Here is a 230686-nt window from a genome sequence, read left to right as displayed (position 1 = left end):
CTGGAGCACTTGGGTTTTGGTGCCGAGCATCGCCGGCAACTGGCACCCGGACTGATCGACGTCTGCCTCAATGCCTACGGCTGGAGCGGCCCGTGGCAGAACCGCCGAGGCTTCGACAGCCTGGTGCAGATGAGCAGCGGCATTGCCGAGGCCGGACAGCGCTGGAAGCAGGCTGACAAACCGACCCCGCTGCCGGTGCAGGCGCTGGATCATGCGACGGGATATTTGATGGCGGCGAGTGCGATCCGGTTGCTGGCTGAAAGGCTGCACAGTGGTCGAGGTGGATCAGCGCGATTGTCGCTGGCGCGGACAGCGAAATTGTTGATCGAGCAGGAGCCGGGCACGAACGAAGTGCTGCGTCCGGAAGAGGCAAAGGATCAGAGTTTGCAGATGGAGCAGACGCCTTGGGGGCTGGCGCATCGGCTGCAAGCGCCATTGAAGATCTGCGGGACGCCATTGCAGTGGGCATTGCCGGCCACTGAGTTGGGTTCACATCAACCGCGATGGATTTGAATGTGTGCGGGTATCAATCCGCACGACTCGACGATGTCCACAACACCTGCGCCGCATACCCGCGATACGGCCGCCAAATCTCGGCGCGGGCAGACAATTCCCGCGCCGTCATCCGCGTTCCCTCCAGCACCTCGAGCGCCCGCAGCAACCCCACATCCCCGGTCGGAAACCCGTCCATATCCCGCAACTGCCGCAGGGCAATGTATTGCGCCGTCCAGTCGCCGATCCCGTGCAGCGCCAGCAACCGCGCGGTCCCGGATTCAAACAGCAGCGGATCATCCAGCAACGCCTGCGACACCCCGGACAAGGTCCGTCCTCGACTTTTCGGCATGCCCAGCGCCGCCAGATCGGCCTTCGCCAGAACCGCCGCGTCGGGAAATGCATGAGTCAATCCCGGCACTGTTGAGCGCAATGGCTCGCCATACTGCGCCACCAGTTTCCCCGCCAGCCGGATCGCCCCGACCACCGTAATCTGCTGCCCCAGCACTGCCCGAAACGCCAGCTCCAGTCCGTCCCACGCGCCCGGCACCCGCAACCCCGGGCGTTCGGCAATCAATGGCGCAAGCAGCGGATCCATCGCCAGATGGCGCTGCATCGTCGGCAGATCCGCGTCCAGATCGAACAGCCGACGCAAGCGCACAACTATCTCGGGCACCGCCGTCGCATCCGGAAAATCCAGCTCAACCTCCAGCGCATCATTGTCACCGGACCAGACCGAAACTGTGCCATGCATACCGTTCAAACCGATGCTGCGCGAATACACACTATCGACAACGGTCTCCATCCCTGCCACCGCCCGCGCCGCGAGAAATCCGAGCATAGCCGGCCAGTCGTAGGGCGCCCGGTATTCGAGTCGCAGCCTCACAACGACAGCACACCGCTGTACAACCCGTAGGCCGCGAGCCCCGCCCCGGCGATGACACAGGTGAAGATCCCCTTCTCGATCGTAGTGAACAGCGGCTCATTCTGCTCATGCTTGGCCTTGGCGAACAGAATCACCCCCGGCGCATACAGCAGCGCCGACAACAGCAGGTATTTCACCCCGCCGGCGTACAGCAACCACACCGCGTAGCACAGGGCAATGCCGCCGATCAGCAGGTCCTTGGTGCGTTCGGCCGAGGCATGTTCATAGGTTTCTCCGCGTCCGCTCAACAGCACCGCGTAGGCTGCCGACCACAGGTACGGCACCAGGATCATCGACGACGCGAGGTAGATGAGGCTGGTGTAGGTGCCGGCGGAAAACAGCGTGATCAGCAGGAAAATCTGGATCATCACGTTGGTCAGCCACAGCGCGTTGACCGGAACATGGTTGGCGTTTTCCTTGCGCAGGAACGCCGGCATGGTCTTGTCCTTGGCGGTGGCGAAGAGGATTTCGGCGCACAGCAGCGCCCACGACAACAGCGCACCGAGCAACGAAATGGCCAGACCGACACTGATCAGCAACGCGCCCCATGGTCCGACGATGTGTTCCAGCACGGCGGCCAGCGACGGGTTCTGCAAGATCGCCAGTTCCGGCTGACTCATGATCCCCAGCGACAACACATTGACCAGCACCAGCAGCGCCAGCACACCGAGGAAACCGATCACCGTGGCGCGACCCACGTCCGTGCGTTTCTCCGCCCGCGCCGAGTAAACGCTCGCGCCTTCGATACCGATAAATACAAACACGGTAACCAGCATCATGTTGCGCACCTGGTCCATCACACCGCCGAAGTTCGGATTGCTGCGGCCCCAGATGTCACGGGTAAACACGTCAGCCTTGAACGCCACGGCGGCGATGATCACAAACATGATCAACGGAATGATCTTGGCCACGGTGGTCAACTGGTTGATCAGCGCCGCCTCCTTGATCCCGCGCATCACCAGAAAATGCACGGCCCACAGCAGCACCGAGGCGCAACCGATGGCGATCGGCGTGTTGCCCTGGCCGAACACCGGAAAGAAGTAGCCGAGGGTGCTGAACAGCAACACGAAATACCCGACGTTGCCCAGCCAGGCACTGATCCAGTAACCCCAGGCCGAAGAAAAGCCCATGTAATCGCCGAACCCGGCCTTGGCGTAGGCGTAGACGCCAGAATCGAGTTCCGGCTTGCGATTGGCCAGGGTCTGGAACACGAACGCCAGGGTCAGCATCCCGATGGCGGTGATTCCCCAGCCGATCAGGATAGCGCCGGCGTCGGCGCGAGCCGCCATGTTCTGCGGCAAAGAGAAAATCCCCCCACCGATCATCGAACCCACCACCAGGGCGATCAGTGCGCCAAGGCGCAGTTTTTGCGTCGGTTGCGACATTCAAATCTCCTTGAAAGATGGGCTGAGGTTTTTATTTGTAACAACTATTAACTAAACGGATAAAACTAGCTGACGTTTATCAGGTAACACCAAAAGCGCCTATTTATATATAGCGGATAACGCTAACGCCTAGCACGTTAAGTCAGTTTTGTGCGCCGATCCTAATAAATCAATTCTGTACTGAAAACAGATGTGAAAAATTTGCCAAAACCCGAAAAGCAACTAGCGTCATAACTCGAAAGTAATAGGATCCATTCCCAACCACATCGACCAAAGGCCTCTGGGACGGGCCTTTCAGCCAATAGCTTTATGCCTGCATCCGCTTCATAAGTCATTCATTAACAATGGAATGTGACTATGCACTGATCTAAGTCAGCTGTTTGAAAAGCCAACAGAACTACGCTGTGAACTCTTCTCTCCTGCAATGGAGTCATGCAATGTCTGAAGCTCCCGGAAAACTACGACTAGGTGCACTGGTCGCATTGGTAGTCGGCTCAATGATCGGTGGCGGGATATTTTCTTTGCCACAAAACATGGCCGCCAGCGCCGACGTGGGTGCGGTGCTGATCGGGTGGGCTATCACCGCCGTCGGCATGCTCACCCTCGCTTTCGTCTTTCAAACCCTCGCCAATCGCAAACCTGACCTGGACGGCGGCGTGTACGCCTACGCCAAGGCCGGTTTCGGCGACTACATGGGTTTCTCGTCCGCCTGGGGCTACTGGATCAGCGCCTGGCTGGGCAACGTCGGTTACTTCGTTCTGCTGTTCAGCACTCTTGGCTATTTCTTTCCGATTTTCGGTGAAGGCAACACCGTTGCCGCCGTGATCGGCGCCTCGGTGCTGCTGTGGGCCGTGCACTTTCTGGTGCTGCGCGGGATCAAGGAAGCGGCATTCATCAACCTCGTGACCACCGTCGCCAAGGTCGTGCCGTTGCTGCTGTTCGTCCTGATCGCGATTTTCGCCTTCAAACTGGACATCTTCACCGCCGACATCTGGGGTGTGAAAAACCCGGACCTGGGCAGCGTGATGAACCAGGTGCGCAACATGATGCTGGTCACCGTGTGGGTGTTCATCGGCATCGAAGGCGCGAGCATCTTCTCGGCCCGGGCGGAAAAACGTTCAGACGTCGGCAAGGCCACCGTGATCGGTTTCATCACCGTGCTGCTTTTCCTGGTGCTGGTGAATGTGCTGTCGCTGGGGATCATGACCCAACCGGAACTGGCCAAACTGCAGAACCCGTCGATGGCCGCCGTGCTGGAGCACGTGGTCGGTCACTGGGGCGCGGTGCTGATCAGCGTGGGCCTGATCATCTCGCTGCTGGGAGCGCTGCTGTCGTGGGTGCTGCTGTGTGCGGAGATCATGTTCGCCGCCGCCAAGGACCACACCATGCCGGAGTTCCTGCGCCGCGAAAACGCCAACCAGGTTCCCGCCAATGCCCTGTGGCTGACCAACGCGATGGTGCAGCTGTTTCTGGTCATCACCCTGTTCTCGGCCAGCACCTACCTGTCACTGATCTACCTCGCCACCTCGATGATTCTGGTGCCCTACCTGTGGTCGGCAGCCTACGCCCTGCTGCTGGCGATCCGTGGCGAGACCTATGAAGGTTTTGCCGCCGAACGGCGCAAGGACCTGATCATCGGCGCCATCGCCCTCGTCTACGCGATCTGGCTGTTGTATGCCGGCGGCGTCAAGTACCTGCTGCTGTCGGCCCTGCTCTATGCACCCGGCGCGATCCTGTTCGCCAAGGCCAAGCTCGAACTCAAACAACCGGTTTTCACCAACGTCGAGAAGCTGATTTTCGCCGCGGTGGTCGTAGGTGCCCTGGTGGCAGCCTACGGTCTCTACGACGGCTTCCTGACTCTGTAATTGCCAAACGTTTTATCTCTGGAGGATCACTGAAATGACCACGGAAAAAGTTAAGTACGGCGTCCATTCCGAAGCCGGCAAACTGCGCAAAGTCATGGTTTGTTCCCCAGGTCTGGCCCACCAGCGGCTGACCCCGAGCAACTGCGACGAACTGCTGTTCGACGATGTGATCTGGGTCAATCAGGCCAAGCGCGACCACTTCGACTTCGTCACCAAGATGCGCGAGCGCGGGATCGAAGTGCTGGAAATGCACAACCTGCTGACCGACATCGTCGGCAACCCCGAAGCGCTGAAATGGATTCTGGATCGCAAGATCACCCCCGACACCGTCGGCGTCGGCCTGACCAACGAAGTGCGCAGCTGGCTCGAAGGCCTGGAGCCGCGCAAGCTCGCCGAGTTCCTGATTGGTGGCGTGGCCGGCGAAGATCTGCCGGACAGCGAAGGCGCCAGCGTGATCAAGATGTATCGCGACTACCTGGGCCATTCCAGCTTCCTGCTCGACCCGCTGCCCAACACCCAGTTCACCCGCGACACCACTTGCTGGATCTACGGCGGCGTGACGCTCAACCCTATGTACTGGCCGGCCCGTCGCCAGGAAACCCTGTTGACCACCGCCATCTACAAGTTCCACCCCGACTTCACCGGTGCCGACTTCGAAGTCTGGTACGGCGATCCGGACAAGGACCACGGCAAAGCCACTCTCGAGGGCGGCGACGTGATGCCGATCGGCAACGGCGTGGTGTTGATCGGCATGGGCGAGCGTTCCTCGCGCCAGGCCATCGGTCAACTGGCCCAATCGCTGTTCGCCAAAGGCGCGGCGGACAAAGTCGTGGTCGCCGGCCTGCCGAAATCTCGCGCGGCAATGCACCTGGATACCGTGTTCAGCTTCTGCGACCGCGACCTGGTCACGGTCTTCCCGGAAGTGGTCAAGGAAATCGTGCCGTTCATCATCCGTCCTGACGAAAGCAAACCTTACGGTCTGGACGTACGACGGGAGAACAAAACGTTCCTCGAAGTCGTGGCCAACTCGCTGAACCTGCCGAACCTGCGCGTCGTGGAAACCGGTGGCAACAGCTTCGCCGCCGAGCGCGAGCAATGGGACGACGGCAACAACGTGGTGGCTCTGGAACCTGGGGTCGTTATCGGTTACGACCGCAACACCTACACCAACACCCTGCTGCGCAAGGCCGGTGTGGAGGTCATCACCATCAGCGCCGGCGAACTGGGCCGTGGCCGTGGCGGCGGCCACTGCATGACCTGCCCGATCGTGCGCGACCCAATCGACTACTAAACCTCTGAGCCCTGGCCGCAACTCACCTTCTTTCAACAGAAAGTCGCGGCCAGGGGGACAACCGAGTACGCAAGGAGATCCATCATGGCTTTCAACATTCACAACCGTAACCTGCTCAGCCTGGAACACCACACCCCACGTGAGCTGCGCTACCTGCTCGACCTGTCCCGCGACCTCAAGCGCGCCAAGTACACCGGCACCGAGCAGCAACACCTGAAGGGCAACAACATCGCCCTGATCTTCGAAAAAACCTCGACCCGCACCCGCTGCGCGTTCGAAGTCGCCGCGTATGACCAGGGCGCCAACGTCACCTACATCGACCCGAATTCCTCGCAGATCGGCCACAAGGAAAGCATGAAGGACACCGCCCGCGTGCTGGGTCGCATGTACGACGCCATCGAGTACCGTGGCTTCAAGCAGGAAATCGTCGAAGAGCTGGCCAAGTTCGCCGGCGTACCGGTGTTCAACGGCCTGACCGATGAATATCACCCGACCCAGATGATCGCCGACGTGCTGACCATGCGTGAGCACGCCGACAAGCCGATCCATGAAATCAGCTACGCCTACCTGGGTGACGCCCGTAACAACATGGGTAATTCGCTGCTGCTGGTCGGCTCCAAACTGGGCATGGACGTGCGCATCTGTGCACCGAAGGCGCTGTGGCCCCACGACGACCTTGTGCAGCGTTGCAAGAAATACGCTGAAGAAAGCGGGGCCCGCATCACCCTGACCGAAGACCCGAAAGCGGCGGTCAAGGGCGTGGACTTCATCCACACCGACGTCTGGGTATCGATGGGCGAACCGGTTGAAGCCTGGGCCGAGCGCATCGAGCAACTGCTGCCGTATCAGGTCAACGCACAATTGATGAAAGCCACCGGCAACCCACGTACCAAGTTCATGCACTGCCTGCCGGCGTTCCACAACAGCGATACCAAGGTCGGCAAACAGATCGCCGAACAGTATCCGCACCTGGCCAACGGCATCGAAGTGACCGACGACGTGTTCGAGTCGCCTGCCTGCATCGCCTTCGAGCAAGCGGAAAACCGCATGCACACCATCAAGGCGATTCTGGTGTCGACTCTGGCTGATCTGTAACCCGGCTTTGGCACTGATCGTTCCCACGCAGGAGCGTGGGCACGATCAGTGATCAACACGAAAAAAGGACATGCACCATGCGTATCGTCGTAGCTCTGGGCGGTAACGCCCTGCTCCGCCGTGGTGAGCCGATGACCGCTGAGAACCAGCGCGCCAACATCCGCATCGCGACCGAGCAAATCGCCAAGATCCATCCCGGCAACCAACTGGTCATCGCCCACGGCAATGGCCCGCAAGTCGGGCTGCTGTCGTTGCAGGGCCTCTCCTATAAACCCGATGAAGCCTACCCTCTGGACGTGCTCGGTGCCGAAACCGAAGGCATGATCGGTTACATCATCGAACAGGAACTGGGCAACCTGCTGGACTTCGAAGTCCCGTTCGCCACCCTGCTCACCCAGGTCGAAGTCGATCCCAAAGATCCGGCTTTCAAAGACCCGACCAAATTCATCGGCCCGGTCTATGCCAAAGAAGAAGCCGAGCGCCTGGCCAAAGAGAAAGGCTGGGTGGTCAAGGCCGACGGTGACAAATACCGTCGCGTGGTTGCCAGCCCGAAACCCAAGCGCATCTTCGAAATCCGCCCGATCAAGTGGCTGCTGGACAAGGGCAGCATCGTGATCTGCGCCGGCGGTGGCGGCATCCCGACCATGTATGACGAGAAGCGCAACCTCAAAGGTATTGAGGCGGTGATCGACAAAGACCTGTGCTCGTCGCTGCTCGCCGAACAGCTGGAAGCGGACTTGCTGGTGATCGCCACCGACGTCAACGCGGCGTACATCGACTTCAAAAAACCAACCGAGAAAGCCATCGCCCAGGCTCATCCGGACGAACTCGAACGCCTGGGCTTCGCCGCCGGCTCCATGGGGCCGAAGGTGCAGGCAGCCTGTGAATTTGCGCGCCATACTGGCAAAGTCGCGGTGATCGGTTCTCTGGCGGACATCGAAGCCATCGTCCAGGGCACCGCCGGTACGCGGGTCAGCACCGCCGCACCAGGCATCACCTACCGATAACCAGAAATGCCGGGGGCAGACCCAGGGTCTGCCCTTCTCCCATGCCTTGAAAGGAGAGAACACCATGGCCCAGTTCGAACCCGGTCACTTGCACATCGAACGGCACGCGTTGACCCAGGATGACGTCAACTACAATATCCGCCTCGAGTACGAAGTCTCGCAGGATCCGCAAAAAGGCAAAGGGATACAGTTCCGGCTGCATGGAACCATCCAGGGCAAAGAGGTCAACGAGCCCTTCTTCCTGCCAAAAGAAGAGGCTTACAACTTCGCTCGCAACGTGACGCAGATTGCCGAAAAGTACGGCATCCCCAAGAGCCACAGCCAGATCGGCTCGGTGCACAAGCATTACGATTTGATGTTTGAAGACATCCGTGTGCAGTTGAATATGAAATCCGGGGATCCGGTTAATCCCGAGCATTTCGAGTAACCCCACATACCTCAGATCCATTGTGGGAGCGAACTCGCTCCCACAGGAGATGCATACCCGCCGCAAGTTCACGTCGGATTTCACCTGAAGCCCCGCCCCAAGGCATACTTGCCCCCCTCCGTACTCCAGAACCCAGAACCACCCCCATGCGTATCCACGTCAGTTTCATCGACCGCGTCGGCATCACCCAGGAAGTCCTGGCGATTCTCGGTGGACGCAACCTCAATCTGGATGCGGTGGAAATGGTCCCGCCGAACGTCTACATCGACGCCCCGACCCTCAGCCCGCAAGTGCTCGAAGAACTGAAAGATGCGCTGTTCCGGGTGCGCGGCGTGGAGGCCGTGGTGGTGGTCGACATCCTCCCCGGCCAGCGGCGGCACTTGCAGCTTGACGCGTTGCTCGCAGCAATGACCGACCCGGTGCTGGCGCTGGACAGCGCCGGCAAGGTGCTGCTGGCCAACCCGGCGCTGATCGCCCTGTACGGTCGCGAACCGGCGGGGGAAAGCGTCTCGGAGCTGTTCAACGACCCGGGGCTGCTCGAAACATTGCTTGAACAAGGCTTCCGCCTGCCGCTGCGGGAAATCACCGTCAACGGCCAGACCCTGTTGCTGGATGCCACGCCGATCACTGACGCTGGTGCCCTGCTGACCCTGTATCAACCTAATCGCATCGGCGAACAACTCTCGGCGCTGCACCACGACCATGCCGAAGGTTTCGATGCCCTGCTCGGCGAATCCCCGGCGATCCGCACGCTCAAGGCCCGTGCGCAACGGGTGGCCGCGCTCGATGCGCCGCTGCTGATCCAGGGCGAAACCGGCACCGGCAAGGAATTGGTGGCCCGCGCCTGCCACGCCATCAGCACCCGCCACAGCGCACCATTCCTGGCGCTGAACTGCGCGGCCCTGCCGGAGAACCTCGCCGAGAGCGAACTGTTCGGCTACGCCCCCGGCGCCTTCACCGGCGCACAACGGGGCGGTAAACCGGGGCTGATGGAACTGGCCAACCAGGGCACGGTGTTCCTCGACGAGATCGGCGAAATGTCGCCGTATTTGCAGGCCAAGCTGCTGCGCTTTCTCAACGATGGCAGCTTCCGTCGGGTGGGCGGTGATCGCGAAGTGAAGGTCAACGTGCGCATCCTCAGCGCGACCCACCGCGATCTGGAAAAAATGGTCAGCGAAGGCCTGTTCCGCGAAGACCTGTTCTACCGCCTCAACGTGCTCAACGTCGAGGTGCCACCGCTGCGCGAACGCGGTCAGGACATTCTGCTGCTGGCCCGCTACTTCATGCAGCAGGCATGTGCGCAGATCCAGCGCCCGGTCTGCCGCCTCGCCCCGGGCACTTACCCGGCGCTGCTCGGCAACCGCTGGCCGGGCAACGTGCGGCAATTGCAGAACGTGATCTTCCGCGCCGCAGCAATCTGCGAAAGCAGTCTTGTGGATATCGGCGATCTCGACATCGCCGGCACTTCAGTGGCGCGCCAGACCGACACCGATGTCGACAGCCTCGAAGAAGCGGTTGAGGCCTTCGAGAAATCGCTGCTGGAAAAGCTCTACGTCAGCTACCCCTCGACCCGCCAACTGGCCAGTCGCCTGCAGACCTCGCACACGGCGATTGCCCATCGGCTGCGCAAGTACGGGATTCCGGGGAAAGCCTGACAGCGCCCCAAAAGCGACCTCCATCTGTACTGAAAGCGCTACAGCGGAACGATATCGCTACACCCTCCTCCGATCACCGCTGTGCAAGGCTTTGATCCGCTTCAGCTTTTTTCTTCGCCCCGCACTGTAGCGATTTCGCTACAGCTAGCGTGATCGCGCCTGCCTACAAATCAATCAAGCCATTGATTTATAACGATATTTTTGCATTGGCCGCGTTCTTGCTAAGTAACCGCTCATAAAATCAGGGCATTGCCGCCCGAGTATTCCACCGCGTCCACCAGACGAGTCTGGCCCCTAGGAGATTCCATGAGCGAGTTGCGTTTTACTGAAGATCACGAATGGCTGCGCGCCGAAGCCGATGGCTCTGTCACCGTTGGCATCACCGCTTTCGCGCAGAACGCCCTGGGCGACGTGGTGTTCGTGCAACTGCCTGAATTGCAGGCGTACGAGAAAGGCGCCGAAGCCGCCACCGTGGAATCAGTAAAAGCCGCGAGCGGCGTTTACATGCCGCTGGATGGTGAAGTCCTGGCCACCAACCCGGCCCTGGAAGACAGCCCTGAGCTGGTCAACGAAGATCCGCTGGGCGAAGGCTGGTTCTTCCGCTTCAAACCAGCCGACGCTTCCGCCGTCGCCAAGCTGCTGGATCAGGACGCCTACGACCGTCTGATCAAAGCCCAAGCCGAAGCCTGAGGAACCTGACATGACCCAAGTAAATCTCGGCACCGCCAACGAATTCATTGTCCGTCACATCGGCCCGCGCGCCGGTGACGAGCAAGCCATGCTCAACAGCCTCGGCTTCGACTCGCTCGAAGCCCTGAGCGCCAGCGTCATCCCGGAAAGCATCAAGGGCACCAGCGTGCTCGGCCTCGACGACGGCCTGAGCGAAGCCGATGCCTTGGCAATGATCAAAGGCATCGCCGGCAAGAACCAACTGTTCAAGACCTACATCGGCCAGGGCTACTACAACTGCCATACGCCGTCGCCGATCCTGCGCAACCTGCTGGAAAACCCGGCCTGGTACACCGCTTACACCCCATACCAGCCGGAAATTTCCCAGGGCCGTCTCGAAGCGCTGCTGAACTTCCAGACCCTGATCAGCGACCTCACCGGCCTGCCGATCGCCAATGCCTCCTTGCTCGATGAAGCCACCGCCGCTGCCGAAGCCATGACCTTCTGCAAACGCCTGAGCAAGAACAAGGGCAGTCACCAGTTCTTCGCCTCGATCCACAGCCACCCGCAAACCCTCGACGTGCTGCGCACCCGTGCCGAGCCGCTGGGCATTGAAGTAGTGGTGGGCGACGAGCGTGAACTGACCGACGTGACGCCGTTCTTCGGCGCGCTGCTGCAATACCCGGCGAGCAACGGTGATGTGTTCGACTACCGCGAACTGACCGAGCGCTTCCACGCTGCCAACGCCTTGGTAGCCGTCGCCGCTGACCTGCTGGCCCTGACCTTGCTGACCCCGCCGGGCGAATTCGGCGCGGACGTGGCCATCGGCAGCGCGCAACGCTTCGGCGTGCCGCTGGGCTTCGGTGGCCCGCACGCGGCTTACTTCTCCACCAAAGATGCGTTCAAGCGCGACATGCCGGGCCGTCTGGTCGGTGTCTCGGTTGACCGCTTCGGCAAGCCGGCCCTGCGCCTGGCGATGCAGACCCGCGAGCAACACATCCGCCGTGAGAAAGCCACATCGAACATCTGCACCGCACAAGTGCTGCTGGCCAACATCGCCAGCATGTACGCCGTTTACCATGGCCCGAAAGGCCTGACCCAGATCGCCAACCGTGTGCATCACCTGACCGCGATCCTGGCCAAGGGACTGAGCGCCCTGGGCGTGACCGTCGAGCAAGCCAGCTTCTTCGACACCCTGACCCTGGCCACCGGCGCGCAAACGGCTGCGCTGCACGACAAGGCTCGCGCCCAACAGATCAACCTGCGGGTGATCAATGCCCAGCGTCTGGGCCTGTCGGTCGACGAAACCACCACCCAGGCCGACATCGAAACCCTGTGGGGCCTGTTCACCGACGGCAAGACTCTGCCGGACTTCGCTGCTCTCGCCGCTGCCGCGCAAAGCACCATTCCAGCCGCACTGGTTCGTCAGTCGCCGATCCTCAGCCACCCGGTATTCAACCGTTATCACTCGGAAACCGAGCTGATGCGCTACCTGCGCAAACTGGCGGACAAGGACCTGGCACTGGATCGCACCATGATCCCGCTGGGCTCGTGCACCATGAAACTCAACGCCGCCAGCGAAATGATCCCGGTGACCTGGGCCGAATTCGGTGCCCTGCACCCATTCGCCCCTGCCGAGCAAAGCGCCGGCTATCAGCAACTGACCGATGAACTGGAAGCGATGCTCTGCGCCGCCACCGGTTACGACGCGATCTCGCTGCAGCCGAACGCCGGTTCCCAGGGTGAATATGCAGGTCTTCTGGCGATCCGTGCCTATCACCAGAGCCGTGGCGAAGACCGTCGCGACATCTGCCTGATCCCGTCGTCCGCCCACGGCACCAACCCGGCTACCGCCAACATGGCTGGCATGCGTGTGGTCGTGACTGCCTGCGACGCCCGTGGCAACGTGGACATCGAAGACCTGCGCGCCAAGGCCATCGAGCACCGCGAACACCTCGCCGCGCTGATGATCACCTACCCGTCGACCCACGGCGTGTTCGAAGAAGGCATCCGCGAAATCTGCGGCATCATTCACGACAACGGCGGCCAGGTGTACATCGACGGCGCCAACATGAACGCGATGGTCGGCCTCTGCGCACCGGGCAAGTTCGGCGGCGACGTCTCGCACCTGAACCTGCACAAGACCTTCTGCATTCCGCACGGCGGTGGCGGCCCGGGTGTCGGCCCGATCGGCGTGAAATCGCACCTGACCCCGTTCCTGCCGGGCCACGGCCATATGGAACGCAAGGCAGGCGCAGTCTGCGCGGCGCCGTTCGGCAGCGCGAGCATTCTGCCGATCACCTGGATGTACATTCGCATGATGGGTGGCGCAGGTCTCAAGCGCGCTTCGCAACTGGCGATCCTCAATGCCAACTACATTTCCCGTCGCCTGGAAGAGCACTATCCAGTGCTGTACACCGGCAGCAACGGCCTGGTGGCGCACGAGTGCATCCTGGATCTGCGTCCATTGAAAGACAGCAGCGGCATCAGCGTCGATGACGTGGCCAAACGTCTGATCGACTTCGGCTTCCACGCCCCGACCATGTCGTTCCCGGTGGCCGGCACGCTGATGATCGAGCCGACCGAAAGTGAATCCAAGGAAGAACTGGACCGCTTCTGCGACGCCATGATCCGCATCCGCGAAGAAATCCGCGCAGTGGAAAACGGCACCCTGGACAAGGACGACAACCCGCTGAAGAACGCTCCGCACACTGCCGCAGAGCTGGTTGGCGAGTGGACTCACCCATACAGCCGCGAACAAGCGGTGTACCCGGTGGCATCGTTGGTCGAAGGCAAGTACTGGCCGCCGGTCGGTCGCGTCGACAACGTGTTCGGCGACCGCAATCTGGTCTGCGCCTGCCCGTCGATCGAAAGCTACGCTTGACCTGTGAGGGGGCGGGTTCGCCCGCCCCTTTCATGCGTGCCTGAAGTGCCTATAACAAGAAACCGGAGAACAACCATGTCGTTAAGCGTGTTCGACCTGTTCAAGATTGGCATCGGCCCCTCCAGCTCCCACACCGTCGGCCCGATGCGCGCAGCTGCGCGTTTCGTCGAAGGTTTGCGTCGGGAAAACCTGTTGTCGGCCACCACCAGCGTCAGGGTCGAGTTGTATGGATCCCTCGGCGCCACCGGCAAGGGTCACGGCAGCGACAAGGCCGTACTGCTGGGCCTGGAAGGTGAACACCCGGATACCGTGGATACCGAAACCGTCGCTGCACGTCTCACGCAGATTCGCGGCAGCGGGCGTTTGAACCTGCTCGGTGAACACAGCATCGCGTTCAACGAGAAAGAACACCTGGCAATGATCCGCAAGCCATTGGCCTATCACCCCAACGGCATGATCTTCCGTGCCTTCGATGCAGCGGGATTGCAGATCCGCAGCCGCGAGTACTACTCCGTCGGCGGTGGTTTTGTGGTCGACGAAGACGCGGCCGGCGCCGACCGTATCGTCGAAGACGCCACACCACTGACCTTCCCGTTCAAAAGTGCCAAGGACTTGCTCGGTCACTGCGCCACCTACGGCCTGTCGATCAGCCAGGTGATGCTGACCAACGAAAGCGCCTGGCGCCCGGAAGCGGAAACCCGCGCCGGCCTGTTGAAGATCTGGCAAGTGATGCAGGACTGCGTAGCTGCCGGCTGTCGCAACGAAGGCATTCTGCCGGGCGGCCTGAAGGTCAAGCGACGGGCGGCGGCGCTGCACCGGCAACTGTGCAAGAACCCGGAATCGTCGCTGCGCGATCCGCTGTCGGTGCTGGACTGGGTCAACCTCTACGCCCTGGCCGTCAACGAAGAAAACGCCAACGGCGGGCGCGTGGTCACGGCACCGACCAACGGCGCGGCGGGGATCATCCCAGCGGTGCTGCATTACTACATGCGCTTCATTCCCGGCGCGAACGATGACGGCGTGGTGCGCTTCCTGCTGACCGCGGCGGCCATCGGCATTCTATACAAGGAAAACGCCTCGATCTCCGGTGCCGAAGTCGGCTGCCAGGGCGAGGTCGGCGTGGCCTGCTCGATGGCGGCCGGCGCGTTGTGCGAAGTCCTCGGCGGCAGCGTGCAACAAGTGGAAAACGCCGCCGAAATCGGCATGGAACACAACCTCGGCCTGACCTGCGATCCGATTGGCGGGCTGGTGCAGGTGCCGTGCATCGAACGCAACGCCATGGGCTCGGTCAAGGCGATCAATGCCGTGCGCATGGCCATGCGCGGAGACGGGCAGCACTTCGTCTCCCTCGACAAGGTCATCCGCACCATGCGCCAGACCGGCGCCGACATGAAAAGCAAATACAAGGAGACCGCCCGCGGCGGTCTGGCGGTCAACATTATCGAGTGTTAATTAGCCCCCTCTCCCGCCGGGAGAGGGTTGGTGTGAATCAAGGAGTCACGCATGTCCACCGAACAACTGTCGAAAACCCCGCTGCACGCTCTGCACATCGAACTCGGCGCCCGCATGGTGCCGTTCGCCGGCTACGACATGCCGGTGCAATACCCGCTGGGCGTGATGAAAGAACACCAGCACACCCGTGAGCAGGCCGGGCTGTTCGACGTCTCGCACATGGGCCAGATCCGCCTGACCGGCGCCAATGCCGCCAAAGCCCTGGAAACCCTGGTGCCGGTGGACATCATCGACCTGCCGGTGGGCATGCAGCGCTACGCGATGTTCACCAACGAAACCGGCGGCATCCTCGACGACCTGATGGTCGCCAATCTGGGCAACGACGAACTGTTCCTGGTGGTCAATGCCGCGTGCAAGGACCAGGACCTGGCCCATCTGCAGAAACACATCGGCGATCAATGCACCATTACCGAGCTGTTCGAAGCCCGCGCCCTGCTCGCGCTGCAAGGCCCGGCGGCCGTAACCGTACTGGCACGCCTGGCGCCGGAAGTGGCGAAGATGACTTTCATGCAGTTCACCCGCGTGACACTGCTGGGTGTGGATTGCTTCGTCAGCCGTTCGGGCTACACCGGTGAAGACGGTTTCGAAATCTCGGTACCAGCAGCCGATGCGGAAAAACTCGCCCGCGCCTTGCTGGCCGAGCCGGAAGTCGCCGCCATCGGCCTCGGTGCCCGGGATTCGCTGCGTCTGGAAGCCGGCCTGTGCCTGTACGGCCATGACATGAACACCGACACCACGCCAATCGAAGCCAGCCTGCTGTGGGCAATCTCCAAGCCACGCCGTGCCGATGGTGCACGGGCCGGCGGCTTCCCGGGTGCAGAACAGGTTTTCGGCCAGCAGCAGAACGGTGTCGCACGCAAACGCGTCGGCCTGCTGCCGCAGGAGCGCACGCCGGTCCGTGAAGGTGCAGAGATCGTCAACGAAGCCGGCGAAATCATCGGCAGCGTGTGCAGCGGCGGTTTCGGCCCGACCCTGGGCGGTCCATTGGCGATGGGTTACCTTGACAGCGCCTATGTCGCACTGGACACACCAGTCTGGGCTATCGTTCGTGGGAAAAAGGTGCAAATGCTTGTAAGCAAAATGCCATTCGTTCCACAACGCTACTATCGTGGTTGATGGACTGTTTCTATAAGTAACGCGATTGCGTTATGCGTGCACTAATGTGTAACGCAATCGCCATAAAACAGTGCACTTCCCTTACATTCGATTCGAATATGAACTTGGCTTATAACGTTCGAAAACAATTGAACAAGCTAATCGTATAAGCCCGACTAGTGGACTGACTAACAGCCGGCAAGCACAGGAAAACCGGGGCCTTCACGGGGCTTGTTTTTCCTCCTGTAGTTGGCGTAGAGTTTGTCCACTGTGTTTGCATGGGTCAGCTTGGAATCGTGACCTGGGCAGTAGCCTACAAGTTAGCTACATCCCGTTCGACGTCTTCTTACTCTCCTGCAACCAGCCCCAGTACTCTTTCATGAGGAAGAGACTGTCATCAATTTTTGCGTCAAAGGAAATAAGAAATGTCCACACGTCAGAGCGGTACCGTCAAGTGGTTTAACGACGAGAAAGGTTTTGGTTTTATCACTCCAGAAAGCGGTCCGGATCTGTTCGTGCATTTCCGCGCTATTCAGGGCAACGGCTTCAAGAGCCTGAAAGAAGGCCAGAAAGTGACTTTCGTTGCCGTACAAGGCCAGAAAGGCATGCAGGCTGATGAAGTCATCGCTGAAGCCTGATTTTCTGTAACGAAAAAGCCCCTGATATTGATATCAGGGGCTTTTTTGTGCGCGCGAATCCGTAAAATGGCGCTTCACTTTCCGTCCAGAGGCTGCCATGTCGAAACACCTGCTCCTTCCCCAGGGCGACTTTCCCGCCGTCGGTCTCGGCCGTCGTCTGGCAGCGATGTTCTATGACTTTCTGCTGTGTACCGCCCTGCTGATCGTCACGGGCTTCATCTATAAGCTGATCCAGGCCGCAATCATCGGCGAAGAGCGTCTGCGCGCAATGACCGACGCCGGCAAACTGGACGGCGACCCGCTGTACTCCACCGTACTGCTGCTGGTGCTGTTTGGCTTCTTCGCCAAATTCTGGACCCACGCCGGCCAGACACTGGGCATGCAGGTGTGGGGCATTCGCGTACAGAACGCCGATGGCACCGCGATCAGCCTGTGGCAGGCGCTGCTGCGGTTCATGGTGTCGATCGCGTCGTGGCTGTGCCTCGGCGTGGGGTTCTTCTGGTCGCTGTTCGACAAGCGCAAGCGCGCCTGGCATGACATCTACTCGGACACGCAACTGGTGCGGATCCCGAAGAAAGCCAAATAACCCGGCAGATGCAAAAACGCCCCGATCAAATCGGGGCGCTTTTTGTTTGTGGCTGAAGGTCAGGCGTTGCCTGCCAGCTTCATCCGCGCAGCCTGAGTGAAGTCGAGCATGCGCTTGAGGGGGCGGATAGCCTGGGGAATCAGCGCCGGGTCGACGAAGATCTCGTTCGAGCCCTCCTTCAGGCACTTCAGCGTGCGCTCAAGGGTGTTCATGGCCATCCACGGGCAATGTGCGCAACTGCGACACGCCGCGCCGTTACCGGCCGTTGGCGCCTCGATGAAGACCTTGTCCGGGCACAGCTGCTGCATCTTGTAGAAGATGCCGCGGTCGGTAGCGACGATCAGGGTCTTGTTCGGCAGCGATTGTGCGGCAGCGATCAACTGGCTGGTGGAACCGACGGCGTCTGCCAGTTCGATCACTGAAGTCGGCGACTCCGGGTGCACCAGAATGGCCGCGTCCGGGTACAACGCTTTCATGTCTTCCAACTGCTTGGACTTGAACTCTTCGTGAACGATGCAGGCACCGTCCCAGAGCAGCATGTCGGCGCCGGTCTGACGCTGAATGTAGGTGCCCAGGTGCTTGTCTGGGCCCCAGATGATGGTCTCGCCGTTGTCCATCAGGCTTTCGACGATCTCCAGTGCGCAGCTGGAGGTCACCACCCAGTCGGCCCGGGCTTTGACCGCGGCCGAGGTGTTGGCGTACACCACCACCGTGCGCTCGGGATGCTGATCACAGAACGCCGAGAACTCATCAACCGGGCAACCCAGGTCCAGCGAGCAGGTCGCCTCCAGGGTCGGCATCAGTACGCGCTTTTCCGGGTTGAGAATCTTCGCGGTTTCACCCATGAATTTCACCCCGGCGACCACCACGGTCTTGGCCGGGTGGGCGTTACCGAAGCGCGCCATTTCCAGTGAGTCGGAAACGCAACCGCCGGTTTCTTCGGCGAGGGCCTGGATGATCGGATCGCAATAAAAGTGGGCAACCAGCACCGCGTCCTGAGCCTTGAGCTCGGCGGCGATGGCGGAACGGTAATAAGCCTCTTCCTCGGCCGTCAGCGGTTTGGGCTGCTTGGCGTCGAGGTGGGCTTGTACCAGAAGGCGTTCGGAAATCTGCGTCATGTTCGCAAGACCTGCAGGCGCATTCGCGCGAAAGTCGAGTATACACCCGGCTCCGGACCGCTTGAGGGTACCGCCGGGAGAGTGAGTTTTATCAGGCACGGACAGCGTTGAAGCTGCGCAAGGCTACAGAATATCCCGGTGATGCAAAAGATGATTCTGACCTGTGTCAGCGCAACAGGTGCCAAAAGGAGTGACGCCGAATCGCAGGCAAAAAAAAACCCGGAAATCCTCACTTTCGTGGGCCTTCCGGATTTTCTAAACCGCCAAATATGGTGGGTCGTGTGGGATTCGAACCTACGACCAATTGGTTAAAAGCCAACTGCTCTACCAACTGAGCTAACGACCCGCTGTGTGGTGGCGCGTATAATACTGATTTTTAAGGACTATTCAACACCTAATTTAAAAAAAATCAAAAATAAGGTGTCGGGTCACTGATTCCGGCCGCTGCAAAGCCTTCCGCACGCAGTCGGCAGCTGTCGCATTTGCCGCAGGCACGGCCATTATCGTCCGCCTGATAGCAGGAAACCGTCAGCCCGTAATCAACACCCAGCTTCACGCCAGCCTGGACGATCTGCGCTTTGCTCAGGTTCTGCAGCGGCGCCTGGATGCGGAAACCGTTGCCCTCCACGCCGGCCTTGGTCGCCAGGTTGGCCATGCGTTCGAACGACTCGATGAACTCGGGACGGCAGTCCGGGTAACCGGAGTAATCCACCGCGTTGACGCCGATGAAGATGTCACGGGCGCCGAGTACTTCGGCCCAGCCCAATGCCAGCGACAGGAACACCGTATTGCGCGCCGGCACATAAGTCACCGGAATGCCTTCACCCAGTTCCTCCGGGATATCGATGCTGCTGTCGGTCAGGGCCGAACCGCCCATGCCGTTCAGGTTCAGACCGATCACCTTGTGCTCGACCACGCCCAGATCGCGAGCGACGCGCGCGGCCGCGTGCAACTCGGCGTGAGAGCGTTGGCCGTAATCAAAGCTCATGGTGTAGCAGCGATAACCTTCGGCGCGGGCCATGGCCACGACCGTGGCCGAGTCCAGGCCGCCGGAGAGCAAAATGACCGCACGCTTTTCAGTGGTGTTCAGTTGTTCAGTCATCTCAGCGCCCCGGCTCGTCATTCCACAGATACTTGTGCAGTTGCAATTGCAGGCGCACGGGCAAATTGTCCGCCACCACCCAATCCGCCAGATCCCGAGCATTGAGGTCATGGTGGCTCGGGGAAAACAGCACTTCGCCGGCACGCCGGTCAAGCCCGTACTGGATCAGCTTGGATACCGCCCAGTCATAATCGTCCCGCGAGCAGATGACAAACTTCACCTGATCGTTGGACGTCAGCAATTCGATGTTTTCGTATCGGTTGCGATGGGCTTCTTTCGAATCGGGCGTCTTCAGGTCGACAACGCGACTGACCCGCGGATCGACCGCGGAAATATCGAGGGCGCCACTTGTTTCCAGCGAGACTTCGTAGCCGGCATCGCACAACCGTTTAAGCAAAGGAATGGCATTGGGCTGCGCCAGCGGCTCACCGCCGGTGACACAGACGTAACGCGGGCGAAACCCGGCTACTTGCTCGAGGATGTCGTCGAGTGTACGAATGGTGCCGCCGCTGAACGCGTAGGCACTGTCGCAGTATTGGCAACGCAATGGGCAACCGGTCAGGCGCACAAAAACCGTGGGCAGCCCGGCAGTCCGCGTTTCCCCCTGCAACGAGTAGAAAACTTCGGTGATTCTCAATGTGTCTTGCATAGTCGCCACGGGCGTAACAGCTAAACAGGCTGTCCGCCTCCGTCAGGCACTTCAGGCAACCCCGCCAACGCGTAGATCACCAGAAGCGTGTTTCATAAAAGGGCGTGAATTCTAACGAAAAAACCCGCGACAAGCGCGGGTTTCTTCCAGACGGATCAAACAGTCTTACATGCGTTGCAGATCGCGTTGGGCCAACTGGGCAGCGGAGGTACCCGGATACTGGGACACCACTTGTTGCAGAATGCCTTTGACCTTGTCGGTGTGACCGAGGCGGCGCTCTACGTCAGCCAGCTTGTACAGCGAATCCGGCACTTTGGCATGCTTGGGATACAGCTGCGAAACCTTGGCGAAAGCCTGACCTGCACCTTGCAGATCGCCTTTGGCCAGGTTCACCTCACCCAACCAGTACTGGGCATTGCCCGCGTATTGGCTGTTCGGGTATTTACGCAGGAAAGCGGCGAAAGCCTGGCTGGCCTTGTCGAAATCCTTGGCCTTGATCAGGTCGAAGGCTGCATCGTAATACAGCTTTTCCTTGGCCGGATCAGCCGGTTCGCCACTCGCGGCAGGTGCCTGGGCGGCCGCAGCGGCCCCGGCTCCAGCGGCGGCACCGGCAGCAGCACTTGCATCGCCACCGGCAGAAGAATTCTCGGGAGTCGCGGCAGGTGCAGCACCGGATCCTATGCGCCGATCAAGATCCTGGTATCGCTCCAGGGATTCCTGCTTCATGCGCGCAACCTGATTCTGCAGTTCTTCGATCACGCCTTGCTGGCGCGATATCTGATCCTGCATTTGTTGCAGTTGGTTGAACAGCATGCCTTGTGCCGAGGCAGGGGCCGAAGCCGCTCCCCCGGCATAGGCGCCGTTCGTACCGTAACCTGCAGGCGGATAACTGCTCCCGCTATTGTTATAACCGGAGTTGTCATCGACCACAGGAACCGCAGCCCATGCCGCAAGCGGCGCGAGGCTGAGAGCCAGAACAGTTACAGCACGACGGCACGTTCGCATATCGAATTACTTACGCAGTTCGACGCGACGGTTTTGAGCCCAGGACTGCTCGTCGTTGCCGGTAGCAACTGGACGCTCTTCGCCGTAGGAAACCAGTTCCAGCTGAGCTGGGGAAACGCCTTGCAGTACCAGGTAGCGCTGAACGGCTTTCGCACGACGCTCGCCCAGTGCCATGTTGTACTCACGAGTACCACGTTCGTCGGTGTTGCCTTCCAGAACAACGCGAGCGCCGTTTGCTTTCAGGTCTTTGGCGTGAACGTCCAGAGCGCGCATGGCTTCTGGCTTCAGGTCCGAGCTGTCGTATTCGAAGTAGAAGGTGGTGATTGCGCGCAGAGCAGCTTCTTCGCTCAGGGAACCGTCAACGGCACCAGTGTTTGCGCCGTAACCAGCGTTTGGATCAACAGCGCCTTCACCGGCGTTGTCGCCGCCTTTGGACGAGCAACCTACAGCTACAGCCATGGCCAGAGCCAGCGCAGCAAATTTACCAAACTTCAGCATTTCCATCGTGAAACTCCTAATGAACCCCAGTGTGTTAAGTAAAACGTGTAGCGCCCGCTCACTTCAGGTAAGGGGACCAGGACGGTTCTCTGACTTCGCCTTGAGCGGTAGGAAGCGGGAGCCTAACGCGTCCATTAATGGACACGAGCATCAAGACTCCCCGGCCCTGTTGGCGGGTGGCGTAGATTACCATGGTGCCGTTGGGCGCAACAGTAGGCGACTCGTCCAGAGTGCTATCAGTGAGGATTTTTACACTTCCGCGCTGCAAATCCTGAGCCGCCACTTTGAAATTGGTGAAACCGTCCTGACGATGAATCATCACCAAGGTCTTTTCATCAGCCGACAGCTTCGGGTTGGCGTTGTAGTTACCTACGAACGTAACACGCTCGGCACCACCGCCATTGGCGCTGGTCTTGTAGATCTGCGGCTTGCCTCCACGGTCGGAAGTGAAGTAGATGGTCGAGCCATCCTTGCCCCAGTACGGTTCGGTGTTGATGCCAGGACCTGCGGTCACACGAGTGATCTGGCGCGAACCGAGGTTCATCACGTAGATGTCCGGGTTGCCATCTTTCGACAGTACGAACGCCAGGCGATTGCCATCCGGCGACCAGGCAGGTGCACCGTTCAGGCCTTCGAAGTTGGTGATCTGCTCACGGCGACCGGTGTCGATGTTCTGCATGAAGATACGCGGACGCTTCTGCTCGAACGAGACATAGGCAATACGCTTGCCGTCCGGTGCGAAACGCGGCGACAGGATCGGCTCGCGCGATTGCAGCAGAGTCACGGCACGGGCGCCGTCATAGTCTGAACGCTGCAGGGTGTAGCGGGTGTTCTTCTCGGAGAAGCGTTCAGCCGTCACGTACAGCAGGCGGGTCGAGAACGCACCGTCGATACCGGTCAGTTTCTGGAACGACTGGTCAGAGATGAAGTGCGCCATGTCCCGTATTTGCTCGGTCGTACCGGAAACACTGCCGTCCGCCACTTTCTGTTCGGTGGCAACGTTGAACAACGCCCACTGAACCTGCAGGCGACCACCGGCCGGCGTGATATTGCCGACCATCATGTACTGGGCACCTACTGCCTTCCAGTCACGGAAGATGATTTCGCTCGGCTGGCTTGGCTGGCTGATCATGTTCTGTTTTGGAATCGGCGAGTAATAACCCGAGTTCCGCAGATCGTTGCCAATGATTTCAGCCATGTCATCCGGCAGGACGGCACCGCCCTGGAAACCGAACGGTACTACGGCGATCGGGGTAGCCCGATCGCTGCCGCTGGTGACCAGAATGTTCTTTTCATCCGCCATCGCGATCCCTGCCATGCAGCAGATCACGACCAGCATTCCTCGAAGAAGGTTTCTCACAAGGCTAGATCCTCAGGTGTGAATGTCATCTTGAATGAACGATACGGAGCGAAATCGCTCGGCTTCATTCCCTGCATTTCCGTCAAACGTCCAATATTCTTGACCGCTGCCACTGCCGACGCATCGAACGGACCGTCGCCACTGGACTTGGCCACGCTGACCGTGGTCACCGTGCCGTCCGGCAACATGCCGATCTGCAGAACAACCGTCATGCCTTTGCGTGCCGAAGGAGGACGAGCCCAGCCTTCCGCTGCCCGCGCACGAATCAAGTCATCGAAGCTGCCCGCGGTTTCGTCACCACGTTCGTCCGCCAAAGCCTGCTGGCGCTCGGTCTTGTCGGACAGCAGGTCGGCCAGAGCCTGGGCCTTCTTGTCCTCGACCGATTTGCGTGCCGCGTCCTGCGCTTTCTTCTTCGCAGCATCGGCAGCAGCTTTCTTCTTGGCTTCATCGGCGACTTTCTTCTTCGCCTCTTCAGCCTCGGCTTTCTTCTTGGCGTCTTCGGCGGCTTTCTTCTTCGCGTCTTCGACGATTTTCTTCTTGGCTTCTTCAGCGGCCTCTTTCTTGGCCTCTTCTTCAGCAGCCTTCTTGGCTTCTTCTTCAGCTTTCTTCTTGGCTATATCAGCCAATTGTTTCTCTTCTGCCTTCTTGGCTTCGGCGGCTTTCTTCGCGTCTTCGGCTTTCTTGGCTTCGTCAGCCTTCTTCGCCTGTTCCGCTTTCTTCGCCTCATCGGCCTTCTTGGCTTCCTCGGCCTTTTGAGCCGCTTCTTCTTTCTTTTGTTCCGCAGCCTTCACCGCTTCCTGCTCGACCTTTTTCTGCTCCATCTGCTCGACTTCGGTCTGGCGCGCGGCGGATTTCTTCGCCTCACCCGCAATCTTCTGATTGGTCTGGGTGGTTGCCTGACTTTTCGATTTCAGCTGGTAAAGGGTTGCCTGGACAATCGGCTTGGCCGGCGGCAGCTCCGGTGTCATGGCGAAACTGACGAACAGCATGCCGAACACCAGCACGTGCAAGCCAATCGCCCAGACACTGGGCCAGAAGTAGCTTTCCGAGGCGGACGGCTCTCGCTGTTGCTGCATCAGGGGGCCTCGGTGATCAAGCCAACATTACCGACCCCGGCTTTCTGCAACCCGCCCATGGCGCCCATGACGGAGCCATAATCGACGGACTTGTCGCCACGGATGAAGACCTGGGTGCGCTTGCCGCCTTCAGTGCCGGCGCGGATGATCTTGGTCACCGCGTCGGTCATCTGTGGCAGGGTCATGGCCCGGTCCTGTTGCTTCTCGGTGTCGACTTCGCTGCCAAGGTTCCAGTAGTAGGTCTTGTCAGCCTTGATCGAAATGGTCAGCACCTGGGTGTTGTTGTCCTGCGGCAAGGCTTCGCTGGAAACCTTGGGCAGATCCACTTTCACGCCCTGATTGAGCATCGGCGCAGTCACCATGAAGATGACCAGCAGCACCAGCATCACGTCGATGTAAGGCACTACGTTCATCTCGGCGACCGGCTTGCGCTTGTGTCGGGCTCGAGTGATTAAAGCCATCGGTAAATACCTGCTTATTCTTCGCTGGTGTGCACTTTGCGGTGCAGGATCGCCTGGAATTCATCGGCGAAGGTGTAGTAGCGGCTCAGCAAGGTTTCACTGCGGGCAGAGAAACGGTTGTAAGCGATAACGGCCGGGATCGCGGCGAACAGGCCGATCGCAGTGGCGATCAGGGCTTCGGCGATACCTGGGGCCACAGTGGCCAGGGTGGCCTGTTGTGCGCTGGCCAGACCACGGAAGGAGTTCATGATCCCCCACACGGTACCGAACAGACCGATGTACGGGCTGACCGAACCGACGGTGGCGAGGAACGGCAGGCTTTGCTCGAGTTTCTCTTCCTCGCGGGAGATCGCTACGCGCATGGCACGGGCCACGCCTTCCATGACCGCTTCAGGATCAACGCCCGGCTGCTGGCGCAGACGCGAGAATTCCTTGAAACCGGCACGGAAGATCTGCTCGACGCCCGAATCCGGATCCGGGTTGCTGCCGGCCTGGCGGTACAGTTTGGACAGGTCGATACCCGACCAGAAGCGCTCCTCGAAGCTCTCCAGGGCACGTCGACCGGCGCGCAGCAGATTGCTGCGCTGAAAGATCATGATCCATGAGGTCACCGATGCGGCTACCAGGGTCAACATTACCAACTGCACCACGATGCTGGCATTGCTGACCAGGCTCCACATGGAGGAATGGTCGACGACGTTAGCTTCCACGCTTTATCTCCTGCTTCAAGTGTGTACCCGTGCCGACCGCGTCGGCGAAAGCCGCACGCAAGTCTTCGGGAAGGGCCCGGGGTTTCAAACTGTTAGTGCGCACACAGGCCACCAGAAACTGCCCCTCACAGAGCAGCACATTATCCGTTGCCCGCCTGACCTGCTGTCGAAAGCGCAGGCTGGCACGGTTCAATTCGATTACATCAGCGCTTACCAGCAGCTCGTCGTCCAGTCGCGCCGGCGCGTGATATCGCGCTTCGCTGGAGTGCACGACGAACAACAGGTCCTCCCCTGCCAGCGCCGACTGGGCAAAGCCCAGCTCCCGGAGCCGCTCGGTTCGAGCCCGTTCCATAAACTTGAGGTAATTAACGTAATACACGATGCCGCCCGCATCGGTGTCCTCGTAATAAACGCGACAACGATGTGCGAACGGCTCAAGCCCGTTTTGCGCGCGCATACTCTAGTGCTTACTCCTCGGGTTGCCAATCCGGCCAGGCAACTGTTTTTCATAGTTCGAAGGCTTTACCGCAAAAGTACCGTCCTGAGACAGTACAAACGCTGAATAAATCGCCAATAAATGTGTATCAATCGTCCACGGCATCGAGAAAATCGTCTGCCACGGGCATTTCGCCCATTCGTGACGGAATGTTTAAACCAAAATGCAGATATGCGTGCCGGGTCACCACCCTGCCCCGCGGCGTACGCATGATGTAGCCCTGCTGAATCAGATACGGCTCCAGCACATCTTCGATGGTGTGGCGCTCTTCACTGATCGCAGCCGCCAGACTGTCGATGCCGACCGGGCCGCCATCGAACTTCTCGATCATGGTCAGCAACAATCGCCGGTCCTGATGATCGAAGCCGTGCTCATCGACATCCAGCAGATTCAGTGCCAGGTCGGCAACGGATTTGGTGATATGCCCCTTGGCCCGGACTTCGGCGAAATCCCGCACCCGGCGCAACAGCCGGTTGGCAATTCGCGGCGTACCACGGGCACGACGGGCAATCTCGAAAGAGCCTTCCGGGTCCAGCGGCAGACCGAGGATGTTCGCCGAACGGCTGACAATCGTCGCCAGGTCGGCGGTGCTGTAGAACTCAAGACGCTGAACGATACCGAAACGGTCACGCAACGGATTGGTCAGCATCCCCGCCCGCGTCGTTGCGCCAACGAGGGTGAACGGCGGCAAGTCGAGCTTGATCGAACGCGCCGCCGGCCCTTCACCGATCATGATGTCGAGCTGGAAGTCTTCCATCGCCGGGTACAGCACTTCTTCGACGATCGGCGACAGACGATGGATTTCATCGATGAACAACACATCGTGGGGTTCAAGGTTGGTCAACAGCGCTGCCAGATCCCCCGGCCGCTCGAGCACCGGGCCCGAAGTGCTCTTGATCGACACCCCCATTTCCTGGGCAATGATGTTGGCCAGGGTGGTCTTGCCCAGCCCCGGCGGGCCGAAGATCAAGGTGTGGTCGAGGGATTCGCCACGGCCACGGGCGGCCTGGATAAACAATTCCATCTGCTCGCGAACGGTCGGCTGGCCAATGTATTCGGCCAGACTGACGGGACGTATCGCCCGATCCTGGACTTCTTCGCGCTCACGCGGACTGTGCGTGGCGGAGATCAGACGATCAGCTTCAATCACTTAAATCATTCCCTTCAGGGCGCGTCGGATCATGTCTTCACTGCTCAAGCCTTTCTCCTTGATCGCGGAAATCGCCTTGCTCGCTTCCTGCGGCTTGTAGCCCAGGGAAATCAGCGCGCTGACCGCATCATTCTCGGCGGTATTGACCGGTGCCGGGCCGTCCGGCTGGTTCGGTACCAGCGCAAACATGGCCGGCGAGGTCTCCCAGGCCTTGAAGCGGTCCTTGAGTTCGACCAGTAGACGCTCGGCGGTTTTCTTGCCCACCCCCGGCACCTTGGTCAGCGCCGAAGTGTCCTGGGACTGCACGCAACGGATCAGCTCATCGACTTCCAGACTCGACATCAACGCCAGGGCCAGTTTCGGGCCCACACCATTGAGACGGATCAACTCGCGAAAAAAGTCTCGCTCACGTTTGCCAGCGAAACCATAGAGTAACTGCGCGTCTTCGCGTACGACCAAATGGGTGTGCAAGGTCAGCGGTTCACCGACCGACGGCAGGCGATACAGAGTGGTCATGGGCACTTCCAGCTCATACCCGAGGCCGTTTACATCCAGAATCAGGTGCGGCGGCTGTTTTTCAGCGAGGGTGCCGCGCAAGCGTCCAATCACGTTTCAGATCCTTGAGCGTTGGCCAGCCGTGGGCTGGCGACAATCAGAACGAAGGACTCCGGCCGACAACACAGGCGCGCAAGTCCACATTCCGTAAATTTGATGCTGATGCTATCAGAGACGCAGGCGCCCGCCACGACTGCGTGCGGTTCCCAGACCGTGCGGTAGCAGACTGGAGCGAGTGTGCGCGTGGCAAATGGCAATGGCCAGGGCGTCCGAGGCGTCGATCTGCGGCTTGCTGGTCAGTTTGAGCATGTGCATGACCATCATCTGCACTTGTTCTTTATTTGCAGCGCCAGTACCGACCACTGCCTGCTTGACCTGGGTGGCCGTGTACTCGGCGATTTCCAGGCTCTCTTCGGCGCCGGCAACGATAGCGGCCCCACGGGCCTGTCCGAGCTTCAGCGCCGAGTCGGCGTTTTTCGCCATGAACACTTTTTCGATGCCCATGGTCACCGGGCCATAGGTCTGGATAATCTCGCGTACGCCGCGATAGACGATTTGCAGGCGCTCGTGCAGCTCGCCGGCGCCGGTGCGGATACAGCCCGAGGCGACATAGATGCAACCGCCGCGTCCGGTATCACGAACTATGCCGTAACCGGTAATGCGCGAACCGGGGTCGATACCAAGAATTAAAGTCATAAGCCTGCAGGTTCGAAAAAACACAAAAACAAATGTGGGAGATTCCATGCCTGAGAGGAACCCTCAAACATGGAATCTCCCACATTGAAGCCTAGCCGTTATCAGCCGAGCTGAGCCGCCACGTCTTCCGGAATGTCCGCGTTGGAGTAGACGTTCTGCACGTCATCCAGGTCTTCCAGCATGTCGATCAGCTTGAGCACCTTCTCCGCCCCTTCCAGATCCAGTTCGGCGCTGGTGGTCGGCTGCATGACGATTTCCGCGTCATCACCCTTGAAACCGGCCGCTTCCAGCGCGTTCCGCACGGCGTAGAAGCTGGTGAAGGAGGTGAACACGTCAATGGAGCCGTCTTCATGAGTGATCACGTCATCGGCGTCGGCTTCCAGTGCCGCTTCCGTCAGCGCATCTTCGTCAACACCTGGCGCAAAGCTGATCTGGCCCTTGCGCTCGAATAGATACGCCACCGAGCCGTCAGTTCCGAGGTTGCCGCCACACTTGCTGAACGCATGACGCACAGCCGCAGCGGTACGGTTGCGGTTGTCGGTCATGCACTCGACCATCACGGCCACGCCGCCCGGGCCGTAGCCTTCGTAGGTCAGTTCTTCAACGTTGTCCGCTTCGGTCGCACCGGCGCCACGGGCCACTGCACGATCGATGATGTCGCGGCTCATGTTGGCGCCCAGTGCCTTGTCCAGGGCCAGACGCAGACGCGGGTTGGAACCCGGATCGCCGCCGCCCTGACGCGCCGCAACGGTCAGTTCACGGATCCACTTGGTGAAGATCTTGCCTCGTTTGGCATCCTGACGTTCTTTGCGGTGCTTGATGTTCGCCCACTTGGAATGACCTGCCATATCTCGCTCCGAATTCTCTTTGAAACGTTGCCCGCCGCGCACATCGCACAGCCAGCAAACAAAAAAATCTCGACCTGCTCTCTACAGAAAGAAAAAAGGCGCATCCGAAGATGCGCCTTCAGGCCCGTCTTACTCAGCCTTTGGCGTTTCGCGCAAACGAATGTGCAATTCGCGCAATGCCTTCGCATCCACAACACCCGGCGCCTGCGTCATCACGTCGGCAGCACTCTGGGTTTTCGGGAAGGCGATCACTTCACGGATCGACTGGGCGCCGGTCATCAGCATTACCAGACGGTCCAGACCGAAGGCCAGACCACCGTGCGGCGGTGCACCGTATTTCAAGGCGTCGAGCAGGAAGCCGAACTTCTCTTCCTGTTCCGCTTCGTTGATACCCAGCAGACGGAATACCGCTTGTTGCATCTCTTTACGGTGGATACGGATCGAACCGCCACCCAGCTCGGTGCCGTTCAGAACCATGTCATAGGCACGGGACAGAGCGCCCGCCGGGTTGGCTTCGAGCTCTTCCGGGGTGCACTTCGGCGCGGTGAACGGGTGGTGCAGCGCAGAGAAGCTGCCATCATCGTTCTCTTCGAACATCGGGAAGTCGACGACCCACATCGGAGCCCATTCACAGGTCAGCAGCTTCAGGTCATGACCGAGCTTGATCCGTAGCGCGCCCAGGGCTTCGCTGACGATCTTGGCCTTGTCGGCGCCGAAGAACACGATGTCGCCATCAACTGCACCGACGCGATCGAGGATCACGTTCAGGTTGGCTTCCGGGATGTTTTTCACGATCGGCGATTGCAGACCTTCAACACCGGCAGCACGCTCGTTGACCTTGATGTACGCCAGGCCCTTGGCACCGTAGATGCCGACGAACTTGGTGTAGTCGTCGATCTGCTTGCGCGGCATGCTCGCCCCGCCTGGAACGCGCAGTGCGGCGATACGGCATTTCGGGTCGTTGGCCGGGCCGCTGAACACCTTGAAATCAACTTCTTTCAGTTGATCGGCAACGTCCACCAGCTCCAGCGGGTTACGCAGGTCCGGCTTGTCGGAACCGTAACGGCGCATGGCTTCTTCGAAAGTCATGTGCGGGAATTCGCCGAATTCCAGATCCAGCACTTCCTTGAACAGGTTGCGGATCATGCCTTCGGTCAGGCCCATGATGTCTTTTTCGTCGAGGAAGCTGGTCTCGATGTCGATCTGAGTGAACTCAGGCTGACGGTCGGCACGCAGGTCTTCGTCGCGGAAGCACTTGGCGATCTGGTAGTAACGGTCGAAGCCGGCGACCATCAGCAGTTGCTTGAACAGCTGTGGCGATTGCGGCAGGGCGAAGAACGAACCGGCGTGAGTACGGCTCGGTACGAGGTAGTCGCGCGCGCCTTCCGGAGTGGCACGAGTCAGGATCGGCGTTTCAACGTCGAGGAAGCCATTTTCGTCGAGGTAGCGACGGATGCTGGTGGTCATGCGCGAACGCAGACGCAGCTTCTCGGCCATTTCCGGACGACGCAGGTCGAGGAAGCGATAGCGCAGGCGGGTTTCTTCGCCAACGTCCGAGAACTCGTTCAGCGGGAACGGAGGAGTTTCCGACTCGTTCAGCACTTCCAGTTCGTAGCCCAGGACTTCGATCATGCCCGACGCCATGTTGGCGTTGGTAGCACCGGCCGGACGCAGACGCACCTTGCCGGTGATCTTCACGACGTACTCGCTGCGCACGCGATCGGCGGCGGCGAAGCTCTCGGCACGATCCGGGTCGAATACCACCTGGGCCAGACCATCACGATCACGGATATCGAGGAAAATCACCCCGCCGTGGTCGCGGCGACGGTGAACCCATCCGCAAAGGGTAATTTCCTGGCCTTCCAGGCTTTCGTTCAGTTGGCCGCAATAATGGCTGCGCATCATGGTAGTGGTTTCGCTTCTCGTAATTCGAAATTCGGTAGAGATCCATCGCACTCAAGCTATGTGCGACCAGTGGATACTCGCGCGTGTCGTTCGACCTGGGTCTGAACCCTAGTCAGATTTGTCGCCACCGGCCAGATTCTTCTTCGCGCCGGTCTTGAAATCGGTTTCGTACCAACCGCCGCCGCTCAAGCGAAAGCCTGGCATGGACAGCTGTTTCTTGAGCTCCGGTGCCTGACAGGCAGGGCAGTCGACCAGCGGTGCGTCGCTGATCTTTTGAATGGCTTCCAACTGATGGCCACAGGAAGCACATTGGTAATCGTACATCGGCATGGGGTTGTCTCAGCGATCAGATTGCCAGCTACCGCAGGGCGGTGTGGCGAAAGAGCGGGATTATATCCATTAAATGCGGCCTGTGCAGCCGGAAGACTGCACAGGCCGCCCAGTCATTGACACCCCCCGGTGGTCACCGGGGCATCGCGCAAGCCATGCACGACACACACCACCCGCACCAGGCCGCTGAAGTTCTTCACGCCGCCATGACGCAAGTGCACTTCGCGATCGACACGGGACAACAATGTGCCGACCGAACAGCAATTATCCTCGGCCATGCGACCCAGAATATTCCAGTAGACCTGCTCCAGCCGCATGCAGGTTGCAAACCCGTTCAAGCGCACCGATCGGGCCAATGGCCGGATCAATGCCATGTCGAACTCTTCAAGAAACGGTGCCACGGCCCGGTCTTGCCGCGAGCCGATGACGATTCCACTTCGCCTGTCTCCAACTTCCATATCGTTGACACTCCTTTGCCATCTCTGCTTGTTGCCAAGGCAACATCCTGTGACCTCATTAAAAGCGCGGAGCAAAGGTATATCCAGACGACTTTTTGACCGTCCACGTAGGATAAGCCAACACAACAGGGAGGATCATGGAGCAGCGAAATGCTTTCTTCGCTTCCTACAATAGCGAAAGCTTTTTCCCGACCCAAATGGGCGCACGACTCACAAACTGTGTCCGTGCGCCTCGGGCGATCAGGCTTCGAGCAGCGCCCTGAGCATCCACGCGGTTTTCTCGTGGACTTGCATGCGCTGAGTCAGAAGATCAGCCGTCGGTTCGTCACTGACCTTATCCAACAGCGGGAAAATCCCCCGCGCCGTACGAGTAACCGCTTCCTGGCCTTCGACCAGTTGTTTGATCATGTCTTCGGCACTCGGCACGCCCACTTCTTCCTTAATAGAGGAAAGGCGCGCGTAAGTCGCATAGGCACCCGGTGCAGGGAAACCCAGGGCCCGGATGCGCTCGGCGATCGAGTCCACGGCCAGGGCGAGTTCGTTGTATTGCTCTTCGAACATCAGGTGCAGTGTCCGGAACATCGGCCCGGTGACATTCCAGTGGAAGTTGTGGGTTTTCAGATACAGCACGTAGGTGTCCGACAGCAGACGCGACAGCCCTTCGACGATGGATTTGCGGTCTTCTTCACTGATACCGATATCGATTGCCATGCTTACCCCCTAACGGCGATTGAATTCATCCAGCAGGTGTCGGTTCACTGTAGCAAGGCCTCCCTCCCATGACAGCCCCCGTATTGACCCGATAGAGGCGACAAATCGCCCCACGTCCTGCCGCTGGCCGGCGTGATTTGAGTCGCTGCAGGCTTTACTGTTAAATAGGCAGTGTGTCGCTACGCCCTGTTTTCCGGGGGTTGCGCATAGGCTGATGCCGGGCACGTGTCCAACGCCTCTTATTGTTCCGAAGCGAACCGTGCGCCTTCAGCTCTTCCTTGTGAGCCGTCATAACGTGAGTCATTAAAAATGTTGAAAATCGTCCACCTGCTAATGGGCGCAGCAGCCCTGCTGCTGTCCTTCATACCTAGCTTGAGACCCGAAGCCGTACCTTACCTGCAACAACCCGATGCACTTTACCTGGCCTTTTTCGGCCTGCTGAACCTGGTCATTGCCCCGGTGATCCCTTACTGGAACAAAGGCCCGCGCCAGCATCTGCAAAATCTGGTCAGCGCATTGCTGGTGCTGACCGTCGTCCTGCAAACCCTGACCCTGATCGCGCCAATGCCTGTCATCGCCGGCCAGCCAGCTGTGCTATTCAGCCTGGTCATTGCTCTGGTTGCCGTGGCCGTGCACCTGGCCGTCAGCTTCTATAAATCCTCACCGGCCGCCGCTACGCAAAGCTACGACATGAGCAACCGCGATACCGGCACCGTCAAGTGGTTCAACACTTCCAAGGGCTTCGGCTTTATCTCCCGGGATTCCGGCGATGATATTTTCGTGCACTTTCGTGCCATTCGTGGCGAAGGCCATCGCGTTCTGGTCGAAGGCCAGCGTGTGGAATTCTCGGTGATGAACCGTGACAAAGGCCTGCAAGCTGAAGACGTGATCGCCGCCCTGCCGCGTCGCTGATCCAGAACGAAAAAACCGCGAACAGCCTGGCTGTTCGCGGTTTTTTATTGCCCTTACGAAATACGTGAACTCAGTAATGCGGCGGCGGTGCGTCTTCTTCGAAAGATCCAAACTGGCCGACCATTTCCTCCTGACGCTTGAGCAGCGCGGCCATCTGCAACTGCAGATGTTCCATGACTCTCTGTTGTGCCACCAGCACGTCGTTCAACGCCTGAATGGTGTCGTCCTGAAACGCCAGACGGCTTTCCAGATCGTTTACGCGCTCTTCCAGGTTCATGGTCAAACCTCCAGAAACTTGAAATCGTCGTCCAGCACCAGGCGCAGGCGCTCGCGGATCGCGGCGACCTGCTCGGCGCTATAAGGTTTGGCGGGATGCTTGCCCCAGACCGGCGCTGGCCAGGCGGCATCGTCACGTTTACGCACAATCACATGCATATGCATCTGGCTGACGACGTTACCCAGCGTGGCGACGTTCATTTTGTCGGCATCGAACGAATCCTTGAGCACTTCCGCCAACGCAGTGGTTTCCTGCCACAGACGCTGCTGGTCGGCGACATCCAATTGAAACAACTCGCTGATATCGTCGCGACGAGGCACCAGAATGAACCAGGGGTAGTTGGCGTCGTTGGACAGCAGCAACCGGCAGAGCGGGAAGTCGCCGATGGTCAGCGTGTCCTGTTGAAGGCGTGAATCTAAAGCAAACACTGGGTGTACTCCCGGCTGATCGACAATATTCAGCTTAGTGGACCTGCCCGGTAGAGGGCGCACTAAACGACAGGACGGCAGCATACCTCCGAATGCCCTGCCCTTCACGATGAAGCGGTGCCCCGTCATGGAACATTTCTGGCGATTGCGCACCAGCCCGAGACTCGCCGTGCCAGGCAACACGCAAAAATGACCATGACTCAATACCGCGCTCAGGGTCATGACAGGGCTCAAGTGTTTGAATTCAGTACAGCCGGAAAAAATATTTGCACCAAAACCGTACAGCGGGTCTACGCTCAATGGCTCGGGCATCCGCCAAATACTCACTGAAAGGGTGAACCGGTAACGTTTTTGGTTGTCATGCGCAAAAACGCGGGAGACAACACCAAGCGAGCAAGCGCGTCAACCCTCATCAAAAAGGGGCGCGCGAGCCCGTATTTACAAGGTTTTTACAGCGACGAGCGGGGCAAGGGAAAAATAACCGCATCAATTTTGCGGTTTGTGCACGCTTGTTGCATTCGTACTCATATGAGCTATGAGCACGCCACGGGAAGTGGTGGCTCAAAGCCCGAAAAAAACAGTGGCAGGGTTGCCCGATGGAGATTCAAGTGTTTTGCCAGGGACTCTTTTTTACCGATGCAAAAAGGCCCAGAAACAGCGATAAAGTTGTCAGTCCGGCTGCATTGGTACTGTGAATTTGCGACATCAACCAAGCCATTTGCGACAGCGTCGTAAAGAACATGAAAGGTTGTATGCGCAAGTATCGCCAACATTGTCGGCGTGATATAAGTTTGCGCCGACACAAAAAGAAAGAGCCGCCCAGATAATAAAACAGGTGGGACGGCAGTACTCTTCTAAAACCAAAGGAGCAAATCACGATGCGCGTGATGAAGTGGAGCATGATCGCACTGGCCGTTACAGCAGCCAGTACTCAGTTGGCTACGGCCGCACCGTTTGTTAGTGACCAGTCTGAAGCCAAAGGCTTTGTTGAAGACGCCAAACTGACCGAAACGTTGAAGAACTACTACTTCAACCGTGACAACAAGAACGGCGGCCACGACCAGAAAGACTGGACCCAGGGTTTCCTCGGCAACTTCACTTCCGGTTACACCCAAGGCACCGTAGGCGTCGGTATCGATGCATTCGGTTACCTGGCGGTCAAACTGGACGGCGGTGACGGTACTTCCGGTACCGGTAACATGAGCCGCAGCAATACTGTCAAAGCCAACGGTTATGCCCATGACGTTGATGAGAGCCAAGGCAAAGCCGGCGCAGCCATCAAGTTCCGCATCTCCAAGACCGAGCTGAAAATCGGCGACCAGCAGCCAAGCACTGCCCCAGTGTTCGCTGTCGGCGGTTCCCGTATCCTTCCGCAAACTGCCAGCGGCTTCCAGTTGCAGAGCAGCGAAGTCAAAGATCTTGACCTCGAAGCCGGTCACTTCTACTCGGCTACCAGCCAGGACAAAAACGCTCGTGAAGGCGGCCTCTACGCCACCTACGCAGGCGTTGAAGCCAAAAACATCGACTACTTCGGTGGTAAATACGGCATCACCGACAACCTGACCGCATCGCTGTACGGCGCCAAGCTGGAAGACATCTGGAACCAGTACTACGCGAACGTGAACCTCACCACGCCATTCGGTGGTGACACTTCGCTGAACACTGACTTCAACATCTACCGCACCACCGATACCGGTAGCGCCAAAGCCGGTGACATCAGCAACACCGCGTTCTCCCTGGCGACTGCCCTGTCGTTCCTGAAGGCACACACCTTCACCCTGGCCTTCCAGAAGGTCAACGGCGACACCCCGTTCGACTACATCGGCGTGGGCAAGAACAACCGTGGCGGCGACTCGATCTTCCTCGCCAACTCGATCCAGTACTCCGACTTTAACGGTGCAGGCGAGAAATCCCTGCAAGCCCGTTACGACCTGAAAATGGCCGAGTACGGCGTTCCTGGTCTGAGCTTCATGGTTCGCTACGTCAAAGGCTGGGATATCGACGGTACCCACACTCCAGCGGGTAGCGCTTACGCCGGTCTCTACGGTGAAGATGGCAAACACCACGAAACCAACTTTGAAGCCAAATATGTGGTTCAAAGCGGTCCGGCAAAAGATCTGTCCTTCCGTATTCGTCAAGCGTGGCACGTTGCTAACGCTGATGAAGGCGAAGGCGACGTTAAAGAGTTCCGTCTGATCACCGAGTACCCACTGAACATCTTGTAATCGTCAGTGGTTAGTTTGGTTGAATGAAAAAGGCCCATCTTCGGATGGGCCTTTTTTATTGCCTGTTGCTTGTAATACATGCCTGACCGATAAGTCAGGCAATTGATTAGCAACCTATCATTAAACTGCCGACTCCTGAACCACACGAATCACTCGTTGTGGAAACGGAATATCGATGTCGGCAGCCTTCAAACGATCGCGGGATTGTTCGTTGAACATGAACATCACATCCCAATAATCTGCAGTTTTAACCCAGACCCGCAGAGAAACAGTGATCGAACTATCACCCAGCGTCGAAATGACAGCCTGAGGCGCCGGATCCTGCAGCACGCGATCATCTTTAGCCAGATCCAGCAGCACCTGACGGGCCTTTTGCAGATCGGCTTCGTAATCGACACCCACATCGAACACAACCTTGCGGGTTGGCTGACGGTTGGTGTTGGTAATAATGCCGTTCGACAGATTGCCGTTCGGTACGATGATGGTCTTGTTGTCGCCGGTGCGCAGTACGGTGTGGAAAATCTGGATGCTGTCGACAGTACCCGCCACGCCTTGCGCTTCGATCCAGTCACCGATGCGGAACGGGCGGAACAGCAGAATCAGCACGCCACCGGCGAAGTTCGCCAGGCTGCCCTGCAATGCCAGGCCGATGGCAAGGCCGGCCGCACCGATTGCCGCCACGAACGAAGTGGTCTCGACACCGATCATCGACGCCACGCTGACGATCAACAGCACCTTGAGAATGATGTTGGCCAGGCTGCTGATGAAACCTTGCAAAGCCAGGTCGGCATTGCGCAGAGCCAACAGGCCACCCAGTTTTTGCGTAACCTTGTTGATCAGCCACCAGCCGATCGCCAGGGTAATCACCGCCAGCAGCACACGACTGCCGTATTCCATGATCATCGGAATCCACGCCTGGGACGCCTTGACAAGGTTGTCTACCTCAGCATTCAAATCCATCTTTTATCTCCTGATTGCCGGCTTCCCGGGCTGAAAAAATCAGCGGCAGAACGACCGGACCTGTTGGGGCTCAATCGTTTCTGCCGCTGCTTGGGCCTCGGACGCTGAAAACGCCGAGAGGTTCCCGACTCGGATGGCTCAGTCGCGGAAGTTGTTGAATTGCAGAGGCATGCCGAATTCCTTGGCACGCAGAGCAGCGATGGCTTCCTGCAGATCGTCACGCTTCTTGCCGGTGACACGTACCTGCTCGCCCTGAATGGCGGCCTGCACCTTGAGTTTGGCTTCCTTGATGTGGCCGACGATCTTCTTCGCCAGCTCCTTGTCGATGCCTTCCTTCAGAACGGCGTCCTGCTTCATCAGCTTGCCCGAGGCGAAGGAGTCTTTGACTTCAAGGCACTGCACGTCGATCTTGCGCTTGACCAGGGCCAGTTTGAGGATCTCGATCATCGCTTCCAGCTGGAAATCGGCTTCAGCGGTCAGGTGGACGGTCAGGTCCTTTTCCTTGTATTCGAAGCTGCCCTTGCCTTTCAGGTCATAACGACGATCGAGTTCCTTCACGGCGTTCTCGACCGCGTTGGTGAGTTCGTGTTTGTCCAGTTCGGATACCACGTCGAACGACGGCATGTAATCTCTCCAATAAAAAGGCGCGCTCGTTCAGGACGCGGCGCGCTTGGCTTGCGGTTAAAATCGGGCTCATTATAACGGGTCTTTTCCCACCGACACGGCGAGCCTTGCATGCCTGTACCTTACCGAGTGAAAAACTGATGTCCACCCCCTGGCACATCCTCGGCGCCGGAAGTCTCGGCACCCTCTGGGCCACACGCCTGGCCCGGGCCGGATTGCCGGTCCGGCTGATCCTGCGCGATATCGACCGCTTGCATGACTATGCGACGGCGGGCGGCCTGACCCTGGTGGAACAAGGCGTGGCCAGCAGTTATGCCATCCCCGGCGAAACGCCGGACAGCCCCGGACCGATCCGTCGCCTGCTGGTGGCGTGCAAGGCCTACGATGCCGAAAGCGCCGTGGCCGGTGTCGCTCATCGTCTGGCACCGGACGCAGAACTGATTCTTCTGCAAAACGGCCTCGGCAGCCAGGAAGCGGTGGCCGCGCAAGTCCCGCAGGCCCGCTGCATCAGCGCCTCCAGCACCGAAGGCGCGTTTCGCGACGGAGATTGGCGCGTGGTGTTCGCCGGCCACGGTTACACCTGGCTCGGCGATGCTGGCCATCCCGTGGCACCGTTCTGGCTCGACGATCTGGAGATGGCCAGGATCCCCCATGAATGGAGCGCCGATATCCTCACGCGTCTTTGGCGAAAACTGGCGCTCAACTGTGCGATCAATCCGCTGACGGTGTTGCACGACTGCCGCAACGGCGGATTGCAGGAACACCACTGCGAAGTTGCCACCTTGTGCGCCGAGCTGACCGAGTTGCTCGAACGTTGCGGCCAGCCTGCGGCGGCGGACAACCTGCAACAGGAAGTCGAACGGGTGATCCAGGCCACGGCGGCGAATTTCTCCTCCATGTATCAGGACGTGGCCAATAAACGCCGCACAGAAATCAGCTATCTGCTCGGACATGCCTGCAAGGTTGCAGAGCGCCATCAGTTGAACCTGCCGCATCTCAAACAATTGCAGCAACGGCTGACAGCCCATCTGCACAGTCTCGGATTGCCCGTCGCCTGAGCAGCGGCTACGCTGCCCACTTGTTCCTTTGTTGCGATAAGCCCGATGCCATTGCGCCAGCGCCTCGAAAACCTGCCGGTCGGCCAGAAACTGCTGGCCGCCCTGCTGGTGCTGTTGACCACCGTGTTACTGGTCGCCAACCTGACCTTCATCAGCGCCGCCTATTACATTTCCCAGGAAAGCATGGCGCCCCAGGCGCTGCAGACCATTGGCCGTCTGGTGGCGAACCCGAGCCTGATCGCCGAAGCGCTGCAATCACCGCAGAGCGCCGAACGCCTGCTCAAGGAGCTCGACAGCTACTCGCCGCTGCGGGCGGCCGCCCTGTATGACGGCAAGGGCGACCGCATCGCGCAGGTGCAACGCGGCGACAAGCTCAATCTGCCGGAGCGCTACCGGCACATCGAAGCCTGGCAACTCACCGAGTTTCGCAGCAATCAATTGATCACCCTGCCCCGTCCCGGCGCTGCGCCGGGTCATCTGCTGTTGGTGGCCAGCAGCGAACTGCCGATGGCGTTCTACACCGGTACCCTGACGGCGAGCCTGGGGATCCTGATCTTCAGCGTGCTGTTGTGGCTGGTGATTGCCCGGCAGATCAAACGCCTGATCACCCGGCCAATCCACGAACTCGAAGAGCTGTCCCGCCAGGTGACTCGCGAGGAGAACTACGCCCTGCGCGCTTCCCGTGGCAACCACGACGAAATCGGCAGTCTGGCCGAGGCCTTCAACACCATGCTTTCACGCATCGAGGCGCGGGAGCAGCAGCTCAAGCGCGCCCGCGATGACTCGCAAGCCGCTTACGATCAGGCTCAGGGGCTGGCCGAAGAAACCCGCCACACCAACCGCAAACTGGAGCTGGAAGTCCAGGTGCGCAGCAAGATCGAGAAGAAACTCACCGGTTTCCAGAACTACCTCAACAGCATCATCGACTCCATGCCTTCGGCGCTGATCGCCCTCGACGAGCAGCTCTACGTCACGCAATGGAACCAGGAAGCCAGCGCCCTCTCCGGTACCCGGCTGGACGAAGCACTGAATCAGCCGATCTTCCTCGCGTTTGAACCGCTCAAGCCATTCCTGCCGCAGCTCAAGCAGACCGTCGAACAACACACCGTGGCGAAAATCGAGCGGGTGACCTGGTTCAAGGACGACGAGCCCAAACATTACGCCCTGACCTTCTACCCGCTGATGGGCGGTGCCGGGCGCGGTGTGGTGATCCGGATCGACGACATCACCCAGCGCCTGTCACTGGAGGACATGATGGTGCAGTCGGAAAAAATGCTCTCGGTCGGCGGCCTCGCCGCCGGCATGGCCCACGAAATCAACAACCCGCTGGGGGCGATCCTGCACAACGTGCAGAACATTCGCCGGCGTCTATCGCCCGACCTGCCGAAAAACCTCGAGCAAGCCGAACAACTGGGCATCGAGCTGGAGACCGTGAACCGTTACCTGCAAGGCCGGGAGGTCCCGCAACTGCTCGACGGCATCCAGCAGGCCGGTGCCCGGGCGGCAAAGATCGTCACCCACATGCTCAGTTTCAGCCGCCGCAGCACCCGGCAGATGGCACCGTGCGACCTGCCGGCGCTGATCGATCAAGCCGTGGAAATCGCCGGTAACGACTTCGACCTGGCCATCGGCTTCGACTTCAAGGGCCAGGCAATCATCCGTCAGTTCGACCCGGCGCTGGGACCGGTTCCGGGCACCGCCAACGAGCTGGAACAAGTGCTGCTCAACCTGCTGAAAAACGCCGCGCAGGCGATTCACCTGCGCGAAGACGACAGCGAGCCGGGGCGAATCATCCTGCGCACCAGACTCAATCCGCCATGGGCCGAAATCCAGGTCGAAGACAACGGCATCGGCATGAGCGAGAACGTGCGCAAACGCACCTTCGAGCCGTTCTTCACCACCAAGGAAATCGGCCAGGGCACGGGGCTCGGACTGTCGGTGTCGTACTTCATCATCACCAACAATCACAAAGGGCAGATGGAAGTGCAGTCGGCACCGGGGCAAGGCACTTGCTTCACCCTGCGCCTGCCGCTCGCGCAACCGACACCCATCGCCGCCGAAACCAATCAAATACCGAGGTAAACCATGGGCTTTCGCTTGTCGAAGATCTACACCCGCACCGGCGACAAAGGCGAAACCGGCCTCGGCGATGGTCGCCGCGTCCCCAAGGATCATCCGCGCATCGAGGCCATTGGCGAGGTTGACACCCTGAACAGTCAGGTCGGCGTACTGCTGGCCGGGTTGCTCGCCGAATGCGAAAACTGCCCCGGACTCAGTGAATTGATCGACGTGTTGGCGCCCTGCCAACATCGACTGTTCGACCTGGGTGGCGAGCTGGCGATGCCGGAATATCAGGCGCTGAACACCGCAGAAATCGAACGGCTGGAAGCCGCCATCGATGCGTGGAACGAGGAATTGGGGCCGCTGGAGAACTTCATTCTGCCCGGCGGTTCGATGCTGATTGCCCAGGCTCATGTCTGCCGCAGCCTGGCGCGCAGTGCCGAGCGACGTTGTCAGCATTTGAATGCGATCGAACCGTTGGCCGGGGTTGGCCTGGCGTATATCAATCGCTTGTCGGATCTGTTGTTTGTAGCGGCGAGGCTGATTGCGCGCCGCCAGGGCATTGCTGAAATTCTGTGGCAACCGGCGGCAAAACCCGAAAACTGATCACTCCCACGCCTGGCGCGGGAGTGATCGGATGCCCATTCAGGCCTCAGGCCAGAACGCCCGAATCCCCGCCACGCCCTGAGCCCCGGCATTCCACGCTTTCTCGCGCTCCGCAGGGCCAACGCCACCCAACAGAAATACCGGTTTGCTGAAGCCTTCGATCAGTGTCGAAGCCTGTTCCCAGCCCAGCGGCTGCGCATCCGGATGAGTCAGGGTCGGCTGCACCGGCGACAGGGTGACGAAATCCACGCCCATCTGCTCGGCCAGCGCCAGTTCTTCAGCATCGTGGCAGGACGCTGCCAGCCAGCGCTCCGCCGGTAGCGGACGCCCCGCTGCCGCGTACTTGCGCAGTTGCGCCGAGGTGATGTGCCAACCGGCGGACGGGAAATCGCCCAGCCATTCAAACGGGCCCTTGATCATCAACTGTGCCTTGCCGGCACACAGGCCCACAGCGTCCACCGCCAGATCGCGATACTTCGGGTCATAACCATTGGGCGCACGCAGCTGGATCAGCTTGATGCCACCGGCAATCGCTTTCTGGATACCGCGCAGCAAGGCCGGGGCTTCCAGGTCTTCCGGGGTAATCAGGTATTCAGCTGGCAGACGTGCCGCCGCCACGATCGGCTGGTTGGCCGCCGGGAACTCGTAGTTCGTCAGTTCCCTGGCCGACACCCAGGCCAATGGCTGGCCTTCGGCGCCGTGGGGTTCGCCGGTGAAGCTTGAGACTTCCCAAACATCCAGCAACACCTGCTTGTCCGGGTAATCATGACGAACCTTGATCATCGGGCGAGCGGCGCCGACGACAATGCCCAGTTCTTCGTGCAGCTCACGGGCCAGCGCGGTCTGCACCGACTCTTCGGCTTCGACCTTGCCACCGGGAAACTCCCAGAGACCACCCTGATGCTGAGTGTCAGCCCGGCGGGCGATCAGAATCTTGCCGCTGCCGTCACGAATGACGGCGGCGGCGACGTGTACACGTTTCACGACTGCAATTCCTCCAGTCCAGCCTTTTGCCAGGCCTTGAAGGCCGGCCATTGGTAGACGGTTTCAACATAGGCTTCATCTTCGGCCGGCAACTTCACCTGATAGGTGCGCAGACGTACGGCAATCGGTGCGAAGAACGCATCGGCCAGCGACACCCGACCAAACAGAAACGGCCCGGCCTCGGTCGCCGCCGCACGGCATTCGGCCCACAGCGCAAGCATGCGCTCGACATCGACCTTCACTTCCGGCGGTACCGGATTGAGCGGTGCGTCGTGGCTCAGGTTGAACGGCATGTGATTGCGCATGGCAAAGAAGCCGCTGTGCATCTGCGCGCAGGCAGAACGTGCCTGGGCACGAGCAGCGATATCAGTCGGCCAGAGTTGCTCGGAAGGAAACTGCTCGGCCAGGTATTCGGCAATCGCCAGGGAGTCGGCGATGGTGCCTCGTGCGGTGGTCAGCAGCGGCACCTTGCCGGTGGGCGAATGCTTGAGCAGGCGCTCGCGGGTATCGGGCTTGCCGAGCTTGATCAGCTCTTCGGTGTAGGGCGCGCCGGTCAGTTCAAGCGCCAGCGCCGCGCGCAGGGACCAGGAGGAAAGCAGTTTGTCGCCGATGATCAGGTGAAGGCTCATGTTCGGGTCCTTTCATGGGACAGAAGAAAAGGAGGTCCGCAGACCTCCCTCTTCGGCAGGGATCAGGTGCGGTATTCGGCGTTGATCTTCACGTACTCGTGGGACAGGTCGGTGGTCCAGATGGTTTCGCTGCAATCGCCGCGACCCAGTTCGATACGGATGGTGATTTCTTCCTGCTGCATCACTGCCGAACCCTGGGCTTCGGTGTAAGTCGCGGCGCGGGCGCCACGGCTGGCGATACACACGTCGCCGAGGAACACGTCGATCTTGCTTACGTCCAGATCCGGCACGCCGGCACGACCGACAGCGGCGAGGATACGGCCCCAGTTCGGGTCGGAGGCGAACAGTGCAGTCTTGATCAGCGGCGAGTGGGCCACGGTGTAACCGACGTCCAGGCATTCCTGGTGATTGCTGCCGCCGTTGACTTCAACGGTCACGAACTTGGTCGCGCCTTCGCCGTCTCGCACGATGGCCTGGGCCACGTCCATGCACACTTCGAACACGGCCTGTTTCAGCTTGGCGAAAAGCTCGCCTTCGGCACGGGTGATTTCCGGCAGCGCAGCCTTGCCGGTGGCAATCAGCATGCAGCAGTCGTTGGTCGAGGTGTCGCCGTCGATAGTGATGCGGTTGAACGATTTGTTGGCGCCGTCCAGCATCAGGTTGTGCAGCACGTCGCGGGAGACTTTGGCGTCGGTGGCGATGTAGCCAAGCATGGTGGCCATGTTCGGACGAATCATGCCCGCGCCCTTGCTGATGCCGGTGACGGTGATGGTCACGCCGTCATGCTGGAACTGGCGGCTGGCACCCTTTGGCAAGGTGTCGGTGGTCATGATGCCGGTGGCGGCGGCTTCCCAGTTGTTTTCCGACAGATCGTCCAGCGCGGCCTGCAAGGCGCCTTCAATTTTCTCGACCGGCAGCGGCTCACCAATCACGCCGGTGGAGTACGGCAGGATCTGGCTGGCATCGACGCCGGTCAGTTCCGCCAGTTTGGCGGTGGTGCGCTCGGCGGCAGCCAGGCCCGGCTCGCCGGTGCCGGCGTTGGCATTGCCGGTGTTGGTCAACAGGTAGCGCACAGCGTTCTGCACGCGTTTCTTGGCCAGGATCACCGGTGCTGCACAGAAAGCGTTCAACGTGAACACGCCCGCCACGGTCGAACCTTCGGCGCAACGCATCACGACGACATCCTTGCGCCCAGGGCGCTTGATGCCGGCCGAAGCGATACCGAGTTCAAAACCGGCAACCGGGTGCAACGTTGGCAAAGGACCAAGACCAACAGCCATGAATGCGCTCCTTACTCAATGATGTCAGCACCGCCAAGCGTAGTGGCGGTGGTGTAAATGGCAAAACGCCGCGACGGCTGGTGCCGGTCGCGGCGCGGGTATTTCAGCGATTGAAACGGGTTTTACTGGATCTGCCCGTGGCAATGCTTGAATTTCTTGCCCGAACCGCAGTAGCACAGTTCGTTGCGGCCCAGCTTCTGCTCGTTGCGAACCGGTGCGGTGGCCAGGGCCACATCGACCTCTTCACCGACCAGTGCTTCCGGCTGCTCCAGCCCCGGGGCTTCGGCGTGTTCGAACTGCATGCGAGCGGCCAGTGCCTCGGCTTCCTGACGCAGACGCGCCTCTTCCTCGGCCGGATCTTCGCGGCGAACCTGAACGTGCGACAGCACACGGATCGAGTCGCGCTTGATCGAATCCAGCAGCTCGGAGAACAGCGTGAAGGACTCGCGCTTGTATTCCTGCTTCGGGTTCTTCTGCGCATAACCACGCAGATGGATGCCGTGACGCAGGTGATCCATGGTCGACAGGTGGTCTTTCCACAGGTCGTCCAGCACGCGCAGCACGATTTGCTTCTCGAAGGAGCGCAGTGCGTCGGCACCGGCCTGGTCTTCTTTTTCGTTGTACGCGGCGATCAGCTCGTTCATCAGCTTCTCGCGCAGGGTTTCTTCGTACAGGTGATCGTCTTCGTCGAGCCATTGCTGGATCGGCAGCTTCACGCCGAAGTCGCTGGCAATCGCGGCTTCCAGACCGGCCACGTCCCACTGCTCAGGCAGCGATTGTGGCGGAATATGCGCACTGACGGTGGCGTTCAGGACGTCCTGACGGAAATCAGCGATGGTTTCGCCGATGTTGTCTGCGGCCAGCAACGTGTTGCGCATGTGATAGATCACTTTACGCTGCTCGTTGTTGACGTCATCGAATTCCAGCAGTTGTTTACGAATGTCGAAGTTGCGACCTTCAACCTTGCGCTGGGCCTTTTCGATGGCGTTGGTCACCATGCGGTGCTCGATCGCTTCGCCAGGCTGCATGCCCAGGGCCTTCATGAAGTTCTTCACCCGGTCGGAGGCGAAGATGCGCATCAGGCTGTCTTCCAGCGACAGATAGAAGCGGCTGGAACCGGCATCACCCTGACGGCCGGCACGGCCACGCAACTGGTTATCGATACGACGGGACTCGTGACGCTCGGACGCGATCACCTGCAGACCGCCGGACTCCAGCACTTGCTGGTGACGCTTCTGCCAGTCAGCCTTGATCTGGGCGATCTGCTCAGGGGTCGGGTTTTCCAGCGACGCCACTTCCACTTCCCAGTTGCCGCCCAACAGGATGTCGGTACCACGACCAGCCATGTTGGTAGCGATGGTCAGTGCACCCGGACGCCCCGCCTGCGCAATGATTTCAGCTTCTTTTTCGTGGAACTTGGCGTTCAGAACCTTGTGTTCGATGCCTTCCTTCACGAGCAATGCGGACATGTGCTCGGAGGTTTCGATGGTCGCAGTACCCACCAGCACCGGACGGCCGGCGGCCATGCTTTCCTTGATGTCGTTGACGATTGCCGCGTACTTCTCTTCGGCGGTCAGGAACACCAGGTCGTTGTAATCCTTACGGGCCAACGGTTTGTTGGTCGGGATGACGACGACCTGCAGACCATAGATCTGATGGAATTCGAACGCTTCGGTGTCCGCAGTACCGGTCATGCCGGACAGTTTTTCGTACAGACGGAAGTAGTTCTGGAACGTGGTCGATGCCAGGGTCTGGCTTTCGGCCTGGATGTTCAGGTTTTCCTTGGCTTCAATGGCCTGGTGCAGGCCTTCGGACAGTCGACGACCCGGCATGGTACGACCGGTGTGTTCGTCGACGAGTACGACCTGACCGTCCTGCACGATGTATTCGACGTTGCGGTTGAACAGTTTGTGTGCACGCAGGCCGGCGTAGACGTGAGTCAGCAGGCTCAGGTTGTGCGCCGAGTACAGGCTCTCGCCCTCGGCCAGCAGACCGATGCTGGTCAACTGGTCTTCGATGAACTGGTGACCGGCTTCGTTGAGTTCGACCTGACGGGTCTTCTCGTCGACGGTGAAGTGACCTTCCTGGGTGACTTCGCCTTCGACTTCTTCGACGTGCAGCTTGAGTTTCGGGATCAGTTTGTTGATCTCGATGTACAGCTTGGAGCTGTCCTCGGCCTGACCGGAAATGATCAACGGAGTACGTGCTTCGTCGATGAGGATGGAGTCGACTTCGTCGATCACGGCAAAGTTGAGTTCGCGCTGGAATTTCTCTTCCATGCTGAACGCCATGTTGTCGCGCAGGTAGTCGAACCCGAATTCGTTGTTGGTGCCGTAAGTGATGTCGGCAGCGTAGGCGGCGCGTTTCTCTTCCGGCGGCTGGAACGGCGTCACGATGCCGACGCTCAGGCCGAGGAATTCATACAGCGGGCGCATCCAGTTGGCGTCACGGCGGGCCAGGTAGTCGTTCACGGTCACAACGTGCACGCCCTTGCCGGACAGCGCGTTGAGGTAAACGCCCAGTGTACCCACCAGGGTCTTGCCTTCACCGGTACGCATTTCGGCGATCTTGCCTTCGTGCAAGGTCATGCCGCCGATCAACTGAACGTCAAAGTGACGCATGCCCATGACGCGCTTGCCGGCTTCGCGGGCGACCGCAAACGCTTCGGGCAACAGCTTGTCGAGGGTTTCCCCTTTGGCGATACGGTCCTTGAACTCGGCAGTCTTGGCGCGCAGTTGATCGTCCGAAAGAGCGACCATCTTCTCTTCGAAGGCATTGACGAGCTGCACCGTCTTGAGCATGCGTTTGACTTCACGCTCGTTCTTGCTTCCAAAAAGTTTCTTTAACAAAGGCGCAAACATATCGGCAGGATCTTCCACACTAAAGGGATGGAGGGCGGCCCCGTGAGTCGCCCGTGCAGCCCTCATGGCCGCATGCGAACGAGCATTCTACCCGGAAACGGTGGTGAGGAAAGTGGCGATATTCCACGATGCTGGCACTGCGCTTTGACGGGGCTCACTTAAAATAGGGGCGTTTTGCTCAACTTCAAGCCGTTGGAGGCAGAAGTTAGTCGTTGATTTAATGGGCAAAGCAGGGACAAAAGCAATGGGCGAGTGAAATGGGTGCTATCTGCTACCATGGCGCCTCTGTAACTTCAGGTGTTGGATCATGGCATTTCGCCCTCTTACAGCCAGAGCGCCCGCCGTTCTGCTACGCGAAGCCAGGCCGTTGAAAGCCATCCTCGGCCATGCTCAACGCCTGGCCCATCTGCAGCGTCTGCTCGACAGCCAGCTGCAACCCGCCGCCCGCGAGCACTGCCATGTGGCCAAGTGGCGCGAAGGCGAACTGTCGCTGGTGGTCACCGATGGTCATTGGGCCACACGTCTGCGCTACCAGCAAAAACGCCTGCTGCGGCAATTGCAGATGTTCGACGAGTTCGCCGGCCTGACGCGGATCAAGTTCTCGGTGCGACCGCCCGTCATCCAGCCCAGAGCAGCCGGACACACGATGGATCTGTCGACGGATGCCGCGGCGACCATTCAATCCACCGCCGACGGGATCAGCGATCCGAGCCTGCGGGCGGCGCTGGAGCGTCTGGCAGCGCACGCCAAGGCCAAATCCTGACCCTGGCCCGCCCGCAACAGTTCTTAGCGGCGCTTGCTGCCTCCGAGCAACGATCCCATTAATCCCCGCACCAACTGCCGGCCCAACTGGTTCGCCGCCTGACGCATCGCCGACTTCAATGCCTGCCCTGCGGCAGTACCGAGAAACTCCCCGGCCTTGTCCGCCAGACTTGGTTCCGCCGCTGCAGGTTTGCCAGGTATCGCCTCGGCTTCAGGCCCAAGGTTCTTGCGTCCGGTGAGAATTTCATAAGCCGACTCCCGGTCGATCGGCTTGTCATAACGCCCCTTGAACGGCGACCCGGCAATCAGCATCGTGCGTTCGGTCTCGGTCAACGGCCCGATCCGCGATTGCGGCGGCGCTACCAACACCCGCTGGACCATTTCCGGCGTGCCTTTTTCCTGCAGGGTGCCGACCAGCGCCTCGCCGATCCCAAGCTCAGTCAACACCGACAACGTATCGAACGCCGGATTCGGCCGAAAACCGTCCGCCACCGCCCGCAGGGATTTCTGTTCCTTTGCGGTGAATGCGCGCAGACCGTGCTGGACCCGCAGGCCCAGTTGCGCCAGCACATCGTCCGGCAGGTCGCCCGGCGACTGAGTGACGAAATACACCCCGACGCCCTTGGAACGGATCAGCCGCACCACTTGTTCCAGACGTTCCTGCAAGGCTTTTGGCGTATCACCGAACAACAAGTGCGCTTCGTCGAAGAACAGCGCCAGCAGCGGTTTATCGGCATCGCCACGTTCCGGCAGTTGCTCGAACAGCTCGGCCAGCAACCAGAGCAGGAACGTCGCGTAGACCTTCGGCGCTTCATGCACCAGACGACTGGCATCGAGCAAATGAATCCGTCCGCGACCGTCAGCGGCCGGTTGAAGAATGTCTTCCAGTTGCAGTGCCGGCTCACCGAACAAGGCTTCGGCGCCCTGCTGCTCCAGGATGGCCAGACGCCGTAACAGCGCCTGGCTGGAACCGGTGGTGAACAACGCGGCGTCTTCGCCGAGCAGCTGCGGGTTGTCCTTGAGGTGGTTGAGAAGCGCTTTCAGGTCTTTCAGATCCAGCAGCAACAGGCCTTCGCGGTCGGCGACCTTGAACGCCGCGTACAGCGCCGACTGCTGGCTGTCGGTCAATTCCAGCAAGGCGCCGATCAGCAGCGGCCCCATTTCGCTCAGCGTGGTGCGCAGCGGATGACCGGACTCGCCGTGAATGTCCCACAAGGTCACGGGATAAGCCTGAGGCTTGTAGTTGAGCCACTGCATGCCGGCGATGCGTTCGGCGACCTTGCCCTGAGGATTGCCGACAGCACCGAGGCCGCACAGGTCACCCTTGATGTCGGCCGCGAACACCGCGACCCCGGCGTCACTGAACGCTTCAGCCAGCCGTTGCAGGGTGACGGTCTTGCCGGTGCCAGTCGCGCCGGCCACCAGTCCGTGACGGTTGGCCAGGCGCATCGCCTGGGCGATCGGTTGCCCGGCGAGATCGGCCCCGATAATGAGTTGCGAAGAGTCAGGCATTTGGTCACCCAATAGTTAATCTTTGTCGAGCATGGCCGATAGAGAGAAGTGAGAGACCGGATCAAAAGTCCGGTCCGTGATTTCCCTAAGGAGAGACGGAAATATCACTCAGCCTTCACACCTGCCCATTTTGCGCGCCTTTATAAAAGCACGCCCTGGACATTAAGACCTTAGCGGAACCCCAAGCCATGAACAAAAATCTACGTTTCAGCCATAAAATTTTGCTTGCCGCCGCCCTCATCGTCATTGCCGCCTTCGCCTCGTTCACGCTGTACAACGATTGGCTGCAGCGCAACGCGATCCGCGATGACCTGAACAACTACCTCAATGAGATGGGCGAAGTCACTGCCGACAACATCCAGACCTGGCTCAGCGGGCGAATCCTGCTGATCGAAAACGCAGCCCAAAACATCGCCATCAACCCCGAGCCTGCCGCGGTCGCGAGCCTGCTGGAACAGAAAGCCCTGACATCGACGTTCATGGCTTCGTACCTCGGCGACGCCACCGGCCACTTCACCATTCGTCCGGATGCGAAGATGCCGGACGGTTTCGATCCACGGGTCCGCCCTTGGTATAAAGGCGCGGAAAGCAGCAGCACCTCGACCCTGACCGAACCGTACATCGACGCGGCGACCGGCCAGACCATCATTTCCATCGCCACTGCCGCGAAAAAGGCCGGTCAGAGCGTCGGCGTGGTGGGCGGCGACCTGAGCCTGCAAACCCTGATCGACACCCTCAGCGCCCGGGATTTCTCCGGCATGGGCTACGCGTTCCTGGTCAGCGCCGACGGCAAGATCCTGGTGCATCCGGACAAGGCGCTGGTAATGAAGTCGCTCAAGGAAGCCTATCCGCAGGACACCCCGCGCATCAGCAGCGATTTCAGTGAGGTCACTGTCGACGGCAAGACCCGCATCGTCACCTTCGCCCCGATCAAGGGCCTGCCATCGGTGAACTGGTACATCGGCCTGTCGGTAGACAAGGACAAGGCCTTTTCCATGCTCAGCGAGTTCCGCACCTCCGCCGTGGTGGCGACGGTCATTGCCGTGGCGATCATCATCGCCCTGCTCGGCATGCTGATCCGCCTCCTGATCCAGCCGCTGCACGTCATGACCCGCGCCATGGAAGACATCGCCGATGGCGAAGGCGATCTGACCAAGCGTCTGACCATCCAGAACCAGGACGAATTCGGCAAGCTCGGCACAGCGTTCAACCGCTTTGTAGAACGCATTCACGGTTCGATCCGCGAAGTGTCGTCGGCCACCGGGCAGGTCAACGAAGTCGCCCTGCGCGTGGTCGCGGCTTCCAACTCGTCGATGTACAACTCCGACCAGCAAGCCTCGCGCACCAACAGCGTAGCCGCCGCGATCAACCAGCTCGGCGCCGCCGCCCAGGAAATCGCCCGCAACGCCGCACAAGCCTCGACCCAGGCCAGCGACGCACGTGGCCTGGCCGAAGACGGTCAGCAAGTGGTGGATCGCAGCATCAAGGCGATGAATCAGCTGTCGAGCATGCTCAGCGCATCGAGCAGCAACATCGAATCGCTGAACAGCAAAACCGTGAACATCGGCCAGATCCTGGAAGTGATCACCAGCATCTCCCAGCAGACCAACCTGCTGGCGCTCAACGCAGCCATCGAAGCCGCACGGGCTGGCGAGGCCGGTCGCGGTTTCGCGGTGGTGGCTGATGAAGTTCGCAACCTCGCCCACCGCACCCAGGAATCGGCGCAACAAGTGCAGACCATGATCGAGGAGCTGCAGGTCGGTGCCCGTGAGTCCGTCAGCACCATGAGCGACAGCCAGCGCCACAGCCAGGACAGCGTGGAAATCGCCAACCTCGCCGGTGAACGCCTGAACAGCGTGACCCAGCGCATCGGCGAGATCGACGGCATGAACCAGTCGGTCGCCACCGCGACCGAGGAACAGACCGCCGTGGTCGAGTCGATCAACGTGGATATCACCGAGATCAATACGCTGAACCAGGAAGGTGTCGAGAACTTGCAGGCGACGTTGCGTGCCTGCTCAGATCTGGAGCAGCAGGCTTCGCGCTTGAAGCAACTGGTTGGCAGCTTCCGGATTTAACGCCGTTCTGCCGGTCGTCTTCGTCGTTCACAACTATCCGACGAAGACGACCGACAATCCCTCCGAAACCGGCCTTGCACCCCACCGCGAAACCCCGACCGAACATCTATTCTTGATAACGGTCAACCAAGGGAGATCAACGCGGAGGGACGTTCACCGTGCATATCGCTGACATCACCATGTTCTACGCCCCGGCCAGCGGCGGCGTGCGCACCTATCTGGATGCCAAGCACCGTCGGCTGGGGGTCAAGCCCGGCATCCGCCACAGCCTGCTGATCCCCGGGGCGGATTTTGGTGAGTCTGACGGCGTTTATACAGTTCCCGCCCCTGCCCTGCCATTCGGCAAAGGCTATCGTTTTCCCCTGCGCCTGGCCCCTTGGCGAAACGTTTTGCAGGATCTGCAACCCGATCTGATCGAAGTCGGCGACCCGTACCTCACCGCCTGGGCTGCGCTCGACGCGCGCCGGCAACTGGACGTGCCGGTGATCGGCTTCTATCACTCCGACCTGCCGCTGCTGGTGGGCAACCGCATGGGCCACTGGGTCACGCCGAATGTCGACGCGTATGTGCGCAAGTTGTACGGCAATTTCGACCGGGTGCTGGCGCCCAGCCAGGTAATGGCCGACAAGCTCAGCGGGCTGGGCGTGCGCAACGTCTTCGTGCAACCGCTGGGCGTTGACCTGCACACCTTCCACCCGGATGCCCGCGATACCGGGTTACGCAGCGAGCTGGGGATTGCCGAGGACACGCGCCTGCTGATCTTTGCCGGTCGCGGTTCCAAGGAGAAAAACCTGCCGGTGCTGCTCGATTGCATGAAACGCCTGGGCCCGCGTTATCACCTGTTGCTGGTCGGCTCGTCGATGCCGGCGTCCGTCCCGGACAACGTCAGCGTGATTGACCGGTTCTGCCCGGCCGCGCAGGTCGCGCGGCTGATGGCCAGTGCCGACGCGCTGATCCACGCCGGCGATCAGGAAACCTTCGGTCTGGTGATTCTGGAGGCGATGGCCTGCGGCATCCCGGTGGTGGCGGTGGCGGCCGGGGCGTTCGAGGAAATCGTCAGCGAATCCTGCGGCCTGCTCTGCGCGCCGAACAATGCGCAAGCCATGGCCAATGCCGTGCGCGAACTGTTCAGTCGCGGGACTGGCGTACTCGGGCAACAGGCACGCCAGCATGCCGAACGGCATTACGCCTGGGACACGGTCGTCGACAGCCTGCTGGGGCATTATCACGCCGTACTCGGCGATTCGGTTCCACGGGTGGCCAATGGCTGAATCTCACGAGCGTCCGGCGCTGATGCTGGTGCTGCATGACGTGGCGCCCTCCACGTGGGCCGATTATCGAGCCTTCGTCGAAGCCGTTGACCGGTTGGGCAATGTCCCGATGACGTGGCTGGTGGTTCCGGACTTCCATCGACGCGAGGCACTTGAAGGCCATCCAGCGTTTTGTCGAATGCTCGACGAGCGCGTCGCACGCGGTGATGAACTGGCCCTGCACGGCCACTTTCATGAAGATACCGAGCCCAGCCCGCGCACGGCGCGCGACTGGTTCATGCGCCGGGTCTACACCCATGAAGGCGAGTTCTATCAGCTGTCCCGGGAAGCCGCCCTCGCCCGCCTGCGCCCGGGCATCGATCTGTTTCGGCGCCACGACTGGCCGCTGCACGGTTTCGTCGCCCCCGCCTGGTTGATGAGCGCCGGCACGCGCCAGGCACTGCGCGAATTGCCGCTGCGCTACACCAGCGACCCGCAGCATCTTTATCACTTGCCGGAGTTCACCGCGGTCGAAGCCCCGGGACTGGTCTGGAGCGCACGCAGTGCCTGGCGTCGCGGCATGTCGAAGGTCATCAGCGAACAGCGGGAACAGCGCTGGCGTCAGGCGCCGGTGATTCGTCTAGGCTTGCACCCGGTGGACATGCGCCACCGGTTTTCCCGGGATTACTGGTGGCGCACCCTTGAACGATTGCTGGCGGACGGACGCGTGCCCATGACCAAAATCGACTGGCTGACGCGCCAGCGCACTCAAGCCGAGCGTGCCGCTTGAGCCGCGGCATTCTGTTGCTGATCGGCCTGCTGGTGGCCGTGGCAGTTCCCGTTCTGCTCGGGGGCGGCGAGACGTGGGAGCGCCTGCAGGCCTTTCCGCTGCGCTGGCTATTGATCATGTTCGCCATGGTTCTGCTGTGCTGGGGCATCAACACCTTGCGTCTGCGGCTGTTGCTCGGCGATCAGCGTGACCGGGTCACGCCCGTCAAAAGCCTCGGGGTGGTGATGGCTGCCGAATTTGCCTGGTGCGCCACGCCCGGCGGCAGCGGTGGGCCGTTGACGATCATGGCGCTGTTGGCCCGCAGCGGCGTGCGCCCGGCCCGGGGCAGCGCCGTGTTTGCGATGGATCAGTTGAGCGATCTGCTGTTTTTTCTCTGCGCCCTGATTGGAATTCTGATCTACGCGTTGTTCCAGCATCTCAGCGACCGTATGGAATGGTTGCTGATCGTCAGTGCGATGTCGTTGACCGGTGGCCTGTTCAGTTGCGTGCTGGTCGCGCGCTATCACCGTCGCTTGATCCGCCTGAGCGGGCGCCTGCTGGCCGGGATGAACGTCGAACCCCGCACTCGACGGCGTTGGGCGCGGCAGTTGCTGCATTTTCTGGCCGCTTTCACCGATGCACTGAAATTGCCGTGGCAGACACTGATCAAGGTGTTCGTCCTGACCTGCGTGCATTGGTCGCTGCGATACAGCGTGCTGTACCTGGCGTTGCGCGGGCTGGGGGCGGACGTGCAGTGGGCCTGGACGTTTCTGATCCAGATGCTTTCGCTGGGTGCGGGGCAATTCAGCCTGTTGCCGGGCGGTGCCGGTGCGGCGGAATTAACCTCGGCGGCGCTGCTGGCGCCGATGGTCGGCAAATCGACCGCGGCGGCGGCGATCCTGATCTGGCGGGTGGTGACGTATTACTTCTATCTGCTGGTCGGTGGCCCGGTGTTTCTATTGATGCTGGGCCGGCCGTTGCTGAAAAAACTGCTGAGCGTCAGGCAGGCTTCTTGAGGTCATCTTCTTCGTCCTTGAGTTGTTCCCACAGTTCGGCAGCGCCGGGAAACTCCGTGCCATCCTCCGGGCTCAGGTCATCCGGGTCATAGCGGCTCAGGCAGCCCTCGCCGAGGGTGGCGGGTGCCTTGGAAGTGGCTTTGTCCAGTGGATCGCTCATGAACGCTTCCTCACAGGGCTGCAACAAGTCGAAAAAAAGGGCCTGAGGCGATTGAACGCCCAGGCCCTTTGCTTTTCAACCGAAAGGTTCGATCAGAACACCACGGTCTTGTTGCCGTGCACCAGCACGCGGTCTTCCAGGTGATAACGCAGACCACGGGCCAGCACCATCTTCTCGACGTCACGGCCGAAACGCACCATGTCTTCGATGCTGTCGCTGTGGCTGACGCGCACCACGTCCTGCTCGATGATCGGCCCGGCGTCCAGCTCTTCGGTCACATAGTGGCAGGTTGCGCCGATCAGCTTCACGCCACGCAGAGATGCCTGGTGATACGGTTTGGCGCCGACGAACGACGGCAGGAAGCTGTGGTGAATGTTGATGACCTTGTGTGCGTATTCGCGGCACATGTCCGGCGGCAGGATCTGCATGTACCGCGCCAGCACTACCACTTCGGCATCGTGCTGCTTGACCAGGCGCGACACTTCGTCGAAGGCCGGTTGCTTGTCCTGCGGATTGACCGGGACATGGTAATAAGGAATGCCGTGCCACTCGACCATGCTGCGCAGGTCGTCGTGGTTGGAAATCACGCAGGAGATCTCACAATCGAGTTCATCGCTGTGCCAGCGGTGCAACAGGTCAGCCAGGCAGTGGGATTCACGGCTGGCCATCAGCACCACGCGTTTTTTCTGCTCGGTGTCGGTGATGCGCCAGTCCATCGAGAACTCTTCGGCGATCGGTGCAAACTTCTCGCGCAACACCTCGATACCGAATGGCAGGGAATCGGCACGGATTTCGTGACGCATGAAGAACCAGCCGACCTGGTTATCCGAGTGGTGGCTCGCTTCGGTGATCCAGCCATTGTGGGCCGCCAGAAAGTTACTGACTTTGGCAACGATGCCAACGCGGTCCGGGCAAGAAATCACCAACCGAAAAGTGCGCATGAGGGGGAAACTCCAGAACTTCGCAAAGGCGGCCATTCTAGCGACTGCGCGGGAAAACTGCAGTATTGATGACCCTCGGAGCCTCACGGCAGCCCGTCGCAATTTTTTTTGACGCCTGCAAACGCCAGAATGATGGCGTAGCAATAGCCCTGCATGTGCAGACCTGTGTGAATATCTGTGAAGACTCCATCACAATATTTAACTGAACATTCAATTCCGGGCTTTTCAACGTAACTAATTCAAATAAAAACCCCGGTTAAATGTTTACTTGATGAAACAGCCTGACTATTATTGCCGCACTGTCCCCTGCCATCGCGCACTCCCACATAAGGTAGTAATCATGTCCTTGATCAACGAATATCGTGCCACCGAAGAAGCTATCAAAGAGCTGCAGGCCCGTTTGAAGAACCTGTCGCAAGACGACAAACTGCAAGCCGAACTGGAATTCGAAGGCAAACTGCGCACACTGATGGGCGAATATTCCAAATCCCTGCGCGACATCATCGCGCTGCTGGATCCAGAGTCCAAAACCAAGGCACCACGTGGCGGCGCAGCCAAAACTACCGGCACCAAGCGTGCTCGCAAAGTTAAACAATACAAAAACCCGCACAACGGCGAAGTCATCGAAACCAAAGGTGGCAACCACAAAACTCTGAAAGAGTGGAAAGCCAAGTGGGGCGGTGACGTGGTTGAAGGCTGGGCTACCCTGCTGGGCTAAGCCGCAACCCTTGTCGCAGACCCATCCGCGACACAAAAAAACGCCAGCATGCGCTGGCGTTTTTTTATGCCCGCCGTTCTGGCGACGGACATGTTCGATTTCAAAGATTCAAACGTTTGCGCAATGCCTGGACATAACTCTGCCATTCAACCAGCACCTCGCGCTGTAATGGCGAGGCACTAAGCAACCATTGCTCCGCGGCCTCTGTAAAAGATTGCAAGGTATTAGGGGCACCCCATTCAGGCTCGGACAAGCGCTGCCGACAAAAGATTTGCCAGCGTTCTTGCTCTTCGAAATTCAACGTATCGGGAAAGTTACGTGCTCGATATCGAAACAACAATTCAGGCAAACGTTCGTCATCGAACGGCCATTGCTCTCGCGCTAATTGAGCAGGATCTGCCGTCCTCACTTGCTCACATAGTCGCCGGTCGCGATCACCGATAAATCCGTCGTACAACTGTTGTTCGGGATCTTCACTCGGGGTGAAATCTTCGCTTGCATAAATCGCCGCGACTTTATCTTTCCAAACTTGTTGTGCGTCACTTAGTCGCAATGCACGCGCCTGATACAGCGCCATGTCCAGCCCCAAACGCTGCTGATCTTCAGCTCTCAGCACCGACAACGGCGCCACCACCGGGCACTTGTTGATGTGAATAAGCTTGAGCGGCACCGGCAACTCGCCTTCGGCCAGATCGTCACGACGGGTATACAGACGCTGACGCAATGTCTGCGCATCCAGATCGAGCAGGCCCTGCGGGTCCAGGTGCAGATCGCAGACAATCAACGCGTTCTTGTTACGCGGATGCCAGGCCAGTGGCACCACCACACCGACATAACTGCGCGCCGCCGAAAAGCGTCCGGAAATGTGCACCATCGGCTGCAACAGACGAATCTGGTCCAACACCTTCTGCTTGCTGCGCAGCTGAAACAGCCAGTCATACAGCTTCGGCTGCTTCTCGCGGATCAACCGGGCCAGGGCAATGGTGGCGCGCACGTCCGACAACGCCTCGTGGGCATTACCATGATCGATATTGTTGGCGGCGGTCAGGCGTTCGAGCTTGAGTGTCACCCGGCCTTCGTCATCGGTCGGCCAGACCAGACCATCGGGGCGCAACGCGTAGGCGGCGCGCACCACATCGATCAGGTCCCAGCGACTGTTACCGCCCTGCCATTCACGGGCATAAGGATCGAAAAAGTTGCGATACAGGCTGTAGCGAGTCATCTCGTCGTCGAAGCGCAAGGTGTTGTACCCCGCACCGCAAGTGCCGGGAGCCGCGAGCTGGGCGTGAACCCGGGTCATGAAATCAGCCTCGCTCAAGCCTTGCTCGGCGAGGCGGCTCGGGGTGATACCGGTGATTGCGCACGCCGCCGGGTGCGGCAGGATGTCTTCGCTGGGCTGGCAGTAAAGATTGACCGGTTCGTCGATTTCGTTGAGATCGTGGTCGGTGCGAATCCCGGCCACCTGCAACGGACGGTCACTCCGGGGATTGATGCCGGTGGTTTCGTAGTCGTACCAGAAGATGGAAGTCACGGGCGGTTCCTGAACTGAAGATCGGCAAAGTCTAGGCGCTCGACTGCATTCGCGGCCAGCGCGGCATCATTCAGGCACATTTGGTTGAACGATGTGTATGACATAGTTATGTCGTTTTCCCCCGAGAGACTGCTAGCATCGGATTCACTCGCATCCCGATCAGGCAACATCAGGTAGCCCATGCTCGAGACCACAGCACCGCCAAGGAAAGCAACGCTGGCCCCGCCACTGGACACGCGGCACCAGGTCGAAACGCCGGAGGGCATCGACCTGCCGTTGCGTCCCGCCGGCCTGATGGTGCGTGCCGTGGCGTTCACCATTGATCTGTGTTTGCGCGGGCTGATCATGGGGTTGCTGTTCATGCTGCTGGCGTTGCTGGGCAAACTCGGTATTGGCCTGGGGTCACTGCTGCTGTTCGCCGTGAGCTGGTGGTACATGGTGTTGTTCGAAGTGCTGCGTCAGGGCCGTTCGCCGGGCAAGCAATGGATGGGCCTGCGGGTGGTGCACGACGATGGCACGCCGGTCGGGTGGTCGGCCTCCCTGCTGCGCAACCTTCTGCGTTTTGTCGACCTGATGCCGTTCGGCTATTTCCTCGGGGCGATCAGTTGCCTGCAACACCCGACCTTCAAACGCCTCGGCGACATCGCTGCCGGCACGCTGGTGATCTACAGCGAACGCCCGCTCAAGCGCCCGCAATTGCCCGATGCCGAACCCCGCCGCTCGCCGATCCCGCTGACCCTGACAGAACAACGGGCCCTGCTCGCTTTCGCCGAACGCCAGGGTGAACTGTCGACGGCGCGGGTCAATGAGCTCGCTGCACTGCTCGCCCAGCCGCTGCACATCAGCGCGACGAACGCCGTCGGAGAACTCAACGGCATCGCTCGCGGCCTGTTGGGGCCGACATGAAGCAAAGTCTCTTCGAAAGTCGCCACAAGGCGGAATGGGAGCGTTTCACACTCGTCCTCGAACGTCTGGAACGCGGCAAGGACACTTCGCAGGTGGCTGAATTTCCCAAGGCCTATCGCCGACTCTGCCAGCATCTGGCGTTAGCTCAGGAACGCGGCTACAGCAGTTTTCTCATCGATTCACTGCAACAGCAGGTGTTGCGCGGTCATCAACAGCTTTACCGCCACCACCGACAGCTCGGTGCCAGCCTGCTGAGCTTCATCCTCGCCGGATTCCCCCGGCTGGTACGCGCGCAATGGCCTTTCGTGTTGGTGGCCGGGCTGCTGTTCTTCGGTACCCTGGCCGGCTTCGGGGTGCTGGTGTATCTGAATCCCGAATTGATCTACAACCTGATCCCCGCCGAGCAGGTGCGCGAGATGCAGGGCATGTACGATCCGGTCGCCGGCCACCTCGGGCGCTCGGCCGAGCGCGCCGCCAGTGAAAACTGGGTGATGTTCGGCTACTACATCATGCATAACATCGGCATCGCCTTTCAGACCTTCGCCAGCGGTTTGCTGCTGGGTCTGGGCAGTGCGTTCTTCCTGTTCTACAACGGTCTGACCATCGGTGCGGTGGCCGGGCACCTGAGTGAAATCGGCTTCGGTCAGACCTTCTGGTCTTTCGTGATCGGCCATGGCGCATTTGAACTCAGCGCGATTGTCCTGGCCGGCGCAGCGGGGTTGAAACTGGGCTGGGCGCTGATTGCACCGGGACGCCTGATGCGCGGCGAGGCCCTGCGACACGCGGCGCGTCAGAGCATCCTGCTGATCTGCGGGGTGATGCTGTTTCTGTTGATCGCCGCGTTTATCGAGGCTTACTGGTCGTCACGCACCGGGGTCACGCCGCAGACCAAATACCTGGTCGGTATCGGACTCTGGCTCTGCGTGGCGACGTATCTGCTGTTCGCCGGAAGGACCCGCCATGCGCCTGAGTGACGCCACCGTGGTGATCCGCCCGCGCACCACCTGGGAAGCCATGGACCTGGGTGTGCGCATGAGCCAGCAGCACCGGCGTCTGTTGATGACCAGTTGGGCCATCGTCACCCTGCCGCTGTTCTTGGTGCTCAGTCTGTTGTTCTGGGATTCGCCGTCGCTCGCGGTGTTCATCTTCTGGTGGCTGAAACCGGCGTACGAGCGCCTGCCGCTGTACATCCTGTCCAAAGCGCTGTTCGGCGAAACGCCTACGCTGAAACAGGCATTGCGCCAATGGCCGAAACTGCTCAAACCGCAGTTGCTGGCGAGCCTGACCTGGCGACGCCTGAGCTTCAGTCGCAGCTTCCTGATGCCGGTGGTGCAACTCGAAGGGCTTGGCGGCCTCGCACGCCAGCAGCGTTTGCGGGTGCTGTTGCAACGCAATGCCGGTGCCGCACAGTGGCTGACGATCATTGGCGTGCATCTGGAAACGGCGCTGTGGATAGGCCTGATGGTGCTGTTCTATTTACTCCTGCCGCAACAGATTGAAACCGACTGGGACTGGCAAAGCCTGATCTTCGCCACCGACCACCAGTGGCGCTGGCTCGAGCACCTGACCAATGCCTTCTATGCACTGATACTGGTGATCTGGGAACCGATCTACGTCGCCTGCGGTTTCAGCCTCTACCTGAACCGGCGCACCGAGCTCGAAGCCTGGGACATCGAACTGGTGTTCCGCCGCCTGCGCCAACGCCTGAACAGCAGTGCACTCGGTTTGCTGCTGGTGGTTTGTCTGCTGCTGCCGGGAGTGCACTCGGCATGGGCCGCCGACCCTGCCACCGCCCCGGATGCCCCCCGACTCCTGAATCAGCCGCTTACCAGCCAGGCATCCCGCGACAGCATCAAGGCCTTGCTGGAACAACCTCCTTTCAAGAACAAGGAAACCGTCACCCGTTACCGCTTTGGCGAAGACCCCGCCACCGCCGAAAAAAACACGGACGGCAAGGTACCGCATTGGCTGAAAACCTTTCTGGGCTGGCTCAACGGTCAACACCTCAACGGGCTGGCCAAGGCGATTGAAGTATTGCTGTGGGCCGTAATGATCGGTGCGCTCGGCTGGCTGATCTGGCGCTATCGCGAGTTTCTGCAAACGTTCGTCAGTCGTCGCCCACGATTGCCCGAGCGGATAAAACGGCCCGTGCCACAGCAAGCCTTTGGCCTCGACCTGAGCAAGGAGACCCTGCCCGACGACATCGCCGCCAGCGCCGAACAGCTCTGGCAGACCCAGCCCCGTGCGGCGCTCGGTCTGCTGTATCGGGCGCTGCTCAGTCATCTGCTGCACGACTTCAACCTGACCCTCAAACCTGCCGACACCGAAAACGAAGTGCTGGCGCGGATCGAGCATTTGCAGCGTCCGGAACTGCTCGCTTACAGCCGTCATCTCACCGGCCACTGGCAGAACATGGCCTACGGACACCGCGTGCCGGCGGCGCACCTGCAACAGGAACTGTGTGATGGCTGGCGGTCACTGTTCGGCCATGGAGTTGCCCGTTGAACCGGCGCGCACTCTGGCTGGTCGGCGCGTTGATCGTTGCCCTGTTGGGTGCGCTGGGCGTTTATCTGTACCTCAAGGCCACGCCTTACCAGGCCGTGGTCGATCACGGCCCTTCCCCCGCCGCGCAAGCCAATCCTTATCTGGCGGCGGAGATGTTTCTACGGGGTCGCGGGATAGACGTCAGTCATGCCGAGAGTCTCGCCGTGCTGCCCGAGATCGACCCCCGCCGACACACGCTGCTACTGTTCAACGACCGCTCGAACATGACCCCGCGTCAGGTCGATCAAGTCTTGAACTGGGCCCGGGCCGGCGGACGGCTGGTGTTCGTCGCCGAATCGATCTGGGATGAAAAGACCGGCCAGAGCAACGACCTGCTGCTCGACCGCGTGCAACTGCGCCAATCCCTGAGCAAGGATCTGAAGGACCCGCCGCCGGATGCCGACGAAGATCCCTACCCCAACCTGACCAAGCTTTATCTGGAAGACGAAGACGCTCCCGCCTATGCCGGGTTCGACACCGCGTTCCACCTCGACGACCCGAAAAACCTCGCCCAGTCCTGGGCCAACAGCGCCCGGGCTACACACATGATGCAACTGCCCTACGGCGTCGGCACGATCACCGTGGTCACCGATGCCGACCTGTGGAAAACCCCGGCGATTGCGCAACACGACAACGCGTGGCTGCTCTGGTACCTCAGCGCTGACACCGCCGTGACGCTGCTGTACAACACCGAACACGACGGTCTGCTGACCTTGCTCTGGCGCTACTTCCCGCAAGCCATCGTCGCCCTGCTCGCTTTGATCGGTCTGTGGCTGTGGCACGTCGGCGTGCGCCACGGGCCAGTGCAGGCCCCTGCTCCGAGCGGTCGTCGTCAGTTGATGGAACACCTGCGCGCCAGCGCCGATTTCATCCTGCGCCACAACGGCCAACAGACCTTGCTGCAAGCCTTGCAGCAGGACGTCCTGCGCCGCGCCCGTCACCGTCATCCCGGTTTCGACCAATTGAATGTCGCCGAACAATGGCTGGCGCTGTCGCGCCTGACCCGCCAACCGACCCGTGCCATCAGCCAGGCCCTGAGCCCGGCACCGAAGCGGCGCATGTCCAGCGCCGAATTCTGCCGTCAGGTCGCCCACCTGCAAGCCTTGAGGAACTCGCTATGACCGAACACATCGAACCCGGCTCGCCCGGCCACGCGGCCCAGCAACGTCACCGAGCCAGTCAGTTGGCGCAAGCGGTACGCGGCGAATTGCAGAAAGTGCTGATCGGCCAGAACCCGGTGATCGACAACGTGCTGACCGCGCTCATCGCAGGCGGCCACGTACTGCTCGAAGGCGTTCCCGGCCTCGGCAAAACCTTGTTGGTCCGAGCCTTGGCGAAGTGCTTCGGCGGCGAGTTCGCCCGCATCCAGTTCACCCCGGACCTGATGCCCAGCGACGTCACCGGCCATGCGGTCTATGACCTGCAGACCGAGCAATTCAAACTGCGCAAAGGCCCGTTGTTCACCAATCTGCTGTTGGCGGACGAGATCAACCGCGCCCCGGCCAAGACGCAAGCCGCCCTGCTCGAAGCGATGCAGGAACGTCAGGTCACCCTGGAAGGCCGGGCCCTGCCGATTGCTCAACCGTTCATGGTGCTCGCCACGCAAAACCCGATCGAACAGGAAGGCACCTATCCTCTGCCAGAAGCCGAGCTCGACCGCTTCATGCTCAAGGTGCGCATGGATTACCCCGACGTCGAGCAGGAGCTGGACATGGTGCGTCAGGTCAGCCGCTCGACCCGCGCCGACATGCTCGACGTGCAACCGCTGCGCACCGTGTTGCAGGCCAAGGACGTGCAAGCCCTGCAACGTATCGCCAGCGATCTGCCGCTGGACGATCAGGTACTCGACTACGCCGTACGCCTCGCCCGCAGCACCCGCACCTGGCCGGGACTGACCCTCGGCGCCGGGCCACGCGCCTCCATTGCACTGGTGCGTTGCGCCCGCGCCCGGGCCCTGTTGCGCGGCGGCGAATTCGTGATTCCCGACGACATCAAAGGCTGCGCACTGGCGGTGTTGCGTCACCGGGTGCACCTCGCACCGGAGCTGGATATCGAAGGGCTGCAAGTCGATCAGGTGCTCCAGCAACTGCTCGACCAAGTGCCGGCGCCGCGCCTGTGAAACCCTCGCGTCTGTTGTTGATCTGGCTGGCGATCCTGCTGGCCATCGGCATTGTGCTGGGCGCGTTGCAGGCGCTGGATGTCGAGGTGCCTTCGAGCCTGCTGTCAATCAACTGGGGATTGTTGCTGGCATTGTTTGCACTGAGCCTGCTGGACGCGCTGCGCCTCAAGCGCCTGCCCTCGCCCCGCGTGCGTCGGCAAATGCCCGGCAGCCTGGCCCTCGGTCGCTGGGGTGAAGTCCGGCTGGAGATCGAGCACGACTTCGCTCAACCGCTGAATATCCAGCTCTACGACCACGTACCCGATGGTCTGAATGTCGAAAACCTGCCACTAAACGTCGTGCTACAACCCGGCCAGCGCAGCCTGATCGGCTATCGCCTGCGCCCGCTCAAGCGCGGCCACTTCACCTTCGAAACCTGCGAACTCAACCTGCCGAGCCCCTTGGGTCTGTGGTCCGGCAAACGCCTGATCAACATCACCGACCACACCCGCGTCTACCCCGACTTCGCCCGTCTCTACGGCGGCCAGTTACTGGGGGTCGACAACTGGCTCAGCCAGCTCGGCATACGCCAGCGTCAGCGCCGTGGCCAAGGGATGGAATTCCATCAACTCAGGGAATTTCGCGAAGGCGACAGCCTGCGCCAGATCGACTGGAAAGCCACCGCCCGCCATCGCACACCGATTGCCCGGGAGTACGAAGACGAGCGGGATCAGCAGATCGTTTTCATGCTCGATTGCGGGCGGCAGATGCGAAGTCAGGACGGCGAGCTGTCGCATTTCGATCATGCGTTGAATGCGTGTTTGCTGTTGAGTTATGTGGCGTTGCGGCAGGGAGATGCGGTGGGGCTGTTTACTTTCGCCAGCGATCAGCCGCGTTATGTGGCGCCAGTCAAAGGTGCGGGGCAGCTCAAGGTGTTGCTCAACGGTGCTTACGATCTGGATAGCACGCGACATTCGGCAGACTATTCGGCGGCGGTGAATCAGTTGCTGGCGAGGCAGAAGCGTCGGGCGCTGGTGGTGCTGGTGACGAATGTGCGGGATAAGGATGATGAGGAATTGCTGAAGGCCGTCAGACAACTAAGCCAAAAGCATCGAGTACTCGTGGCCAGCCTGCGTGAATTCACGCTTGAAGATGTACGGCATTCGCAAGTGCAAACGATTGAGCAAGCGCTTGAATACTGCGCAACAGTGGATTATCTGAACGTACGATCAACGCTCCATGAAAAATTGAATGCCCAAGGAGTGCAAGTGATAGATGTCCCTCCAAGCGAGTTGAGTACAGATGTAATTTCGCGTTATCTGAGCTGGAAAAAATCTGGAGCGCTCTGCTAACACCTTGTGAGATCCACACTGGAGGGCCGGATTAAAATTACGAAAGTCAAAAGCTCTAAGCAACAAGCTGGCTCAGTTCACGCGCGGAGCATCACAAGCTGATGCAGTCTCAGTAGAAATCGCTAGCAAACTCATACTCGCAAATGCCACTGCTATGCTGTTTTTTTTGCCAAAGGAGTCGAAGAATGTCTGATCAATACTCTCTATCAGACGTGCTGGAAAGGATGTATCAGAATCAACTCGGCTTGGAAGCTGCTCTGATGGAATTGGTACTCCAAATCGAAGCACAGGGAATGGTGGATACCGGAAACAACGTCCGAGAAGCACTTTTTACAATTGGAGAAAACGCTGGCTACATCAAGCAAGGTTTGGCCAAGCTGAAAGGAAAACGCCCCAGCTAAAGCTTTCGAACTTTCAGCTATACCTCCAAGACCTTTCGATGCATTTCCTCTATTGATCGTGTCCACTAAAACCAATCATTGACTAGAGTTTTTCTTACAGCTCGTCTCAAAAAACTTCCTTTGCCTATGACTACAGTACCCCTCCTACCCGTGTAAAAAACCTCAAACTAAATGCAAAACTGTTGTTCTCTCACTATTCGTGGACATCAAAAAGCGGTGGAATTGAGGCTACAACACGTGATGCTTTTGCCTACATGTAAGCGCGAATCCGCTGGCTTGTGTACCTTGGCGTTGACCCGTAACTTGATCCCCGTCGCTGCCAATCAGCGGCCGGGTTTAGTCGCCCGAGGTAAGATAGGTTTGCAAACGCATCGTCTAGTCGGGTATTCCCAATCCCCGCACTCGATGGTGGCTGTGAGCAGGGTGCCCCCGGCACGCCGGAAAAAGCCTACTTCCCCGGTCGACTAACCTGCTTACAGCTGCCACCCTCTCGTTTAGTCGCGAAGCTGTGACAGCCCAACTTATTAGGAAGTTAGGTATGATCAAAGCAACACCAAATCCGCCTTCGGATATCGATCCAACTGACAAGACTGATCAAACCGATCCGGTCTCCCCCTACGCCTCCGTCGATTCAAAAAAACTCCACGATGCTGCTCATCGAGCCCTCGACTTTTACCTCAATCCCTCACCCGAAAAACCGCGCAACTCCGTGGATCGTGGCATGCAGATGTTCAAGGTCGATCCAGACATCAACCCGGAAGCTATCGCCATCCAGACCTACGAAACCTTTTCTTCGGTCAGCATCCTGCTGCTCGACCTGGCCGACAGCCTGGACGAAAAGCCGCGACATCTGGCGATGGCGATCTATCAGTTGAGCGAGATGGGATTGTTGTTGGCGGAAAAGACGCTGGATAACGAGCGGGCGATTGCGATAGGCACGTAACCAAAAAGGGTCATGACCTGCGGCAGGTCATGACCCTTTTGTTTTGTCAGGCCGAAGCCGGCAACGGCTGAAAACTGAAATACTGCTTCAACGCCTCGACCAGTTGCCCGTATTCCGGCGGGGTGCGGAACAGGCTGAAACCGGCGTCGTAGTGTTGGGGCGTGGCGTCTTCATGGCACCACAGACAGCACGCGGTGAGGTCGATCACTTGCTGACAGCCATCGCCCACCGGAATCTTCAGACGCAATTTGAACTCGGCACCGATCATCATCGGCAACTGGCTGATCAGCATCAGCCCGTCTTCGGAAACGTTGCCCAGAAAGCCGATGGTTTTATCGGTGACGCTGTTGAACACACGCAGAAAATACGGCAGCTGATGCCGTTCGATTCGACGGTCGGTAAACATGAGCGTATCGCCATGCAAGGCCCGGTGTTCGGGCCGCACTGTGCTTCGGAACGAACCTGTCCGTCAGGCCCGCTCTCCCCGCTTCCGGTGTGGCGCTCGCCACGTACTGCTCATGCCAGTCGCAGGTGTTGCGCCGGTACAGATGTCGTCTGCACCGGTGTCTCTGGACTATAGCTCACCTTATACAGCCGGCCAGATTTTGTATGACAACTGCCATCAGAAGCGGGTTGGACGTACCACGGCCGCTGCGCTACGGGTCGGATAGTGGCCCAGGCTCTGCAGGGTCTCCAGACGCGCGCGGGCGCGGTAGGCGTATTCGCTGTTGGGGTACGAGGCGATGATGAACTGATAGGTCTGCGCCGCATCGACGAACATTTTCTGCCGCTCGAGGCACTGGCCGCGCATCATCGACACTTCCGGCCACACGTAAGGGCGGGCACGGCTGGCGCGTTCGACCTTGGACAGTTCGAGCATCACTTGCTCGCAATTGCCCCGGTCATAGGCGCTGTAGGCGTTGTTCAGATGATGGTTCATCGACCAACGGGTGCAGCCCGAAGCAGCGAGGACGCTGAGGGCAAGGGCGGCAATGGGCACGAATCGCATGGGGTATTCTCCTGTCTTGTGATCATTATCGACCTCTGGCGAGAAATCTTCAGAGCCCTTTGCTCCGATTGTCGCGTTCAATAAAGAAAACAATAAGTAGTGCAAACGAACAATGACTACACCCAAAGAGCGTAGTAGCCTCTGCGAGCGCTTGAACCTGAGGAGTCTTTGCATGTCCGTCCGTCGTACCAAAATCGTCGCTACCCTTGGCCCGGCCAGTAACTCGCCGGAAGTTCTCGAACAGCTGATTCTGGCTGGCCTGGACGTCGCCCGTCTGAACTTCTCCCACGGCACCCCCGACGAGCACAAGGCTCGCGCGAAGCTGGTGCGTGACCTCGCTGCCAAGCACGGCCGCTTCGTCGCCCTGCTGGGCGACCTGCAAGGCCCGAAAATCCGTATCGCCAAATTCGCCAACAAGCGCATCGAGCTGAAGATCGGTGACAAGTTCACCTTCTCCACCAGCCATCCGCTGACCGAAGGCAACCAGCAAGTGGTCGGCATCGACTACCCGGACCTGGTCAAGGACTGCGGCGTGGGCGACGAGCTGCTGCTCGACGACGGCCGCGTGGTGATGCGCGTTGAAACCGCCACCGCCACCGAACTGAACTGCGTGGTGACCATCGGCGGCCCGCTGTCCGACCACAAAGGCATCAACCGTCGCGGTGGCGGCCTGACCGCGCCGGCCCTGACCGATAAAGACAAGGCCGACATCAAGCTCGCCGCTGAAATGGAAGTCGACTACCTCGCCGTGTCCTTCCCGCGCGACGCCGCCGACATGAACTACGCCCGTCAACTGCGCGACGAAGCTGGCGGCACCGCCTGGCTGGTAGCGAAGATCGAACGCGCCGAAGCCGTGGCCGACGACGAAACCCTCGACGGTCTGATCCAGGCGTCCGATGCGGTGATGGTTGCCCGTGGCGACCTGGGTGTGGAAATCGGCGACGCCGAGCTTGTGGGCATCCAGAAGAAAATCATTCTGCACGCACGCCGCCACAACAAGGCGGTGATCGTGGCGACCCAGATGATGGAGTCGATGATCCAGAACCCGATGCCGACGCGCGCCGAAGTGTCCGACGTGGCCAACGCCGTGCTCGACTACACCGACGCCGTGATGCTGTCGGCCGAATCCGCTGCCGGCGCTTATCCGCTGGAAGCCGTGCAGGCGATGGCGCGTATCTGCGTTGGCGCTGAAAAGCACCCGACCAGCAAGACCTCCAGCCACCGCATCGGCAAGGAATTCAGCCGCTGCGACGAGAGCATTGCGCTGGCGACCATGTACACCGCCAACCACTTCCCGGGCGTCAAGGCGATCATCGCGCTGACCGAAAGCGGCTACACCCCGCTGATCATGTCGCGTATCCGTTCGTCGGTGCCGATCTACTGCTTCACCCCGCACCGCGAAGCCCAGGCCCGCGTGGCGATGTTCCGTGGCGTGTACACCGTACCGTTCGACCCAGCTTCGCTGGCACCGAACGAAGTCAGCCAGAAAGCCATCGACGAGCTGGTCAAGCGCGGCGTGGTCGAGAAAGGCGACTGGGTCATCCTGACCAAGGGCGACAGCTACCACACCACCGGCGGCACCAACGGCATGAAGATCCTGCACGTGGGCGACCCGCAGGTCTGAGTGACCGGTTGCTGAAAACGAAAAGCCCCGCCATGTGAATGGCGGGGCTTTTTCGTTAATGGCGTTTGATGAACCCGGTCAACGCCGCCAACGCCTCCGGCGACCTCAGCCGCTGGGTAAACAGCGCACCCTCCTCCTCGATCACCTTGCGGATCAACTCGCGATCCGGCGCGCGCATCAATTGTTTGCTGATGCGCACCGCCTCGGCCGGCAGCTCATCAAACCTCAGCGCCATCTCCCGCGCCTTGGCCAAAGCGGCTTCGCCACTGCTTAAGGACTCGGTCGCGATCCCCCATTGCGCCGCTTGCTCACCGGTGAATCCTTCACCGAGCAGCAACAGTTCCGACGCTTTGGCTTGCCCGAGCAAACGCGGCAGGATCAGGCTGGAACCGAACTCCGGACACAAACCAAGATTGACGAAAGGCATGCGCAATCGCGCATCCCGCGCCACATAAACCAGATCGCAATGCAGCAACAACGTCGTGCCAATCCCCACCGCCGCCCCGGCCACAGCGGCGATCACCGGTTTGCGGCATTCGAGCAGTTCGAGCATGAAGTGAAACACCGGGCTGTCGAGGTCGCTCGGTGGTTGCTGGATGAAGTCGGCGATGTCGTTGCCGGCGGTGAAACACTCGGCGCTGCCGGTGATCAGCACGGCGTTGATCTCGGGGTCGCTGTCGGCCTGTTTCAGCGCGTCGGCCAATTGCCTGTACATGGCGCGGGTCAGGGCGTTTTTCTTGTCCGGGCGATTGAGGCGCAGGGTCAGCAAACCGCGTTCACGGTGCAGCAGGATGGCTTCGGGCATGGTGTGTCTCGCGTCTGAGAATTCAGCGCTCAACCACGGCTCAGGAAGACATCGGCCAGCAGTTGATTGCGCGGCAGTCCGGCCAGAAACAGACGCTTGGCAAACGCGTCGACGCTGGCGGTCGAGCCGCAGACTAAGGCCAGGGTTTGCCGGGAAACAAGGCGCAGTTGCGCCAAAGCGCCCGGCAACTCGGCCGCCGTCCACCGCTCGACGCTGAGGTTCTCCCGCTGTGCGGCCAGTGCTTCAAGGGGTTTGGCCAGGTAATGCCCGTCGGCATCATGGGCCAGGTGAATGACGCGGATGGCGCCCCGATGATCGTGACGCAAGGCCTCACGCAACACGCCGAACAACGGGCCGAGCCCGGTGCCGGCGGCGAGCAGCCACAGCGGCCGGTCATGCCAGTCCGGGTCGTAATGCAACGCACCGCCGCGCAGTTCGCCGAGGCGGATCGGGTCGCCGATCTGCAAGCGGCGCGCGGCATCGCTGAATTCGCCGGGCTGGCGGCAATCGAGGTGGAATTCAAGAAAGCGGTCTTCTTCCGGCAGGCTCGCCAGCGAATACGGCCGCGCAATCTGACCGGCCCAGAGCACCAGATGCTGGCCGGCGCTGTAGCGCAACGGCCGCTGGGGTGTCAGACGCAAGCGCAAGACATCGGCACCGAGCCAGTCCAGAGCCTCGACCACCGCCGGACGACCATCGGTGACGGGATCGAAGGTGTGAACCTGCAAGTCTTCGAGCACCTGACACTGGCACGCGAGTCGCCAGCCCTGCTCACGCTGTTCAGCGCTCAAGGCGTCGGGACGACTGTCAGCAGGCAAGCCCTGCACGCATTGCACCAGACACGCATGGCAACTGCCGGCGCGGCAACTGTAAGGCACCGCCACACCGTTCTGGTTTAGGGCGTCGAGCAGGTTGCTGCCCGAAGCCACCGACCACAGTCGATCACCTACTCGCAGTTCAGGCATCGATGTTCTCCCACGCGGCCGCACAACGATTTCGCCCGTCGCGCTTGGCCCGGTACAGCGCCTGATCGGCGCGCTGCAAGGCGTCGTCCAGATCATCACCCAGTTCCAGCAGGGTCATGCCGGCGGACAGGCTAAGGTTTTTCACGTTCAGGCCTACCAGTTCGACGTCGGTGAAGGCGACGCGCAGCCGTTCGCAGCAAGCGGTCAGCCGCTCGGCGTTGCAATCGGGCAGCAGCACCACGAATTCTTCACCACCATAACGCGCCAGCACGTCGCCGTCGCGCAGACAGGCTCCGGCAACACCGGCGAAGGCTTGCAACACCTGATCGCCAGCAGCGTGGCCATGCAGATCATTGATACGTTTGAAATGGTCGAGGTCGATCAGCGCCAGACCGTGCACCACGTCGGCCTCCATCGCATTCAACTCGCGAGTGGCCAGGCGCAGGAAATGCCGACGGTTGAACAGCCCGGTCAATTCGTCGGTGGCCACCAGGTCTTCGAGCTGGCGCATCATCCCGCGCAGGGTGTCCTGATGCGCCTGCAAGGCAAACCGGCGCTGGCGCATGCGTTGCCGTGAGGTCTGGACGAAGCGTGCGTAGATCACCAGCCATGCCAGCACGATCAACAGAATGCACGCCTGCAACGCGGAAAGTGCCGGATCGTGCAGCCGGAAGTGGTAACCGTCCCACAGCGTGATGGCGCAGAAGCTGAAGAACACCAGCATCGCGCAGCGTACAAAGGCCCGCCGTGACAGATGGAACAGGCCGAACAGCAGGATCAGCACATAGAAGACCAGGAACTCGCCCCGCGCTTCTTCCAGATGCGCGATCAGCCACGTCTGCCAGCCGAGGCCAAGCAGCACTTGCGCTTCGGTCAGGCTCGGGTCGGAGAACCGCAGATTGGCGCCCGAAAAAAACAACGCGAACAGGGTCGCCTGGCTGATGACCACCAGGGCGCTGCCGACGGCGACGCCTGCCAGCGAATCTTCGTAGTGTCCGGTGAAATACGCCAGCCACAGCAGCAGCAAGGCCAATCCGTAGGTGGCTGCAGCGAGGGCGAAGCGTTTGAGCAAAAGACGTTGAATGGCGTTATGGGTCAATCGTTGACTCACCGTGCGATAAGAGGCTGACCGAGTGTCCTACTCTACAGACCGGCTGCCACTTTAGTGGCCCAGTCGATAAATGACCATTGATTTTCGGGCCGGATATTTGGCGTCAAAAAAGCCCTTGAGCCCGCCCCTCCCGGGTTCCCGGAGCGCCCGCCAAAAGCACCTATCACGCGTGATTTTTTGTCGGCCTTCGCCGTCCGCAAACAGCGAGCCGGACGCAGCGATTGCAGACCACACCGACCGGCTCCCGCCATGCGACCAACGAATGACTACCGGCGCGTGTCACCACCAGGGAGGCGCGGTATACTGCCGCGCCTTTTTAGCGTCGCGCCAGCAGCCCCGGCGTGCCTTGAAAGGTGTCTGCGACCGACCGATGCACCCAAGCCGCAGGCACCTTATTGAATGTTCCCGTCTTTTAGAGGAGCGCGACTCATGACCGTGATCAAGCAAGACGACCTGATTCAGAGCGTTGCCGACGCCCTGCAGTTCATTTCCTATTACCACCCCGTGGACTTCATCCAGGCGATGCACGAGGCCTACCTGCGCGAAGAATCGCCAGCGGCCCGTGACTCGATGGCGCAGATCCTGATCAACTCGCGCATGTGCGCCACCGGCCACCGGCCGATCTGCCAGGACACCGGCATCGTGACCGTGTTCGTGCGTGTGGGCATGGACGTGCGTTGGGATGGCGCTACCATGAGCCTGGACGACATGATCAACGAAGGCGTGCGCCGCGCCTACAACCTTCCGGAAAACGTCCTGCGTGCCTCGATCCTCGCCGACCCGGCGGGCGCTCGTAAAAACACCAAGGACAACACCCCGGCGGTCATCCACTACTCCATCGTTCCGGGTAACACCGTGGAAGTGGACGTGGCGGCCAAGGGCGGCGGTTCCGAGAACAAGTCGAAAATGGCCATGCTCAACCCGTCCGACTCGATCGTCGACTGGGTGCTCAAGACCGTTCCGACCATGGGCGCCGGCTGGTGCCCACCGGGCATGCTGGGTATCGGCATCGGCGGCACCGCCGAGAAAGCCGCTGTGATGGCCAAGGAAGTGTTGATGGAATCCATCGACATTCACGAGCTCAAGGCTCGTGGCCCACAGAACCGTATCGAAGAAATGCGTCTGGAGCTGTTCGAGAAGGTCAACCAACTGGGCATCGGCGCCCAGGGCCTCGGCGGTCTGACCACCGTGCTCGACGTGAAGATCATGGATTACCCGACTCACGCCGCATCCTTGCCGGTGTGCATGATCCCGAACTGTGCCGCCACCCGTCACGCACACTTCGTGCTCGACGGCTCCGGCCCGGCCTCTCTGGAAGCACCACCGCTGGACGCCTACCCGGAAATCGTCTGGGAAGCCGGCCCGTCGGCCCGTCGCGTCAACCTCGACACCCTGACGCCGGAAGACGTGCAGAGCTGGAAGCCGGGCGAAACCGTCCTGCTCAACGGCAAGATGCTCACCGGTCGCGACGCGGCGCACAAGCGCATGGTCGAGATGCTGAACAAGGGCGAAACCCTGCCGGTTGATCTGAAAGGTCGCTTCATCTACTACGTCGGCCCGGTTGATCCGGTCGGTGACGAAGTGGTTGGCCCGGCTGGCCCGACCACCGCCACGCGGATGGACAAGTTCACCCGTCAGATCCTCGAACAGACCGGCCTCTTGGGCATGATCGGCAAGTCCGAGCGCGGCCCGACCGCCATCGATGCGATCAAGGACAACAAGGCCGTTTACCTGATGGCCGTCGGCGGTGCCGCTTACCTGGTGGCGCAAGCGATCAAGAAGTCCAAGGTCCTGGCGTTCGCTGAACTGGGCATGGAAGCGATCTACGAGTTCGAGGTCAAGGACATGCCGGTCACCGTAGCGGTGGACAGCAAAGGTGAGTCGGTGCACATCACCGGTCCTGCGATCTGGCAACAGAAGATCAGCGAGAGCCTAGCGGTGGAAGTGCAGTAAGCTATTTGCAATATAAAAACGGCCGGCTCATCCAGGTGGAGAGCCGGCCTTTTTTTGGGTATATGAGACTCGTACAACCAAACATCTACATGCAGAGCGTTTTTTTTCGTGCGCAATTGTCGATGCCTTCAGTGATCAATATCGGCAAAAAGTACCGCATGCTCATAGCGACTATGAACAGGAGCCCCGCCTACACATCTGCATGGTATCGTGCCCGCCCGTCCTGCCATCCGTTTGCCACAGCATGCTGCCGACTTCCCGTACCCTGCGTCTGTCGTTGTATACCCTGCTGATCATCGCCGGTGCCGCCCTCGCCGCGACGCTTGCAATCCGCCACGCCGAACGCCAGGCGCTGGTGGAAGACGCCGCCAGAGCCAACCAGCAACTGACGCTCTACGCCAACTCGCTGCACACCCTGATCGACCGCTACCGCGCCCTGCCCGCCGTATTGGCGCTGGATCCGCAACTGCGTGCGGCGCTGGCCGGTCCCGTGAGCCTTGAAGAGCAGGCAGCGCTCAACCTGAAACTGGAAAAGATCAACGGCGCGGCACAATCCTCGACCCTTGAATTGCTCGATCACACCGGTCTCGCGGTGGCGGCCAGCAACTGGCGTCTGCCCAGCAGTTACGTCGGCCACAACTATGGCTTTCGCCCGTACTTCAGCCAGACCCGCACCCAGGGCACCGGGCGTTTCTACGCGGTCGGCGTGACCAGCGGAATTCCCGGTTACTTCTTGTCCAGCGCGGTGCTCGGCGACAACGGCGAGTTCCTCGGGGCGATGGTGGTCAAGCTCGAATTCCCTGAACTCGAACGCGAATGGAGCCAGGGCAGCGACACCCTGCTGGTCAGCGATGCCCGGGGCATCATCTTCATCGCCAACCAGCCCGACTGGCGCTATCGCCTCCTGCACCCGCTGAGCCCGGCCGATTACAAAGAGATCAAGGCTACCCGCCAATACGACAAACAGTCGCTGGTGCCGCTGACTCATCTGTCGCTGCGTCGCTTCGATGACAACAGTGATCTGCGCCGCGTTGAAGGCCCGCAGGGCACAGCGGATTACCTGTGGGAATCGCTGCCGCTGACCGCCGAAGGCTGGACCCTTCACCTGCTGCGGCGCCCGCAACTGTCCTTCGAAGACCAGCGCAATGCCGGACTCGCCGCCGCCGGGGTGTGGCTGGCGCTGGTATTCCTGTTGTTGTTCCTCAACCAGCGCTGGCGTCTGGCGAAGATGCGTCAGCGTAGCCGCGAAGAGCTTGAGCAATTGGTCGAGGAACGTACCCGCGACTTGCGTACCGCTCAGGACGGACTTGTGCAGTCGGCGAAACTCGCGGCACTGGGGCAGATGTCGGCGGCTCTGGCCCACGAAATCAATCAGCCGTTGACCGCCCAGCGCATGCAGCTAGCGACCCTGCGCCTGCTGCTCGATCATGGCCGGGTCGACGACGCCTACAAGGCACTCAAACCGGTGGATGAAATGCTCACGCGTATGGCGGCTCTCACCGGTCATTTGAAAACCTTTGCCCGCAAGAGCCCCAGCGGCTTGCGAGAGCGGCTGGATCTGGCGACGGTGGTCGATCAGGCCCTGCAATTGCTCGACGCAAGGATGCGCGACGAACAGGTCAGCCTCGTGTTGCACCTGACCCGTCCGGCCTGGGTACGTGGCGATGCGATCCGCCTCGAACAAGTGCTGATCAACCTGCTGCGCAACGCCCTCGATGCCATGCAGGGCAAACCGTGCAAGCGTCTGGAAATCCGTCTGGAAGCCGACGAGCAACTGTGGCGCCTGAGCGTCATCGACAACGGCGGCGGCATTGCCGAAGAACATCTGGGTCAGGTGTTCGATCCGTTCTTCACCACTAAACCTGTGGGTGACGGGCTGGGTCTGGGACTGGCGGTGTCGTTTGCCATCGTCCACGAATCCGGCGGGCGCCTGAGCGCCGAGAACGGCGCCAACGGCGCGGTGTTCAGCCTGACCCTGCCAATCGATCAGGAGGCGCACCTCTGATGCTCAATCGCGTGATGGTGGTCGATGACGAAAGCAGTATTCGCAGTGCCGTCGAGCAATGGCTGAGCCTGTCCGGGTTCGAGGTGCAGCTGTTCAGCCGCGCCGACGAATGCCTGGCGGCGCTGCCGAAGCATTTTGCCGGGGTGATTCTCAGCGATGTGCGCATGCCCGGGCTCAGCGGTCTTGAGTTGTTGGCCGAAGTACAGCGCCGGGATCCCGACTTGCCGGTGATTCTGCTCACCGGCCACGGCGATGTGCCGATGGCGGTCGAAGCGATGCGCGACGGTGCCTACGATTTTCTGGAAAAACCCTTCAGCCCCGAGACCCTGCTCGGCAGCCTGCGCCGGGCGCTGGACAAGCGTCGGCTGGTGCTGGAAAACCGTGCCCTGCACGAGCAGGCCGACAACCGCGCCAGACTGGAGGCGACGTTGCTCGGTGTGTCCCGTGGTTTGCAGACCCTGCGCCGGCAGGTGCTGGATCTGGCGACGCTCCCGGTCAACGTGCTGATCCGTGGCGAGACCGGCAGCGGCAAGGAACTGGTCGCCCGTTGCCTGCACGACTTCGGCCCACGCGCCGACAAACCGTTCGTGGCGCTGAACTGCGCGGCGATCCCCGAGCAATTGTTCGAAGCCGAGTTGTTCGGGCATGAAAGCGGCGCGTTCACCGGAGCCTCCGGCAAGCGCATCGGCAAGCTGGAATACGCCGATGGCGGCACCCTGTTTCTCGATGAAATCGAAAGCATGCCGCTGGCCCAGCAAGTGAAACTGCTGCGGGTGTTGCAGGAGCAGAAGCTGGAGCGGCTGGGGTCGAACCAGAGCATTCGGGTGGACTTGCGGATCGTCGCCGCCACCAAACCTGACTTGCTGGATGAAGCCCGGGCCGGGCGTTTTCGTGAAGACCTGGCGTATCGCCTGAACGTCGCCGAACTGCGCCTGCCGCCGCTGCGTGATCGTCGCGAAGATATTCCGTTGTTGTTCGAATCCTTCGCTCAAAGCGCCGCCCAGCGTCTGGGCCGGACCTTTCCGCCGCTCAGTGGTGCGCAGTTGAGCCATCTGCTGAGTCATGACTGGCCGGGTAATGTGCGGGAACTGGCGAACGTTGCCGAGCGGCAGGTGCTGGGGCTGGATGAGCCTGTGCAGGGCATCGATCCCGGCCAGTCGCTGGCGGCGCAGCAGGAGGCATTTGAGGCGCAGTGTCTGCGGGCCGCGCTGACCCGGCACAAGGGCGATGTGAAAGCCGTACTGGAAGAACTGCAACTGCCTCGTCGCACCTTCAATGAAAAGATGCAGCGCCATGGACTGAGCCGGGAAATGTTCGTACCTGAATGAGCGGAAATCCGCTCATTCATTCCGGCTCATCGGCAAAATCCCGCTCAGCCCATCTCCCCACCCCCTCTAAACCGGCCCTCCCCCCATTGGCACAGCTCCTGCTATAGCCCTCGCAGGCTGCGTTTCAACGCGCTCCACAAAAACAATTAAACGAAGGATCCTTCAATGGATAACTCCAACGCCCTGCCTCTTGGGTCGGCTGCCGTGCCGACTAAAGAACGAACCACCGCCAGTCGCATCAAGTCGATCTTCAGCGGTTCCGTCGGCAACATGGTCGAGTGGTATGACTGGTACGTCTACGCCGCCTTCTCGCTGTACTTCGCCAAGACATTTTTCCCCGCCGGTTCCACCACCGCCCAACTGATGAACACCGCCGCGATCTTCGCCGTGGGCTTTCTGATGCGCCCGATCGGTGGCTGGCTGATGGGCCTGTACGCCGACAAGGTCGGACGTAAAAAGGCGCTGATGGCCTCGGTGTACCTGATGTGCTTCGGCTCCCTGCTGATCGCCCTCAGCCCGAACTACGAAACCATCGGCATCGGCGCACCGATCCTGCTGGTGTTTGCCCGTCTGCTGCAGGGCCTGTCGGTCGGCGGCGAGTACGGCACCTCCGCCACTTACCTGTCGGAGATGGCAACCAAGGAACGTCGCGGCTTCTTCTCCAGCTTCCAGTACGTGACCCTGATCTCCGGCCAGCTCATCGCGCTGGGCGTGTTGATCGTGCTGCAACAGATGCTCACCACCGAGCAACTGTACGCATGGGGCTGGCGTATTCCGTTCGCCATCGGCGCGCTGTGCGCAATCGTCGCGCTGTACCTGCGTCGCGGCATGGAAGAAACCGAATCGTTCACCAAGAAAGAGAAGTCCAAGGAAAGCGCCATGCGCACCTTGCTGCGCCATCCGAAGGAACTGCTCACCGTGGTCGGCCTGACCATGGGCGGTACACTGGCGTTCTACACCTACACCACTTACATGCAGAAATACCTGGTGAACACCGTCGGCATGAGCATTTCCGACTCCACCACCATTTCTGCGGCCACGCTGTTCCTGTTCATGTGCCTGCAACCGATCATCGGTGGCCTGTCCGACAAGATCGGCCGTCGTCCGATCCTGATCGCCTTCGGCGTGCTGGGCACGATCTTCACCGTGCCGATCCTGATGACGCTGCACACCATCCAGACCTGGTGGGGCGCGTTCTTCCTGATCATGGCGGCGCTGATCATCGTCAGCGGCTACACCTCGATCAACGCCGTGGTGAAGGCCGAGCTGTTCCCGACCGAAATCCGCGCTCTGGGCGTCGGCCTGCCGTACGCACTGACCGTGTCGATCTTCGGCGGCACCGCCGAATACATCGCGCTCTGGTTCAAGAGCATCGGTATGGAAACCGGTTACTACTGGTACGTGACCGCGTGCATCGCGGTGTCCCTGCTGGTGTACATCACCATGAAAGACACCCAGAAACATTCGCGCATCGTCACTGACTGATCGCAAAAAAAAACGCGCGAAGGTGCAAGACCTTCGCGCGTTTGCATTCAGCCCGATCGCCCGATCAGGACAACTCGGCAACGCCCTGTTTGCCGCCAAAGCGCTTCTGCGCATAAGACGCGCCCACGATCATCACCAACAGAATCCCCGCCAGCACTGCCGACGAACCGATGGTGCCGAAGTCCAGACCGCCCTTCTCATGAGACTTGGTCATCAAGTCGCCCAAGGTCGCGCCAAACGGCCGGGTCAGCACGAACGCCACCCAGAACAGCGCCACCGACGAAATCTTGGTGAAGTACTTGAGCAGTACCACTACCGCAATCGCCGAGCCGATCAACAGCGCGCCACCGGCAAAACCCAGGCCCGAGTCGTCCGCCAGGTAATCGCCGAGCGCGGTGCCTAGGGTGTTGGAGAACAGGATCGCCATCCAGTAGAACATCTCGCCGCGAAAGCTCTGCACCTTGGTGACGTTGAGCGAATCGCCGCTCAAGCGCCACGCCGCGAAGATCGCCAGCAGGATCGCGATCAGGATCATGGAACCTGTGGCGTAACCCAGCTCCAGCGTGCGGTCCATGAAGTCGGACATGGTGGTGCCGGCGGTGCTGGTCGACAGGATCACGATCCAGTACAGCAGCGGCTTGTAGGTCTTGGACATCAGTTGCGTGACCAGCGTTAGGACGAACACGCTGATCAGGATCAGCGAGCTCATGGCGTAGCCGACGTTGAGGGTCATCGACAGCAAATCCCCCGCGGTTTCCCCCAGGGTCGTCGCGCAGATTTTCATGACCCAGAAGGCCAGGGTGATTTGAGGCAGTTTGTTCATTGCAGGTAAAGCTCCAGTGTGTGACGGCCGGCTCTTGGTTTTCTGGCCGCCGGCAGACTGGCGTTGCGAGGGTGAAAAACCGGTCGGGAATGTATGAAAAATCTGTCACACAAGCCAAAAGCGGCGATTAATCACCGGTTAATGCCCCTGCCGCATCCTGCACTTACCTGATCGATTGACTGCGCGTCGCTCGCTCCCAAGACGAGACGAATTGAATGCGTCGCCCTTAATATCAAGTTAATCGATTGTTTTTAGCATTATTTTGCGCTTTTTAATCAATTTAGTTGGCGTAGCATGAACCCCATGCAAGACACACCGCCAACGAATTTCGAATCTGGAGAACGACCATGAAAACCAAACTGATCCTCGCCCTGACCCTGTCCGTACTGGCCGCCAACACCTTCGCCGCCGATGGCTCGGACAAAACCAAATCCGCCGATTTCATCTCCGGCGCCAGCGCCGCCATCGAAACCAGCCACTCCGGCGCCTACGCAGCCGATGGTTTCGACAAAACCAACGTTGGCAAAGCGGTTGCTGCCGATGGCTTCGACAAGACTGGCACCGCTGCAGCCATCGCTGCCGACGGCTTCGACAAGACCGGCACCGCCGCTGCCATCGCGGCCGACGGTTTCGATAAAACCGGCACTGCTGCAGCTATCAGCTGATCGGCAGAATGCAGACACCAAAGCCCGGCCATTGCCGGGCTTGTTCATTTCTAAAGGTCGGCATTTGATCTTCGCGGACCGGACTTGCACTATTGGCCGCTTATAAAAGCCTTCAGGAACACCCCGCCATGCCCGATGACATCCATTTCTACGAACCGGCCAACGGCCACGGCCTGCCCCACGATCCGTTCAACGCCATCGTCGGTCCGCGCCCCATCGGCTGGATTTCTTCGCAGGATGCCCAGGGCAAGTTGAATCTGGCGCCTTACAGCTTTTTCAACGCGTTCAACTACATTCCGCCGATCATCGGGTTCTCCAGCGTCGGGCGCAAAGACAGCCTGAACAACATCGAGCAGACCGGCGAGTTCGTCTGGAACCTCGCGACCCGGCCGCTGGCCGAGCAGATGAACCAGAGCTGCGCAGCCGTTGCGCCCGAAGTCAACGAGTTCGAACTGGCGGGTCTGACGCCGGTGGCGTCGAAGGTGATTGCCGTACCGCGTGTGGCCGAAAGCCCGGTGTCCTTCGAGTGCAAGGTCACGCAGATCATTCAGTTGCAGCGCGCCGACGGCGAGACGGTGCCGAGCTGGCTGGTGCTCGGCGAAGTGGTCGCCGTACACATTGCCAAATGGCTGTTGAAGGACGGGATCTACGACACCGCCGCCGCAGAACCGATTCTGCGCGGCGGCGGGCCGGCGGACTACTTCCAGCTGGGGCCGGAGGCGTTGTTCAAGATGTGGCGCCCGGGCGCCGTCAAGTAAACGCGGTTACCAGATCAGCTCGGCGTCATCAGTGACGCCCTTGAGCTTGTCCAGCTCGTTGATGGCCGCTTCATCGGCGGCAATGGCGCCAGGGAATACCTGGTCATTCAACAGTTTGTGAAAGCGTGGCGCACCACCGTCGACCAGGGCCTTGACCGCGATTGCCGCGAAATAACCCTTGTTGCTGCCCAACTCGACGGGGACTACAGCGGAAACCGCTTCGAAGTGTTCGAACTCTTTACGTGCCATATCGCAGGTCCTGGCTCAGTCAGATAGGCCGGCCATTAAACCCTCAACCGGCGAGTTTGTGTATCGGCGCGCAACTTTGACCCAGCGCCTGCACTGCCGACACGTCTTTAAACGTGTGGAAATCCAGGCTGTTGACCACCAGGTCCTGCACCAACTCTGCAAAGACTTCCATCGACGGGCTGCTGAAGTAAGCGGTCATCGATTGCTGGTTATTCCAGAATCCGGAAACCAGCCACAACTCCGGATCACACTGCGAATGCTGCAAGGAAAAGCTCAGGCAACCAGCGGCGGCGCGGGACGGCTCGATCAGCGCGCTCAGGCGCATGCCGAGTTCCGCCGAGCGGCCGGCGCGCGCTCGAACGAAGGCCATATGACTGACGGGAATCTGCTTGGACATGTTCAACCCTCCCAGGGAGTCGCGTGGCAGCCGGGGACGGGCTGCGACAGGATCCAAGGTTAAGGGCCGTGCAGCATTCGCCGTTAGTCGATTCCTGCCGTCGCGTTGCACAATCCTGCGAGACTGTCTTCCAGGCCTGTAACAACGCATGAATGGCTGTCACCGTCCTGTCACACCGGTTTCGAGCAAGTTTGCCGGGATGCGCCCTGTCATGTCTGGGCAGACCAGCAACGCCATGCAGGATCAGGCAAGCATTTCGCAGGATGTGTCTACCGCTTGCGCTTGCACAAACTTATGCTCTGCTCCCATTCCATCCCTTGCCGAGGAGGCTGTGCATGACGTCATTCGATCGTTTTCAGGCGCCGCCCGATGCCGACATGGAAAAGCAGCGCGAGGAACTGGCGGCGATCATTCGCCGCAACACCTCCGAAGATGGCAGTTATGCCACCGCCGTCGGCTCGCTGTTCATGTCGCGCCACACAAAATCCCACGATTTCGCCCCGGTGCTCGCACAACCGGCGCTGTGCATCATGGCGCAGGGTCGCAAGGAGGTGCGGCTGGCAGACGAATACTTCAATTACGATCCGCTGAATTATCTGGTGGTCTCGGTCTCGATGCCGTTGAGCGGTCGGGTGGTGAATGTCTCGCCTCTGGAACCGATCCTCGCCGTGCGCCTGGACATCGATCCGGCAGAAATCACCGCGCTGATTGCCGACGCCGGCCCCATGGGCGTACCGACCCGGCCGACCGGGCGCGGTCTGTATGTGGAAAGGATCGACAGCGCGATGCTCGATGCAGTGCTGCGCCTGGCCCGACTGCTCGACACGCCGAAAGACATCGCCATGCTCGCGCCACTGATTCGCCGGGAGATTCTCTATCGCCTGTTGCGCAGCCCGCAGGGCCATCGGCTGTACGAAATCGCCATCGCCAACAGCCAGAGCCACCGCATCAGCCAGGCGATCAAATGGCTCAACGGCAACTTCGAACAGCCGTTGCGCATCGATGATCTGGCGAAGGAAGTGAACCTCAGCGTCTCGACCCTGCATCACCGTTTCAAGGCGATGACGGCGATGAGTCCGTTGCAGTATCAGAAGCAGCTGCGCCTGCAGGAGGCGCGGCGCCTGATGCTGGCTGAAGGGCTGGAGGCATCGGCGGCCGGATATCGCGTGGGGTATGAAAGCCCGTCGCAATTCAGCCGCGAGTACAGCCGGTTGTTCGGCGCGCCGCCGCTAAGGGATCTGGCGCGCCTTCGGCTGAGTGTCTAATCAGGCGCCGAGTACCCGACACGCCTCACTCGGCAACGTCACCGACACCGGATGCCCGATCCCCAGCCCGATGCCCTGACACGGCGTGCTCAGCGCCGTGAAGGTCACCCCGGAACATTCCACCGTAGTCTCGATGGTTGCGCCGATGTCGCGCACGAACGTCACCTTGCCCAGCAGGCGATTGCCCGCCGTGGCCTGGGGTGCCGACAGTTGCAGGTCCTCGGGGCGAATCAACATCTTCACTTTCTGCCCGACCACGATGCTGCTGCAGATCGGCACTTGCAGGGCATCGCCGCCCGGCAGCACGACCTTGCCGTCGCCCAACGCTGTGGCCGGGAAGATGTTGCCGGAGCCGATGAAGTCCGCGACGAATTCGTTGGCCGGATGGCGGTAGATTTCAATGGGCGTGCCCACTTGTTGCACCCGATGCTCGCCCAGCACCACCACGATGTCAGCCATGGTCATGGCCTCGCGTTGATCGTGGGTGACCATGATGGTGGTGATGTTCAGGCGTTGTTGTAGCTGGCGGATTTCCACCTGCATCGACTCGCGCAACTTGGCATCCAGCGCCGACAGTGGTTCATCGAGCAGAAGGATTTTCGGGTGCGAAGCGATCGCCCGGGCAATCGCCACCCGCTGACGCTGACCGCCGGAGAGTTTCGCCACCGGACGATCGATCATCGGTTGCAGCTGGATCAGCTCCAGCAATTCCACCACCCGCGCCTGTTGATCCGCCTTGCTCACGCCGCGCAGTTTCAGCGGATAGGCGATGTTCTCGCCCACGGTCATGTGCGGAAACAATGCCAGCGACTGGAACACCATACCGAAGTTGCGCAGGTGCGCCGGGGTGTGGCCGATGTCTTCGCCGTCCAGGCGGATCTCGCCGCCGGTGAGGGTTTCCAGCCCGGCGATCATTCGCAGCAAGGTGGTCTTGCCGCAGCCCGACGGACCGAGGAAGCACACCAGTTTGCCCTCGGGCAAATGCAGGTTGACGTCTTTTACCGCGCAGGCCGAGCCGTAGTGTTTCTCGACGTTTTCCAGAATCAGACCAGACATAACTCACCTCAAAATCAGAAGGAAACGCCGCCCTCGCCCACCAGCTTCTCCAGCGCCCAGATCAGGACGAAGTCGATCAGCACAATCAGCACGGCAAACGAGAACACGGTAGGGTCGAGCGATGACACGGTGCGGCTGTACATCCAGATCGGCACGGTCATGACGTCGATGGTGTAGAGGAAATAGGTCACGGTGAATTCGTTGAAGGAGACGATGAACGCCAGCAGCATCCCCGCCAGAATCCCCGATTTCATCAACGGCACCACCACATCGACGATGGCGCGCAGTGGCGAAGCGCCGAGCATCTGCGCGGCCTCTTCGACTTCGCTGCCGATGGAAAGCATGGCCGCCGTGCAGTTCTTCACCACGAACGGCAGCGCCAGAATCACGTGGGCAATCACCAGACGCGACGTAGTCATGTGGAACGGCAGGCTGTCGAACACCAGCAGCAAGGCCAGCCCCAGCACCACCATCGGGAACACCAGCGGCAGCGACATCAGTTGCAGTGCCACACCCTTGCCACGGAATTCGCAACGGGTCAGCGCGTAAGCCGCCGGCACCGCGATCAGCGTGGCGAAAATCATCGTCAGGCACGACACCAGCAAACTGGTGCCCATGGCTTGGCCGAGGCTCAGCACATCACTGGCGTCCGGCGACACAAACGTGTGCCACGCCGCCTTGTACCACTGCAGGCTGTAACTGCTCGGCGGGAAGTCGAGGTTCGACGCGCCACTGAACGACATCACGATCATGGTCAGGATCGGCAACACGGCCAGGAACAAAATGATCCCGGAAAGGATGCCCGCAAACTTGCCGGTGTCGCCCGGCAGCAGCGACTGACGCTTCTTGATCAGGGCACTCATTGCGAAGCCTCCAGCAGACGGCGACGGCGGCCGGTGATGTATTCGGACAAGGTCATGATGGCGAGCGTGGTGACGATCAGCACCACCCCGGCGGCGGACGCGGCAGGCCAGTTCATCAGCGGGGCGATCTGGTCATGCACCATCACCGCGAGCATCGGCACGCGACGGCCACCCAGCAGAAGTGGCACCACAAAGCTGCTGGCGTTGTAGGCGAACACCAGGGTCGCGCCAGTGATGATCCCCGGCAGACTCATCGGCAATACCACCTGACGGAACACTTGAAAACGGCTGGCGCCAAGGGTGGCAGCAGCTTCTTCGTAGCTGCGGGCGACACCGCGCATGGCGCTGGCAATCGGCAGCACGGCCAACGGAAACGCGGTCTGCACCAACCCCATCAACACGCCGTTCTGGTTGTACAGCAACATGATCGGACGCTTGATCAGACCGAGGCCCATCAGGGTCTGGTTGAGCATGCCGCCGGGGCCGAGGATCACCAGCCAGCCGTAGCTTTGCAGCAGCAGGTTGACCAGCAGCGGCAACAGTACCGCCGCCAGAAAAATCCGCCGCACGAACGGCGAGGTCAGGCGCGACATGGTGTAGGCCACCGGGATCGCCAGCACCACGGCGATCACCGCGCTGATCAGCGCCAGACGCAAGGTCAGCAGCAACGATTTGAGGTAGTAGGGTTCGAGCAACTGCGCGTAACTGGCCAGGCTGAAACCGGACCACTCCGCGCCTTTGGTGCCGACGCTCATGCGCAGCACCAGCAGGCTGGCGGCAATCAGCACGCCGAGAAACAGCATCGACGGCGTGAGGAAAAACCACGCCCGCGCCGTCGGCGAAATACCGCGCGCCGGGCGCACGTCACCCGCGCCGACCGGTTGGGTCAGGGATTGATGTTCCATAGCAATGATCTCGTCAATGGAAAACGAATCTCCCGGGCACCCCGATCATGCGGTGCCCCGGAAGGTCGGCGTCAGGAAGAAAAGATTTCCGTGTAGCGACGAATCCACTGGTCATGCACAGTCGCCAGGAAGGCGTTGTCGTGCATGATCGCCTTCTCCGCAATCTGCTCCGGCGTGAGGATGAACGGGCTCTTGCGCGCTTCGGCGGAGATGATCGCCTTGGCGTTGACCGGGCCGTTGAAGATGTCTTCGGCCATCTTGCCCTGTACCAGCGGGTCGAGGGAGTGGTCGATGAAGGCGTAGGCCAGGTCGGTGTCGCCCGGACGGTTCTTCGGCATCACCGAGAGCATCAGGTCGGTGTAGAAACCTTCCTTCATGCCGAACGTGGCGCCGAGGCCGTAGTTCGGATCGCGGATCTGCTTGGGGAAAAACGCCGGGGCGTAGAGGCCGCCCATGTCCAGAGAACCGGTGCGGAACAGCTCGGCAATCTGGTTGGGGTTTTCGCCCAGGGTCACCACACGCTCCTTGAGCTCGGCGAGTTTCTTGAAGCCCGGTTCGATGTTGTGCTCGTCACCACCGGCCAGTTTGGCGGCGATGATGATCAGGTCCATGGCCTCGGTCCAGTTCGGCGGCGGCAGGAAAATGTTCGGTGCCAGATCGGCGTCCCACAGCGCGGCGTAACTGTCCGGCGCTTCCTTCTGGGTGCGGGTGCTGTAGACCAGACTGTTGCACCACAGCAGGTAACCGATGCCGTGACCGTTGGCCCCGGTGCGGTATTTTTCCGGGACGTCGATCAGGTTGGGAATGCGGTTGAGATCGGGCTTTTCCAGCAGTCCGGCAGCGGCCAGACCTTCGGCGCCGACCCCGGCCAGGGTGATGATGTCGTACTGCGGACGGTCACCGCCGGCCTTTAGTTTGGCGACCATTTCCGAAGTGCTGCCGGTACGGTCGGCAATCACTTTGGCGCCGGTCTTGGCCTCGAACGTTGCAGCGATGTTGCGCAGTGCGGCGAGGCCCGTGTCATCGGACCAGGTCAGCAGGCGCAGGGTCTTGCCGGCAAAGCGGGTGTCGCTGGCACTGGCCCGGATGAAGGGCATGCTCATGGCCGCCGCAGCCACCGAGGCCACGCCGACGGTTTTGATGAATTGACGCCTGTTCAGATCGTGCTCGCCCATTTAGGACTCCCATTATTTTTCTAAGTATGAGATTGATCGCAACCCTTGCATCTGCCTGACCGATATTGCTCAAGCGCCCGGTTTCAAAGGGTTTGAGCGTGGTCTGCGGGTTCATCCTGAGGTCGTGCAAAACACCTGACTATCGATAAAAACTCATTGGAGCCATGACGCCGGCGCATGCCTCGTTGCGAGGCATGCGCTGACCTTTTTCGGGCATTCAGAGCGCGCGGATCACGTGCTTGATTTCCTGAAATGCAGCCAGGCCCCACGGCCCCAACTCGCGGCCGATGCTGCTCTGTTTGTAGCCGCCCCACGCGGTCTGCGGAAAGATCACCTGCGGCGCGTTGAGCCACACCAGCCCCGCCTGCAAGGCGTTGGCGACCCGATCCGCCGTCTCGGCATTGCGCGTGACGACACTGGCGACCAGACCGAACTGGCTGTCGTTGGCCAGGGCAATCGCCTCGGCTTCCGAAGCGAAACTGCGCACGCAGATCACCGGGCCGAAGATCTCTTCACACCACAGCGCACTGTCGAGGGGCACTTCGGTGAAGATCGTCGGCTGCAAGAAATAGCCGCGCTGCAGATCGGCGGGACGATTGCCGCCACAGATCAGCTTGGCACCGGCGCTCAGACCACGGTCGATGTGACCGAGCACGCGCTGGTACTGCGCCTGATTGACCAGCGCGCCCATCTCGACTTCCGGGTCGAACGGATCGGCCACACGGATTTTCTCCGCACGGGCCTTCAAGCGGATCAGAAATTCATCGGCCAGTTCATCGGCAACCAGCACCCGGCTGGTGGCCGAGCACATCTGCCCGGCGTTGAAGAAACCGCCACCGCAGGCCAGTTCCACCGCCAGATCGAGGTCGGCATCTTCCAGAATCAGCAACGAGGATTTGCCGCCCAGTTCCAGGCTCACGCCCTTCACGGTTTCAGCGGCGCGCTGCATCACTTGCACACCGACGGCGTTGCTGCCGGTGAAGGAAACCTTGGCGATGCGCGGGTCCGCTGACAGCGGCGCACCGACCGCCAGACCGGTGCCGCACACCAGGTTGAACACGCCTTTTGGCAGACCGGATTCGGCGATGATGGTCGCCAGCTCCAGTTCCGGCAACGGCGTGACTTCAGAAGGTTTGAGCACCACGCAGCAACCGGCGGCCAAGGCCGGGGCGAGTTTCCATGCGGTGGTGACCATCGGGAAATTCCACGGCACGATCAGGCCGACCACACCGCACGGCTCGCGGCGCAGACGTGCGCTGAAGTCGTCGCTCGGCAGCGGCACGTTGCTGTCCTGTTTTGCATCAAGACTTTCGGCGAGTCCGGCGTAGTACTCGAATGTGGCAATCACATCATCGACATCGATGCCCGCTTCAAACTGCGGTTTGCCGTTGTTGCTCGACTGCAGGTTCATCAAGTGATCACGGCCATTACGCACGCCTTCGGCAATCTTGCGCAAAATTGCGCCGCGCTCGGCTCCCGTGGTTTTCGACCAGACCTTGAAGGCTTCGGTCGCCGCCGCTACAGCTTGGTTGACGGCGCTTTCGTCACCGCCATTGACCGTGGTCAGCAGCGCTTCGGTGGCCGGATTGATGACGCGCAGGTGTTCGCGACCGGCGGACCATTGGCCGTTGATGTACAGGCCGTCGAGTGTGGTCGGGAAATTCATCATTTGGCCACCGCCTTCATCCATTGGGTCTGGTCGATTTCGATCAGGGTCGGGCCCTGACGATCGGTGGCGGCGCGCAGTGCACCGCGCAGATGTTCGGCGGAGCTGATCGCTTCCGCCGCGCAACCCAGGGCCTTGGCCACACCGATGAAGTCAGGGGTGTAGATGTCGACGCCCACCGGCTCGATGGCGCGGTTGACCATGTATTTCTTGATCTCTTCGTAACCCTGGTTATTCCACAGCAGGATGATCACAGGCGTGCGCGCCTCCACGGCGCTGGCCAGTTCCGGCAGGGTGAATTGCAGACCGCCGTCGCCGATCAGGCATACCACCGGCGGACGTGCGCCATGTTCGAAGTTGCCGCCAAGCCACGCGCCAATCGCTGCCGGCAAGGCGTAACCGAGGGTGCCGTAACCGGTGGACGAGTTGAACCAGCGGCGCGGGCGCTCCGGGTTGAACGTGAGGTTGCCGGTGTACACCGGTTGCGTGGAGTCGCCGACGAACACGGCGTTCGGCAATTCGTGCAGCACGGTTTCGAGGAACCGGGTCTGAGCCAGGGTCGGCGCATCCCAGGTTGCGGCCAGGTCTTCACGCAGACGCGCAGCGCGTACCTGACCCCAATCGTTGCGGCGTTCGGCCAGCGGTTTGTGCGACAGCGCACTGAGCAGCGCTTGCGCCGCGTTGCGCGAGTCGGCGACCAGCGCCACGTGAGGCGGGTAGTTGCGCACGGTCTGGTCGGGATCGATATCGACGCGCAGCAACTTGCCGGGGATTTCGAAGCCGCCGGCGAAGGTGACGTCGTAGTCGGTTTCCGCCAGCTCGGTGCCGATCGCCAGCACCACGTCGGCATCCGCCACCAGGGCGCGGGTCGCGACCAGGCTCTGGGTCGAACCGATCAACAGCGGATGGCTGGACGGCAACATGCCTTTGGCGTTGATGGTCAGGGCCACCGGTGCGTCGAGCAGCTCGGCCAGTTCGGTGAGTTCGGCAGCCGCGTCAATGGCGCCGCCACCGGCGAGGATCAGCGGACGTTGTGCGCCGGCCAGCAGTTCAGTCATGCGGCTCACGGCGGCCGGCGCGGCACCGGCGCGGTCGATGTTGACCGGCACGCTGGTCAGCAGTTCGTCGGCTTCTTCGACCAGCACGTCCAGCGGAATCTCGATGTGCACAGGACGCGGACGCCCGGCCTGGAACAGCGCAAACGCACGGGCCAGCACGCCCGGCAATTCGGACGCCGACATCAGGGTGTGGGAGAACGCCGCCACGCCGCCGACCAGTGCACTCTGGTTCGGCAGTTCATGCAGCTTGCCGCGACCACCGCCCAGTTGACTGCGCGACTGCACGCTGGAGATCACCAGCATCGGGATCGAATCGGCATAGGCCTGGCCCATCGCCGTGGTGATGTTGGTCATGCCCGGGCCGGTGATGATGAAGCACACACCCGGTTTGCCGCTGGTGCGGGCGTAGCCGTCGGCCATGAAGCCGGCGCCTTGTTCATGCCGGGGGGTGACGTGGTTGATGCTCGAACGGGCCAGCCCGCGATACAACTCCACGGTATGTACCCCGGGAATGCCGAACACCTGCTCGACCCCGTAACCTTCGAGTAACTTGACCAGTACTTCGCCACACGTCGCCATGTCTTTGCCCTTCTTGTTCGTTGAGGCACCGGGCTTTAAAGGAACCGGTGATTGGCCTCATTGAAACGGGCGACCCGTAGCCGCAACAATCGATAAAAGCTCATACTAGCCATGTCCTCACGTCATACCTTGGATCCACATGAAACGACTGCCCCCCCTGCCCGCCCTGCACACGTTTCTGATCACTGCGCAGTGCTGCAACTTCACCCGGGCCGCCGAGCAGTTGCACATCACCCAAGGTGCGGTGAGCCGGCAGATCGCCGGACTTGAGGAGCATCTGGGTTATGAACTGTTCATTCGCCTGGCCCGGGGCCTGGAGCTGACGGCCGAAGGTCGCGAATGGCTGCCACGGGTGCAGCAGGTGTTCAGCCTGATCGGCGATTCGATGGAACAGATCGGCGCCAAGCGCGAAACCCTGCAACTCAAGGCCCCGAGCTGCGTGATGCGCTGGTTGTTGCCGCGCCTGCTGCAATGGCAGCGCGAGCGCCCGGACGTGCCGGTGAAACTCACGGCGTCGTTGCAACACGGCGTGGACTTTCATCGCGAGCAGTTCGACGCGGCGGTGATCTACGGCACCGCGCCTCACGACTCACCCGCGACCCTGCACCTGTTCGATGAACAACTGACGCCGGTCTGTTCGCCGACGCTGCTCAACGGTGGCCCGGCGCTGCACACACCGGCAGACTTGCAACAACACCTGCTGCTGCATCCGACTCACACCGATGACGACTGGACGCTATGGCTTGAAGCCGCCGAACTGCACTTGAGCAACATCAGCAGCGGTCAGCATTTCGAGACGCTGGATCAGGCGATGTCGATGGCGTCCCACGGGACAGGGGTGGCGATTGGTGACTGGTCGTTGATCGGCGATGACTTGAACGCCGGGCGACTGGTGATGCCGTTCGATCTGAAGGTGAAGACGGGATTGGGTTATTACATCGTGGCGCCGGCGTCGGAGCCGTCGGCGAAGTTGCAGGAGTTGATGGGGTGGCTGGTGGAGCAGGCTCATACGCGGTGAGCCTGTTACTGAACGTTCCCACGCAAGGCGTGGGAACGTTTGATCGGGTTACATCAGTAACCGACAGTAAACCGCTGACGCGAATGCTTCGGCGTTTCCACTTCGTCGATCAGCGCAATCGCGTAGTCGGCAAAGCTGATCGAACTCTGGCCTTCGGCGCTCACCAGCAAGTCATCCTTGCCAACGCGGAACTTGCCGGTGCGCTCGCCTTCGACAAACAGCGCCGACGGCGACAGGAACGTCCAGTCCAGCTCCTTCTCCTGACGCAGCGCATCAAGGAACACCGCACCGGCGCTGGCCTCAGCCTTGTACTCGGCCGGGAAACCGGCGCTGTCGATCACTCGGGTGCCATCCGGCAGCAACAGCGAACCGGCACCGCCGACCACCAGCAGACGTTTCACCCCGGCCTGTTTCACCGGACCGATCAGCGCGCTGGCCGGGACCGTGGCGAAATGCGCGGCGCTGATTACCACATCGTTACCGGCGACTGCGGCTTGCAGCGCGGCGGCATCCAGCACGTCGACGTTCTTGCTGACCACACCGGCACGGGCGCCGATCTTCGAGGTATCCCGGGCGATGGCGGTGACGCTGTGGCCGCGACGCAGGGCTTCTTCCAGCAATTGGCTGCCGGCACGGCCGGTGGCACCAATGATTGCGATCTTGCTCATGACATTCTCCAGTTGGCTTGAGAGTGCTGCGTTTTTCAGAATCGGGTTACCACTTCATCTCGCCCTTGGCGACCTTGGCGCTCAGCTCCAGGGAGCTTTCTTCGCCCAGTTTCGGGTAGCGCTTTTTCATCGCGGCGATCAGTGCGGCAGAGTCCTTGGCCTTGGCGGTTTCTTCGTCGAAGGCCTTGATGTAATCGGCGGTGAACTTCACGGCGGCTAGCGAACGGGCGCTGTCACCCAGGTAGTGGCCCGGCACCACGGTTTTCGGTTTCAGGGTTTCGATCGAGTGCAGTGTTTCGAGCCAGTCGGCGTGAGATTGCGCAGTCTGGGTGTCGGCCATCCACACGTGAATGTTCTCGGCGACAACGACACCGCCAACCACGGCTTTCAACGACGGAATCCACACGAAGCTGCGATCCGGTTGCTTGCCTTCCAGGCCGACCACCTGCAGTTTCTGCCCTTCCAGCATCAGGCTGTCGCCCTTGAGCACGCCCGGCACGATGGTTTTGGCCGGCACGTCGGCGCCCATTTTCGGCCCCCAGAAAGCGAGCTTGCCGTCGACGGTTTGCTTGATGTGATCAACCGTCGACTGCGAGGCCAGCACCTTGGCATTCGGGAAGGCCTTGGTCAGGGTGTCGAGACCGAAGTAGTAATCCGGGTCACCGTGGCTGATGTAGATCGTGGTCAGTTGCTTGCCGCTGGCGCGGATCTTTTCCACCATTTGCTCGGCCTGGGACTTGCCGAACTGCGCGTCTACCAGAATGGCGTCCTTCTCGCCGCTGACCAGCACCGAAGTCACCGGGAAGATCGCATGGGTGCCCGGGTTGTAGACATCGAGGCTCAGGTTCGCGGCCGCTGCGTGGGCAGCAAAGCCGAGGGTGGCGGTGGCCAGTAAAACGCGCTTGAGAGTGGTGAAGCCGATCATGAGTTGCTCCGCTGTTCGTATGCCGTGCTTGGCGATGGGACAGAGCTTAGTTGCCAGACTCGTTACAAAAAATGCGATGCTTAAACATAGTTTGTTTCTGAAAGCGGGCAAATCATGGATCGTCTTCAAGCAATGCGGGTGTTTGTCACGGTGGTGGATCTGGGCAGCCAGTCAGCGGCGGCCGATCACCTGGACCTGTCGCGGCCAGTGGTGTCGCGGTATCTGGCGGAACTGGAAGACTGGGTCGGCGCGCGCCTGATGCACCGCACCACACGCAAGTTGAGCCTGACTGCGGCCGGCAACGAAATCCTGCCGCGCTGCCGGCAGATGCTGGAACTGTCGAGCGACATGCAGGCCGCCGTCAGCGAGCCCGACGATGCACCACGGGGTCTGCTGCGAATCAGCGTCAGCACCTCGTTCGGCCAGGCGCAACTGGCCGATGCCATGGCCGCGTTCGTCAAGCGCTACCCGGGCGTCAATATCGACCTGCAAATGCTCGATCGCACGGTAAATCTTGTGGACGAGCGCATCGATCTGGCGATCCGCACCAGCACCGACCTCGATCCCAATCTGATCGCCCGGCGCCTGACGGTGTGCCGCTCTGTGATCTGCGCTGCGCCCGCTTATCTGCGAGATCATCCGCAGCCACTGCGGGTGGAAGATCTGAGCCGACACAACTGCCTGACTCACTCCTACGTCGGCAAGAGCGTGTGGCAATTCGAAGAGGATGGCGAACCGGTATCGGTGGCGGTGCAAGGCAACATCAGCGGCAACGAATCGAGCACTCTGCTGCGTGCGACCCTGGCCGGCGCCGGAGTGTCGATGCTGCCGACCTATCAGGCCGGCGTGCATATCCACAGCGGCGAACTGGTGCGCCTGTTGCCCCACGCCGAACCTCGGCGGATGAACATCTACGCGGTGTACGCCTCACGCAAGCACATGCCGGCGGCACTGCGCAGCATGCTGGATTTCCTGGTACTGCGCTTTCCCGAAAACCCGCAATGGGATGCCGGCTTGTAAACCCGCTCGCACCTCGGCTGGCAACTCCACGGCGCTGACCTATGCTGAAAGTAGTACCCAAGGGTATTCGTTCAGAGGTCAACGCCATGATCATGAGCACCAGAACAAGAAGGTACCTCGCGATTTTCATCACCTGCGCGGCCACGCTGGCGCTGTACGGCACCGCGGCATGGCGCGTGGAGCAGTTGCGGCAACTGCCCCGTGAGTACGCGAGCTGCAACTTCGAGCGCTGCATCCCTCACAACGCCACCCTCAACGCCCTGCGCTGATACAGGACGTCAGGCGTCGTCGTTCTGCTCGGCCTTCAAGCGGTCGCGGAACGCCTTTGGCGAGATCCCCACCCGGCGCCGAAACAGGCGCGTGAAGTTGGTCGGATCGGAAAAACCCAATACCTCGGACATCTCGTAAATCGTCATGCTGGTGTACGTCAGCAGACGCTTGGCTTCCAGCAACTGACGCTCGTGCATGATCTGCAACGCCGGCTGCCCCGCCAGTTCGCGACAGGTGCCGTTGAGGTGCGAGACGGAAATGCCCAGACGATGGGCCAGGTCTTCGACCTTCACATGCTGCCGGTACTTTTCTTCCACCAGTTGAATAAAGCCGTTGAGGTATTCGCGCTGGCGCTGCGGTCTCTGGCTGGCATTGTGGCGCCGGATCGCCTGACGGCTGACCCAGACCATGATCACGCTCACCAGCGAATGCATGAGCATTTCCCGCGCCGGTTGATGGCCGTTGTACTCGGCCTGCAACGCGGCAAACAGACTGTTGAGGTACTCCGCGTCCGGGCCCGCCGGATAGCTTTCAGCCTGGGCCAGGGCCTGCACCGCACTGCCCAGTTGCGCCTGCAAATGGTTGATCAGCGGTGTGGCGAGGGTGACGACGAATCCTTCGACGTCCTCGGAAAAACGGAATCCATGCACCGAAAGTGGCGGCAGGATCTGGATGGCAGCTTCGTTCAGTTGCGTGCGTTGGCCTTCGATTTCAAGCTCTGCCTGACCTTTGAATACGAAGAGCAACTGGCACAAATCGGCGTGGCGGTGGGGTTTGATTTCCCATTGATGTTCGCGGCTGCGTTTGGAAATGGTTTCACAGTGCAGCAAGTCAGGGGTCGGCCAGTCCAGGCTTTCACCGTAGAGCTTGAACACCGGAATCGAAGGCAGGTCAGGCTTGTTCATCACTTCAATCCAGGCCTCGAAGGTTGCGGGCGATAATCGCACCGATTGGCAGAATGTACAGGTATCGGCTCAGTTTTCACCTTCAATTGACAGACCCGCAAGGGAAAAATGCAAGCACTCGAATCCTGAAAATCATTCACCGGCCGTTGTCGTGTGAAGCTTGCGAGTCATAAAAACAATGAAAACGCTGAAAACCCAAGTCGCCATCATTGGCGCCGGTCCGTCCGGATTATTGCTCGGCCAACTGCTGCACAACGCCGGCATCGACACCCTGATCATTGAACGCCAGTCACCTGACTATGTGCTCGGCCGAATTCGCGCCGGTGTCCTTGAACAGGGCATGGTAGAGCTGTTGCGTGAGGCTGGCGTGGGTCAGCGGATGGACGCCGAAGGTCTTGTTCACGGTGGTTTCGAACTGGCCCTGGATGGGCGTCGGGTGCACATCGATCTGCAGGCGTTGACCGGTGGAAAAACCGTAATGGTCTATGGCCAGACCGAGGTCACCCGCGACCTGATGGCCGCTCGTCGGGAGACCGGCGGGAAGACAATCTACGAAGCACGCGATGTCGTTCCCTGTGGCATGAAAAGCGACGAAGCCTTCGTCACGTTTGAAAAGGATGGCGAAAACTGGCGCGTCGATTGCGATTACATCGCCGGTTGCGACGGTTTCCACGGCGTGGCGCGCCAGTCGATTCCTGCCGAATGCCTGAAGATTTTCGAACGTGTCTATCCGTTCGGCTGGCTGGGAATTCTCGCTGACACGCCACCGATTCACGACGAACTGGTCTACGCCCGCCACGAACGCGGCTTCGCCCTGTGCAGCATGCGTTCGGCGACCCGCACCCGCTATTACCTGCAAGTGCCGGCCGAAGAGAACGTCGACAACTGGTCGGATCAGCGCTTTTGGGATGAACTGCGCAATCGTCTGCCGGAGGATCTGGCGCAGAAACTCGTGACCGGTCCTTCGATCGAAAAGAGCATCGCGCCGCTGCGCAGTTTTGTGGTCGAGCCAATGCAGTACGGGCGCATGTTTCTGGTGGGCGACGCGGCGCACATCGTTCCACCGACCGGTGCCAAGGGTTTGAATCTGGCAGCCAGCGATGTCAGCACGCTGTTCAGGATTCTGCTCAAGGTCTACCGCGAGGGTCGCAGGGACTTGCTGGAGAAGTATTCGCAAATCTGCCTGCGTCGGGTGTGGAAAGCCGAGCGGTTTTCCTGGTGGATGACCTCGATGCTGCACCGTTTCGACGAGCACGACGATTTCAGTCAGCGCATCAGCGCCTCGGAACTGGACTACTTTGTCAGTTCAGAAGCGGGACAAAAAACCATTGCAGAAAATTACGTCGGACTTCCTTATGAGGCTATCGAATAGCTTCCTACCGACTTACACTGGCGAGCATCCCCGCTCGCCTGACGATCTGCGGGACCCTCACTGCCCGCAGGTTTTGCCCGTGACCAATCTCAACCATCCCGAAACGCCCAAACCGGCCATTCGCAGCGTGCTGGTCGCGCTGATGATGGCGATATTTCTTGGCGCACTGGACCAGACCATCGTCGCTGTTTCCATGCCGGCCATCTCCGCGCAATTCAAGGACGTCAGCCTGCTGGCCTGGGTGATTTCCGGATACATGGTGGCGATGACCGTGGCGGTGCCGATCTACGGCAAGCTCGGCGATTTGTACGGGCGGCGCAAACTGATGCTGTTCGGCATGGGCCTGTTCACCCTCGCCTCGCTGTTCTGCGGCATGGCCCAAAGCATGGAGCAACTGGTGCTGGCGCGGATCTTTCAGGGCATCGGCGCCGGCGGGATGATTTCGGTGAGCCAGGCGATCATCGGCGACATCGTCCCGCCCCGTGAGCGCGGGCGCTATCAGGGTTACTTCTCCAGCATGTATGCGGTGGCCAGCGTTGCCGGTCCGGTGCTCGGCGGTTACATGACAGAGTATCTGTCATGGCGCTGGGTGTTCCTGATCAACCTGCCGCTGGGCCTCGGCGCGTATTGGGTGGCGCGACGCAACCTGTTCGGCCTGCCGATTCCCCAGCGCAAACCGGTCATCGACTACCTCGGCACGCTGCTGATGATCATCGGCCTGACGGCATTGTTGCTGGCGATCACTCAGGTCGGCCAAGGCCACGCATGGCGCAGCAGTGAAGTCCTCGGTCTGTTCGCTTGTGCGGTGGCGGTGCTGGCGGTGTTCGTCTGGCATGAGCGACGTGCCCGGGAGCCGTTGCTGCCAATGCACCTGTTCACCAACCGCAGCGCCCTGCTGTGCTGGTGCACGATTTTCTTCTGCAGCTTTCAGGCGATTTCGTTGATCGTGCTGATGCCGTTGCGCTTCCAGAGCGTGACGGGCGCGGGGGCGGACAGCGCTGCGCTGCACTTGCTGCCACTGGCGATGGGGTTGCCGATCGGCGCGTATTTCGCCGGTCGCCGCACCTCGATTACCGGGCGCTATAAACCACAGATTCTCACCGGCGCATTGCTGATGCCGATCTCGATCCTCGGCATGGCCTTCAGCCCACCGGATGCGACGCTGATCAGCAGTCTGTTCATGTTGCTCAGCGGTATCGCCGGCGGCATGCAATTCCCGACCTCGCTGGTCGGCACGCAGAACTCGGTGGAACAAAAAGACATTGGCGTCGCCACCAGCACCACCAACCTGTTCCGCTCTCTGGGCGGCGCGGTGGGCGTGGCGCTGATGTCGGCGCTGTTGCTGGCGTTGTTACAGGACTCCAGCTTTGCCCATCTGACCGGCGCATCGCTGATCGGCGAGGGTCAATCCGGCAACGTCTTGCTCGATGGCCTGAACGCGGCTCCCGGCGATGCGCAGAATGCCTTGCGTGCCGAGTTGCTGGTGACGTTCCGGCATTTGCTGATGGTCAGCGCCGGGGTGTCGCTGCTCGGGCTGGCGGCGGCGATCGCGATGCCGAACCGCTTGTTGCGCGGACGTGAACACGGCGCACGCTAACCGATGCCGAAGGCTCCCACACCTTGCGTGGGAGCCAAAGCCACAGGGATCAAGCGCTGTAATAACCGACTGCCACCAGATAATCCCCGACCTTCTTCAGGTAGGCATGTTTGTTCTCGACCTTGCCGGTTACCGGGTTTTTCCAGCGGTATTCGTACTCGCCCTCATCCTGTTTGCCGATCAGCGCCAGAATCGGCTCGCCCACCGGTTTGCCTTCCGGGTCCTTGACCTTGGCGAAGTCGGTATTGACCAACCGCAGGTTGGTACCGTGGGCGACGTAGCGCCGCGTCTTCAGGTCCACCACGAAAACGTAAAGGTCATCCTGCAGGTATCCGCCCTTGAGCGAGTTGACCGCCGTCAGCGTGCCTTTTTCGTCCTTGGTCAAATCGGTGGCGGCTTTATCCAGCAGGACTTTCGCCTGCTCCGCCGACGCACGCGGCAAGTAGTAGCCGACCGCCAGAATCCGCTGACCGATGCGCTGATAGAACACATGCTTGCGCTCGACCTTGCCATCGGCCTGATTCTGCCAGCGATACTCGGCCTGCTGGATGCCGTTGCCTTCCGGCACTTTCAGCGCGTCCTTGAACGCTTTCTGCAAATCCGGCCCGAGCACTTCGCTCACGTCCCGGCCGATCAACGCCGAAGACGGCCCGCCGCTGGCGAGCATCACACCCTTGGTATCGACTACGAACACGTAGCGATCCTTGTCGACGAACTCGCCCTGACGGCTGAACGCCGCGAACGCCTTGTCGCCGTTGTCGTGATAGTAGGCCAGAGCCTTTTCCAGCAAGGCGATGGCGGCCTTGCTGTCGTCTTTTTCCGTGGCCGCATTGGCCTGTCCGAAACTCAACAACAGCAGCGCGCCGAGCCAGGCCAGTTTTTGCACAAACCCCATGACGCATCCCTCGTTCTTGTTGGTGTTTCAAGAGCGTAGACGGCCTGGAGGCAGGCATGGATATTCAGAAAGCTTCTGAATGTTGCGATGGGTGTGTGGTGAGGGCGTTCGCGCCCTCGCCACAGAAGGGGCTCACGGCCGGGCGTTGATCTGCTGTTGCAGGTTCTGGATCTGCGCCTGCAGGGTGTTGATATTGCGGGTCATCTGCCCACGGAACGCATCGAACTCGGCGGTGCTGGAGCCGCCCTGCGCAGTGGCCGGACGGTTGTCCTGCTCGCTCTTGAGCACGACGATTTCCTGTTCCAGACGCTCGATGGCGGCGTTCGACCCACCCTGTTTTTTCAGGGCCGTGATGTCAGCGCCTAGGCTCTTGAACTGCGCATCGAAACCCTTGACCTGTGCATCGAAGCTTTTCAGCTGGGCATCGACTTTGCTGGTGTCGGCCGGCGTACTTTTCAGCGTTGCCAGCTCTGCACTCAAGGCTTTGACCTGGGCCTGCAACTGAGTGTTGGCGTTCTGCTGTTCGGTGGTTTGAGCGGTCATCAGCGCCAGACGCTTGTCCAGATCGGTCGCCTGTCCGGCCACGCCCTGCTGCTGTTTGCTCTGGTCCAGCAGTGCGCTTTGCAGCTGTCTGATCTGCAGTTTCAGGGCTTCGCTGTCGGTGTTGACGTTGGTCTGGCTGGCCACGACCTTGCCGGAAATGTCCTGCAAACGCCCCGCGGCTTCTTCACTGATCCGCGCGAAGCTTTCCTGGGTCGCCACCAGTTGCTGCTCCATCAACGAAATCTGCTGGAAGCTCCACCAGGCCAGGCCGATGAAGGCGAAGAACAATGCACCGACCAGCGCCCACAACGGCCCGGTGCTGGCCGACTTGATCTTGACCACTGGCGGTGTGCGCGAATGCACGGAGGTGCGGGCAGTGGTGGGAAAATCGTCGTCATCGAGTGTGTCGGCGCGCAGGCTCGGTACATCGTCGAAATCGTCGTGGGCATCGTTACGCATAGACATTGAGGCAACCTTTGTGAAACCCGGTAATGGCTGAGTGCGGCGCAGTATAAACCTCGCAGCCGCAGGGATTGACCCCCAACCTGCGGCTGGGTTCAGCACTTCGTATCAACGAATGTCCTGGGCCTTCCACCAGCCACAGAACTCATCGAGGGCGGTCCAGAGACTGACTTTCGGATCGTAATCCAGATAATGCCGGGCGCGGCTGATGTCGAGGGTGAAATTTTTGTTCATCACCTGCATGCCCAAGCGCGACAGGGTCGGTTCGGGACGTCCCGGCCAGAGTTTGCACGCGCCTTCGTTGAGCGCCGCCACACTGTAGGCCAGTCCGTAGGAACGGTACCTGGTGACCTGCGGGACTTCCATTTTTCGCATCACGTAATTGACTACATCCCACAGCGGCACCGGGGCGCCGTTGCTGATGTTGTAGGCCTTGCCCAGCGCCGAGCCAGCCGCCAGAAGGCTGCTCAACAAGGCTTCGTTGAGGTTGTGCACGCTGGTGAAATCGACCTTGTTCAAACCGTTGCCGATGATCGCCAGACGCCCCTGGCGCTGCATCTTCAATAGACGCGGGAAAATGCTCATGTCCCCGGCGCCGGTGACGAAACGCGGGCGCAGGGCCAGGGTTTCAAGGCCGAACTCCTGGGCACCGAAGACCTTCTGCTCCGCCAGAAATTTGGTTGCTGCGTAATGATGTTTGAAACGCTTGGGCACTTGCTCTTCGGTCAGGCCGAGGTGGTCGCGACCGTCAAAATAGATCGACGGCGACGACAGATGCACCAGGCGCCGCACCCGTTGTTTGAGACAGGCTTCGACCACGTTTTCGGTGACCTGCACATTGCCTTGATGAAAGTCCTGATAGCGCCCCCACAGCCCGACTGCGCCGGCGCAATGCACCACGGCTTCGACGTCGGTGCAGAGCGCACGCACCAGTTCCGGGTCACTCAGATCACCCTGAACGAACTCGGCGCCGCGACGCACCAGATGCTCGACGCCTTCGGCCCGGCGGCCATTGACCCGCACGTCCAGGCCCTGCTCCAGGGCAAAACGCGCAAAGCGTCCGCCAATGAAGCCGCTTGCGCCGGTGACCAGAATTTTCATGTAGAGCTCCGCTGTCTTTCGTTTTGCCTGATTCGTGAGTCTTGACGCTGGCCATCAGTCCAACGGCACCAGCCATTGTGACGACGAACGCACCAATTGCTCGGTCAACAACCCCAGCAACTGGCCGCCATTGCGCCAATGATGCCAGTACAACGGCACGTCGATCGGTTTATCTGGCAACAGTTCACGCAACACGCCGCGTTCCAGCTGCTCGCGCACCTGCAATTCCGGCACCAGCCCCCAGCCGAGCCCGGCTTCGGTCAGGCGAATAAAACCTTCAGACGACGGGCACAAATGATGTTCGAAACCGCCATCGACGCCGAGGGATGCGAGGTAACGATGCTGCAGAAAATCGTCCGGACCGAAGACCAGTGCAGGAGTGCGCGGCAATTGTTCGGCACGCACACCATCGGGAAAATGCCGCTCGATGAATGCCGGGCTGGCCAGCGCGCGATAGCGCATCGCCCCGAGCAACACACTGCGGGCGCCCGCCACCGGCCGTTCACTGGCGCAAACGCAGGCTGCCACTTCACCCGCACGCATGCGCTTGAGACCGACGGTCTGGTCCTCGACGATCAGGTCCAGCAACAGATGTTGTTCGGCGCAGAAGTCGCCCACCGCCTCGGCCCACCAGGTGGCGAGGCTGTCGGCATTCAGGGCGATACGCAGTCGTTCCGGCAGGCCCTCTTCGTCCAGCGCCGGCACCAGCGTCTGTAGATCCCGTTCGAGCAGGCGCACCTGCTGCACATGGTTGAGCAGGCGCCGGCCGATCTCGGTCGGCGACGGCGGCGTCCCGCGCACCAGCACCGGTTGGCCGACCCGCGCCTCCAGCAGTTTGATCCGCTGGGAAATCGCCGATTGTGAAAGGCCCAGCACCTGCGCCGCCCGTTCAAATCCGGCCTGCTCGACCACGGCGGCCAAGGCGGAAAGCAATTTGTAGTCGAACATCAGTTTTCCTAATGAGCGATCAGCACTATTGGTTTTTCTTATACAGCGTCAACCGGGAGAATAGCCAGCAAGCACTCTTTATCAAGGACCCTCCCCATGGCTGGCGAAACCTCGTTGACCACCCTGCTGCGCAGCATGAGCCCGCAGCTCAATGCCGGCGAATACGTGTTCTGCACCTTGCGCGACGGGCAAATGCCGAGCGGTCTGGAGGTCGTAGGCAGTTTCCGCGAACGGGAAGGCCTGACGGTAATTCTCGAACGGTCCCACGCCGAGCGCGCCGGTTTCAGCTTTGACTATGTCGCCGCGTGGATCACGTTGAACGTGCATTCGGCGCTGGAAGCCGTCGGCCTGACCGCCGCGTTCGCCACCGCACTGGGCAAGGCCGGCATCAGTTGCAACGTGATTGCCGGCTACTACCACGATCATTTGTTCGTCGGTCAGGCCGACGCCGAACATGCCATGCAAGTGCTGCGCGATCTCGCAGCCAACGCGGAGTAATTGTCATGTGGCAAAGCTATACCAACGGTTTGCTGGTGGCGTTCGGGCTGATCATGGCGATCGGCACCCAGAACGCCTTTGTCCTGGCCCAGAGCCTGCGTCGTGAACATCACCTGCCGGTCGCCGCGCTGTGCGTCGCCTGCGATGCGTTACTTGTGGCGGCAGGCGTGTTCGGCCTGGCCACGGTGCTGGCGCAAAATCCGACGTTGCTGGCGGTTGCCCGCTGGGGCGGTGCAGTGTTCCTGATCTGGTACGGCAGCCAGGCATTGCGCCGGGCGTTCTCTAAACAGAGCCTGCAACAGGGTGAAAACCAGACCGTGCGTTCATTGCGCGCGGTGATGCTCAGCGCACTGGCGGTGACCTTGCTCAACCCGCACGTTTATCTCGACACCGTGCTGCTGATCGGCTCCCTCGGCGCGCAACAATCGGTGCCCGGCGCTTATGTCGTGGGCGCGGCGAGCGCTTCGCTGCTGTGGTTTTTCACTCTGGCGTTTGGCGCAGCATGGCTCGCCCCATGGCTGGCGCGGCCAAGTACCTGGCGAATTCTTGATCTGTTGGTGGCTGTGATGATGTTCACGGTGGCCGGTCAGCTCATTCTGGCCTCGTGATTATTCCAAACAGCTCTGGAACCTCTATCCCACACAGTTGTTGCGTGGTTATGCCGCACCCCCGGTGCTATGATCCGAACCCTGCGCCGCAAAGAGTAAAAACTCGCCGGTGCATTTCTGGCCGCCCGTGATCGGCCTTGCGCTCACCGCAACAGACCTGATTAGGAGAATCATCATGGCTTTCGAATTGCCGCCGCTGCCTTACGCACACGATGCCCTGCAGCCGCACATTTCCAAGGAAACCCTGGAATTCCACCACGACAAGCACCACAACACCTACGTCGTGAACCTGAACAACCTGGTGCCAGGCACCGAGTTCGAAGGCAAGACCCTGGAAGAGATCGTCAAGACTTCCTCGGGCGGTATCTTCAACAACGCCGCTCAGGTCTGGAACCACACTTTCTACTGGAACTGCCTGGCGCCAAACGCCGGCGGTCAACCAACCGGCGCACTGGCTGATGCCATCAACGCGGCTTTCGGTTCGTTCGACAAGTTCAAGGAAGAGTTCAGCAAAACCTCGATCGGTACCTTCGGTTCCGGCTGGGGCTGGCTGGTGAAAAAGGCTGACGGTTCCCTGGCCCTGGCCAGCACCATCGGCGCCGGCAACCCGCTGACCAGCGGCGACACCCCGCTGCTGACCTGCGACGTGTGGGAACACGCTTACTACATCGACTACCGTAACCTGCGTCCTAAGTACGTCGAGGCGTTCTGGAACCTGGTCAACTGGAAGTTCGTGGCCGAGCAGTTCGAAGGCAAGACCTTCACCGCTTAAGCTGCGTGCCAGACAAAAAACCCGGCTATTGCCGGGTTTTTTATGCCTGCGAAAAGCGCGAGGGCGAATCTCATCGCAAACAGGGCCATTTCCCACACGCAAAGCAGCCCTTGTCCCCTTGCTCCCAAGCCACAGCGGACTAACATCAACAGAGGAAAAATTGTCAGACGCCCCTCAAGTTGGAGAGCAAAACTACCGACACAGTACAACCAGGGCAAATACTCCAGGCAGCCGCATTTCGGCCAAGGCCACGGACAAACTTTCCGCAGTTCGATTGTCCCTTTGACTGCCAACACGGGATTGCCAATACTCATGGCAACTTGACGCTACCCGCACGGAACAAGGAATAACCCTTTGAAGCTGGAACTCAAGAACAGCTTGTCGGTGAAGTTGCTCCGGGTCGTGCTCCTGTCGGCATTGATCGTCGGCGTGGTCTTGAGCTGCGCGCAGATCGTTTTCGATGCTTATAAAACACGCCAGGCTGTCGCCAGCGATGCCGAGCGCATCCTCGACATGTTCCGCGATCCCTCCACCCAGGCTGTCTACAGCCTGGACCGAGAGATGGGCATGCAGGTGATCGAAGGCCTGTTCCAGGATGACGCCGTGCGCCAGGCCTCCATCGGCCATCCCAACGAAGCGATGCTCGCGCAGAAATCCCGCGAACTGCAGCATTCCAACAGCCGCTGGCTGACCGACCTGATCCTCGGCCAGGAGCGCACGTTCACCACCCAGCTGGTGGGACGCGGCCCCTACAGCGAATATTACGGCGACTTGAGCATCACCCTCGACACCGCCACGTATGGCCAGGGTTTTATAGTCAGTTCGGTGATCATCTTCATTTCCGGCGTGCTGCGTGCCCTGGCCATGGGCCTGGTGCTGTATCTGGTCTATCACTGGCTGCTGACCAAGCCGTTGTCGCGGATCATCGAGCACCTCACCGAAATCAACCCGGACCGCCCCAGCGAACACAAGATTCCACAGCTCAAGGGTCACGAGAAAAACGAACTCGGTATCTGGATCAACACCGCCAACCAGTTGCTCGAATCCATCGAACGAAACACCCACCTGCGCCACGAAGCGGAAAACAGTCTGCTGCGCATGGCCCAGTACGACTTCCTCACCGGCCTGCCGAATCGTCAACAACTGCAGCAACAACTGGACAAGATTCTGGTGGATGCCGGCAAGCTTCAGCGACGGGTCGCGGTGTTGTGCGTGGGGCTGGATGACTTCAAAGGCATCAACGAACAATTCAGCTACCAGACCGGCGACCAATTGCTGCTGGCCCTGGCGGATCGACTGCGCGCCCATAGCGGCCGCCTAGGTGCCCTCGCCCGCCTGGGTGGCGACCAGTTCGCCCTGGTGCAGGCCGATATCGAACAACCTTACGAAGCGGCGGAACTGGCGCAAAACATCCTCGATGATCTGGAGGCCGCATTCGCCCTCGATCATCAGGAAATCCGCCTGCGCGCCACCATCGGCATCACCCTGTTCCCGGAGGATGGCGACAGCACCGAGAAGCTGTTGCAGAAAGCCGAGCAGACCATGACCCTGGCCAAGACCCGCTCGCGCAACCGCTATCAGTTCTATATCGCCAGCGTCGACAGCGAAATGCGCCGACGTCGCGAGCTGGAAAAAGACCTGCGTGATGCGCTGTTGCGCGACCAGTTCTACCTCGTCTACCAGCCACAGATCAGCTACCGCGACCACCGTGTGGTCGGCGTTGAGGCGCTGATTCGCTGGCAACATCCGGAACATGGTCTGGTGCCGCCGGACCTGTTCATTCCGCTGGCCGAACAGAACGGCACGATCATCGCCATCGGCGAGTGGGTGCTGGATCAGGCCTGCAAGCAGCTGCGCGAGTGGCACGATCAGGGCTTCGTCGACCTGCGCATGGCGGTTAACCTGTCCACCGTGCAACTGCACCACGCCGAGCTGCCGAGAGTGGTCAACAACCTGTTGCAGATGTACCGCCTGCCACCGCGCAGCCTGGAACTGGAGGTCACCGAAACCGGCCTGATGGAAGACATCAGCACCGCCGCCCAGCACTTGCTGAGCCTGCGCCGCTCCGGCGCACTGATCGCCATCGACGACTTCGGGACCGGCTACTCCTCGCTGAGCTATCTCAAGAGTCTGCCGCTGGACAAGATCAAGATCGACAAGAGCTTCGTCCAGGATCTGCTGGATGACGACGATGACGCGACCATCGTTCGCGCCATCATTCAACTGGGCAAGAGCCTGGGCATGCAGGTGATCGCCGAAGGCGTGGAAACCGCCGAACAGGAGACCTACATCATCTCCGAAGGCTGCCACGAAGGTCAGGGCTATCACTACAGCAAGCCGCTGCCGGCGCGGGAGTTGAGCGCCTATCTCAAGCAGGCGCAACGCAGCAACGCGGCAATTCTCTGAAAACAGCCTGCGAAGCCCGGCAAAGTGCTTGATCCGCCGGGCATGGTGTACGCGGTTGATCCAGCGCAAACCCTGCGCAAATAGGAAATATTTCCAGCTACAACCCTTTACACATAATGCGAAAGATTTGCATTATGTCGCAGCTTTGCGCACCCACGCGCCTGTCCACTCAATTACCGAAGCAGGATGTTCGCCATGATTCGTATGCCTCTGGCTACCGCCAGTCTGCTGGCCATCGCCATTTCCCTCGCCGGTTGCGGCGAAGGTAAAGACAAGGCCGCCGCTCCGGCAGCGCCGACGCCAGCCGCCAGCACCGCCGCGCCAGCGGCTCCTGCCACTGCCGGTAAAGTCGACGAAGCCGCTGCCAAGGCTGTGGTCGCGCACTACGCCGACATGGTCTTCGCCGTTTACAGTGATGCCGAATCCACCGCGAAAACCCTGCAGTCCGCTATCGATGCATTCCTTGCCAAGCCAAACGCCGAGACGTTGAAGGCCGCACGTGAAGCCTGGGTTGCCGCGCGCGTTCCTTACCTGCAGAGCGAAGTGTTCCGCTTCGGCAACACCATCATCGACGACTGGGAAGGTCAGGTTAACTCCTGGCCTCTGGACGAAGGCCTGATCGACTACGTCGACAAATCCTACGAACACGCACTGGGCAACCCAGGCGCCACCGCCAACATCATCGCCAACACCGAAGTACAGGTCGGCGAAGACAAGGTCGACGTCAAGGACATCACTCCGGAAAAACTCGCCAGCCTGAACGAGCTGGGCGGTTCCGAAGCCAACGTTGCCACCGGCTACCACGCCATCGAATTCCTGCTCTGGGGCCAGGACCTGAACGGCACCGGCCCTGGCGCCGGCAACCGCCCGGCGTCGGACTACCTGGAAGGCGCCGGCGCCACGGGCGGTCACAACGATCGTCGTCGTGCCTACCTGAAAGCCGTGACTCAACTGCTGGTCAGCGACCTGGAAGAAATGGTCGGCAACTGGAAGCCGAACGTGGCCGACAACTACCGCGCCACCCTGGAAGCCGAACCGGCTGAAAGCGGCCTGCGCAAAATGCTGTTCGGCATGGGCAGCCTGTCACTGGGCGAGCTGGCAGGCGAGCGCATGAAAGTGTCCCTGGAAGCGAACTCCCCGGAAGACGAACAGGACTGTTTCAGCGACAACACCCACAACTCGCACTTCTACGATGCCAAGGGTATTCGTAACGTTTACCTGGGCGAGTACACCCGCGTCGACGGCACCAAAATGACCGGCGCCAGCCTGTCGTCGCTGGTAGCCAAGGTTGATCCGGCTGCCGACACCGCCCTGAAAGCCGATCTGGCCGCTACCGAGGCCAAGATCCAAGTCATGGTCGATCACGCCAACAAGGGTGAGCACTACGACCAGTTGATCGCCGCCGGCAACACCGCCGGCAACCAGATCGTCCGTGACGCCATCGCCTCGCTGGTCAAGCAGACCGGTTCGATCGAAGCCGCTGCCGGCAAACTGGGCATCAGCGACCTGAACCCGGACAACGCTGATCACGAGTTCTGATCATCGCTGTCTGACTGAACAAGGCGACCTTCGGGTCGCCTTGTTCGTTTCGGCCGGCCTGACTTGTATCAAGCAAACGATAATTCCTCTTATTCAAACCCCCTCGCCCTGTTAGACTTTGCGCCTTTATTTTTGCCCGTCCGCAGGAAGTCTGATGCCGTCGCTGCCTCTTCGCTTGTCCGCACTGTTTCTGGCCCTTGGCTTGAGTGCCTGCGATGACGCCCCGCGCTTCACCAAGGCCGAGCCCGGCGAAGCCCGCTCCGGCGGCGCCACGACCGTACGCAAGACCGATCAGAATTCATTTTCCCTGCCCTCGGCCAACCTGCCACCTTCGCGTCGGGTGGATTTCAGCGTCGGCAACAGTTTCTTTCGCAGCCCCTGGGTGATCGCACCGTCGACCACCACCGCCCGCGATGGCCTCGGCCCGTTGTTCAACACCAACGCTTGCCAGGGTTGCCACATCAAGGACGGGCGCGGACATCCGCCGACGCCGGATGCGCCCAACGCCGTGTCGATGCTGGTGCGCCTGTCGATTCCCGATGCGCCGCAGTACGCCAGATTGATCGAGCAGGTCGGCGTCGTGCCGGAGCCAGTCTACGGTGGGCAGTTCCAGGACATGGCCGTGCCCGGTGTTGCACCGGAAGGCAAGGTGCGGGTCGATTACACGCCAGTGCCGGTGCGCTTCAAGGACGGCACCGAAATCGAACTGCGCAAACCGGTTCTGCAAATCACCCAACTCGGCTACGGCCCGATGCACCCGGACACACGTTTCTCCGCACGCGTTGCGCCACCGATGATCGGCCTGGGTCTGCTCGAAGCCATCCCCGAAGAAGCGATCCTCGCCAACGCCGCCGCGCAGGCCAAAGAGAACAACGGCATCAACGGCCGGCCCAACCGGGTCTGGGATGACGCTCAGCAGAAGACGGTCATGGGGCGATTTGGCTGGAAAGCCGGACAACCGAACCTCAATCAACAAAATGTTCACGCGTTTTCTGGTGACATGGGCCTCACCACAAGCCTGAGACCATTTGATGACTGCACCGACGCGCAAATCGCCTGCAAACAGGCGCCGAATGGCAATGGCCCGGACGGCGAACCTGAAGTCAGCGACAACATCCTGCGCCTGGTGCTGTTCTACAGCCGCAACCTCGCTGTTCCCGCACGCCGTGGCGTCAACGATGCTCAGGTGATGGCCGGCAAGAATCTGTTTTTCCAGGCTGGCTGCCAGTCCTGTCACACGCCGAAATACACCACTGCCGCCAACGCGGCCGAACCTGAACTGGCCAATCAAGTGATTCGCCCGTACAGCGATCTGCTGCTGCATGACATGGGCGAAGGCCTGGCCGACAACCGCACCGAATTCCAGGCCAGCGGCCGCGACTGGCGCACCCCGCCGTTGTGGGGCATCGGCCTGACGCAGGCGGTCAGCGGCCACACTCAGTTTCTGCACGACGGCCGAGCCCGCAACCTGCTCGAAGCCGTGCTCTGGCACGGCGGCGAAGCGAAGGCGGCACAGCAACAGGTTTTGTCTTTCAATGCCGAGCAGCGTGCCGCGCTGCTGGCGTTCTTGAATTCACTTTAAACACTTAAAAGAATCGGGAGCCCGACATGTTCCGTCCCAAGCTGTTGTTCACCAGCCTTGCCGCACTGGCCCTCGGCGCCTGCTCGCCGCAGGATCCGCAAGCCGTCACTTCGGCGGCCATCGCCAAATCGGTGATCCTGCCGACCTACACCCGCTGGGTCGAAGCTGACAAGCAACTGGCCGTCAGCGCCCTCGCCTACTGCCAGGGCAAAGAGTCCCTGGACACCGCCCGCGCCGACTTCCTGCATGCGCAGAAAGCCTGGGCCGAGCTGCAACCGCTGCTGATCGGCCCGCTGGCCGAGGGCAACCGTTCGTGGCAGGTGCAGTTCTGGCCGGACAAGAAAAACCTGGTCGGCCGTCAGGTCGAGCAACTGGTCACCGCCCAGCCGCAGATCGATGCCGCTGCACTGGCCAAATCCAGCGTCGTGGTCCAGGGCCTGTCGGCATATGAATACATCCTGTTCGACGCCAAGCCTGACGTGACCAACGACGAACAGAAAGCCAAGTACTGCCCGCTGTTGGTGGCCATCGGCGAGCGCCAGAAACTCCTGGCTGAGGAAATCCTCAGCAGCTGGAACAACACCGACGGCATGCTTGCGCAGATGAGCAAGTTCCCCAACCAGCGCTATGCCGACTCCCACGAAGCAATCGCCGATCTGCTGCGGGTACAGGTCACTGCCCTCGACACCCTGAAGAAAAAACTCGGCACCCCGATGGGCCGTCAGAGCAAAGGCGTGCCGCAACCGTTCCAGGCCGATGCATGGCGCAGCCAGTCGTCTCTGACGGCCATGGAAGCCAGCCTGGCCGCCGCCAAGACCGTTTGGGAAGGTGTCGACAACAAAGGCCTGCGCGGCTTGCTGCCGGCCGAGCAGAAACCGTTGGCGGACAAGGTCGACGCGGCGTACGCAGCCTCGCTCAAGCTGTTCGGCAGCACCCAGCGCTCGCTGACCGAAATGCTCGAAGACGACGCCGGTCCCCAGCAACTCAACGACATCTACGACAGCCTCAACGTCGTCCATCGCCTACACGAAGGCGAACTGGCCAAGGCGCTGGGCATCCAACTGGGCTTCAACGCCAACGACGGTGACTGATGAGGGCAAGTGCCATGCTGCGACGCCAGGCTCTGACTTTAGGTAGTTTGCTGCTGGGAGCAGTGACACTGGGCGGCTGGACGCTGTTCAAGCGCAAGGATCAGAGCCCACTGCTGTTGTCGGCGCGGGACGACGTCGACGGCAAGCACTACGCCGTCGGCTATCGACTGGACGGCACGCGAGTGTTCGCCACCGAAGTCGGCCAGCGCTGCCACGACATCATCAATCACCCGACGCTGCCGATCGCGCTGTTCGTCGCCCGGCGTCCGGGCACCGAGAGTTACCTTATCGACCTGCGCAACGGTGCGTTGCTGCAGACCGTGACCTCGCAGCCGAACCGGCACTTCTACGGCCACGCAGTCATCCACCACAGCGGCGACTACCTGTACGCCACCGAGAACGACACCACCGATCCGGGCCGCGGCCTGCTCGGGGTGTACAAGTTCGAGGGTGAACGACTGGTGCACAGCGGCGAGATCTCCACCCACGGTCTCGGCCCGCATCAGGTGTCGTGGATGCCCGACGGTGAAACCCTGGTGGTGGCCAACGGCGGGATCCGCACCGAGGCCGAAAGCCGGGTCGACATGAACCTCGACGCCATGGAACCAAGCCTGGTGCTGATGCAGCGCGACGGCACTTTGCTGAGCAAGGAAACCCTCGCCCAGCAAATGAACAGCGTGCGCCATCTGGGGATCGCCAGCGACGGCACCATCGTCGCCGGCCAGCAATTCATGGGGCCGTCCCAGGAGCGTTCCGAGTTGCTGGCGATCAAGCGTCCGGGCCAGCCATTCGTGGCGTTCCCGGTGCCTGAGCACCAGTTGCAGTCTATGGGTCATTACACCGCCAGCGTCGCCGTGCACAGCGATCTGCGGCTGGTGGCGCTGACCGCACCGCGCGGCAACCGCTTCTTCATCTGGGATCTGGACAGCGGCGAAGTACGCCTCGATGCACCGTTACCCGACTGCGCCGGTGTCGGTGCAGTGAAGGACGGCTTCGTCGTGACCTCGGGGCAAGGACGTTGCCGCTATTACGATTGCCGCCAGGACGAACTGCTGGCCAAACCGCTGGAACTGCCGGCGGGGCTCTGGGACAACCATCTTCATCTGATGGCCTGAAAATCGCCGCCGACCGCCCGGTCGGCGGCACCGCTTTTGTGCACCCTCCTCCTTTACACCCGGTAAAAACTGGCAGTTGGAATCCCTGCCGGACTCAGGGTAATGTGCCCGCCTGTCTCGCCTGATTTTCTCCAAGGAACTGGAATATGCTGCGTCGCCGCATGCTGATCATGTTGGGTGTTGTACTGCTGATCGTTCTGCTCCTCGCCGGTTACAAGGCCTTCTCGATCTACACGATGATCCAGGGTTTTGCCAAACCGAAACCGCCGATCAGTGTCGCCGTGGCCACCGCCGCCGAGCGCCCGTGGCAGATGCGCCTGCCTACCGTCGGTACGCTCAAGGCACTGCAAGGTGTCGAGCTGAGCCTGGAAGTGGCCGGCACCGTCACCGAGCTGAAGTTCGAATCAGGCCAGAAGGTCAAGGCCGGGCAACCGTTGTTGCAACTCGACAGCGCCGTCGAATCCGCCTTGCTGGAAACCGCCAAGGCCGACCTCGGACTGGCGCAACTGGATTTCGGTCGCGGCAGTCAACTGGTGGGCAGCAGCGCCATCTCCAAGGGCGAATTCGACCGACTCTCGGCGGTGTTGCAAAAGAACCGCGCCACGGTCAATCAGCTCAATGCATCGCTGGCGAAAAAACGCATCGTCGCCCCGTTCAGCGGCACCATCGGCATTCGTCAGGTGGACGTCGGCGACTACCTCGCCAGCGGCACGAAAATCGCCACCCTGCAGGACCTGAGCAGCCTCTACGCCGACTTCTATGTGCCCGAACAATCAGTGCCGAAACTGGCCATCGGTCAACCGGTGCAGATTTCGGTAGCCGCGTATCCCGGCCAGAATTTTCCCGGCGCCATCAGCGCGATCAACCCGATTGTCGAAAGCACCACCCGCAACATTCTGGTTCGCGCGACGCTGGCCAACCCCGATGGCAAGTTGCTGCCGGGCATGTTCGCCAGCCTGGAAGTGCTGCTGCCGGATCCGCAGAAACACATCGTCGTGCCGGAAAGCGCGATCACCTACACCCTCTACGGCAACTCGATTTACGTGGTCGGGCAGAAGAAAGCCGAGGACGGCAGCGTCGAAAAAGACGACAAGGGCCAGCCGGTGCTGATCGCCGAGCGTCGGTTCATTGAAACCGGTGAGCGCCGCGAGGGCCTGGTGATGATCAACAAGGGCGTGCAGAGCGGTGAGCAAGTGGTGACGGCCGGCCAGATCAAACTGGACAACGGCGCCCACATCGCCATCAGCGAAGACAAGACCCTCGGCGAGCAGAACAGTCCGCGCCGCGCCGACTGATCAAGGAATCTTCATGGCCTTTACCGATCCGTTCATTCGCCGCCCGGTGCTCGCCACCGTGGTCAGCCTGCTGATTGTGCTGCTGGGCTTCCAGGCCTGGAGCAAGCTGCCGTTGCGCCAGTATCCACAGATGGAAAACGCCCTGATCACGGTGACTACCGCCTATCCCGGGGCCAACGCCGAAACCATCCAGGGCTACATCACCCAGCCGATGCAACAGAGCCTGGCGAGTGCCGAAGGCATCGACTACATGACCTCGGTCAGTCGCCAGAACTTCTCGGTAATTTCGATCTACGCGCGCATCGGCTCCAACAGCGACCGACTGTTCACCGAACTGCTGGCCAAGGCCAACGAGGTGAAGAACAAACTGCCGCAGGATGCCGAAGACCCGGTGCTGAGCAAGGAATCCGCCGATGCCTCGGCGCTGATGTACATCAGCTTCTTCAGCAAGGAATTGAGCAATCCGCAGATCACTGACTACCTGTCGCGAGTGATCCAGCCGAAACTGGCTACGCTGCCAGGCATGGCAGAAGCGGAAATCCTCGGCAACCAGGTGTTCGCCATGCGCCTGTGGATCGACCCGGTGAAGCTCGCCGGTTTCGGCCTCAGTGCCAGTGATGTGACCAACGCGGTGCGCCAGTACAACTTCCTCTCCGCCGCTGGTGAGGTGAAAGGCGAATACGTGGTCACCAGCATCAACGCCAACACCGAACTGAAGTCCGCCGAGGCCTTCGGCAAGATTCCGCTCAAGGTCAGTGGCGACAGCCGTGTGCTGCTGAGCGATGTCGCGCGGGTGGAAATGGGTGCGGAGAACTACAACTCCATCAGTTCCTTCGGTGGTACACCCTCGGTGTACATCGGGATCAAGGCGACGCCCGGGGCCAACCCGCTCGACGTGATCAAGGAAGTGCGCAAGATCATGCCGGAGCTGGAGGCCCAGTTGCCGCCCAACCTCAAGAGCGAGATCGCCTACGACGCCACGCTGTTCATCCAGGCTTCCATCGACGAAGTGGTGAAAACCCTGTTCGAAGCGGTGCTGATCGTGATCGTGGTGGTGTTCCTGTTTCTCGGCGCCTTGCGTTCAGTGGTGATCCCGGTGGTCACCATTCCGCTGTCGATGATCGGCGTGATGTTCTTCATGCAGATGATGGGCTACTCGATCAACCTGCTGACCCTGCTGGCGATGGTGCTGGCCATCGGTCTGGTGGTGGACGATGCCATCGTCGTGGTGGAAAACATCCACCGGCATATAGAGGAAGGCAGGACACCGCTGGATGCTGCACTCGAAGGCGCCCGGGAGATCGCGATGCCAGTGGTCTCGATGACCATCACGCTGGCGGCAGTGTATGCGCCGATTGGTTTCCTCACCGGGCTGACCGGGGCGTTGTTCAAGGAGTTTGCGTTGACACTGGCCGGGGCCGTGGTGATTTCCGGCATCGTTGCCCTGACCCTGTCGCCGATGATGTGCGCCCTGCTGTTGCGTCACGAGGAGAACCCAACGGGACTGGCCCATCGCCTCGACCGGATCTTCGATAACCTCAAGCGACGCTACCAGAGCATGCTCCATGGCACGCTCAACACCCGGCCGGTGGTGCTGGTGTTCGCGGTGATCGTGCTGTGTCTGATTCCGGTGCTGCTCAAGTTCACCAAATCGGAACTGGCACCGGACGAAGACCAGGGCATCATTTTCATGATGGCCAACGCGCCGCAACCGACCAACCTCGATTATCTGAACACCTACACCGAAGAATTCGTGAAGATCTTCAAGGAATTCCCGGAGTACTACTCCTCGTTCCAGATCAACGGCTACAACGGTGTGCAGAGCGGCATCGGTGGTTTCCTGCTCAAACCATGGAACGAACGCAGCCGCACCCAGATGCAGATTCTTCCCGAGGTACAAGGCAAGCTCGGCAGCATTCCCGGCCTGCAGATCTTCGGCTTCAACCTGCCCTCCCTGCCCGGCACCGGCGAGGGCCTGCCGTTCGAGTTCGTGATCAACACGGCCAACGACTACGAGCTGTTGCTGCAGGTGGCTGACCGGATCAAGAAACGCGCCATGGAGTCGGGCAAGTTCGCGTTCGTCGACCTCGACCTGGCCTTCGACAAACCGGAAGTGGTGGTCGATATCGACCGCGCCAAGGCGGCGCAGATGGGTGTGTCGATGCTGGATCTGGGCGGCACCCTCGCCACTCTGCTGGGCGAAGCGGAGATCAACCGATTCACCATTGAGGGCCGCAGCTACAAAGTCATCGCCCAAGTTGAGCGGGCCTACCGTGACAACCCGGACTGGCTGAACAACTACTACGTGAAAAACACCCAGGGCGAGCTGTTGCCGTTGTCGACACTGATCACCGTGACCGACCGGGCACGACCGCGACAGCTCAACCAGTTCCAGCAACTGAACGCGGCGAAGCTGTCCGGGTTCCCGCTGGTCAGCATGGGCGAGGCCATCGACAGCGTGGTGCAGATCGCCCGGGAAGAAGCACCTGCGGGTTTTGCCTTCGATTACGGCGGTGCTTCGCGGCAGTTCGTCCAGGAAGGCAGTGCGCTGTGGGTCACCTTCGCCCTGGCTCTGGCGATCATTTTCCTGGTGCTGGCGGCACAGTTCGAAAGTTTCCGCGACCCGTTGGTGATTCTGGTGACCGTACCGCTGTCGATTTGCGGAGCGCTGATTCCGCTGTTCCTCGGCTGGTCGAGCATGAATATCTACACCCAGGTCGGGCTGGTGACACTGATCGGCCTGATCAGTAAACACGGAATCCTGATCGTCGAATTTGCCAACCAGTTGCGCAAGGAAAAGGGTCTGACGCCCCGTGAAGCGGTCGAGGAAGCAGCGGCGATTCGCCTGCGACCCGTGCTAATGACAACCGCAGCCATGGTGTTCGGCATGGTGCCGCTGATCCTGGCCAGTGGCGCGGGTGCTGTGAGCCGTTTTGATATCGGGACGGTGATTGCCACCGGGATGTCGATCGGGACGTTGTTTACGCTGTTCGTCCTGCCCTGTGTCTACACCGTGCTGGCCAAACCCGATCCCGCCCCCGCCCCGTAACCGCCATTTACACACGCGCACAAAAAAGGCCTCGCATCTGCGAGGCCTTTGGCTCGTTTCAATCGATTCAACTCTGCGGCCTCATCCCTTGAGAAAGTCCGAACATGAACAGCAGTAAATCATGGTCGGGCTTGGTTGCCACGGAGGCTTTCGCCACCCGCGGCATCGGACAATGGGCATCGTTGCTCGATGCCCCGATCACTTGCATGCGTGGCTGTTCCCAGGCCGCCACCGCCAAAGATGCAACTGCCAAGGCTCCTACCAGAAACAAACCTCGCGCAATTTCTAGTTTCATCGCTATAAACCCTTGATAGCGCTGCCAAACGCCGTCTCATAAAAATAGACGAGTTTTTTCCAGTCCGTAGGGCTGAACGACGAGTGGCGGCGCAATTGTTTCATGTCATGGGAGGCCGCACGGTAAGCGGTCAGGCGCTGACGGCATTTTTCCAGATCGATCAGGGCCACTTCGACCTTGGCCGAGTCGCCTTCGCCAGTGACGCGGACAAAGACGTGCTTGATGTAAATGCAGCTGTGCTGCCAGCGGCCCTTGTGCATGCGGGCCAGGTTTTCGGCGAGATCCTTGAGCACGCGTTCATACACGGCTTCACCGTACTGCTCGCGGCCACCTGCCGCTTCCCACTGTTCAAGTTCCTGGAAGCCGTCCAGCGACTTGGTGACCAGCAAGGCACGCCATTTATGCTGCGGATCAGGCTGGGCCCCGCAAAAAACGATTTCCGGCACCCGGACGCCGAGTTTGGTTACGCCGGTCAGTGCATCCAGTTCACGCAATACGGTCGGTCGACCGAACGGATGCAACCAGCTGCGATAGATATGTCCTGTCTGGCGTTTGGCATACAGCAGTTGACCATCGCGCCCCACCACCCGCTGCACGCCACTTTCGCCACCACGACGCACATTGGGTTCCTCCACCCACTCACCGCGCTGGTTCCAGTAGTAGTCAAAGCGATCCTGGGGAGCAACTCTCGTTTCTGCTGTAAATTGCACTGCCATCCTCTTACCTCTTGCGTAGTACGTAAACTCGCCACATGGCATAGAGCGGAATGAAGTCCAGTTGTTCCTGGATCCTGAATCCCGCCTCTTCAAATTCCTTTTCAACCGTAGCGGCCGGTAACACAAACCGGTTCTGGTAACCTTCCTGCCCGCGCTTTTTCTCAGCACGTTTGCGTTTCCAGGCCTTGAAATTGCCGTCAACCCACAACGAAATGATCACACTGTCCCGGGTAACGCGTTCGAATTCGCGCAGAATCGTCCGTCGATGCTCCGCTTCACCGATGTGGTGGAGCAGACGCATGCAGAAAATGCTGTCTACGGCATTGTCAGGCAACGCGATGTCGAACGCCGATGTGTGCAAGGGTTGTACCCGTTTCACCACATCCGCCGGTTGGGCCTGCATTGCCGTCTTGATCATTGACTCGGAGTTGTCTGCCCCGATGATCACCCGATTGGGTTTTTCCGCCAGCAACGGCCAGAAACGCCCGGCACCGCACGGCAGATCCAGCACCAGTCCCGGTTCGCCGACCAAGGTCAGCGCTTTGCGGGCCAACTGCTGATCCCGCCAGTTGGACAGACGACGCCCCAGGCCATCCTGATGCTTGCGCAGATATTTCTGCGCATGGTTGTCGTCATACTTTTCGGAAAAATCGAGCTTGATCGGGCCGGACATCATCGGGACTCCTGAATACTGATGCCTCTACCTTAGGCAGGCGCGTGTCAGCGTCAGGTCATCCCTTTGTGAAAAAAACGTCGCGTAAACCCACGAACTATTTCAAGGTTATACAGGATTTGTTCAGGTTGGCAGCTTTTTTGTGCCATTTGGGAGGGATTCCTGTTTGCCCAGATCTACCTCGAAACGGCAGCCATTGGGTTCCATCGTACTCAATGTGACGCTCCACCCCTGGTTCTCGCAGATGCGTTGCACCAATGACAATCCGAGTCCCAGGCCCTCTCCACGTTTTTCACTGCCCCGCACGAAAGGCTGGAACATCGCCTCGCGTTTCTCCTCGGGAATGCCCACGCCCGAATCCTCGACCACAAAGCCGTTGGCACGGAGCGTCAAACGAATGAAACCCTGCTCGGTGTAGTGCAGGGCATTTCGCAGCAGGTTACCCATCACGGCATTAAGCAGTGTGGCGTTATAAGGGGTGTCCGGCGGGTTGCCCGGCTCGAAAATCAGCTTCAGCCCCTTGGATTCGATCGGCTCGCGCCACACGCCCAACAGATTGTCCGCCACCTGCCCCAGACTGTGCCGAGGCGCCGCCCCCGCATCTTCGCGCTGGGCACGGGCCAACATCAGGAAGGTCTGCACCAATTCGCGCATTTCTTCGCTGGCACGGGCTATTCGCTCAACCTGGGCACGGCCGCGCTGATCGATGCCCGGGTTCTCCAGCAGCAGTTCACATGAGGTGGCCAGTACCATCAGCGGTGTGCGCAACTCATGGCTCACATCACTGGTAAACAGCCGTTCACGCGTCAGCGCCTGACGCAAACGCCCCAGCGTCGCATCAAATGCCACCGCCAGTTCACCCACTTCATCGGCGGCGTAGTCCGGCGCCAGCGGCGGTGCGAGGCCCAGCAACTGATCGCGATGACGCACCTGACGCGCCAGCCGGACCACCGGTGCCATCACCTTGCGTGCCAGCACCCAGCCGAGGAAAACCGCCAGCGCCAGGCTGAGCACGAAGCCCACCAGCACAACGGCAAACAGTACGCGCTCACGCTCTTCGAAATCGCTTTGATCCTGCAGCAGCACATAACGCCGACCGTCGACGATTTCGACCATCGCGTGATATGACAACTGCTCGCGGAAAACTTCGTGGAACCCGGAATCCAGATGTCGCAGATCCTTGGGCAGCTCGAAGTCCCCCGGGCCGCCGCTGAAATAGAACAGCTGATCCGGCTCCGGCCGATGGCTCCAGTCCGAGACGTTGTCCATCAACAACAGGCGCTGCAAGTCGCCGCCCAGCCCTGCGGAAATCAGTTTTTCTTCCACCAGGTGCACGGTCGCAACAATGCCCATGGCGAAGGCCCCTGCCACCAGCGCGCTCATCAGCGCAAAGGCGATGATGATCCGCTGGGCAAGGCTTTGCTTAAACTCCATCGCGGCCCTCGGCCAGGCGATAACCCACGCCGTGCACGGTGTGCAGCAGTGGTTTGGCGAACGGTTTGTCGATCACCTGACGCAATTGGTGGACGTGGCTGCGCAGGCTGTCGCTGTCCGGGCAATCGTCACCCCACAGGGCTTCTTCGAGAATTTCCCGGCGCAGTACATGCGGGCTCTTCTGCATCAGTACCGCGAGCAGTTTCAGGCCCACCGGGTTGAGCTTGAGCAGTTTGCCTTCGCGGGTCACTTCCAGTGTGTCGAGGTCGTAGCTCAGATCACCGACCTGCAAGGAGCGACGACCGCCGCCCTGGGTGCGGCGCATCACGGCTTCGATTCGTGCAGCCAGTTCCGACAGTGCGAAGGGCTTGACCAGGTAATCGTCAGCCCCGGACTTGAAACCCTGCAGGCGATCGTCGAGTTGGTCGCGGGCGGTGAGCATGATCACCGGCGTGTCACGGCGAGCGTCTTCGCGCAGGCGCTTGCACAGCGTATAGCCGTCGATACCGGGCAGCATGATGTCGAGCACGATCAGGTCGTAGTGCTCGGTGGCAGCCAGATGCAGGCCCGACAAACCGTCCTGGGCGCAATCGACGGTATAGCCTTTCAGGCCCAGGTAATCGGCCAGGTTGGCCAGGATATCGCGGTTGTCTTCGACCAATAGAATTCGCATGGGCACCTCTTCCGTACACAGTAACGGCCGTCATGGCCCGCGCAGCTTAAGGCCTGTTTCGGTTCAGGGCCAGCGCTGGTGCCCCGGCAGATGAAATTGCCCGGACGAAATAAATCTTTAACAAAGTTTTCACTATCGATTCACAACCTGACTACAGTGGCGCCGCGAAACTCCCGCGCCATTGATAAAAGGAAAAGAAAACAATGGGTTTCTTCAAGACAGCGCCTATGCGCTATCTGTTGTTGGTCACCGGCGCCTGGCTGGTGGTGTTTCTCCTCACTCGCACCGTACTGTTGCTGACTCATCTGGATGAGGCCGGTGGCGGTGCGCTGTCCATGTTCGGCGTCGGCCTGGTCTACGACCTGGGCTTTCTCGCCTACGCGGCCCTGCCGATGGGCCTGTATCTGCTGCTGTGCCCGCCGGGCCTGTGGCGGCGGCGCGCTCACCGCTGGTTCCTGCAGGGACTGCTGACCGTCAGCCTGTACGCCATGCTGTTCACGGCGGTGGCCGAATGGCTGTTCTGGGATGAGTTCGGGGTGCGCTTCAATTTCATCGCCGTCGATTATCTGGTGTATTCCGACGAAGTGCTGAACAACGTGCTGGAGTCCTACCCGATCGGCAAGTTGCTGAGCATCCTGGCGGTGCTGGCCATCGCACTGAGTTTCGCACTGCGCAAACCGTTCAACGCGGCGCTGGATGCCCCGCTGCCACCATTGCGCGGGCGCCTTCTGAATGCACTGGCTCTGCTGGTGGTCGCGGGTCTGAGTCTGCAACTGATCAGCCAGGACGCCCCGCGGGCCCAGGGCGGCAACGCCTATCAGAATGAACTGGCGAGCAACGGCCCCTATCAGTTCTTCGCCGCGTTCCGTAACAACGAGCTGGACTACAGCCAGTTCTACAAGAGCCTGCCAGCGGACAAAGTCGCCGGTCAGATGCGTGCCGAACTGAACGAGCCCAATGCCCGCTTCGTCGGTCAGGATCCGCAGGACATTCGTCGCGATATCGATAACCCGGGTGTCACCCGCAAACCGAACATCGTGCTGGTGACCATCGAAAGCCTCAGCGCCAAATATCTTGGCAGCAATGGTGATGGCCGCAACCTGACGCCGAACCTCGACGCGTTGCGCAAGCAGAGCCTGTACTTCAACAATTTCTACGCCACCGGCACCCGTACCGACCGGGGCCTGGAAGCCATCACTTTGGCCATTCCGCCGACACCGGGCCGTTCGATCGTCAAGCGCATTGGTCGCGAAAGCGGTTTCGCCAGCCTCGGCCAGCAATTGAGCGCGGTCGGCTATGACAGCGTGTTCGTCTACGGCGGCCGTGGCTACTTCGACAACATGAACGCGTTCTTCAGCGGCAACGGCTATCGCGTTGTCGACCAGAGCAGCGTCGATGAGTCGGAAATCCACTTCAAGAATGCCTGGGGCATGGCCGACGAGGATCTGTACAAACAGACCCTGAAGCTGGCGGACGCCGACTACGCCAAGCAGCAACCTTTCCTGTTGCAGCTGATGACGACCTCGAACCATCGCCCGTACACCTACCCGGAAAACCGCATCGACATCAAATCCGGCAACGGTCGCGATGGTGCGGTGAAATACACCGACTACGCCATCGGCCAGTTCCTGGCGCAGGCGCGTGAGAAACCGTGGTTCGACAACACGATCTTCATCTTCGTCGCCGACCACACCGCCGGCAGCGCGGGCAAGGAAGATCTGCCGATCACCAACTACCAGATCCCGCTGTTCATCTATGCACCGAAGCTGATCGAAGCACGGGAAAACGCGCAACTGGCCAGTCAGGTCGACCTCGCACCGACTCTGCTGGGGCTGCTGAACCTGGATTACCAATCGACGTTCTTCGGTCGCAACCTGCTGGCGGACAACCCGCTGCCACCTCGGGTCGTGGTGGGCAACTATCAGCATCTGGGGCTGTTCGACGGCAAGGATCTGGCGATCCTCAGCCCGCGCCAAGGCCTGCGCCGGCACGACGACGCACTGACCGAAAGCCGCGAGTCCCGGGTCAACAGCGACGACCCGCTGGTGAGCCGCGCCATCACGTATTACCAAACCGCCAGTTATGGCTTCAAGCAACAGCTGCTTGGCTGGAAAGCGCCCAAGGAGGGTGCCGCGCAAGTCAGCGATCGTTAATCGAAGCGCCCCGGGCTGATGCCCCGGGGCGTTTTCCCGTTCTGGATCCCTCATGTCATCAAGTGTTGTACGCCCTGCCCCTCGCCCGCTGAACTTTTGGCTGTGCCTGGGGATACCCGCCGTCGCGGCCGCCATCCTGGTCTTGCTCGAACTGACCGATCTGGACATGAACCTGGCCCGGATGTTTTACGACCCCGCCGCCGGCGACTTCATCGGACGCCATAGTTACTTTCTGGAAAACATCCTTCACGACCGCGCCAAACAGGTGGTGATTGCGTTTTCGGTGTTTTCCGTCATCGGTTTCATCGCTGCATTCTTCATTGAACGGCTCAAGCCATTCAAGCGTGAACTGGGTTGCCTGGTGCTGTCGCTCGGCCTGGCGACGTCATTCGTGACACCGATGAAAGCAGTGACCGCCGTGCAGTGTCCGTGGAGTCTTGAGCAGTTCGGCGGCCATGAAACCTACAGCAAACTGCTGGATCACCGTCCGCCGACCGACAAGCCCGGCCGCTGCTGGCCCGGTGGCCATGCCGCAACGGGTTTCACCTTGTTCGCGCTGTTCTTCGTGCTGCGGGATCGTCGCCCGCGACTGGCGCGGCAGGCGTTCATCTTTGCCTTTGCGCTGGGCTCGGTGTTCTCGATCAGCCGGATGATGCAGGGCGCGCACTTCTTTTCGCACAACGTGTGGACGGCAATTTTCTGCTGGCTGATCTGCCTGGGGTCGTATTACTGGGTGCTGTATCGCCCGACCGTGAAAGCTGAAGCGGTCATGAAGTCGCAACCGGTAAACGCCTGATTACTCAAACGCCAGATAACAAAATCAGGACAATAAAAAACCCCGCCTGCTCATCGCAGGCGGGGTTTTTCGTTTCGGGGTAAGGCTGGCTTACATCATGCCGCCCATGCCACCCATGCCGCCCATGTCCGGCATACCGCCGCCTACTGCACCTTCTTTCTTCGGTGCGTCAGCAACAGCAGCTTCGGTGGTCAGGATCAGACCGCCGATCGACGATGCAGCTTGCAGAGCGGAACGGGTGACCTTGGTTGGGTCCAGGATGCCCATTTCGATCATGTCGCCGTATTCGCCAGTCGCAGCGTTGTAACCGAAGTTACCTTTGCCGTTCTTGACTTCGTTGACCACAACGCTTGGCTCGTCGCCGCTGTTGGCAGCGATCTGACGCAGCGGTGCTTCAACAGCGCGACGCAGAACAGCGATACCTACGTCCTGGTCGGCGTTGTCGCCTTTCAGGCTGATGATCGCGTTCAGAGCGCGGATCAGCGCAACGCCACCGCCAGGCACCACGCCTTCTTCAACGGCTGCACGGGTAGCGTGCAGGGCGTCTTCAACGCGGGCTTTCTTCTCTTTCATTTCTACTTCGGAACCAGCGCCAACCTTGATCACTGCAACGCCGCCGGACAGCTTGGCCAGACGCTCTTGCAGTTTTTCACGGTCGTAGTCCGAGGAGGTCTCGGCCACCTGGGCACGGATCTGAGCGATACGCGCCTGGATGTCGCCTTCAACGCCAGCACCGTCAACGATGATGGTGTTTTCCTTGGACAGGGTTACGCGCTTGGCGCTACCCAGGTGTTCCAGGGTGGTGCTTTCCAGGCTCAGGCCGATCTCTTCGGAGATAACGGTACCGCCGGTCAGAACGGCGATGTCCTGCAGCATGGCCTTGCGACGGTCGCCGAAGCCTGGAGCCTTGACGGCTGCGACTTTAACGATGCCACGCATGTTGTTCACGACCAGAGTCGCCAGGGCTTCACCTTCAACGTCTTCGGCAACGATCAGCAGTGGACGGCCGGCTTTGGCAACGGCTTCCAGTACTGGCAGCATTTCGCGGATGTTCGAGATCTTCTTGTCGACCAGCAGGATCAGCGCGCCTTCCAGCTCGGCAACCATGGTCTCTGGCTTGTTGACGAAGTACGGGGACAGGTAGCCACGGTCGAACTGCATGCCTTCTACAACCGACAGTTCGTTTTCCAGGCCCGAGCCTTCTTCAACGGTGATCACGCCTTCTTTACCGACTTTTTCCATGGCTTCGGCAATGATGTCGCCGATGGAGTTGTCGGAGTTGGCGGAGATGGTGCCAACCTGAGCGATCGCTTTAGTGTCGGTGCATGGCGCGGACAGCTTTTTCAGCTCGGCAACGACAGCGATGGTCGCTTTGTCGATACCGCGCTTCAGGTCCATCGGGTTCATGCCGGCAGCGACGGCTTTCAGACCTTCGTTGACGATCGACTGAGCCAGAACGGTAGCGGTGGTAGTACCGTCACCAGCGTCATCGTTGGCACGGGAGGCAACGTCTTTGACCAGCTGCGCGCCCATGTTTTCGAAACGGTCTTCCAGCTCGATTTCCTTGGCAACGGAGACGCCGTCCTTGGTGATGGTCGGAGCGCCGAAGCTCTTCTCGAGGATCACGTTACGGCCTTTCGGGCCCAGGGTCGCTTTTACCGCGTCAGCCAGGACGTTTACGCCAACCAGCATTTTCTTGCGGGCGGAATCGCCGAATTTAACTTCTTTAGCAGCCATGATCGATATTCCTTAAATACTTTGTAGTAGCGGGAAAATGAACGGGGGTAATCAGCCTTCGATAACGGCGAGGATTTCGTTCTCGCTCATTACCAGCAGGTCTTCGCCGTCGACTTTCACAGTGTTGCTGCCGGAGTACGGACCGAACACAACCTTGTCGCCTACCTTCACGGACAGTGCGCGCACTTCACCGTTTTCCAGTGCCTTGCCCGGGCCTACAGCCAGAATCTCACCGTGGTTGGCTTTTTCAGCAGCCGAACCTGGCAGGACGATACCGCCAGCGGTTTTCTTTTCTTCTTCGCTGCGACGGATGACGACGCGGTCATGCAGAGGACGAAGCTTCATTGTCGATCTCTCCTAATTGTGGTTTTCATCGGCCGGTGTAGTCCCGGCGGGTTTAACGAATCCGGCCTGCGCCGGTTGCGGTTCGTCGAGCGAACCGCGGAAGTCTGTCCGACTCAAAATGTCGGAACCTTTCGGTGACCGATACATAAGGGCGCAGAAGCTTATTACAAGGGCGGGGGTCAAAAAATTTTCATGCAGCCTGCATGAACTTGCCCCGCAAACGAACACGGCACCCGAAGGTGCCGTGTCGATGCAGAAGTTACTTGGTGTCGCGGTGTTCGAATTCGCCTTCGATTACATCGCCTTCGCGGCCCAGAGGCTGGCGCGGTGCCGGACCGCCGCGAGGTTGCAGGTCATCGGCGAACGCTCGCTGGCGCATGGCCTGCTCTTCGGCGCGCTGGCGCATTTTGTTGGCGACGAGTCGACGACTGAACGGCAACAGCAGCACCAGACCGACCACGTCACTGATGAAACCCGGCAGGATCAACAGGCCACCGGCCAGGGCCAGCATCAGACCTTCGAGCATGGTTTGCGCAGGCAGTTCGCCGCGGTTCAGGCTTTCACGGGCACGCAGGGCAGTTGCCAGTCCGGCGACGCGCAGCACAAATACGCCGAACATCGAGCCGAGAATGATCAGCAGCAGGGCCGGAAAAAATCCGATCGAACCTGCCACTTTGACGAATACGAACAGCTCCAACACCGGGAACAGCAGAAAGAGCAACAAAAAAGGGCGCATCAAAGTTTCCTCAACGCAAGAAATGCCTTGCAGTAAGCCTTAGATGACGTCGCCCTTTCGTGAATTCAAGCGTCGGCTACTGCATTTTTTGGCCAGACCTCGGCGTGAGCCAGAGAAACCAAGGCTTCGCGCACTTGTATCGGCGTATGACAAGGCGCTTGAAACGGCAGCCAGTACAGCGCCTGACCGATGCGCAGGTGCATGCCTTCGGTGTCGATCCCGGCCATTTGTGCCGGTACGGTTTTCGGCAGCCCGGCGAGGTCGACGTAATGGGCGATGGCCTTGGCGTGGTCGCTGTTCATGTGCTCGACCATGCTGATTTCGGCCTTGCCGGCGAACGGGTTGGCCAGGGTCAGATGATCGACCCAGTGGATCGCGCCGAAACCACCGATGTAGCGATGGCGCACGGGTTTGAGCACCCAGAAATCGAAATCGTGAGCCTTGTGGTAATTCCGCGAATCGGGGAAATAACGATAGTAGCGCTCAGCAGCGGCTTCGATGGCGGCCGCGTCTTCGAGTTTTTCCGCTTCGGCCAGATAGGTCAGGCGACCAACGGCTTGCACATCATCAGCCTCGCGCTCACCCACCAGCAGCGAACATTTCGGGTCTTTCTGCAGGTTGTGGGTGTGCTGGGCGATGCGGCTGATGAGGATCAGCGGCCGTCCCTGCTCGTCCAGGCAGTAAGGAACCACGGAGCCAAACGGAAAACCGGGCATTGATTTGGAGTGGGTCGACAGCACGCCACGGTATTCCTTGAGAAGCAATTCTCGGGCATTCTTAGCCGCTTCAACGCTCAATTTATGACTCCTTAAATAGAATCCGTCAAAAAAACGGACGGGCGACACGGATAAGTATCAGTCGTCACTGGGGCAGTTCTCATGTGCAGCCGGGCCATGTCAGGCGCAGATCGAGAGGCTCTCTAAAGGACACCACTCTGACCTGCTCTCGGGGGCATGCGAATGCAACTCAACGACAAAGTAATCATTATCACTGGCGGTTGCCAAGGCTTGGGCCGCTCGATGGCCGAGTATTTCGCGGGCAAGGGCGCGAAGCTGGCACTGGTCGATCTGAATCAGGAAAAACTCGATGACGCCGTCGCGGCCTGCAAGGCCAAGGGCGTCGAGGCGCGCAGCTATCTGTGCAACGTCGCCAATGAAGAGCAAGTGACGCACATGGTCGCCCAGGTCGCCGAGGACTTCGGCGCGATTCACGGCCTGATCAACAACGCCGGGATCCTGCGCGACGGCCTGCTGCTCAAGGTCAAGGACGGCGAAATGACCAAGATGAGCCTGGCCCAGTGGCAGGCGGTGATCGACGTCAACCTGACCGGCGTATTCCTCTGCACCCGTGAAGTGGCGGCAAAAATGGTCGAGCTGAAGAACAGCGGCGCGATCATCAACATCTCGTCGATCTCCCGCGCGGGCAACGTCGGCCAGACCAACTACTCCGCCGCCAAGGCTGGCGTCGCTGCGGCGACCGTGACCTGGGCCAAGGAACTGGCGCGCTACGGCATTCGCGTGGCCGGCATTGCACCAGGCTTCATCGAGACCGAGATGACCCTGGGCATGAAGCCTGAAGCGCTGGAGAAAATGACCTCGGGCATTCCGCTCAAGCGCATGGGCAAGCCGGAAGAGATTGCCCACTCGGCGGCGTACATCTTCGAGAACGACTACTACACCGGCCGGATTCTGGAGATGGACGGCGGGTTGCGCATCTGACCGCTGTCGCGCAAAGAAAAACGCCCCGGTGCACAGGCACCGGGGCGTTTTTGTTTAAACCACAGGCATCAATCGTCGCTGATCGTAATGTTCGGCATTGCCGGCGAGGCAGCTTCCTGCAACACGATCCGCGCACCGACGTGGCGGGCCAGTTCCTGATAGACCATGGCGATCTGGCTGTCCGGCTCGGAAATCACCGTCGGCTTGCCACCATCGGCCTGTTCGCGGATCAGCATCGACAATGGCAGCGAAGCCAGCAGTTCAACGCCGAACTGGGTCGCCAGTTTCTCGCCACCGCCCTCACCGAACAGATGCTCGGCATGTCCGCAATTCGAGCAGATGTGCACGGCCATGTTTTCCACCACGCCCAGCACCGGAATGTTGACCTTGCGGAACATTTCCACACCTTTACGCGCATCGAGCAGCGCCAGATCCTGCGGTGTGGTGACGATCACGGCGCCGGCCACCGGGACTTTCTGCGCCAGGGTCAACTGGATGTCGCCGGTGCCTGGCGGCATGTCGATAACCAGATAATCCAGGTCGCCCCAAGCGGTTTGCGTGACCAGTTGCAGCAGCGCGCCAGAGACCATCGGCCCGCGCCAGACCATTGGCGTGTTGTCGTCAGTCAGGAAAGCCATCGACATGACTTCCACGCCATGGGCCTGAAGCGGCACGAACCACTTCTGATCCTTGATCTGCGGGCGGGTGCCCTCGGGAATACCGAACATGATGCCCTGGCTCGGGCCATAAATATCGGCGTCGAGGATCCCGACTTTCGCGCCTTCGCGGGCCAGTGCCAGCGCCAGGTTGGCCGCGGTGGTGGACTTGCCCACACCGCCCTTGCCCGACGCCACGGCAACCACGTTCTTGACGTTGGCCAGCCCCGGAATCTGTGCCTGTGCCTTGTGCGCGGCAATCACGCTGTTGACTTCGACCTTGGCCGACACCACACCGTCGATGTTTTCGATGGCCAGTTGCAGCAATTGCGCCCAGCCGCTCTTGAACAGACCGGCGGCATAACCGATTTCCAGCTGCACGCTGACGCGGTCACCGGCAATTTCGATGTTGCGCACGCAACCGGCGCTGACCGGATCCTGGTTCAGGTAAGGGTCGGTGTATTGGCTGAGGACGGCTTCCACCGCTGCGCGAGTGACGGCACTCATGGGCAACTCCGATAACAAGACTGGGAAAAGATGGCGGGTATCCTACCCCTTCTGCACTCCGGACGGCATGTCCGGCAACGATTTGCAGAGGTGAAATATCTTTCCCGGCGCTTTATAGTGGCCGACCTCCGTTTCATCAAGTAGCGAAGCCCCACATGTCCGAACCACGCAAGATTCTCGTCACCAGCGCCCTGCCCTACGCCAACGGTTCGATTCACCTTGGCCATATGCTGGAATATATCCAGACCGATATGTGGGTGCGCTTCCAGAAGCATCGCGGCAATCAGTGCATTTATGTCTGCGCCGACGACGCCCACGGTTCGGCGATCATGCTGCGCGCGGAAAAGGAAGGCATCACTCCGGAACAACTGATCGCCAACGTCCAGGCTGAACACAGCGCCGACTTTGCCGAATTCCTGGTGGACTTCGACAACTTCCACTCCACTCACGCCGAAGAAAACCGTGAGCTGTCGAGCCAGATCTACCTGAAGCTGCGTGACGCCGGGCACATCGCCCAACGTTCGATCACCCAGTATTTCGACCCGGAAAAGAAAATGTTCCTGGCCGACCGCTTCATCAAGGGCACCTGCCCGAAATGCGGCACCGAAGACCAGTACGGCGACAACTGCGAAAAATGCGGTGCAACCTACGCGCCGACCGACCTGAAGGATCCGAAGTCGGCAATCTCCGGCGCCACCCCGGTGCTCAAGGATTCCCAACACTTCTTCTTCAAGCTGCCTGACTTCCAGCAGATGCTGCAGACCTGGACCCGCAGCGGCACCCTGCAGGATGCCGTGGCCAACAAGATCGCCGAATGGCTGGACGCCGGCCTGCAACAGTGGGACATCTCCCGCGATGCGCCGTACTTCGGCTTCGAGATCCCGGGCGAACCAGGTAAATACTTCTACGTGTGGCTGGATGCGCCGATTGGCTACATGGCCAGCTTCAAGAACCTGTGCAACCGCACGCCGGAGCTGGACTTCGACGCGTTCTGGGGCAAGGACTCCACCGCCGAGCTGTACCACTTCATCGGCAAGGACATCGTCAACTTCCACGCCCTGTTCTGGCCGGCGATGCTCGAAGGCGCGGGTTTCCGCAAGCCGACCGGGATCAACGTGCACGGCTACCTGACCGTCAACGGCCAGAAGATGTCCAAGTCCCGCGGCACCTTCATCAAGGCCCGGACATACCTGGATCACCTGTCGCCGGAATACCTGCGCTACTACTACGCGGCCAAACTCGGCCGTGGCGTCGACGACCTCGATCTGAACCTCGAAGACTTCGTGCAGAAGGTCAACTCCGATCTGGTCGGCAAAGTGGTCAACATCGCCAGCCGTTGCGCCGGTTTTATTCAGAAAGGCAATGCCGGCCTGCTGGTGGACAGCAACGCCGCACCGGAACTGACCGAAGCATTCCTGGCTGCCGCACCGAGCATCGCTGACGCCTATGAAGCCCGCGACTTCGCCCGTGCCATGCGCGAAACCATGGCTTTGGCCGACCGCGCCAACGCCTGGATCGCCGACAAGGCGCCTTGGTCGCTGAACAAGCAGGAAGGCAAGCAGGATGAAGTCCAGGCGGTCTGTGCCACGGCAATCAACCTGTTCCGCCAGCTGGTGATCTTCCTCAAGCCAGTGCTGCCGCTGCTGGCCGCCGACGCCGAAGCGTTCCTCAACGTCGCCCCGCTGACCTGGAACGACCACACCACCCTGCTGGCCAACCACCAGTTGAACGAATTCAAGCCGTTGATGACCCGCATCGACCCGGTAAAAGTGCAAGCCATGACCGAAGCCTCGAAAGAAGACCTGACCGCCAGCCAGACCGACACCGGTGCCGCCGCGCCTGCCGGCAACGGCGAACTGGCCAAGGATCCGCTGTCGCCGGAAATCGACTTCGACACCTTTGCCGCCGTCGACCTCCGCGTGGCGTTGATCGTCAAGGCCGAACACGTTGAAGGCGCGGACAAGCTGCTGCGTCTGACCCTCGACATTGGTGACGAGCAACGCAACGTGTTCTCGGGGATCAAGAGCGCCTACCCGGATCCGTCGAAACTCGACGGTCGCCTGACCATGATGATCGCCAACCTCAAGCCACGGAAAATGAAGTTCGGCATCTCCGAAGGCATGGTGATGGCGGCCGGCCCTGGCGGTGAAGAAATCTACCTGCTGAGCCCGGACAGCGGCGCCAAGCCGGGTCAGCGCATCAAGTAAGGTTCTGCACTGACCGATCCCACAGGCGTACCCCGTGCGCCTGTGGGATTTTTCATATCTGGCCCACCCGTCATGGCGGCCGGATAATGCCTAATCTTAAGTGACACCCGCCCGCTCTCATCGGCAGAACCATGACCGAACTCGTGCTTACGCTATTCAGTACTGCGCTGATCAACAACTTCGTGTTGCACTGGCCGCTGGGCGTCGATCCGCTGCTGGGCGGTGAGCGTCGTCAGGTGCATGCGCTGGGGCTGGCGACGTTATGTCTGATGCTGATAGTCGGTGTGGCGGGTTACGCGATCTGGCATTGGTTGCTGGTGCCGTTGCAACTGGAATTCCTGCGACTATTTGTGTTTCTGCCGTTGAGCGTCCTGCTGATCGCGCCGTTGCTGAAGCTGTTGGCACATTGGCGACCCACGCTGTCATTCGATGGTTTGTGGCCGCTGCTGCTGGGCAACGCCGGTGTGCTGGGGCTGACGCTGATCAACGCGCAAACGGACAAAGGCCTGTTTCATGCAGCTGCGCTGAGCCTTGGCTCCGGCCTGGGTTTCTGGCTGGTACTGAGCCTGTTCAGCGATTTGCGCGAACGCACGGCCGACAATGATATTCCCCTGCCCTTTCGTGGCCTGCCGATCCAGTTGATCGGCGCCGGACTGATGGCCGTGGCTTTTCTCGGATTCAGTGGACTGATCAAAACATGAGTCTGATTCAACGCATCGATGCCCTGCTGCCACAAACCCAATGCGGCAAGTGCGGCCATCCCGGATGCAAACCCTACGCTGAAGGCATCATCGCCGGCGAGCCGATCAACAAGTGCCCGCCGGGCGGCGACGAAACCATCGCGGCACTGGCCGAACTGCTGAAAATCCCGGTGCTGGAGCTGGACATCAGCCGTGGTTCGGCGCCGCCGCAAGTGGCTTTCATCCGCGAAGCCGAGTGCATCGGCTGCACCAAATGCATCCAGGCCTGCCCGATCGACGCCATCGTCGGCGCGGCGAAACTGATGCACACCGTGATCATCGACGAGTGCACCGGTTGCGATCTGTGCGTGGCACCTTGCCCCGTCGACTGTATCGAGATGCACCCGCTGCCGCTGGGAACACTGCCAGTGGTGGGCGGCCTGGCCGCCAGCCTTGAAGAGCAGCAGGCCCGCACCGCCAAGCGAGATCACGCCCGGCAACGTTTCGAACGGCGTAACGCCCGGCTGCAAAGAGAAGAACAGCAGAAGCAGGCCGAACGCGAGGCCCGCGCGCAACGTGCGGCGCAGTTTGAAGTCGCAGCCGCCACGCTCGATCCGGTGCAGGCGGCGCTGGAGCGGGTACGCGCGCAGAAAGCAGCAACCGCCGACGCCGCGCTGAAAAAGGCCAAGATCGACGTGGCGATGAGCCGCGCCCAGTTGCACAAATCGCTGAAAGCCTTCGGCCATCCGCCGACCTTCGAACAGCAGTCGCAACTGATCGTGCTACAGCAGCAATTCGAAGCCGCCGAGCAGGCCCTGGCGAAACTGGAAAGCAGCGCCACACCTGCGCCGGTCGTGACAGCTCCAGCGAAAGACGCCGACCTGAAACGAGCGAAAATCCAGCTGGCGATGCGCCGTGCCGAGCTGAAAAAGGCGCAGACCGCAGAGGCTCCGCCGGAGCAGATTGCTGCACTGGAACAAGCCCTGCGTGACGCCGAGCAAGCGTTGCACGACGCAGAATCGGCCAGCGAGCAACCGGCTCCCGATCTGGTGCGTGTGGAGAAACGTCCGATCGACAACCAGCTTCGTCAGCTGAAAACCGAACTGGCCTACGCGCGCGCCGACCTGAACAAATTGCAGCGACGTGACGGCACGCCAGCCGAGGTCCTCGACAAGGCCCGCACCCGCCTGCAAGAGGCGGAGCGGCAGGTGGAAGCCCATGTCATCCATTGAAACCAGAGACGAGCGCCTGCAACAGGCAATGAAGCTGGTTCTGCTTGCGACATTGCCGGGGTTGCTGGCGTTGTTCTGGTTTTACGGCTGGGGTGTGTTGATCAACCTGATCCTCTCCGTCGCCACAGCCTTGAGCGCCGAAGCCGCCGTGACCTATCTGCGCCGACAGCCGCTGCAAGCCACTTTGACCGATGGTAGCGCGTTGGTCAGCGCCACGCTGCTGGCCATCGCCCTGCCACCTTACTGCCCGTGGTGGCTGACGGTCACGGCGATCGGCTCGGGCCTGCTCTTGGGCAAACACTTGTACGGTGGCGTGGGCAGAAACCCTTTCAATCCGGCCATGCTCGGTTTTGCTCTGGCGATGGTGATGTTCCCGCAGCCGATGACCCATTGGCCGGCCCATGGCATGAATCTGACGGCGGCCATTGATCAGGTGTTCAACCTGGGCGCGGCGCCGGACGCCTGGGTCCAGGCCACGGCGCTGGACAGCCTGCGCATCAACAAAAGCCTGACCATCGATGAATTGTTTGCCAGCAACCCGGCATTCGGCCGCTTCGGCGGGCATGGCGTGGAGTGGGTGAATCTGGCATTTCTTGCCGGTGGATTGTTCCTGCTACAGCGCCGGGTGATCGGCTGGCACGCACCGGTCGGCATGCTCGCCAGTCTGTTCGTCATCAGCCTGCTGTGCTGGAACGGCTCGGGGTCTGATTCCCATGGCTCGCCACTGTTTCATCTGCTGAGCGGTGCCACGATGCTTGGTGCATTCTTCATCGTCACGGAGCCGGTATCCGGCGCAAGGAGCCCGCTCGCCCGTTTGTTGTTTGGCGTAGGCGTCGGTCTGCTGACTTACCTGATTCGCACCTGGGGCGGCTATCCGGATGGCGTGGCATTTGCGGTATTGCTGCTGAACCTGTGCGTGCCGGCACTGGAACGCTTTGCCGCTGCCCGTCAGTCGCAGGTAATGCCATGAACCGCACAGGCAGCCTGATCACGCTATTGTTGCTGGCAACGGCAGGGATCGGCATGACTTTTCTTGTGCAACGCAGCAATGCTCCACACATCGCCGCCGAACATCGCCAGCTCGAAAGTCGCAAACTACTGGATGTGCTTTCAGTCGACGCCTACGACAATCAGCCTCTGGAACAGCCTCTGGCGCTGGCCGAACCCCACCTGAGCCACAGCGAATTGCTGGGCGGTTATCGGGCGACCAGGGCCGGTCAACCCGTGGCGGTGCTGCTGCGCAGCCAGACCGAGGGTTATGCGGGCCGCATCGAGTTGCTGATCGCCATCGATGCCAATGGCCGATTGCTCGGCGTGAAAACCCTTGAGCAAACTGAAACCCCGGCGCTGGGCGGGACAATCGGTGACTGGCCAAATAGCTGGTTGCAGGTGTTTATCGGCAAATCCAGCGGCCAGCCGACCGATGCCGGCTGGGCCTTGAAAAAGGATCAGGGGCAATTTGACCAGATCGCTGGCGCGACCATCACATCCCGAGCCGCCATCAACGCCATCCACGATGCTCTGCGTTACTTCGACGACCACCGGACGACCCTGCTGGGGAGTGCGCCATGAACACGTCAGCGACCCTGTCGAACTCAATGATGCTGGTGCTGTTGATCGGCGCCACTGACTCCGTGGCGGGCGCGCTGGCGATCCTGCTGATGTTCGCCGTTGTGGTGAACATGTACGGCTTGTGCATGGCACCATTGCGGTCGCGCCTGAGCAGTGAGAGCCTGCTGCCGGTCAGTCTGATACTGGCTGCTACCCTGGCTGCTTGCGCCGAGATTCTTTTGCAACGCACCGCTGTGCAGTGGCATCTGATGATCAGTCTTTACGCCGGCCTGATCGGTTTGCAGTGCGTCATCCTGGAACACAATGGATTCTTTCGACTGCCAGCCCGAGGACGCCTGAAACTCTGCGGTGTGTTTGCCGCACTGATGATCGTGCTGGCGGTATTGCGCGAGCTGCTCGGTCAGGGCAGCATCGGCCATCACCTGTCGGATCACTGGCAAGGTTTGATTCTGTTCGGCAACGGCCTGCATTTCGCGACGCTGGCTCCCGGCGCCTTCATTTTGCTTGGACTGTTACTGGCCGCACGTCAGGCCTGGACTCGCCCTGCCGCCCAACCCGAGGAAACGCATCACCCATGAATGCCGCAAAACGTCTGGAGATTTTCCGCAGGCTTCACGAGGACAATCCTGAACCCAAGACCGAACTGGCCTATTCCTCGCCTTTCGAATTGCTGATCGCGGTGATTCTGTCCGCCCAATCAACTGACGTCGGGGTGAACAAGGCGACGGCGAAACTTTACCCGGTGGCCAACACACCGGCCGCCATTCATGCCTTGGGCGTCGAAGGGTTGTCCGAGTACATCAAGACCATCGGCCTCTATAACAGCAAGGCGAAAAACGTGATCGAAACGTGCCGTCTGCTGGTCGAACGCCACAATGGCGAAGTCCCGCAGACGCGCGAAGCGCTGGAAGCCCTGCCCGGCGTTGGCCGAAAAACCGCCAACGTAGTACTCAACACGGCGTTCCGTCAATTGACGATGGCGGTGGACACCCACATTTTTCGGGTCAGCAACCGCACCGGCATTGCGCCGGGCAAGAACGTGGTCGAGGTGGAGAACAAACTGATGAAGTTTGTACCAAAGCAATACCTGCTCGATTCGCACCACTGGCTTATTCTTCACGGGCGTTATGTATGCCTGGCCCGCAAGCCGCGGTGCGGTAGCTGTCGGATCGAAGACTTGTGTGAATACAAGGACAAAACTTCTGACGATTGAGCGTCTATTAGGTTTATTGATATTGCGATTGAAAAAATCTTTTTTACGATCTGCTGGAATATCGATATAAGGAGCGCCAAAGGCAGCCTTAGCCTGGAGTTAACCTTATGAGCACCAGCAAAGAGCAAGTGGACGTAGAAGACGATTTCGTCGCGGAGTCAGACGACGAACCGGTGGTTGAGGTCGCCAAGACCAACCTGAGCAAACGCCGCACTATCGATAACATGCTTGAGGAACGCCGACTGCAGAAGCAATTGGCCGATTACGACTTTGATCTCTGACATTTGAAAGCCTCCCGCAACGGAGGCTTTTTCGTTTCTGCTGCAAGCTGATGCCGACCTGCCCAGGATCCGTCAGCGGCTGAAGCGGTCAGACCAGGCCATTGCGCTGGGCCAGCTCGATCAGATCTACCAATGAACGCGCATTGAGCTTCAACAGCAACCGTGTCTTGTAGGTGCTGACGGTCTTGTTACTGAGAAACATGCCATCGGCGATTTCCTTGTTGGTCTTGCCGCGTGCCAACTGCTGCAACACCATCATCTCGCGTCCGGACAGGCGATCAACCATGTCGGCTTCACTGGCATTGCCCAGGCTGGTGCGTACGGTGTGCAACGCCTGATTCGGAAAATAACTGTACCCGGACAGCACAGCCTTGATAGCACTGAGCAGTTCGGTCAGATCCTGTTGTTTGCAAACATATCCCGCTGCGCCCGACTGCATGCAGCGCATGGAAAAATGGCCCGGGGCCTGGGACGTCAACACCAGTACCTTCAGAGGCATCGCGCTAGTTGTAAGGCGCGCAATGACTTCCAGTCCATCCAGTTTCGGTATACCGATATCCAGAATGACAATATCGGGCATCTGGTCGCGAGCCAGTTGTAATGCATCCACTCCGTTATCCGTTTCTGCAATGACTTCGTAGCCATGACGTTCCATCAGCATACGCACCGCAAGACGAATGACAGGATGATCATCCACGATCAGCACTTTATTCATGGGCAAGTCCAGGTTCGCTGTTCGAATTTTTAGAACCGGCACAATAGCGTAGTCATTTCACCCATGGCATAGCGAAGTTCCCTTGCAGTGGTAGCGAGAGACGAATCCTACATTCAACAAAGATTAATCCTACAGAAATAACCCATAAGCTTAGAGGCAAGACTCCTTGCACCAGCGGCCATTCAAGATCAACAGGCCTGCACCCGAGGACACCAGAACAGTAAAACCTGAAAAAGGCGCCTTCAATATGTCAATAGCCTGAAATAACATATCTATATCCACTCGACAAAATTTAATATAAATACCAAGCACTAAAGCCTTGAATACTTCCAAAACTTCCAACATCTTTAACGATACAACATGACGAGAAAGATCATATCCATGAGTAAGGAACATGTTAAAACTCAACAAGAAAATCAACAACCCCATCAGTGTCATTGCCATATTCGCGTTCATTTCCGAAACGTCCGCGGCGGTGTCCTTGCCCTTCCTTGACAATGATGAGCGAGAGCTCTACATCTGGTTTCTGATCAGCTTTCCGTTCTATTTGATATTCCTGTTCTTCATCACCTTGAATTTCAACTACCGATCGCTTTATGCACCCTCGGACTTTGATGATGACAAGAATTTCTTGAAGGCGTTTGAAGACACACCCGATTCGAACGGTGAATTATCGAACCAGGAAAATGCCGAAGTACATACCGTAAAGCTACCCAAATCATTGAGCATACTTTGCATCATTGATATTCGCGGAATGAACACCGACTCAAAGATAAGCATGCTACTGGAAAAAATCCCACAACCACTCAAACACTCTCTGAGAGTATTCCTCTTTTTAACCGACGGCGTGTCAGGTGTTTTACCGAAGGCAAATATCGCCAAGTCGCTTAAGCAGGGAAAAAAGACCATGGGAATGACGTATTGTATTATTTACGACACTCACTCAATGAACATCACTGTATTGGGAAAGATTTGAATAGGGGGCGCAGATACGCGAAGCACATCAATACAATGCACGCAGTACCATGGATGAAGACGGGAACACTGATCGGTCTCGATCAGATAAAGGAGGATTTTCAAATGTAGAGGCCTTGTCACCGTGACAAGGCCTCTATTCACATCAGCCCCAAGGACTCAGAACAACTTGCGGCCTTTGTTGGCAGCAATGCGCATGCGCAGCGCGTTGAGCTTGATGAAGCCCGCCGCGTCGGCCTGGTTGTAGGCGCCGCCGTCTTCTTCGAAGGTCGCGATGTTGGCGTCGAACAGCGAGTCGTCGGACTTGCGGCCGGTCACGATTACGTTGCCCTTGTACAGTTTCAGGCGTACGACGCCGTTCACGTTGACCTGGGATGCGTCGATCATCTGCTGCAGCATCAGACGCTCCGGGCTCCACCAGTAACCGGTGTAGATCAGGCTGGCGTACTTCGGCATCAACTCGTCTTTCAAGTGAGCGACTTCGCGATCCAGCGTGATCGATTCAATGGCGCGGTGAGCACGCAGCATGATGGTGCCGCCCGGGGTTTCGTAGCAGCCACGGGACTTCATGCCGACGTAACGGTTTTCAACGATGTCGAGACGGCCGATACCGTGTTGACCACCGATCTTGTTCAGGGTCGCCAGTACGGTGGCCGGGGTCATTTCGACGCCGTCCAGCGCGACGATGTCGCCGTTGCGGTAGGTCAGTTCCAGGTATTGCGGGGTGTCGGGAGCCTTCTCCGGGGAGACGGTCCAGCGCCACATGTCTTCTTCGTGCTCGGTCCAGGTATCTTCCAGCACGCCGCCTTCATAAGAGATGTGCAGCAGGTTGGCGTCCATCGAGTACGGGGACTTCTTCTTGCCGTGACGCTCGATCGGGATCGCGTGCTTCTCGGCGTAATCCATCAGCTTCTCGCGGGACAGCAGGTCCCACTCGCGCCAAGGGGCGATCACTTTCACGCCTGGCTTGAGCGCGTAGGCACCCAGTTCGAAACGCACCTGATCGTTGCCCTTGCCGGTCGCGCCGTGGGAAATGGCGTCGGCGCCGGTTTCGTTGGCGATTTCGATCAGACGCTTGGCGATCAGCGGACGCGCGATGGAAGTACCCAGCAGGTACTCGCCTTCGTAAACGGTGTTGGCGCGGAACATCGGGAACACGAAGTCACGCACGAATTCTTCGCGCAGGTCGTCGATGTAGATTTCTTTGACGCCCATGGCCTGCGCCTTGGCGCGAGCCGGCTCGACCTCTTCGCCCTGACCCAGGTCAGCAGTGAAGGTCACTACTTCACAGTTATAAGTATCCTGCAGCCACTTGAGGATCACCGAAGTGTCCAGGCCGCCGGAATACGCCAGAACGACCTTGATTACGTCCGCCATGCCATCACTCCACGGGGTTCTACGGAAAGCCGAGGAGTCTAACGCTCAAACGCGATAATTTACAGAGGCGCGACAGCTTAAGACGACAAAGCGACAGAATCTGTCGAGAGCGCGACGATGACCGACAGGTCAGGAAGTCGCCGCAGCGTTGGCAGGTGTGCTGGCTTGAGGTGCTGGAGCGGTAACCGGTGTCACCCGGGCCAGCTTCACGCTGACCCGCCGGTTTTTTGCCCGGTTGGCGGCGTTGGTGTTCGGTACCAGCGGGTATTGCTCACCGTGGAAACGCACGGTGATCTGCGATTCGGCGATGCCGTTGGCCTTGAAGAAATCGACCACTGCCAGCGCGCGACGGCGTGACAACTCACGATTGGTCAGTCGATTGCCGCTGTTGTCGGAATAGCCATCGAGCTCAATGTGATTGACCGTCGGATCGGCCTTCATGAACTCGAGCATCACTTGCAGTTTGGCTTTCGCGGCGGCGTCCAGATCGGTGCCTTCGCCCGGAAAGCCGACCTGGGAGTTTTTGACCTGATCGAAATTCTGCGGGAGCAGTTTCGCCACGCAGGTCTGGTAGTCGTTGAACGCTTTGCTGAACTTGACCGGCAGCAGACGCACTTCAGAGACCCTTCCATCACCGGAGGCACGTCGCACCACCGGGCTGCGACCTTCCAGCAAACCGCTGATCAACCCGCCGGCCTGCGACTGCGAACTGTTGAACAGCACGTTGCCGGTACCGATCCTGACGCTGCCCAGATTGATGTCATTGCGTCCCGGCTGCCAAGGCGCTGCCGCCGCCAGCAAGGTTGCCGAACCACCGCCAAGCATCGCGTTGTAGGCGTTCAGGCGAAAAATCGCCTGCTCGCCGGCCTTGCGCACGAACTGGCCCGAGCCGAAATCGGTGATCGGTTGCGTCAGGCGGCATTCGAACTTGTCGCCTTCGACCGTCCACTCAATGTTCTCCAGACGGGTCTGGTAGGTCAGTGCCATCGCGGGAAGACTGGCAAACACACTGAGCAAGGCTAAATAACGCTGGCGCACGGGAGGCTCCATTGGCTTCTACAACAAAAAAGACCGATACATACATGTTTACGGCATACCTATGGGATATCGGACGCTCGTCGCAAAACTTGATAGCGAGTGCCTGCAAGAGTCTTTTCCGGTAGCATTCGCCTCAGTTTGACCCGCCTGGAATTCCCTCATGTCCGACCGCCTGACCCTGCTGCGTCCCGACGACTGGCACATCCATCTTCGCGATGGTGCCGTGTTGACCAATACCGTTGCAGATGTTGCGCGCACCTTTGGTCGCGCCATCATCATGCCTAACCTGGTACCTCCGGTGCGCAACGCCGCTGAAGCCGACGGCTATCGCCAGCGGATTCTCGCTGCCCGCCCGGCCGGCAGTCGTTTCGAGCCGTTGATGGTGCTCTACCTCACCGACCGTACCCAGCCCGAAGAAATTCGTGAAGCCAAGGCCAGCGGTTTTGTCCACGCGGCCAAGTTGTATCCGGCCGGCGCCACCACCAACTCCGATTCCGGGGTCACCAGTATCGACAAGATCTTCCCGGCGCTGGAAGCCATGGCCGAAGTCGGCATGCCGCTGTTGATCCACGGTGAAGTCACCCGTGGCGACGTCGACGTGTTCGACCGCGAAAAAATCTTCATCGACGAGCACATGCGCCGCGTAGTCGAGCGTTTCCCGACGCTCAAGGTCGTGTTCGAACACATCACCACCGGCGATGCCGTGCAGTTCGTCAACGAGGCTTCGGCCAACGTCGGCGCGACCATCACCGCGCATCACCTGCTGTACAACCGCAACCACATGCTGGTGGGCGGGATCCGGCCGCATTTCTACTGCCTGCCGATCCTCAAGCGTAATACCCATCAGGAAGCTCTGCTCGACGCCGCCACCAGCGGCAGCGCGAAGTTCTTCCTTGGCACCGACTCGGCGCCGCACGCCCAGCACGCCAAGGAGGCCGCCTGCGGCTGCGCCGGCTGCTACACCGCGTACGCTGCCATCGAGCTGTATGCCGAAGCCTTCGAGCAACGTAATGCGCTGGACAAGCTCGAAGCGTTCGCCAGCCTCAACGGCCCGCGCTTCTACGGTCTGCCGGTCAACACCGACCGTATCACCCTGGTTCGTGAAGAATGGACCGCCCCGACCAGCCTGCCCTTCGGCGAGCTGAACGTTATCCCGCTGCGCGCCGGTGAAAAACTGCGCTGGCGCCTGCTGGAGGAACACGCGTGAGTGAAGACCATTTCGACGACGAACTGGACGGTCAAGGTGGCGGCGGTTCGCGCCATCCGATGGCAGCACGCTTTCGCGGCTACCTGCCGGTTGTCGTCGACGTAGAGACCGGTGGCTTCAACTCGGCTACCGACGCCTTGCTGGAGATTGCCGCGACCACCATCGCCATGGATGAAAAGGGTTTCGTGTACCCGGATCACACCTATTTCTTCCGTGTCGAGCCGTTCGAAGGCGCCAACATCGAAGCAGCCGCTCTGGAGTTCACCGGGATCAAGCTCGATCACCCGTTGCGCATGGCGGTCAGCGAAGAGACGGCCCTGACCGACATCTTCCGTGGCGTACGCAAGGCCTTGAAGGCAAACGGTTGTAAGCGGGCGATTCTGGTCGGTCACAACAGCAGCTTCGACCTGGGCTTCCTCAACGCCGCCGTTGCGCGGCTGGACATGAAGCGCAACCCGTTTCACCCGTTCTCCAGCTTCGACACCGCGACCCTCGCCGGTCTGGCTTACGGTCAGACCGTGCTGGCCAAGGCTTGTCAGGCAGCCGACATCGATTTCGATGGCCGTGAAGCGCACTCCGCGCGTTACGACACCGAAAAGACCGCCGAGCTGTTCTGCGGCATCGTCAACCGCTGGAAACAGATGGGCGGCTGGGAAGACTTCAACGACTGATGGTCGTCGGGTTAAACCCCGCGCATGAAAAAACCGGCTCAAGAGCCGGTTTTTTTGTACCTCGACGTTGCGCCTTACAGGGCAGCAGCGTTCTCGGTCAGGTATGCCGCAACGCCTTCTGGCGAAGCGTTCATGCCTTTGTCGCCTTTTTTCCAGTTGGCAGGGCAGACTTCGCCGTGCTCTTCGTGGAATTGCAGAGCGTCAACCAGACGGATCAGCTCTTCCATGTTACGGCCCAGCGGCAGGTCGTTGATGATCTGCGAGCGGACAACGCCCTTGTCGTCGATCAGGAACGCGCCACGGAAAGCCACGCCGCCTTCGGATTCAACGTCGTAGGCCTTGGCGATTTCGTGCTTCATGTCGGCAGCCATGGTGTATTTCACCTGGCCGATGCCGCCATTGTTGACCGGGGTGTTGCGCCACGCGTTGTGGGTGAAGTGCGAGTCGATCGACACAGCGACCACTTCTACGTTGCGCGCCTTGAAGTCAGCCATGCGGTTGTCCAGAGCGATCAGCTCGGACGGGCAGACGAAGGTGAAGTCCAGCGGGTAGAAGAACACCAGGCCGTATTTGCCTTTGATGGCCGAGGACAGGGTGAAGCTGTCAACGATCTCGCCATTGCCGAGTACGGCCGGGACGGTGAAGTCAGGGGCTTGTTTGCCTACGAGTACGCTCATTGATATCTCCTGGTGTAGAAACTTGAAGTTCAGGGTTCGCGCCAGCCTGCCACCCTCAGGCGACAGCCCTGTGACATGAACCCCCTTCGCAAGGGCCGACCATCATACACTGCGTTTTTGGACTGTCCTTAACGGTTTTTCGCGAAATCCCGGGTGGCATTCAGCCATGCACCACCGTTCGTCAGTCACAGCCGCTGGCGATGAAAACCGTTGGGAAAGCACTTTGACAATCATTCTCGTTAACATTAAGATCCATCGCAATTGAGCCACAACCAGCGACGGTTCTCACTTATGTATGTTTGCCTCTGCACTGGCGTCACCGACGGACAGATCCGCGAAGCGATCTATGAAGGTTGCTGCAGCTATAAAGAAGTCCGTCAGGCCACCGGCGTAGCCAGCCAATGCGGAAAATGTGCCTGCCTTGCAAAGGAAGTGGTACGTGAAACCCTGACCAAGCTGCAAACCGCCCAGGCCGCGATCCCCTACCCTGTAGAATTTACTGCAGCGTAATTGCACCCAATTCGAAGAACCGGACTAATGTCCGGTTTTTTTATGCCTGAAAATCAATTGCTTAGCGACTAGACGCGGAACACAAACATTCTTATTCCGATTAATTTTCATATATTATTCAATAACTTAGGTTTGACACTTATAAATACCAAAGTCAAACTCCGCCTTATATACCGCTACTTAGGGCAGGACTCCCATCATGAAAGGCGACGTAACAGTCATCCAGCATCTCAACAAGATCCTTGCCAATGAGCTGGTCGCGATCAATCAGTACTTCCTGCATGCGCGCATGTATGAAGATTGGGGCCTGAACAAGCTCGGCAAACACGAGTACCACGAATCCATCGACGAGATGAAGCACGCGGACAAGCTGATCAAGCGCATTTTGTTCCTCGAAGGCCTGCCGAACGTGCAGGATCTGGGCAAGCTGCACATTGGCGAGCACACCAAGGAAATGCTGGAGTGCGATCTGCGTATCGAGAAGACCGGCCACGCCGATCTGAAGACTGCCATCGCTCACTGCGAATCCGTTGGCGACTTCGGCAGCCGCGAACTGCTTGAAGACATTCTCGAATCCGAAGAAGAACACATCGACTGGCTGGAAACCCAACTCGGTCTGATCGATAAAGTCGGTCTTGAAAACTATCTGCAATCGCAGATGGGCGAAGACGAGTAATCAGCAAGCGCTAAACTCGAGACACTAAAAAGCCCCGCCCTCTTTCGAGAGGCGGGGCTTTTTATTGCCCGGATTTCAGACTTGCTGAAATCCGGGCAGAAACCAATCAGGCTTCGGACTTGGCCGCAGCAGCCTTGGCGGATGCTTCCTTGACCAGAGTCTGCAGCTCACCGTTGGCGAACATTTCAGCCATGATGTCGCTGCCGCCAACCAGTTCACCGGCTACCCACAACTGCGGGAAAGTCGGCCAGTTGGCGTACTTCGGCAGGTTGGCACGGATTTCCGGGTTCTGCAGGATGTCGACGTAGGCGAACTTCTCGCCACAGCCCATCACAGCCTGCGCAGCTTTCGCGGAGAAGCCACACTGCGGGGCATTCGGCGAGCCTTTCATGTAAAGCAGAATGGTGTTGTTGGCAATCTGCTCTTTAATCGTTTCGATGATATCCATGGAGCACCTCGGCTGAACTTTCCGACTCATGGGTCGGCACGGTGGCGCATTGTAACGGAATCCCGAGCGCCCTGCTCGGTCTCCCCGACAGACTTCCTCAAGCCGCCGCCACCGTCACCGGTACACCATTGAGCGCTGCATTGCCCGACAACTCGTCGAGCTGACATTCATCGGTCAGATCGTTGGCGCTGGAGCCCGGCTGCCCGCTGGCAATCGCCATCTGCACGCCCGGCCGGGCATGACCCCAACCGTGCGGCAGGCTGACCACGCCCGGCATCATGTCCGCACTGCCGAGCACTTCGACTTCGATCTGTCCGACCCGTGAGCTCACGCGCACAAGCTGACCATCGATGAGCCCGCGACTGGCGAGATCGTCCGGGTTCATCAGCAACTGATGACGCGGCTTGCCCTTCACCAGTCGATGATAGTTGTGCATCCAGGAGTTGTTGCTGCGCACGTGACGCCGACCAATCATCAACAGTTCACCGGCAGCCGGCGCCTGCAAGGCAGAGAAACGTGCCAGATCGGCAAGAATTTCCGGCGGCGCTGCCTGGACTCGTTGATTGGCGGTCTTCAATCGTGGTGTCAGGTTGGGTTTCAGCGCCCCCAGATCAACGCCGTGGGGATGATCGAACAGCGTCGCCAGCGACAGCTTGTGCTCGGATGCATCGCCATACATGCCCATGCGCAGTCCCATGTCGATCATCTTCGCCGGCGGCATCGTCGGTTTCAGCTCCTTGCCGGTCTTCGCGGCAAAGGCCTTGGCCAGGCCGACGAAGATCTCCCAGTCATGCAGCGCACCTTCGGGTTTGGCGAGGATCGCCCGGTTGAAACGGGTGACGTTGCGCACCGCGAACAGGTTGAAAGTGGTGTCGTAGTGATCGTTCTCCAGCGCCGAGGTGGACGGCAGGATCAGGTCGGCATAGCGCGTGGTTTCGTTGATGTACAGATCGACGCTGACCATGAACTCCAGCCCGTCCAGCGCCTGCTCCAGTTGCCGGCCATTGGGCGTGGACAGAACCGGGTTGCCAGCGACGGTGATCAATGCGCGAATCTGCCCTTCACCTTCGGTGAGCATTTCTTCGGCCAGCGCCGAGACCGGTAGCTCGCCACCGTACTCCGGGCGGCCAGAGACACGGCTTTGCCATTTGTTGAAATGCCCGCCCGAGGTGGACGCCACCAGATCCACCGCCGGCTCGGTGCACAGAGCGCCACCCACCCGGTCGAGATTGCCGGTCACCAGGTTGATCAATTGCACGACCCAATGGCACAACGTGCCAAAAGCCTGGGTGGAAACGCCCATTCGGCCGTAGCAGACGGCGCTTGGCGCAGCAGCGAAGTCCCGGGCCAGTTGACGGATCTGCTCGGCAGGAACCGCGCACAACGGGCTCATGGCCTCGGCCGTGAAACCTGCCACCGCCGCACGCACATCATCCAGACCGTCCACCGGCAGATGGCTGTCCGACGTCAGCCCTTCGCTGAACAGCGTGTTGAGCACACCAAACAACAACGCCGCATCGCCACCGGGACGCACGAACAGGTGCTGATCAGCCATCGCTGCGGTCTCGCTGCGCCGAGGATCGACCACCACCACTTTGCCGCCCCGGGCCTGAATCGCCTTCAGACGCTTTTCCACGTCCGGCACGGTCATGATGCTGCCGTTGGACGCCAGCGGATTGCCGCCCAGGATCAGCATGAAATCGGTGTGATCGATGTCCGGGATCGGCAGCAGCAAACCGTGGCCGTACATCAAGTAGCTGGTCAGGTGATGGGGCAATTGGTCGACAGAAGTGGCCGAATAGCGATTGCGGGTTTTCAGCAGGCCCAGGAAGTAATTGCTGTGGGTCATCAGCCCGTAGTTGTGCACGCTCGGATTGCCCTGATACACGGCAACCGCGTTCTGCCCATCACGCGCTTGAATCGCCGACAGCTTTTCAGCCACCAGCTCAAAAGCTTCTTCCCACCCGATCGGCAACCATTCACTGCCGACCCGGCGCATGGGCTGGCGCAGGCGATCCGGATCGTTCTGGATATCTTGCAGCGCCACGGCCTTGGGGCAGATGTGCCCGCGACTGAAGGTATCCAGTGCGTCACCCTTGATCGAGGTGATCTGCACCTGGCCGTCGGTTTCAGTGGTTTCGATGCTCAGGCCGCAGATGGCTTCGCACAGGTGGCACGCACGGTGGTGGAGAGTCTTGGTCATGGCCAGTCTCTGTCTTGTTCTGGGCAGGCAATAACGCCTGCGGGAACAAAACTATGGCGCGTGGCCGCGAGTGGCGCCAGCGACGTTCGTCTTGTGAATCGACGACCATCAGGCGTGCCGATAGACCGTCGAGATCAACTGGAAGGCAACTGGGGTGGCGCCGCCAGCTGGATTTCCTGAATGGTTTCGATCTGCTCGTGGGCAACGTGGACGCCAGTGAGTTCGCCGATCAGTCGCCAGTGCTCGTCGAGTCCGGTGCTGATGGTCGCCATGCGATCGATCATGTGGCGGCCGGCCGTCTTGACCACTTCGTCTTCACTGCGCAGCAGCTCGAAGGACAAGGAGGTGACCGATGCGGTCAGATGAGTCAGTGAGCGTGCCGTGTGGCCCAGCAATTCCATTAACAGTTTTTCTTTCGATTCCATGCGGAGGCTTCCTGCGTCGCTCGTGAGTTATTTATAACCCAGCGCTTTGCTTTAGCAAATGTTTCAGGTCTGACATCCGACCAGCGATTCCATGGCCGACCGGTCGCAAACCGACCAGGCCTGCTCCATCCCCGCCCTGCCTGATTGCCAAGCTCGGCGGCGCCAGTGTACAAAGGTCTGGAATCCGGCTCAAAACCGGCGCTTCGAGTGACCTCGTCACACTCGCAAACTCCGCAAAAATCGTAGCCTATTGGAAAAACGCGACATTTAGTGTCAATATCGCGCCTCCCCCTATTTCGTCGCCCCGTGCGGCTTACGCCGCAGGTCTCGCCCGTTGTTCCTGTAAACAAGGCTTTGAGCATCTGCGGTTTGTAGCAAAAAGGTAGTCAATGATGAGCGCAAGGCACTTTCTCTCCCTGATGGATTGCACGCCCGAAGAGCTGGTCAGCGTGATCCGTCGAGGCGTTGAGCTCAAGGACCTGCGTAACCGCGGCGTACTGTTCGAGCCTCTGAAAAACCGCGTCCTGGGGATGATCTTCGAGAAGTCCTCGACCCGCACCCGGATCTCCTTCGAGGCCGGCATGATCCAGCTCGGTGGCCAGGCGATCTTCCTGTCGCCGCGTGACACCCAGCTGGGCCGTGGCGAGCCGATCGGCGACTGCGCCATTGTCATGTCGAGCATGCTCGATGCGGTGATGATCCGTACCTTTGCCCACAGCACCCTGACCGAATTTGCCGCCAACTCCCGTGTGCCGGTGATCAACGGCCTGTCCGATGACCTGCACCCGTGCCAGTTACTGGCCGACATGCAGACCTTCCTGGAACACCGCGGCTCGATCCAGGGCAAGACCGTGGCCTGGATCGGCGACGGCAACAACATGTGCAACAGCTATATAGAAGCGGCAATCCAGTTCGACTTCCAGTTGCGCGTGGCCTGCCCTGAAGGCTATGAACCAAACCCTGAATTCCTGGCCAAGGCCGGTGATCGCGTGACCATCGTCCGCGATCCGAAGGACGCCGTGCGCGGCGCGCACCTGGTGAGCACCGACGTCTGGACCTCCATGGGCCAGGAAGAGGAAACCGCCAAGCGCCTCAAATTGTTCGCGCCGTTCCAGGTCAATCGCGCCTTGCTCGACCTGGCCGCCGAGGACGTGCTATTCATGCACTGCCTGCCCGCCCACCGCGGGGAGGAAATCAGCCTCGACCTGCTCGATGACCCGCGCTCCGTCGCCTGGGATCAGGCAGAAAACCGTCTCCACGCACAGAAGGCCCTGCTTGAGTTCCTTGTCGAACCGGCATATCACCACGCATGAGTCATGAATTACTGCTGAACCTGCGCAACCTCGCTTGCGGCTATCAAGATCAACGTGTGGTGCAGAACCTCAATCTGCACCTCAACGCCGGCGACATCGGTTGCCTGCTCGGCTCCTCGGGCTGCGGCAAGACCACCACCCTGCGTGCCATTGCCGGTTTCGAACCGGTGCACGAAGGAGAAATCTCTCTCGGCGGTGAAGTGATCTCCAGCGCCGGTTTCACCCTCGCCCCGGAAAAACGCCGGATCGGCATGGTGTTCCAGGACTACGCATTGTTCCCGCACCTGAGTGTCGCGGACAACATCGCCTTCGGCATTCGCAAGCACCCGAACAAGCAGCGCGTCGTCGAAGAGTTGCTGGAACTGGTCAACCTGAAGAACCTCGGCAAGCGCTTTCCGCACGAATTGTCCGGCGGCCAGCAGCAACGTGTCGCTCTCGCCCGCGCCCTGGCGCCGGAACCACAACTGCTGCTGCTCGACGAACCGTTCTCCAATCTCGACGGCGAACTGCGACGCAAGCTCAGCCATGAGGTGCGCGACATCCTCAAGGCCCGTGGCACCAGTGCGATTCTGGTGACTCACGATCAGGAAGAAGCCTTCGCGGTCAGCGATCACGTTGGTGTGTTCAAGGAAGGCCGGCTCGAACAGTGGGATACGCCATACAACCTCTATCACGAGCCGGCGACGCCTTTTGTGGCGAGTTTTATCGGTCAGGGCTACTTCATTCGCGGCCAGCTCGGCAGCCCGGAATCGGTGCACACCGAACTCGGCGAACTGCGCGGCAATCGCGCTTACACCTGGCCGATCGGTGGCGCGGTGGATGTGTTGCTGCGTCCGGATGACATTGTTTATGCACCGGACAGCGGGTTGAAAGCACGGATCGTCGGCAAGACCTTCCTCGGTGCCTCGACCCTGTATCGCCTGCAACTGCCGACCGGCGCGCAACTGGAATCGATCTTCCCAAGCCACGCTGACCATCAGGTTGGTGCGGATGTCGGGGTTCGCGTGGCGGCTGAACACCTGGTGTTGTTCCAGGCGTCCGGCAGTACGGCCGCACAAATTCCGGCCGTGGAAAACGGCGTTCGCCGCTACAGCACCGCGCACTGATCTGTACAAAAACAATGAGGGAGCCTGATGGCTCCCTTATTTTTTTGCTTCAGCCCAGCATCAATGTGCCGCTGGCCACCAGTGTCGCATTCCCGCCGATCTTCACCCGCTCGCCTTCCAGCCGACAGAACAGCTCCCCGCCCCGCGCCGAACGCTGGCAGGCGGTCAGGCTCGACTTGCCCAGACGTTTTGACCAATACGGAATCAGGCTGCAATGGGTCGAGCCGGTCACCGGGTCTTCATTGATACCGATGGCCGGAGCGAAGTAGCGCGAGACGAAATCATGCTGATTGCCCCGGGCCGTGACGATGGCGCCCAACCACGGCAGCTTGGCCAGGGCGACCATGTCCGGTGTGCAATCGAGCACCGCCTGCTCCGACTCCAGCACCACGAACAGCTCGTTGGAGCCCAGCACGTCCACCGCTTCGACGCCCAATGCCCGCTCGACATCCAGCGTCACACCGATTTCCGACGGCACAATCGAAGGGAAATCCAGCCACAAACGCCCCTCTTCGCGACTGACACTCAACGGGCCGGACTTGCAGGTGAAATCCAAGCGCTCGGCCGTTTCCTTATAGATCTCGAACAATACATACGCGCTGGCCAGCGTCGCGTGACCGCACAATGGCACCTCGGTGGTCGGCGTGAACCAGCGGATATGCCAGGCCTGGCCTTCGCGCACCAGAAACGCGGTTTCCGCCAGGTTGTGCTCGGCGGCGATCTTCTGCATCAAGTCGTCCGCGAGCCAGGCGTCGAGCCGATAGACCATCGCCGGGTTGCCACTGAAGGGCCGATCACTGAATGCGTCGACCTGATGAAACTCGAGCTGCATAACCTTCTCCCTGTGTCAGTCGAAAGAGCATGCCGCTACGGCTCGTTCATCGCCAGTGACAGAACCGGCCAATTTTCTTCATACAGAACTCAGGCGCGACCAATGTCGGCGAACTTCGCCTGGGTGTGCTCGGCGAGGACCGCGGGCGCCAGTTCGACTTCCAGGCCGCGTCGACCGGCACTGACATAAATGGTCGCAAAACCCTGCGCGGAATTATCAATAAAGGTGCGCAGGCGCTTTTTCTGCCCCAACGGGCTGATGCCGCCCAACAGGTAACCGGTGGAACGTTGCGCGGCGGCCGGGTCGGCCATTTCCACTTTCTTCACGCAGGCGGCGTGGGCCAGCCCTTTGAGGTCGAGGCTTCCGACGACCGGCACCACCGCGACCAGCAATTCACCTTTTTCACTGGCCGCCAGCAGCGTCTTGAACACCTGCGCCGGCTCCAGCCCCAGCTTTTCCGCGGCCTCCAGCCCGTAGGACGCCGCCTTGGGGTCATGTTCGTAACTGTGCACGCGATGTTCGGCACGAACTTTTTTCAACAAGTCCAACGCAGGGGTCATGGCAGCTCCAGGCTCGGCAGTGGCAAAAAATCCTGCGCCGGATTCTAGGCCATCGCCACGTAAAAGGCTCTACTGCGCGCCACGTTTCCCAAGGCTTGCAGGCTGACAGCCGCATTGTCCTACGAGTGCCTCGCAGGATCATTCACCTGACTGATAGTTTATTTGTGACTGACGGTTCACTTTCGACCTTTGACAGCTTTGTTTCTTGTCTATATTTTTTCGAATCTGAATAATGTAAGAATTATCATCACCGCAGCACCCAGCAGTAAACCGGGAACAGGATGGGGATCCTGCCCCGGCGAAAATCGCGCCTTGCCCTGTCGGCAAACGCGCCAGACAACAACAAAAACCGAGGTTTTCAATGACAACTGCGTTACAGCAACCATCGCTCTCGAGCCAGTGCCTGGCCGAGTTTCTGGGTACTGCACTTCTGATCTTTTTCGGTACGGGCTGCGTCGCCGCGCTCAAGGTCGCGGGCGCAAGCTTCGGCCTGTGGGAAATCAGCATCATCTGGGGCGTCGGCGTGAGCATGGCGATCTACCTCACCGCCGGAGTTTCCGGTGCGCACCTGAACCCTGCCGTCAGTATCGCCCTGAGCATTTTCGCCGACTTCGAAAAGCGCAAACTGCCGTTCTACATCCTCGCCCAGGTCGCCGGCGCCTTCTGCGGTGCGCTGTTGGTTTACACGCTGTACAGCAACCTGTTCTTCGATTTCGAACAAACTCACCATATGGTTCGTGGCTCGGCCGCCAGCCTTGAACTGGCGTCGGTGTTCTCAACTTTCCCGAACCCTGCGCTGTCGACCGCCCAGGCGTTCCTGGTCGAGGTGATCATCACCGCGATCCTGATGGGCGTGATCATGTCCCTGACCGATGACAACAACGGCCTGCCGAAAGGCCCGCTGGCGCCGCTGCTGATCGGCTTGCTGATTGCCGTGATCGGCAGCTCGATGGGCCCGCTGACCGGTTTCGCGATGAACCCGGCTCGCGACTTCGGACCGAAACTGATGACTTTCTTTGCGGGCTGGGGTGAAATTTCCTTCACCGGTGCACGTGAAATCCCGTATTTCCTGATTCCGATTTTTGCACCGATTGTCGGTGCCTGCCTCGGCGCTGCCGGGTATCGCGGGCTGATCGCCCGTCACCTGACCGGCGCCACACCTGCTACAAAGGATGCAGAACCGGCCATTGACGGCAAACCAAGAACTTCTTGAAACAGTCGGCGCAGGTTCCTGCCCATTCGAACCTGCGCCACGGCCCACTCTCCCTTATTTCGTCCAAGGCAATCGACATGACCGACATTCAGAATAAGAACTACATCATTGCCCTCGATCAGGGTACGACCAGCTCCCGCGCGATCATTTTCGACCGCGATGCGAACGTGGTCTGCACCGCGCAGCGCGAATTCGCCCAGCATTACCCGCAAGCCGGCTGGGTCGAACACGACCCGATGGAAATCTTCGCCACCCAGAGCGCGGTGATGGTCGAAGCGCTGGCCCAGGCCGGTCTGCATCACGACCAGGTGGCCGCCATCGGCATCACCAACCAGCGTGAAACCACCGTGGTCTGGGACAAGACCACCGGCCGCCCGGTCTACAACGCGATCGTCTGGCAATGCCGCCGCAGCACCGAGATCTGCCAGCAGCTCAAGCGCGACGGTCATGAAGACTACATCCGTGAGAACACCGGTCTGGTCACCGACCCGTACTTCTCCGGCACCAAACTGAAGTGGATCCTCGACAACGTCGAAGGCAGCCGTGAGCGTGCGCGCAACGGTGAACTGCTATTCGGCACCGTCGACAGCTGGCTGATCTGGAAATTCACCGGCGGCAAAGTGCACGTCACCGACTACACCAACGCCTCGCGGACCATGCTCTTCAACATCCACTCGCTGGAGTGGGATTCGAAGATGCTGGAGATCCTCGACATCCCGCGCGAAATGCTGCCGGAAGTCAAAGCCTCCTCGGAAATCTACGGCCGCACCAAGAGCGGCATCGCCATCGGCGGTATCGCCGGCGACCAGCAAGCTGCACTGTTCGGCCAGATGTGCGTGGAGCCGGGCCAGGCGAAAAACACCTACGGCACCGGTTGCTTCCTGCTGATGAACACCGGCGACAAGGCGGTGAAATCCCAGCACGGCATGCTCACCACCATCGCCTGCGGCCCGCGCGGCGAAGTGGCTTACGCTCTTGAAGGCGCTGTGTTCAACGGCGGTTCGACCGTGCAATGGCTGCGCGATGAACTGAAAATCATCAACGACGCCCACGACACCGAATACTTCGCCAATAAAGTGAAGGACAGCAACGGCGTCTACCTGGTGCCTGCCTTCACCGGCCTCGGTGCTCCTTACTGGGACCCATATGCCCGTGGCGCGCTGTTCGGCCTGACTCGCGGCGTGCGTGTGGATCACATCATCCGCGCTGCGCTGGAATCGATTGCCTACCAGACCCGCGACGTCCTCGACGCCATGCAACAGGACTCCGGCGAACGCCTCAAAGCCCTGCGCGTGGACGGCGGTGCAGTGGCGAACAACTTCCTCATGCAGTTCCAGGCCGACATCCTCGGCACTCAGGTCGAGCGCCCGCAAATGCGCGAAACCACTGCACTGGGCGCCGCTTACCTGGCAGGTCTGGCGTGCGGTTTCTGGGGCAGCCTGGAAGAATTGCGCGGCAAGGCAGTGATCGAGCGCGAGTTCGAACCGAGCCTGGACGAAGCGGCAAAAGAGAAGCTGTATAAAGGCTGGAAAAAAGCCGTCAGCCGTACCCGTGACTGGGAACGTGAGGACGCTGAATAAGCCAGTCTGAGGACTGGTAACGGCATGTAACTGGTCGGGAGCGGATTCCTGCGGCATCATGAGCAAATTTTGCACGGCAGCCCAAAGGAAGCCCCATGAATCTGCCTCCCCGTCAGCAACAAATCCTCGAGCTGGTCCGCGAACGCGGCTATGTGAGCATCGAGGAAATGGCCACGCTGTTCGTTGTTACCCCGCAAACCATCCGCCGCGACATCAATCAACTGGCGGAAGCCAATCTGCTGCGTCGCTACCATGGCGGCGCCGCCTATGATTCCAGCGTCGAAAACACCGCCTATGCAATGCGCGCCGATCAGATGCGCGATGAAAAACAACGCATCGGTGAAGCCATCGCCGCACAGATTCCCGATCACGCCTCGCTGTTCATCAACATCGGCACCACCACCGAATCCATCGCCCGCGCCCTGCTCAATCACAGCCACCTGAAAATCATCACCAACAACCTGCACGTCGCCTCGATGCTCAGCGCCAAGGATGATTTCGATGTGCTGCTCACCGGCGGCAATGTCCGTCGCGACGGCGGCGTGGTGGGTCAGGCGAGCGTGGACTTCATCAACCAGTTCAAGGTCGACTTTGCGCTGGTGGGCATCAGCGGCATCGACGAAGACGGCAGCCTGCTCGACTTCGATTACCAGGAAGTGCGGGTGTCCCAGGCGATCATCGCCAATGCCCGGCAGGTGATCCTGGCGGCGGACTCCAGCAAGTTCGGGCGTAACGCGATGATTCGCCTCGGTCCGATCAGCCTGATCGATTGCCTGGTGACCGACCAGCAACCGGTGCCGGCCCTGGCGCAACTGCTGAGTCAGCACAAGATTCGCCTGGAAGTCGTTTAACCCCCACCCCGCACAAGGCGCCTGCATCGGCGCCTTGTGCGCATCTGATGTTCGAATATTTTCCTTTCTCCGCCCTTCGATGAGTTTTTTCAATCGAAGTCGACTGGCTGCGCGCGTCTTTATGGGCTACCATTTTCGCAAATGAACATTAATGTTCGATTTCCAAGACAGAAAATCAAAAGAGCCCGAGGCCAGCCGATGTCCACCTCTACCTTGCGTACGCCCCCTATCTCCGAGATCTACGATATCGCCGTCATTGGCGGCGGGATCAATGGCGTGGGGATCGCAGCGGATGCCGCTGGTCGCGGCCTTTCGGTGTTCCTTTGTGAAAAGGACGACTTGGCCAGCCACACCTCGTCGGCCAGCAGCAAGCTGATCCATGGTGGTCTGCGCTACCTCGAACATTATGAATTCCGCCTGGTGCGCGAAGCCTTGGCCGAGCGCGAAGTGCTGCTGGCCAAGGCCCCGCACATCGTCAAACCTATGCGTTTCGTACTGCCGCACCGCCCGCACCTGCGTCCGGCCTGGATGATCCGTGCCGGCCTGTTCCTGTACGACAACCTCGGCAAGCGCGAAAAACTCGCAGGTTCCAAAAGCCTGAAGTTCGGCGCCGACAGTGCGCTGAAAAGCGAAATCACCAAAGGCTTCGAATATTCCGATTGCTGGGTCGATGACGCCCGCCTCGTCGTATTGAACGCCATGGCCGCCCGTGAAAAAGGCGCCCATGTGCACACCCAGACTCGTTGCGTCAGCGCTCGTCGCGCCAAAGGCCTGTGGCACCTGAACCTGGAACGCGCCGATGGCAGCCTGTTCTCGATCACCGCCAAGGCATTGGTGAACGCCGCCGGCCCGTGGGTCGCCAAGTTCATCCGCGACGACCTGAAGATGGAATCGCCGTACGGCATCCGCCTGATTCAGGGCAGCCACATCATCGTGCCGAAGCTGTACGAAGGCGATCACGCGCACATTCTGCAAAACGAAGATCAGCGCATCGTTTTCACCATTCCGTACCTGAACAACCTGACGCTGATCGGCACCACCGACCGCGAGTACACCGGCGATCCGGCCAAAGTGGCGATCACCGACGGCGAAACCGATTACCTGCTGAAAGTGGTCAACGCCCACTTCAAGAAGCAGATCAGCCGTGACGACATCCTGCACACTTACTCGGGCGTACGCCCACTGTGCAACGACGAATCCGACAACCCTTCGGCCGTGACCCGCGACTACACCCTGGCGCTGTCGGGCAGCACTGAAGAGGCCCCGTTGCTGTCGGTATTCGGCGGCAAGCTGACCACCTACCGCAAACTCGCCGAGTCGGCGATGGTGCAACTGATGCCGTTCTTCACCCAGATGCGTCCGAGCTGGACGGCCACCGCCACTCTGCCGGGCGGCGAAGACATGACCACGCCGCAGGCCTTGAGCGCGCTGATCCGCGACAAGTTCGACTTCGTGCCAAGTGAAATCGCCCGCCGCTGGGCCACCACCTACGGCAGCCGCACCTGGCGCATGCTCGAAGGCGTGGACAGCCTCGCCGACATGGGTGAACACATCGGCGGCGGTCTCTACACCCGTGAAGTCGATTACCTGTGCGCCGAAGAGTGGGCCACTACAGCCCACGACATCCTGTGGCGCCGCAGCAAGCTGGGCCTGTTCACCACCCCGGCCGAACAGGAAAAACTGGCGGCCTACCTGAACCAGGTCGAGCAGAACCGCAAGATCGAAGCGGCCTGATCGATCCGCCGGTAAAACGAAAAGCCCCTGAATCGAGAGATTCGGGGGCTTTTTGCATTCAGGCTGAAACAACTGGCTATGCATGATGTTCGGTTTTCCGAACGCGACCTGTCAATCGATTCGGATAACCGGATCAGAAACGCCGAAAAACACCATCACAAAACCTTAATAATCAAATAAATCAACAAGTTAACTTGTAGCAACTGGTCTGGCACGAGTCATGCTCTACACTCCTTCGACGAATGCCTGTTGCGCCAGCACAACAGGAGCCGTCAGGCATTCAAAGCACAAAAGGGCCCGCTCAACCGGCTCCATAAAAAAAACAATGTCGAGGAAAATTTGATGCGCATCGTTCCCCATATCCTGGGCGCAGCCATTGCTGCCGCTCTGATCAGCACACCAGTTTTCGCTGCCGAGCTCACCGGCACCCTTAAGAAGATCAACGACTCGGGCACCATCACCCTCGGGCATCGTGACAGCTCCATTCCTTTCTCCTACATCGCCGATGCTTCGGGCAAACCCGTGGGCTACTCCCACGACATTCAGGTCGCTATCGTCGAAGCCCTGAAAAAAGACCTGAACAAGCCTGACCTGAATGCCAAGTACAACCTGGTCACCTCGCAAACCCGTATCCCGCTGGTGCAGAACGGCACCGTGGATATCGAGTGCGGCTCCACCACCAACAACGCCGAACGCGCCCAGCAGGTCGACTTCACCGTCAACATCTTCGAAATCGGCACCCGCCTGCTGGTCAAGAAAGACAAGGAAGGCAAGCCGTCCTACGCTGACTTTGCCGACCTGAAAGGCAAGAACGTCGTGACCACCGCCGGCACCACCTCCGAGCGCATCATCAAGGCGATGAACGCTGACAAGCAGATGGCCATGAACGTCATCTCCGCCAAAGACCACGGCGAATCCTTCCAGATGCTGGAAAGCGGCCGCGCCGTCGCCTTCATGATGGACGACGCCCTGCTGGCCGGCGAAGAAGCCAAGGCCAAGAAGCCGGACGACTGGGTCATCACCGGTACTCCACAGTCCTTTGAAGCCTATGCGTGCATGGTTCGCAAAGACGATCCGGCCTTCAAGAAGGCTGTAGACGACGCCATCGTCGCGCTCTACAAGTCCGGAGAGATCAACAAGATCTACAGCAAATGGTTCGAAAGCCCGATCCCGCCGAAGGGCCTGAACCTGAACTTCCCGATGAGCGAAAAGGTTAAAGAGCTGATCGCCAATCCGAGCGACAAGCCTGCGCCAGACGTAAAAATCTGACACTGATCTAACCTTGTCACCTGAGGGAGCCACCCCTCCCTCGGGCGACAGTTAATACCTGCTGGTTTCAACTGGAACACTCGACCTGGTGGTTTTCGAGCCGATCGCGTGTGCCTGACGTTCAACGTCAGACGGGAAAGGATCTTCCCCAGGCGGGCACTTGTACATCGATCGAATCGAGGGGAGACCCTAATGAATTACAACTGGGACTGGGGCGTGTTCTTCAAGTCCACCGGCGTGGGCAGCGAGACCTATCTCGACTGGTTCATCGCAGGTTTAGGCTGGACCATCGCCATCGCCGTCGTGGCCTGGATCATCGCCCTGTTGCTGGGCTCGCTGCTGGGCATCATGCGCACCGTGCCGAACCGCATCGTGGCGGGCATCGCGACCTGCTACGTCGAACTGTTCCGCAACGTGCCGCTGCTGGTTCAGCTGTTCATCTGGTACTTCCTGGTACCCGACATGCTGCCGCAGAACCTGCAGGACTGGTACAAACAGGACCTGAACCCGACCACCTCGGCCTACCTGAGCGTTGTCGTGTGCCTGGGCCTGTTCACCGCCGCCCGTGTCTGCGAACAGGTTCGCACCGGTATCCAGGCGCTGCCACGTGGCCAGGAATCCGCCGCCCGCGCCATGGGTTTCAAGCTGCCGCAGATCTACTGGAACGTGCTGCTGCCCCAGGCCTACCGGATCATCATTCCGCCGCTCACCTCGGAATTTTTGAACGTGTTCAAGAACTCCTCCGTGGCCTCGCTGATCGGTCTGATGGAACTGCTGGCGCAAACCAAACAGACCGCCGAGTTCTCCGCCAACCTGTTTGAAGCCTTTACCCTGGCGACCCTGATCTATTTCACCCTGAACATGAGCCTGATGCTGCTGATGCGCATGGTCGAGAAGAAAGTCTCCGTGCCCGGCCTGATCTCCGTAGGGGGTAAATGATGGACTTCGATTTCAGTGGCATCGTCCCGGCCATTCCCGGCCTGTGGAACGGCATGCTGATGACCCTCAAGCTGATGGCGCTGGGCGTGGTCGGCGGGATCATCCTCGGTACCATCCTTGCGTTGTGCCGTCTGTCCCACAGCAAACTGCTGTCGAACCTCGCCGGCGCCTACGTGAACTATTTCCGTTCGATCCCGCTGCTGCTGGTGATCACCTGGTTCTACCTGGCAGTGCCCTTCGTGCTGCGCTGGATCACCGGCGAAGACACGCCGATCGGCGCGTTCACCTCGTGCATCGTGGCCTTCATGATGTTCGAAGCGGCGTACTTCTGCGAAATCGTCCGTGCCGGCGTGCAGTCGATTCCGAAAGGACAGATGGGTGCCGCCCAGGCACTGGGCATGACCTACGGCCAGATGATGCGCCTGATCATCCTGCCCCAGGCGTTTCGCAAGATGACCCCGCTGCTGCTGCAGCAGAGCATCATCCTGTTCCAGGACACCTCGCTGGTCTACACCGTGGGCCTGGTGGACTTCCTCAACTCCGCCCGCTCCAGCGGCGACATCATCGGACGCTCCAATGAGTTCCTGATCTTTGCCGGTGTCGTCTACTTCATCATCAGCTTTGCCGCCTCGCAGCTGGTCAAGCGTCTGCAAAAAAGGTTCGCCGTATGATCTCTATCAAGAACATCAACAAGTGGTATGGGGACTTCCAGGTGCTGACCGATTGCAGCACCGAGGTCAAAAAGGGTGAAGTGATCGTGGTCTGCGGTCCGTCCGGTTCGGGCAAGTCGACGCTGATCAAGTGCGTCAACGCACTGGAGCCGTTCCAGAAAGGCGATATCGTGGTCGACGGCACGTCGATTGCCGATCCGAAGACCAACCTGCCGAAACTGCGCTCGCGCGTCGGCATGGTGTTCCAGCATTTCGAACTGTTCCCGCACCTGACCATCACCGAAAACCTGACCATTGCGCAGATCAAGGTACTGGGCCGCAGCAAGGAAGAAGCGACCAAAAAAGGCCTGCAACTGCTTGATCGTGTCGGCCTGTCGGCTCACGCCCACAAGCACCCCGGCCAACTGTCCGGCGGTCAGCAACAGCGCGTAGCGATCGCCCGTGCGCTGGCAATGGACCCGATCGTCATGCTGTTCGATGAACCCACCTCGGCGCTGGACCCGGAAATGGTCAACGAAGTGCTCGACGTGATGGTGCAACTGGCCCACGAAGGCATGACCATGATGTGCGTGACCCACGAAATGGGCTTCGCCCGCAAAGTGGCTGACCGCGTGATCTTCATGGATGCCGGCAAGATCATCGAAGACTGCAAGAAGGAAGAGTTCTTCGGCGACATCAGCCAGCGCTCCGAACGCGCGCAGCATTTCCTCGAGAAAATCCTGCAGCACTAAAAAACTGCCGGACTCCCCGACAGCAACTGTCGGGGAATCCGGGTGGTTGACCCAAGGCATCTGTGATGAAATGCGACCCCAATCTCTATCGCGCAACCACGCCATCACTTGCCGTGAAACCCCGTCTGATCCGCCATTTGTTCTTGCCGCCGCTGGTCATCATCCTGATGATCGGACTGGGTTACGCCGGCTTCTGGATCAGTGAACGCTTCGGCATTCGCAGCCTCAGCGAAAACGGCCAGCGCCAGCTCGAACTGAACGCCCGCGCCGTTGAAAGCGAAATCAGCAAATACACCTACCTGCCCAGCCTGCTGGAACTCGAATCGAGTGTTTCACAGTTGCTCGGCGACCCGACCCCGGAACACCGGCAAACGGTCAACGATTATCTGGAAGGCTTGAACCGGCGCAGCCGCAGTCGGGCCATCTACGTCATGGACACCACCGGTCGTGTCATGGCCACCAGCAACTGGCGCGATGTCGACAGTTATCTCGGCGAAGACCTGTCCTTCCGCGCCTACTTCCAGAAAGCCGTGCGTGGCGAACCCGGACGCTTCTACGGGATCGGCAGCACCAACGGCGAACCGGGCTATTACCTGGCCCACGGCCTGGAAGAGCACGGCAAGATCATCGGCGTCGCGGTGGTCAAGGTGCGCATGGAGGCCATGGAAGAGCGCTGGCAACGGGCGCGCCTGGAAGCCTTCGTCAGTGACGAGAACGGCATCATCATCCTCTCCAGCGATCCGGCCCGTCGCCTCAAGTCCGTGGTGCCGCTGAGTGACGAGACCAAGGAAAAACTTGCCCGCAGCCTGCAATACTACTGGTTCCCGCTCAACGAATTGCAACCGCTGGCCCGGGAAACCCTGGCCGAAGGCGTGGAAAAACTCACGTTCCCGGCCAACAGCGAAGTCCTGCCGCAACAGGACCGCGACGAAGAGAACATCAGTTACCTGGCGCAGACCCGGCCATTGAGTGACACGCCGTGGAATTTCACCCTGCTCACGCCGTTGCAGGACCTGCGGCGCGAAGCGATCAATCAGGGGATTCTGGTGGCGGTCGCTTTTGCACTGGTGGCGTTCCTGCTGATTGCCTGGAACGAGCGCCGCAAGGTCATCGCCACCCGACTCGCCGCCCGGGAAGCCCTGCAGGAAGCCAACAATCAGCTGGAGCGTCGGATTACCGAACGCACCGCCGACCTGCGCGCCAGCAATGACCGGCTCAAGAGTCAGATCCGCGAACGCCGTCAGGCCGAAGAGACACTGCGCCGCGCTCAGGACGAATTGGTGCAGGCGGGCAAGCTCGCAGCCATCGGCCAGATGTCCACCAGCATCGCCCACGAACTGAACCAGCCATTGGCAGCGATGCGCACCTTGTCCGGCAATACGATTCGCTTTCTGGAACGAGGTCAGCTCGACGTCGCCAGCACCAACCTGAAAACCATCAACGACCTGATCGACCGCATGGGCCGGATCACCGCCAGCCTGCGCTCGTTCGCCCGGCGCGGCGACGACAAGGGTCGAGCCAGCCTCGGCAAGGCGGTGGATGCCGCACTGCAAGTGCTCGGCGCTCGGGTCGAGCAAGCATCCCTACAAGTGCATCGTCAGTTCATTGATGTGCAGGTGCAGATCGACCAGACGCGACTGGAGCAGATTCTGGTCAACCTGATCGGCAACGCCCTCGACGCCATGCAGGCACAACCGTTGCCGGAGCTGTGGCTGGAAGGCGAAGAATTCGACGGCAAATATCGCCTGCGGGTGCGCGACAACGGCCACGGTATCGACGCCGAAGCGCGCAAGCATCTGTTCGAACCGTTCTTCACCACCAAACCCGGCGAACAGGGCCTTGGCCTCGGCCTGACCCTTTCGGCCAGCCTGGCAGCCGCCACCGGCGGACATCTGGGTGTCGAGCACCCGGCCAGCGGTGGTACCACCTTCGTCCTCAGTTTACCGTTGGTAAGCCCTACTCCTGCCGAGCCAATATGAACAACGACCTTAGTGTGCTGATCGTCGAAGACGATCCCCATGTGCTGCTCGGCTGCCAGCAGGCGCTGACCCTGGAAGACATCCCCTGCATCGGCGTCGGCAGTGCCGAAGAAGCGCTGGACCGGGTCGGCGACAATTTCGCCGGCATTGTCATCAGTGACATCCGCCTGCCCGGCATCGATGGCCTGGAGCTGCTGACCCGCCTCAAGCAACGGGACCGCAGCCTGCCGGTGGTGCTGATCACCGGTCACGGCGACATTTCCATGGCGGTCGGCGCGATGCAGAAAGGTGCCTACGACTTCATGGAAAAACCGTTCTCCCCGGAACGGCTGGTGGATGTGGCCCGGCGTGCGCTGGAGCAACGCAGCCTCGCTCGTGAGGTCTCGTCCCTGCGCCGGCAACTGGCCGAGCGTGATTCCCTTGAAGGACGGATCATCGGTCGCTCGCCAGCGATGCAGAACCTGCGTGAACTGATCGCCAACGTTGCCGACACTTCGGCCAATGTATTGATCGAAGGCGAGACCGGCACCGGCAAGGAACTGGTCGCACGTTGCCTGCATGACTTCAGCCGCCGCCACACCAAGCAATTCGTCGCGCTGAACTGCGGTGGCCTGCCGGAAAACCTGTTCGAAAGCGAAATCTTCGGCCATGAGGCCAACGCCTTCACCGGCGCCGGCAAGCGGCGCATCGGCAAGATCGAACACGCCGACGGCGGCACGCTGTTCCTCGATGAAGTGGAAAGCATGCCGCTGCCGTTGCAGATCAAACTGCTGCGGGTGTTGCAGGAACGCACCCTCGAACGCCTCGGTTCGAACCAGAGCGTGGCGGTGGATTGCCGGGTGATCGCGGCGACCAAGTCCGACCTCGACGAATCGAGCAAGGCCGGCGAGTTTCGCAGCGACTTGTACTACCGCCTCAACGTGGTGACGCTGGAATTGCCGCCTCTGCGTGAGCGTCGCGAAGACATCCTGCAACTGTTCGAACACTTCACCCAGCAATCGGCCCTGCGCTTCGACCGCGCACTGCCGGAGCTGGACAACCAGACCCTGTCCAGCCTGATGAGCCACGACTGGCCGGGCAACGTGCGCGAATTGCGCAACGTCGCCGAACGCTTCGCCCTCGGTTTGCCCGCGTTCAAGAAGTCTGGTGCCGGCAGTGGCGGTCAGGGCCTGGCGTTCGCCGAAGCGGTGGAAGCCTTCGAACGCAATCTGCTCAGCGATGCCTTGCAACGCAGCGGCGGCAACCTGACCCAGGCCAGTCTGGAACTGGGCATGGCCAAGACCACGCTGTTCGACAAAGTGAAAAAATACGGTCTGAGCCATTAAGCGAGAACGATGTGGATCTGATTTTCAAAGCCTTTCTCGGTGCGGCGGTGGTGGTGATCCTCGCCATGCTGGCCAAGACCAAAAACTATTACATCGCCGGTCTGGTGCCGCTGTTTCCGACCTTCGCCCTGATCGCCCACTACATCGTCGGCAAGGGCCGTTCGGTCGAAGACCTGAAGACCACCATCGTGTTTGGCATGTGGTCAATCATTCCCTACTTCGTTTATCTGGCGACGCTGTATGTGATGGTCGACCGGATGCGCCTCGAAGCTTCGCTGGCCGTCGCGGCTGTCGCGTGGCTGATAGCGGCGACGGTGCTGGTCAGCGTCTGGGTCCGCCTGCACGCCTGAGCTGCCGTGCGGGAGAGGGGCTGGCCCGTCCCTTGCATTTACCCCCGAAAGCCCGCCCGGCCGGCGCTCATGTTCGATGAGGCCGGTGTCTGGGAGGGTCTGCCAAGGGTGAATTGCGACCTTGAATATTTTAGATCTCGACCACAGCCTGACCGCTCAGGCGTCCATCGCGCGGCTGCTCGACAGCGGCCGCGCCCGGCGCCTGGACCTGCTCGACCTGGGCCCGAAACTGCGGCTCTGGTCCAGCGAACGCACCTTCCGTCGCTTTGCCGAACGCCTGCGTGAGCGGCCCCGGCACAGCGGCCCTGCGCCGGAAATCTTCTTCGTCGGCTCCGGCGACTATCACCATCTGACCCCGGCCTTTCTGACTGACTTGCCGGAGCCAGTGAGCCTGATCCACTTCGACAATCATCCCGACTGGGTTCACTTTGCCCCCCGTCGCCACTGCGGCTCGTGGGTAAATCAGGCGCTGAAACTGCCGAACATCGAACGCATCGTCACCCTCGGGCCGTGCAGCGATGACCTGCAAAATCCGCAGATCAAGGGTGGCAATCTCGGCGCCCTCAAACGCGGGGTGTTGCAGCTGTTCCCCTGGCAGCATCCGCCGTCGAAAGTCTGGGGGCGGGTGGGTGACGGCGTCGGCCATCAGCAACAGGAAAACCTGCTGCACTGGAACAACCTGGCCGATCAGGACTGGTCGGCGTTTCTCGAGCGGATGATCGCCAGCCTTCCGACCCAAGCCGTGTGGATCACCATCGACAAGGACGTGCTGGCCAGCGAAGACGCCGCGACCAATTGGGATCAGGGCCAGATGCGCCTGAGCCATTTGCTTCAGGCCATCCGCAGCCTCGCCGCCAGCAAGCGCGTGATCGGCATCGACATCTGCGGCGAGTTCGCCCGCCCGGCCTTCAGCAACGCGTTCAAACGCTGGGAAGCCAAGTCCGACCAGCCCCCGGCCGAGCGCTGGAGCGAAACCGATCTGCTGCGCAACTCGGCGACCAATCAGGCGCTGATCGAGTTGTTCGAGGAGCTGTTCCCATGACCTTGACCGTTATTCTGCTGGTGGCGTTTTCCATTGTGCTCGACGTGATCGGCCAGCTCTGTTTCAAACTCGGCCTGGACCGCTTGCCTGAGCTTGAGGGCGGTTTTCGGCTGGGGGCGTTCTGGGGCCAGGTGTTCAATGCACCGCTGTTGTGGTGCGGGATCGGCGCCTACGTGATCGAGTTTTTCGTCTGGCTCGAAGCCTTGTCCCGGGCGCCGCTGAGCCTGTTGTTCCCCGCCGCCGCACTGGCCTATTGCGGCGTGGTGCTGGCCGGCAAGCTGTTCCTTGGCGAAACCGTCAGCCGCCGTCGCTGGATGGGCACTCTGGTGATTACGGCGGGCGTGATGCTTGTGTGTGTCGGCCATGCCTGATTCTCAACTGATACTCAAAAGGAATAGCTCGATGGATTGGCTGCACGGCCGCCTCGGCACCGTGGTGCTCTGGGCGTTGCTGATCATTCTGGAAAGTGGCGGGCAGATCGCGACCAAGGTCGGTGGTGATCAACTGGGGCAAATGGACTTCACCCTGCAATGGCTGCTCAGCGTCGCCCAGGCACCGGGCGTGCTGGTGGCGATTGCCTGCTACATCGGCGCGTTCTTTGTCTGGATGCTGATTTTGCGGCGCAGCAGCCTGTCGCTGGCATTTCCGCTCAGTTCGCTGGTATTTGTCGGGGTGTTGCTGGGGTCGTGGCTGGGCCTTGGTGAACAGATCAGCCTGCTGCACTGGGTGGGCGTGGCCGTGATCATGGCCGGCATTGCGCTACTGGCCGAGGGCGAGGAAAACTGAGGTGAACGGTCGTGGGAGCCTGCCGGCTCCCACATTTCTTACGGTTCAATCCTTGCGATGCGCCACCAGAAATCCGAGGCCATGGGCCACCGGAATGTCCTTCACCCCCGCCTCCCGCTGCTGCCCGGCGATCTCCCGGTGAAACGCCTTGACCCGGGTCCAGTGCATTTTCGGCCGGTAGTGATGCTCGGCGTGGTAGCCGTTGTTCATCCATAGCAGGTTGTAGAGCGGGCTGTAGGCGCTGACGCCCCAGGCGATGGGCGAATCCGGGTTGCCGCCGAAATGCTCGTAGTAACCGTTGAGCGACGACAGCGCCTGCCCCAGATACCAGAACGGCAGCAACACCAGCACCGCCCGCCAGTCACAGATCGCCAGCCCCAGATAGAACGCCACTGTCACACCGATCTCCACCTTGACCCAGTGCGCATCGGCGGGACGTTTACGCTGCATCTCGTCGTAGATCGGCTTGGGGTCGTCGCGAAAAAAACTCAGGAAGGTGTAGGCCCATGGATTCTCGGGCTGACCGTCCTTGCCGCGCTGATAGATCGACAACGGATCGATGGTCTTGCCATCCGCCCCCGGCCGGTCCGAATTGCCCCGGTGATGACGATTGTGGATATCGCGATAGAGGGTCTGGGAAAAACCGATGGTCACCGACAGCAGTAGATCAAAGGCGCGGTTGAGCCACGCCGGTGTGAAGTAGGCGTTGTGGATCTGATTGTGGGAAATGCTGTTGATGCTCCATGACAGGCTCACCGCGTAAACCAGCGCCAGCGGCAACAACGCCCACCAGGACAATTCATGAAAGGCCAGGACCAGCCACACCACAAAGGCGAAATGGGCCATTCCGAGGGCGATGGGAATCAGGTCCCACAGCGAGTGGGCCAGCAGACGATAAACAGGGCGAGCCATGAAGAACATCCTGAAACAATGGGTTCGTCACGGCTGTCTGCAAAGGCCAGACCAGTTCCCGCCGGGGTCACTTGAATTTATAGGCGATCGCTATCTGCACCTCGCCCTGATTGGTATCGCCGACGCTTTTGACGATGCTGCTGTCAGCTGCCGAGTTCGTCAGGTGAATCCAGCTGGCGCTGGTCACCAGCGACCATTGCGGCCCAAGCGGGAACTCGAAACTCTGGGTCAGCGCAATGTTCTGCAGGCCACCGCCAGCGTTGTAGGCGCGGATGCCGGACGCCAGGGCTTCCTTGTCGCTGACACCGAAGAAGGTGTTGTTCTGCCGCGCGTTGGCGAAATGCGCGGTCAGATTGCTGCTGCCAATCACGCCGCCGCCCAGTGGATAACCGATCTCGCCACCGACCCGACCGAGCACGCCGCCCTGCCCGCCATTACCGCCGATGGCCTGGCCAACGGAGGCGAACACCCGCCAGAAGTCGGCCGGGGCGTACTGCACGAAACCACCGGCCTCGGCCATGTCGGGCACATCGCGCAAGCCGCGCAGTTCGCCGTTGGACGTGCGGCCCGGCAGGTAATTCACATAGGGGCCGGCGCTGAAACCGTTGGCCTTCAAGGCGCTCCAGGTCAGGCCATCGTCGGTACTGAGGCTGACATCGCCCCAGTCCAGATCGAGATACGGTATCGGCCGGGTTTCATAACGGCTGCCACTCGGGTCGTGAGGCTGATAACCCAGGCCCACGCCCGCCTCCCCGGTAATCCCTTGCGCCATTGCGCCTGCTGAAAAAACGCTCAGCGCCGCGAGTAAAAACAGTGTCTTCCTCTTCATGAGGCCATTCCTTTCATTGAACATGCGCGCATCAATCCCCGGATGCCACCCACCGCGCAAGCACTCATGTTGTTTGTAGCAAGCTACAAAAATTGTAGCTTCGAATTGCCAAAGCACCTCATCGGCCCCGTCGGCAAGGGGTTCCCGGCACTTGGCACAGTCCCTGCTCTACCCCTCGGCAAGCGCACACAGCGCGCTCTGACCAATAGGTAATGCAGATGATTGACTGGCATATCGTGTGTGACTTCGACGGGACCATCACCCGCACCGACGTGATCGACAGCATCCTCGAACGCTTCGCCGACTCGAGTTGGGAAACGATCGAAAACCAGTGGCTGGCCGGTGAAATCGGTTCCCGTGAATGCCTCAGCCGCCAGCTCTCGCTGGTCAAGGCCACGCCCGGCCAATTGCTGGAATTCTTCGACAGCATCGAGATCGATCCGGACTTCCCCGACTTCGTCGACCACGCCATCGGCCTGGGCGCTTCGTTCGAAGTGGTCAGCGACGGCATCGAGCAAGGCATCGCGCGGATCCTGTCGCGCAACTACGTGACCCTGCTGCCGATCCTCGCCAACCGCCTGCGACAGCTCGATCACGAAAGCTGGCGCATCGACTTCCCGCATTCCAGCGACGCCTGCCGCGCGGCCTCCGGCAACTGCAAATGCAAATCCACGCCCGGCAACAAACGGGTGCTGGTGATCGGTGATGGCCAGTCCGACATGTGCGTGTCGTCCACCGCCGACTTCGTCTTCGCCAAGGGTCGCCTCGCCGAGTACTGCGAGCGTAACGCGATCCCTTACGCCCGCTTCGACAGCTTCGCCGAACTCCCGGCGCTGTTGGCCCTGCTGCCAAAGGCCAGCGCCGCCAACGCCACCGTTTTCAATGCCGAAGCTTTCAACTCGGAAACTTTCAATACAGAAACCCAGGAACTCTTCCACCATGTCTGATATTCGAATCGCTACCCAGGAAGACCAGATCCTTCTGGAAAAAGAAGCCAAGTACTGCTCCTACGGCGACACCGTTCACTACATCGAGCCGCCGCGCATTTTCAGCCGCTGCGAAGGCTCCTACGTCTGGGACACCGAAGACCAGGCTTACCTCGACCTGCAAATGTGGTACTCGGCGGTCAACTTCGGTTACGCCAACCCGCGCCTGAACAACGCGCTGAAACAGCAGATCGACACCCTGCCGCAGATCGCCAGCCAATATCTGCACAAAGGCAAGATCGAGCTGTCGGAAATGATCGCCGTGGACGCCAAGAAGAAGTTCGGCCTCGATGGTCGCGTGCACTTCAACGTCGGCGGTTCGCAGTCCATCGAGGACTCGCTGAAAGTCGTGCGTAACGCCAGCAACGGCAAGAGCCTGATGTTCGCCTTCGAAGGCGGTTACCACGGTCGCACCCTCGGCGCCTCGTCGATCACTTCCAGCTACCGCTATCGTCGCCGCTACGGCCACTTCGGCGAGCGCGCCAACTTCATCCCGTTCCCGTACCACTTCCGTGGCCCGAAAGGCATGACCAAGGAAGAATACGGCAGCCACTGCGTGCAGCAGTTCGCCCGTCTGTTCGAGACTGAATACAACGGTGTCTGGGATCCGAAGGTCGGCGCCAGTGAATACGCCGCGTTCTACGTCGAGCCGATCCAGGGCACCGGCGGCTACGTGATTCCGCCGATGAACTTCTACAGCGAACTCAAGCATGTGCTGGACCAGCACGGCATCCTGATGGTGGTCGACGAAATCCAGATGGGCTTCTATCGCACCGGCAAGCTGTGGTCGATCGAACACTTCGACGTCAAACCGGACGTGATCGTCTTCGGCAAGGCACTGACCAACGGCCTCAACCCGCTGGGCGGCATCTGGGCCAAGGAAGAACTGATCAACCCGAAAGTCTTCCCGCCAGGTTCGACCCACTCCACCTTCGCCTCCAACCCGCTGGGCACCGCCGTGGGCCTGGAAATGTTCAAGATGACCAGCGAAGTCGACTACGGCGCGATGGTCATGGCCAAGGGCAAATACTTCCTCGAAGGCCTGCAGGACCTGCAGAAACGCTACCCGATCATCGGCGACGTCGATGGCCTGGGCCTGGCCCTGCGCTGCGAAATCTGCGCCCCGGACGGCTTCACCCCGGACAAGGCCACCCTGGACTTCATGGTCGAGGAAGGCATGAAAGGCGACATCGAGATCGACGGCCGCAAACTGGGCCTGATCCTCGACGTGGGCGGTTACTACAAGAACGTGATCACCCTCGCGCCGTCGCTGGAAATCAGCTACCCGGAAATCGACCTGGGCATCGCCCTGCTCGACCGTCTGCTGGCCCGGGCGATGAAACGATGAACGCGGCCGGGATCGATCTGGGCGAAGGCGACGCCGGTTTCGTTCTCGGCACAGGGGAGGTCGCGGTGTTGTTGATCCACGGCCTCACCGGCACCCCGACGGAGTTGCGTCGGGTCGCCGTGGGACTGGCCAAGGCCGGTTGCACGGTGTACGTGCCGACTCTGGCCGGGCACTGCGGCGGCAATGCCGACCTGCAGGCCACCGGCTGGCGCGACTGGTACGAAGGCGTGCGCAAGACCTTCGTCGGCATTCGTCGTCAGCACAGCAAGGTATTCGTCGGTGGTCTGTCGATGGGTGCGGTGATGTCGATGTACGTGGCGTCCGAGCATCCGGGCCAGGTGGCCGGGCTGCTGATGTATTCCACGACTTTGAAGTACGACGGCTGGAGCATCAACAAACTGGCGTTTCTCACGCCGTTGCTGATGAAAATCCCGTTTGGCGTGCACATCTGCAAGTTCGAAGAGAAACCGCCCTACGGCATCAAGAACGAGCGCCTGCGGGCCATCGTCGAACGACAGATGAAGGAAGGCCACAGCAGTGAGGCCGGCCTGTTGACCATGGAAGGCGTGACCGTGCGCGAATTGCACCGGATGAACGCCGTGGTGCGCAAGCGCATGCCTTCGATCACCGTCCCGGCACTGGTGCTGCATTCCATCGAGGACGACATCACCAGCCGCTGGAACGCCGACTACGTGGAACGCAAGCTCGGTGGCGAAGTGGTGAAGATCCTGCTGGACGACTGCTATCACATGATCACCGTCGACCTGCAGTACCGACGCGTCGTGGAACTGAGTGTGCAGTTCATCCAAAACCACCGCACCGACCTGCCGCTCACCGCGCCCTCCCTGCCGGCCGAGGAATACCGGCAACGGGCGTGAGTCGACTGCAAAACGATATGCCTTGCCGGTTAAGGAAACGACGTGATCACGGCCCAAGCCTTTTCAACCATCGAAGCGATTGATCGCGACGCGTGGAATGCCTGCTTTCCCGAGGAGCTCGAAGACTGGGCCTACTATCGCGCCGTTGAACAGGCCGGCATCGACGGCTTTCACTGGCGCTATCTGGCGCTGTTTGAAGACGACCGCCTGATTGCGGCGGTCGTGGCCTTCACCACGGCTTATTCGCTCGACACCACCCTGCAGGGCACCGTCAAAGGCTTCAGCCAATGGCTGCGCAGTTGTTGGCCGGGACTGTTCGACATTCGCCTGTACGCCCTCGGCTCACCGGTGGCGGAGCAGTGTCACGTCGGCACCCTCCCGACTATCGATCCGGCACATTTGCCGTCACTGTTCGCACGCCTGCTGAAACTGGCTCGTGAGGATGCGGACCAGGCCGGGGTCGGCCTGCTGGCCGTCAAGGATGCTTCCCATCGCAACCCGCAATGGTTGCAGGCCTGCCGCGAGGCCGGTTTGCAAAGCATGCCGGGATTGCCCGGTGCCGAGCTGCCGATCAAATTCGCTTCGGTTGACGCCTACCTCGGCACCCTGGGGAAATCTACCCGCAAGGACTTGCGCCGGACCCTGCGCGGTGCAGGACCGCGAATCGAATGGCGACGTTCGGTGGACGACCTGCTGCCGACCATGATGCGGCTTTACGAAGCGACACTGGCGCGCAGCGACCTGACCTTCGAATGCCTGCCGGCCGCGTACTTTCGCCAGGTGCTGGAACACCTCGACGAGCGGGCCGCCTGCGTTTTGTATTGGGTTGATGATGAGCTGGTGGCGTTCAATCTGGTGCTGCTGGACGAACAGCGGCTGGTGGATAAATTCTTCGCCCACGATCTGGCCAGGACCCGCGAGCACAAACTGTACATGCGCAGCTGGCTGGCCAATGTCGGCTACTGTATTGAACACCGCATCCCGATCTACGCGTGCGGCCAGGCCGGTTATGCCAGTAAGCTGCGCCTGGGTTGCTCGTTCATCGGCAACACTGTGTTTTTCCGCCACCGCCATCCCGTGCTCAATCAACTGCTGCGGCTGGTGAAGATTTTCATCCGCCCGGACCGCACCGATCCGGCCATGGCGACTGCGATAAGCGAACAACAATAAGCGAGCATGATGAGCAAATACCGACGCGCCACCGCCCGACCCTTCGCCCTCTCCGGCTGGAGCCTGCAACGCAAACTGGTGCTGGCGTTCTGGCTGGTCAGCGTGATTCCGACCATGATCGCCGCGGAACTGGCGGCCACCACCCTGTCGCAGATTTTCGACAGCAACGTGCGGATCTGGCTGCAGGAATCGACCAAGATCGTCGAGGACGAGATCCGAGAAATCGTGCGTGACAATGCCCGCGCCGCGCAGTTGTTCCTGCGCTACACCCGTCCGCCTACCGACCGGCATTCAACCCGGCGCGACAAGCTCACCGCCGACATTGCTGACTCCATGGGCATCGACGTGGTCGCGCTGGTGCACAACAGCGATCACAAAGTGGTGTTCAGCACCGCCGCCGATGACATCGTGCGGCAAATCAGCCTGGCACCCAAAGCCGTGTTGCAGACCCTGCAGGTCGGCGGCGTGGCAACCGGTGCAGTGGTGTCGACTTTCGAGACCGATCAGGAAGGTACCGAGTACAAACTGATCGTCGTGACCTACCTCGACAACAGCTTCCTGACCAGTGTGGCCGACGTGCACTCGCTGGACTTGCGCCTGTATCTGGCGAAGGAAAATGACTTCTCGGAAATATTCTCCACTCAGCGTTTCGAAGATCACCCGACAGTCGTGCCGGAGAACATCGAGCAGCAACTGCGCCGCACCAAGCAACCGATCGAGCAGTCGACCAGTCGCTACAGCGGCATCTACCGTCCGATTCTCGACGAAAGCGGCGAACTGCAAGGCGTCGTCTTCAGCGGTCTGTTACGCCACACCACTCTGGTCGGGCTGGTCAATCAGAGCAATTTGTTCATCCTGATTTTCATCCTGAGTTCGGCGGCGTCGCTGGCCGTCGGCTGGCTGGTTTCGCAGCGCCTGACCCAGCCGCTGCGTGGTCTGGCCAAAGGCGTGCAAGCGGTGATCGCAGGGGATTACCGTCAGCGCCTGCCGGTCACCGGTGGCGATGAGCTGGCGGAGCTGAGCAGCATCTTCAACCACATGAGCGAACGCCTCGGCGAGTTACAGCATCTGGAATCGCAGCTGCGACGCCGGGATCGCTTGCATGCGCTGGGTGAAGTCGCGATGGGCCTGGCCCATGAAATCCGCAACCCGCTGGGCATCATCAAGACCGCCACGCAATTGCTGCACCGGCGCGCCGACCTGCCGGAGACCGACAAGCGTCATCTGGAATACGTGGTCAGTGAAGTCAGCCGCATCAATGACCTGATCACCGAATTTCTCGACTTTGCCAAACCCAGTGCACCGCTGCGCTCGACCCAGCTGGCACGGCCGCTGGTGGATGAACTGGTGGGCTTCTGCGCTCCGGAACTGGCCAGCCACAAGATCGATGTGCAGATCGACGATCGCGCGCCGGGTGCTACCCTGTACGCCGATGCACGGCAACTCAAGCAGGCGGCCCTGAACCTGATCGTCAACGCCATCGATGCCATGCCCGACGGCGGTCGCCTGACCCTGGGCATTCGTCGCGACGAGCACAATACGGTCATCAGCATCAGCGACACTGGCCAGGGCATCGAAGCGGATATGCTCGAACGGATCTTCACACCCTTCGTCACCACCAAAGCCTCCGGCACCGGACTCGGCCTGGCCAAGGTATTCTCGATCATGGAAAACCATGACGGGCGCGTCGAATGCGTCAGTGAAAAAGATGCCGGGGCCACCTTCAGCCTTTACATCCCGGCCAACGGTGAAGATGACGACGAGGACAGCGATGACGCATAACGTACTGGTGGTGGACGATGAGCCCAAGCTCTGCGACCTGCTGGCATCGGCCTTGAGTCAGAACGACATTGTGGTGTTTACCGCAGGCAACGGCCTGCACGCACTCAAGGTGCTGGAGTCCGAGGACATCGATCTGGTGATCAGCGACTGGCGCATGCCGGGCATGGACGGTCCGCAACTGCTGGCGGAAATCAAGAACCGCTACCCGCAGTTGCCGGTGATCGTCATGACCGCTTACAGCACAGTGAAAAATGCCGTGCAGTCGATGCGCAACGGCGCCTTCGACTACATCGCCAAACCTTTCGACATCGATGAGCTGGACATCACCGTCAGCAAGGCCCTGCAATTTCGCGACATCCTCAAAGACAACCTGCGCATGCGCGCCGAACTCGACGAACACCAGCAGATTGACAGTCTGGTGGGCGACAGCCCGAGCTTTCGCCGGGTCTTGAGCGCAATCGATTCGGTGCGCGAAAGCAACGCCACCATTCTGCTGACCGGCGAAAGCGGCACCGGCAAGGAAATGGTCGCCCGGGCCATCCACAAGCACGGCAACCGTGCCGACAAGCCGTTTGTCGCGGTCAACTGCGCGGCGATCCCGGAAGGGCTGCTGGAAAGTGAAATGTTCGGCCACCGCAAAGGCGCGTTCACCGGTGCAGTGGCGGACCGGGTCGGGCGTTTCCAGCAGGCGGACAAAGGCACGCTGTTTCTCGATGAAATCGGCGAGATGCCTTTGGCGCTGCAGGCGAAAATTCTCCGCGCCTTGCAGGAACGCATCATCGAACCGGTGGGCGATCCACGCGAGCGCAAGGTCGATGTACGGGTCATCGCCGCGACCAACAAGAACCTGCTGGATGCGGTGGCCAACAAGGAGTTTCGCGAAGACCTGTATTACCGCCTCAATGTGTTCCCTATTCCGTTGCCGGCCTTGCGGGAGCGGGTCGAAGACATCGCGCCGCTCGCCCGGCATTTCGCCCATACCCTGGGCGCTGCGGCGGGCAAGCGCTTCAGCGGTTTCAGTGCCGAGGCGTTGCAGGCGATGGCCCGTTATTCGTGGCCGGGAAACATTCGTGAACTGCAGAACTGCGTCGAGCGCGCGACCATCGTGGCGTCCGGCGCGCAGATTGAAGAGCAGGACCTGCCGGCCTATCTGTTCGCCTCACAGCCGACCCAGCCGGGAGCGCTGGTCGCCGAAGGCAGCGTGCCGGCGGACCTGGAAGCGGCGCTGGCAGAAGTGGAAAAAGCCTACATCCTCGCCGCGCTGGCCCAGAGCAACGGAGTGCAGGCTGCGGCGGCGCAACTGATCGGGATTTCCGAGCGCAGCTTCTGGTATCGCCTGAAGAAACTGGGGATTCACGTCGACAAGATCGTCCGCTGATCCGGGTTCCCGGGCATTGCCCGGGAACCTCAGGGCCTCAGTTCACCGTGCCGCCCTTCGCCTCACTCATGATCTGCCGGATCGCCCCGACAAAGGTGTCCACAGGCTGCCCGCCAGTCACCGCGTATTGCTCGTTGAACACCACGGTCGGCACCGAACTCACGCCGCGCGACAGCCACAATTGTTCTTCCTTGCGCACGTCGGTGGCGAATTCGTCAGAGGCCAGAATCGCTTCGGCGCGCTGCCGGTCGAGACCGACGCTTTCGGCAATCTGCGCCAGTTGCGAGTGATCGGACGGGTTGCCGCCATCGGTGAAATAAGCCTTGAACAACGCCTCTTTCAACGGTAACTGCAAGCCCTCCTCCCCGGCCCAATGCAGCAGCCGATGAGCATCGAAGGTGTTGTAGATGCGGCTGTTGGAATCAGTGCGGAAACTGAAACCGACATCGGCGCCACGGGCCCGGATCACTTCACGATTCTTTTGCGATTGCTCCGGAGTCGATCCGTATTTTTCCTGGATGTGCTCGCCGATGTTCTGCCCTCCGGCGCCCATCTTCGGATTGAGCTCGAACGGCTGAAAACGGATCTCGGCCTGCACCTCGTCGCGCAGAATCTCCAGCGCCCGCAACAAACCGTACAGACCGACGACGCACCATGGGCAGGACACGTCGCTGACAAAATCGATTTTCAGGGCAGAACTCATGACACACCTCGCGCGTTCAATCGTGGCCAAAGACCTGCACGATACACCCGCTAGAGCAGATTGCGCTCGCCCACCGGTTCGATCTGCGCCCAGTGTGAAGTGTCTTCGCGGTGCTGCTGCAAATACGGCAACACCGCCGCCAGCAACGGCGCCTTGAACGCCTCCTGGAAGCGATGGGCCAGCCCTGGAATCAGCTTCAACTGACTGCCGCGAATGTGCGCCGCCAGATGCACGCCGTGCATTACCGGCAGCAACGGATCGGCGGTGCCGTGCACCACCAGGGTCGGCACCCGCAACTGATTGAGCAGCGCCACCCGGCTCGGTTCGGCGAGGATCGCCATGATCTGGCGCTTCACACCTTCGGGGTTGAAGGCCCGGTCATAGGCCACCGCCGCCTGATGCAACAGCATCTGGCGATCATCGGTGACTGTCGGGCTGCCCAGCGCCGCCAGCAGATCCGCTTGCTGCTCCAGCGCCACTTCACGGCTCGGTGCTCCGCGCCGCGACAGCAGTTGTACCAGCGCCGCGCTCGGTGCCGGCAGGCCTTCGGCGCCGGAGCTGGTCATGATCAGCGTCAGGCTCTCGACCCGCTGCGGCGCCATGGCCGCCAGGTGCTGGGCGATCATCCCGCCCATGCTCGCGCCGAGCACGTGGAATTGCTCGACGTGCAACGCATCCATCAGGCCCAGCGCATCGTCGGCCATGTCGGTCAGGCTGTAAGGTGCCGCCACCGGCAGGCCGAGTTTGTAGCGCAGCACTTCAAACGTCAGGTTGGCCTCGGCCGGTGCCTGGCGCCAGGTCGAAAGACCAACATCGCGGTTGTCATAGCGGATCACCCGAAAACCCTGCTGACACAGGGCGACCACCACTTCGTCCGGCCAATGGATCAACTGCCCGCCCAGCCCCATCACCAGCAACAATGCAGGATCCGACGCACGACCGATGCTCTGGTACGCCAGGCTCACCTGCTCAAGATCGACCCGTTCGGTCGGAACGTTGACATCACAACGCGACGCCGCAGAAGACGCCGGAACGAAAAAAACCGCGGCCAACAACGCCGCGATTGCAAAAATTCCCTTGAACATGAAAAACACCGAAACACAGAACCCCAGTAGAGCGCGAGTCTGATGAAGTTTGTTCAAGCGCGCTGCCACAGTTCGATGACAGTTTGATGAAGAGTGCCGAGTGGTCATTTGCCAGGCGCGATATCTATGTAACGCCCGCACCACCGGGGATGTCCTTTCAATGGCTCGTCATCAGGAGCGGATCTTCCGCTCCCCGTCGCGAGTTTCTTGACCATGTCCGAAAACATTTTTACTGACCGGCTCACACCTGCGCCAAGGGTTTGGCCGGCTTCGTCGGCCTTGCCGCAGAGCATCGACCGCGCTCTGCTGGGCAGCGCGATGGAGCGTTGGCGTAGCGCCAGCCATGATTTGCGCGAACTGCTGGCAGGCGTGCCATCCATCCGCGCTTCGCTGACTGACCTGCTGGAACGTGAACTCGACCTGGGCGAACCGGATACAGGCCTTCGGTTTTCCGCATCGGATCAGCACGCCGAGCAATTTGTCGGATTCGCCTCGGCCTGTGCCTTTATCTATCAACGTCCTCACCTGGAAACGGCGCTCGACCGGCCCTGTACGGTGGCCGGCCTGGGAAGTGACCACGCACTGAGTGCCCTTACGCCACTGCAACTGCTGACCCGAATCCAGACGCTGAAACCGGAAGATGAACTCAACCGGCGCTGGGATTCGTATTGGAGCGCACGGGCACCAGGCACTTCGGCTTCACGCCGTGAACACGCGGGCCAGTTGTATCGGTTGCATCTTGAAGCGACGGCTCAGGTGGCACTGGCGCAACGCACGGTCACTGCCGACCAGTTGCGGCCGTTGCAACTGCTCATGGACACCTCGCCCCCCAATCCGCGCCTGGATGATCAGCCGGTGCACAGCGAGCGCCTGGATCTGGTACTTGAAAACAACGGCCGTGCCCAGCTTCCCGATGCGTGGGTCATCAGCGTCGGCGACCGACAAATGGGGCGGCAATTGCTGTATTTGCCGCATCAGCCGGTGCCCTTGCAAGCCTTCGCAGGGCGCAGCGACATGGAGGCATGGTTGTCTCGCCAGGGATTCGTTCCGCAGGAACTGCCCACCGCCGGGTTGCGTTTTGAATACAGTGCCAGAGCGCTGCCATTGAACTCGGGAATGACTGATCTGCTGGCTCGGTTGCAACAGGCTCGGCTCAGCGCTTTGCTTCAAGGCTCGGCCGGCAAATCCGGGCTGGCCGAACATGGCGCCCGGTCTCTGGATCAAGCCGAGCGACTGGATCGACAACACGCCACGGCTGGGTTGTCGGCCTTTCCTCCTGCGTCGCCGGCAGTGATACCCATTGCACATGACGCCGAACAGCCCCTGTTCGGCGCCCTGACGGCGGACATTCCCTGGCCGGTGCGCCAGGCGGCACTGGAACGGCAAGGAGACGCTCTGCAAAACTGGTGGAACGAAGCCGGGGATCGTGAACGTCAGGCGCTCAGCGACATTTTCCAGCGCGTGGAAGCCGCCGAACAAGCCGCCGACGCGGCCGCTCGAGCACTGCTGTACCGCGAACGCGTGCTTGACACAGTCACCCTCAACCGCGAGTTCACCGCACTGCATCAGGCCCACAAAAGAGGTCTGATCGCCGAAGCCGAACTGCAGCGGACACTCAAGCAATTGAGTGAAGATCAGTGTCAGGCGCTCATGACTGCACTGAACACCGTTGACGGTAACAACGCCGATCTGTGCACAGCCGAGATATCGCTGTCGATGCACGAGCAGAAAGACCCTCCGGTTACCGCCACCCGACAAACGCTCAACGGGCCGTTGGTCATAGCCCCTTTGGCTGCGCTGTCGGATCCGACCGCGCCTCACAGTCTGCTGTTGTACTGGCCCGGCAGCGGCGGCGGACTGCAGCGGTTTGACAACCGCCGTGAACTGGAACGCGAGGTGTTCAAGATTCAACAGCAGGACCCGGTGCTGACGCTGCAACTCAACCGGATCACAGGCGATCCGTTGCAGCATTCGCTGAATCAACTGATCGGCGAGTTCGAAGAGCAGGCTGGCGTCCTGCGCCAGCGCTACAGTGCCCCGTCGCAATCGGCGCAGCAGACCGAACATCTCGAAACACTGCGCAGGCGTTTTCTGGCGGCACTGCAGGTGCCAGTCAGCGCTGCACGGCAACTGGCCTACTCGCATCTGCTGGAGCAAAAACGCAGCGCTTCACTGGCCGCCAGTCTGCCGGACTGGTTAACCGACCTGTCCGGCGCCGATCGCAGCGGGCTGAAGCTGCTGATCGAGGCGTACATCAAGGCCATGCAGCGCAGCCATCGCCTGATGGAAACGGCCCTGCCGCTGCGCGACGACTTCACCCGGCAACATTTGCACGCCCGGTTGCGCAAGGACTTTTCGCTCAAAGGGACGTTCGATGTGCAACTGGATCTACCCGACTCAGTGGCAATGGAAAAACACACGGTCGCTGCTCCCGGCGCGCCGGGTACACCACAGAAACTGCAGCTGGTGCCAAGCAAGGCGCGCAACAAGATGTCCCTCGAAGCCCTCGCCCAGCAAAATATCGACAACACGCCGTCAATGAGTCTGGACCCCCTGTTGCTGCGCCTGGGTTTCATGCAGATTGAGGTCAGCGCATCAGACGAGGCCGAGCGCCGGGCCCTGACGGTGGGCATTACCAAACCTTACTTGAGCAAGACACTGCCCGATCTGGACTTGCCCAAAGCCTACGAAGACCTGATCCGCCGGGTGTTCATGGGGTCAAACGATGACTCGCCGTTCATCAACGAACATCGCCACGAATGCCTGCTGGAACCCTGGCGATTGATGCTCAGGCTGCAAGGCGAATGCGCCCGCCTGCAAAAACAGATCACCGCGCAAGACCTGCACATCCTCGACATCGCCATCGATGCCGACACGCCCCATGCCTGGCGAGCGGGAAACAAGCACATCATTTTGCTGCCTGCCCTCCTCACCGTCGGCGGCAAGGACACACCGAATGAAGGTTCGGTGACACTGTCTGGAGTGAGCTTCATCCAGGAAACGGTCAGCGGTACGACCCTGCTGTACCTGACCGATAGCCCTGATGGGCAGTTCCTGCGCCGCTTTGACAGTCTGGAGTCGGCGCGCCAGTCGCTGTTCAATCTGTGCGTTCAGGAAAGATGGGCCAGCTATCTGGCGGGTCGTGCCTTGCTGGGCAACGTGAGGGCTCATGAACAGCGCATCGGCCAGGCCGTTTTGAAGCGTTTTGACGCCCTGATCGGGGTTGAGGAACGCTGGCCGGCATCCACCTCGTTGGCCAAACACTTGCTCAATGCTCATATGGGCCGACTGATCGAGGCCCATCGAGGCACCTCGCGCGCCAACGACGCGATGTATCTGGAGCGCTACGCCCTCAGCGGCCCGCGCACGCTCAACTACATCAAAATGGCCCTGGGTCTGCTGCCCTTTGTCGGCACCGCCATCGGCTTGTATGACGCCTGGACCAGCGCCAATCAGGCGGTGGCCGCGTTCCTGCGCGGCGCCGTGGGTGATGGATTAGCCGAAATCGAAATGTTGCTTCTGGCGCTGATCGATGCGGCGATGGACATCCTGCCCACAGTGGGCGCAGGCACAAGCGCCAGCGCCGCGAGCCGTGCCCGCACGCTGACGCGCACCCGTCAATTGCGCCAAGTGACCACCAGCGCTGCCGCGTTACGAGCGCCCAGCGCACGTCAGGCCCAACATACAGGGAAGCGTTTTGCAGGCTACGAGTACCAAAAGCCCATCTTCCTGAGCGGCATGGAGCCGGCCAGCGCCGGACTGTTTCGCAGCGTCTACCGGCATCCCGATGGCGATTTTGTTGTTCGTCAGGGACGGGTCTATCAAATCGAATTGAGCAAGGACTCAAGGGGCTGGCGCCTGAGCGGTAATACACAGAAGACCTATAAACAACCGATAGCACTGGATGAAGCCGGCCAATGGGACACCCATTTCGGGGTATACGGGACAACGTTCGACGGTGGCGGTGCAGGCGGCGGCAATGTGCTCGGGCACATGGCAGATACGCTTGATCCGGTCTGGCCCGTGAGCATTCGACAACGCCTGCCACGCTGGTGGGGTGATCGGGTTTTTCGTCGCCAGCAACAGTTGACCCAGGCAGCCGATCAGCTCGCCTGGCAAATAGACGACCGATTTGCCAAAAGTCACGCCGCCATCAATCGCTACAACAACAGCCCCGCCGACCAGCGTCCGGCCCTGAGACCCGCCGCCGAAGCAGCCTGCATCGGCGACATCGAAATGGCCAGCCGGCGTTACCAACTGCTGGTCGATCTGCTGCCCCTGACCCATGGCAACAAACGACGCAAGTTGAACGAATGCATGAGCCTGGACGCCTGGAAGGTGGCTGACCGCGTTCAACTGCGCATCCATCACACCAGACACCAGGTAGGCCCCTTGCTGGACCGGATTGACGCCCTCACCGAGCGTCTGGACGAATTACCTGCAGAACTGCTGACCGAGCGGGTGTCTGTGCATGCACAAGCCCGTAAGTTGCGCGTGGAAATGATGCAAAAAATCGATGAGATCGAAGGGCTGGTGCGCGATCTCAACCACTGGTTCGAACGCATCAGTCTCCCCAGAGACAAGGTGCATATGCGAGCGGAAGTCGAAGGTCTGAACAGACGTCTCAGTGAGGGCAAACTGCTCTATCTCAAGACCGGCAGCCTGCTGGAAATCGTCCAGCGCTTCGACAATCCAGGTGAAGTGTCATTGCACTTTCTGCACCACCAGGCCCAAGATTTACGCGCCAGGATGGATCGCGCCCTGTACACGCAATTCAGCCTGCCCGAGACCAGCGTTACCCGTGCCCAGCGCAATCAGATCCTGCAGGACTGCCTCGACACGTATGCGCAGTTTCGGCGAGCGATGACCGTCTGGACGGCCAGTTATTCCCAACATTTTCACATGGATGATGTCCCTCCTCTTCTGGCGAACATCGAAAAAATGGCTGACCGGGCACGCAAGACACTTGAGCTGCCGACGGTCGCCGCGCCTACGGGGCAAAGCAACAAAAAGATCTTCACCACCGAGGACAATCAATTGCTGATCGGTGTCGAGCATTGGGAATCCACAACCCAGACACGCCGCTATCACTTGACCGGCAAGGGCGGTGTCAACGAGATCTGGGAACAGGGCAGCAACGGCAAGTACCACCTCTTGAGCTCACCCGCTCGACCGTCATCGCCAATGAAAGCTGACCTTGGAGCCTTGGTCACCGATGCGCGCACCCGACTGGATCGGGTGCCCGCTTATCAGGCCAAGGTGAGCGCTTACGCGAGGCAGGACATGCTTCCGGTCGATCTGGAACACATGATGGTCAGCGAGGCGGACGAACTGATTCGCCGGGCTCACGGTATCGAGCAGATCGACGCGCAGAACCCGATCATCACGCCGCTGCGCCACAAGTCTGCCGAACTCAGAATCAGCGGACGACAAATGCGCACCCGCCAGTCACTGACCAGCAAGAACCCCACCGATGGCATGCTCGACGACTTGATCGGACAGAACGCCGTAGACATCCGCAAAGCCCAGCCACTGAGAAACCTCGGCAAACGCAAGGACGGCCGCACCGATTATCTGCAGGAGTATGAAATCCGCGACCTGACGCAGGCACAGCCAACATTGCTGTGGTATGCCCACTTTCACTATTCGAAGGCAACACCCGGTTTTCGCGAATTCGAAAAGGCCCATTTAAAGCTGCCCGAACACCGGTCCATGACCCATGCCGACGATCCTTCCCTGCCCTATGCCGACATTGGCAAGCGCTCGTCGGTGCTGATCCATTTCGAGAACCTGTGAAAGCAAAAGGGGGCAGCGGTTTACCCGCTCCCCCCTTGCTGTTTCGCAGAATGGCTATGCCAACTGACTGCGCAACTGTCGCGCCGCCGCCACCATGTTGACCAGCGCCGCTTCGGTCTCAGGCCAGGCGCGGGTCTTCAGGCCGCAATCGGGGTTGACCCACAGGCGCTGCGCCGGAATGCGCTTCACGGCTTTGCTCATCAACTTGACCATCTCGGCGGTGTCCGGCACTCGCGGGGAGTGGATGTCATAGACGCCCGGGCCGATGTCGTTCGGGTAATCGAACGCTTCGAAGGCTTCGAGTAACTCCATGTCCGAGCGCGATGTTTCGATGGTGATGACGTCGGCGTCCATGTCGGCGATGGCCTTGATCACATCGTTGAATTCGCTGTAGCACATGTGGGTGTGAATCTGGGTTTCGTCCTTGACGCCCGACGCGGTCAGGCGGAACGCTTCCACCGCCCAGTCCAGATACTCCTGCCACTGTGCGCGGCGCAGCGGCAGCCCTTCGCGGAACGCGGCTTCGTCGATCTGCACGATTTTGATCCCGGCGTTTTCCAGATCCACCACTTCGTCACGCAGGGCCAGTGCCAGTTGTTGTGCCTGGACTTTGCGCGACACGTCTTCGCGGGGGAACGACCACATCAGCATGGTCACAGGGCCAGTCAGCATGCCTTTCATGACCTTGTCGGTCAGGCCCTGGGCGTAGGTGATCCAGTCCACGGTCATGGCGTTCGGACGGGACAGATCACCAAAAATCACCGCCGGTTTGACGCAACGGGAACCGTAGCTCTGGACCCAGCCGAAACGGGTTAACAGGTAACCGTCAAGCTGCTCGGCGAAGTACTCGACCATGTCGTTGCGCTCGGCTTCACCGTGCACCAGCACATCCAGCCCCAGACGTTCCTGGACTTGCACTGCATGGCGGATTTCGCTGCGCATGGCGTCGTGGTAATCGTTGGCCGACAGCTTGCCCTGCTTGAAGGCCTGACGGGCCAGGCGGATCGAACCGGTCTGCGGGAACGAACCGATGGTGGTGGTCGGAAACGCCGGCAATTTCAAACGCGCCTGTTGCGCGGCGATGCGCTTGGCGAACGGCGAGTGACGCTGGCTGTCGCTGGCATTGATCGCATCGATCCGCGCCTGCACGGCGGCCTTGTGAATACGCGGCGAACGGGCGCGACTTTCTTGAATCGCGCGGCTTTCGGCCAGTGCGTTTTGTACTTTCGGTGCTTGCGGATCGTTCAGCGCATCACGCAGCACGGAGATTTCGGCGCACTTCTGCACGGCGAATGCCAGCCAGCTTTTCAGTTCCGGGTCGAGCTTGTCTTCGCGCTCGACATCCACCGGGCTGTGCAGCAGCGAGCAAGAACTGCTGACCCACAGGTTATCGCCAAAACGCTCCTGGGCCGGTTGCAGTTGTGCCAGCGCCTGCTCCAGTTCGCAGCGCCAGACGTTGCGACCGTTGACCAGACCCACCGAAAGAATCTTGTAGGTCGGCAGGCGATCAAGCACCTGACCCAGTTGATCCGGCGCACGTACTGCGTCGATGTGCAGACCTTGCACCGGCAGGCCGACGGCGAGGCCGAGGTTGTCTTGCAAGCCGCTGAAATAGGTCGCCACCAGTTTCTTCAACGGCGAGTACTGAAGGATGTGATAGGCGCGTTCGAAGGCGTTTTTCCAGGCCTGCGGCAGGTCGAGAGTGAGGATCGGTTCGTCGATCTGCACCCACTCCACACCCTGTGCGGCAAGACGCCCGAGGATTTCGTTGTACACCGGCAGCAAACGCTCGAGCAGGTCGAGCTTGTCGAAATCATTGCCTTTCGCTTTACCCAGCCACAGGTAAGTCAGCGGGCCGATGATCACCGGTTTGACGTTGTGACCAAGGGCCCTGGCTTCTTCGACTTCATCGAACAGCTGTTCCCAGCTCAGCTTGAACTGTTGATCGGCGGTGAACTCCGGGACCAGGTAGTGGTAGTTGGTGTCGAACCACTTGGTCAGCTCTTGTGCATATTGGGTCTTGCCTTGCTCACCGCCGCAGCAGGACGCCGTGGCGCCACGGGCCATCGCGAACAGGGTGTCGAGGGTCGGCAGGCCGCGCTCGTCACGCACAGCGTCGAAACGCTCGGGGATCACACCGAAGGTCAGCGAGTGGGTCAGCACCTGGTCGTACCAGGCAAAGTCGCCGACCGGCAGCAGATCAATGCCGGCGTCCTTCTGCAATTGCCAGTGTCTGGCGCGCAGCTCACGGCCGACCTGATTCAGGGACGCCTGATCGAGATCGCCTTTCCAGTAGGCTTCGAGGGCTTTTTTCAGTTCGCGGTCGGCGCCAATGCGCGGGAAACCCAGGGTGTGAGCCACGGCCATGTCGAGTGTTCTCCATTGCGTAAAAGATGGCGACATTGTCGACAGCCAACCCAACATGAGACAAACTCAACCTTTTCGTGTTGATCACAAATTTTCCTCATGGAGCCTGCGGTGCTAGAGATCCGTCACCTGAAAACCCTGCATGCCCTGCGCGAAGCCGACAGCCTGGTCGATGCGGCCGATCGCCTGCACCTGACCCAGTCGGCGCTGTCCCATCAGTTCAAAGAACTGGAAGAGCGCATGGGCATGCCGTTGTTTGTGCGCAAGACCAAACCGGTGCGGTTCACCAGCGCCGGTCTGCGCCTGCTGCAACTGGCCGACGCGACCCTGCCGCTGCTGCGCGCTGCCGAGCGGGATATCGGGCGCCTGGCCGGGGGCACCGCCGGGCGTCTGCACATGGCCATCGAATGCCACAGTTGCTTTCAGTGGCTGATGCCGACCATCGACCAGTTCCGCGATGCCTGGCCGGAAGTCGAACTCGACCTCGCTTCGGGCTTCTCCTTTGCCCCGCTGCCGGCACTGGCTCGTGGCGATCTGGATCTGGTGGTAACGTCCGACCCGCTGGAAATCGCCGGCATCACCTACGTGCCGCTGTTCACCTACGAAGCGATGCTTGCGGTCGCCAATCAGCACGCATTGGCGAGCAAACCGTACATCGTTCCCGAAGACCTGCTGACGGAAACCCTGATCACTTATCCGGTTGAGCGCGACCGCCTCGACATCTTCACTCGTTTCCTCGAACCGGCCGACATCGAACCGGCGCAAGTGCGCACGTCAGAACTGACGGTGATGATGATGCAACTGGTGGCCAGCGGTCGTGGCGTGTGCGGCATGCCGCACTGGGCGCTGCATGAATACAGCTCACGGGGTTACGTGAAGGCGAAGCGGCTGGGTGAGAAAGGTCTGTTTGCGACGCTGTACGCGGCGATCCGCGCCGACATGCTGGATGCGCCGTACATGCGCGACTTTCTGCTGACGGCCAAGGACACCTCGTTCTCGACTCTGGACGGGGTCAGCGCGGTTCGATGAGGCTGGTGGTCGGCACGAAGGACGCGCACCACATGTGGATCTTGTCGAAGTAATCCTCGCCGACTCGCACCGCCATCGGCTCCAGGCCGAACTGGATGAAGCCACAGCGCTGGTACAGCTTGAATGCGGCTTCATTGCCGGCGGTGACGGTCAGTTGAATGACTTTCAGCGCCGGATGCTGCTGCGCTTCCCCCAGCACGGCCTCCATCAATTTCAGGCCCAGGCCGCGCTGACGAAACTCAGCCGACACATACATGCCGAATACCGTTGCCTTGTGCCGGGCCTTTTCCCGAGGCTCGAACGCCAGGCCGACGATACCCGCCAGCCGGCCTTCTTCGAACGCGCCGAACACCGCATCCAGCTTGCTGGTCAGGCGCGATTCCCACCAACTCAAGGGCATCGCCGCGCGCTCGCGCACGCTGGAGGTGAACGCCTGCGGATGCCGGTCATACGCTTCCAGCATCAATTCGCGATAGGCCAGCGCATGACTGGCGTCCAGTCGTTCGATCCACATGCTCAAGCCGACCGGCGTTGTTCAAGCATCAGCCGCACCGCCAGACCACCGAGCACAAACCCCATGAAATAACGCTGCGCCGCCAGCCACGTCGGGTTACTGGCAAACCACGAAGCGATTCCCGCTGCCGACAGGGCAATCAACAGGTTGACGCTGAAACTGACGCTGATCTGGGTCAGGCCGAGGATGATGCTCTGGCTGAACACCGAGCCGTGCTCCGGTGTGATGAACTGCGGAAACACCGAAAGGTAGAACACCGCGATCTTCGGGTTCAGGGCGCTGGTGAGAAAGCCCATGGTGATGAGCCTGCGCGACGAGTCCGCCGGCAATGCCTGCACTTCGAACGGCGAGCGCGCGCCGGGTTTCACCGCTTGCCAGGCCAGCCACAGCAGGTACAGCGCGCCGGCCCACTTCAACACTTCATAGGCCATCGGCACCGCGAGAAACACCGCCGTCAGACCCGCCGCTGCCGCAAACATATGCACGAAGAACCCCGCCACCACGCCCAGCAACGAAGTCACCCCGGCCTTGCGTCCCTGACAGATCGAACGGGAGATCAGGTAGATCATGTTCGGCCCCGGTGTCACTACCATCAACAACGCAGCAGCGGCGAAAATCAGCAGGTCTGGCAACGGGATCATGGCAAAGTCCTTGGCGTGAATGATCAGGTGAGCGCGGTCAGCGAGGCTCGATAAAACGGCAGGATCAGGTTGCGTGTCAATGGGGCGAGAACCACATCGCCATCGGTGGCCGGGTCGATCCAGATCACCTCTTCGATCTCGGCGGCCGGGGAGACGTCGGCGTCGATGGTCAGTTGAAAGATCTCGGCCTGCACGACAAACCCTGGCTCGTTGGCGGCAGGTGCCGAGAACTGGCCGAGAAAACTCGCCTGCGCCGGATCGATCACCAGCCCCAGTTCTTCCTCCAGCTCACGGGCTAGCGCATGCACCGGCAGTTCATGGGCTTCGATCTTGCCGCCCGGTTGCATGAACGCCGCAGTGTTGCGCTTGCGCACCAGCAGGGTCTGGCCGTCGGGGTTGAGCAGCAGCGCGGCGGCAATACGAATGATGCGGGGGGAAACAGCGGATACAGAGGTCATGGGGCAGCCACCGGCCTTGGGAAAAACCGCAAGGATCCCATGCCGGCGGCGCCAGCGTCACCTCATACGGTCTCAAGACTGGGCCAGAAGCGCCGCCTCGCCCTCCTCCGGCACTTTCACGAACACCTTGTATTTGGCCCCCTCCATGGCTTCGAAACTGATCAGTTTGTCCACCAGCAGTGCACTCAGCACCTTGCCGGCATTGAGCAGCAACATGCCGTTGTCGGCATTGAGGTTGCGCGCCAGGATCATCCCCGCCGCCAGCTCCCGGGTGCCCAGCACCTTGACGCTCGGATCGGTCAGGGTGATGTCGCTGACCATCGCGCAGACCGTGATGAAATCCTCGATCAGCTCGGGATCATAGAGTCTGCCCGCGTACTGACGCAGGTACAGCAACGCTTCATCGCTATTCATTTGCCGCTCGAGAATCAACCCGCGCTGCAACTCGACAAAATCCACCGCCAGCTTCAGCAGCCGCGAGCCCAGGGGAATGGCCTCGCCCTTGAGCCGGTCGGGGAAACCGCTGCCGTCCCAGTGTTCCTGATGGTGCAGGATCAGCCGCGCGGCATCCTTCATCGGGTCCAGGGTCATCAACAGCGATTCGCTCTGTTTCGGATAACCCCGATAGCGATCGCGGTCGGTGCTGTGCAACAGGTCCGAAGGGGTGGTCATCATGCTGTCGGTCCAGCTCAGCTTGCCGATGTTGTACAGCGCGGCGGCCATGGTCAGGTCGCGGCTGGCGGCTTCGTCCAGCCGATGCACCTTGCAGTAGCCGCGCACCAGTTCGATGATCTGCCGGTTGGTCTGCTTGGCCGGCGGCAGGCGCAGGTTGGCCAGCAGCGAGAACACTTCGGTGCCGGTCACATAGCTGTGCTTGAGCTCCTCGTAGGCCAGATCAAGCATGTCGGCAGTCTGCTGCAGCTCGGCGGTGCGGGCGCTGACATGTTTTTCCAGGGTGCTGTTGAGCAACTTCAACTGATCGTTCTGCACCCGGGTCAGTTGCTCCAGGCGCTCGCGCTCACGGGCCAGATGCTGATGTTCCAGGGCCTGGCGCAGGATCAGCAGCATCTCCTCGTCGTTCCAGGGTTTGCTGATGTAGCGGTCGATCTGGCCTTCGTTGATGGCCTTGATGATCGCCGAAGGGTCGGCATAGCCCGTCAACATGATCCGCGTGGTCGCCGGATACAACTGACGAACGCTGGCCAGCAGCGTGGCGCCGTCCATATTGGGCATCCGCGCGTCACTCATCACCAGATCGACCGGACGTTGCGCCATCACTTCCAGTGCCTGGGCACCGCTGGTGGCGAGCAGCACATCGTAGGGCTGGCCACGCAGCAGACGGCACAGGCTGTTGAGGATCGACTCTTCGTCATCGACCAGCAAAACAGCAGGCCGGTGGGCCGAAGTCGGGGCGGATTGCTCTTCCATGGCGAGGCCTCGCGCAAAACGGTGGATAGGGATGACGCATCGACAGACCTCCCCGCTTGCCCGCGTCTTGCATGAAAGGCTAGATGATTTTTCGTGGAGCCTGTGTAAATCCTCGGTAACACCGTGACGGGCGAAGTATCGGCGAGAGAACTATGCTCAAGTCACCGGGCACCATCGGCCTGCAAACAGACTTGAAGCGAGGGAAAAAGGATGCTCCCGATGACGAAAGTGCGTGAACCTGCAGGTATGGCGTCATGAGCGCACAGCCCGGCCCGGTCAATCGCCGCGTACTGATCGTCGACGATACAGCGTCGATCCACGGCGATTTCGAGAAAATCCTCAAACCCGCCACGATGGAAGACGACAGCCTGGACGAAACCGAACACCTGCTGTTCGGCCCCCCATCCACTGCGTCTGCCACACAGAAAGAACACTTCGAGCTGGATTCGGCCTTTCAGGGGCGCGAAGCCCTGGACAAGGTCGAGGCTGCCCTGGCCGCTGGTCGTCCTTACGCCATGGCCTTCATCGACATGCGCATGCCGCCGGGCTGGGACGGCCTGGAAACCATCGAACGGCTCTGGCAGGTCGATCCCAAGCTGCAAGTGGCCCTGTGCACCGCCTACTCCGACTACTCCTGGGAAGACATCGACGAGCGGTTGCCGCTGAACGATCGCCTGCTGATCCTGAAAAAACCCTTCGATGCGATTGAAATTCGCCAGATGGCCAGCGCCCTGACCGTCAAATGGCAAATGACCGAAGACGCCGCGCTGAAGATGAACCTGCTGGAACAAGCCGTGCAGGACCGTACGCGGGAGCTGTCCGACGCCAACATCATCGTGCAGAACAGCCCGACCATCCTTTACCGGTTGCGCGGCGAGCCATCGTTTCCGCTGATGTACATTTCCCACAACATCACCCGCTACGGGCATGTCGCGGCCGATCTGGTGGGGGCGGCCAACTGGGCGCAGTTGCTGATTCACCCGGACGATCAGGCCAATGTCGATGCCGCCATGGCGCGGGTGCTGGACCGGCATGCCCTGGGCGCCTCGATCGAGTTTCGCCTGCGCACCGGCCAGGGCACGTGGCGCTGGGTGGAGAACCGCTACGTCCCGGTGCGCGACCACGACGGCCGACTGCTGGAAGTGGAAGGCATCATCCTCGACATCACCGAACGTCGGATCGCCGAAGAAAAAATGGCCCTGCTGGCCCGCACGGACGGTCTCACCGGGCTGGCCAACCGCGCCACGCTGATCGAACGTCTGCATCAGGCCTTCGCCGCCGCACGTCGGGGGGCGGCGCCATTCGCGGTGTTTTATCTGGATCTGGATCACTTCAAGCGGATCAACGACACCCTCGGTCATCCGGTCGGTGACCTGCTGTTGCAGCAAGTGGCACAACGGATCAAAACCGGGGTTCGGGAAAACGACGTGGTGGCGCGCCTGGGCGGCGATGAGTTCGCGATCCTGCAACTGGACGTCAGCGAACCGACCCGATCCGCCGCCATGGCCACCAAGATCCTTGAGGCTCTGCAGGCGCCCTATCAACTGGCCGGCAATGCCGTGCGCATTTCGGCCAGCATCGGCATCAGCAGCTATAGCCCCGCCAGCCTCGATGCCGACAGCCTGTTGGGACAGGCCGACATGGCGCTGTACCGCGCCAAGGAATCCGGACGCAATCAGTATCACTTCCACTCCGAAGAAATCACCCGGGAGGTGGCCGAGCGCATGGTCCTTGCCGAGGAGTTGACGACGGCCCTCACCCAGGGAGGGCTGAAGCTCGATTACCTGCCGGAAGTGGACCTGCACAGCGGCAGGATTCTCGGCATGGCTGCGCAGGTCAGTTGGCAACATCCCAAGCTTGGCCTGCTACCGGCGTCGGCCTTCGTACCAGCGGCGGAAAAGACCGGCGCAATCATTCCACTCGGACGCTGGATCCTCGATCACGCCTGCTGGCAGATGCGTCAGTGGCAAAACGAGGGAGTGGCGCCACCGGTGATGGCAATCAAGATTTCCCTGGCGCAGCTCAAGTCCGGTCCCGAACTGATCTACGACGTGTTGCGCACCACGGCCCGCTGGGAGCTGGCGCCATGGGATCTGCGTTTTGATGTCACCGAAGCCACACTGGCCCAGACCCAATGGACACACAACGATGCGTTGCCGCGCCTGCGCGAGTTGGGTGTGACCATCGCCATCGATGATTTCGGCACCGAATACTCTTCGTTCGATTACCTGAAAACCTACCGGGTCAATCACCTCAAACTCGCCCAGTCCCTGATCGACAATGCGGCTCAGGATGAAGACGGCGCCAACCGGTTGCGGGCGATCGTCAATTTCGCTCGGGATCTGGCGATCGACATCAGCGCCGAAGGCGTCACGCCAGAGGATCAGGGCAGTGCCCTCGCGCCCTGCGCACCGTTGAAAAACGTGCAGGGCTTCAGCTTGAGCGAAGCGGTCAGCCCTGAACAGGCAGCCCGACTGCTGAAGGGCTGGAGTGCGGCCGCCCCGCTGCCCAGGGAGGATGAAGGATGAAAACGCCTTTTCCCCAGACCAACCGACGCATTCTGATCGTCGACGATACGCCGGCGATCCATGCCGATTTCCGCAAGATCCTTGCACCCGAGAGCGGTGGCGAAGCGGATTTGAGTGGTCTTGAACAAACGCTGTTCGGTACCCGCCAGTCGCCGCATCTGACCTTCCAGCTCGACTCTGCCTACCAAGGTCAGGAAGCTTTGAAACTGGTGCAGCAGGCGCTGGACGAAGGCCGTCCCTATGCCCTCGCCTTCACCGACATGCGGATGCCGCCCGGCTGGGACGGTCTGGAAACCATTGAAAAACTGTGGGAGGTCGATCCCAACCTGCAAATCGCGCTGTGCACCGCCTACTCCGAGTACAGCTGGGAAGCCATGGCCGAACGGCTGGAGTTCGGCGATCAGTTGCTGATCTTGAAAAAACCGTTCGACACCCTGGAAATCCGGCAGATGGCCAATGCCCTGACCTGGAAATGGCAGTTGGCCCAGGACGCGGCGCTGAAGATGCTCAGCCTCGAGCAAACCATCGAGGCGCGCGTGCACGAGTTGCTCAAGGTCTCGCACCTGTTGCAGTACGACAGCCTCACGGGCCTGCCCAACAGCACCTTGCTCGGTGACCGCCTGACTCAGTCACTGGCCGCGTGCCGGCGCCATGACAAACAACTGGTGGTGATGTTTCTCGGCCTGGATCGCTTCAAGCGCATCAACAACGCCCTGGGCCATCCGGCGGGCGACGAGATGCTCAAACGGGTCGGCCAGCAACTGTTGGCTTGTGTACGCGAATCGGACTCGGTCTTTCGCTATGGCTCCGACGAGTTCGTGGTGATGCTCAGCGACATCAACCACCCGCAGCAGACGCGCAGCATCGCTGAAAAACTGCTGGCGGCCATCCGTGAGCCACAGACGATTGTCGGTCACGACGTCAGTGTCACCGCCAGCGTGGGCATCAGTATTTATCCGGGCGACGGACTGGAAGCCATCGACCTGATCAAAAAGGCCGAAACGGCCATGCGCAATGCCAAGGACATCGGTCCGAACGAAATCGGTTTCTTCATCGAGGCCATGAACCAGCGCGCCCGAGAACAGCAAGGCATCGAGTCGGGCATTCGCCAGGCCCTGCAACGGCACGAATTCGTTCTGCATTACCAGCCGAAAATCGATCTGGACAGCGGCCGGGTGGTGGGCGCCGAGGCACTCGTTCGCTGGCAGAAACCGGGGCATGGCTGGGTGTATCCATCGGAGTTCATCCCCGTGGCCGAAGACAGCGGCCTGATCGTGCCTCTGAGCAAATGGGTGCTGGGCGAAGCCTGCCGTCAGACGCGAGACTGGCAAAAAGCCGGGTTGCCGCCGATCCGCATGTCGGTCAACACCTCGGCCATCGACTTTCGTCAGCGCCTGTTTGTCGAGGGCATCGAACAGGTGCTGGAGGAGACCGGGCTGGATCCCGTCCTGCTGGAACTGGAGATTACCGAGGGCGTGCTGATGCAGAACGTCGACGCGACCATGAGCGCGTTGAACAGGCTCAAGGCGCTGGGCGTCAGGCTGGCCATCGATGACTTCGGCACCGGCTATTCCAGCCTGAGTTACCTGCGCCGCTTCCCCATCGATGTGCTGAAAATCGATCAGTCGTTCATTCGCGGCCTGAGCCATGACAGCAGCGACGCGGCCTTGGTCGGCGCGATCATCAGCCTGGGCAAGAGCCTGAACCTGAACGTCATCGCCGAAGGGGTGGAAACCGCGCAACAGTTGGCTTTTCTCAGATCCCACCACTGCGAGGAAGGCCAGGGCTACTACTTCAGCAAGGCCCTGCCGGCGGACGCCTTCGCCCGCCTGTTGGTTGCCGGGTTGCCGGGGCCCTGGAGCGTTCCATGAACACGCCGCCGACGTGTCAGTCCCGCAGCGTTGTGTTCCTGCTGCTTTTCGCTCCCTGCGCCAATACCGTTGCCGCACCGCTGGATGAGCCGCTGAAACCCTTGCCCGAGATTCCGAAACAGGACCCGAAGCGCGTCGAACTCGGTCGCCGGCTTTTCCTCGATCCACGGCTATCGGTCAACAACACCCTGTCCTGCGACAGTTGCCATCGACTGGACAAGAACGGGGCCGACAGTCGGGCCCTGTCCATCGGCTTCGATGGACAACCGGTAGCGGTCAACACGCCGACCGTGCTCAACGCCAGCCTCAATTTCCGCCAGTTCTGGGACGGTCGCGTCGAAATGCTGGAAGAGCAGACCAATGTCGTCATCACCAGCCCCCACGAAATGGGCAGCGACTGGAATACCGTTGTGCAACGGATCGCCGACGACCCCGACTATCGCCAGTCTTTCAGCGCCGCCTACCCGGATGCCGTGACGAAAGCCAATATCCAGAACGCCCTGGCAGCCTACGAACGCACACTCCTGACACCCGGCTCCCGCTTCGATCAGTACCTGCTGGGCAACACGGACATCCTGACTCTGGATGAAAAGTACGGCTATCAGCGCTTCAAGGACTATGGCTGCATAGCCTGCCATCAGGGGGTGAACATCGGCGGCAACATGTTCCAGAAGTTCGGGGTGTTCGGAGACTACATCGCCGATCGCGGCAATCCGACGCAAGCCGACCAGGGGCGGTTCAACGTTACCGGAGACGAAGACGATCGCGTCGTGTTCAAGGTGCCGAGCCTGCGCAACGTCGCGCTGACCGCGCCGTACTTCCATGACGGCTCGGCGCCCACCCTAGAACGGGCCGTGGACGTGATGTTCCAGTATCAGTTGGGCCGCATGCCGAGCGAGGAAGACAAGGGGCTGATCATCGAGTTTCTCAAGACCCTGACCGGACACTGGGAGGGTCAGCGATGATGACAACCGTCTCGGGGCGGCGCAGCCTGCTGTTGCTCAGCCTCCTGGCCGTATTGCTGGCCTCGGTCCTGGTGTTTCTCTACCTCAAGTCCAGTTCCGAGCAGACCACCACCTACACCGAATCCCGGGACCTGATCCGTCAGATCAAGCAACAGGATTCGCAGTGGGAAAGTGAAGTCCTCAAAGCCCGAGTGGCGATCACCCACAATTACGACCCGCTGGTCTCACCGATGAACGAGATGAATCGTCTGTGGGCACGCTTCGACACCATGGAGTCCGGGCATGGACGCAACGACTCCAGGCAATGGGACCATGCCCACGAACGCTACCTGGAGGCCATGCAGGAAAAAACCCGTCTGGTCGAACAGTTCAAGTCGCACAACGCGTTGTTGCGCAACTCCCTGGCGTTTCTGCCGAGCGCCGAGGATGACATTCAGGCGCAACTGACCAATCTGTCCGACCTCGACAAGATTCAATTGCAGAACATCGTCACCGACACCTATGACCTGCTGCTCAGCGCACTGGAATTCGCCCAGGTCGCCTCCGACGACAAAGCCTCCGACATCGAGGTGGGTCTGAACAAACTGGCGGTGAACGCACAACGTCTGCCGGCGAATTTTCAGACCCCGATCCGGATCCTGAGCAATCACATCGCCCTGATCCTGCGCGAGCAACCGATCGTCAACCACCTGCTCGATCAGATCGAGTCGATCCCCGTGGCCGAGCGCCTGGACACCATCACCAACATGCTCGATCTGGATCAGCAACAGGCCGAACGAACCGACCAGAAATACCATTTCTACCTGCTGCTGTTTTCTATCCTGCTGATGTTGTCGCTGCTGTGGTTGGCCATCCGCCTGATCCGCAGCTTCGCCGAGATCAACCGGGTCAATGCGGCCCTGCATACGGCCAACGATGTACTCGAGCAGCGGGTCGACGAGCGGACCCGCGAACTGAAGAACGTGCAGAGCGAACTGCTCGACGCCGCGCGGCAGGCCGGCATGGCGGAAATTGCCACCAATGTGTTGCACAACGTTGGCAACGTGCTCAACAGCGTAAACATTTCTTCCGACCTGATCTCGCGAAAACTGCGCAGCAGCAAGGCCTTGGGTTTGGGCAAGGCCATGCAACTGATCAACGAACACCCGGACGACCTCGGGCCTTTCCTGACCGAGGACGCCAAGGGCAAGCTGCTGCCCGGCTACCTCAATCAACTGGTAGGCGCCATCGCCCAGGAACAGCAGGAAATGGCCGACGAACTGGCCCAGATGAACAAGAGCGTCGATCACATCAAGGACATCGTCGCCACCCAGCAATCCTATGCCGGGGCCAACAGCATGACCGAGCCGTTATACATCAACGAACTGCTCGAAGACGCCCTGCGCATGAACGCCGGCGCACTCACCCGGCACCATGTCACGGTGGTCAAGGAATACGGCGACGTGCCTCAGGTGATGGGCGATAAACACCGCTTGCTGCTGATCCTGATCAACCTCATCAGCAACGCCAAGTACGCGATGGCCGACCTCAGCAACCGCCCACGAACCATGACCCTGAGCGTGAAGATCGTCGACGAGAGCTTTCTGGAAATCAGTGTCAGGGACGATGGCGAAGGCATCGCCCCGGAAAACATGACGCGGATCTTTGCCCACGGTTTCACGACCCGCAAGGAGGGCCATGGCTTCGGCCTGCACAGCTGCGCCCTGGCGGCCATCGAGATGCACGGCCATCTCACCGCCCACAGTGACGGGCCGGGACTGGGCGCCATGTTCACCCTGCAGATTCCGCTGATCACCGTAACGGAGAACGTATGAGCGAACTGTCGAACCGCCGCATTCTGCTGATCGACGACATGCCGTCGATCCACGAAGACTTTCGCAAGATCCTTGCTCCGACCCAGGCGCAGTCAGCGGAACTGGACGAGATGGAAGCGGCCCTGTTCGGCGCACCTGCCAAGCCCCGGCGAGCAACGTTCGAACTGGACTCGGCCTATGGCGGTGAAGAAGGTCTGGCCAAGCTCAACCTGGCGTTGCAGGAGCAGTGCCCGTACGCCCTGGCCTTTGTCGATATGCGCATGCCTGACGGTTGGGACGGGGCGAAAACCATCGAGCATCTCTGGCAACAGGATCCGCAATTGCAGGTGGTCGTGTGTACGGCTTATTCCGACTATTCCTGGGACGAACTGCTGGATCGCCTGCACGCCCACGACCGGTTGCTGATCCTGAAAAAACCCTTCGACAACATCGAAGTCCAGCAGATGGCCAACACCCTGCTGACCAAATGGCAGATGACCGAGCGCGCGTCGTTGCAAATGCATCACCTCGAACATTTGGTTGACCAGCGCACCGCCCAGTTCAAGCAGGCCAGCGAAGCCTTGCAGCGAGAGATCGACGAACGCAAGCAACTGGAAGGCCAGTTGGTGCAGTCGGAAAAACTCGCCTCGCTAGGACAACTGGCGGCCGGTGTAGCCCATGAAATCAACAACCCGATCGGGTTCATTTCCTCCAACCTCGGCACCCTCGACGGTTACTTCCAGCAACTGCTGGCCATGCTCGGCGCCTATCACTCAGCCGGGCAGACCCTGGCTGCCGAGCCTGCCGCCCAGTTGCAACAAATGCGCGAGCACCTGGAAGTGGATTTTCTGCTGGAAGACATTCCGGTGCTGATCCGCGAGTCCAAGGAAGGCATCGGGCGGGTCGGGCAGATCGTCAAGGACCTCAAGGATTTCTCCAGGGTCGATACCCAGTTGCAATGGCAGTGGGCGAACCTGCAACAGGGCATCGATTCGACCCTGAACATCGTCGCCAGCGAACTCAAGTACAAGGCCGATGTGATCAAGGAGTATCAAGACCTTCCGGAGATTGAATGCCTGCCCTCGCAGATCAATCAGGTCATCATGAACCTGGTGATCAACGCGGCGCAGGCCATGGGTGCCGAGCGCGGCACCATCACCCTGCGCACTGCGGTGCAGGGGGAGTCGGCGATCATCGAAGTGGCCGACACCGGCTCGGGCATTGCCCCCGACACCCTGCAGAAAATCTTCGATCCGTTTTTCACCACCAAACCCGTGGGCCAGGGGACAGGGCTGGGCCTGTCCCTGTCCTATGGCATCGTGAAGAAACACGGCGGGGACATCTCGGTCCGCAGCACAGTGGGCACCGGCACCACGTTTCGCGTGCAATTGCCCTTGCGTCAGACCCGGCCTGCGGCCTGAGTTCAGGTCGCTTCCTGGAAATCCATTTCCGGTGGCTGGCGACGGAAACCGCCGGTCAGCACCGCCAGATACACCACGCCAATCGCCAGCCAGCTCAGGCCCAGATACACCGCCAGGTGATCGAGGCTGACCATTAACCACAAGTCCGCGACCAGGCCGATGAACGGGAACACCAGAAACAGCACCAGCTCGCGCAGGCCTTTCTTCTCGCCACCGATCCAGTAATGGAAGATCACCGACAGGTTGACCAGGCTGAACGCCAGGAACGCGCCGAAGTTGATGAACGAAGTCGAGGTGGTCACGTCGAGCTTCAGCGCCAGCAAGGCCACCACCGCGCAGAGCAGGATGCTGTTGACCGGCGTGCCAAAGCGCTCGTGCAAGGTGCCGAAGAATGACTTGGGCAACACGCCGTCTCGGCCCATCGCAAACAGCAGCCGCGAACCGCTGGCCTGGGCGGACAGACCCGAAGCGAACTGACCGACGATCAGGCCGATCAGGAAGATCGAGACGAACAGGTCACCACCGATGTTGCGTGCAATCTCGTAGGCCGCCGAGTCGACGCTGTCGAACTGGAACGACGGATGAGCGACCTGCACGAAGTACGACACGCCGACAAAAATCAGCCCGCCGATCAGGGTGATCAGCATGATCGCCCGAGGAATGGTGCGACGTGGATCGCGGGTTTCCTCGGTGAGAGTGCTGACCGCGTCGAAGCCGAGGAACGAGTAGCAGGCGATGGCCGCGCCGCTCATGATCAGCGGCATCTGCATGTCGCCGTTGAAGAACGGTTTGATCGACCACAGCGGCGTGCTGGCATCGCCGCCGACGTAATGCACGCACAGGGCGACGAACGCGACCAGCACCAGGAACTGCACCAGCATCAGCAAGGCGTTGATACCGTTGGCCAGTTTCAGGCCGATGATGTTGATCGCGCTGGTGATGCCGATGAACGCCAGCACCCAGATCCACTGCGGAATCGACGGGAAGGCCGAAGCAAGGTACGCAGCGCCGATCAACCAGATCGCCATCGGCAGAAACAGATAATCGAGCAGCACCGCCCAACCGGCGATGAAGCCGAGTTTCGGGCTGATGGCCTTGCGCACATAGCTGTAGGCCGAGCCGGCCACCGGGAACGCAGCAGCCATGCGGCCATAACTCATGGCGGTGAAGAACATCGCCACCAGTGCCGCCAGATACGCGGCGGGCACCATGCCGGCGGTGGACTGGGCGAGGATGCCGAACGTGCCGAGGACAATGATCGGCGTCATGTAGGCGATGCCGAACAGCACCACCGACCCTAGCGAGAGGGTGCGTTGCAAACGAGCCATGGGCGACTTACTCCGGATTTTATTGGATTTATGGCAGAGGCCGAGTTCGGCAAATGTTTCGGGTGTTGCGTTGTTGTTTTGGTCAAACAGGTGTGTTGTCTCTCAGGACGTCATCACGAGCCTGCTCGCGATGACGTCGGCCCGACCGACACAGACGTCGGATCAGCGCGAAGGGATCAGCAGCTCTCGTACTCCCGATGCGTGTTCAACCACCTCCCCCGGCAACCTCAACCGCTGATCATCCAGATACCGGTAATCCTTGCGCGCAAGCTCCAGCTGAGCGAAATCCAGCTCGACACTGAACCGTCCTTCCTCACGCCCGGCCTCGAACAGCACCGTGCCCAGCGGATCCACCAACGCACTGCCTCCGGCAAACATCAACCCGTCATCCCCCGCCTCCACGCGATTGACCATCAACGCAAACGCCTGGTTTTCCTGGGCCCGGGCCATGATCGCGGTGCGGTGGGTGGGCCCGTAAGGGTCCATGTTGCCGTTGGTGACGATCAGCAATTCAGCGCCCAGTTGCGCCAAGGCACGGGCCGACTCCGGGAACTCGATGTCGTAGCAGATCAGCAGGCCGACCCGCACACCGTTCCACAGGCACGTGGCATAACGGTCGCCGGCCTCGAACACACCGCGATCCGAGGCCCAGAGGTGGGTCTTGCGGTATTTCAGGGCGATGCCCTCGGGGGTGATCAGCAGCGTGGTGTTGTAGAAGCGGCCGTTGTCGTTTTCGGCCATGCCGATCACCACGGCGACGTTGCGTTCGCGGGCTGCGGCCTGCACCGCGCTGACGGTCGGCCCGTGCAGCGGCTCGGCGATCTGCGCCACGGTGTCGGCGGTCGGGAAGCCCATCAGGTGGGTTTCGGGGAACACGATCAGTTGCGTGTCGGCGGCGCAGGCTGCAATCGCTGCGAGGGCGCGTTCGAGGTTGTACGCCGTGTCTTTGTCACGGCCCGCCAGTTGGGCGAGTTCGACTTTCATGGGGAGTCCTTGTTATGAGCGCCGGGCGCCGAAAGATTGCCCGGCGGCTGTCTGTGGGCCAGTATGCTTGGCATTCGACTGGCCAGGGAATTACGCGGCCGGGGTAACCCGATAGGGGTAGAGGCATGACTCTTTCGTTTAACGACATCACCTGGCACCGCGCGGTCGGGCAGTTGATCGACGCCCTCGACAAGCCGAATTTCTGGGCGCAGTTGGTGCGCCTGCTCGACCAGTACGTGCCGTTCGATAGCTGGGTGGCGCTGCTGTTCAGCGCCGACCGACACCCTCAGGTGTTCGCCGAATGCCCGGGCGAAGACGGCAGCCCCGACCAGTTGTTCCAGGATTACCTGCGCGGGTTGTACCTGCTCGACCCGTTCTACATCGCCTGTCGCGAGCAATCGCGCACCGGGCTGTATCGCCTGTCGGAGGTCGCGCCGGAGCACTTCGAACTGACCGAGTATTACCAGCGATACTTTCGTCTGAATGTGGTGGCTGACGAAATCCAGTTCAATTGCCAGCTCGAAGGCGACCGCACCCTGTGCCTGTCACTGGGCAGCAAGCAGCGTTTCAGTGGCGAGCAGATCGCCCTGCTGTCACTGATCCAGCCGTGGGTGCTTGGCCTGCTGCGCCAGCGCCTGCCCTACGAAATCAATGAAATCGTCGCCCTCGCCCCGTCACCGGCGCAACCGGACTGGCGGGTGCAGCTCGAAGCGTCGGTGCAGCAACTCAAGGGCGCGCAACTGACCGCCCGGGAACTGGATGTCGGGCGTTTGATGCTCAGCGGTTGCTCCAGTAAAGAAATCGCCCGTAAGCTGGAAATCTCTGTTGAAACCGTGAAAGTCCATAAGAAACACATGTACAGCAAGCTGGGGATCAAATCCCAGTCGGAGCTGTTTTCGATCTTTCTGCAGGCGCAGAACGCCTGACTGCCGCAAAAAACCGTCCGAACCAAGGAAACCGTATGAGCCTGTCACTCCTGAGCCGCTACGCCTTCTTTGCCGTCTGCGTGATTTTCACCCTCGCCAGCCTGCCCTTTCTCGACCATGACTGGTTGTGGCCGATCACGGCCGTCACCGGGGTGCTGAGCCTGCTCGGTCTGTTTGACCTGATGCAGAGCCCCCACGCGGTGCGCCGCAATTACCCGATCCTCGGCAACATCCGTTATCTGGTCGAGGGTATTCGCCCGGAGATCCGCCAGTACCTGCTGGAATCCGACAGCGACGCCCTGCCCTTCTCCCGCGCACAGCGTTCGCTGGTGTACTCGAGGGCAAAAAATGAAACCGCCGACAAACCCTTCGGCACGCTGATCGATGTGTATCAGTCCGGCTTCGAATTCATCGGCCACTCGATGCGCCCGGCGCCATTGAGCGACCCGAACAGCTTTCGCGTCACCGTTGGCGGCCCGCAATGCACCCAGCCGTATTCGGCGTCGGTGTTCAACATCTCGGCCATGAGTTTTGGCTCCCTCAGCGCCAACGCGATCCGCGCGCTGAACCAGGGTGCGAAACTCGGCAACTTCGCCCACGACACCGGCGAAGGAAGCATCAGCCCTTATCACCGCGAACACGGCGGCGACCTGACCTGGGAACTGGGCAGCGGCTACTTCGGCTGCCGCACCAGCGACGGCCGTTTCGACCCGGAACGCTTCGCCGCCCAGGCGCAAACTCCGCAAGTGCGGATGATCGAAATCAAGATGAGCCAGGGCGCCAAACCCGGCCACGGCGGGATTCTGCCCAAGCACAAGGTCACCCAGGAAATTGCCGACACCCGCGGCATTTCCATGGGCGAAGACTGCATCTCACCGTCCCGCCACAGTGCGTTCTCCACGCCGATCGAGATGATGCATTTCATCCAGCAATTGCGTGAACTGTCCGGCGGCAAACCGGTGGGCTTCAAGTTCTGCCTCGGCCATCCGTGGGAGTTCATGGGCATCGCCAAGGCCATGCTGGAAACCGGCATCCTGCCGGACTTCATCGTGGTCGACGGCAAGGAAGGCGGCACTGGCGCGGCGCCGGTGGAGTTCACCGACCACATCGGCGTGCCGATGCGCGAAGGCCTGCTGTTCGTCCACAACACCCTGGTGGGCCTGAATCTGCGGGACAAGATCAAGCTCGGCGCCAGCGGCAAGATCGTCAGCGCCTTCGACATCGCCAGCGTGCTGGCCATCGGCGCCGACTGGGCCAACTCCGCGCGCGGCTTCATGTTCGCCATCGGCTGCATCCAGTCGCAAAGCTGCCACACCAACAAATGCCCGACCGGCGTCGCCACTCAGGACAATCTTCGCCAACGTGCGCTGGTGGTGCCGGACAAGGCCCAGCGGGTCTACAACTTCCATCGCAATACGTTGAAGGCCCTGGCGGAAATGCTTGCCGCCGCTGGCCTCGAACATCCCTCACAACTGTCGGCCAAACACCTGGTACGGCGCATGTCGGCCACTGAAATCAAACTGTTTTCGCAGTTGCATGTGTTCCTGAAACCGGGGGAACTGCTCACCGGGGAAGTGAACGGCGAGTTCTATTCGCGGATGTGGCAGATGGCGCGGGCGGACAGTTTTGAGCCGCAGGAAATAGCAGCTGCCTGAATCACATCGGATCGGTCACTGAAGACTGGCGCTCATTCTCGAATATACAGGCGGGCCTCGATGGGACCGCCATCGAGGGTCCGCGCTCTTTTCCATCGCGACGAAAGAAACGAAATATCTTCGACTACTGAGTTCAACGTTATCCACCAGACTCTTTTGGTACCAAGACTCGAAAGCATCGCGTCGTCTACCGCGCTCGATTGAAGCAGTGGCGACATGAGTGCCCACGCTCCGTTATCCGGGTAGCCCAAGGTCTTCGTAGCGTACCTTCCGACATAAATCCCGGGAGTGGCTCTTCCTTCGAAGTAGTAAAGCAGTGGCAAGTACCAGAACATGTCATCCACCAGAATCTCGTCGCCTGGATGGCTCTGCGCTTGCAGTTCGGCGACCAGAACGTCCAGACGCCCTGTCGCAGGCCGTAAGCTCATTGCAGTCAGCCCCTGTATCTCTCCGATGACAGCCGCGAGCAGAACAGTGCTGACCAGTATTCGACTGCGCTGCCACCCGGTATCGAGCGCTACAGCGACGATCAGCGGAATCCCCATGGCTGCAAAATAAAAATACCTGATAACAAACGCAGGTTTGAACGCAGCCAACAGCAACAGGGTGATAGCCGGAACAAAAAAGTACCCCACCAGCAAACAGCTGTAACGAGCTTCGCTGCGGTCTTTCAGGACAACCTGCACTGCGCAGATCGTGACCACTATCGTTGGCCAAAGCTGCCACAACGAGAAGCCGTTCGTTCCCGGCGAACCCACCAACATCTGCCATATCAACGTCAATACAGACTCCCTCTCCAGAGGGGGTATCCATCCGAAGTCAGGTTTGTGGGCAATTTGCTCAAACAGAAAGGGCATCCATGGAAGGAAAAAAACCACAATTGCAGCATTGACCACGAACCAGTCACGCAAGGAAATATCGGTGGCTCGACGCGCCCGCGCCTGCCACCAGAACAACCAATGGGTCAGCACACAAAGTGCCGCGAAGTAATGCGTATAGAACGCGAACGACATCAACAACACGTACATCAGCGGATAACGTTTTCGTTCAGGCATTTGATTCCAGCCAACCAACGCTACCGTTGCAGCCATCAGCCACAGTCCGAGCAGCGGATACATACGTGCCTCCTGACTGGTCGACACGCTGATCGGCAGTAATGCAAGCAGCAATGCCGCTATTCGGATCGCTCCCGGTGTTGCGACGAGACTCAGCAACTTCAAGCAAAACAGTAGAGCAGCAGTATCGGCCAAAGCCCCAAGAGACCTCACGGCAACCGGACTGTCACCAAACCATTGCATCCAGTAGTGCAAGACGAAGTAATAAAGAGGTGGGTGATTGTCTCGACTCGCAATGGCCAGAATCTGATCAGGTGCATGCTGGGCAAGTCGAATACCAAATGCTTCGTCGTACCAGATCGGGCTGGCGCCAATCTTGTAAAACCGTACGCTCAAAACCAATGCCAGCCACATCAGCAGCATGAAGCGATCAATATCCCTGGAATTCGGATACATCTTGAGAGATACAAATCGCGCCAACGCACTCATGCCTAACGCCCTCGAAACAACACAAACCGGAAAAAGCAGTAGCCCAGCACCAGATCCAGCAGCGAAAACATCGACACCGTCATCAGCCCCGACAGATTCCGAGCATCGGCGACCAGCCCGACGCTGTAACTCAGCGTTCCCATCACGCCGATAAACATCAGATATGCCTCCACCGACGTTCTCTTCTCGAACGTATAGAGCGCGTTCATGTAAAACGAGAAGGCGGCGGCGATGCAAAACGCGGCGAAGTTACTTGCCGACTGAGTCGCCTGAAAGGCGCTGGTCAGAACGAAAAAAATCTGCCAGTGAATCAATGTGCCGGCGAGGCCGATTGCCGTTTGTGCGGAAAATCCTTTCCACAAGATTCTCATCGCCAATCCTTGCTGTCGCTTCCGTCGAGGAATTCAAGCTAGGCCAGCGAGTGGCCGGGGTCTACTGTCAGAAATTACAGGTCAGAGGTGGTTTCAGACCAACGGTTACCATTGCAGCAACCGGCCATGGGGCGGCTCCTTCATGACAATGAAACCGTAATCGCCGATCAGGTAGATGCGGTAATAGAGGCTATCCACCAACGCTGGAAAACCCTGATAGCCGACGCGAGTAGCGTTGCGCCGTTCACGTTCTGCGACCACGTTGGTGATGCCGGCCGAGGGCAGGTTTTCGGCGAGCATGAAGTAGTCAATGTTCAGCAGATAGCGCAGTACCGGCAACTGTTTGAACGTGCCCGTCGCATTCGCCAGCCAGCGGTCGGAGTAAGTGACCGACATATAAATCCGCTTGGCGTCGCGCAATTCGCGATGGGCAGAAATGTCGTGACTGAGGCTGTAGAGAGCGCTGCTGGCGAAGGTTTTTTCCATTGTCAGCACCCGCCCGTAAGCGAAGGACAGCGACAGCGTGGCCAGAAGCGGAATCGCCAACAACAGGGGCAGCCGCGAGTGCAGCGACGTCAGTCCGATACAGGCCATATAAAACAGCAACATCAACAGCACGCCGAACCCTATCAGGGTTCGTGCACCTTCGTTGAAGTCGCGAAACAACAGCGTCATCCCCGGCACCAGCAACACAACCAGCGGCAAAGTCAGCAGGCAGCCAAAACTCAGGAGCAGACCCTTTGTGGGTGATTCCTGACGCAGGCGAATATGCCGCCCCATTCGCACACCACCGAATAATGCACACAGGAGTAGCACGACGAACACCGCCGTGTAGCCACCGTGAAACAACAGCGCCACCTTCTCCAGGACCCGACCAGAATTGATGCCGATCTGCAACAGTGGATCAGCACTGAAGTCGAGCAATTCGGTGCGTGTGGTATCCGTGAACGGATAGGCCGTGACTGCGTAGATCGACACGCCCAGCGCCAGTTGCGCCAGCTTCCAGCCCGCCAGTTGCCAGAGCTCTTCCCAGGGCAGACGCCGATGAACAGCCCTGAGCAATTCCACACAACATAGCCCGAGAAACACATTGAGGCTGATCTGATACAGCCCGATCGCCAGCGCCAGCAACACCGAAGGCACCAGCCATCGCTGTATCCGGGACGTACCACCAAACGTGATCGCATAAATCACCGCGACCAGACTCAGGGCCATGCCGGCCCCGTCGTATTGATAGGACAGGTTCTGCAGCAGGAACGGGTTGTACCAGAGCGGCAACGGCACCAGACAACAGGCCAGGGTCGGTTCGGGGAAATAGTGAAAGGTCAGTCGGGTCAAGGCCAATGACATCGCCAGCGTGGCGAGCAACAACGGCAAGGGAAAGATGTTCGGCGCAGCGCCGGTGAAGGCCAGCGCTTTATACAACCAGTCCATGAACAACCGTCCCTGCCTGGCCCAGGCATCGCCAGCGGCCAGAGAGCGCCAGTTGTCATCGATGTAGGGGAAGTCGGTGAGGATCAGCGGCAGGATATACAGCATCGTGGCGAGCAGGAAAAACAGCACGACCTGACGGCGGCCGAGTTCTCGTACGAGAAAATCGCTCATCCTCATACCGGCGCCTCTGTTCACTGCCGCGAGGGAAACTGCGTCTATAAAGTTTGGAACATGGCACGAAACCAGAGGTCGTTTTTTTCGATAGTTTCAGACAAGTGGCCTCACCTCCCGCCCACAAAAAAGCCCCGGCCAATCGGCCGGGGCTTTCAGATTTCAGCACAGGCAATTTATGAAGCCGAACGCACCGCGCCTTGCGACGCATCGGTCGGTTGCAGCTTGAACACATAGAACAAAACGGTCAGCAGCACCAGGAACGCCGGGCCGACATACAGCGCCACGCGGGTATCCGGGAAGTAGGCCATCAGGCCTACCACCAGTACCAGAAACGCCAGCGCCAGATAGGAGCTGACCGGGAACAGCCACATCTTGTATTTCAGCCCGGCGCGTTCGCTGGCACTCAGGCCTTTGCGGAATTTCAGCTGGGCCAGAAGGATCATTACCCAGGTCCAGATCGCGCCGAAGGTGGCGATCGAGGTGACCCAGACGAAGACTTTTTCCGGCACCAGATAATTCAGCAGCACACCCAGCAGCAGAGCGAAGATCGACAGCAGCAACGCCCGACGTGGCACGCCGTTGGAGGTCTTGGCGAAGACGGCCGGCGCCTGGCCATTCTGCGCGAGGCTGTAGAGCATGCGCCCGGTGCTGAAGATGCCGCCGTTGCACGACGACAGCGCGGCTGTAATCACCACAAAGTTGATGATGCCGGCGGCGGTCTTGATACCCAGACGTTCGAAGGTCATCACGAACGGACTGCCCTGAGTACCGATTTCATTCCACGGGTAGATCGACAAAATCACGAACAGTGCGCCGACGTAGAACAGCAGAATCCGCCAGAACACCGAGCCGATGGCACCGGGAATGGTCTTCTGCGGGTTCTTCGCTTCACCGGCGGTCAGGCCGATCATCTCAACGCCCAGATAAGCGAACATCACCATCTGCAGCGACATCAACACGCCAGTAACGCCGTTGGGCATGAAGCCGCCATGGGTCCACAGGTTGGAAATCCCCAGCGCTACACCGTCGTTGCCGAAACCGAACGCGATGATGCCGATGCCACCGAGCACCATGGCGATAATGGTGACGATCTTGATCAGGGCGAACCAGAACTCGAACTCACCGAAGGCCTTCACTGCGATCAGATTGATCGAGCCCATGCTGATCAGCGCCGCCAGCGCCCAGATCCAGCGCGGCACATCGGGAAACCAGATGCCCATGTACACCGCCACCGCAGTGATTTCGGCGACGCAGGTCACCAGCCACAGGAACCAATAGTTCCAGCCGGTCAGAAAACCTGCCAGCGGACCGAGATAATCCTGCGCGTAACGGCTGAAGGAGCCGGCCACCGGGTTGTGCACGGCCATCTCGCCGAGGGCGCGCATGATCACCAGGATCGCCAGGCCACCGATGATGTAGGACAGCATGATTGCCGGGCCGGCCATTTCGATGGCCTTGGCCGACCCCAGGAACAGACCGACACCGATACAGGCGCCGAGCGCCATCAGACGGATATGCCGTTCGCCGAGTTCGCGTTTGAGTGGACCGCCGTTCGCGGTCTCGCCATGGGGCGGGTGATTGCCGACTGGCATGGGGGACTTCCTCGTCTTGTTATTGGATAGACCACCGAGTGTCGAAGCGTCGGCCGATAAGCCCTGGCTTCCCGACACCGCGCCGGCCTCGTGGGCGGACGCGTCCTCCAGGTCCGGGCCTGAGGATCAGCGGGGCTGGCAGTATAAAAAGCTTCCAGCAGGATATTTCACTCTAAAAAACGACTTATTCAGCGACAAGCATCGTTATAAATCGGTATTTCGAGATAAACACTCCTGAAAAAACCGGATTATTCACTGCCGAAATGGGCGCCGAGTATTGCACAGCAATGGTGCAACGTCATGCCCCTACCCAAGTCGTATTTACCCGCGAACCGCTCTGATCCGCGCCTTTTCAAGACCTGCGCAGGCGTTGCTGACGGATTGCCCACTGCGCAGATTTGTTCAGGGTCGAAGCTTCACAATTTTTTCACCCGCGCCAACCACCGACTAAGCTTCAGTCAAGTCCGATCAATCTGCGTGAATGGATCAATCGACTATGGGCGCTTTGTGGCAAACCGATTCGAGTGAAAAAGTGGTTCCGACTGAACGTGTGGATGAAGCGCCTGTACCTGAGAAACCCCGTCGTAACCGGCATGGGTGGAAGGCTTTCTGGCTCCTGTTGGTGATCATTGCGATTGTCGTGGGCCTGGCCGCGATGAAGGAAATGCGCACTTCGCGCTTTCAGTCCCGCGAAGTCAGCCAGTACGCCGCCAAATTGACCTATGAACTGCAACCGGGTCCCAGCGAAGCCATTCGTTATCCGGGCAACGGGCCGTTCGATCTGCGTCTGGGGTACAGCTCGCTGGACGAATTCCTGCCACGACTGCTCAAGCGCAATTACGTGATCACCGAACAGACGCGCTTCTCGCCAGCGCTGCTCGGCTATACCGACAAGGGCCTGTTCGTGCCCTACTCCGAGAAAATCCAGGCCGGGCTGTCGATCACCGATTGCCGCGCCGCGCCGCTGTATCAGTACAACTATCCACAGCAGCTGTATTCGAGTTTCGAGTCGATTCCGCCGGTGGTGGTCAACAGTCTGTTGTTCATCGAAAACCGCTTCCTGCTCGACCCCAAACAACCGCTGGCCAACCCGGCGGTGGACTGGCCGCGCTTCGGCATGGCCGCGTGGTCGCAGGTTGCCAAGTTGCTGCACTTGCCGGGACAGTCGGCGGGCGGCAGCACCTTGGCCACGCAGCTGGAAAAATACCGCCACTCGCCTGACGGGCTGACGGTGAACGGCGCCGAGAAAATCCGCCAGATGATTTCCGCCAGCGTGCGTGCCTATCAGGCCGGCCCGGATACCTTGCCGGCGCGGCGCAACATCATTCGTGACTACCTCAACAGCGTGCCATTGTCGGCGGTACCGGGGCATGGCGAAGTCCACGGCATGGCCGAAGGTTTGCGGGTCTGGTACGGCGCCGATTTCAACGAAGCCAACAAAAAACTCGCCAGTACCGCGACCGATCCACAGACCATGGCCGACAAGGGCCTGGCCCTGCGCGAAATGCTCTCGCTGATGATCGCCCAGCGTCGTCCTTCGCATTACCTGACCAAGGGCCGGGAAGAACTGGCCGACCTCACCGACAGCCACTTGCGCCTGCTTAAACAGAACGGCGTGATCGACAACGCGCTGGCCGATGCCGCCCTGGCCAGCAAGGTCACTTACCGCGACTGGCAGACCCAGCCGACCATCCAGCCGATCGAGACCAACAAAGGCATCAGCGTCGCCCGCAGCCGTCTGGCCTCGATGCTCAATCGTCCGCTGTACGATCTCGACCGCCTCGATCTCTCGGCCACCAGCACCCTGCAAGGTGAGCTGCAAACCCAGGCCACCGCCTACCTGAAAAAACTCGCCGACCCGGCCTACGCCGCCGAGATCGGTCTGATGGGCGAACGCCTACTGACGCCCACCAGCACCACCCAGGTGCGCTACAGCTTTACCCTGTTCGAGCTGACTCCGGACGGTTCACGCGTGCGAGTGCAGACCGACAGCACCGACCAGCCCTTCGACATCAACGAGGGCAGCAAACTGGAACTGGGCTCGACGGCGAAGATGCGGGTGCTGACCACTTACCTGCAAATCATCTCCGAACTGCATGACAAGTACGGCGCCATGACCGTACCGGAACTGAAGAAAGTCGACGTGCCGGATCAGGATCGCCTGAGCCAGTGGGTGATCGATTACTTGATCCAGAACAAGGATCACGACCTGTCGAAGATGCTCGGCGCAGCCCTCGACCGCAAATACTCCGCCAGTCCCGGCGAGGCGTTTTTCACCGGTGGCGGCCTGCATGTGTTCCATAACTTTCGCAAGGAAGACAACGGTCGCATGCCGACTTTGCGCGATGCTCTGCGCGAGTCGATCAACCTGCCGTTCATTCGCCTGATGCGCGATCTGGTGCGCTACACCACCTACTCCGGTCCCAACAACAGCGCCGAATTGCTTAAGGACGACCGTGACCCGCGCCGTCAGGAATACCTCGCTTCGTTCGCCGACCGCGAAGGCACTTCGTTTCTGCTCAAGTTCTGGAAGAAGTACAAGAACAAGGACACCCAGGCCCGTCTCGACACCTTCCTCGACAGCATGCGCCCGACGCCGATCCGCATGGCCGCCGTACACCGTTACCTGCTGCCCAATGCAAGTCAGCAGGACTTCAACACCTTTGTGCGCTCGCACCTCAAGGGCGCCAAACTTACCGAGAAACTCACCGACGAACGCCTTGAACGGCTCTACCTCGCCTACGGCCCCGGTACCTACGATCTACCGGATCAAGGCTTCATCGCCAAGGTTCACCCGCTGGACCTGTGGCTGATCGGCTACCTGCTCAACCACCCGGACGCGACCTGGAGCCAGATCGTCAAGGCCAGTCAGTTCGAGCGTCAGGAAGTCTATAGCTGGCTGTTCAAGAGCAAACACAAGGGCGCCCGCGACAGCCGTATCCGCACCATGCTGGAGATCGAAGCGTTCCTCGACATCCATCAACGCTGGCAGAAAGTCGGCTATCCGTTCGATCATCTGGTGCCATCGCTGGCCACTGCCATCGGCAGCTCCGGCGACCGCCCCGCCGCCCTGGCCGAGTTGATCGGCACCATCCTCAACGACGGTGTGCGCATGCCTACCCTGCGCATCGACAGCCTGCATTTTGCTGCCGGCACGCCTTACGAAACCCGCTTGGTCAACGACCCGCACGTAGGCAAACGAGTGATGCCGTCAGAAGTGGCCAAGGCGATGCGCGAAGCGTTGTCGCAAGTGGTGGACTCGGGAACGGCCAAACGTGTTTCCGGCAGTTTCAAAATGGCCGACGGCCAACCACTCATCATGGGCGGCAAGACCGGCACCGGTGACAACCGCATCGAAGCCATCGGCTCCGGCGGACGGATCCTCAGTTCCAAATCGATCAACCGTACGGCGACCTTCGTGTTCTACATCGGCGACACCCACTTCGGTACGCTTACCGCTTATGTCCCCGGGCGCTCCGCAGAGAATTTCAAGTTCACATCGGCATTGCCGGTGCAGGTGCTCAAAGGCATGGCGCCGATCCTCAACAACTATCTGCAACCGGGTAGTCACACCCAATGCCAGCCCGTGGAGGTTGCGCGCCGCTGAAAAAGCGGCGTGTCACTTGCCCGGTTTCGCCTACGGGTCATATTTATTTGGTTTTCATATTCAAATTCAAGAACATGAATCACGGTATGCCCCCGTCTTCCGACAGGATAATTTGAGTTTCATTTAAGCAGCAGAGGAATACGCTAGTTATCTTCTGACAAACGAAATGGAATTCAGATGTCCAACTTTCAAACTAACAGCCACCGCCTAAAAACAACGTTTATTCAGTCAAGAGGCCGACACTACGATTTCATAAAAAACAATATCCACGACACATTCAAACATACATCGCTGCACCGGGCTCTGGCATTGAGCACAGCCACTCTGAATAAACAGCCATGGCACGAAAAACCTGACCAGACGCCGGCAAAAACCGCCAACCTCGCCGCCTGGAAGGCCCAAAACCAGACTGATCAAGCCCTTGGCAAAATCAAAAGTCTTGAAGCGTTCGCCGTGCACTTGCTGGAAAACGGCCTGAAGGAAAAGTTCGGACTTGCTGTCAATGTCAAGCAAACTTACTTGAGATTGTATTTCCCGAAGGAGACACCTTGGTACATCATCAACGTCCTGCCCGGCGTTGCCAGTCGAACCGTATCCCTGCTGGATGCAGCGCTGCACAACTTTGCAAGTAACGAGACATTTACTGCCGATTCCGATTTCATCAGTAAACCCGATGAAAATGGACACTTCGACGTTCTGGGTATCAAGAAAACGCTATCTATCGAACAGTTCAAGAACTTGTGTCGGGAACTGGATATAGGGAAACGTTATACCCGCTATCTGCGACACCATTTGCTGCCACGCGATCCCGCATCCAGAGCAGCCATAGAGCATCAGACAACGCAAAGCCAGAAAGCCACGCTGATATTTGCTGCACATCTGGCCTTGTTGACCGGCGACATCGGAACCAATGCACATGATGTGATCATGGGCATGGTCGAAGGGCAAACCGGGCTGACGCTCGATGGCAAGGTCATGCAGTGCTGTGAGCTCTCGATCATGGATGCCGCGCTGACCGGGATTGTCCTGTTCACCTCGGTCCGGCAGCAAAGCGCTGGCGAGGACCGGATGATCGCTTACGTTCCCCATGACCCCGAGCACCCGCTGAAGGAGTACGCCTCGTCTCTGGAGTTCGTCAAGGAACTCACCCGCCAGCTACGTGCCAACGAGCCGCTCTCCAAAGGCCGGGGCAACTATTGGCAGTTCTTCAGTCAGTTCATCGATCAGCAGCAGCGCGGGCATTTTTTCGCAACGCTCGAACAGCGTCTGAGCAAGATCAAATGGTCGGAGCAAAGGGCCCCTCTGGATCCAGGGCCGACCTGGCGTCCCGTTCCGGTGGAGAAACCCGCTCTGGCATTTCGCGTGCGACCGGTCACGCAAAATCTGTGGAAGCATCAGTACCAGCGCAAGATCGACAAGATTCTCAATGACGCACGAGACATCGCCGTCTCGACGGAAATGGCCGACCAGAACTCGCGCCGGGCGTGGTGGGACAACTTCGAAAAAATCCTCTCGGACATCTTCAACGCAGCGCTGTTGGTCATCACGCCATTCGTGCCTTTTCTGGGAGAACTGATGCTGGCCTACACCGCTTACCAGATAGCGACCGACGTCTTCGAAGGGATTCTGGACTTGACCCGGGAAAACTGGGCCGAGATGGGTGAGCATCTGACCGCAATCGTGACAGACATTGCCCAGTTGGCGGCCCTCTCGGCGGGAGTGGCCATCGGCGCCGAATTTCGCCTCAAGTTGTCGTCTCTGATCGACGGCATGCAACCGGTCATTTCATCTGACGGCAACACCCGCTTGTGGCACCCCGATCTCGTTCCTTACGAACTCGCCGGGCCACCGCCACCGCCTGGATCACGTCGTGACGCCAAGGGCCTTTTTCAGCATGCGGGCAGAAACGTGTTGTTGCTCGATGGCAAGACCTATGAAGTCAGACAGGACTCCCACGACGGCCAGCATCGCATTCAGCATCCTGAACGCCCGCAGGCCTACGCACCGAAACTTCGCCACAACGGTCGGGGAGCCTGGGTTCATGAAGGTGAAAAACCGGGAGATTGGGCGGCCCCGAAACTGATGCGCCGCCTCGGCCCTTCGGCGGAAGGCTTCAGTGACCGGCAACTGGAGAATATCCGCCGGATCAGCGGCACGGAGGATCACGCACTGCGTCAGATGTATATCGATAACGCGTCCCCCCCGTTGTTGCTGGAGGACACCCTTGAACGTTTTCGGGCTTCGCGGGACACCGCAACCACCAGCGCCGATATTCGCGCCGCAAGGCCCCTGGATCCGTCGTCCTACTGGTTCGAACAAATGGTGACCGAGCTGCCGGGCTGGCCCGCAGACTGTGCGTTGAAAGTCAATCAGAGCGCCGACAGACGCGGCCCGGCTCACACCTACGGCAACACCGGTGCCCCTCCGTCACGCACGCTGACCATCAGTCTGGCAGACGTCATGGCTGGCAGACTGCCGGAGTATGTGACCGGTTTTCTGAGTGATGCACAACTGGAGCAACTGCTTGGCGCAAGGCTGCCGAAGACGGAGCAAATAAAGGCCCTGCGCGACTTACTGGCCGACCGGGTTGACGCACGCCAATCAGAAATTTCGCAGTACGTTTATGGATACCGCACCATCAGCAGTGATCCACGTGTTCTCGAACTTCAGCGCCAATACCCTGATTTGCCGACCGCCATTGTCAAACGCCTGGTGGAGCAAGCCCGTCAGCCTGAAGTGGAGGCGCTGGACCACGGTCGGCGCCTGCCTCTCGACTTCAAATCCGCCGCGCGCGAATGCGCCTTCGAAACACGCACGACCCGTGCCTGGGAAGGCTTCATCGATAATGAACGCCTGACTTCCGACACCGAACGTCTGGCCTTGAACGTGCTGCGCCTGCACAGCGACGCTTACCGTGATATGCGCATCGAGATTCGCGACGGTTCGTTTGACGGAGCGTTGCGTTGCAGCGTCGGCGCAGAACACGCACACGAGATCCGGATCTTTCTGCATGACGGGCATGCCCGCTACGAAACCTTCGATGGCAACCGGCGCCCGCTGTTCGGTCCCGCCGACCTGTATGAGTCGATCCTGCGAACGATTCCCGAACAGGCAAGGCAACAAACCGGATACAGGCCGGGTCAGGGCCGCGTTTTCAAACAATGGTTGATGGAAATGAGCGAGTCGCCCAGGGAACGTCGAACGCAGTTGCTGGAGCCTTCGATCCGGCCTGTCGTGCAAACGTCAATTGAAAACCTGTTGCGTGGCCCGGTGTTTTCAAGAATGCCCAAGTCCTTGGAGCAGCGGGTCAAGGAGCTCTATCCGGGACTGAGTGACCGGGAGGTGGAAGCCTTTGTCAGCTCGTTGCCAATCGGGCGCGATCCTCTCGAAACAGTCAGGAGTCTTGAGATGGACTTGAGGAAGTTGAGTGAGTTGCTTGAAGACTGGAAACAGTCCCAGGCTGCCTTCGATCCCGAGGGCCCCGGCATCATTCCTTCAGCTGCTCGCACCATCGCAGATCGCATCCTTGCCTGCTTCAAGCGCGAAGCCGTGGCGTTCAACGAACGTAGCGCCCGCTACGAAGCAGGCTACACACTGGACCTTTCCGCCGAGCTGATGGGACCGGAGCTTGAGAAATGGTGGAGAACCCTACCGGATCTCAAGTCCTGGTTCGATCAGGTTACGACCCTCGATCTGGACCAGGCACGCTTTTCGCCCGCGACCGGGGGGCTTTTGAAGCACTTCCCCAACCTTCGCCACCTCAGCGCCCGCCAGTGCGGACTGAAACTGCTGCCGCCGCGAATTGCCGAGATGCCCAGGCTGGAAACCCTGCAGCTCAACCGCAACCAGATCCGCCTGACAGAAGAGTCCCGGGCACAGCTCAGAGACCTGACGCGTTTGCGCACCTTACGCCTTTCACTCAATCAGCTCGGGCGCGCACCGGACGTCAGCCGCATGCCGGACCTGACCACCCTGGATCTTGCCTATGCCGGGATCGACACCTGGCCCGAAGGGCTGTTCACGCCGCATCGGCGCCCTCGCGGTTTCTTCCTCGATCTGTCCACCCCGGCGATTGTCAGCGTTCCGCAGGTCGAGCCGGGCTCGCCGGATGCATGGCTCGTCGCACGAACGCGACTGGCCGTGAGTTACCTGGAGCCTGAGGCTCGCGAAACCTTCTATCAGTACCGTGAGTCGGTGGGGCTGCCCCGGCAAAACAACTATTCCTTCCTTGCCGCTGAAGCACGGAAAAAATGGCAGATGAGTGATACGTCACTGTTCTGGGCCGATGACAGTCCCGGCCTGACAAGTTTCCGCAACGAAGCCTGGGACAACCTGATGCACGAGCCGGGCTCCCAAGGCTTTTTCCAGATCATCGACAGCCTGACCCGGTCGGCCGACTACCAGGAAGGCGGCACCTCACGCCGGATTCTGACCCGGCGAGTCTGGGATCTGATCGATGCCATGGATCTGGACACCGAACTGCGGGAAAAACTGTTCAGGACGGCAGAAGAACCGACCACCTGCGCCGACGCCAGCTCCGAAGTTTTCAACATCATGGGTGTTCAGGCGCTGGCGTCCCGGGCGTATTCCTATTCGACTTCGGGAGCGGAACTCGAGGGCAGACTGGTGAAACTGGCCCGAGGCGCCACACGCCTTGAACGGGTGAATGAAATTGCCCGCGCCGATGCGTTGTCTCGCCCGAGTCGGGAAGAAGAGGTCGAAATCTACCTGGCCTACCAAACGCGCCTGAGTGCGCGACTCGATTTGCCCTGGCAGTCCGAACAGATGCTTTACGAAGGAGTGGCAGGCGTGACGCAGGCCCGCATCGACAACGCCTGCATGACGGTTCTGGAGCTTGAAACCGGTGACGGCCTGGTCAACGGGATGCTTGAACAACCTTTCTGGGAACACTATTTGCGGGATACGCAGGCCGCAGCCTACAAAATCAACGACGAGTCATACGAACGACAACTGTCCCGGCTAGAACAACGGCACTCACCTGACGCGGTGCTGCCTCTGAATGATGAGGAATATACCCGCGAGCTCACTGAGCTGGCTTACCGAAGACTGGGATTGGGGCGTTCGCTGACCACGACGTTGATGCGCCGTCACGGGCTGCTGCCGATGCCTTCCTGAGGTCACCTTGGGAAGGTCGGTACGGATCAGACTTCCGAATCCCAGATCACAGTGACATTGCCGGTGTAACGCTTTGCCTGGCCGGGCTGCAACATGTCTTCCATGTAGTGGCTCGGTACCTCGAAGTGCAACACTCCGGGCGCGCGATCCACATAGTGGCCCGGGCGAAAAAGCGCACCTGCGCCGCTCTGCGTCAACCGGTGGTTTTTTACCGGCTGGCCCGAACTGTCAGTGATGCCGTGGGGAAGGCTGACGCTCAGATAGACCTGGGGCAACGTCGAACCGGATTCGGTATCACGCAAACTGCAGGCGCCAATGCCCGGATGTTCACACTCAATGAACATCCGGAAGGGTGCGGAGACACCAATGTTGAATGTCTGATCACGAAACAATCGGCTGGGCCTGCGCCCCTCTTGTAACCAGGCTTGCCAGCCACCTTGCGGTGTCAGCTCGATTCTGTTGCCGCCGGGCGGAATGTCGACTTTGAGCACGTGCTGGACATCCAGTACAAACCTGAAGGTCACACTGGAACTGTCCGGCAGGATATTGTCCCCCGTATCGAAATCACGTCCGGGGCCCGCCCCGTAATTGAGCTCGCCGGTATAGAGACCGGCCGACATGGCGAGTGGATTGGGCGTGCGCAGTTCGTAGCCCACATCCAGGTATTCGTAGGACATCCATGGAATCCGGTATGCCGCCTGTTTACTGCACACCGCTTCGACCGGCGTGCGCCAGAAGAAGCGATAGAAATCAGGCCCATGGGTGCCCATGGCCCCGGCCTCGCACGGTCGTGAAGGAAACAGCCAGTTCGTTCCGCCCCACAGTTTGTGGTGGGCCTGCGCATCAGAGTCGGCCCCGGTCAGATTGACTGCCGTATCACTCAATACATATTGGGAACCGACTCCGCCGACCCTCATTTCGACCGTCGCCGCCTCCCCCGTCGTCACATTCCGCACGGTCAGACTGCGCCATTGCGAAGCGATCTTGAACATGGCCCCTTGGCGTTGTCCGGCGCCCGGCTCGATTGTCAGGCTGGAGGAGAAGCGCAGTGGCAACCTTACACCCGACAGACCATACGTCTTGCAGTCTGTCGGATAAGTCGTGCAGTAGCCGCTCTGCGGCGTCTGGTCGACAAACCGGTTTCTTTGCGGGTTGGCCGGATCCGGGACGAAACCGGCACGAATCTCCTGAGTCAACGCCTGGGCCGGCATGGAAAACAATCCGCCGAACAATGAAACAAAAACCAATCCTTTACTGAACCTGAAATCCATTGCCATTCCTTGCATTGAAGTCATTACGTTCTTGAGCGGACGAGTTATTGCTCAGCCATTGGGTGCCGCGGCGCTGAACATGATGTTGACGGTGCCGTAGTAGTCTCCGGGTTTGTAACCTCCGGCCTGTTCCCTGGGTTCGATCTCCAGCATCACCCGTGTGCCCACCCTGGCTTCCTCGGCCGAGACCACTTGCAACGGCAGCGCACGGTCGGACAGCTCCTTGCCATTGAAGCTCACGCGCAAGTTGATGTTTTCCCGGGAGTCCCTTCCGTTGGTCATATACGGAACACTCTCCAGACGCGCCTCGATCGCTCCGCTGTCGTGCCTGACATCGAAGTTGCGACGCAACGTGCTCAAAGTGGAAGTGTTCACGTTCCAGTGCAGTCGCTGCTCACGATGAATCCAGTCGGACTCGGTGGGAATCACGTAAAAATTCAGGGTGGGAATATGCACCGAAACGTAGAACTCGAGTTCTTCTCGCGCCGCAAACGTCCAGGCGCTGACCAACGCCAGGGCTGTCGCCGACGTCAGCACAATCCATTGTTTGTTCATTGTTGGTTACCCGTGATGTTCAACCGGCGGTACTCAGGTTCTTTTTGCTTTCGCCTTCGACCAGGATGAAGCGATACTCGCGCCCGGCCTTCTTCTCGAACTCAAAGGTCTTACCGGCGAGGATGTGGTGTTTGGTGGTCGGCTCGCATTCGGCTTCGCTGGCTTTCGAGCAACTCTTGAACTCGTCGATCACCACCACCGTGTTGCCGTTGTTGCGCACTTTGTAAGAACCCGCCACGTCATCGATCACGCTGTCAAATCGCGCATCCTTGGGTCGCACGAAGAATATCGTGCCGAAGCCGGCCATGACGTTGACTCCGGCCGTCAGGGTCTTTCTGTATTCCTCGCGCTCTTCGCCGGAGACCGCGAATTCGTCTTCCTTCTCGGGAACCACCGGAACAAAACGCACACGAAAATAACGCTCTTTGTCGCGCTCCCCCATGAACAGCAAACGGGTGCCCTGCATGCCTTGGGCGGGAATGATCAAACGTGCGGGACTGGCCATGAGGCCGTCACGGGCGCTGGCATCGGCTTGTACCTTGACCGGTACTTCGGTGGACGTGCCATCGGCGTTGTAAAGGATTTCCAGCACATTGATTTTCACGAACGCCGTACTGTCCCCGCTGTTGTACACCCGTTTCAAATAGGTACTTTTATCACCGGCCAAATAGTCATAAACAACTCCGATATTGATATTCGGACCCGCCTGAGCGCACAGGCTGAACAGATACAGGCCTACCAGAACAATCACTTGCTTCATGCGCACAACCTCTCAATAAAGACCCATCACTGCTGGGGTGATATTTCCGAATCAAAAACGACAACAATCGTGCCGGAGTACTTGTTCCCCCTGCCCGAGGTCAAAATGGTTTCGGTCCACTCTCTGGGAACTTCGAAATGCAGCGTTCCCTGCTGGCGGTCGATGTACTTGCCAGGCTGGAAGGTCACGGCGTTCAACTCTCCCGGTAAAAGCTCCTTGAGCCTTACCGGGTTACCGCTGGCATCAGTCAATCCGCCAGGCAGGCTTACCTTGACTTGAAGGAGTGCAGCGGCGTTGTTGGCCTCATTGAATAGATAGCAATAGTTCGGGTTCTCCCGCGCGCATTCCAGATGCACCTTGAAGCGAGAGCTGGCGGATATATGGAACGTCTGGTCGCGGTAAAGTCGTGCGGGAGGCTTGCGGGTGTTCAACCAGGTTTGCCAGCCACCATCGGGTTCCAGCGCAATGCGATTGCCACCGGGTGGTAAATCGACTTTCAGGACGTGCTGCACATCCAGCACAAAATCCAGGTTGAGGGCAGTGTCGTCCGAATCCATGAACGGCCCCATCGTGAAGTCGGCGCTACCCCGACCGAGACTGTAGGTCAATGAACCGGTGTACAGCCCGGACGACATGCTCAAGGGGTTCGGCGTTCGCAGCTCGTAGGCAATGTCGAGATGCTCGAACAACATGTGGCCTACATCGAACGCAGCGGTTTTATTACAACTCCCTTGTTCGGGCGTTTTCCAGAAGAACTGATAGCTGCTGATACCGTAGTACCCAACGCCGCTGTACAGACATGGAGGGGGTGCATAAACCCAGGAGTTGCCGGTCCAGAGTTTGCGATGTGCCTCCAGGACGTTGGACTCGCCGGTCAGTTCGGTGACCGGTTTACTCAGTTGAAATCTCGACCCTATTCCACTGATCCGCACTTCTACCGTACTCGTCTCCAGCGTCTCCTGGTTGGTGACCGTCAAACGTCGCCAGTCAGCAGGCACCTTCACCCAAATGCCGTTATCCGAGAAAAGCGGAGTGACCGTACTGAAACGAATCGGTACTTGAATACTGAACATTCTGTTGTCTTCGCATTCACTCGGAAAAATCGCGCAATACCCGCTGTTCGGCGTTTTATTGATGAATTCGTTTTTGTTCGGTTGCGACGGATCCGGCTGGAACAATGCCCTGATCTCCTGATTCGCCGCCTGCGCCGATGACAGGCTCAGCACCATCAGAAAAACTGGCCAACAGGATGTTTTCTTCATCGTTCAACCCGCCTTCTGATCAGTGAACGTCGCATCGGCCAGCGTGTCTGGACTGCACCGTAAATCGCCGATCATCAACACGTTGTTTTCCACCCGCCCTTGCTGAGGATCGAGGCGGAACTGGCACAGCAATTGATCGGCAAATCGCACTTCAAGCGTCGGCGAGCCGGCATTCATTTCCATGGAGAAAAACCCGTCGACCTCGCTCACGCCACGGCTGGCGTGGTTGATCACATGGTGGCCCTTGAGGGGCCGCCCCTGCGGATCGAGCAAACGTCCCAGCACCGTGAAGGTTTTCATCACCCGTACCTTGCGGTACTGCACACCGCCCTTGTTCAAGTGATAACGGGTGCGCGCCGGCTCGATGGTCGCCGCCGGTACATGGTTGCCGACGAAGTCAAAACTCACCGAACTGTTCTTGTAGGCCGTGATCGGAATGAAATTGCGCCCTGGTCTCAGCGCAGCGCTGCCGCCGCTCAAGTCATCGGCGCGCAGGGCGATGCCGTCGACGTCGGATTCGACATCCACGATCATTCCCGCACCCCGCCCCTGAGGCTGGCTGGTCATGACGATTGCCTGCCCACCAATAGCCACGGTGCTGTCCAGGTTCAAGCCACCGGTGTAATTGCCGTTGTAGGAAGAGCGCTGGACGAAGCCATCGCCATTGACGGTGTCGGTGCTGAAGCTGGCCTGACCGTTCAAGCCGATCCCGTAGGTGTCGGTGAGTACCGTCGCCATCACGCTTTGCAGCGCGTGATCATCGAAGTTCTTTCGATAACCGAGCGAGCCGTTGTTGTCACGACTCCCGTCGCGGGCAGTGCGCGTACCGATACTGCCGGAAATCTGCTGGCCAGGGCCGCCCAACGCGACATTGAGGCTCAGATCCACACCCCGGCTGCGTGCGTCGCCGCTGCTGTAGCTGCCGGGCCGGTCAAACAGTGATAGTCGCCAGTTGGAGTCACTGCCAAACATCGTGGTGCGCTGGGTCCAGCCCAGATCGACACTGACGCCCTCAACGTTGCCCTCGCTGTGGGATACCCGTGCGTTGAGCGAGCTGTTGCGACTGACTCGATGGTTCAGCGCCAGCGAAGAGTTGCTGGTCTGGCCGGTGAACACGTTGCGCTGACGGATCCGGGTGCCGTCCGGCAGGGTGTCGTAGATGTCGGTGGTGTCCAGCCAGCTGCGGTTGTGACTGACCACCAGACTGCCGGCACCATAGTTATAAAGACCTTGCAGGTCGAGGCCGGTGCCGTGATCTTCCGTTTGATAAGCGTTGGCGAACAGGCTGACGGTGTTGGCCAGTGTCCAGTCGATGGACGTGCCGTATTGCAGTTTCTCGCGAACCTGACGTGCCGACAGCCCGAGGATGACTCGCGGATGGAGCAAGTAATTGAGCGACGCACCGGCCGTGGCATCGCCGCTGGCCTGCTTGTCCCAGTTGCTCAGCAGTTTGGTTTCCTGACCGGCAAACAGGTTGTAGCGCCAGCGCTCGTCGGCGTTACGCCAATTGTTCGGCTTGTAGACCAGCTCCTGAGTGGTCGAGGTGATCTGGCCATCCTCGATCAAGCGCACTTCCACCTCATAGATACCGCCGGGCAACGGTCGAGTGTCGAGGGTCTGCAAACCGGCGGGTACTGATTGCGTGTTGATCAGCAAACCGTCGCGAAAAATCTCCACCGATGCCTGACGGTTGGCAGTTACATAAATCGGATAGACGCTTGGATTCTGCAAATCGATGGCCAGACTGTCGGAACTGCCGTACATCAACCCCACCGTCGTATCCGGGCTGTTGCCGAACGAACGCGGCTGACGCGTAAGGCCTTCGGACGTCGGGGTGAAATAGCCCATGCGCAGGAAACTGCCTTGCAATTCTCGTTGGGCATGCAGTTCGTACACAGCGTGATAGAGCTGGTCATCAGGCCCGCCAAGGCGAGCCAGCTGCATATTGAAAGTTTGCGTCCAGTTACCCAGGCTGCCATTGGCCTCCAGGCCAAAACGCCCGCCCGGATCCTGATCCTGGCCGCCGTTGAGGTTGAGCTGATTGCGCACGATCAGGCCGCTGCTGCCGTCCTGCGGCTGCTCGTAGTAGCGCGGAGTTTCGGTATCGCGCTCGGCATTTTCCGTGACGATCGACACCAGCGAGTTTTCCAGGTTGTAGTGCACCGCGAGCATTTGCTCCGGGCATTGACCACTGCAACTCCCCAGCGCCACGCCGGGCTTGAGATAGCCCGCCCATTTCTCACGTTCGGCGGCGCCGAAACGGTTTTCTCCGGTATCGGTAAATTCGAGCAGGGTGATCCGGTCATCGCGGGTCAGCACGATCATCGCCTCACCCAACGCTTGCTGGTCGAGCTCCACCCGAACAGCCAGGGGCACGTCGAAAAAGTGCTCTTCGAAGTCTTTTGGCAAACCTTTGGCCTGCGCCAGCAAACTGCGTGGCGTCGTACCGGCAGACTCTGCGGCCGCAGCCGCACCGGCACAAAACAACAACGCAAGCGCAGTCGCGATGGAAGTCATCGGGAACATGTAAACGGACTCTGAGTGCGAACGGAAAAAGTCCGGCCGACTGACACATTCGCCAGCCCGCCGGGCTTTGTTACATCACGGGTTAGAGCGTGCTTCCGCCGGCCGGAGTGACCGCGTCGAACATCATGGTGACCGCACCGGTGTAATCGCCCGGTGTGAAGTTGGTGCCTTTGGCAGTGATTCGCAGCGGGGCACGGTAGTTCACGTCTGACTCGGCTTCACCGACAACCATTTGCGGGGTCTGGGTCAGCACGACATTGTTGAACCGTACTTCCAGATCAATGGCGCTCGCACCACCCACCAGTTTCGGTACGCCTTCCAGAGAGCCGTGAACCGAACCGTTGTTGTTGCGTACATCGAAGTAGCCTTCTACCTGTTTCATGTTGCCGGTGATCGGGCTGAAGCTCATGTCCTGATCCTTGTTGACCAGGTCCGGATCAGTCGGCACCACATAAAAGCCGTTGGTCGGTACATGGGCGACCAGGCTGATGGAGTGACGGGCTTCACCGGCAGCGAAGACCACGGAAGAACTCAGAGCCAGAACGGCCAGTGGAGCAGCGAAAGCCATTTTCTTGAACATCGGTCAGTACCTGTTTTCTTTTTAAGGAATCGGAGCATTGGAGTCCATACCAAACCGGCCAATAAGAGCCGGAACCTGGAAGTTCAACGCCGAGGCATGATCAACGCTTGTATCAAGAATGTAAGCAGGCAACTTCCCACGAACTTGTAGTTCAACAACCTCGCGACTCGAAAGAAAAAGCATCAGAAATCAAAAATATATAAAAGCAACTGTAAGGCATTCCCTACCTACAGTTATTCATAAAAAACGTTACAGCAGTTTCGACAATGACAGTCAGCACTTTCTAATCTTTTTAGAATATAAGCTCAAGCATTAATAGAGTGATAGCTTTAACTTTCCGGTTATTCCTGTCTTGATCAACAAGGCATAGAGGTCCTCCGTCGGCGCGCCTTTCTCACCGTGACCACTCGTCAGCTCTCCGGCAAAAAGCCCTTGCTCAGCCTTAAAGATATATCTTAAGTTGTATCTAAACACGACGAGAGAAGACTGAAATGAGAGACCATCATTCCCCCCACCGTGACCACAGCGACAGCCGTGACGGCTTCGAAAAACGCCACGGCCGCGAGCGCGGCGGGCGCGGCCCACGGGTATTCGCCCCAGGCGATCTGAAATTGCTGCTGCTGGCACTGATCGCCGAACAGCCGTGCCACGGCTACGACCTGATCCGCCAGATCGAAACCATGTTCGACGGCGCTTACAGCCCGAGCCCCGGCGTGATCTACCCAACCCTGACCTTTCTCGAAGAGAGCGAAATGATCAGCGGCGACGCCGAGGGCGGCAAAAAGCGTTACGCGGTGACCGATGCCGGTCGCCAATCGCTGAGTGAACAGGCGGTAGCGCTGGACGGCGTGCGTATGCGCATCGACGTCAGCAAACGTTCACTGCGCGGCCACGACCGGCCACCGGAAATCCATGAAGCGGTGCACAACTTGCGCCACGCCCTGCAAATGCACCACGGGCGCTGGAGCCCGGAAGAAATCCTGCGGGTACGTGACCTGCTCAACGACACCGCCAAAGCCATTGTCGACGGCCCAGCCGTTCAACCTGCTCCGGAGAAAGCCGAATGACTGAAGTCCAGACCCAAGGCATCCACCGTGTGATGCACGAAATCAAACGCCGCCGGCTCGAAGTCCTGCGCGTCGTCAATCTGACCCCGCGCATGCGCCGCATCACCCTCGGCGGGCCGGAACTGGCCGGGTTCATCAGCCTGGGCACCGACGATCACGTCAAACTGCTGTTCCCGCAGAACGCTGAACAGGCCGCCGCGCTGGAAACCCTGGTACTCGGCGGCGGCAAGGGCGACGTGCCGATGCCCGAGATGCGCGACTACACCCCGCGTCGTTATGACCTCGACAAGCTTGAACTGGACATCGACTTCGTCCTGCACGGCGACGGCCCTGCCTCGACCTGGGCCGAACAGGCTCAACCCGGGCAGTTCCTGCACATCGGCGGCCCGCGCGGCTCGATGATCGTGCCGGACATCTTCGACAGCTACCTGCTGATCGGCGACGAAACCGCCCTCCCCGCTATCGCCCGCCGCCTCGAAGGCCTGGCGGCCAATCGCAAGGCTTTGGTGGTGATCGAAGTGGAAAACGGCAAGGAACAGCAAGCGCTGGAAAGCGCGGCGCAGGTCAATGTGATCTGGGTGTTGCGTGAGGGCGGCAAAGACAATCTGCTGGCCACCATCAAACAATTGCAGGTGCCCAAGGGCAATCTGTATGCGTGGGTGGCGACGGAAACAAAAGTCTCGCGGCAGATCCGCCGGGTACTGCTCGATGAGCACGGGTTGGATGAGCAGTTCGTCAAAGCCGTCGGTTACTGGCGCGCCGAAGGCTCCGTAGAAGAGTGAATACGAGCGGCGGCGCTGCTAAAGGCGCCGCCGCTTCCAGCGATCAATCCCGATCACCAGCAACGCAATCAGCACAAACCCCAGCAGAATCCCCCCGGCATTGATGAACACCTGTGGATAGCCCAGCAGCGCCACGTCAATGAACGGATAGGCGTAAGCCCCCAGCAAATGCCCGCGAAACAGCGCATAGGCGAAGTAGGCCAGCGGATAGATCAGCCACAGCGGCAGATGCTTCAGACGCAGGGTGCCCTTCGGCACACACAACCACCAATAAACCAGAAACAGCAACGGCATCACGTCGTGCAGCAATTCGTCAGCGATAAACTGCCAGCCCTGCGGATGCCACAAATGTCTCAGCAGAATGCTGTAGGCCAGGCCCACCACCGCAATGCTGACGGCAATCCCGCTGCTGACCCAGGGTTGCAGAAACCACTGGCGCGCAGCGGATTCGCGATCGGTCACCGCGCAGGTCAGCACCACCGCCACCAGGGTGTTGGTGATCACGGTGAAGTAACTGAAGAAACTCACCAGCCCGCCCAGCAGACTGGCGCCGACGCTCAGGCGCGCAAAGAAAATCAGGTACAGCTGAATCCCCAGTCCGGCCCAGCCCAGCACCGCGGCTGAAGTGATCAGGCGTCGCCGCCATACGGCGTTCATCTCAGAGCGGTCGCTTGGTGCGCATCAGCTTCACGTACAGACGCTCAACCTTTTCCCGCGCCCATGGCGTCTTGCGCAAAAAGGTCAGGCTCGACTTGATGGTTGGATCGCTCTTGAAGCAACGGATGTCGATGCGCTCGGCCAGGCCCGACCATTCGTAGTGGGTCACCAGTGCATTGAGGATCTGTTCGAGGGTCACGCCGTGCAGCGGATCGGGATTGTGGTCGTTCATGCCGGGCCTTTGGGCGAAGTGAAAATGCAGAAGCCGCGCACCTTAGCCGAGGGGCTGAGCCGGTGGAAGGCCTTCCTTCAAATGTAGGTGAACCGCGCAAGATCGCAGGCTCGGTCGACACCGGCAATGTGATCGATTGACGCACTGTTACCGAATCCGAAAGGGTTCATGTCTGCAAAAGCACTTTGTGTTTTTGTAACAGGACATTATCCTGCCGCCCTTCTGCTGAATCGCTTCACTGCCTGCGTCAAATCGTAGCGGTCGGCTCATCCCCAAAAAAGATCAAGAAAGACCATTTCATGCCCGATTTTCCGTTTTCCCGAGACAGCGCTATCTCAACCCTGCGCCTGATCGGCGGCTGCACCGCCCTTGGCCTCGCCACCTGCACCCAGGCCGCCCCGGCCTTCGACAGTGAATCACCGTGGATGCTCGGTGACTGGAACGGCACCCGCAGCGAACTCTCGGCGAAAGGCATCGACTTCAAGCTCGACTACACCGGCGAAATGGGCAGCAACCTGCACGGCGGCTACGACCACGACCGCACCGCGCGCTACAGCGACCAATGGGGCCTCGGCACTCATCTGGACCTGCAAAAACTGCTGGGCTGGAACGACGCCGAATTTCAGCTGACCGTGACCAAGCGCAACGGCAACAACATCAGCAACGACCGCATCAACGACCCGCGCGTCGGTGGTTTCACTTCGGCCCAGGAAGTCTGGGGCCGTGGCCAGACCACCCGCCTGACGCAGATGTGGTATCAGCAGAAATTCTTCGACCAGAAGCTCGACATCAAGGTCGGCCGCTTCGGTGAAGGTGAAGATTTCAACACTTTCCCGTGCGACTTCCAGAACCTGGCGTTCTGCGGCTCGCAGGTCGGCAACTGGGTCGGCGGCATCTGGTACAACTGGCCGGTCAGCCAATGGGCGCTGCGCGTTAAATATCACCTGACGCCAGAGTTGTACGCGCAAGTCGGCGCCTATGAGCAGAACCCGTCGAACCTTGATCGCGGCAACGGTTTCAAACTCAGTGGCAGCGGCACCCAGGGCGCGATCCTGCCGATCGAACTTGTGTGGACGCCGAAGCTCAACGGCCTGCCGGGCGAATACCGCGCCGGCTACTACTACAGCAACGCCAAGGCCACCGACGCCTATAAAGACAGCAACGGCCAGCCGGCCGCCCTGAGCGGCGAAGCCTATCGCAGCGCGTCGAGCAAACACGGCGTGTGGCTCGGTGTACAGCAGCAGATCACCAGCGTCGCCAGCGACAACTCTCGTGGTTTGAGCGTGTTCGCCAACGGCACGATGCACGACAAGAAGACCAACGCTATCGACAACTACGTCCAGGCCGGCGTGGTCTACAAAGGCCTGTTCGACGCCCGCGCAAAAGACGACATCGGTTTCGCCCTGGCCCGCGTTCACGTCAATCCGGCCTACCGCAAGAACGCCGAAGCGACCAACCAGGCCCACGCCGTCTACGACTACGACGACCCGTCCTACCTGCCGCCGCAGGACACCGAATACAGCGCCGAACTCTATTACGGCGTGCACGTCACCAATTGGCTGACGGTGCGCCCGAACCTGCAATACATCCGCCATCCGGGCGGTGTGGACAAGGTCGATGACGCGCTGATTGGCGGGATCAAGATCCAGTCGTCGTTCTGATTCCAATTTTGCAATGAACCATGCCTGCGCCCAATCGTCATCTAAAGTGACTACAGCGCGGGACTACTTGAAACGTCACGGAGAACCACACTATGAGCACCGAAAGTGCTTCGAGTCGAGGCCGTCTGCTACCGAGCCTGCTCGGCATTCTGCTTCTACTGATGGGCCTGGCCATGCTGGCCGGGGGAATCAAGCTGAGCACGCTCGGCGGCTCGCTGTACTACCTGCTGGCCGGTATCGGCATCACGCTGACCGGCATTCTGCTACTGATGCGTCGTCGCGCAGCACTGGGCCTGTACGCCATCGTGCTGTTCGCCAGCACCGTCTGGGCGCTGTGGGAAGTCGGCCTGGACTGGTGGCAACTGGTGCCGCGTCTGGCGCTGTGGTTTGTCCTCGGCTTCGTGATGCTGCTGCCGTGGTTCCGTCGTCCGCTGCTGCTCAACGGTCCTGCTCCGATGGGCACCGGCGGCCTGACCGTGGCCGTGATTCTGGCCGGCCTCACCGCTCTGGCCAGCCTGTTCACCCACCCGGGCGAAACCTTCGGTGAACTGGGTCGCGACACCGCCGACACCACCAGCACCGCGCCAGCCATGCCCGATGGCGACTGGCAGGCCTATGGCCGTACCGAGTTCGGTGACCGCTACTCGCCACTGAAGCAGATCACCCCGGCCAACGTCGGCAAGCTGCAGGAAGCCTGGCGCATCCAGACCGGCGACCTGCCGACCGCTGATGATCCGGTGGAGCTGACCAACGAAAACACCCCGCTGAAAGCCAATGGCATGCTCTATGCCTGCACCGCTCACAGCAAAGTACTGGCGCTGGACCCGGACACCGGCAAGGAACTGTGGCGCTTCGACCCGCAAATCAAGAGCCCGGTCGGCTTCAAGGGCTTCGCCCACATGACCTGCCGTGGCGTGTCGTACTACGACGAAGCCGCTTACGCCAAGTCTGAAAACGCAGCCTCCGTCGTCATTTCCGAAGCCGGCAAAGCCGTCGCTCAGGCATGCCCGCGTCGCCTGTACCTGCCGACCGCCGATGCACGCCTGATCGCACTGAACGCCGACACCGGTAAAATCTGCGAAGGCTTCGGCAACAAAGGCGTGGTTGACCTGACCCAGGGCATCGGCCCATTCACCCCGGGTGGCTACTACTCCACCTCGCCAGCCGCAATCACTCGCGATCTGGTGATCATGGGTGGTCACGTTACCGACAACGAGTCGACCAACGAACCTTCCGGCGTGATCCGCGCCTACGACGTGCGTGACGGTCATCTGGTATGGAACTGGGACAGCAACAACCCGGACGCCACCGAGCCATTGGCCCCGGGCCAGACCTACAGCCGCAACTCGGCCAACATGTGGTCCCTGGCCAGTGTTGATGAAAAACTCAACATGGTTTACCTGCCACTGGGCAACCAGACTCCGGACCAGTGGGGCGCCGACCGCACTCCGGGCGCCGAGAAATTCAGCGCCGGTGTCGTCGCCCTGGACCTGAGCACCGGTAAAGTGCGCTGGAACTACCAGTTCACCCACCACGACCTGTGGGACATGGACGTCGGCAGCCAGCCAACCCTGCTGGACATGAAAACCGCCGACGGCATCAAACCTGCACTGATCGCCCCGACCAAACAAGGCAGCCTGTACGTCCTCGACCGTCGCGACGGCACGCCGATCATCCCGATCAAGGAAATCCCGGTTCCGCAAGGCGCCGTGAAAGGCGACCACACCGCACCGACCCAGGCCCGTTCGGACCTGAACCTGCTGGCCCCGGAACTGACCGAAAAAGCCATGTGGGGCGCCAGCCCGTTCGACCAGATGCTGTGCCGCATCCAGTTCAAGGAACTGCGCTACGAAGGCCAATACACGCCTCCGTCGGAACAGGGCAGCCTGATCTATCCGGGTAACGTCGGCGTGTTCAACTGGGGCGGTGTTTCTGTCGACCCGGTTCGCCAGATGCTGTTCACCAGCCCGAACTACATGGCCTTCGTCTCGAAAATGGTGCCTCGCGAAAAAGTCGCGGCCGGCAGCAAACGCGAGAGCGAAACCGCTGGCGTGCAACCAAACACCGGCGCGCCATACGCGGTGATCATGCACCCGTTCATGTCGCCACTGGGCGTACCGTGCCAGGCCCCGGCCTGGGGCTATGTCGCCGGTATCGACCTGACCACCGGCAAAGTCGTGTGGAAACGCAAGAACGGCACCAGCCGCGACAGCTCGCCAATCCCGATCGGCTTCACCCTGGGCGTGCCAAGCATGGGTGGTTCGATCGTTACTGCGGGCGGCGTCGGCTTCCTCAGCGGCACCCTCGACCAGTACCTGCGTGCTTACGACGTAAACACCGGTAAAGAGCTGTGGAAATCCCGTCTGCCTGCTGGCGGCCAGGCGACCCCGATGACCTACACCGGCAAGGACGGCAAGCAATACGTCCTGCTCGTTGTCGGTGGCCACGGCTCGCTGGGCACCAAGATGGGTGACTATGTGATTGCTTACAAACTGCCGGAATAAGCTTTAGCGGCGGTAAGGAAAAAGGCGATGCCCTGTGAGGGGTGTCGCCTTTTTTTGTGGGCTGCGTTTTCTTACACGGGGTGTGTATGTCCTACAGACGGGGGGGGTTCGGGGACGATTCCGACAAGTCGCGTCGGTTGTCCCTAGGAAACGGGGTGGATAGGCTTTGGGGGTCGCTGCAAATTCAGCGAACGGGCTTGGTCGTCCGGGTTTAGAATGGCGCACTTTTCAGCATGCTTAATGGCGGACTGTGCGTGGGAGGGCTAACGGCCCTGCCGGGTATCCATTCCCTGGTCGACCAACCTGCGTACGGTTCGCCACCCTATTGCTTGGTCGCATTGAGCGGCGAACTCCACATCCCGAATGGAGTTCCATCATGAAAAAACCAACACCGAATCCCCCCGAGTCAAACGACGCATCGCCCTACGAATCGCCAGATTCCAAAAAGCTCCACGAAGCCGCCGAGCGCGCTCTCGACCACTACCTGAAACCCAACGCCACCACCCTGCGCTTCCATAAACCCAGCACCATGTTCCAGGTCGCCCCCGATCAAGACAGCGAAAGCCTGCTGGTCCACGCCTGCGAATCACTGGCACAGGCCAACCTCATGACCAGTGACATCGCCGCACACATCGACCTCCCGCAGCGGCGGACAATCCTGGCCATTCAGCAAATCATCATGCTGGCCGAGCTGGCGGTGAATCGGGTGCTGGATAATGTCGAGGTCAGTCGATATCCGGCGTAAATGCTAATGAGATCTCTGCGGGAGTCAGGCTTGTGGTGAGTCAGTCAGGACTCTGCCCTCACCCTAGCCCTCTCCCGGAGGAAGAGGGGACTGACCGCGTTGTTTCGGAGAGGTACGCCGACGTGAGATACCGAGTCGAACTCAGGTTTTAGAGCCCCAATCGGCTCCCTCCTCCTCTCACCATCACCTTCTCCCTCTGCTCTTCCCTGCTCTTCACCACCCACCACGATGAGCGTTAGCTCGAGTACCGCTCTTGACGTGCCGGCCCCATCGGAAGGCTGAGTGGAGGGATTTATCCGGGGTTGGGAGCGCAGCGACCGTTTGGCGAAGCCAAACACATCGAGAGGAGGTGCAGCGAAGCAAACCGTAGGCGATGCCCCCGGATGAATCCTGGAACGAAGGAACACCGAGCCAAAGCGAGGTGCCGAACGCCGGGGCCCAGACCTTTGGTTCCTTTGGGGCGTTTGCCAAAGGGACTCGCCGTAAGGGCGAAACCACCATCGGGCGCACCCGAAAAAACGGATATATACCCGATAAAACCACAGCATGGCCGGCCCAAAGGCCGCCAAGCCCAACCCCCAAAACCCTGTCAAAACCCTGAACACACAACCAGAAACATCCACCCCCATTGAAACCACCCACCCCCCGCCCCATCTAACAC

Annotated in this window: 204 protein-coding genes, 1 tRNA gene and 1 pseudogene (1 of these 206 cut by a window edge); 110 read left to right on the top strand and 96 right to left on the bottom strand. The window is 60.2% G+C overall.

Translation table 11 applies throughout. The features are described from left to right. Nucleotides 1-513: the 3' portion of a CoA transferase gene (locus CAF87_RS01025; protein ID WP_085730280.1), read on the top strand. It extends 834 nt beyond the left edge of the window; 513 of the gene's 1347 nt are visible here — the last part of the coding sequence; its start codon lies beyond the left edge, outside the window; it ends in the stop codon at nucleotides 511-513. 13 nt (nucleotides 514-526) lie between these two features. Here the strand turns inward: CAF87_RS01025 and CAF87_RS01020 are convergent, their stop codons facing one another. Further along, nucleotides 527-1378, bottom strand: a complete 852-nt coding sequence (locus CAF87_RS01020; protein ID WP_085730279.1) for a DNA-3-methyladenine glycosylase — start codon at nucleotides 1376-1378, stop codon at nucleotides 527-529. After that, nucleotides 1375-2802, bottom strand: a complete 1428-nt coding sequence (gene arcD, locus CAF87_RS01015) for an arginine-ornithine antiporter (protein WP_085730278.1) — start codon at nucleotides 2800-2802, stop codon at nucleotides 1375-1377. The genes CAF87_RS01020 and arcD (CAF87_RS01015) overlap by 4 nt, the downstream gene beginning before the upstream one ends. A gap of 437 nt (nucleotides 2803-3239) precedes the next feature. Here arcD (CAF87_RS01015) and arcD (CAF87_RS01010) point away from each other — a divergent pair, with 437 nt between their 5' ends. The 12 genes from arcD (CAF87_RS01010) (at nucleotide 3240) to CAF87_RS00955 (ending at nucleotide 17526) form a co-directional block, all read left to right on the top strand. Further along, entirely contained in the window at nucleotides 3240-4667 is a 1428-nt protein-coding gene (gene arcD / locus CAF87_RS01010) for an arginine-ornithine antiporter (protein ID WP_085730277.1), read from the top strand. A gap of 34 nt (nucleotides 4668-4701) precedes the next feature. Further along, on the top strand, nucleotides 4702-5958 hold the full coding sequence (gene arcA / locus CAF87_RS01005; RefSeq protein WP_085697159.1) for an arginine deiminase: 1257 nt from the start codon (nucleotides 4702-4704) through the stop codon (nucleotides 5956-5958). 84 nt (nucleotides 5959-6042) lie between these two features. Beyond that, on the top strand, nucleotides 6043-7053 hold the full coding sequence (locus CAF87_RS01000) for an ornithine carbamoyltransferase (RefSeq protein ID WP_085730276.1): 1011 nt from the start codon (nucleotides 6043-6045) through the stop codon (nucleotides 7051-7053). Between the two features lie 77 nt (nucleotides 7054-7130). Next, entirely contained in the window at nucleotides 7131-8060 is a 930-nt protein-coding gene (arcC, locus tag CAF87_RS00995; protein WP_085730275.1) for a carbamate kinase, read from the top strand. A 64-nt stretch (nucleotides 8061-8124) separates the two neighbouring features. Then, on the top strand, nucleotides 8125-8487 hold the full coding sequence (locus tag CAF87_RS00990; RefSeq protein WP_085730274.1) for a DUF5064 family protein: 363 nt from the start codon (nucleotides 8125-8127) through the stop codon (nucleotides 8485-8487). 146 nt (nucleotides 8488-8633) lie between these two features. Next, nucleotides 8634-10142, top strand: a complete 1509-nt coding sequence (locus tag CAF87_RS00985) for a sigma-54-dependent transcriptional regulator (RefSeq protein ID WP_085730273.1) — start codon at nucleotides 8634-8636, stop codon at nucleotides 10140-10142. Nucleotides 10143-10448: 306 nt separating this feature from the next. Then, nucleotides 10449-10832 carry a glycine cleavage system protein GcvH gene (gene gcvH, locus CAF87_RS00980; protein WP_007951190.1) on the top strand — a complete coding sequence of 128 codons (384 nt, stop codon included), beginning with the start codon at nucleotides 10449-10451 and terminating at the stop codon, nucleotides 10830-10832. Between the two features lie 10 nt (nucleotides 10833-10842). Next, nucleotides 10843-13695 carry an aminomethyl-transferring glycine dehydrogenase gene (gcvP, locus tag CAF87_RS00975; protein WP_085730272.1) on the top strand — a complete coding sequence of 951 codons (2853 nt, stop codon included), beginning with the start codon at nucleotides 10843-10845 and terminating at the stop codon, nucleotides 13693-13695. Between the two features lie 75 nt (nucleotides 13696-13770). Next, the gene (locus CAF87_RS00970; RefSeq protein WP_085730271.1) at nucleotides 13771-15147 is read left to right on the top strand and encodes an L-serine ammonia-lyase; all 1377 of its coding nucleotides are present in this window, start codon (nucleotides 13771-13773) and stop codon (nucleotides 15145-15147) included. Nucleotides 15148-15198: 51 nt separating this feature from the next. Continuing rightward, on the top strand, nucleotides 15199-16323 hold the full coding sequence (gene gcvT / locus CAF87_RS00965; protein WP_085730270.1) for a glycine cleavage system aminomethyltransferase GcvT: 1125 nt from the start codon (nucleotides 15199-15201) through the stop codon (nucleotides 16321-16323). Nucleotides 16324-16727: 404 nt separating this feature from the next. Then, nucleotides 16728-16940, top strand: coding sequence for a cold-shock protein (locus tag CAF87_RS00960; RefSeq protein WP_007951194.1), 213 nt, complete (start codon nucleotides 16728-16730; stop codon nucleotides 16938-16940). Nucleotides 16941-17037: 97 nt separating this feature from the next. Further along, nucleotides 17038-17526 (top strand): RDD family protein, encoded by a 489-nt coding sequence (locus CAF87_RS00955; protein ID WP_085730269.1) that lies wholly within the window; start codon nucleotides 17038-17040, stop codon nucleotides 17524-17526. 59 nt (nucleotides 17527-17585) lie between these two features. Here the strand turns inward: CAF87_RS00955 and nadA are convergent, their stop codons facing one another. From nadA to CAF87_RS00860, 19 genes are all read right to left on the bottom strand, one after another. Continuing rightward, nucleotides 17586-18644, bottom strand: a complete 1059-nt coding sequence (gene nadA, locus CAF87_RS00950) for a quinolinate synthase NadA (RefSeq protein ID WP_039766022.1) — start codon at nucleotides 18642-18644, stop codon at nucleotides 17586-17588. A 270-nt stretch (nucleotides 18645-18914) separates the two neighbouring features. Beyond that, nucleotides 18915-18990: transfer RNA gene (locus CAF87_RS00945), tRNA-Lys, on the bottom strand. Nucleotides 18991-19053: 63 nt separating this feature from the next. Then, the gene (gene queC / locus CAF87_RS00940; protein ID WP_085730268.1) at nucleotides 19054-19746 is read right to left on the bottom strand and encodes a 7-cyano-7-deazaguanine synthase QueC; all 693 of its coding nucleotides are present in this window, start codon (nucleotides 19744-19746) and stop codon (nucleotides 19054-19056) included. Nucleotide 19747: 1 nt separating this feature from the next. After that, the gene (gene queE, locus CAF87_RS00935; protein ID WP_085730267.1) at nucleotides 19748-20395 is read right to left on the bottom strand and encodes a 7-carboxy-7-deazaguanine synthase QueE; all 648 of its coding nucleotides are present in this window, start codon (nucleotides 20393-20395) and stop codon (nucleotides 19748-19750) included. 165 nt (nucleotides 20396-20560) lie between these two features. Further along, on the bottom strand, nucleotides 20561-21400 hold the full coding sequence (gene ybgF, locus CAF87_RS00930) for a tol-pal system protein YbgF (RefSeq protein WP_085730266.1): 840 nt from the start codon (nucleotides 21398-21400) through the stop codon (nucleotides 20561-20563). Nucleotides 21401-21406: 6 nt separating this feature from the next. Then, the gene (pal, locus tag CAF87_RS00925) at nucleotides 21407-21904 is read right to left on the bottom strand and encodes a peptidoglycan-associated lipoprotein Pal (protein ID WP_003178634.1); all 498 of its coding nucleotides are present in this window, start codon (nucleotides 21902-21904) and stop codon (nucleotides 21407-21409) included. Nucleotides 21905-21956: 52 nt separating this feature from the next. Then, complete coding sequence (gene tolB / locus CAF87_RS00920; RefSeq protein WP_162803533.1) at nucleotides 21957-23237, bottom strand: Tol-Pal system beta propeller repeat protein TolB; 1281 nt, start codon at nucleotides 23235-23237, stop codon at nucleotides 21957-21959. A gap of 17 nt (nucleotides 23238-23254) precedes the next feature. Further along, nucleotides 23255-24334: a cell envelope integrity protein TolA gene (tolA, locus tag CAF87_RS00915; RefSeq protein WP_085709625.1), complete on the bottom strand. Its 1080-nt coding sequence runs from the start codon at nucleotides 24332-24334 to the stop codon at nucleotides 23255-23257. Then, entirely contained in the window at nucleotides 24334-24786 is a 453-nt protein-coding gene (gene tolR, locus CAF87_RS00910) for a protein TolR (RefSeq protein WP_162803534.1), read from the bottom strand. Before tolR ends, tolA begins: the two co-directional genes overlap by 1 nt. Before the next feature lie 23 nt (nucleotides 24787-24809). After that, nucleotides 24810-25505, bottom strand: a complete 696-nt coding sequence (tolQ, locus tag CAF87_RS00905; protein WP_007912733.1) for a protein TolQ — start codon at nucleotides 25503-25505, stop codon at nucleotides 24810-24812. Then, the gene (gene ybgC / locus CAF87_RS00900) at nucleotides 25495-25962 is read right to left on the bottom strand and encodes a tol-pal system-associated acyl-CoA thioesterase (protein WP_085709624.1); all 468 of its coding nucleotides are present in this window, start codon (nucleotides 25960-25962) and stop codon (nucleotides 25495-25497) included. The genes tolQ and ybgC overlap by 11 nt, the downstream gene beginning before the upstream one ends. 127 nt (nucleotides 25963-26089) lie before the next feature. Beyond that, the gene (gene ruvB / locus CAF87_RS00895; RefSeq protein WP_085730264.1) at nucleotides 26090-27151 is read right to left on the bottom strand and encodes a Holliday junction branch migration DNA helicase RuvB; all 1062 of its coding nucleotides are present in this window, start codon (nucleotides 27149-27151) and stop codon (nucleotides 26090-26092) included. Further along, nucleotides 27152-27760 carry a Holliday junction branch migration protein RuvA gene (gene ruvA, locus CAF87_RS00890; RefSeq protein ID WP_007951205.1) on the bottom strand — a complete coding sequence of 203 codons (609 nt, stop codon included), beginning with the start codon at nucleotides 27758-27760 and terminating at the stop codon, nucleotides 27152-27154. A gap of 114 nt (nucleotides 27761-27874) precedes the next feature. Next, nucleotides 27875-28402 (bottom strand): crossover junction endodeoxyribonuclease RuvC, encoded by a 528-nt coding sequence (gene ruvC / locus CAF87_RS00885; RefSeq protein ID WP_007951206.1) that lies wholly within the window; start codon nucleotides 28400-28402, stop codon nucleotides 27875-27877. Nucleotides 28403-28503: 101 nt separating this feature from the next. Then, entirely contained in the window at nucleotides 28504-29250 is a 747-nt protein-coding gene (locus CAF87_RS00880) for a YebC/PmpR family DNA-binding transcriptional regulator (protein WP_085730263.1), read from the bottom strand. A gap of 129 nt (nucleotides 29251-29379) precedes the next feature. Then, nucleotides 29380-31155, bottom strand: a complete 1776-nt coding sequence (gene aspS, locus CAF87_RS00875; RefSeq protein ID WP_085709621.1) for an aspartate--tRNA ligase — start codon at nucleotides 31153-31155, stop codon at nucleotides 29380-29382. 108 nt (nucleotides 31156-31263) lie between these two features. Further along, entirely contained in the window at nucleotides 31264-31485 is a 222-nt protein-coding gene (locus CAF87_RS00870; protein ID WP_085730262.1) for an FmdB family zinc ribbon protein, read from the bottom strand. A gap of 113 nt (nucleotides 31486-31598) precedes the next feature. Next, nucleotides 31599-31943: a ribbon-helix-helix domain-containing protein gene (locus tag CAF87_RS00865; protein ID WP_085730261.1), complete on the bottom strand. Its 345-nt coding sequence runs from the start codon at nucleotides 31941-31943 to the stop codon at nucleotides 31599-31601. A gap of 240 nt (nucleotides 31944-32183) precedes the next feature. Continuing rightward, on the bottom strand, nucleotides 32184-32654 hold the full coding sequence (locus CAF87_RS00860; RefSeq protein WP_039766007.1) for a Dps family protein: 471 nt from the start codon (nucleotides 32652-32654) through the stop codon (nucleotides 32184-32186). A gap of 309 nt (nucleotides 32655-32963) precedes the next feature. Here CAF87_RS00860 and CAF87_RS29600 point away from each other — a divergent pair, with 309 nt between their 5' ends. After that, nucleotides 32964-33566: a cold-shock protein gene (locus CAF87_RS29600; protein WP_085730260.1), complete on the top strand. Its 603-nt coding sequence runs from the start codon at nucleotides 32964-32966 to the stop codon at nucleotides 33564-33566. A gap of 70 nt (nucleotides 33567-33636) precedes the next feature. On the opposite strand, the gene CAF87_RS00850 is transcribed toward CAF87_RS29600, so the two are convergent. Further along, nucleotides 33637-33843: a SlyX family protein gene (locus tag CAF87_RS00850; protein ID WP_085730259.1), complete on the bottom strand. Its 207-nt coding sequence runs from the start codon at nucleotides 33841-33843 to the stop codon at nucleotides 33637-33639. Between the two features lie 2 nt (nucleotides 33844-33845). Next, nucleotides 33846-34271 (bottom strand): HIT domain-containing protein, encoded by a 426-nt coding sequence (locus CAF87_RS00845; protein ID WP_085730258.1) that lies wholly within the window; start codon nucleotides 34269-34271, stop codon nucleotides 33846-33848. 878 nt (nucleotides 34272-35149) lie between these two features. Here CAF87_RS00845 and CAF87_RS00840 point away from each other — a divergent pair. Then, on the top strand, nucleotides 35150-36496 hold the full coding sequence (locus CAF87_RS00840; protein ID WP_085730257.1) for an OprD family porin: 1347 nt from the start codon (nucleotides 35150-35152) through the stop codon (nucleotides 36494-36496). A 120-nt stretch (nucleotides 36497-36616) separates the two neighbouring features. Here the strand turns inward: CAF87_RS00840 and CAF87_RS00835 are convergent, their stop codons facing one another. Together CAF87_RS00835 and CAF87_RS00830 are read right to left on the bottom strand one after the other, a co-directional pair. Next, complete coding sequence (locus tag CAF87_RS00835; protein WP_085730256.1) at nucleotides 36617-37456, bottom strand: mechanosensitive ion channel family protein; 840 nt, start codon at nucleotides 37454-37456, stop codon at nucleotides 36617-36619. Between the two features lie 138 nt (nucleotides 37457-37594). Next, nucleotides 37595-38080, bottom strand: coding sequence for a YajQ family cyclic di-GMP-binding protein (locus CAF87_RS00830; RefSeq protein ID WP_011335651.1), 486 nt, complete (start codon nucleotides 38078-38080; stop codon nucleotides 37595-37597). Nucleotides 38081-38220: 140 nt separating this feature from the next. Here CAF87_RS00830 and CAF87_RS00825 point away from each other — a divergent pair, with 140 nt between their 5' ends. Genes CAF87_RS00825 through CAF87_RS00815 form a run of 3 tightly spaced genes read left to right on the top strand, consistent with a single transcriptional unit; the run spans nucleotide 38221 to nucleotide 41805 of the window. Next, the gene (locus CAF87_RS00825; protein WP_085730255.1) at nucleotides 38221-39138 is read left to right on the top strand and encodes a putative 2-dehydropantoate 2-reductase; all 918 of its coding nucleotides are present in this window, start codon (nucleotides 38221-38223) and stop codon (nucleotides 39136-39138) included. A gap of 45 nt (nucleotides 39139-39183) precedes the next feature. Further along, nucleotides 39184-41220, top strand: coding sequence for an ATP-binding protein (locus CAF87_RS00820; RefSeq protein ID WP_085730254.1), 2037 nt, complete (start codon nucleotides 39184-39186; stop codon nucleotides 41218-41220). 3 nt (nucleotides 41221-41223) lie between these two features. After that, nucleotides 41224-41805, top strand: coding sequence for a cob(I)yrinic acid a,c-diamide adenosyltransferase (locus CAF87_RS00815; protein ID WP_085730253.1), 582 nt, complete (start codon nucleotides 41224-41226; stop codon nucleotides 41803-41805). 39 nt (nucleotides 41806-41844) lie between these two features. Here the strand turns inward: CAF87_RS00815 and CAF87_RS00810 are convergent, their stop codons facing one another. From CAF87_RS00810 to secA, 4 genes are all read right to left on the bottom strand, one after another. Beyond that, nucleotides 41845-42789 (bottom strand): Nudix family hydrolase, encoded by a 945-nt coding sequence (locus tag CAF87_RS00810; protein WP_085730252.1) that lies wholly within the window; start codon nucleotides 42787-42789, stop codon nucleotides 41845-41847. Next, nucleotides 42786-43418 carry a glutathione S-transferase family protein gene (locus CAF87_RS00805; RefSeq protein WP_085730251.1) on the bottom strand — a complete coding sequence of 211 codons (633 nt, stop codon included), beginning with the start codon at nucleotides 43416-43418 and terminating at the stop codon, nucleotides 42786-42788. The genes CAF87_RS00810 and CAF87_RS00805 overlap by 4 nt, the downstream gene beginning before the upstream one ends. A 62-nt stretch (nucleotides 43419-43480) precedes the next feature. Beyond that, the gene (gene argJ, locus CAF87_RS00800) at nucleotides 43481-44698 is read right to left on the bottom strand and encodes a bifunctional glutamate N-acetyltransferase/amino-acid acetyltransferase ArgJ (protein ID WP_085730250.1); all 1218 of its coding nucleotides are present in this window, start codon (nucleotides 44696-44698) and stop codon (nucleotides 43481-43483) included. Nucleotides 44699-44820: 122 nt separating this feature from the next. After that, complete coding sequence (secA, locus tag CAF87_RS00795; RefSeq protein WP_085730249.1) at nucleotides 44821-47559, bottom strand: preprotein translocase subunit SecA; 2739 nt, start codon at nucleotides 47557-47559, stop codon at nucleotides 44821-44823. Between the two features lie 307 nt (nucleotides 47560-47866). Between secA and CAF87_RS00790 the strand changes: the two genes are divergently transcribed. Continuing rightward, on the top strand, nucleotides 47867-48322 hold the full coding sequence (locus CAF87_RS00790) for a DUF721 domain-containing protein (protein WP_085709608.1): 456 nt from the start codon (nucleotides 47867-47869) through the stop codon (nucleotides 48320-48322). A 23-nt stretch (nucleotides 48323-48345) separates the two neighbouring features. On the opposite strand, the gene CAF87_RS00785 is transcribed toward CAF87_RS00790, so the two are convergent. Then, complete coding sequence (locus tag CAF87_RS00785) at nucleotides 48346-49833, bottom strand: helicase HerA-like domain-containing protein (RefSeq protein ID WP_085730668.1); 1488 nt, start codon at nucleotides 49831-49833, stop codon at nucleotides 48346-48348. Nucleotides 49834-50021: 188 nt separating this feature from the next. On the opposite strand from CAF87_RS00785, the pseudogene CAF87_RS29620 reads away from it, so the two are divergent. The 5 genes and pseudogenes from CAF87_RS29620 to CAF87_RS00765 form a co-directional block, all read left to right on the top strand. Then, nucleotides 50022-51053 (top strand): annotated as a pseudogene (locus CAF87_RS29620) (cache domain-containing protein); the annotation flags it as partial. A 93-nt stretch (nucleotides 51054-51146) separates the two neighbouring features. Next, nucleotides 51147-51911, top strand: coding sequence for a methyl-accepting chemotaxis protein (locus tag CAF87_RS29615; protein WP_371320922.1), 765 nt, complete (start codon nucleotides 51147-51149; stop codon nucleotides 51909-51911). A gap of 158 nt (nucleotides 51912-52069) precedes the next feature. Then, nucleotides 52070-53182: a glycosyltransferase family 1 protein gene (locus CAF87_RS00775; RefSeq protein ID WP_085730247.1), complete on the top strand. Its 1113-nt coding sequence runs from the start codon at nucleotides 52070-52072 to the stop codon at nucleotides 53180-53182. Next, nucleotides 53175-53951, top strand: a complete 777-nt coding sequence (locus tag CAF87_RS00770) for a DUF2334 domain-containing protein (protein WP_085730246.1) — start codon at nucleotides 53175-53177, stop codon at nucleotides 53949-53951. Before CAF87_RS00775 ends, CAF87_RS00770 begins: the two co-directional genes overlap by 8 nt. After that, nucleotides 53948-54946, top strand: coding sequence for a lysylphosphatidylglycerol synthase transmembrane domain-containing protein (locus CAF87_RS00765; RefSeq protein WP_085730245.1), 999 nt, complete (start codon nucleotides 53948-53950; stop codon nucleotides 54944-54946). Before CAF87_RS00770 ends, CAF87_RS00765 begins: the two co-directional genes overlap by 4 nt. On the opposite strand, the gene CAF87_RS29175 is transcribed toward CAF87_RS00765, so the two are convergent. Both CAF87_RS29175 and purU read right to left on the bottom strand, forming a co-directional pair. Further along, the gene (locus tag CAF87_RS29175; RefSeq protein ID WP_170929622.1) at nucleotides 54930-55106 is read right to left on the bottom strand and encodes a hypothetical protein; all 177 of its coding nucleotides are present in this window, start codon (nucleotides 55104-55106) and stop codon (nucleotides 54930-54932) included. The two genes, CAF87_RS00765 and CAF87_RS29175, sit on opposite strands and share 17 nt — an antisense overlap. Nucleotides 55107-55198: 92 nt before the next feature. After that, entirely contained in the window at nucleotides 55199-56047 is an 849-nt protein-coding gene (purU, locus tag CAF87_RS00760) for a formyltetrahydrofolate deformylase (RefSeq protein WP_007912774.1), read from the bottom strand. Between the two features lie 340 nt (nucleotides 56048-56387). Here purU and mvaT point away from each other — a divergent pair, with 340 nt between their 5' ends. Further along, nucleotides 56388-56765: a histone-like nucleoid-structuring protein MvaT gene (mvaT, locus tag CAF87_RS00755; protein ID WP_007951234.1), complete on the top strand. Its 378-nt coding sequence runs from the start codon at nucleotides 56388-56390 to the stop codon at nucleotides 56763-56765. Nucleotides 56766-56865: 100 nt separating this feature from the next. On the opposite strand, the gene sbcB is transcribed toward mvaT, so the two are convergent. After that, nucleotides 56866-58296 (bottom strand): exodeoxyribonuclease I, encoded by a 1431-nt coding sequence (gene sbcB, locus CAF87_RS00750; RefSeq protein WP_085730244.1) that lies wholly within the window; start codon nucleotides 58294-58296, stop codon nucleotides 56866-56868. Nucleotides 58297-58476: 180 nt separating this feature from the next. Between sbcB and CAF87_RS00740 the strand changes: the two genes are divergently transcribed. The 8 genes from CAF87_RS00740 to CAF87_RS00705 all read left to right on the top strand — a co-directional run bounded on the left by CAF87_RS00740 (nucleotide 58477) and on the right by CAF87_RS00705 (nucleotide 66540). Beyond that, a complete protein-coding gene (locus CAF87_RS00740) occupies nucleotides 58477-59202 on the top strand; it encodes an RDD family protein (protein ID WP_085730242.1) in 726 nt (241 codons plus the stop codon). Next, nucleotides 59199-60176 carry a stage II sporulation protein M gene (locus CAF87_RS00735; protein ID WP_085730241.1) on the top strand — a complete coding sequence of 326 codons (978 nt, stop codon included), beginning with the start codon at nucleotides 59199-59201 and terminating at the stop codon, nucleotides 60174-60176. Before CAF87_RS00740 ends, CAF87_RS00735 begins: the two co-directional genes overlap by 4 nt. Continuing rightward, nucleotides 60163-61707, top strand: a complete 1545-nt coding sequence (locus CAF87_RS00730; protein WP_085730240.1) for a DUF4129 domain-containing protein — start codon at nucleotides 60163-60165, stop codon at nucleotides 61705-61707. Before CAF87_RS00735 ends, CAF87_RS00730 begins: the two co-directional genes overlap by 14 nt. Continuing rightward, nucleotides 61704-62867 (top strand): DUF4350 domain-containing protein, encoded by a 1164-nt coding sequence (locus tag CAF87_RS00725; RefSeq protein WP_085730239.1) that lies wholly within the window; start codon nucleotides 61704-61706, stop codon nucleotides 62865-62867. Before CAF87_RS00730 ends, CAF87_RS00725 begins: the two co-directional genes overlap by 4 nt. Continuing rightward, nucleotides 62864-63865, top strand: a complete 1002-nt coding sequence (locus CAF87_RS00720; protein ID WP_085730238.1) for a MoxR family ATPase — start codon at nucleotides 62864-62866, stop codon at nucleotides 63863-63865. The genes CAF87_RS00725 and CAF87_RS00720 overlap by 4 nt, the downstream gene beginning before the upstream one ends. Next, complete coding sequence (locus tag CAF87_RS00715; protein WP_085730237.1) at nucleotides 63862-65196, top strand: DUF58 domain-containing protein; 1335 nt, start codon at nucleotides 63862-63864, stop codon at nucleotides 65194-65196. The genes CAF87_RS00720 and CAF87_RS00715 overlap by 4 nt, the downstream gene beginning before the upstream one ends. 185 nt (nucleotides 65197-65381) lie before the next feature. Further along, a complete protein-coding gene (locus CAF87_RS00710; protein WP_085730236.1) occupies nucleotides 65382-65597 on the top strand; it encodes a hypothetical protein in 216 nt (71 codons plus the stop codon). 538 nt (nucleotides 65598-66135) lie between these two features. Next, on the top strand, nucleotides 66136-66540 hold the full coding sequence (locus CAF87_RS00705; RefSeq protein ID WP_085730235.1) for a DUF6124 family protein: 405 nt from the start codon (nucleotides 66136-66138) through the stop codon (nucleotides 66538-66540). A 46-nt stretch (nucleotides 66541-66586) separates the two neighbouring features. On the opposite strand, the gene CAF87_RS00700 is transcribed toward CAF87_RS00705, so the two are convergent. Beyond that, nucleotides 66587-66946, bottom strand: a complete 360-nt coding sequence (locus tag CAF87_RS00700; protein ID WP_085730234.1) for a PilZ domain-containing protein — start codon at nucleotides 66944-66946, stop codon at nucleotides 66587-66589. Between the two features lie 216 nt (nucleotides 66947-67162). After that, on the bottom strand, nucleotides 67163-67549 hold the full coding sequence (locus tag CAF87_RS00695) for a tol-pal system YbgF family protein (RefSeq protein ID WP_011335675.1): 387 nt from the start codon (nucleotides 67547-67549) through the stop codon (nucleotides 67163-67165). A 172-nt stretch (nucleotides 67550-67721) separates the two neighbouring features. Between CAF87_RS00695 and pyk the strand changes: the two genes are divergently transcribed. After that, the gene (gene pyk, locus CAF87_RS00690; RefSeq protein WP_085730233.1) at nucleotides 67722-69173 is read left to right on the top strand and encodes a pyruvate kinase; all 1452 of its coding nucleotides are present in this window, start codon (nucleotides 67722-67724) and stop codon (nucleotides 69171-69173) included. 55 nt (nucleotides 69174-69228) lie between these two features. Here pyk and CAF87_RS00685 read toward each other — a convergent pair whose 3' ends face one another. The 3 genes from CAF87_RS00685 to CAF87_RS00675 are packed head-to-tail and all read right to left on the bottom strand — an operon-like array spanning nucleotide 69229 to nucleotide 72042. Further along, entirely contained in the window at nucleotides 69229-69978 is a 750-nt protein-coding gene (locus tag CAF87_RS00685) for an enoyl-CoA hydratase-related protein (RefSeq protein ID WP_085730232.1), read from the bottom strand. Nucleotides 69979-70007: 29 nt separating this feature from the next. Then, the gene (locus CAF87_RS00680) at nucleotides 70008-70943 is read right to left on the bottom strand and encodes an iron-sulfur-binding ferredoxin reductase (RefSeq protein ID WP_085730231.1); all 936 of its coding nucleotides are present in this window, start codon (nucleotides 70941-70943) and stop codon (nucleotides 70008-70010) included. Further along, nucleotides 70936-72042 (bottom strand): diguanylate cyclase, encoded by a 1107-nt coding sequence (locus CAF87_RS00675; RefSeq protein ID WP_085730230.1) that lies wholly within the window; start codon nucleotides 72040-72042, stop codon nucleotides 70936-70938. The genes CAF87_RS00680 and CAF87_RS00675 overlap by 8 nt, the downstream gene beginning before the upstream one ends. Nucleotides 72043-72483: 441 nt before the next feature. On the opposite strand from CAF87_RS00675, the gene CAF87_RS00670 reads away from it, so the two are divergent. From CAF87_RS00670 to CAF87_RS00655, 4 genes are all read left to right on the top strand, one after another. Continuing rightward, complete coding sequence (locus tag CAF87_RS00670; protein ID WP_007960181.1) at nucleotides 72484-74007, top strand: fumarate hydratase; 1524 nt, start codon at nucleotides 72484-72486, stop codon at nucleotides 74005-74007. Between the two features lie 244 nt (nucleotides 74008-74251). After that, entirely contained in the window at nucleotides 74252-76012 is a 1761-nt protein-coding gene (locus CAF87_RS00665) for an ATP-binding protein (RefSeq protein WP_085730667.1), read from the top strand. Next, nucleotides 76012-77340: a sigma-54 dependent transcriptional regulator gene (locus CAF87_RS00660; RefSeq protein WP_085730229.1), complete on the top strand. Its 1329-nt coding sequence runs from the start codon at nucleotides 76012-76014 to the stop codon at nucleotides 77338-77340. The genes CAF87_RS00665 and CAF87_RS00660 overlap by 1 nt, the downstream gene beginning before the upstream one ends. Nucleotides 77341-77505: 165 nt before the next feature. Continuing rightward, nucleotides 77506-78825, top strand: coding sequence for an MFS transporter (locus CAF87_RS00655; RefSeq protein WP_085730228.1), 1320 nt, complete (start codon nucleotides 77506-77508; stop codon nucleotides 78823-78825). A 64-nt stretch (nucleotides 78826-78889) separates the two neighbouring features. Here CAF87_RS00655 and CAF87_RS00650 read toward each other — a convergent pair whose 3' ends face one another. Next, the gene (locus CAF87_RS00650) at nucleotides 78890-79648 is read right to left on the bottom strand and encodes a hypothetical protein (protein ID WP_085730227.1); all 759 of its coding nucleotides are present in this window, start codon (nucleotides 79646-79648) and stop codon (nucleotides 78890-78892) included. 347 nt (nucleotides 79649-79995) lie between these two features. On the opposite strand from CAF87_RS00650, the gene CAF87_RS00645 reads away from it, so the two are divergent. Continuing rightward, nucleotides 79996-80313: a hypothetical protein gene (locus tag CAF87_RS00645; RefSeq protein WP_085730226.1), complete on the top strand. Its 318-nt coding sequence runs from the start codon at nucleotides 79996-79998 to the stop codon at nucleotides 80311-80313. A gap of 128 nt (nucleotides 80314-80441) precedes the next feature. Next, nucleotides 80442-81071 carry a flavin reductase family protein gene (locus CAF87_RS00640; protein ID WP_085730225.1) on the top strand — a complete coding sequence of 210 codons (630 nt, stop codon included), beginning with the start codon at nucleotides 80442-80444 and terminating at the stop codon, nucleotides 81069-81071. 6 nt (nucleotides 81072-81077) lie between these two features. On the opposite strand, the gene CAF87_RS00635 is transcribed toward CAF87_RS00640, so the two are convergent. Both CAF87_RS00635 and CAF87_RS00630 read right to left on the bottom strand, forming a co-directional pair. Beyond that, on the bottom strand, nucleotides 81078-81320 hold the full coding sequence (locus tag CAF87_RS00635; RefSeq protein WP_065258578.1) for a hypothetical protein: 243 nt from the start codon (nucleotides 81318-81320) through the stop codon (nucleotides 81078-81080). Between the two features lie 43 nt (nucleotides 81321-81363). Then, a complete protein-coding gene (locus CAF87_RS00630; protein WP_085730224.1) occupies nucleotides 81364-81717 on the bottom strand; it encodes a putative quinol monooxygenase in 354 nt (117 codons plus the stop codon). A 335-nt stretch (nucleotides 81718-82052) separates the two neighbouring features. Here CAF87_RS00630 and CAF87_RS00625 point away from each other — a divergent pair, with 335 nt between their 5' ends. Next, nucleotides 82053-82982 (top strand): AraC family transcriptional regulator, encoded by a 930-nt coding sequence (locus CAF87_RS00625; RefSeq protein WP_085730223.1) that lies wholly within the window; start codon nucleotides 82053-82055, stop codon nucleotides 82980-82982. Here the strand turns inward: CAF87_RS00625 and CAF87_RS00620 are convergent, their stop codons facing one another. The 6 genes from CAF87_RS00620 to CAF87_RS00595 form a co-directional block, all read right to left on the bottom strand. Next, a complete protein-coding gene (locus CAF87_RS00620) occupies nucleotides 82983-84038 on the bottom strand; it encodes an ABC transporter ATP-binding protein (RefSeq protein WP_085709574.1) in 1056 nt (351 codons plus the stop codon). A 14-nt stretch (nucleotides 84039-84052) separates the two neighbouring features. Next, on the bottom strand, nucleotides 84053-84901 hold the full coding sequence (locus tag CAF87_RS00615; protein ID WP_007960165.1) for an ABC transporter permease: 849 nt from the start codon (nucleotides 84899-84901) through the stop codon (nucleotides 84053-84055). Next, entirely contained in the window at nucleotides 84898-85806 is a 909-nt protein-coding gene (locus CAF87_RS00610) for an ABC transporter permease (protein ID WP_085730222.1), read from the bottom strand. The genes CAF87_RS00615 and CAF87_RS00610 overlap by 4 nt, the downstream gene beginning before the upstream one ends. A 71-nt stretch (nucleotides 85807-85877) precedes the next feature. After that, a complete protein-coding gene (locus CAF87_RS00605) occupies nucleotides 85878-86981 on the bottom strand; it encodes an ABC transporter substrate-binding protein (RefSeq protein ID WP_085730221.1) in 1104 nt (367 codons plus the stop codon). A 217-nt stretch (nucleotides 86982-87198) separates the two neighbouring features. After that, nucleotides 87199-88647 (bottom strand): aldehyde dehydrogenase family protein, encoded by a 1449-nt coding sequence (locus CAF87_RS00600; RefSeq protein ID WP_170929654.1) that lies wholly within the window; start codon nucleotides 88645-88647, stop codon nucleotides 87199-87201. Next, nucleotides 88647-90284, bottom strand: coding sequence for a 5-guanidino-2-oxopentanoate decarboxylase (locus CAF87_RS00595; protein ID WP_085730220.1), 1638 nt, complete (start codon nucleotides 90282-90284; stop codon nucleotides 88647-88649). The genes CAF87_RS00600 and CAF87_RS00595 overlap by 1 nt, the downstream gene beginning before the upstream one ends. A 139-nt stretch (nucleotides 90285-90423) precedes the next feature. Between CAF87_RS00595 and CAF87_RS00590 the strand changes: the two genes are divergently transcribed. Then, on the top strand, nucleotides 90424-91302 hold the full coding sequence (locus CAF87_RS00590) for a LysR substrate-binding domain-containing protein (RefSeq protein ID WP_085709569.1): 879 nt from the start codon (nucleotides 90424-90426) through the stop codon (nucleotides 91300-91302). A gap of 53 nt (nucleotides 91303-91355) precedes the next feature. On the opposite strand, the gene CAF87_RS00585 is transcribed toward CAF87_RS00590, so the two are convergent. Both CAF87_RS00585 and CAF87_RS00580 read right to left on the bottom strand, forming a co-directional pair. Continuing rightward, nucleotides 91356-91970 carry an NAD(P)-dependent oxidoreductase gene (locus CAF87_RS00585; RefSeq protein WP_085730219.1) on the bottom strand — a complete coding sequence of 205 codons (615 nt, stop codon included), beginning with the start codon at nucleotides 91968-91970 and terminating at the stop codon, nucleotides 91356-91358. A 46-nt stretch (nucleotides 91971-92016) separates the two neighbouring features. After that, nucleotides 92017-92895 carry an MBL fold metallo-hydrolase gene (locus CAF87_RS00580; RefSeq protein ID WP_085730218.1) on the bottom strand — a complete coding sequence of 293 codons (879 nt, stop codon included), beginning with the start codon at nucleotides 92893-92895 and terminating at the stop codon, nucleotides 92017-92019. A gap of 114 nt (nucleotides 92896-93009) precedes the next feature. Here CAF87_RS00580 and CAF87_RS00575 point away from each other — a divergent pair, with 114 nt between their 5' ends. Continuing rightward, entirely contained in the window at nucleotides 93010-93915 is a 906-nt protein-coding gene (locus CAF87_RS00575) for a LysR family transcriptional regulator (protein WP_085730217.1), read from the top strand. Between the two features lie 41 nt (nucleotides 93916-93956). Next, nucleotides 93957-94184: a hypothetical protein gene (locus CAF87_RS00570; RefSeq protein WP_085730216.1), complete on the top strand. Its 228-nt coding sequence runs from the start codon at nucleotides 93957-93959 to the stop codon at nucleotides 94182-94184. A 9-nt stretch (nucleotides 94185-94193) separates the two neighbouring features. On the opposite strand, the gene CAF87_RS00565 is transcribed toward CAF87_RS00570, so the two are convergent. Continuing rightward, nucleotides 94194-95090 (bottom strand): helix-turn-helix domain-containing protein, encoded by an 897-nt coding sequence (locus tag CAF87_RS00565; RefSeq protein WP_085730215.1) that lies wholly within the window; start codon nucleotides 95088-95090, stop codon nucleotides 94194-94196. A gap of 178 nt (nucleotides 95091-95268) precedes the next feature. Here CAF87_RS00565 and pobA point away from each other — a divergent pair, with 178 nt between their 5' ends. Continuing rightward, complete coding sequence (gene pobA, locus CAF87_RS00560; protein ID WP_085730214.1) at nucleotides 95269-96462, top strand: 4-hydroxybenzoate 3-monooxygenase; 1194 nt, start codon at nucleotides 95269-95271, stop codon at nucleotides 96460-96462. A gap of 79 nt (nucleotides 96463-96541) precedes the next feature. Next, the gene (locus CAF87_RS00555) at nucleotides 96542-98059 is read left to right on the top strand and encodes an MDR family MFS transporter (RefSeq protein ID WP_085730213.1); all 1518 of its coding nucleotides are present in this window, start codon (nucleotides 96542-96544) and stop codon (nucleotides 98057-98059) included. 49 nt (nucleotides 98060-98108) lie between these two features. Here the strand turns inward: CAF87_RS00555 and CAF87_RS00550 are convergent, their stop codons facing one another. The 4 genes from CAF87_RS00550 to CAF87_RS00535 form a co-directional block, all read right to left on the bottom strand. Next, nucleotides 98109-98954 carry a cache domain-containing protein gene (locus CAF87_RS00550; protein ID WP_085730212.1) on the bottom strand — a complete coding sequence of 282 codons (846 nt, stop codon included), beginning with the start codon at nucleotides 98952-98954 and terminating at the stop codon, nucleotides 98109-98111. A 132-nt stretch (nucleotides 98955-99086) separates the two neighbouring features. Beyond that, on the bottom strand, nucleotides 99087-99962 hold the full coding sequence (locus tag CAF87_RS00545; RefSeq protein WP_085730211.1) for an ATPase: 876 nt from the start codon (nucleotides 99960-99962) through the stop codon (nucleotides 99087-99089). A 105-nt stretch (nucleotides 99963-100067) separates the two neighbouring features. Continuing rightward, nucleotides 100068-101060: an NAD(P)-dependent oxidoreductase gene (locus CAF87_RS00540; RefSeq protein ID WP_085730210.1), complete on the bottom strand. Its 993-nt coding sequence runs from the start codon at nucleotides 101058-101060 to the stop codon at nucleotides 100068-100070. A gap of 54 nt (nucleotides 101061-101114) precedes the next feature. Then, nucleotides 101115-102008 (bottom strand): LysR family transcriptional regulator ArgP, encoded by an 894-nt coding sequence (locus tag CAF87_RS00535; protein WP_085730209.1) that lies wholly within the window; start codon nucleotides 102006-102008, stop codon nucleotides 101115-101117. 96 nt (nucleotides 102009-102104) lie between these two features. On the opposite strand from CAF87_RS00535, the gene CAF87_RS00530 reads away from it, so the two are divergent. The 10 genes from CAF87_RS00530 to CAF87_RS00485 all read left to right on the top strand — a co-directional run bounded on the left by CAF87_RS00530 (nucleotide 102105) and on the right by CAF87_RS00485 (nucleotide 115963). Continuing rightward, a complete protein-coding gene (locus CAF87_RS00530) occupies nucleotides 102105-102506 on the top strand; it encodes an ACT domain-containing protein (protein ID WP_085730208.1) in 402 nt (133 codons plus the stop codon). 5 nt (nucleotides 102507-102511) lie between these two features. Next, the gene (locus tag CAF87_RS00525) at nucleotides 102512-103114 is read left to right on the top strand and encodes a LysE/ArgO family amino acid transporter (protein ID WP_007953256.1); all 603 of its coding nucleotides are present in this window, start codon (nucleotides 102512-102514) and stop codon (nucleotides 103112-103114) included. A 175-nt stretch (nucleotides 103115-103289) separates the two neighbouring features. Then, the gene (locus CAF87_RS00520) at nucleotides 103290-103886 is read left to right on the top strand and encodes a superoxide dismutase (RefSeq protein ID WP_016773431.1); all 597 of its coding nucleotides are present in this window, start codon (nucleotides 103290-103292) and stop codon (nucleotides 103884-103886) included. Between the two features lie 354 nt (nucleotides 103887-104240). Then, nucleotides 104241-106292 (top strand): bifunctional diguanylate cyclase/phosphodiesterase, encoded by a 2052-nt coding sequence (locus CAF87_RS00515; protein WP_085730207.1) that lies wholly within the window; start codon nucleotides 104241-104243, stop codon nucleotides 106290-106292. 195 nt (nucleotides 106293-106487) lie between these two features. After that, nucleotides 106488-107831: an imelysin family protein gene (locus tag CAF87_RS00510; RefSeq protein ID WP_085730206.1), complete on the top strand. Its 1344-nt coding sequence runs from the start codon at nucleotides 106488-106490 to the stop codon at nucleotides 107829-107831. Between the two features lie 154 nt (nucleotides 107832-107985). Further along, nucleotides 107986-109413, top strand: a complete 1428-nt coding sequence (locus CAF87_RS00505; RefSeq protein ID WP_085730205.1) for a di-heme oxidoredictase family protein — start codon at nucleotides 107986-107988, stop codon at nucleotides 109411-109413. Between the two features lie 26 nt (nucleotides 109414-109439). Beyond that, nucleotides 109440-110504 carry an imelysin family protein gene (locus CAF87_RS00500; RefSeq protein WP_085730204.1) on the top strand — a complete coding sequence of 355 codons (1065 nt, stop codon included), beginning with the start codon at nucleotides 109440-109442 and terminating at the stop codon, nucleotides 110502-110504. 14 nt (nucleotides 110505-110518) lie between these two features. Then, nucleotides 110519-111619 (top strand): DUF1513 domain-containing protein, encoded by a 1101-nt coding sequence (locus tag CAF87_RS00495; protein WP_085730203.1) that lies wholly within the window; start codon nucleotides 110519-110521, stop codon nucleotides 111617-111619. A 146-nt stretch (nucleotides 111620-111765) separates the two neighbouring features. Then, a complete protein-coding gene (locus tag CAF87_RS00490) occupies nucleotides 111766-112914 on the top strand; it encodes an efflux RND transporter periplasmic adaptor subunit (RefSeq protein WP_085730202.1) in 1149 nt (382 codons plus the stop codon). A gap of 13 nt (nucleotides 112915-112927) precedes the next feature. Further along, nucleotides 112928-115963, top strand: a complete 3036-nt coding sequence (locus CAF87_RS00485; RefSeq protein ID WP_085730201.1) for a multidrug efflux RND transporter permease subunit — start codon at nucleotides 112928-112930, stop codon at nucleotides 115961-115963. Between the two features lie 67 nt (nucleotides 115964-116030). Here CAF87_RS00485 and CAF87_RS00480 read toward each other — a convergent pair whose 3' ends face one another. The 5 genes from CAF87_RS00480 to colR form a co-directional block, all read right to left on the bottom strand. Next, nucleotides 116031-116258, bottom strand: coding sequence for a hypothetical protein (locus CAF87_RS00480; RefSeq protein ID WP_085730200.1), 228 nt, complete (start codon nucleotides 116256-116258; stop codon nucleotides 116031-116033). 2 nt (nucleotides 116259-116260) lie between these two features. Continuing rightward, nucleotides 116261-116974: a lipopolysaccharide kinase InaA family protein gene (locus CAF87_RS00475; RefSeq protein ID WP_085730199.1), complete on the bottom strand. Its 714-nt coding sequence runs from the start codon at nucleotides 116972-116974 to the stop codon at nucleotides 116261-116263. Nucleotides 116975-116978: 4 nt separating this feature from the next. Next, the gene (locus CAF87_RS00470) at nucleotides 116979-117647 is read right to left on the bottom strand and encodes a class I SAM-dependent methyltransferase (RefSeq protein WP_085730665.1); all 669 of its coding nucleotides are present in this window, start codon (nucleotides 117645-117647) and stop codon (nucleotides 116979-116981) included. Between the two features lie 123 nt (nucleotides 117648-117770). After that, on the bottom strand, nucleotides 117771-119081 hold the full coding sequence (locus CAF87_RS00465; RefSeq protein WP_085730198.1) for a HAMP domain-containing sensor histidine kinase: 1311 nt from the start codon (nucleotides 119079-119081) through the stop codon (nucleotides 117771-117773). Continuing rightward, a complete protein-coding gene (colR, locus tag CAF87_RS00460; protein WP_085709546.1) occupies nucleotides 119071-119754 on the bottom strand; it encodes a two-component system response regulator ColR in 684 nt (227 codons plus the stop codon). The genes CAF87_RS00465 and colR overlap by 11 nt, the downstream gene beginning before the upstream one ends. Nucleotides 119755-119957: 203 nt before the next feature. On the opposite strand from colR, the gene CAF87_RS00455 reads away from it, so the two are divergent. After that, on the top strand, nucleotides 119958-121907 hold the full coding sequence (locus CAF87_RS00455) for an LTA synthase family protein (protein WP_085730197.1): 1950 nt from the start codon (nucleotides 119958-119960) through the stop codon (nucleotides 121905-121907). Nucleotides 121908-121959: 52 nt separating this feature from the next. Then, the gene (locus CAF87_RS00450) at nucleotides 121960-122703 is read left to right on the top strand and encodes a phosphatase PAP2 family protein (RefSeq protein ID WP_085730196.1); all 744 of its coding nucleotides are present in this window, start codon (nucleotides 121960-121962) and stop codon (nucleotides 122701-122703) included. Between the two features lie 90 nt (nucleotides 122704-122793). On the opposite strand, the gene groL is transcribed toward CAF87_RS00450, so the two are convergent. The 4 genes from groL to CAF87_RS00430 form a co-directional block, all read right to left on the bottom strand. Then, nucleotides 122794-124440 carry a chaperonin GroEL gene (groL, locus tag CAF87_RS00445; RefSeq protein ID WP_085730195.1) on the bottom strand — a complete coding sequence of 549 codons (1647 nt, stop codon included), beginning with the start codon at nucleotides 124438-124440 and terminating at the stop codon, nucleotides 122794-122796. A 51-nt stretch (nucleotides 124441-124491) separates the two neighbouring features. Then, nucleotides 124492-124785 (bottom strand): co-chaperone GroES, encoded by a 294-nt coding sequence (locus CAF87_RS00440; protein WP_085730194.1) that lies wholly within the window; start codon nucleotides 124783-124785, stop codon nucleotides 124492-124494. Between the two features lie 259 nt (nucleotides 124786-125044). Further along, entirely contained in the window at nucleotides 125045-125521 is a 477-nt protein-coding gene (locus CAF87_RS00435; RefSeq protein WP_007953217.1) for an FxsA family protein, read from the bottom strand. A gap of 65 nt (nucleotides 125522-125586) precedes the next feature. Then, nucleotides 125587-126318: a HugZ family protein gene (locus CAF87_RS00430; protein WP_085730193.1), complete on the bottom strand. Its 732-nt coding sequence runs from the start codon at nucleotides 126316-126318 to the stop codon at nucleotides 125587-125589. A gap of 162 nt (nucleotides 126319-126480) precedes the next feature. On the opposite strand from CAF87_RS00430, the gene CAF87_RS00425 reads away from it, so the two are divergent. Beyond that, a complete protein-coding gene (locus CAF87_RS00425; RefSeq protein WP_011335726.1) occupies nucleotides 126481-127239 on the top strand; it encodes an SDR family oxidoreductase in 759 nt (252 codons plus the stop codon). 68 nt (nucleotides 127240-127307) lie between these two features. Here CAF87_RS00425 and apbC read toward each other — a convergent pair whose 3' ends face one another. Next, the gene (gene apbC / locus CAF87_RS00420; RefSeq protein ID WP_085730192.1) at nucleotides 127308-128402 is read right to left on the bottom strand and encodes an iron-sulfur cluster carrier protein ApbC; all 1095 of its coding nucleotides are present in this window, start codon (nucleotides 128400-128402) and stop codon (nucleotides 127308-127310) included. A gap of 155 nt (nucleotides 128403-128557) precedes the next feature. Here apbC and metG point away from each other — a divergent pair, with 155 nt between their 5' ends. The 8 genes from metG to CAF87_RS29170 all read left to right on the top strand — a co-directional run bounded on the left by metG (nucleotide 128558) and on the right by CAF87_RS29170 (nucleotide 135587). Then, nucleotides 128558-130609 (top strand): methionine--tRNA ligase, encoded by a 2052-nt coding sequence (gene metG, locus CAF87_RS00415; protein WP_085730191.1) that lies wholly within the window; start codon nucleotides 128558-128560, stop codon nucleotides 130607-130609. A 131-nt stretch (nucleotides 130610-130740) separates the two neighbouring features. Next, the gene (locus tag CAF87_RS00410) at nucleotides 130741-131310 is read left to right on the top strand and encodes an electron transport complex protein RnfA (protein WP_085730190.1); all 570 of its coding nucleotides are present in this window, start codon (nucleotides 130741-130743) and stop codon (nucleotides 131308-131310) included. Next, complete coding sequence (gene rsxB, locus CAF87_RS00405; RefSeq protein ID WP_085730189.1) at nucleotides 131307-132521, top strand: electron transport complex subunit RsxB; 1215 nt, start codon at nucleotides 131307-131309, stop codon at nucleotides 132519-132521. Before CAF87_RS00410 ends, rsxB begins: the two co-directional genes overlap by 4 nt. Continuing rightward, nucleotides 132508-133491, top strand: a complete 984-nt coding sequence (locus tag CAF87_RS00400; protein WP_085730188.1) for an RnfABCDGE type electron transport complex subunit D — start codon at nucleotides 132508-132510, stop codon at nucleotides 133489-133491. Before rsxB ends, CAF87_RS00400 begins: the two co-directional genes overlap by 14 nt. Beyond that, nucleotides 133488-134093 (top strand): RnfABCDGE type electron transport complex subunit G, encoded by a 606-nt coding sequence (locus CAF87_RS00395; protein WP_085730187.1) that lies wholly within the window; start codon nucleotides 133488-133490, stop codon nucleotides 134091-134093. Before CAF87_RS00400 ends, CAF87_RS00395 begins: the two co-directional genes overlap by 4 nt. Beyond that, nucleotides 134090-134671, top strand: coding sequence for an Rnf-Nqr domain containing protein (locus tag CAF87_RS00390; protein WP_085730186.1), 582 nt, complete (start codon nucleotides 134090-134092; stop codon nucleotides 134669-134671). Before CAF87_RS00395 ends, CAF87_RS00390 begins: the two co-directional genes overlap by 4 nt. Then, on the top strand, nucleotides 134668-135306 hold the full coding sequence (gene nth, locus CAF87_RS00385) for an endonuclease III (protein ID WP_085730185.1): 639 nt from the start codon (nucleotides 134668-134670) through the stop codon (nucleotides 135304-135306). The genes CAF87_RS00390 and nth overlap by 4 nt, the downstream gene beginning before the upstream one ends. Before the next feature lie 107 nt (nucleotides 135307-135413). Continuing rightward, entirely contained in the window at nucleotides 135414-135587 is a 174-nt protein-coding gene (locus tag CAF87_RS29170) for a PA3496 family putative envelope integrity protein (RefSeq protein ID WP_096818454.1), read from the top strand. Between the two features lie 88 nt (nucleotides 135588-135675). Here CAF87_RS29170 and CAF87_RS00380 read toward each other — a convergent pair whose 3' ends face one another. Further along, entirely contained in the window at nucleotides 135676-136302 is a 627-nt protein-coding gene (locus tag CAF87_RS00380; RefSeq protein WP_085730184.1) for a response regulator transcription factor, read from the bottom strand. Between the two features lie 394 nt (nucleotides 136303-136696). On the opposite strand from CAF87_RS00380, the gene CAF87_RS00370 reads away from it, so the two are divergent. Further along, entirely contained in the window at nucleotides 136697-137278 is a 582-nt protein-coding gene (locus CAF87_RS00370) for a hypothetical protein (protein WP_085730182.1), read from the top strand. A 158-nt stretch (nucleotides 137279-137436) separates the two neighbouring features. Here CAF87_RS00370 and CAF87_RS00365 read toward each other — a convergent pair whose 3' ends face one another. Both CAF87_RS00365 and CAF87_RS00360 read right to left on the bottom strand, forming a co-directional pair. Continuing rightward, nucleotides 137437-138654, bottom strand: a complete 1218-nt coding sequence (locus tag CAF87_RS00365) for an argininosuccinate synthase (protein WP_085730181.1) — start codon at nucleotides 138652-138654, stop codon at nucleotides 137437-137439. Between the two features lie 129 nt (nucleotides 138655-138783). Beyond that, entirely contained in the window at nucleotides 138784-139692 is a 909-nt protein-coding gene (locus CAF87_RS00360) for an OmpA family protein (protein ID WP_085730180.1), read from the bottom strand. A 160-nt stretch (nucleotides 139693-139852) separates the two neighbouring features. Here CAF87_RS00360 and pyrC point away from each other — a divergent pair, with 160 nt between their 5' ends. Next, complete coding sequence (gene pyrC / locus CAF87_RS00355; RefSeq protein ID WP_047599389.1) at nucleotides 139853-140899, top strand: dihydroorotase; 1047 nt, start codon at nucleotides 139853-139855, stop codon at nucleotides 140897-140899. Next, entirely contained in the window at nucleotides 140896-141570 is a 675-nt protein-coding gene (gene rnt, locus CAF87_RS00350) for a ribonuclease T (protein ID WP_085730179.1), read from the top strand. Before pyrC ends, rnt begins: the two co-directional genes overlap by 4 nt. A gap of 74 nt (nucleotides 141571-141644) precedes the next feature. Here rnt and CAF87_RS00345 read toward each other — a convergent pair whose 3' ends face one another. Next, nucleotides 141645-142247 (bottom strand): peroxiredoxin, encoded by a 603-nt coding sequence (locus CAF87_RS00345; protein ID WP_007963972.1) that lies wholly within the window; start codon nucleotides 142245-142247, stop codon nucleotides 141645-141647. A gap of 291 nt (nucleotides 142248-142538) precedes the next feature. Here CAF87_RS00345 and CAF87_RS00340 point away from each other — a divergent pair, with 291 nt between their 5' ends. Together CAF87_RS00340 and bfr are read left to right on the top strand one after the other, a co-directional pair. Further along, nucleotides 142539-142757 carry a bacterioferritin-associated ferredoxin gene (locus CAF87_RS00340; RefSeq protein WP_003227725.1) on the top strand — a complete coding sequence of 73 codons (219 nt, stop codon included), beginning with the start codon at nucleotides 142539-142541 and terminating at the stop codon, nucleotides 142755-142757. 199 nt (nucleotides 142758-142956) lie between these two features. Next, entirely contained in the window at nucleotides 142957-143433 is a 477-nt protein-coding gene (bfr, locus tag CAF87_RS00335) for a bacterioferritin (protein ID WP_085730178.1), read from the top strand. 106 nt (nucleotides 143434-143539) lie between these two features. Here bfr and grxD read toward each other — a convergent pair whose 3' ends face one another. From grxD to CAF87_RS00320, 3 genes are all read right to left on the bottom strand, one after another. Further along, nucleotides 143540-143881 carry a Grx4 family monothiol glutaredoxin gene (grxD, locus tag CAF87_RS00330; protein ID WP_039765841.1) on the bottom strand — a complete coding sequence of 114 codons (342 nt, stop codon included), beginning with the start codon at nucleotides 143879-143881 and terminating at the stop codon, nucleotides 143540-143542. Between the two features lie 97 nt (nucleotides 143882-143978). After that, nucleotides 143979-146084: a molybdopterin oxidoreductase family protein gene (locus CAF87_RS00325; protein ID WP_085730177.1), complete on the bottom strand. Its 2106-nt coding sequence runs from the start codon at nucleotides 146082-146084 to the stop codon at nucleotides 143979-143981. Nucleotides 146085-146218: 134 nt separating this feature from the next. Next, nucleotides 146219-146509 (bottom strand): hypothetical protein, encoded by a 291-nt coding sequence (locus CAF87_RS00320; protein WP_085730176.1) that lies wholly within the window; start codon nucleotides 146507-146509, stop codon nucleotides 146219-146221. A gap of 392 nt (nucleotides 146510-146901) precedes the next feature. On the opposite strand from CAF87_RS00320, the gene argF reads away from it, so the two are divergent. Both argF and CAF87_RS00310 read left to right on the top strand, forming a co-directional pair. Then, nucleotides 146902-147822: an ornithine carbamoyltransferase gene (gene argF / locus CAF87_RS00315; RefSeq protein ID WP_085730175.1), complete on the top strand. Its 921-nt coding sequence runs from the start codon at nucleotides 146902-146904 to the stop codon at nucleotides 147820-147822. Next, entirely contained in the window at nucleotides 147819-148928 is a 1110-nt protein-coding gene (locus tag CAF87_RS00310) for an ABC transporter ATP-binding protein (RefSeq protein WP_085730174.1), read from the top strand. The genes argF and CAF87_RS00310 overlap by 4 nt, the downstream gene beginning before the upstream one ends. Before the next feature lie 49 nt (nucleotides 148929-148977). Here the strand turns inward: CAF87_RS00310 and CAF87_RS00305 are convergent, their stop codons facing one another. Together CAF87_RS00305 and ybaK are read right to left on the bottom strand one after the other, a co-directional pair. Beyond that, a complete protein-coding gene (locus CAF87_RS00305; protein WP_085730173.1) occupies nucleotides 148978-149760 on the bottom strand; it encodes a PhzF family phenazine biosynthesis protein in 783 nt (260 codons plus the stop codon). A gap of 89 nt (nucleotides 149761-149849) precedes the next feature. Then, a complete protein-coding gene (gene ybaK / locus CAF87_RS00300) occupies nucleotides 149850-150320 on the bottom strand; it encodes a Cys-tRNA(Pro) deacylase (protein WP_085730172.1) in 471 nt (156 codons plus the stop codon). A gap of 361 nt (nucleotides 150321-150681) precedes the next feature. Between ybaK and CAF87_RS00295 the strand changes: the two genes are divergently transcribed. The 14 genes from CAF87_RS00295 (at nucleotide 150682) to CAF87_RS00230 (ending at nucleotide 164790) form a co-directional block, all read left to right on the top strand. After that, nucleotides 150682-151533: an MIP/aquaporin family protein gene (locus tag CAF87_RS00295; RefSeq protein WP_085730171.1), complete on the top strand. Its 852-nt coding sequence runs from the start codon at nucleotides 150682-150684 to the stop codon at nucleotides 151531-151533. Nucleotides 151534-151610: 77 nt separating this feature from the next. Next, complete coding sequence (gene glpK, locus CAF87_RS00290) at nucleotides 151611-153113, top strand: glycerol kinase GlpK (RefSeq protein WP_085709488.1); 1503 nt, start codon at nucleotides 151611-151613, stop codon at nucleotides 153111-153113. A gap of 95 nt (nucleotides 153114-153208) precedes the next feature. Continuing rightward, nucleotides 153209-153964 (top strand): DeoR/GlpR family transcriptional regulator, encoded by a 756-nt coding sequence (locus tag CAF87_RS00285; protein ID WP_007953179.1) that lies wholly within the window; start codon nucleotides 153209-153211, stop codon nucleotides 153962-153964. Between the two features lie 198 nt (nucleotides 153965-154162). Continuing rightward, complete coding sequence (gene glpD / locus CAF87_RS00280) at nucleotides 154163-155698, top strand: glycerol-3-phosphate dehydrogenase (RefSeq protein ID WP_085730170.1); 1536 nt, start codon at nucleotides 154163-154165, stop codon at nucleotides 155696-155698. Nucleotides 155699-156040: 342 nt separating this feature from the next. Then, nucleotides 156041-156967: a glutamate/aspartate ABC transporter substrate-binding protein gene (locus CAF87_RS00275; protein ID WP_085730169.1), complete on the top strand. Its 927-nt coding sequence runs from the start codon at nucleotides 156041-156043 to the stop codon at nucleotides 156965-156967. A 192-nt stretch (nucleotides 156968-157159) separates the two neighbouring features. Continuing rightward, complete coding sequence (locus CAF87_RS00270; protein ID WP_085730168.1) at nucleotides 157160-157906, top strand: amino acid ABC transporter permease; 747 nt, start codon at nucleotides 157160-157162, stop codon at nucleotides 157904-157906. Then, on the top strand, nucleotides 157906-158577 hold the full coding sequence (locus CAF87_RS00265; RefSeq protein ID WP_085709476.1) for an ABC transporter permease subunit: 672 nt from the start codon (nucleotides 157906-157908) through the stop codon (nucleotides 158575-158577). The genes CAF87_RS00270 and CAF87_RS00265 overlap by 1 nt, the downstream gene beginning before the upstream one ends. Beyond that, the gene (locus tag CAF87_RS00260; protein WP_085709475.1) at nucleotides 158574-159308 is read left to right on the top strand and encodes an amino acid ABC transporter ATP-binding protein; all 735 of its coding nucleotides are present in this window, start codon (nucleotides 158574-158576) and stop codon (nucleotides 159306-159308) included. Before CAF87_RS00265 ends, CAF87_RS00260 begins: the two co-directional genes overlap by 4 nt. 65 nt (nucleotides 159309-159373) lie before the next feature. After that, the gene (locus CAF87_RS00255; RefSeq protein WP_085730167.1) at nucleotides 159374-161287 is read left to right on the top strand and encodes a sensor histidine kinase; all 1914 of its coding nucleotides are present in this window, start codon (nucleotides 159374-159376) and stop codon (nucleotides 161285-161287) included. Then, on the top strand, nucleotides 161284-162612 hold the full coding sequence (locus CAF87_RS00250) for a sigma-54 dependent transcriptional regulator (protein WP_085730166.1): 1329 nt from the start codon (nucleotides 161284-161286) through the stop codon (nucleotides 162610-162612). The genes CAF87_RS00255 and CAF87_RS00250 overlap by 4 nt, the downstream gene beginning before the upstream one ends. 20 nt (nucleotides 162613-162632) lie before the next feature. Beyond that, nucleotides 162633-162962 (top strand): GlpM family protein, encoded by a 330-nt coding sequence (locus CAF87_RS00245; protein WP_170929652.1) that lies wholly within the window; start codon nucleotides 162633-162635, stop codon nucleotides 162960-162962. Nucleotides 162963-163083: 121 nt separating this feature from the next. Further along, nucleotides 163084-164004: an arginase gene (locus tag CAF87_RS00240; protein WP_085730164.1), complete on the top strand. Its 921-nt coding sequence runs from the start codon at nucleotides 163084-163086 to the stop codon at nucleotides 164002-164004. Continuing rightward, nucleotides 164001-164375, top strand: a complete 375-nt coding sequence (locus CAF87_RS00235) for an EamA family transporter (RefSeq protein ID WP_085730163.1) — start codon at nucleotides 164001-164003, stop codon at nucleotides 164373-164375. The genes CAF87_RS00240 and CAF87_RS00235 overlap by 4 nt, the downstream gene beginning before the upstream one ends. 31 nt (nucleotides 164376-164406) lie before the next feature. Then, nucleotides 164407-164790 carry an EamA family transporter gene (locus tag CAF87_RS00230; RefSeq protein ID WP_085730162.1) on the top strand — a complete coding sequence of 128 codons (384 nt, stop codon included), beginning with the start codon at nucleotides 164407-164409 and terminating at the stop codon, nucleotides 164788-164790. A 45-nt stretch (nucleotides 164791-164835) separates the two neighbouring features. Here the strand turns inward: CAF87_RS00230 and CAF87_RS00225 are convergent, their stop codons facing one another. Continuing rightward, on the bottom strand, nucleotides 164836-165702 hold the full coding sequence (locus CAF87_RS00225) for a fatty acid desaturase (protein ID WP_085730161.1): 867 nt from the start codon (nucleotides 165700-165702) through the stop codon (nucleotides 164836-164838). Nucleotides 165703-165769: 67 nt separating this feature from the next. Further along, nucleotides 165770-166531, bottom strand: coding sequence for a MipA/OmpV family protein (locus CAF87_RS00220; RefSeq protein ID WP_085730160.1), 762 nt, complete (start codon nucleotides 166529-166531; stop codon nucleotides 165770-165772). Nucleotides 166532-166749: 218 nt separating this feature from the next. Here CAF87_RS00220 and CAF87_RS00215 point away from each other — a divergent pair, with 218 nt between their 5' ends. The 6 genes from CAF87_RS00215 to CAF87_RS00190 are packed head-to-tail and all read left to right on the top strand — an operon-like array spanning nucleotide 166750 to nucleotide 174073. Further along, on the top strand, nucleotides 166750-167478 hold the full coding sequence (locus CAF87_RS00215; protein WP_085730159.1) for an HAD-IB family phosphatase: 729 nt from the start codon (nucleotides 166750-166752) through the stop codon (nucleotides 167476-167478). Next, nucleotides 167471-168865, top strand: a complete 1395-nt coding sequence (locus CAF87_RS00210) for an aspartate aminotransferase family protein (protein WP_085709465.1) — start codon at nucleotides 167471-167473, stop codon at nucleotides 168863-168865. The genes CAF87_RS00215 and CAF87_RS00210 overlap by 8 nt, the downstream gene beginning before the upstream one ends. After that, a complete protein-coding gene (locus CAF87_RS00205; protein ID WP_085730158.1) occupies nucleotides 168862-169743 on the top strand; it encodes a carboxylesterase in 882 nt (293 codons plus the stop codon). Before CAF87_RS00210 ends, CAF87_RS00205 begins: the two co-directional genes overlap by 4 nt. A 42-nt stretch (nucleotides 169744-169785) precedes the next feature. Next, nucleotides 169786-170913, top strand: coding sequence for a GNAT family N-acetyltransferase (locus CAF87_RS00200; RefSeq protein ID WP_085730157.1), 1128 nt, complete (start codon nucleotides 169786-169788; stop codon nucleotides 170911-170913). A gap of 9 nt (nucleotides 170914-170922) precedes the next feature. Further along, nucleotides 170923-172695, top strand: coding sequence for an ATP-binding protein (locus CAF87_RS00195; protein WP_085730156.1), 1773 nt, complete (start codon nucleotides 170923-170925; stop codon nucleotides 172693-172695). After that, complete coding sequence (locus tag CAF87_RS00190) at nucleotides 172685-174073, top strand: sigma-54 dependent transcriptional regulator (RefSeq protein ID WP_085730155.1); 1389 nt, start codon at nucleotides 172685-172687, stop codon at nucleotides 174071-174073. Before CAF87_RS00195 ends, CAF87_RS00190 begins: the two co-directional genes overlap by 11 nt. 37 nt (nucleotides 174074-174110) lie before the next feature. Here the strand turns inward: CAF87_RS00190 and CAF87_RS00185 are convergent, their stop codons facing one another. Continuing rightward, a complete protein-coding gene (locus CAF87_RS00185; RefSeq protein ID WP_085730154.1) occupies nucleotides 174111-174776 on the bottom strand; it encodes a DsbA family oxidoreductase in 666 nt (221 codons plus the stop codon). A 50-nt stretch (nucleotides 174777-174826) separates the two neighbouring features. After that, nucleotides 174827-175861 (bottom strand): alpha/beta fold hydrolase, encoded by a 1035-nt coding sequence (locus CAF87_RS00180; RefSeq protein ID WP_085730153.1) that lies wholly within the window; start codon nucleotides 175859-175861, stop codon nucleotides 174827-174829. 213 nt (nucleotides 175862-176074) lie between these two features. On the opposite strand from CAF87_RS00180, the gene CAF87_RS00175 reads away from it, so the two are divergent. Next, nucleotides 176075-181657, top strand: coding sequence for a dermonecrotic toxin domain-containing protein (locus CAF87_RS00175; RefSeq protein ID WP_085730664.1), 5583 nt, complete (start codon nucleotides 176075-176077; stop codon nucleotides 181655-181657). A 54-nt stretch (nucleotides 181658-181711) separates the two neighbouring features. On the opposite strand, the gene metE is transcribed toward CAF87_RS00175, so the two are convergent. Further along, entirely contained in the window at nucleotides 181712-184024 is a 2313-nt protein-coding gene (gene metE / locus CAF87_RS00170; protein ID WP_085730152.1) for a 5-methyltetrahydropteroyltriglutamate--homocysteine S-methyltransferase, read from the bottom strand. A gap of 111 nt (nucleotides 184025-184135) precedes the next feature. Here metE and metR point away from each other — a divergent pair, with 111 nt between their 5' ends. Continuing rightward, a complete protein-coding gene (metR, locus tag CAF87_RS00165; RefSeq protein ID WP_085709456.1) occupies nucleotides 184136-185053 on the top strand; it encodes a transcriptional regulator MetR in 918 nt (305 codons plus the stop codon). On the opposite strand, the gene CAF87_RS00160 is transcribed toward metR, so the two are convergent. The 4 genes from CAF87_RS00160 to CAF87_RS00145 all read right to left on the bottom strand — a co-directional run bounded on the left by CAF87_RS00160 (nucleotide 185037) and on the right by CAF87_RS00145 (nucleotide 188094). Continuing rightward, nucleotides 185037-185567 (bottom strand): GNAT family N-acetyltransferase, encoded by a 531-nt coding sequence (locus tag CAF87_RS00160; RefSeq protein WP_085730151.1) that lies wholly within the window; start codon nucleotides 185565-185567, stop codon nucleotides 185037-185039. The genes metR and CAF87_RS00160 overlap by 17 nt on opposite strands. Nucleotides 185568-185569: 2 nt before the next feature. Further along, complete coding sequence (locus CAF87_RS00155; RefSeq protein ID WP_085730150.1) at nucleotides 185570-186208, bottom strand: LysE family translocator; 639 nt, start codon at nucleotides 186206-186208, stop codon at nucleotides 185570-185572. 23 nt (nucleotides 186209-186231) lie between these two features. Continuing rightward, on the bottom strand, nucleotides 186232-186666 hold the full coding sequence (locus tag CAF87_RS00150; RefSeq protein WP_085730149.1) for an NUDIX domain-containing protein: 435 nt from the start codon (nucleotides 186664-186666) through the stop codon (nucleotides 186232-186234). Between the two features lie 72 nt (nucleotides 186667-186738). Then, on the bottom strand, nucleotides 186739-188094 hold the full coding sequence (locus CAF87_RS00145) for an HD domain-containing phosphohydrolase (protein ID WP_085730148.1): 1356 nt from the start codon (nucleotides 188092-188094) through the stop codon (nucleotides 186739-186741). A gap of 254 nt (nucleotides 188095-188348) precedes the next feature. Here CAF87_RS00145 and CAF87_RS00140 point away from each other — a divergent pair, with 254 nt between their 5' ends. Genes CAF87_RS00140 through CAF87_RS00120 form a run of 5 tightly spaced genes read left to right on the top strand, consistent with a single transcriptional unit; the run spans nucleotide 188349 to nucleotide 196672 of the window. Next, the gene (locus CAF87_RS00140) at nucleotides 188349-190622 is read left to right on the top strand and encodes an EAL domain-containing protein (RefSeq protein WP_085730147.1); all 2274 of its coding nucleotides are present in this window, start codon (nucleotides 188349-188351) and stop codon (nucleotides 190620-190622) included. Beyond that, a complete protein-coding gene (locus CAF87_RS00135) occupies nucleotides 190619-192493 on the top strand; it encodes a bifunctional diguanylate cyclase/phosphodiesterase (protein ID WP_085730146.1) in 1875 nt (624 codons plus the stop codon). The genes CAF87_RS00140 and CAF87_RS00135 overlap by 4 nt, the downstream gene beginning before the upstream one ends. Then, nucleotides 192490-193458: a cytochrome-c peroxidase gene (locus CAF87_RS00130; RefSeq protein ID WP_085730145.1), complete on the top strand. Its 969-nt coding sequence runs from the start codon at nucleotides 192490-192492 to the stop codon at nucleotides 193456-193458. The genes CAF87_RS00135 and CAF87_RS00130 overlap by 4 nt, the downstream gene beginning before the upstream one ends. After that, complete coding sequence (locus CAF87_RS00125) at nucleotides 193458-195272, top strand: DAHL domain-containing protein (RefSeq protein ID WP_085730663.1); 1815 nt, start codon at nucleotides 193458-193460, stop codon at nucleotides 195270-195272. The genes CAF87_RS00130 and CAF87_RS00125 overlap by 1 nt, the downstream gene beginning before the upstream one ends. Next, the gene (locus CAF87_RS00120; protein WP_085730144.1) at nucleotides 195269-196672 is read left to right on the top strand and encodes an ATP-binding protein; all 1404 of its coding nucleotides are present in this window, start codon (nucleotides 195269-195271) and stop codon (nucleotides 196670-196672) included. The genes CAF87_RS00125 and CAF87_RS00120 overlap by 4 nt, the downstream gene beginning before the upstream one ends. A gap of 2 nt (nucleotides 196673-196674) precedes the next feature. On the opposite strand, the gene CAF87_RS00115 is transcribed toward CAF87_RS00120, so the two are convergent. Next, nucleotides 196675-198000: an APC family permease gene (locus CAF87_RS00115; protein ID WP_085730143.1), complete on the bottom strand. Its 1326-nt coding sequence runs from the start codon at nucleotides 197998-198000 to the stop codon at nucleotides 196675-196677. Between the two features lie 162 nt (nucleotides 198001-198162). Next, the gene (locus tag CAF87_RS00110; RefSeq protein ID WP_085730142.1) at nucleotides 198163-198984 is read right to left on the bottom strand and encodes a carbon-nitrogen hydrolase family protein; all 822 of its coding nucleotides are present in this window, start codon (nucleotides 198982-198984) and stop codon (nucleotides 198163-198165) included. Between the two features lie 125 nt (nucleotides 198985-199109). On the opposite strand from CAF87_RS00110, the gene CAF87_RS00105 reads away from it, so the two are divergent. Both CAF87_RS00105 and CAF87_RS00100 read left to right on the top strand, forming a co-directional pair. Continuing rightward, complete coding sequence (locus CAF87_RS00105; RefSeq protein ID WP_085730141.1) at nucleotides 199110-199910, top strand: LuxR C-terminal-related transcriptional regulator; 801 nt, start codon at nucleotides 199110-199112, stop codon at nucleotides 199908-199910. A 35-nt stretch (nucleotides 199911-199945) separates the two neighbouring features. Next, on the top strand, nucleotides 199946-201565 hold the full coding sequence (locus CAF87_RS00100; RefSeq protein WP_085730140.1) for an FMN-binding glutamate synthase family protein: 1620 nt from the start codon (nucleotides 199946-199948) through the stop codon (nucleotides 201563-201565). Between the two features lie 32 nt (nucleotides 201566-201597). On the opposite strand, the gene CAF87_RS00095 is transcribed toward CAF87_RS00100, so the two are convergent. From CAF87_RS00095 to CAF87_RS00080, 4 genes are all read right to left on the bottom strand, one after another. Beyond that, entirely contained in the window at nucleotides 201598-203109 is a 1512-nt protein-coding gene (locus CAF87_RS00095; RefSeq protein ID WP_085730139.1) for a glycosyltransferase family 39 protein, read from the bottom strand. A gap of 2 nt (nucleotides 203110-203111) precedes the next feature. Next, complete coding sequence (locus CAF87_RS00090) at nucleotides 203112-203480, bottom strand: GtrA family protein (RefSeq protein ID WP_085730138.1); 369 nt, start codon at nucleotides 203478-203480, stop codon at nucleotides 203112-203114. A 105-nt stretch (nucleotides 203481-203585) separates the two neighbouring features. Further along, a complete protein-coding gene (locus CAF87_RS00085; protein WP_085730137.1) occupies nucleotides 203586-205091 on the bottom strand; it encodes a glucosyltransferase domain-containing protein in 1506 nt (501 codons plus the stop codon). A gap of 170 nt (nucleotides 205092-205261) precedes the next feature. After that, the gene (locus CAF87_RS00080; RefSeq protein ID WP_085730136.1) at nucleotides 205262-206680 is read right to left on the bottom strand and encodes an amino acid permease; all 1419 of its coding nucleotides are present in this window, start codon (nucleotides 206678-206680) and stop codon (nucleotides 205262-205264) included. A gap of 496 nt (nucleotides 206681-207176) precedes the next feature. On the opposite strand from CAF87_RS00080, the gene CAF87_RS00075 reads away from it, so the two are divergent. Both CAF87_RS00075 and CAF87_RS00070 read left to right on the top strand, forming a co-directional pair. Then, complete coding sequence (locus CAF87_RS00075; protein ID WP_085730135.1) at nucleotides 207177-210287, top strand: transglycosylase domain-containing protein; 3111 nt, start codon at nucleotides 207177-207179, stop codon at nucleotides 210285-210287. 177 nt (nucleotides 210288-210464) lie between these two features. Beyond that, on the top strand, nucleotides 210465-215423 hold the full coding sequence (locus CAF87_RS00070) for an NEL-type E3 ubiquitin ligase domain-containing protein (protein WP_085730134.1): 4959 nt from the start codon (nucleotides 210465-210467) through the stop codon (nucleotides 215421-215423). A 26-nt stretch (nucleotides 215424-215449) separates the two neighbouring features. Here the strand turns inward: CAF87_RS00070 and CAF87_RS00065 are convergent, their stop codons facing one another. From CAF87_RS00065 to CAF87_RS00040, 6 genes are all read right to left on the bottom strand, one after another. Continuing rightward, nucleotides 215450-216694 carry a hypothetical protein gene (locus CAF87_RS00065; protein WP_085730133.1) on the bottom strand — a complete coding sequence of 415 codons (1245 nt, stop codon included), beginning with the start codon at nucleotides 216692-216694 and terminating at the stop codon, nucleotides 215450-215452. Between the two features lie 51 nt (nucleotides 216695-216745). Beyond that, nucleotides 216746-217249 carry a CS1 type fimbrial major subunit gene (locus tag CAF87_RS00060; protein WP_085730132.1) on the bottom strand — a complete coding sequence of 168 codons (504 nt, stop codon included), beginning with the start codon at nucleotides 217247-217249 and terminating at the stop codon, nucleotides 216746-216748. Between the two features lie 19 nt (nucleotides 217250-217268). Further along, nucleotides 217269-218009, bottom strand: coding sequence for a pilus assembly protein (locus CAF87_RS00055; protein WP_085730131.1), 741 nt, complete (start codon nucleotides 218007-218009; stop codon nucleotides 217269-217271). A 26-nt stretch (nucleotides 218010-218035) separates the two neighbouring features. Further along, complete coding sequence (locus tag CAF87_RS00050; RefSeq protein ID WP_085730130.1) at nucleotides 218036-219271, bottom strand: hypothetical protein; 1236 nt, start codon at nucleotides 219269-219271, stop codon at nucleotides 218036-218038. A 3-nt stretch (nucleotides 219272-219274) separates the two neighbouring features. Next, nucleotides 219275-221797, bottom strand: coding sequence for a CS1-pili formation C-terminal domain-containing protein (locus CAF87_RS00045; protein ID WP_085730129.1), 2523 nt, complete (start codon nucleotides 221795-221797; stop codon nucleotides 219275-219277). A gap of 82 nt (nucleotides 221798-221879) precedes the next feature. After that, nucleotides 221880-222377 carry a CS1 type fimbrial major subunit gene (locus CAF87_RS00040; RefSeq protein WP_085730128.1) on the bottom strand — a complete coding sequence of 166 codons (498 nt, stop codon included), beginning with the start codon at nucleotides 222375-222377 and terminating at the stop codon, nucleotides 221880-221882. A gap of 491 nt (nucleotides 222378-222868) precedes the next feature. Here CAF87_RS00040 and CAF87_RS00035 point away from each other — a divergent pair, with 491 nt between their 5' ends. Together CAF87_RS00035 and CAF87_RS00030 are read left to right on the top strand one after the other, a co-directional pair. Next, nucleotides 222869-223444, top strand: a complete 576-nt coding sequence (locus tag CAF87_RS00035; RefSeq protein ID WP_085730127.1) for a PadR family transcriptional regulator — start codon at nucleotides 222869-222871, stop codon at nucleotides 223442-223444. Continuing rightward, a complete protein-coding gene (locus CAF87_RS00030; protein WP_085730126.1) occupies nucleotides 223441-224226 on the top strand; it encodes a siderophore-interacting protein in 786 nt (261 codons plus the stop codon). Before CAF87_RS00035 ends, CAF87_RS00030 begins: the two co-directional genes overlap by 4 nt. 18 nt (nucleotides 224227-224244) lie before the next feature. Here CAF87_RS00030 and CAF87_RS00025 read toward each other — a convergent pair whose 3' ends face one another. Together CAF87_RS00025 and CAF87_RS00020 are read right to left on the bottom strand one after the other, a co-directional pair. After that, nucleotides 224245-224883: a Pr6Pr family membrane protein gene (locus tag CAF87_RS00025; protein WP_085730125.1), complete on the bottom strand. Its 639-nt coding sequence runs from the start codon at nucleotides 224881-224883 to the stop codon at nucleotides 224245-224247. Nucleotide 224884: 1 nt separating this feature from the next. Continuing rightward, a complete protein-coding gene (locus tag CAF87_RS00020) occupies nucleotides 224885-225115 on the bottom strand; it encodes a VF530 family DNA-binding protein (protein ID WP_007956650.1) in 231 nt (76 codons plus the stop codon). A 299-nt stretch (nucleotides 225116-225414) separates the two neighbouring features. Here CAF87_RS00020 and CAF87_RS00015 point away from each other — a divergent pair, with 299 nt between their 5' ends. The 3 genes from CAF87_RS00015 to CAF87_RS00005 all read left to right on the top strand — a co-directional run bounded on the left by CAF87_RS00015 (nucleotide 225415) and on the right by CAF87_RS00005 (nucleotide 230025). Continuing rightward, nucleotides 225415-226776: a carbohydrate porin gene (locus tag CAF87_RS00015; protein WP_085730124.1), complete on the top strand. Its 1362-nt coding sequence runs from the start codon at nucleotides 225415-225417 to the stop codon at nucleotides 226774-226776. 92 nt (nucleotides 226777-226868) lie between these two features. Beyond that, complete coding sequence (locus CAF87_RS00010) at nucleotides 226869-229280, top strand: glucose/quinate/shikimate family membrane-bound PQQ-dependent dehydrogenase (RefSeq protein WP_085730123.1); 2412 nt, start codon at nucleotides 226869-226871, stop codon at nucleotides 229278-229280. A 376-nt stretch (nucleotides 229281-229656) separates the two neighbouring features. Beyond that, nucleotides 229657-230025 carry a DUF6124 family protein gene (locus CAF87_RS00005; RefSeq protein ID WP_085730122.1) on the top strand — a complete coding sequence of 123 codons (369 nt, stop codon included), beginning with the start codon at nucleotides 229657-229659 and terminating at the stop codon, nucleotides 230023-230025. Nucleotides 230026-230686: the final 661 nt, after the last annotated feature.

The sequence above is a fragment of the Pseudomonas sp. R38(2017) genome, assembly GCF_002112395.1.
Taxonomy (GTDB): Bacteria; Pseudomonadota; Gammaproteobacteria; order Pseudomonadales; family Pseudomonadaceae; genus Aquipseudomonas.
Note: the sequence above shows the minus strand (reverse complement) of the source record. Positions and strands in the feature narration are given on the sequence as shown.

Bases quoted from the DNA above. Each gene is read 5' to 3' on its own strand.
- CAF87_RS00705 (WP_085730235.1), top strand. From the start codon at position 66,136: ATGATCAAAGCAACACCAAATCCGCCTTCGGATATCGATCCAACTGAC.
- CAF87_RS00655 (WP_085730228.1), top strand. From the start codon at position 77,506: ATGGATAACTCCAACGCCCTGCCTCTTGGGTCGGCTGCCGTGCCGACT.
- CAF87_RS00220 (WP_085730160.1), bottom strand. From the start codon at position 166,531: ATGAAGAGGAAGACACTGTTTTTACTCGCGGCGCTGAGCGTTTTTTCA.
- CAF87_RS00080 (WP_085730136.1), bottom strand. From the start codon at position 206,680: ATGCCAGTCGGCAATCACCCGCCCCATGGCGAGACCGCGAACGGCGGT.
- CAF87_RS00580 (WP_085730218.1), bottom strand. From the start codon at position 92,895: ATGATCGGCTTCACCACTCTCAAGCGCGTTTTACTGGCCACCGCCACC.
- CAF87_RS00370 (WP_085730182.1), top strand. From the start codon at position 136,697: ATGTTAAAACTCAACAAGAAAATCAACAACCCCATCAGTGTCATTGCC.
- CAF87_RS00710 (WP_085730236.1), top strand. From the start codon at position 65,382: ATGTCTGATCAATACTCTCTATCAGACGTGCTGGAAAGGATGTATCAG.
- argF (WP_085730175.1), top strand. From the start codon at position 146,902: ATGAGCGCAAGGCACTTTCTCTCCCTGATGGATTGCACGCCCGAAGAG.
- CAF87_RS00990 (WP_085730274.1), top strand. From the start codon at position 8,125: ATGGCCCAGTTCGAACCCGGTCACTTGCACATCGAACGGCACGCGTTG.
- queC (WP_085730268.1), bottom strand. From the start codon at position 19,746: ATGACTGAACAACTGAACACCACTGAAAAGCGTGCGGTCATTTTGCTC.
- CAF87_RS00970 (WP_085730271.1), top strand. From the start codon at position 13,771: ATGTCGTTAAGCGTGTTCGACCTGTTCAAGATTGGCATCGGCCCCTCC.
- CAF87_RS00095 (WP_085730139.1), bottom strand. From the start codon at position 203,109: ATGAGTGCGTTGGCGCGATTTGTATCTCTCAAGATGTATCCGAATTCC.
- CAF87_RS00410 (WP_085730190.1), top strand. From the start codon at position 130,741: ATGACCGAACTCGTGCTTACGCTATTCAGTACTGCGCTGATCAACAAC.
- arcC (WP_085730275.1), top strand. From the start codon at position 7,131: ATGCGTATCGTCGTAGCTCTGGGCGGTAACGCCCTGCTCCGCCGTGGT.
- nth (WP_085730185.1), top strand. From the start codon at position 134,668: ATGAATGCCGCAAAACGTCTGGAGATTTTCCGCAGGCTTCACGAGGAC.
- CAF87_RS00960 (WP_007951194.1), top strand. From the start codon at position 16,728: ATGTCCACACGTCAGAGCGGTACCGTCAAGTGGTTTAACGACGAGAAA.
- metG (WP_085730191.1), top strand. From the start codon at position 128,558: ATGTCCGAACCACGCAAGATTCTCGTCACCAGCGCCCTGCCCTACGCC.
- CAF87_RS00390 (WP_085730186.1), top strand. From the start codon at position 134,090: ATGAACACGTCAGCGACCCTGTCGAACTCAATGATGCTGGTGCTGTTG.
- CAF87_RS00565 (WP_085730215.1), bottom strand. From the start codon at position 95,090: ATGAACAAGCCTGACCTGCCTTCGATTCCGGTGTTCAAGCTCTACGGT.
- metE (WP_085730152.1), bottom strand. From the start codon at position 184,024: ATGGCCGTGGCTCACACCCTGGGTTTCCCGCGCATTGGCGCCGACCGC.
- CAF87_RS00365 (WP_085730181.1), bottom strand. From the start codon at position 138,654: ATGGCGGACGTAATCAAGGTCGTTCTGGCGTATTCCGGCGGCCTGGAC.
- grxD (WP_039765841.1), bottom strand. From the start codon at position 143,881: ATGGATATCATCGAAACGATTAAAGAGCAGATTGCCAACAACACCATT.
- CAF87_RS00345 (WP_007963972.1), bottom strand. From the start codon at position 142,247: ATGAGCGTACTCGTAGGCAAACAAGCCCCTGACTTCACCGTCCCGGCC.
- CAF87_RS00630 (WP_085730224.1), bottom strand. From the start codon at position 81,717: ATGTCCAAGCAGATTCCCGTCAGTCATATGGCCTTCGTTCGAGCGCGC.
- CAF87_RS00435 (WP_007953217.1), bottom strand. From the start codon at position 125,521: ATGCGCCCTTTTTTGTTGCTCTTTCTGCTGTTCCCGGTGTTGGAGCTG.
- CAF87_RS00205 (WP_085730158.1), top strand. From the start codon at position 168,862: ATGAACGCGGCCGGGATCGATCTGGGCGAAGGCGACGCCGGTTTCGTT.
- CAF87_RS00190 (WP_085730155.1), top strand. From the start codon at position 172,685: ATGACGCATAACGTACTGGTGGTGGACGATGAGCCCAAGCTCTGCGAC.
- CAF87_RS00045 (WP_085730129.1), bottom strand. From the start codon at position 221,797: ATGTTCCCGATGACTTCCATCGCGACTGCGCTTGCGTTGTTGTTTTGT.
- CAF87_RS00140 (WP_085730147.1), top strand. From the start codon at position 188,349: ATGAGCGCACAGCCCGGCCCGGTCAATCGCCGCGTACTGATCGTCGAC.
- CAF87_RS00545 (WP_085730211.1), bottom strand. From the start codon at position 99,962: ATGTCTATGCGTAACGATGCCCACGACGATTTCGACGATGTACCGAGC.
- glpK (WP_085709488.1), top strand. From the start codon at position 151,611: ATGACCGACATTCAGAATAAGAACTACATCATTGCCCTCGATCAGGGT.
- CAF87_RS00540 (WP_085730210.1), bottom strand. From the start codon at position 101,060: ATGAAAATTCTGGTCACCGGCGCAAGCGGCTTCATTGGCGGACGCTTT.
- CAF87_RS00260 (WP_085709475.1), top strand. From the start codon at position 158,574: ATGATCTCTATCAAGAACATCAACAAGTGGTATGGGGACTTCCAGGTG.
- CAF87_RS00270 (WP_085730168.1), top strand. From the start codon at position 157,160: ATGAATTACAACTGGGACTGGGGCGTGTTCTTCAAGTCCACCGGCGTG.
- purU (WP_007912774.1), bottom strand. From the start codon at position 56,047: ATGCGCACTTTTCGGTTGGTGATTTCTTGCCCGGACCGCGTTGGCATC.
- CAF87_RS00770 (WP_085730246.1), top strand. From the start codon at position 53,175: ATGGCTGAATCTCACGAGCGTCCGGCGCTGATGCTGGTGCTGCATGAC.
- CAF87_RS00120 (WP_085730144.1), top strand. From the start codon at position 195,269: ATGAGCGAACTGTCGAACCGCCGCATTCTGCTGATCGACGACATGCCG.
- arcD (WP_085730277.1), top strand. From the start codon at position 3,240: ATGTCTGAAGCTCCCGGAAAACTACGACTAGGTGCACTGGTCGCATTG.
- CAF87_RS00030 (WP_085730126.1), top strand. From the start codon at position 223,441: ATGACTGAAGTCCAGACCCAAGGCATCCACCGTGTGATGCACGAAATC.
- CAF87_RS00100 (WP_085730140.1), top strand. From the start codon at position 199,946: ATGAGCCTGTCACTCCTGAGCCGCTACGCCTTCTTTGCCGTCTGCGTG.
- CAF87_RS00640 (WP_085730225.1), top strand. From the start codon at position 80,442: ATGCCCGATGACATCCATTTCTACGAACCGGCCAACGGCCACGGCCTG.
- CAF87_RS00575 (WP_085730217.1), top strand. From the start codon at position 93,010: ATGGATCGTCTTCAAGCAATGCGGGTGTTTGTCACGGTGGTGGATCTG.
- CAF87_RS00635 (WP_065258578.1), bottom strand. From the start codon at position 81,320: ATGGCACGTAAAGAGTTCGAACACTTCGAAGCGGTTTCCGCTGTAGTC.
- CAF87_RS00830 (WP_011335651.1), bottom strand. From the start codon at position 38,080: ATGCCGTCGTTCGACGTGGTATCCGAACTGGACAAACACGAACTCACC.
- CAF87_RS00825 (WP_085730255.1), top strand. From the start codon at position 38,221: ATGTCCACCCCCTGGCACATCCTCGGCGCCGGAAGTCTCGGCACCCTC.
- CAF87_RS00150 (WP_085730149.1), bottom strand. From the start codon at position 186,666: ATGACCTCTGTATCCGCTGTTTCCCCCCGCATCATTCGTATTGCCGCC.
- CAF87_RS00730 (WP_085730240.1), top strand. From the start codon at position 60,163: ATGCGCCTGAGTGACGCCACCGTGGTGATCCGCCCGCGCACCACCTGG.
- pyk (WP_085730233.1), top strand. From the start codon at position 67,722: ATGTCCGTCCGTCGTACCAAAATCGTCGCTACCCTTGGCCCGGCCAGT.
- CAF87_RS00125 (WP_085730663.1), top strand. From the start codon at position 193,458: ATGACAACCGTCTCGGGGCGGCGCAGCCTGCTGTTGCTCAGCCTCCTG.
- CAF87_RS00285 (WP_007953179.1), top strand. From the start codon at position 153,209: ATGAATCTGCCTCCCCGTCAGCAACAAATCCTCGAGCTGGTCCGCGAA.
- CAF87_RS00720 (WP_085730238.1), top strand. From the start codon at position 62,864: ATGACCGAACACATCGAACCCGGCTCGCCCGGCCACGCGGCCCAGCAA.
- queE (WP_085730267.1), bottom strand. From the start codon at position 20,395: ATGCAAGACACATTGAGAATCACCGAAGTTTTCTACTCGTTGCAGGGG.
- CAF87_RS00585 (WP_085730219.1), bottom strand. From the start codon at position 91,970: ATGAGCAAGATCGCAATCATTGGTGCCACCGGCCGTGCCGGCAGCCAA.
- CAF87_RS00475 (WP_085730199.1), bottom strand. From the start codon at position 116,974: ATGGCAGTGCAATTTACAGCAGAAACGAGAGTTGCTCCCCAGGATCGC.
- CAF87_RS00805 (WP_085730251.1), bottom strand. From the start codon at position 43,418: ATGAGCCTTCACCTGATCATCGGCGACAAACTGCTTTCCTCCTGGTCC.
- CAF87_RS00785 (WP_085730668.1), bottom strand. From the start codon at position 49,833: ATGCCTGACTCTTCGCAACTCATTATCGGGGCCGATCTCGCCGGGCAA.
- CAF87_RS00320 (WP_085730176.1), bottom strand. From the start codon at position 146,509: ATGGAATCGAAAGAAAAACTGTTAATGGAATTGCTGGGCCACACGGCA.
- CAF87_RS00680 (WP_085730231.1), bottom strand. From the start codon at position 70,943: ATGCCTGAACTGCGAGTAGGTGATCGACTGTGGTCGGTGGCTTCGGGC.
- CAF87_RS00155 (WP_085730150.1), bottom strand. From the start codon at position 186,208: ATGATCCCGTTGCCAGACCTGCTGATTTTCGCCGCTGCTGCGTTGTTG.
- CAF87_RS29170 (WP_096818454.1), top strand. From the start codon at position 135,414: ATGAGCACCAGCAAAGAGCAAGTGGACGTAGAAGACGATTTCGTCGCG.
- CAF87_RS00510 (WP_085730206.1), top strand. From the start codon at position 106,488: ATGATTCGTATGCCTCTGGCTACCGCCAGTCTGCTGGCCATCGCCATT.
- glpD (WP_085730170.1), top strand. From the start codon at position 154,163: ATGTCCACCTCTACCTTGCGTACGCCCCCTATCTCCGAGATCTACGAT.
- CAF87_RS00740 (WP_085730242.1), top strand. From the start codon at position 58,477: ATGCTCGAGACCACAGCACCGCCAAGGAAAGCAACGCTGGCCCCGCCA.
- CAF87_RS00180 (WP_085730153.1), bottom strand. From the start codon at position 175,861: ATGTTCAAGGGAATTTTTGCAATCGCGGCGTTGTTGGCCGCGGTTTTT.
- CAF87_RS00600 (WP_170929654.1), bottom strand. From the start codon at position 88,647: ATGAATTTCCCGACCACACTCGACGGCCTGTACATCAACGGCCAATGG.
- CAF87_RS00400 (WP_085730188.1), top strand. From the start codon at position 132,508: ATGTCATCCATTGAAACCAGAGACGAGCGCCTGCAACAGGCAATGAAG.
- CAF87_RS00495 (WP_085730203.1), top strand. From the start codon at position 110,519: ATGCTGCGACGCCAGGCTCTGACTTTAGGTAGTTTGCTGCTGGGAGCA.
- CAF87_RS00380 (WP_085730184.1), bottom strand. From the start codon at position 136,302: ATGAATAAAGTGCTGATCGTGGATGATCATCCTGTCATTCGTCTTGCG.
- nadA (WP_039766022.1), bottom strand. From the start codon at position 18,644: ATGACGCAGATTTCCGAACGCCTTCTGGTACAAGCCCACCTCGACGCC.
- CAF87_RS00075 (WP_085730135.1), top strand. From the start codon at position 207,177: ATGGGCGCTTTGTGGCAAACCGATTCGAGTGAAAAAGTGGTTCCGACT.
- CAF87_RS00440 (WP_085730194.1), bottom strand. From the start codon at position 124,785: ATGAAGCTTCGTCCTCTGCATGACCGCGTCGTCATCCGTCGCAGCGAA.
- mvaT (WP_007951234.1), top strand. From the start codon at position 56,388: ATGTCCTTGATCAACGAATATCGTGCCACCGAAGAAGCTATCAAAGAG.
- CAF87_RS00250 (WP_085730166.1), top strand. From the start codon at position 161,284: ATGAACAACGACCTTAGTGTGCTGATCGTCGAAGACGATCCCCATGTG.
- CAF87_RS00470 (WP_085730665.1), bottom strand. From the start codon at position 117,647: ATGTCCGGCCCGATCAAGCTCGATTTTTCCGAAAAGTATGACGACAAC.
- CAF87_RS00340 (WP_003227725.1), top strand. From the start codon at position 142,539: ATGTATGTTTGCCTCTGCACTGGCGTCACCGACGGACAGATCCGCGAA.
- CAF87_RS00185 (WP_085730154.1), bottom strand. From the start codon at position 174,776: ATGAGTTCTGCCCTGAAAATCGATTTTGTCAGCGACGTGTCCTGCCCA.
- aspS (WP_085709621.1), bottom strand. From the start codon at position 31,155: ATGATGCGCAGCCATTATTGCGGCCAACTGAACGAAAGCCTGGAAGGC.
- CAF87_RS00620 (WP_085709574.1), bottom strand. From the start codon at position 84,038: ATGTCTGGTCTGATTCTGGAAAACGTCGAGAAACACTACGGCTCGGCC.
- ybaK (WP_085730172.1), bottom strand. From the start codon at position 150,320: ATGACCCCTGCGTTGGACTTGTTGAAAAAAGTTCGTGCCGAACATCGC.
- CAF87_RS00535 (WP_085730209.1), bottom strand. From the start codon at position 102,008: ATGTTCGACTACAAATTGCTTTCCGCCTTGGCCGCCGTGGTCGAGCAG.
- gcvT (WP_085730270.1), top strand. From the start codon at position 15,199: ATGTCCACCGAACAACTGTCGAAAACCCCGCTGCACGCTCTGCACATC.
- CAF87_RS00275 (WP_085730169.1), top strand. From the start codon at position 156,041: ATGCGCATCGTTCCCCATATCCTGGGCGCAGCCATTGCTGCCGCTCTG.
- CAF87_RS00310 (WP_085730174.1), top strand. From the start codon at position 147,819: ATGAGTCATGAATTACTGCTGAACCTGCGCAACCTCGCTTGCGGCTAT.
- CAF87_RS00195 (WP_085730156.1), top strand. From the start codon at position 170,923: ATGAGCAAATACCGACGCGCCACCGCCCGACCCTTCGCCCTCTCCGGC.
- CAF87_RS00505 (WP_085730205.1), top strand. From the start codon at position 107,986: ATGCCGTCGCTGCCTCTTCGCTTGTCCGCACTGTTTCTGGCCCTTGGC.
- CAF87_RS00605 (WP_085730221.1), bottom strand. From the start codon at position 86,981: ATGGGCGAGCACGATCTGAACAGGCGTCAATTCATCAAAACCGTCGGC.
- CAF87_RS00135 (WP_085730146.1), top strand. From the start codon at position 190,619: ATGAAAACGCCTTTTCCCCAGACCAACCGACGCATTCTGATCGTCGAC.
- CAF87_RS00840 (WP_085730257.1), top strand. From the start codon at position 35,150: ATGCGCGTGATGAAGTGGAGCATGATCGCACTGGCCGTTACAGCAGCC.
- arcA (WP_085697159.1), top strand. From the start codon at position 4,702: ATGACCACGGAAAAAGTTAAGTACGGCGTCCATTCCGAAGCCGGCAAA.
- CAF87_RS00735 (WP_085730241.1), top strand. From the start codon at position 59,199: ATGAAGCAAAGTCTCTTCGAAAGTCGCCACAAGGCGGAATGGGAGCGT.
- gcvH (WP_007951190.1), top strand. From the start codon at position 10,449: ATGAGCGAGTTGCGTTTTACTGAAGATCACGAATGGCTGCGCGCCGAA.
- CAF87_RS00880 (WP_085730263.1), bottom strand. From the start codon at position 29,250: ATGGCAGGTCATTCCAAGTGGGCGAACATCAAGCACCGCAAAGAACGT.
- CAF87_RS00790 (WP_085709608.1), top strand. From the start codon at position 47,867: ATGGCATTTCGCCCTCTTACAGCCAGAGCGCCCGCCGTTCTGCTACGC.
- CAF87_RS00325 (WP_085730177.1), bottom strand. From the start codon at position 146,084: ATGACCAAGACTCTCCACCACCGTGCGTGCCACCTGTGCGAAGCCATC.
- tolA (WP_085709625.1), bottom strand. From the start codon at position 24,334: ATGCAGCAACAGCGAGAGCCGTCCGCCTCGGAAAGCTACTTCTGGCCC.
- CAF87_RS00035 (WP_085730127.1), top strand. From the start codon at position 222,869: ATGAGAGACCATCATTCCCCCCACCGTGACCACAGCGACAGCCGTGAC.
- arcD (WP_085730278.1), bottom strand. From the start codon at position 2,802: ATGTCGCAACCGACGCAAAAACTGCGCCTTGGCGCACTGATCGCCCTG.
- CAF87_RS00115 (WP_085730143.1), bottom strand. From the start codon at position 198,000: ATGGCTCGTTTGCAACGCACCCTCTCGCTAGGGTCGGTGGTGCTGTTC.
- CAF87_RS00450 (WP_085730196.1), top strand. From the start codon at position 121,960: ATGTCATCAAGTGTTGTACGCCCTGCCCCTCGCCCGCTGAACTTTTGG.
- CAF87_RS00550 (WP_085730212.1), bottom strand. From the start codon at position 98,954: ATGGGGTTTGTGCAAAAACTGGCCTGGCTCGGCGCGCTGCTGTTGTTG.
- CAF87_RS00610 (WP_085730222.1), bottom strand. From the start codon at position 85,806: ATGGAACATCAATCCCTGACCCAACCGGTCGGCGCGGGTGACGTGCGC.
- CAF87_RS00305 (WP_085730173.1), bottom strand. From the start codon at position 149,760: ATGCAGCTCGAGTTTCATCAGGTCGACGCATTCAGTGATCGGCCCTTC.
- CAF87_RS00485 (WP_085730201.1), top strand. From the start codon at position 112,928: ATGGCCTTTACCGATCCGTTCATTCGCCGCCCGGTGCTCGCCACCGTG.
- CAF87_RS00615 (WP_007960165.1), bottom strand. From the start codon at position 84,901: ATGAGTGCCCTGATCAAGAAGCGTCAGTCGCTGCTGCCGGGCGACACC.
- CAF87_RS00465 (WP_085730198.1), bottom strand. From the start codon at position 119,081: ATGGAGTTTAAGCAAAGCCTTGCCCAGCGGATCATCATCGCCTTTGCG.
- CAF87_RS00590 (WP_085709569.1), top strand. From the start codon at position 90,424: ATGAAACGACTGCCCCCCCTGCCCGCCCTGCACACGTTTCTGATCACT.
- ybgC (WP_085709624.1), bottom strand. From the start codon at position 25,962: ATGCGCGCGCAAAACGGGCTTGAGCCGTTCGCACATCGTTGTCGCGTT.
- rsxB (WP_085730189.1), top strand. From the start codon at position 131,307: ATGAGTCTGATTCAACGCATCGATGCCCTGCTGCCACAAACCCAATGC.
- CAF87_RS00230 (WP_085730162.1), top strand. From the start codon at position 164,407: ATGGATTGGCTGCACGGCCGCCTCGGCACCGTGGTGCTCTGGGCGTTG.
- CAF87_RS00085 (WP_085730137.1), bottom strand. From the start codon at position 205,091: ATGAGGATGAGCGATTTTCTCGTACGAGAACTCGGCCGCCGTCAGGTC.
- CAF87_RS00175 (WP_085730664.1), top strand. From the start codon at position 176,075: ATGTCCGAAAACATTTTTACTGACCGGCTCACACCTGCGCCAAGGGTT.
- CAF87_RS00015 (WP_085730124.1), top strand. From the start codon at position 225,415: ATGCCCGATTTTCCGTTTTCCCGAGACAGCGCTATCTCAACCCTGCGC.
- CAF87_RS00645 (WP_085730226.1), top strand. From the start codon at position 79,996: ATGAAAACCAAACTGATCCTCGCCCTGACCCTGTCCGTACTGGCCGCC.
- CAF87_RS00985 (WP_085730273.1), top strand. From the start codon at position 8,634: ATGCGTATCCACGTCAGTTTCATCGACCGCGTCGGCATCACCCAGGAA.
- CAF87_RS00210 (WP_085709465.1), top strand. From the start codon at position 167,471: ATGTCTGATATTCGAATCGCTACCCAGGAAGACCAGATCCTTCTGGAA.
- CAF87_RS00490 (WP_085730202.1), top strand. From the start codon at position 111,766: ATGCTGCGTCGCCGCATGCTGATCATGTTGGGTGTTGTACTGCTGATC.
- CAF87_RS00530 (WP_085730208.1), top strand. From the start codon at position 102,105: ATGGCTGGCGAAACCTCGTTGACCACCCTGCTGCGCAGCATGAGCCCG.
- CAF87_RS00105 (WP_085730141.1), top strand. From the start codon at position 199,110: ATGACTCTTTCGTTTAACGACATCACCTGGCACCGCGCGGTCGGGCAG.
- CAF87_RS00650 (WP_085730227.1), bottom strand. From the start codon at position 79,648: ATGAACAAACTGCCTCAAATCACCCTGGCCTTCTGGGTCATGAAAATC.
- CAF87_RS00020 (WP_007956650.1), bottom strand. From the start codon at position 225,115: ATGAACGACCACAATCCCGATCCGCTGCACGGCGTGACCCTCGAACAG.
- CAF87_RS00160 (WP_085730151.1), bottom strand. From the start codon at position 185,567: ATGTGGATCGAACGACTGGACGCCAGTCATGCGCTGGCCTATCGCGAA.
- pyrC (WP_047599389.1), top strand. From the start codon at position 139,853: ATGTCCGACCGCCTGACCCTGCTGCGTCCCGACGACTGGCACATCCAT.
- argJ (WP_085730250.1), bottom strand. From the start codon at position 44,698: ATGGCTGTTGGTCTTGGTCCTTTGCCAACGTTGCACCCGGTTGCCGGT.
- CAF87_RS00225 (WP_085730161.1), bottom strand. From the start codon at position 165,702: ATGGCTCGCCCTGTTTATCGTCTGCTGGCCCACTCGCTGTGGGACCTG.
- CAF87_RS00065 (WP_085730133.1), bottom strand. From the start codon at position 216,694: ATGGATTTCAGGTTCAGTAAAGGATTGGTTTTTGTTTCATTGTTCGGC.
- CAF87_RS00480 (WP_085730200.1), bottom strand. From the start codon at position 116,258: ATGAAACTAGAAATTGCGCGAGGTTTGTTTCTGGTAGGAGCCTTGGCA.
- CAF87_RS00005 (WP_085730122.1), top strand. From the start codon at position 229,657: ATGAAAAAACCAACACCGAATCCCCCCGAGTCAAACGACGCATCGCCC.
- pal (WP_003178634.1), bottom strand. From the start codon at position 21,904: ATGGAAATGCTGAAGTTTGGTAAATTTGCTGCGCTGGCTCTGGCCATG.
- CAF87_RS00070 (WP_085730134.1), top strand. From the start codon at position 210,465: ATGTCCAACTTTCAAACTAACAGCCACCGCCTAAAAACAACGTTTATT.
- CAF87_RS00625 (WP_085730223.1), top strand. From the start codon at position 82,053: ATGACGTCATTCGATCGTTTTCAGGCGCCGCCCGATGCCGACATGGAA.
- CAF87_RS01000 (WP_085730276.1), top strand. From the start codon at position 6,043: ATGGCTTTCAACATTCACAACCGTAACCTGCTCAGCCTGGAACACCAC.
- CAF87_RS00130 (WP_085730145.1), top strand. From the start codon at position 192,490: ATGAACACGCCGCCGACGTGTCAGTCCCGCAGCGTTGTGTTCCTGCTG.
- CAF87_RS00850 (WP_085730259.1), bottom strand. From the start codon at position 33,843: ATGAACCTGGAAGAGCGCGTAAACGATCTGGAAAGCCGTCTGGCGTTT.
- CAF87_RS00110 (WP_085730142.1), bottom strand. From the start codon at position 198,984: ATGAAAGTCGAACTCGCCCAACTGGCGGGCCGTGACAAAGACACGGCG.
- CAF87_RS00010 (WP_085730123.1), top strand. From the start codon at position 226,869: ATGAGCACCGAAAGTGCTTCGAGTCGAGGCCGTCTGCTACCGAGCCTG.
- CAF87_RS00525 (WP_007953256.1), top strand. From the start codon at position 102,512: ATGTGGCAAAGCTATACCAACGGTTTGCTGGTGGCGTTCGGGCTGATC.
- tolB (WP_162803533.1), bottom strand. From the start codon at position 23,237: ATGCTGGTCGTGATCTGCTGCATGGCAGGGATCGCGATGGCGGATGAA.
- CAF87_RS00835 (WP_085730256.1), bottom strand. From the start codon at position 37,456: ATGGATTTGAATGCTGAGGTAGACAACCTTGTCAAGGCGTCCCAGGCG.
- CAF87_RS29600 (WP_085730260.1), top strand. From the start codon at position 32,964: ATGTTGAAAATCGTCCACCTGCTAATGGGCGCAGCAGCCCTGCTGCTG.
- CAF87_RS00055 (WP_085730131.1), bottom strand. From the start codon at position 218,009: ATGAAGCAAGTGATTGTTCTGGTAGGCCTGTATCTGTTCAGCCTGTGC.
- CAF87_RS00025 (WP_085730125.1), bottom strand. From the start codon at position 224,883: ATGAACGCCGTATGGCGGCGACGCCTGATCACTTCAGCCGCGGTGCTG.
- secA (WP_085730249.1), bottom strand. From the start codon at position 47,559: ATGTTTGCGCCTTTGTTAAAGAAACTTTTTGGAAGCAAGAACGAGCGT.
- CAF87_RS00295 (WP_085730171.1), top strand. From the start codon at position 150,682: ATGACAACTGCGTTACAGCAACCATCGCTCTCGAGCCAGTGCCTGGCC.
- CAF87_RS00040 (WP_085730128.1), bottom strand. From the start codon at position 222,377: ATGTTCAAGAAAATGGCTTTCGCTGCTCCACTGGCCGTTCTGGCTCTG.
- CAF87_RS00860 (WP_039766007.1), bottom strand. From the start codon at position 32,654: ATGGCAATCGATATCGGTATCAGTGAAGAAGACCGCAAATCCATCGTC.
- CAF87_RS00255 (WP_085730167.1), top strand. From the start codon at position 159,374: ATGAAATGCGACCCCAATCTCTATCGCGCAACCACGCCATCACTTGCC.
- CAF87_RS00215 (WP_085730159.1), top strand. From the start codon at position 166,750: ATGATTGACTGGCATATCGTGTGTGACTTCGACGGGACCATCACCCGC.
- colR (WP_085709546.1), bottom strand. From the start codon at position 119,754: ATGCGAATTCTATTGGTCGAAGACAACCGCGATATCCTGGCCAACCTG.
- CAF87_RS00660 (WP_085730229.1), top strand. From the start codon at position 76,012: ATGCTCAATCGCGTGATGGTGGTCGATGACGAAAGCAGTATTCGCAGT.
- CAF87_RS00500 (WP_085730204.1), top strand. From the start codon at position 109,440: ATGTTCCGTCCCAAGCTGTTGTTCACCAGCCTTGCCGCACTGGCCCTC.
- CAF87_RS00425 (WP_011335726.1), top strand. From the start codon at position 126,481: ATGCAACTCAACGACAAAGTAATCATTATCACTGGCGGTTGCCAAGGC.
- CAF87_RS00570 (WP_085730216.1), top strand. From the start codon at position 93,957: ATGCTGAAAGTAGTACCCAAGGGTATTCGTTCAGAGGTCAACGCCATG.
- CAF87_RS00695 (WP_011335675.1), bottom strand. From the start codon at position 67,549: ATGCGATTCGTGCCCATTGCCGCCCTTGCCCTCAGCGTCCTCGCTGCT.
- CAF87_RS00685 (WP_085730232.1), bottom strand. From the start codon at position 69,978: ATGCCCGAAGCCATCCTGCTGCACCGTGAACGCGGTTTGCTGACCCTG.
- CAF87_RS00265 (WP_085709476.1), top strand. From the start codon at position 157,906: ATGGACTTCGATTTCAGTGGCATCGTCCCGGCCATTCCCGGCCTGTGG.
- CAF87_RS00235 (WP_085730163.1), top strand. From the start codon at position 164,001: ATGACCTTGACCGTTATTCTGCTGGTGGCGTTTTCCATTGTGCTCGAC.
- CAF87_RS00820 (WP_085730254.1), top strand. From the start codon at position 39,184: ATGCCATTGCGCCAGCGCCTCGAAAACCTGCCGGTCGGCCAGAAACTG.
- CAF87_RS00395 (WP_085730187.1), top strand. From the start codon at position 133,488: ATGAACCGCACAGGCAGCCTGATCACGCTATTGTTGCTGGCAACGGCA.
- CAF87_RS29615 (WP_371320922.1), top strand. From the start codon at position 51,147: ATGTACAACTCCGACCAGCAAGCCTCGCGCACCAACAGCGTAGCCGCC.
- CAF87_RS00865 (WP_085730261.1), bottom strand. From the start codon at position 31,943: ATGGAAGTTGGAGACAGGCGAAGTGGAATCGTCATCGGCTCGCGGCAA.
- CAF87_RS00520 (WP_016773431.1), top strand. From the start codon at position 103,290: ATGGCTTTCGAATTGCCGCCGCTGCCTTACGCACACGATGCCCTGCAG.
- CAF87_RS00090 (WP_085730138.1), bottom strand. From the start codon at position 203,480: ATGAGAATCTTGTGGAAAGGATTTTCCGCACAAACGGCAATCGGCCTC.
- apbC (WP_085730192.1), bottom strand. From the start codon at position 128,402: ATGAGTGCCGTCACTCGCGCAGCGGTGGAAGCCGTCCTCAGCCAATAC.
- groL (WP_085730195.1), bottom strand. From the start codon at position 124,440: ATGGCTGCTAAAGAAGTTAAATTCGGCGATTCCGCCCGCAAGAAAATG.
- pobA (WP_085730214.1), top strand. From the start codon at position 95,269: ATGAAAACGCTGAAAACCCAAGTCGCCATCATTGGCGCCGGTCCGTCC.
- CAF87_RS00870 (WP_085730262.1), bottom strand. From the start codon at position 31,485: ATGCCGATGTACGATTACCAATGTGCTTCCTGTGGCCATCAGTTGGAA.
- CAF87_RS29175 (WP_170929622.1), bottom strand. From the start codon at position 55,106: ATGAGCGATCCACTGGACAAAGCCACTTCCAAGGCACCCGCCACCCTC.
- CAF87_RS00455 (WP_085730197.1), top strand. From the start codon at position 119,958: ATGGGTTTCTTCAAGACAGCGCCTATGCGCTATCTGTTGTTGGTCACC.
- CAF87_RS00060 (WP_085730132.1), bottom strand. From the start codon at position 217,249: ATGAACAAACAATGGATTGTGCTGACGTCGGCGACAGCCCTGGCGTTG.
- CAF87_RS00595 (WP_085730220.1), bottom strand. From the start codon at position 90,284: ATGGCGACGTGTGGCGAAGTACTGGTCAAGTTACTCGAAGGTTACGGG.
- CAF87_RS00670 (WP_007960181.1), top strand. From the start codon at position 72,484: ATGACCGTGATCAAGCAAGACGACCTGATTCAGAGCGTTGCCGACGCC.
- ybgF (WP_085730266.1), bottom strand. From the start codon at position 21,400: ATGCGAACGTGCCGTCGTGCTGTAACTGTTCTGGCTCTCAGCCTCGCG.
- ruvC (WP_007951206.1), bottom strand. From the start codon at position 28,402: ATGACTTTAATTCTTGGTATCGACCCCGGTTCGCGCATTACCGGTTAC.
- CAF87_RS00700 (WP_085730234.1), bottom strand. From the start codon at position 66,946: ATGTTTACCGACCGTCGAATCGAACGGCATCAGCTGCCGTATTTTCTG.
- CAF87_RS00050 (WP_085730130.1), bottom strand. From the start codon at position 219,271: ATGAAGAAAACATCCTGTTGGCCAGTTTTTCTGATGGTGCTGAGCCTG.
- CAF87_RS00955 (WP_085730269.1), top strand. From the start codon at position 17,038: ATGTCGAAACACCTGCTCCTTCCCCAGGGCGACTTTCCCGCCGTCGGT.
- CAF87_RS00665 (WP_085730667.1), top strand. From the start codon at position 74,252: ATGCTGCCGACTTCCCGTACCCTGCGTCTGTCGTTGTATACCCTGCTG.
- bfr (WP_085730178.1), top strand. From the start codon at position 142,957: ATGAAAGGCGACGTAACAGTCATCCAGCATCTCAACAAGATCCTTGCC.
- gcvP (WP_085730272.1), top strand. From the start codon at position 10,843: ATGACCCAAGTAAATCTCGGCACCGCCAACGAATTCATTGTCCGTCAC.
- CAF87_RS00815 (WP_085730253.1), top strand. From the start codon at position 41,224: ATGGGCTTTCGCTTGTCGAAGATCTACACCCGCACCGGCGACAAAGGC.
- CAF87_RS00145 (WP_085730148.1), bottom strand. From the start codon at position 188,094: ATGGAAGAGCAATCCGCCCCGACTTCGGCCCACCGGCCTGCTGTTTTG.